A 228980-nucleotide genomic window follows, 5' to 3' on the forward strand; every position below is an offset into this window, starting at 1 on the left:
GATGACTCATGCGATGAGGAGGATGGGCTGATATGAAAGAAAAGCGCTGCAAACGCTGCAGGCAGATTAAGCCTGTAGATCCTCACTTTATTGGGTCCAGGGGCCGAGATGTCAAGTTTTGTGACGATTGCCGGGCAAAGCTCAGGAAACACCACGCACAGTATGAGCCCAAAGGCAGAAATATTCCTCACAGTCTTCAGCGCTGCCCCTGGGCAGCAGGTGAAGTTTCCCCCGTGCCCTACGGGGGGATCATGTAGCTGCCGGTGCCGTGCAGGTCCGGGCGAATTGCCGGTAGTTGGCCGGTGAGAAGTAGCCCGGACAGAGAATAACGGACAGACCTCCTTCTGAGGCTTCGGAACTCTGGCATGTTCCGGAGCCGACTGAAGACAGGTGATTTATGAAATACATCAAAAAAGAAAAGGCAAAGGCGCTGGGGTTTTGCAAGAGCAAGTGCACCCTGGGGATCAGGCCGGTGCGTCATCCGTTTTGTGCTGCACTGCACATATTCAGCGACAGCCCGCCTGAGGACTGCTGCCTGATCGAACCTGAGCAGCGGGAGCGCTGGATCAGAGAAATAAGGGAGGGAGAATGAGCAGTCTGAGGTATCAGAAAATGACATCCTGGCCGGAGTATAAGCGGCTGCACAAAAGGATCCTGGCCTCAAATATCGATCACGGCAAAAAGATGGATTTTTTGCGGGAGCTGCAGCAGTTCGGGCGTCGGGCTGTTCCAGGCGTGGCGCAGAGGCTTAAGCAGGCAAAAAAGGAGGCTAGCTGTGGACGCTGAAAGATTCCTGGCTGAGAACACCTTTTACTGCTCAGCGCTTAAGTGCCGGATGACTCCGGCAGCATGTGCAGAAACCAGGAGCAGGCCGGAAAGCCATGAGGGCGGTTTTGGCTATACCCCGCTCAAGCCTCATGCCTGCAAATCGTGTGATTGGGAAGAGATGCAGGGTGCTGAGAGTGAGTGGTCATGGGGGCCAGGCTTGACGAGGAATTGGACTGCTCCCCGCGCCCATGATGAACCGGCAACAAATCAGGAGGTAGAAGACGTGGAAAAGAGCATTGCAGAAAAATTGAAGGAGATCCGAGGGGAACGAACCAAGGCTGAAATGGCCAGCCTGACAGGGGTCCACTTTACTGTTTGGGGCAAATGGGAAAAGGGGGAGTCCAGGCCCAACTATACGAACATGATCAAAATTAAAGAAAAGCTGGGTGTTGACCTGGGCGTCCACGAACAAGAGTACACTGCCCAGGTGGCAAGGCCCAGGACTGAAGAGCTTAAGACTGCAGGCGGTTTTGCAGAGCTTAAACCGTCCGGCCCGACCCTGCACATTGATTTCAGCCAGATCCCGGATGGTCAGCGACTTTTTGATAAGATTGTCAACGAGGCAGATGAGCAGTTCAGAACTCCTGCCATGCACGCGGCGTATCTGTTGTCTATTCATGTTCAGGGTTCGTCTGAAAGGGAGGATGGCCATGCTTAGCAAGGAAGAGTGGGAAGAATTTGAGAAAAATCTGTCCTATCCATATGGCTGGGCTGAACTGTTTTGTGACGGGTACAAAGTGACCTTCAACGTTGAGAGAGAAGGAACTCTTAGATTCGCTATCGTGTGGTATATTGACAGAAAGTTTAAGGGTAAATGGCTATTGGAAGACTGCGAGATCCGGCGCAAATTCGCCCGGCCTTCTGTGCGTAATCGCTGGAAAAAGAATATGTGGAAAGGCCTGCCTAAAAGAATGCTTAAACGCATGAAGATAGATCCTGATGAAAAAGTAACCGTGCATCTCTGGCACTGGAACAGCGCCAAGTCTCTGCGTCGGCACTTGGTGAAGAATTGCGATAAAATAGAGTGGGTCAAACCATGAAAGCCACCTGCCCCATCTGCGGAAACTACGGCCCAGTGGAAAATTTCCTGGCCCAGGAGGACTATAAAAAAGCCCTGGCTGAGATGCTGAGCCTGCCCGGAGATCTGCCCAGGCAGGCGGTCAAATACCTGGCCATGTTTCGCAAGCCCGGATCTGACCGGGCCTTGACCGGACCCAGGGTGCTGAAAATCGTTTCTGAGCTGAAGCGGCTGGCCACAGACAGGAATATTCAGTGGAAATCAGGCCGGGTTTTGGAAAACAGCCCGGCTTACTGGTCCCAGGGTATTCAGACCGTCCTGGATATGGACTCATCAGGAAAGATCGACCGGCCCCTGGACGGACACAACTATCTGAGAGCTATTGCTTACGGCCTGGCTGAAAAGGGCTTTGAGCTGGCCCACCGGGAAAAAGAGAAGTCCAGAACGTACAGGCCGGATCCAGGCAGCAGGACCACACAGGATGACCAGCTTGAAGATGGGCCCAGGCGGATGGAGCCGGAAGAGATGAAGGCCAGGCTGCAGGAGTTAAGACAGAAACTGGGGGTAAGCAGTGAGAGGACATAGAGCAAACAGACGGGCGCTGCTGGCTAAAGTGCATATTGCAAAAAAAGACCTGGGATTGCCGGAGGATATTTACCGTGGAATCCTGTCTGATCTGTTTGGATCTAGCAGCGCCGGGAAGCTTAAGAACCACGAGCTGGTTCAGCTTTGCACACATTTTGAGAAAATTGGCTGGGAGCCGAGACCCCGGAAAAGCCAGGTTAAGCCTGCCCCGGAAAAAGCCCAGCTGATCAAAAAGGTATGGGCTTTGTGCTATTGTTTGGAGCGGCCAGTTCCGGCCTATGCCCATGCCCTGGCAAAGCGAATGTATAAAACTGACCGGGTGGAGTGGCTGTATCCGGACCAGCTGCAGGGCATAGTAGCCGCCCTGGAGAGGCAGAAATCAAGAGAGGGGATGAACGCATGAAGGTCAGCGACAAGGACCTATTAAGCACCAGGGTGCTGCTGCGCCCGGATGAGGTGGCCAGGATTTTGCGCCTGAGCAAAAAGTCCGTGTACAGGCTGGCCAGGACAGGGCAAATCAAGCCTACCAGCGACACCCCGGTACGCTATACTGCGCGAAGCGTAAGGGCATATATCAATTCCCAGACCGGAGACGAAATTTTATGATAGAAAAGGGAAGCCCCAGAGCCCCGCCTGCTCCAGGCAGAAGGTAGTGCTTAAAAGAAGTTTAAAGCCCGGCGCTCAAAATAGAGTGTCGGGCTTTTTTTTGTGCAAAAAAACTGTGTCAGAGGTGGACTGGGGAGGACTGAGAAGGACATCACCCGCTTTAACATCTGCATCCCTCGATGTATGCTGAGGCCATGAGTGTATCAAGATTTATCAATTTAAAGTTTGACCTCCTGCGCGCCTGGCCCTGGCTTTTTCTGGCCGGGGTCATGACTGTCTTTATCGGCATAACCAGCCCCCACCAGCTGGGGGTACTGCTCTGGATACTGACCAAAGTATCCCTGGCAGCGTTTCTAGGATACTGGATCTACCGCAGCCTGCATCCGTATGCACGGGTGCATGAGCTTACAGGCGAGGAACGGCGCAATGCCATGCTGGTCCGGGCCATATATGTGGGTGCGGCGATTATTGCGCTGGGCCTGGGCCTTTAATTGAGGGATTCAGGAATGAAGAAACTGGCTGTTGGTTTTTTGCTGGCGTTGCTGGCTTTAGCGCTGAGTGCTCAGGCCGCAGCATCTCAGATACCCCAGGAGGCCAACAAGTATAAGCGGGACCTGGTGCGGGCGGTGCAGCATGAGTTCGGGCTGGACGGACCGGTGGCCCTGCATGCCGCCCAGATCCACCAGGAAAGCACCTGGCGCGCGGGCGTGGATAGCCCGGTGGGCGCTCAGGGACTTGCTCAGTTCATGCCTGACACCTCTTCCTGGATCTCCGAGATATACCCTGACCTGGGTAAGGCTGCCCCTTACTCTCCCGGCTGGGCCATGCAGGCAATGGCTCGGTACAACTACTGGCACAACCAGCGCATTAAGGCCGCAGATGCTTGCCACCTGTGGGCCATGTCCATGTCCGCATACAACGGCGGGCTGGGCTGGGTGAACAGGGACAAGAGGCTGGCAGCAGAAGCCGGGAAAGATCCTGAAAAGTGGTGGTGCAACGTGGAGCACCACACATCCAGGGCGGACTGGGCGGAGCAGGAAAACCGGCATTACGTGCGCCGGATAATCCAAGACCTGGAGCCGCTATATATCAGGGCCGGATGGCCGGGGAGGCGCACATGCCCATAAGATTTTTAAAACTTGGACCGGCTCTGAAGTGGGTGACCGGAGGCACCGCCGTCCTGGCCATGCTGGCCGGAGGCGCGTGGGCTTATCACTCCTGGAAGACTGGACAGCTGGAATCCCAGGTCATTGAAATACGCGACAGCCGCGACAGGTGGAAGGACGCTGCCAGGTCGCACGAGTCCAGGGCGGAAAAGATGGAACAGCAATACAAACAGGCCCGGCAGTCTGTCCGGGATTTGGAGCAGGAACTGAGCGCCCAGGAAGCGCACTACGAAAGCCTGCGCGAGCAGATCCGCCAGGCCCCGGACGAGGAAGACGGCCCAGTGGCCCCGGTGCTGCGGGATACTTTGGAGGCGCTGCAATAATGCGTCATATGGCTTTGACATTAATAGCCCTGGCCCTGCTGGCTGGGTGTGCATCCAGGCCGCAGCCGGTGCCGGACATCCTTCCAGCTCCGGTGCTGTGCACCGTGCCCGATGGGCTGACAATGCAGCAGCTGCCCCCGCAGCCCCCAAGCGGGGGATACAGCCAGCGCGACGTGGCCGAGTATATCACCCGGCTGCACCAGTGGGGCCGGGAAGGATGGACCAGAGTCGGGGAGATCAGAAAATACAGTGATTCATGCCTTGATGAACTGGAGGACAGATAGTGGCGGATATAGTGGACAGGGCACAACAGTCACAAAACTTTTTTATGGACCAGGCCCAGGCTGAAATGCAGAGAAGGTTGAGCCAGGCCCGGGCTGCAGCAACAAACAACACCCCGGAGTGTATCGAGTGCGGGGACATGATTCCCAAGGCCAGGAGAGCAGCGGTCCCCGGATGTCTCAGATGCATCGAATGCCAGAGAGAGGTTGAGGATGGACTTACTTGAGACGCTGAGCAGGCTTTTACCGCCAATCATTTTGATTGTGCAGGGACTACTGGCGTGGGGAATGTGGAGTCTGTCAAAGAAGTTTGTGAGTAAAGAAGAGTGCCGGGAATGCCAGGAAGAGATGAGGGGTTCAGCAGGAAAAGCCATAGAAAAGCTTGCTGAGCTGGAAAAGTCGCATGCCGCAACTGATGCTTCCAAGGTTACCGCAGAAGACCTTTCAAAAATTTACGACAGAATAAACGACGTGGACCGCAAGGTTTCACAGCAGAGCGGCCAGATGTCTCAGGTGAGACGAAGCCTGGATATTATCAATCAACATTTGCTGGAGAAATAATGGGCTACCAGGAAACAATCACCAAAAACAGGCGGCTGGAAATTTTGCGGCTCCTGGCTGAAACGCCGGGGTACGAGGCCGGGCAGGGGATGATTTATCAGGCCCTTCCGGTGGCCGGATCATTCGACCAGGTGGCCGGGGACCTCGACTGGCTGGAGGAGCAGCAGCTGGTAAAGATCAGCAGTCCGGGCGGATACAGGATTGCCAGGATAACCCAGCGCGGCCTAGACGTGGCAACGGGGAAATCCAGGGTTACCGGCGTGGCCAGGCCGCTGCCGGAATAAAGATCCTTACGCAAAGACGCTAAGGCGCAAAGAGTACATGCCTAGAAAGAGCACAGTACAGCAGATCAGCCCTGAGGCCCGGGAAGAACTGGACAAGATGGTCCGGGATGGCCGGGCCACAATAGATCAGATCCGGGACAGGCTCCTGGAGCTGGAGGGCGAGGAGGCTCCGTCCAGATCGGCCATAGGACGCTATGTAAAATCCGCCCAGGAGCAGATGGAAAAGTACCGCCAGGCCCAGGAGATAGCCAGGACCTGGGTGGGTAAGCTGGAAGAAGAGCCGGACGGGGACGTGGGCAGGCTCTTGTCAGAAATGCTCAGGACCGTGGCCTTTTCCACGATGGGCCAGATGGGTGAAAACGAAAAAGAAGCCGACCCCAAAGATATTTCTTACCTGGCCCGAACGATTAAGGACCTGGCCAGCGCGGACAAGATCAGCGCGGACAGGGAGCTGCGCATCAGGCAGGAGACCGCCAGCAGGGCAGCGGACAAGGCGGTCAAGGTGGCCAAAAAAGGCGGCCTGTCATCTGAAGCTGTGCAGGAAATACGCAAAGAGATTTTGGGAGTGGCATGAGCGATAAGTTGAAGCAGGACATACCAAATACCTCGAAGCAGAATGTAGACGCAAACCTGCCTGCGGTTCTACTTCCCTACCAAAGAGAATGGATTGCTGAAAAAAGCATGGTAAAGGTCTGCGAGAAAAGCAGGCGAATTGGTATAACATGGGCCGAAGCCGCTGATAATGCGTTGATAGCTGCTGCATCAAAAGAGGCTGGGGGGCAAAATGTGTACTATATTGGCTACAACCAAGACATGGCGGTTGAGTATATAGAGTATTGCGCCATGTGGGCCAGGTCATTCAACTACGCTGCTTCAGAGATTGAGGAAGGGATATGGGAAGAGGATAGCGAAGACAAGCACATCAAGACTTATACAGTACGGTTTCCGGGAAGCAAGCATAGAATAGTGGCCCTGTCCTCCAGGCCGACAAATTTACGCGGGCGGCAGGGGGTTGCCGTCCTGGATGAGGCTGCCTATCACGACCAGCTTCCCCGATTAATAAAAGCAGCCCTAGCTTTTTTGATATGGGGCGGCAAGGTCCGAATTCTCAGCACCCACGACGGAGAGGAAAACCCTTTTAACGAGTTTGTGCATGACATTAGATCCGGGAAGAGAAAAGGAACGGTGCACAAAACTACTTTCATGGAGGCTGTTGAGCAGGGGTTGTATAGCCGCGTTTGCCTCCGCCTGGGAAGAGACTGGGACAAGAAGCAAGAAGAGGAGTGGGTGCAGGGTGTCTACGACTTTTACGGGGAGGACGCAGGCGAAGAGCTTGACGTTATTCCTTCCCGGGGCAGCGGGGCCTATCTGCCCATAACCATGATTGAAGCGGCAATGACGGATGAAATCCCGGTGCTGCGCTGGGAGCCCCCGGCCAGGGACTTTGTGGACTGGCCTGACGATACCCGGTTCCGGGATATGGCTGAATGGCTGGAAGTTAATGTGTTGCCGCACCTGTTGCGGCTGGACCGGGACAAGCCCGTCTGGTTCGGTGAGGACTTCGGCAGGGTGGCTGACCTCACGGATATATGGCCCATATTTGAAACCTTTGAAATGACATGGATGACCCCTTTTGTATTGGAGCTGCGGGACTGCCCGTTCGCGCAGCAGGAGCAGGCACTGTTTTACACCGTCGGCAAATTCCCCCGACTGGGCGGAGGCGCGTTGGACAAGGGCGGCAATGGTGCTTTTCTGGCTGAGAGGGCCAGACAGAAATTCGGAGGGCCGGACAGGATTCACGAGATAAGCTTAAGCACCACCTGGTACACAACGCACATGCCTCCTTTTAAGGCGGCTTTTGAAGACAAGACCTTCCCCATTCCCAGGGACCCTGAAATTCGAGACGACTACAGGGCCATAAAAAAAATCAAGGGTGTACCTATGGTCCCCAGGGATGAGCGCACCGCAGTTACAACGCTGTCGGGGAAAAAGGCCAAGCGTCACGGAGACGCAGCCATAGCTGGATGCCTGGCTTACTATGCAGCCAGGAACATAGAGTACGGGGGAGTAATCGAATACCAGTCCACAGGCAGGACCAGGGTGGGAGCGGAACCGCTGGAAAAAATGGAAAGAGTCGGCTTCGGAGCAGTAGGCGGAAACGTGGACACCGGAGGATTTTAGATGCCTGAAAGACCGGAGATGAATGAAGTTGCAACCACCCAGGATGGCCGGGATATAACCAGGGGTTACCTGTCTCCCCTGGAGCTGATGCAGCCCGAGGACAAGGTGCTGATGCGCCGGGGAGGCGGGGACCTGCAGGTTTACGAGGAGCTGAAGCGGGACGATCAGGTTTCAGCCAACTGGGGGAGCCGTCAGGACGCCCTGGTTCAGGCGGAATGGTATGTCGAGCCTGGGGGCGACACTGTACATGACAAGACGGCTGCCGATTTTCTGCGCGAGCAGCTGCAGCAGATAAACTTTGATGCCTTGACAAAACGCATGCACTACGGGGTTTTCTACGGATATGCCGTGGCTGAATGCCTCTATGTCAGAGACGGCAGGCACGTGGCCCTGGGGGATATCCGGGTGCGCAACAGGCGCAGGTTCGGCTTTGACGGAGCCGGACGGCTTCGGCTGAAAACACATTCCCAGCCAATGGGTGAGCTGATGCCGGAACGCAAGTTCTGGGTGTACAGCGCCGGAGCCGATCACGATGACGAACCCTACGGCCTGGGCCTGGGCCATTATCTTTACTGGCCGGTATTTTTCAAGCGCTCCGGTTTGCGGCTGTGGTTGATATTTCTGGACAAGTTCGGCCAGCCCACAGGCAAAGGCAAGTATCCGGCCAACGCCACGCCCCAGGAAAAGCAAAGGCTTTTGGATGCGTTATCGGCCATACATACCGAGTCCGGCGTAATTTTGCCCGAGGGCATGGATGTGGAGCTCATCGAAGCCGCCCGCAGCGGAACCGCTGATTATGCGTCCCTGTATGACCGTATGGACAAGGCTATCAGCAAGGTGGTCCTGGGACACTCCGGATCTGCGGATTCAACCCCCGGCCGCCTGGGCGGTGAGGACATGGCCAGCCATGTGCGCGACGACATTGTAAAGGCGGATGCGGATGTGATCTGCGAGTCATTTAACAGGGGTCCGGCCAGGTGGCTGGTGCAGTGGAACTACCCAAACGCGGCCACGCCCAAGGTCTGGAGAAAGCTGGAGCAGCCGGAAGACCTGGGCAAGGTGGCAGAACGAGACGAGCGAGTGGCCCGCCTGGGATTCAAGCCCAGCCTGCAATACATACGCGATACATATGGCGATGGATGGGAGGATGACCCGGCAAAACATCAAGTGCCGGCCGCTTCTTTTTCCGAGCGAGAGGACGAGGTCCCCAAAAGGCTGGCGGATCAGCTGGAGTCAGAAAGCGATACCGCTATGGACCGGATGATTGACGCGGCCAGATCGGCCATAGATGAGGCCAACACCCTTGAGGAAGCCAGGGGCAGAATCACAGAGATGTTTGACGAGGTGCCGGATGACCAGCTGGCCAGGATAATGCAGAAGGCCGTGGCCGCATCCATGCTGGCCGGGATGTTTGAGATTGCCGAAGAGTCGGGGGATACGGAGGGCTGATGCCTGTTGAATACGGGTCACTTTCATTCGATGAAGCCATCGAGTTTTTCAGGGGCAAGATCAATGTGCCTACCGAGCGATGGAACGACCTTTGGAAGCAGGCTCATGACGTGGCCTTTATGTCTGCCGGGGCGGCAAAGGCCGACCTCCTGGTTGATCTGAGATCTGCTGTGGATCAGGCCATATCCGAGGGGACGACGCTTACGGAGTTTCGCAAGAAATTTGACCAGGCAGTGCAGAAGCATGGCTGGAACTATAAGGGCAGCAGAGGCTGGAGATCCAGGATCATCTACGAAGCCAACCTGCGCACTGCATATCAGGCCGGACGTTATGCGCAGCTGTCCGACCCGGAGCTAAAAGAGTCCAGGCCTTACTGGCAATACCGTCACGGCGGATCAGCCGACCCCAGGCCTGAGCACTTGGAATGGGACGGCCTGGTTCTGCCTGCGGATGACTCCTGGTGGGACGAGCATTATCCTCCCAACGGATGGGGATGCTCCTGCCGTGTAGTGGCCCTTTCCGGGCATGACCTGGAGCGCATGGGAAAAACTGAGCCTGACAAGGCTCCGCCCAGGCAGGCTAAACAATGGACCGACCCCAAGACCGGCGAGGTGCACGATGTGCCCAAGGGGCTGGACCCGGGCTGGGATTACGCACCGGGAAAGAGTGTTGCCGAGCGCACCAGGGAGCATGCCGAGCGCAAAAGCAGAAAGCTTCCAGGCGCTCTGGCCTCAGCCCTGGCCAGGCACCTTAGAAAGACCAAAGAAAAAGAGCCTGATCCGTTTGATTGAGGGGTGAAATGGCCGGAATCAGATTGCATGTAAGGGTTGATGATGAGCAGGCGCAAGACGCCCTGCAGGCTGTAATGCAGCGCATGAGCGACCCCAGGCCGGCTTTCAGGGATGCGGGCGAATACATGCAGCGCGTCGTGGACGATCGCTTTCGGGGTGAGCACGACCCGGATGGGCAGCCCTGGCAGGATCTTGCACCTCTAACCTGGACCAAGAAAAGAAACGACAAAATTTTAACAGAGCGCGGCGGCCCGGGCCTTCGGGGGTCCATACACTACCGGACCTCAAGAACTGCCCTGGAGCAGGGCACGGACAAGATTTACGCAGCCATACACCAGCTGGGAGGGATAATCCGTACCAGGAATGCCCAGATCCAGATCCCGGCCAGGCAGTATCTGGGATTCTCTGATGGTAATGCTGCCGAGGTCTCCCGGATACTTTACAGGCATGCTTTTGAAAGAAGGCGCTGAGAGCCTCTGAGAGCGTTTTAAATCGTTTCCCCCTGCCCAGGGTCGGGCGGAGGCTTAGGCGGCCATGTATGGAAAAATTAAACACCTTTTAAACAGGTCTCTGGATCGAATGCGGCACATACTAAACCCCATGCACGTGGAATGTAGGATGGTCGGTTTGGGGATGGGACGCGGGTTGTCCCGGAAAATAAGCGGCATTTACCAGAAAATATATACAAAAATCCTGTAACAGGAGGCGGTTTATGGAGGCAATCGAAATATTCAGACCCGGGAGCCATACGGCAATGTCCGGAGAAGCCCTGCAGTTCGGTGAATCCGATCTGCGAAAATCAGCAGAGGCGTATGACCCGCAGTTGCACGAGGCTCCCATCGTTGTCGGGCACCCCAAAACAGATCAGCCGGCCTATGGGTGGGTCGGGGCGCTGGATTATGCCGAGGGAGCCCTGCAGGCAAAGCCCACCCAGGTGGACGAGCAGTTTGCCGAGGTGGTCAAGTCCGGGCGGTACAAAAAGGTATCCGCCAGCTTTTACCGGCCTGATTCTCCGAGCAATCCCAGTCCCGGCGTGTGGTATTTGCGCCACGTCGGTTTTCTGGGGGCTCAGCCCCCGGCGGTCAAGGGCCTGAAGCAGGTGGAGTTTTCCGGACATGACCAGGGCGTGGTGGAGATTGAGTTCGGAGAGGCCGAGCGCACCCTGTCCAGGGTGCTGAGGGGCCTGCGGGAATGGATCATTGAGATGGCCGGAGTACGGCGCGCCGACGATATCGTGCCGGAATACCGGATCAAGGATCTGGAGATGGAACCGGAAACAGATCCGGGATTCTCCGAAAACACTGAACAGGAGGATGAGCAGTTGAGCAAAGAGGAAAAAGAAAGAATCAAACAGGAGGCCCGCCGGGAAATGGAGGCGGAGTTTGCCGAAAGGGAGCAGAAGCTCAAGGAGGCCGAGGCTGCGCGAAAGCGGGCCGAGCACGAGGACGCGGTTGATCGCCTGGTAAGCCAGGGCAAGGTGCTTCCCAGGCATAAGGACGGCCTGCTGCAGTTCATGGAGGCAACCGAATCCGCAGGGGAAGCCGTGGTGGAGTTCGGGGAAAACAAGGAGCAGCTCCAGCCTGCACAGTGGCTGAAGCGGTTCCTGGAAGACCTGCCGCAGGCTGTGGACTACTCGGAGCGCTCCGGCGATGAAGGCGGGGAATCCCCGTCCGGTAGTTACGAGACGCCGGACGGCTACAGCGTGGACCCGGACAAGGCCCGCCTGCACGGTCAGGTCCTGGAATACCAGGAAAAACACAATTGCGATTACGTCACGGCTGTAAACGCCGTGGCCAGACAGGGAGGCAAGTAAATGAGACAGTCCATGCCTATATTGACATTGAGCCTGGTCGCTGACGGGGAGGTGAAAAAGCACCGTTTTGTAGACCATGACGGCGAGCAGGTGGATACAGCTGGAGCCAAGGCCCTGGGGGTCTCCAGGACGGATGCTGATGACGGGGGTGACCTGGCGGTTGATGTTCTGGGAACCACGGTTGTCGAGGCCGGAGGGAGCTTTGACAAGGGTGCTGCGCTCAAGTCCGACGCTGACGGCAAAGCAGTGGACTCTGTTTCCGATGAGGATTTTGTCCTGGCTGAAGCCCTGGAGGAGTCCGGAGGGGACGGAGAGTTCGTGGAAGTCTTGCTGGTCAGATACCAGAAACCTGAATTCACAGAATAAAAAAAGGAGCGTTGAGAAATGACCATGAATTTAAAGCAAGTCCGGGTGGTTGACCCGATACTGACCAACGTGGCCCAGGGCTACAGCCACCCCGAGAGATCCGGGCACCTGCTTTTTCCCAGGGTGCCTGTACGCCAGCGCGGGGGGCAGATCATCGAGTTCGGGCGGGAGTCGTTCAAGAAGTACAAGACCAGGCGCGCCCCCGGGGCCAGCACCAAGCGGCTGCAGTTCGGCTACGAAGGCAAGCCCTTTGCCCTGGTCCAGGACGCCCTGGAAGGCCTGGTGCCCTGGGAGCACATGCAGGACGCCAACGAGGTCCCCGGCATAGACCTGGGCGCTGAAGCGGTAAACGAGGTGATGAACATCCTCACCCTGGCCCTGGAGATCGAGCAGGCCGAGCTGGCCACGGACAGCGGCAAATACGAGTCCAGCTCAAAAGAGACCCTGAGCGGTGACGACCAGTGGAGCCATGACGATTCGGACCCCGGCGAGGCTGTGGACGACTACAAGGAAGACGTGCGCAAGAAAGTGGGCCTCAGACCCAATGTGCTGGGGATCAACGGCAAGACCTTTGCCCGCCTTTCCAGGCACCCCAAGATCAAAGAACAGTTCAAGTACACCAGTTCGGATTCGGTTACCGCAGACATGCTGGCCCAGTATTTCAAGCTCAGGCGCGTGGCTGTTTTCGAGTCCGTGTACATGGAAGAGGGCGACGATGACATGAAGGATGTCTGGCCCAACAAGGCTGTCCTGGCCTACGTCCCCGAGCAGATCACGTCCAGGCGGCAGCCGTCGTTCGGCTACACCTACGTGTTAAACGGCCACCCCCTGACTGAGGAGCCCTACAACGAGCGCAACCAGAAGTCCTGGATCTACCCGGTGACTTATGAGCGCGTTCCCGTGCTGTCCGGGATAGATTCCGGCTATCTCATCGAAGACGTCCTGGACGATTAAGGAGGCCCAGATGCAATACACAGTAAAGACACAGATCCGGCGCGGCAAGAAAAGGCATAAGCCCGGCAGTACCATTGATCTGACCCAGAAGCAGGCTGCCCGGCTTGTTGCCGCCGGGGCGGTTGCCCCGGTGCAGGAGCCTTCCGGGAAAGCTCAGGCGGAGGCCATGACCGTGAAGCAGCTTACCGAAAAGCTGGAGGAATTGCAGGTAGAGGTTCCCACAGACGCAAAAAAAGCGGACCTGGTGGAGCTGTACCTGTCCGCGCAACCCGCAGGCCAGGAGTAGCCCATGCCTTACTGCACGGTCCAGGACCTGATCAAGCGCTTCGGTGAAAGCGAGATGATAGAGCTCACCGACCGTGAGCACTCGGGCGAGGTGGACCATGATGTGGCCCAGAGAGCTTTGGACGATGCAGCGGCCGAGGTGGACGGATACCTGGGCAGTCGTTACAGCCTGCCCCTTTCCGAGCCCCCGGCCGTTTTGTCCAGGGTTACTGCCGACATAGCCAGGTTTCGACTGCATGACACCCTGGCCACCGAGGAGGTCCGGAAGCGATACGAGGACGCCAGGCAGTTCCTGGAGCACGTGGCCAGGGGGAAGATCAGCCTGGGGGTCACTCCTCCGCCGGAGACTTCCACCGGATCGCCCAGGGTGCGCAAGGGTGTTCGGGTGTTCGGATCTGAGGACATGGAGGGCTTTTGATGCTGGCCTATGCAGAGGACGCGATAACTGATCGTCTGAAAGAGGTGCTGGGAAAATCGGTGAAGACCGTGGAGACCCTTCCCGGGCCCTGGGATGAGCAGTCCCTTGCCCTGGCCCTGCGCCAGGTGCCGGGCGTGTATGTTTACTGGGACGGCGGACGGTCCAGCAACAGGGGCAAGCGGGCCAGGATCAGCGCAGTTTACAGGATATATGCGGTTACCGGGCATGCCAGCGGCGAGCGGGAGCGCAGGCGCGGAGCGGCCCATCAGGTCGGAGCTTATGAGATTTTGCAGCAGGTAGTCCCTGCCATGTCTGGGCTGAATGCAGGCACGGGCATACTGGAATTTCAGGGAATCGCGGTTCTGTCTCCGGCAAGTGCCCAGCGCAAAGGGATTACCGTATATGAGGCGGAGTTTTTGGCTGATCTGGCCTGGCCGCCCCTGAAAGACGTGTCCGAGCTGGAGGATTTCGCAGGCTACGACGGCACGCACCAGGTGGGAGAGGCCGAATACGAGTCCAGCATAACCTACGAGGAGGAAGAATAGGATGAGCAAGGTATATTTAAAGCCCCGCAAGGGCCTCAGGGTTCGCAGGCCGGACGGCCGGCTTTTACCTGAAGCCGGGGGGCATGTGCAGATGAGTTCCTACTGGCGGCGCAGGCTGCGCGACGGGGACGTGGAAAAGGCCGCGCCTCCCAAAGCTCAGCCCAAAATCGCGGTGCAGAAAGAGGAGGGTGACAAGTAATGATAGGAGCAGGAGTTTTTAACGACATACCGGCACAGCTGCGGATTCCGGGCGTGTATATCGAGTTCGACAACCGCCTGGCCGGTTCCGCCGTGTTTATGGGCAAGCTGCTTTTCCTGGGCCAGAAGCTCGACACAGGGAAAAAAGATGCCCATTCGCTGGACCGGGTGACCAATGCAGAACAGGCTGAGCGCTATTACGGCCGGGGCTCAATGCTGGCGGAGATGATCCGCCATGCCAAGGATGTGGACCCCTATCTGGAGACCTGGGCCATCCCCCTGAATGACGACGAGGCCGGGGTCAAGGCTTCCGGGGTGCTGGAAATCACCAACGAGCCGACCGAGACCAGGCCCCTGGCGCTGTACATTGCCGGATACAGGGTGCGCGTGCCGGTTGAGGCCACTGATACACCCGAGGATGTGGCCGAGGCCATTGTCGAGGCTATCGGGGACGAGGACCGCATGCCCGTTACCGCAGAGGTGGACGGCACGGATGCATACAAGGTCAATCTGGAATGCAGGTGGGCCGGGGAGACCGGAAACGACATCGACATCCGGATCTCCGCGCGGGGCGAGGAGCGACCCGAGGGCCTGAAAATTGGAATCAGCGAGATGTCCGGAGGCGCGGCCAACCCGGAAATCGACGATGCAATCGCGGCAATGGGTGATGAGTGGTGGAACTGGATAGCCCTGCCATATACCGACAGCCACAACCTGGAACAGATCACGGATGAGCTGGAGGACCGCTTCGGCCCGATGATCCAGAAGGGCGGCCGCGCTTTTGCCGCATACCGGGGAACGCACAGCGAAACCGGCACATTCGGCGGGGACAACAACAGCCCCCATTTGACGGTCATGGGCACGAACAAAAGCCCCAGCCCCACCTGGATCTGGACCGCTGTCAATGCAATAACCGCTGCTGACAGCCTGAGCAATGACCCGGCCAGGCCGCTGCAGAGGCTGTCCCTGCGCGGGATCATGCCCCCCAGGGAGGAGGACCGCTGGGAAGATTACGAGCGCAATCTGCTGCTGTATGACGGGATCGCCACGTTTACCGTTCAGGATGACGGCACGGTGCAGATCGAGCGCCAGATCACGACATACCAGCAGTCTCCGGCCGGGGTGCCTGATGACAGTTACCTGGATATCAACATTCCGGAGACCCTGGAGCGGATCAGGTATGAGCAGCGCAGCCTGTTTCTGCGCAAGTATCCCAGGCATAAGCTGGCGGATGACGCAAGCCGCGAGTTCTACTCCCCGTCCCAGCCCATCATGACCCCGAAGGTCGCGAAGGCTGAGCTGCTGCGCCTGTACAAAGAGACCTTCATGGGCACACGCGGCTGGGTGCAGGACTACGAGGGGTACGCCGATTCCCTGCAGGTAAACGTTGACCCGGACGACCCCACCAGGCTGAATACCATAGATTCGCCCAGGCTGATTGGGCAGTACCGGATACATGCACAGCAAGTGCAGTTCAGGAGGTAAGAAATGAGCAAATTGACGGGTAACGCCACCATCCGCATAGACGGAGAGGACATCCCCACCGAACGCGGGGCAACCCTGGACCCCGGCGGGTCCAACAGGGAAGTGCAGATGTCCGGCAACAGGGTGTTTTACCGGGAGGAAAAGCAGCCTCCCAGGCTACAGGCCACCGCGCTGGCCACGGAGGATCTGGACATCATCGCGCTGGGCAACATTACCGGCGCGACAGTGCTGTTCGAGGCCGACAACGGCCAGGACTACCTGCTGTCCAACGCGTTCACGACGGAGACCCCGGAGCTGAACAGCGGCGAGGGCCAGGTCAGGCTGAGCATGGCCGCTGAATCCATTGAGAAGATATAGGGGGTGAAAGGTGGAGCAGGAAAAAATAATCTATGAATCCGATTGCGTGATCTTCAAGCTGGATTTTCCATTCAGCTTTAAACCGTCCAAGATGGACCCTGAAAAAACTCTGGAGGAGCTGCGCCTGCCCAAGAGCGTCAAGGGTAAGCACATGAAAAAGATGGACCAGGCGCCCGGTGAAATGGGCAAGTCAATGGCCCTGCTGGCAGCCCTGGCTGGACTGCCTCCGACGGCTATAGACGAAATGGACTCCCGGGATGTCGCGGATGCCCTGGAGGTTATCAAGCCTTTTTTGCCCGCGTCCCTGCAGACTGGCAGCGAGCAGTCCGCAGTGTAGCCTATATGTTCAGTTTCAGCCCTGCTGACCTGATGGAGATGGATGTTGATGATATTATGTGGTGGCGTAACCAGGCCCATGAACTGGCCCAGGAGATGAAGCGATGAGGGCCATGCGGACGAGCGTGATTATGGAGCTGGTGGACCAGGTTACCAGGCCGGTACGCAGGATTCGCCAGGCAATGAGCGGCCTGGCCAGGCGCACGGGGCTGGACCGGGTGTCCAATGCGGCCCGGGGTGTGGGTGATGCCCTGGGCCATACAATGTCATCTCTGCGGGCCACAACCCGCAGGCTTGCAATGTTGGGAGGTGTGGCCGCCGGGGCCGCTTACAGTATGCACCGGCTGATATCCGGATTCACCCAGGGCGCGGACGAGGCTCTCAAGCTCTCACGGCGGGTCAGCATGACCCACCGCGAGGTGCAGCAATTGATGGGCGCGGCCGACCTGATGACCACGGGCGGCGGACAGATGATTGCAAGTAACCTGAGCCGCTTCAGCCGGAGAATGGCTGAAGCGGCGGCAGGAACAGGCGAGGCGGCCAAGGCCTACGAATGGGCCGGGATCAACATTCGCGATTCCGAGGGGGTCATGCGCTCCGGGATGGACGTGCTCATGGATATTATGGATGTCATGGAGGACATGGAGTCCGAGGATCTGCAGCAGAGGTTTGCAGCCGCCACTTTCGGGCGTTCCGGCGAAGAGATGGTTAACCTGCTCAACCAGGGCAGGGACGAGTTCGAGGAAGCTGTCCGGCAGTACATGGAAACCGGCCAGATATTGACCGAGGAGGAGGCCAGGGATGCTGAGCGGTACAACGACGCAATGAGTCTGCTGGCGGGCACGGTAAGGGGAATCAGGAATGCGGTGATCAGTGATCTGCTGCCGGCAATAAATGAGTGGATCGAGAACATGACCAAGCTGGCCAGGGCCAACCGGGAGGTTATCAGCGAGCGGATCATTCAGGGCCTTCGCAATTTCTGGGAATGGATACAAGACGTCCGCCAGGCAGTGTCCTGGCTGGCGGATCGGGTTGGAGGGTTTAGAAACCTCTTAATAGCAACCGCCGGAGTTTTGGCAGGACCCTTCCTGCTTTCCTTAACCTTGACTGGGGTGGCTATTGCCAAGCTAGCTTGGACGCTGGGTGCAGTTTTAATTAACGCTTTGGTCGCTACAGGCGCTGCGCTGGCTAAATTTACGGTGGCCCTTATGGCCACGCCTGTCGGCTGGTTTCTGGCTGCAGTTGCTGCCATAGCTGGGATTGCATACCTGATCTATCGCAACTGGGAAGGGATTTCAGACTTTTTTCGGGGCTTATGGCAAGGAGTCCTGGGCTGGACCGAGGATGGCATTGGAAGGGTAGTCAGGCTGATTGCAAGCTGGAACCCTGTCACATTGCTTGCAAGGGCTTTTAGCTCCGTATTGGACTGGTTCCGGGAAAACTCTCTTATCGACCTGGGCAGGGAATGGATTGACGGTTTGAGGGCCGGAATATCCGAGCGCATATCCGGATTGGCTGAGTGGATTGGACGTCAGGTTGACCGGCTCACAGGATGGATGCCGGACTTTGTGCGCGAACGTTTGGGCCTTGATGGCCTCCAAAGCATGTCATCGGAGAAGCATCTTGGCCCTCCGACATCGCAGAGGGACGGCAGAGAGCCTGTTTTTGGTCCGGCTGCGCGGGTCGGCGGAGAGCTGCGCATACATATTGACTCGGAGGGCAGGCCCAGAGTCAAGGATCTACGTAAGGACGGCGAAATGGACCTGGATGTTGATGTGGGCTTACAGGGACTTGCGTTTTAGCTAGGAGCTGTCTTTGTCCGCAAGGCGCTCCCTTGCTTTCATTTTCAACAAAGAATCGTATCCCACAGCAGTAAACAGTGCACCAACTACAACATAGGCAGCATTATGGATGTCCGGAAAAAGCGCATAGGTCCCTATTCCTGCTGCCACTCCGCCTGCAATAGCTATTAAGGCAAGCATTTGTGATATCTTCATGTCGCTGCTCACTTGTTAAAGGGTAAAAAAGGGATGTCCGGCTTTTACTAAACAATTAACGATAAAGTCAACAGTAAAATAATATGAGCTGGAAAGATCGCATAAACGAGGCCCTGCGGGGCTCATTCCGGGGAACCGGATTCTATGTGCAGCGCGCAGATACCGAGGGCGGACGCAGGACTGTGGTCCATGAATACCCCAGGCGCGACCGTCCTTATGCCGAGGACCTGGGGCGCAAGGCCCGGGCGTGGCGCATCGAGGCCTTTGTTATCGGGCCGGATTACGATCTGGACCGCGACGAGCTCATTGAGGCCCTTGAGCAGCCCGGACCCGGTGAGCTGGTACATCCATACCTGGGCACATTCCAGGCTGTGGTGACCAGCGCGCGCTGGAACGAGTCCACCAGGGACGGCGGCATGTGCCGCTTCCAGATTGATTTTGTCGAAGCAGGAGAGGCGGAGCTGCCACGGACAACCGTGGACACCAGGGGGCTGGCCCTGGAAGCGGCTGAAGAGGCGGAAGCGGTAATCCAGGCTGATTTCGAGGAGGAATGGTCTGTCGAGGGCCTGAGCCTGCCAAGCCTGGCTGCAACCGAACACGAAGTCCGCAGGCGGGTCAGGGAGCTGGACCAGGCAGTGGGCGATATTGCCGGGTATGTATCCGCAGAGATCCGCGCCCCGCTGAACATGGCCGGGGCAATAATCGGAGGCTACCACAGGCTGAAGGACACCATGCTGGAACCTCTGAGAGCGGCCAGGAATTACGCAGAGCTGGGGAGCAGATCGGACGAGCAGCAGCCGACCGCCAGGACCAGCGAATCCAGACAGAGAAACAAAAACCAGCAGGCCATGAATGACCTGATCGGCAGGGCCGCAGCCTGCGCCTGCGCCCAGATGGCCGCGGAAACCGACTGGGAAAGCCGGGACGAGGCACTGCAGGCTCAAAATATCACGCTGGACCTGATAGATCAGCAGATAAAGCGTCCGGAACCCGTTCCGGACAAAGTTTATCAGGCAATGGTTGACCTGAGGCTCAAGGTTTCCAGGGACCTGCGCAGCCGATCAACCGCCCTGCCCGGACTGGCGCGCAGGGAATTTCTGATTACCCTGCCCTGCGTGGTGATCGCGCATAAGCTTTACGGGGACGCCGGCCGGGAGCAGGAGATTGTAAAGCGCAACAAGATCAAGCACCCGGGAGCGGTGCCCGGAGGGATAGAGCTGGAGGTGCTGAGTGTTTAAAGACCAGGTTATACTGCAAATCGGAACACAAAGGCACCAGGGCTGGCAGGAAATTGAGATCCGCCGCAGCCTGGAGCAGATAGCTGACAGGTTCGAGCTGGCATTGACCGAGCGCTGGAGCGATGACGGCACTACCCAGGCCCGACCGATACGCCCGGGGGAAAAGTGCAAGGTCTACCTGGGTGATGACCTACTGCTTACCGGGCACCTGGATGACGTGCTGCCGGATTATGACGCGGAGCGCCACCGCATTGTCGCCAGCGGCAGGTCCCTGGCAGGAGACCTGGTTGACTGCTCCGGGCAGGAAAAGAGGTGGGAAAACCGCACCCTGGTGCAGATAGTCCGCGCTATTTGCGAGGAATACGGCCTGGATGTGATCGACGAGGCCGGGGCGGACAAAAAGATCAGTCATTTTTCCATCGAGGACGGGGAAAGCCCGGCTGAGGCAATCGGCAGGGCCGCAAAAAACAGGGGTGTGCGGGTGGTCTCAGACCCTCGGGGCAGCCTGATCATTACGGATGCGCAGCGGCGCAGCGTAGGCACTGCCCTGGAGCTAGGCGTCAATGTGCTGAGCGGCCGGGGTGAGTTTTCCGACCGGGACCGCTTTGCCGAATACATAGTTGAGGGGCAGAGTCCTGGTACAGACTGGTTTTTCGGCGAGGCAGTCGCCGCTCCCAGGGGCCGGGCTAAAGATCCCAGGATCAGGGGGAGCAGGCGGGTGCTGGTGGTTGCCGATACTGTAGTCGATCGGGCCGACTGTCGCCAGCGCGCGGAGCTGGAGTCACGTGTTCGCTGGGCGCGGGGGCGCGGCATAACGTACACCGTTGTCGGCTGGCGGCACGAGCATGGTGTATGGAGACCGGGGGATATGGTTCCGGTAAAAGACGCTTATATGGGCCTGGACAAGGAAATGCTCATATCCGATGTGCAGCTCCTGGATGATGAGCAGGGCCGCAGGGCCGAGCTGAGGGTCAACCCTCCGGAGGCATTTGAGCGGGTACCCGTTCCAGAGCCGGAGCCCGAAGAAACGGGGTGGTGGTAATGAGTACAATGCGCCGGATCATGCAGCGGACCACAGCCCCCATGTGGCGCAGGATTCGCCTGCTGGTGAGCCGTGCAGTGGTCAAGATTGTTGATGATTCAGTTAAGATGCAGGCAAGCCAGGTGACCATGCAGGGAGGCTCCCCTGCCTGGGCGGAGAGATTTCAGAATTACGGCTTTACATCGCACCCGTTGAGCGGGGCCGAGGGCATCGCCCTCAGCGTGGGCGGGGTCCGGGAGCATCTGGCACTGGTCGCAGTTGACGACCGCCGTCATAGAAAGACCGGGCTCCAGCCCGGAGAGGTGGCCATGTACACGGACGAGGGGGACGAGATAGTTTTTAAGCGTGGGCGGGTTATAAGCGTAAAGGCCGGGTCCGCTCTGCAGGTGGAGGCTCCGGGCGTGGATGTGGACTGCGAAACGGCAAAGGTGTCCGCGTCCGGGTCTGTGGAGGCGGACACACCCCTGTTCACCGTCACCGGAAAGCTGGTGGTTCAGGGGGGCATGGAGGTCAGCGGGGGCGACGGCGCCCAGGTTCAGGGCGGATTTCATGCCACCAAAGATATAGTGGCCGGAAATATATCCCTGCAGAACCACGTCCACGGCGGAGTGGAAACCGGAGGGGCAACCACGGAGGGGCCGCAGTAATGGATTTCGGACTGTTTGTGACAACCGACGGGCAAGTGGACATGCAGGTCCGTGACGGAGATATAGGGCCGGACAACACGCTGCAGACCGCTGTTATCCTGTCTTTGCTTACTGATCGCAGGGCTCACCCGGACGACGACCTGCCCGAAAGCGGCGGAGATCTAAGGGGATGGTGGGCGGATACATTTTTTGATCGGCCTGTCGGCTCAAGGTTGTGGCTGCTGAGTCGGGAAAAGGAGGCGGCAGAGGTTCGGCGCAGGGCTGAGCATTACGCACGTGAGGCCCTGGAATGGCTGGTTGAGGACGGCGCAGCCCGGAAGTTGGGTGTAGAGGCAGTGCATGTCCGGCGCGGTGTTTTGGGGCTCAAGATTCGCATACATAAGCCGGACGGGTCCAGCGAGGAAATGATGTTTGAATACGCCTGGGAGGCTATGGAGGCTTAAATGGGTTTTAAACGGCCAAGCTTGCAGGAACTGGTGCAGCGCGTTGACCAGGACATTCTGGGCAGGCTGCCCGAGACTAGGGCTGATCTGGACAAGAGGCTGGGCAGGGTGCTGGCGGCTGTTGAGGCTGGTGCCGTGCACGGACTCTATGGATATCTGGAGTGGATAGAGGGGCAGATGTTTCCCCAGACCTGTGATGATGACATGCTGCATATCCACAGCGCCGGAGTGCCCAGGCGCGAGGCGTCCAAAGCCTCGGGCAAGGTGGTATTTACAGGCGAGGACGGCGATATAGTTCCCGAGGACCTGGCCCTGGAAGCGGACGATGGCCAGGAATACATTACCGTGGAAACCGGGGAGATCCAGGACGGTGAGGCCATTGTCAGCGTGGAAGCGGTGGAGCCCGGCGCAGACGGCAACCAGGATGCAGGGGCGTCCCTTTCTCTGGTTTCCCCGGCTGCAGGGATAGATTCCGAGGCCGAGGTGGGCGAAGGCGGCCTGGACGGAGGTGCTGACCGCGAAAGCATTGACGGCTGGCGGGAGCGGATTCTGCGACGCAGGGAGCGCATACCCAGGGGCGGCGCGGCAGGCGACTGGGAAGACTGGGCTCTGGAGGTCATCGGCGTAACCAGGGCCTGGGAGGACCCCAAAGGCATGGGGCCTGGCACAGTCGTGGTGCGCATCGTGGCCGACGATGCCGAGGATGGGCCGCAACCGCCTGCACAGCTTCTGGAGGAGGTGCAAACGCATATTGATGAGGCCCGCAATGTGCTGGCGGATGTATATGTGGTGGCCCCTGATCTGATTGATTTTAAGCCGGAAATAGAGCTCTCCCCGGACACCCCGGAGCTGCGCAGTATGGTTGAGGAAAACGTGAAGGATTTTGTTCGCAGGGAAGGACGGCCCGGCGGCAAACTCAAGATCTCCCGGCTGCGGCATGCAATCAGCGCTGCCGGTGATGTAGAGGACTACGATATGCAGTGGCCTACTGAGGATGTGGAATACGGCACCGGAGAGCTGCCCGTTTTCGAGGGGGTTGTATGGCTGTAGGCAGGCCCGATTACAAGGCAATACTGACCGCCCTGCTGCCCCCGGGAACAGCTTTGGCCGGAAGGCGGGACAGCGTACTGCAAAGGCTCCTGGATGGCTTGTCCAGGGAACTGGAGCGAGTGGACAGCCGCTCCAGGACCATGCTGGGCGAGGCAGATCCGCGCCGGGCCAGAGAGCTTTTCGGAGAATGGGAGTCCAGTTTTGGGCTGCCCGACGACTGCGCCCCGGATGAGCAGACAATGACTGAGCGGCGCCAGGCTTTGCTTGGCCGGATCGTAAGCCGGGGGGGGATGCGCCCCCAGGACTACAAAGATCTGGCTGCAGGGCTGGGTTATGACGGGGTGGAGATTATTGAGCACCGCGAGGCTGTCATCGGATGGTACGACGGCCCCGGGCATGCAGGCGCGGAAATCGGCGACGCGCTGAACGGCGAGGAGTGGAACCATGCCTGGGATGCCCTGATCCCCGAGGGTGTTGTGCGGCAGTCGGTTATTTCCGAGGCCGAGATCGGGGACGCGCTGCGCTCATGGGGGGACGATCTCATAGAATGCGTTCTGCATAAGGCAGCCCCGTCATGGGGATATTTAAATGTTGCATATATCGAGGAGGATTAAATGGAAAAGATCGGCGCATACACTGACAGGGTAACGCCAGAGGATGGATGGCGCGAGGGAGATCCGGCCGCTAACGTCCGGGCAACACCTTTGCTGGCCGAGTATTTCAACATGCTGCAGCGTGAGCTTATTAATGTGCTCGCTGATGCAGATTTGGTCCCGGCAATTGGAGAGGAAGATCAGCTCGCGCAGGCTATTAATGTGATTGCTGCCCGCAGGGCTGTGGGCATGGTTGAGGGAATACCGGTAATTGCAGTTGAGGAGGAATAAATGAGAGGAATCCCTGAGGTTTTAAAAACAAAGGCTGACTATGAACGAGCGCGAGCCCTTTTTTTGTCGGGCGACCTGCCGGAGCGTGACAAGCAGCGGGCCAAAAGGCACTGGCAGTCCCTGCTATACAGGTGGGCATGGTCTTTTGACAAAGAGATTGAATCTGAAGAGCAGGCAGATTCGGGCGATCAGTATCGTGTCGTCAAGGAGCATGATGAAGGGACTGGAGAGCTGGTGCGAATGGTTCAGGAGGTGCGACTGGAAGATCCTCAGTCTCGGATTTTCAGGCTTGGATTCACTGTTCAGGAAGTTGAGGCTGCAATCTTGGAAATGGAGGGTGAATAATGTCAAAAGTGTACGCTATTCCAGCAACTGGTGCTGGTCATATAGAGCTGATGGGCCGGGTCAAAAAGGGAGCGGGCAGCACCCTGGATATCCCTGAGGGCCTGGTTAATATTGGCGGGAATGGCAAGGGCTTTATTTTGCAGGCTCAGAATGGATTTGATCCTTTGGCGCACGATGACGGCAGTGTTGTTTCGCTGGAAGTCGGGGACGACATCTATGTCTATGCTGTTTGGCCGGATGACGATGGGCCAATTTGCCAGCTAAAAACCTCCAGGAATACGACCTGGCCAGGTGGATATAACGCTGACAACAGCCGTCGCCTGGCTGGCTTTCATTATGGCCGATACAGGCTGCTGGAGCACAGGTATCAGGCAGGAGAGGCCGCCCAGGAGGGCATTATCCCCAACAGCGTCTGGGATCTCCTTCACCGGCCAAAATGTGAGCCGACCGGCATGGTGGAGATCATCGAGGGCTCGGTCTGGATGGACATCTACCTGAACAGCGTAGATGGTGCCTCTTGGCCCGAGACTAAGGGCGAATCTAAAATCAATGCTCAGCCGGTGAACTGCAACGATGTGGCCAGGTGGGATTTTTTCAGGCTGGCCAGGAATGCCGGGAAGCGGTTGCCGACGCTTGGCGAGATGTACATTGCAGCATACGGCGTTCCCCAGGGAGCCACTGGAGCCGGTGGCCGGGTGAATACGGGCGTCCATACAGATTATGGGTTTGATTGTGTGTCTTGCCTGGGCCTTGACCAGCCCAGTGGAAACTTGTGGCAATTCCTTGATGATGGCGCAGACGATCAGGGGAGCTACCAGGGAGCCAATCAGGGGCAAGACAGCGCGCACAATCATGGTCAAGCCAGAATGCGCCACTCGATTTTCGGCGGCTATTGGACGAACTCGTCCGAGGCCGGAGCCCGTTGCGCGACCAACTCTCTCCCGTGGAATCAGGGTGGCGGCTACGGCTTTCGTGGCGCCTGCGATTCCCTGTAAATCTGAAATCTGGAATCTGAAAATCTGATGCAGAATTTTACGCTTTATCAAAAGATTGACGACATGAGCAACTATCTGTTTCCGGTGGTGGAAAGGTTTCCAAAATCAGAAAAGTTTGCCCTTTGCACTCAGATAAAAAATTGTGTCCATACAATGATCATGAATGTGATCAGGATGCAGAAGATTCACCCCAAGAACATCAGGGAAAAGCTGAGGTGGGCAAGGGAAACTGACTGCCGCCTGGAGATGCTTCAGCACTTCATTCGGCACGCCCATTCTCGACGCTACCTGAGCAATAAGAGGCTCAGGTTAATTACGGAAAAACTGGTTGAATTGGGCCGCATAATCGGCGGCCTGATCCGGCGGTTTTCAGGGGCGCATTCATAAACATTACCGCCACTCGAATTTCGGCGGCAATTGGACGAACTCGTCCGAGGCCGGAGCCCGTTGCACGAACAACAATCAACCGTGGAATCAGAATGGCAACAACGGCTTTCGTGGCGCCTGCGAACCCTTTACAGGTTCGTTCGACAGGCCAGGGTCATGGCCCTGCCTGCTTGCGATCCTTCTTGGAATCGGGAATGCGTTCCTCTCCACGTTGGAGGAAGATAAACAGACCCTGGCGGCAAGTAGCCTTATGGCCAACGTGGCCGGGGTCATTATATAAAGGATTTTTCATGCCTAGATCTGTTGGGAGTATTTATGACGAAGTGGCCGACTGGGATAATCTCCTCCTGGCTTGGCGTAAGGCCAGAGCTGGGAAGAGATATACTGACGAGGTTCTGAGGTTCTCCAGGAGATGGGAAGAGGGCCTGTTGAACATTCACAACCATCTGGTCTGGCAAACCTGGGAGCCTCAGCCGCTCCGGACCTTTTGCGTGTACAGGCCGAAGCTGAGGCTGATCGAGGCGCCCGCCTTTTCTGACCGGATCGTGCATCATGCTTTGAATAATATCGTTGAGCCTGTTTTTGAGCGGCGATTTGTTTTTGACTCCTATGCCTGCAGGAAGGACAAGGGCACTCACAGGGCTGTATCCAGGATTCAAAGGTACCTCAGGGCCGCTCATAAGTTATGGGGACAGGCTTATGTGCTGCAGGCCGATATTAGTAAGTATTTTCCTTCAATATCTCATTCTACCCTGCTCACCCTCGTTGAAAGGGGCGTTCGAGACAGGAGGGCTTTGAAGCTCTGGGAGAAGATTATCGGGGCATGCCGCCGGGCTGTCGGCCTGCCTATAGGGGCTCTTACATCCCAGCTTTCAGCCAACATATATTTGGACAAAATGGATCATCATATTAAGGATGATCTTGGAATAAGATTCTATGCCCGCTACATGGATGACTGGGTTGTTATCGGCAAGGATAAATCAGACCTCAAAGGCCTGCTCAGATATCTTGAGGACTGGCTGTGGGACAACCTATCCCTGGGCCTGAACCACAAGAGCCGGGTTTATTCGGCTGTTCAAGGTGTTGACTTTGCGGGCTACAGGGCGTGGAGGACGCACGTCTTGCCACGCAAGAGGAACGTCCGGGCGGCAAGGCGCAGATTCAAAAAGATGGCTAATCTGTATTCCAGGGGAGCGGTAAGCCTTGAGTCTCTTCGCTCTTCGGTTGCCAGCTTTATCGGCTACGCTAAGCACTGCCAGACCAAGAGGACCACCGAGAGCATGCTGGACGACCTGAGAGGGGCTGGGGTTGATCTCAATATAGCAGTTTAAATAGGTCAAACTCGTGCCGCTTTACATTTTCTGGCTCAAATCAAAAAATAAACCGTTATTATACCCTGGCTTAACCAGCCAAGCCGACCTAAAAACGGGTCTTATTTTTCTCATTATGCCTGCAAGATTTTCTCAAGTTGTGTGCAAACTTATAGTGTGAAAAATGGTCAGGGGGTTGGATATGAGGTTGGATAATAAAAAAGGGTTATAGCCTTTATTAGCTATAACCCTTTGATTTCTTTTGGCGTCCCCACGGGGATTTGAACCCCGGTTACCGGCGTGAAAGGCCGATGTCCTGGACCTGGCTAGACGATGGGGACGCATATTTTTAACTGGCTGGGGGACTAGGATTCGAACCTAGGTTAACGGGGTCAGAGCCCGTCGTCCTGCCGCTAGACGATCCCCCAAATCAGGAAAGTGATTAGTTAGATGCTTGGTCTTGATTTGTCAAGATTTTTTTCAGGCTAAATCATAAAAATGAAAAAAGACTGGAAAATTCCAATGGCAAAGCCCAGGACTGCGCCCATGATTTCGATGTATCTGAATTCTTTTTTCATGATGGTAAAAAGTATTCGTTCCAGCTTTTCCATGGAAAATTGTTCCACCTTTTTTTGAACCACTTCTTTGAAGTCCAGGCTCTGTTCCAGCTGATCAGCAATTTTTTCCATTATTTCAGGCAGGTGCTTTTCCATTTCCCTGGACATCAGACTTTTCAGGGCACTCAGAACGCTGTTGTTCAGAAGCATGCCCAGGACAGGGTGCAGGGAGTGGGTTTTCCTGGATAGAAATTCCTGGAAGTACTCGTCCAGGATCTCTTTGAATCCGTTCCTGAATCCAGGGTTGTTGATGACCTGTTGAATGTCCTGGTGGGATATGAGTTCCTTTTCCACCAGCAGACCCAGGTTCAAGGCCAGTTCCTTCTGGCGTTTGGGGAAAACTCCCTGGAGCTTCCAGCCCAGGATGGATACAGGCCTTCTGGGGTGGAAAAGCATTTTAACGGCCAGGTAATTGGTCAGCCAGCCGATGAGGGCGCAGATGAGCGGCGCTATCAGGTATTTTGCGTATTCCATTCTTTCAGGGCCTGGGCTGTTCTGGCAGCTGTTTTAGGTCCAAAACCCGGTACCTTTTCAAGATCTGCCGGGCCTGCTTTCAGGATCAGATCCAGATCCCGGAAGTAATTCCACAATTCTTTTGCCTTATGGGGGCCGATACCCGGGATGCGTTCCAGGTCGCTTTTTCTGATGTTTCTGCTCCTGGTTTTGCGAAGGCTGCCAATGACAAAGCGGTGGGCTTCATCCCTGATTCTCTGCAGGAAAAGGAGTTCCGGGCTGCCCGGTTTAAGGGGCAGGGGGTTTTTCCTGCCGGGAATGTAGACCTGATCGTTTAACTGGCCCTTGCTTCTGGTGGGACCCTTGGCAATGGCAGCCAGGTTCCATGACCCGTCTGAGGCTGTTAAGGCCTTCTGAACCGCATTCAGCTGTCCAAGACCTCCGTCAATGAGCAGCAGGTCAGGCCCGGGCAGGCTGGAAGCCTGTCTGCGGACTGTAAATTCCCGTAAAGCCTGGTAGTCATCTCCCTGGGCTGAGCTGGACATGTTGTATATCCTGTAATCTGCTTTAAGGGGCATTCCATTTTCAAAAACCACCAGTCCGACTCTGGTATCCCGGCCAGACTGGTGAGATACATCAACACACTCTATCCGGCAGGGTTCAGCACCTAGTTTCAGGGCCTCTCCCAGCCTGGGCCGGGATGGGCCTGAGGCCTTGGCAGCAAATAACAGGCAGTTGTGCCTGGCCATTGTTAACAGGGAGTTCATGGTTTCTCCCCTGGCCCTGGTAATACTGACCCTGGCTCCTCGGTATTCAGACAGGACCTGGGCTATGGATGAGTCTTTGATTTTTACAGGCAGGACAATACGTTCAGGGATGAACTTGTCTGGTCCGTAAAACTGGCTGAGAATGCTGACCAGTGCGTTTTCCTTTTCAGTGTGATCCCCAGCCTCATGTCCGGGCCAAAAGAAGTTCTTGTTGTCCAGCACCTTTCCCTGGCGAACAAATATGACCCCGGTGCACAGACCCTGATCCGTCTCATCCAGTTCGAAAACATCCATGTCCTGTCCGGCCGGTATAACCATTGACTGGGCCTTGGTGGTCTGTTCAATGGCCCTCAGCTGATCACGCAGCAGGGCGGCCCTTTCAAAATCAAGGCTTTCTGCTGCACTGGACATCTCCTGGCTGAGGCTGTCCGTGAGCTCAGCTGACCTGCCGGACAGGAAGAGTTCCACCTGGCTGACCTGGAGGTGATAATCAGAAGGGTTGATTTCAAGGCAGCAAGGCCCCATGCACCGTTTAATAAAGTATTGAAGGCAGGGCCGGACCCTGTTCCTGAATTTCTTATGGCCGCACTTTCTGAGCTGAAAAAGCCTGTTGATCACCTTCAAGGTCTGTCTGGCTGCTAAGCCAGATGTAAAAGGACCAAAATAAAGGCTTTTATCCCTGGCTGCCTTTCTGGTCAATTCCAGGGCCGGATAGTCCTGGGTCTTGTCCAGCTTGAACAGGACATATTGTTTGTCATCCCGAAGGACGATATTGTACCGGGGACGGTGTTTTTTGATCAGGCTGGATTCCAGGAGCAGGGCGTCTTTTTCGGTCAGGGTTGAAATGGTATCGATACGCTGGACCCTGGTCAGCATCACCCTGGTTTTGGGAGACTGACTTTTGCTTTGTCCGAAGTAAGATCCGAGCCTTTTGCGGATGTTCCTGGCCTTGCCCACATAGATGATCCGGTTGCGGTCATCTTTCATCATGTAGACGCCCGGGGTCTGTGGAAAATCGGATTGAGTGAAGGTAATCAATATGGAAAATCAGCAGGTTATGTTGAATCCAGCATGATGATGCCAGTCAGGCAAAGTTGCTGGTGGAAAACTTATTTCTTTCCAGAAAACCGGCCCAATCAAAATGACACCCAGGCAGGGATCTCAGCTATCCAGCCTGGGTGTCAGAAAAGAACAGGGCAGTTAGAATCAGTCTCTTGAGTTGGCTCCGGGTCCCCTGAGATAATCAAAGAGTTCGGAATCTGTTCCCAGGACCAGGGTGGTGCCTTCAGGTAGAAACTGCTGGTATGCTTCCAGGCTCTTCATGAAGCGGTAAAATTCTTCATCTGCAGTATAGCCGTGGTAAATGACCGGCTCCATGGTAAGGGAAATATGCAGATCCCCGGAGCGGTGAACCTCGTCAGTCAAAAGACCCATGTCCAGCTGGCCGGTCAACTCACCTGACCTGGACTCATCCGGAGTTTCCAGCCTGGCTGACAAGTGGATATTTCCGGACAGAGGCAGATCCGAGATCAAGCGGCCTGAAAAGTCGGTCATGCCGATTTCTCTGCGATTGGCAATAACCAGGGCTCCAGGAATGGGAACTTGGTTTTCATCGGTCACGATTATGACATCCTGGGCAAAACCTTCGGCAAATATCCTGGTGGCTCTGGCTTCTCCTTCACCAAGGATCCTGTGCCTGTCAGCGTCAGCCTGAGCCCTGATGGCCAGGGCCCTTTCCTCGCCTTCGGCCCTGTGTCTGGCGGCAATTCTTTCCCGTTCAGCCCGCATTCTTTCAAAAACACTTTCTTCAACTTCGGACGGCACATCAACCTGTTTCATCCTGATATCAATGAGTCCGATGCCGAATTCCCTGACCCGTTCACCAGAACGGCTGGTAACCCGGTTCATGATGGTCTCCCGCTGACCGGAAATGACGTCCAGGATGAGTTCACTGCTGACCACGTCCCTTAATTCAGCTACAATGATGTTCTGCAGCCTGGAAAGGGCCCCGGACTCGTTGCGGACAGTAACGTAGAACTGCAGGGGGTCTTGAATAAACCATCTGGTGACATGGTCTATGAGTAACCTTTCCATGTCTACAGTCAGGAATTCGTCAGCTGCCACATCAGTGGTCTGGATTCTCTTGTCCAGGCGGACTATGTTTTGAATGAGGGGGATCTTGAAGTTCAGTCCAGGTTCATCCACTGTTCTTTTGTGTTCACCAAGCTGGAGTACCAGGGCGTACTCTCTTTCATCAACAATAAAGGTAGCCTGGGGAATTATTACGACAGCCGCGATTATCGCCAGAGCGATAATGGCCTGCTTATTCATTTAGTTGCCTCCTGAAAAAATATTGTCATATCCAGACAGAACTGGATTGACTATCTAGTAACTTTATATTCACCTAAGTTGAGAGACTGGCCGCCGGGAAGCAGAAGAAGACTGTCAGCAGCCCCTTTGTCTACAATGACCTTGTTTACACCCGGGAGGATGTCAGCCATTTTTTCCAGGTACATCCTTTGCCGGGTAACATCCTTGGCCAGCTGGTATTCATTAAGAATCTGGCTGAATCTGCGGATTTCACCCTGGGCGGTCAGGATCCTTTCTTCTCTTCCACCCCTGGCCCTGGGGACAATGTCTTCCCTGTACTGCTCTGACCTGTAAATGAGCCTTTCCTTATCTTCCATGGCCCGGACCACGTCGTGGAATGCATCGCGGACTTCCTGGGGAGCGTCCCCCCGTTCGGTCCGAACATCGGTTACGAACAGGCCTGACCCGTAATCGTCCAGAAGCTGCTGCAGAAGGGTCTGGGTCCGCTGGGCTACCATGGCCAGTCCTTCGGCAACAATGGCTGTTTCTATGTCCATGGTACCGACAATGCTTCTAAGGGCGCTTTCAGCAGCTGTCTTAAGGATGAGATTGTCCGGCTCACGGACGTTGAACAGGTACTCAGCAGGCTCTGTCACCCGGTAGTGGACGATTATTTCAAAGTGGGCAATGTTCTTGTCACCGGTGAGCATCAGGGCTTCATTTCTATTGATCCTCTTGTTCCCGTTGACCAGGTTGAACCCGATATAATGAGTCCTGATTCTCTGGACATCCACAACAGTGGCCCTTTCAATAGGTCTTGGCCAGTGCCATTGAAGCCCGGCTCCCAGTTCGGTCTGGTGGGTCATGGCCCCGAAACGCTGGACAACTCCCACTTGCCCGGGCTCAACAATATATAGCCCGGACAGCATCCAGATTATAAAAGCCAGGCCGATGAAGATGAACTTTCCACCTGGTATTTTGAATTTTTTCAGATAATTCAGTTTATCCTGAAGGTCTCCGAAATCCGGTCCCTGGCTGCCAGGTCCGCCTCCGGTCTGATGCCTCTGCCGCTTTTGCTGTAGTTTTTCCCAGTCCCAATTCATAATAGCTCAGGAAATAGTTCAGTATCATTACAAGGTCAAGAAAAACAAAAGTGTTTTACAAGCAGGGGGGATTTCAATATGGATCTAATTGCAGGATCACCGGATCAGCTGGCTGAGCAAAGGCTGACACACAGCCTGGGACTGAAACGGCTGGCGGGTGATCAGAAGTGTTGCAGGATAATTAAGATAAAGAATCGGGCTGACTTGGGAGTGAATTATGAAAAAGATCAACAAAGAAATTTTCAGGGCCTATGATATCAGGGGAATAGTGGACAGTGATTTTGATGCTGAGTGGGTGGAACTGCTTGGCAGGGCCTGTGGAACATATTTCAGGAAGATGGGCATTGATCAGGCAGTGGTGGGGCATGACTGCCGGCACAGTTCGCCCGCTTATCAGGAGAGCATTGTCAGGGGGCTGCAATCAACCGGCGTGGATGTGGTTTTTCTGAACATGGTGGCTACCCCGTTGTTTTATTTTGCAGTGAAAAAACTGGGCCGAAGGGCTGGGGTGATGGTCACGGCCAGCCACAACCCATCAGATTTCAACGGGTTCAAAATTTGGGCAGGAGACAGCACCATTCACAGCCAGGAGATCCAGAAGGTTTACGATATCATGGTCAAGGGCGAGTTTGCTCAAGGCAGTGGACTGGCCAGTGAAGTGGATATCGAACCGGAATATCTCGCTTATCTCAAAGATCAGGGACCGATCTCCAGTCCGGTCAAAGTGGTGGTGGATGGCGGCAACGGTGCAGCCGGACTGGTCTGTGTCCAGGCCCTTTTAAATGCCGGAGCCGAGGTGATCCCCATATATTGTGAGCCTGACGGCAACTTTCCCAATCATCACCCCGATCCTACAGTTATGAAGAATAATGCTGATCTTGTGGCTGCAGTTATCAGAGAAAAGGCTCAGCTGGGAATCGGACTGGATGGAGACGGGGACAGGATAGGAGTTGTGGATGAGCAGGGCCGGATGGTTTACGGGGATCAGCTTCTGGCCATCTACGCCAGGGAAGTGCTCAGGAAGAACCCCGGGGCATGCGTCATTGGCGAGGTCAAGTGCTCCCATCTTCTTTTTCAGGATATCCAGAAACACGGAGGCCGGCCCATCATGTGGCAGACCGGGCATTCCCTGATCAAGGCCAAGATGAAAGAGGAAAACGCCCTTCTGGCCGGGGAGATGAGCGGTCACATGTTTTTTTCCGACCGTTATTATGGTTTTGATGATGCTGTGTATTCAGCCCAGCGTCTTGTGGAAATTGTTGCCGGCAAAGGCTCTGAAAAAGTGAGCACCTATCTCGCAGACTGGCCCAAGACCTTTAATACCCCGGAAATCCGCATGGATTGTCCGGAAAAAATCAAGTTCAAGGTGGTCAAAAAGGCCCAGGACTATTTCAGGAATTTATACAAGATAGTTGATGTTGACGGGGTAAGGATCACCTTTGATGATGGATGGGCCCTGCTCAGGGCTTCCAATACTCAGCCGGTGCTGGTCCTGAGGTTTGAAGCCGAATCCCGGGAGAGGCTTGAAGAACTCCGCCTGCTGGTGGAGGAGCCCCTGAAGGAATGGATCAACGATCTGACCTGATCATGCGCAAACTTTTTTATATTTTTCTGCTGCACATTGTTGTGCTTGGCACGGTCTGGCTGTGGAAAAACAACCAGGATGCTGACCAGGGCCTGGACCAGGATGCTGAGGAACTGACCGGATATGTTTATCTGCGACCTCTGGAAGACTATTCCAGGGTAGGTGTGATGCTGTGCCTGGATCCTCAGGATCTGAACCTGGTATTGACCGGGCAGAAGGTTTCTTTTGCTCCTGGCGAGTCCTGGCCGGATCAGGCCGGGATTCAGGATGGACATGAATCCATGTATTGTTTTCAGGGCAGCGTGAACAGTACGGTCAAGATGATCAGTCCGGGACAGGGTCTGGATTTGGTTCCTGATTCAGACAAGGAGAATAGCCAATGATTTTTTCATCCACTGGTTTCAAGGGCAGGCAGAGCAGTACCATCCGGATCCTGCTCATGCTCGTTTTGTTCGTGGGTGTAGGTTATCTTTTCTGGAAAAATTATGAGCGATCCATGGAAACCATCCAGTCCAGGCATATTGTCAATGATGAAACCGAAACCCTGGACAGTGACCTGCAAAAGGAGATTGTTTCTTTTTCAGGCAATCTGCAGCGCAGATTCGGAATCGGGGTCCAGGTCAGGATATTCAGGGGTTTTATTGTCTCCCCTGGAGATGATTCCAGAATGATATTCATCGGCCTGAGCCCTGCCCATCAGGAAAGCACGATTCTGTTCCCGCCCATTCTGAAAAGGGCCTTGCCTCAAGAGGTGGTCCACCATCTGCAGGTCGAGCATTTTGAGGCCTATTGGGAGGATGGCGACTGGCAGCAGGGGCTTATAGAGGCTTTGAACACCATCGGACAGGAGATGATGAAAATTGAACGGGGTGAATAACGGTTCAAACTGTGAACTGAAGATATACACTGACGGGGCCTGTCTCAACAATCCCGGGCCAGGAGGGTACGGTGCTGTGCTTATCCACGGAGACCGGACCAGGGAAATATCCCGGGGGGTTCCAGAGACTACCAACAACCGCATGGAACTTTTGGCAGTGATTTCTGCCCTGGAAGCCCTTAAATATCCCTGCAGGGTCAGGCTTTACACCGACTCCCAGTATATTGCCAAGGCCATAAATCAGAACTGGCTGGCCAAATGGCAAAAGAACGGCTGGAAGACTTCAGCCCGGAAGGATGTCAAGAACAGGGATCTGTGGGAAAGGCTGGCCAAACTTTTGAAGATCCATTCGGTCCGGTTCGAGTGGGTCAAGGCTCATAATGGTGATTACTATAATGAGCGCTGCGATACCCTGGCCAGAGAAGCAGCCAGGGAGATAGCGGAAAAAAAGCAGCAGGCCGGTTAAGCTCAAGGGGCCAGGGGCCCCTTGAGCTGGGTCATCTATTTCAGGTCCAGGACCTGATTGATGAACTGGTAGTCCAAAGATGAGTTGACCAGCTGACTGCCATGCTGGATCTTGATTGCATCCCTTAATTTATGTCTGGAGAGCAGGGCGTCCATTTCCTTGGCCACGGCATAGGTGTCATCCCGGACCAGGATGATGGGAATGCCCAGGACCTCGGACCTGGTCAGAATTATGTCGTTGGGGTACAGGTTTCCGGTCAGGATCAGGCATTGAGCAGCACCCTCCAGGGCCACCAGCTGAACATCCGACCTGTCTCCACCAACGATTACTGCAGAGCGTTTGCTTTTCTTAAAGTGAAGCATGAAGTTTTCCACCTGCATGGTGCCGATGATGAAATTTTCCACTACTCTGTCTGCTTTGTCCGGAGCGGAGATCACTCTTCCCCCAAGGCGTGAGGCCAGGGCTGACACCTTTATGGCCCCCATCAGGGGGTCCCTGGGAATAACTCCGAGTATTTTGATTCCCTTGCCTTCCAGAAAGGGGGAGAGCATGCTGGTCAGCTCTTCATTAAAATAGGGAGGGATGTCGTTGAGGATGGCTCCGATCATGTTTTCTCCCAGGGCATCCTTGAGTACGGTCAGGTAATCGTAATTGAGTTCTTTATTGAAGCGGTCAATGACAATGCATTTCAGGCCGAGCTGCCTGACAATGTTGACTCCGTCCAGTCCGCAGTATTTTCCGGAATACATACTTCCGGAACCGGAAACAATCATGATGTCCTTGTCTCTGGACAGCTCCAGGTATTCTTTTTCGATCACCGGCAGCAGGTCGCTGCACTGACCTTTGAATGCCTTGACCTTGAAGTCCTGGTCAACCAGGACCGGAGTGACCTTGGCCGGGTCTTCTGTCAGCCCCAGCACTTCCTGAACAAAGAATGCGTCTTCATCACCCCTTTTTCCGTCAACCTCCCTGGGAAGCACTCCCACTGGCTTCATGTAGCCGACATTGTAGCCCATCTTCTGGAATTTTTTTCCTATTGACATGGCAATCATGTTTTTGCCTGAATAACCGCTGGTGGAGCCGATATAAAGACCGAGCATGGACTGTCCTCCTATTTTTACATTTTCAGTTAACTAAAAAATAGCAGGTTATTGAAATGGTTACTTGAGGATAATAGATGAGTGGGTCAAAAGAATCGGTAAGAGGAAGGGGTTGTCTTGCGGGCAGGAGACACCTTTGGTCTGAGTTGTGGGTCCGGGGATTGACCCTTGAACATTTATATGTAAATAACCATCCAATATATTGACGGATTTTATTGCTGAAACTGTATGGACCAAATAATGATCATGGATGACCTGCAAAATCAACTGGGCCACAGGTTCAAGGATGAATCTTTGCTGACTCTGGCCCTGACCCACAGCTCCTATGCCAACGAACATAACCTGATAAATAATGAAAGACTGGAATTTCTGGGTGATGCAGTGCTGGAACTCTGCATTTCCAGGATTCTCTTTTTCGGATTTCCTGATGTTTCCGAGGGGCACTTGACAAAACTCAGGGCTGGCCTGGTCAGTGAGGCATCCTTAGCCAGGGTGGCCAGGTCTCTTTCCCTGGGAACCTATGTTTATCTTGGCAAAGGGGAGGAGCATCAGGGGGGACGTTCAAGGGACTCGGTGCTCAGCGACACCCTGGAAGCTGTGCTTGGTGCTGTATATCTTGATGCAGGATACAGCGCAGCCCAGAAATGTATTAAAAAGATTTTTTCCGAGTATATACCTGAAAGCGTGGACATGGTCCCGTCCTGCAAGGACTACAAGAGCAGGCTGCAGGAGGCCACCCAAAGCCTTTTTAAGGCTCGGCCGGTGTATACCCTGCTGGAAAGCGCCGGGCCTGAGCATGAAAAAGTATATCTGGTCCGGGTGGAGTTGCCTAACGGGGTGAAAATTGATGCCAGGGCCAGCAGTGTGAAGAAAGCAGAGCAGAAGGCCGCTGGAATGGCCATTAAAAACCTGACCCAGGTAAATGATTGAGTTTTTGTCTATCTGACCAGTATTTTAAAGGGCCGAAACATTGTTTCGGCCCTTTTGTCTTTGGTCATAGTCAGGTTGTCTTAGCCCTGGATGAGCTGCATGGCCATCCTGGGCAGGGAATTGGCCTGGGCCAGCATGGCCACTGCACTCTGGGTCAGGATCTGGTTACGGACAAATTCGGTCATTTCATCGGCCACATCAACGTCGGATATGCGTGACTCTGCTGCCTGCAGGTTTTCCGCCTGGATGGACAGGTTGGTGATGGTGTTTTCCAGCCTGTTCTGCAGGGCACCCAGGCTTGCCCTCATCTTGTCCTTGGAAATGATGGCCTGATTAATGGCATCAAGGGCTCCCTGGGCTGCTCCCTGGGTGGAGATATTGTGCCCGGCCGCATCCGGGCTGGCATTGTTGCCGATACCCAGGGCTGAAGCTGTGGAGTTGCCGATGGCAATGTAGTAATAATCCTCTTTGGGGTCGTTGCCCACGCCAAAATGGATTTTAAGGGCTCCAGTGGGATAGAGTCCAGTTCCATCATGGTCATCACCCCATTGGGCCGGATTATTGAACTCTGAAGAAAGATTGCCGTTGAGCAGATGGATTCCGTTGAACTTGGTGGCATTGGCGATCCTGGTTATTTCCGAGGCCATGGCCTGGTATTCGGAGTCAATGATCAGCCTCTGATCTGAATTGTACGTGCCTGTTGAGGCCTGTTCAGCCAGTTCCTTGAGCCGGATGAGCTTTTCATCAATGACCTGCAGGGCCCCGTCAGCAGTCTGGACCAGGGAAATGGCGTCATTGGCGTTTCTTATGCCTTGACGCATGGATGCTATGTCGGCCCGCATGAGTTCCCTGATGGCCAGGCCGGCGGCATCGTCGGCTGCAGTACCGACCCTGAGACCGGATGACAGCCGTCTGGTTGATGTTCCAAGGCGTCCGTAAGCATCGGAGAGGTTTCTGGACGCATTCAACGCCATTAAATTATTGTTAACGACCAAAGACATAGGAATTACCTCCTTGATTTTTTAAAAAAAACTTAGCAATCAACATGCCATTGAAAAAAAATAAATAAATTTCATGTTGTTATGTTAATGATGATTGAACCTGGAGCTTGTCAATTCAAAATCAGGACAAATTTTCCCAGTCAGTGGGGTCAGGTTTGAGGACAGCTGGCAGGCTCGTCAGGTATTCCGGTCAATCAGTATATCCTTTTTTAAGCACTGGTTTCAGGGAGGCAGGTTTCCAGAAGTCCCTGTTTCAGGGACCAGGACAGGATAAGGCCTGCAACAGAAGGGTCCAGGTCCATGGCTGCACTGAGCCTTGCAGTGAGGATGGAGGACTTGACTGGACTTCTGGCCAGAAAAAGAAGCATTCTGACTCCATCTGGGGTTACCAGATGGGACAGGCCGGAATAGATCACCGGGAAATCTTTTTTCCGGTATACAGCCTGGCCCAGTCTGCTCAGACAGACCGCCTGATCCATCCATTTTCCTGAGGTGTATCCGGCAAAAATATCCCCATAGGGGGTATGGCAGGGATGGGGAATATCACCCAGCTGCCCGGATTCCGGTTTCAGGTTCAAGCTGTCCCACAGCTCCAGGTATCTTTGGATGATGCAGTTCCAATCGTATTTTTGAACATTGGCAAGGCTTTTCCGGGACATCTTTGATCTTAGTTGAGGGTCCCTGATCAGGGTGGTCAGCTTTTTTGCAAGGTCTCTGATATCCACAGCGCAACTCTGGGCCAGGAGCAGGTGTGATTCACTGTCAAAGATCAGGGGAGCCAGATCATCTATATACCCGGTCTGGACCGGACCCAGGGTGGGAATGAGAAAGCCGTTTTCTCCGTTTCTGATCAGTTCCCTGTAGCCGTTATAATCTGATGCCAGAACAGGGAGCCCGGCAGCCTGGGCCTCCAGCAGAGTCAGGCCAAAGGTTTCCTGAGGGTTGTCGGCAATGGAGACAAACACATCCGCAGTGTTGAGAAGCCTGTTCTTCAGCTGATCACCGGGGCTGGCAAAGACCATCATTTCAAGACCGAGATTGGCAGCCAGAGCACTCAGCTTGTTTATGGTGTCATCTTTCTGGTCAACCCCTCCGGCCAGGATCAGCTTCATGCTCTTCAGATCAAGACCATTGATTCCAGCCAGCTGAACCGCCTTTAAAAGAGGCAAAAGATCCATCTTGGAGTAGGGTGACAGTCTGCCCAGACAAAGGACCTGGACCTTGTCACTGGCAGGGGCTTTTTCAGAGGTCTTTTGGGTTATCCAATCCTGGAGATCTATGCCCAGGGGAATGTGCTCCAGGGCTGGCGGCTGAAAATTGTCAGGCAGGGAATAACTCCTGCGCAGGTAATCAAAGTAGTTGCCAAGGACGCTTTGCCCGCATCTGGAAGAACAGATTATCCGGTCCCGGCTGGACCATCCTGGCCAGATCTGCTTAAGGAGCTGATGGGAGTAGCTGCTGTAGCTCAGGCTGTGGGTGATGCTGGTAATGGGAAAGATGGTTTTGGCGTATTTGTTCCTGAGTCTGGACAGGTGGGCAGGGTGGTTGATGCAGTCGGACAGGTGGAAAGCATGATATTGGTGCTGGGTCAGATGGTTAAGGAGCTTTGTTCTTGGAAAAAGACGTATTTTGGCTGATTTGTCCTTAAATTCCTTTTGAAAAAAAGATCGACAGGAGTCGGCCTTTTTTTGGGATTCCAGAAAAAAATGATACTCATCAAAGGGGTCTGCCCGGACAAGGGCTCTGATAAAGCCGGTGTTGGCCACTTTCCTGCCTAAAAAAGGGCCGCCTTCAAAAAAAGGGTCCAGGGTTCCCCATATTTTTTTTACCATTTATGACCTCTAAAACCGGTATGCACTGATGATCTATCTGTCCGCCATCTGCAGTCATCTATAAAGAAAACACTTTTGATCTGAACAATTGTCTGCTGTTACAATATCTGTTCCATTTTAGTCCGGTGATGGGTGGCCTTATATTTGCTAGTAATCCGGTAAACAGCAAAAAAAGGAGCTGTCCATGCGTCAAAAAGATACTATTTTCTGGGTACTGGATTTTCCTGAGCATATAATCCATGAAATGGAGCAAAGTCTTCCCAGGGGCTGCAGATTGAAAAAAGCGGATACAGTCTCGGATATCAATCTTAATGAATCCGGCATCCTGAATACCTGTGTAATGTTTCTGACCCTTGGAACATTCAAGTCTCTTAAACCTGGTGAACGGGAAATTCTTCAGCAGCATCACGATCTGCAAAAGGTCTTTGTCCTGGACAGTGATGAGGGTATTCAGGGGCTGGACTTTGATCAGCTTGGATCTTTTCTGGATATGGTCCGGATGCCCCTGACCAGAGATTCTCTGGCTGGAATCAAAGCTAAAGCCGATGAAATTCAGGAGCTTTATACTGACCTCCATCTGATGGCCAGGGAGATCTCCCTGGAAAGGGAACTGCTGGCCAGAAAAAATGTCCAGCTTGAATTTCTGAACAGAATTTTGACCAGGTCTTCGGCATCTCTGAAGGTTGTGGAGATTCTCAAGGTTGTCCGGGAAGAGTTTGCCGGGCTCGTAGAGGCAAAAGGGCTGGCTGCTGTTTTCTGGAAAAAAACCGATGTCCGGGGCGTGGTTACAGCTGAAGTCTATCTGCCCAAAATGGAACCAGCCGGATTGATCAAAAGCAAATGGATCAAGTCTTTGCTGGATATGCCGGGAAGATTTGCTGATGTCAGAGTCAGGGATTATCAGGAAGTCGTCCTGAATTGTCCTGCAAACCGGATTGAGGATGAGCCGGTCCCGACCAGGCAGGTTGTTGTGCCACTGCAGGCTGGAAGCATTTTCATTGGAGCAGTGGTGATTGTTGCAGAAAAGACCCTCAGGCTGGGCAGGGATCAGCTTCAGATAATCAGCAGTGCTTCCAATCATCTGGCTCTGGCCCTGCGCAATGCTTTGAAATACAGAAATATCAAGAATGAAGCAGATTTTGACGGTCTAACCAGTGTCTATAATCGTCAACAATTTGACAAGAGGATCAGGATAGAGCTGAAAAGACATCAAAGGCATGCCAATCCATTAAGCCTGATCATGCTCGACCTTGACCACTTCAAGGGACTTAACGATACTTATGGTCATATTGCCGGGGATATGGTTCTGAAAAAGATCGGCAACCTTCTGGTGGAAACAGTGCGGGAATCTGATTTTCCGGCCAGATACGGAGGAGAAGAATTTGTTGCCCTCCTGCCTGAAACAACTGAAGATCAGGCCTGGCTGCTGGCTGAGAGGATAAGAAAGAAGATCAGCCGGACTGTTTTTTCCTATGACAATAACAAATTCAATGTTACGGCCAGCATGGGGGTAGCCTGCCTGACTCCAGGACCTCTCACTCCCGGGGAAACCCTGGTCAAACAGGCAGACAAGGCCCTTTACCTGGCCAAGAACAGCGGGAGAAACATGGTCTGCACCTCAGCTGACCTGTGTCTTGGTGAAGCAATTTCCAGCTGATGCTTCTGAGCTTGATTTCTGTTAATCCAAAGTTTACAAACAATCAAAAAAGAGCTTAAAAAAGCCGGGAGCAAGACCCGGCTTTTTTAATTTTAGCCCCAGAGTGAAGGTCATAATGAAAAAGACTGATATCATTATTATTGGACAGGGACCGGCAGGGTTGTCTGCAGCCATCTACACGGCCCGGGCCGGTTTGAAGACCATGGTCTTGGGATGTGATCCCAAAGTGGCTGGAGACTATGTCATTGACAATTATTTCGGGTTTCCTGAATCCGTTACCGGCAAGGAGCTTATTCAGCTTGGATGTCAACACGCCCAGAAATTCGGAGCTGAATTGAGATGTGAAAAAGTGCTCGGCATCCACCAGGATCAGGCCAAGGGCTTTGTGGTCAAAACCGACAGATCTGAAGTCCAGGCCCGGGCGATCATCCTGGCCACCGGCGTGAGCAGGGTCCGGCCGGGGATCGGGAATATTTCGGAGTTTGAGGGAAAAGGGGTTTCCTACTGTGTAAGTTGCGATGGTTTTTTTTATAAAAAGAAAAAAGTAATTGTCCTGGGAGAGGGAGTATTTGCAGCCAATCAGGCATTGGAGTTGAAAAATTACACTGCCAGGATTTCCATCTGCACCCAGGGCAAAAAGGATAATATTTCAAAAGAGTATCATGACCTGCTTGAGAAAAATCAGATTCCGGTGCTGACTGAAAAGATCACCACCCTCAAAGGCGGAGCCTTTCTGGAAAAGGCCATTTTCAGTGATGGGCGGGAAGAGGATGTGGACGGACTCTTTCTAGCCATGGGAGAGGCTTCGTCCCTGGATTTTGCCTATTCCCTGGGGGTCACCACCAGGGGCGTGTTTATTGAGGCTGATCATGATCAGCGAACCAATGTTCCGGGAGTCTTTGCTGCTGGCGACTGTGTGGGCAGATTCCTGCAGATAAGTGTGGCTGTGGGTGAAGGGGCCATAGCTGGTCATTCGGCTATAACCTATCTGAAAAAAACCAATAACTGACGGTCATGAGATAATCCTGCCATGTCTGAATTTGAACTTGAACTGACCCGGGAGGAAAAGGATTTCCTTAAGGAAACGGCCCTGCAGGGCATCAGGTCAGGTTTTGAGCCTGGACTGACCTTTCCTGACCCGCCTACGGAAAAGCTGAAGGAAAAGCTGGGAGCATTTGTCACCCTGAAAAAGAGAGGCATGCTCAGGGGGTGTATAGGAAATATTGTGGCAGACACTCCTTTATGGAAGACCATTGCCAGGATGGGTGTCCAGGCTGCTTTCAATGATCCCAGGTTCCCCCCCTTGAAGAAGAGTGAGCTGGAAGAAATCAGCCTGGAAATATCCATACTCAGTCCCCTGGTCCCTGTTGATGATCTGGAAAAGATTGAGCCTGGCAGGCATGGACTGCTGATCAGAAAAGGACCCTACAGTGGACTGCTGCTTCCCCAGGTGGCCAGGGAATACGGGTGGGACCGGGAAACCTTTTTAAGTCAGACCTGTGGCAAAGCAGGCCTGGACCGGAGTTGCTGGAAAGATCCTGACACGGAAATATTCTGGTTTGTGGCAGTTGTATTTTAACCATTTTTACTATGTGGAGTTGAAACGTGAATGGTGATGCTGAAAATACAGCCCGAAAACAGGGGCAGTTCCAGATATCCTGCTTTTATGTGGGCCAGGCCCTGTGTGGTATTGATATCAGTTATGTGCAGGAGATAAACAAGCAGGTCCATTTCACAGCTGTTCCTCATTCCCCGGAATATGTCGTGGGGATAATGAATTTAAGGGGCAAGATTGTCACCATAATAGACCTTGGAAAAAAGCTGGGCATTGATTCCTGCACGGACATTACCGATCAGACCAGGATCATCATTGTCAGTTCCCGGCGTGAATTCATTGGACTGCTGGTGGATAAAGTCACAGACGTGGTCCTTGCCGACTGGGAAGACGTGTCTCCCCCTCCTGCCAATATCAGGGGGGTTAACGGCAGGTTTTTTCAGGGAGTTTATAAGCCGGGCAACAGACTGGTAGCCATACTGGATGTGGAAGAGGTGCTGGGAGATGAATAATTTTTTCCAGTCCAGCCAGGACATTACTTCCAGCCCGGAATTCTGCAGGGATTGACTCAGGAGTGGCCTTGGACAGACGTTTCCGATCACCGCAGATCCTGATAGTGGATGATTCTCCACTGAACAGGAAGCTGCTGAAGGTCCTTTTGGGCGGTGCCGGATACAGTACCCTGGAGGCCGGAGATGGCAGGCAGGCTGTGCAGGAAGCACAAAAGCACAGGCCGGACCTGATTCTTCTGGATGTGGTCATGCCGGTCTTTGACGGATTCCAGACCTGCGCTGAACTGAAGGCTAATCCCCGGACCAGGGATATTCCGGTTATTTTTATTTCTTCCCTCAATGATACAGAGAATATTGTCAAGGGGCTGGAACTTGGTGGCGTGGATTATATTGGCAAGCCTTTTGCCAGGACTGAAGTGCTGGCCAGGATTCGGGTCCATCTGGAGCTGAAGTTTGCCAGGGAAAGGCTTGTAGAAGCCCAGGTCAGCCGGTTTGCTGATCTCAAGGAAGCCCAGGAGTCTTTTCTGGTTGATCCTGAGAAGATGTCCGAGGCAGGCTTCAGGTATATTTACCGCCCAGTTCTTGAGGCTGGGGGGGATTTTCTGGATGTCATCAGGATCGGCCAGGATACGTACGTTTATATAGTGGCTGACATCAGCGGGCATAACCTTGGCACAGCATATATGACCTCTGCCCTGAAGGTGCTTTTTGACCAGAACATCAATGCCTTTACCTCGGTTGATGAAGGGCTCAAGATGATCAATGCAGTGCTCAACAGGATATTTAAGCCAACCCAGCACCTTACCGCGTCATTTCTGGTTGTGAACAGACACCAGAACCTGGTGGACCTGTATAATGCCGGGCACCTTCCTGTAATTCATGTCCGGAAAAAAAACAGCCAGGCCGAAGTGCTGGAGGCAGAGGGGGATATTCTGGGACCCTTTGAACAGGTTGAATTTTTTCCCAAATCCCATGCTGTCGAGCCGGGTGACCGGTTTTATCTCTTTACTGACGGACTGGTGGAAACTTCGGGAACCAGTTCACGGCAAAGGGCTCAAGGCATCGGGGCCATCCTGGATCTGGCTGCCAGAAGTATGGATTTTTCATTAAATGAATCCGTGGAATTTATTTTTGACCGGATCTGTCCTGATAAATCCCTGCTGATAGACGATATCATTCTCCTTGGAACGGAAGTCTGATGGGTTTTGAATGCAGGTTGGAACAGACAGCGCTGGACTGCAGTTTTACTGCTGAAACCGTGCTGGTGGAAAAGGTGCTGGAGCAGATGGAAACTTTTTTGTCCCGGAAGTGTGATGCAAAGACCTATTTCAAGGTGGCCCTGGTTCTGCGTGAGTCACTCAACAATGCAGTGATCCATGGGGCAGGCCAGGACCAATCCCTGCGGGTAGGCTGCCGGGCTGCTCTGTCTGAAAACAGGGTGCTGTTTGAAATATCCAGTCCCGGTCAGGGCTTTGACTGGGAGGTCTGTATGGCTGAGAGTCCGGTGGGAAGTACCTCTCCCGGAGGCTGGGGCCTGTTTCTTATCAAGGAATATTCAGACGGTTTTGAGTACAGTGAATCCGGCCGGGTTCTAAAATTCTGGTTTGACCTGGACTGCCAAGAAAAATCCCCTCAGAAAGACAAACCTTAAATTCCGGATCAGCAACCAGCTGGAGAAGAAATGAAGCTAAAGGTTCTGGTGGTCGATGACACCATTGTTTATCGCAAGATACTGAGCGACGTGCTCAACGGCTTTCCCAATGTTGAAGTGGTGGGAACCGCTGGAAACGGCAAGATCGCCCTGAGCAGGATTGAGTCTTTAAGTCCGGACCTGGTCACCCTGGATGTTGAAATGCCCGTCATGGACGGAGTTGCCACCCTGGAGGAGATACACCGCAGGAAACTCGGGGTGGGAGTTATCATGGTCAGCACCCTGACGAAACGGGGCAGCGAGATCACCATGAAGGCCCTGGAACTTGGAGCTTTTGACTTTATTACCAAGCCGGACCGGGATGACCGGGAGGAAAACATCAGAATCCTGGAGACCGCCCTTGCGCCCAGGGTCAAGCACTTTTTAAAGCGTCTGGAAATCAAAAGGGCCTTTAAAAAAGGTCCAACCGGGCCGGTTGAGAAAAGACCGGCTGCCGGACTCCGGGACACTGGCCGGGCCAGCAGGCCAGGCCATGAAAAATCCGAGATTGTGGCCATAGGCATTTCCACGGGCGGTCCCAATGCCCTTGGGGCCATGCTTCCCATGCTGCCTGATCATCTCGGCGTCCCGGTGGTGGTTGTCCAGCATATGCCGGCCGTGTTTACCAGGTCTTTGTCCGAGAGTCTGGATGCCAAGTGTGTCCATAAGGTTAAGGAAGCTGAAGACGGAGAGATCTTGAGGCCCGATCATATTTACATCGCTCCCGGTGGCAGACAGACCAAGGTTGTTGCCGGAGCAGCCGGGAAAAAGATTTTTCGGGTGACTGACGACCCTCCGGAAAACAACTGCAAGCCTGCAGCTGATTATCTGTTTCGGTCCGTGGCCAGGGAGTACGGCAGCAGGGCCACAGGAGTGATCATGACTGGAATGGGGGGTGACGGCACCCTGGGTCTTAAAGTCATGAAGTCTTTTGGAGCAGTGGTCATTGGCCAGGATGAAGAGACCTGTGTGGTCTATGGCATGCCCAAGATAGCCTTTGAAGCCGGAGTAGTGGATGTTGTGGCCCCGTTGAACAGAATCGCCTCAGAAATTGCTGCCACCGTTAAAAGATGAAGATTTCTCCTGATGAGCTGAAGGTTATAGCTCAATACATTTATAACCTTTCCGGTATTTATCTTGATCAGAGCAAGGCCTATCTTTTGGAGAACAGGCTTAAACCTCTCCTGGTTCAGGAAAAGGCGGCCAGTTTTGGTGAGCTCTATTATAAAGCCAGGTCGGACAGCTCCAAGAAGCTGGAAAAGGCCTTTATTGATGCTGTTACCACCAAGGAGACCCTGTTCTTCCGGGACAGCGCTCCATTTGAGCTTCTCAAGCATAAAATCCTTCCAGATATAATTGATGCCCGGGCCAGGCAGGGAACAAGAATAAACCCCGTTAAAATCCGGATCTGGAGTGCAGCCTGTTCAACCGGACAGGAGGTTTACAGTATTGCCATTGCAGTAAAAGAGACTGTTCCTGATCCTGACAGGTATCAGGTTTCCATTCTGGGAACAGACATTTCTGATGAGGCTATTGCCAAGTCTAGTTACGGCAAATACAATAAATTTGAGATAGAGAGGGGGTTGAGTAAAGAAAAGCTTAGTAAGTACTTCAACCAAGCCCCTGATGGTGACTGGAGGATAAAAGATGAAATAAGGGCTCTGGCCAGTTTCAGAAAGATCAACCTGATGCAGCCTTTTTCCATACTGGGCAAATTCGATATAATATTCTGCAGGAATGTGGCCATATATTTCAAGCCGGATGATAAAAAAAGGCTTTTTGAAAGGCTGGCAGGTGTTCTTCAACCTGACGGGTGCTTGATAATCGGAGCCACAGAGTCATTGTCCGGGATCACCAGGTCGTTTGTTCCCAAAAGGTATCTGCGATCCATTTTTTATCAGACCGGATAAGTCTGACCAGGCACGAATTAGAAAGTAACGGCCGGATCAACAAAAAAATAGACCAGTCCAGACACGGTGAAACAGTACAGGGCAAAGTAAATCAGCCTGCTGTTCATCAAAAAATTGATCAGCCAGACTATTCCGATCCAGGAAAAGATGAAACTGGAGATAAAGGACAAAGTCAGGGGGATAATTCCGATTTCAGACCAGATATCCCGGCTTACCTCACCAAACATGAGTACTGAAGATCCCAGGATGATGGGAATGGCCAGAAGAAAGGAGTACCTTACTGCCGTGTCCCGGGAAAGGCCGAGCCACAGGGCTGTTATCAGGGTGGCCCCGGAGCGGGATATGCCCGGCAGGATCGCAACGCTCTGCCCGAGTCCCACCAGGAATGCGTCCTTGAAGGTCATTTCCTGGGGAGTTCTGTGACCATAGGTTTTCATCTGTTCTATAAAAATCAGAAAGGTTCCAGTCAGGGCCAGAGCTCCGGCAATTACTGCCGGAGTCTTCATGGCATCCCCAATCTGGTTCTTGAGCAGCAGGCCCAGAGTCCCGGTGATCAGAGTGGCCACGATGATGTACCAGCCGAAAAAGAACCTGACTCTGTTTTGCTGGCTCCTGTTCACCAGGTATCCGAAAAAACCAGAGACAACTTCCCAGAGGTCTTTGCGAAAATAGATGCAGACAGCCAGAACAGAGGCGAGATGCAAAAATATTTCATAGGCCAGCCCTGGAAAATGATAACCCAGCAATAATTCAGTGATAACAATGTGGGCCGTGCTGGATACAGGCAGAAATTCAGTTATGCCCTGGACGATTCCGAAGATTATGGCCTCAATTACGGACATTTAACATCCCCTTTCTTAAAATGGCCCTGTTTCTATGTGTTTTGGAGTAATAAGTCCAGAAGTAAAAAATGCCGATCCATGCCTGGTAAGGGCCGTTCACGAGCCTGACAGGCCTTGAGAGCTGAATGTTCTTGACAGGTGCCAGTCATTTTTTTTCAATGGAAAAATTCAAAGGTTAAAGACTTTATTATTCAGTAAATGTGAAGTCCCGCAGGGGTACTGGTTTTCGGCTTAACCTGGAACTGTCAAGGAAGGATGTCTTGTCCGGCTGGCTCATTATCACTCTGGTTCTTGTACTGAATTTTATGGCTGCAGGTCACGCTCTCATGTATAAGCGTGATCCAAGAACTGCCTGGGCCTGGATAGTCACCTGTCTGCTGATTCCGACCATAGGTCCAGTGCTTTATTTTTTGCTGGGTATCAACAGGATCAGGACCAGGGCCAAAAAACTCAAGGGAGAGCCCATGCTGGTCAGAAAAAGGATCAGACCTGAGTCAGACGGGCAAGGCAGCCTTTATTCTCCACCGGACATGGCAGAGATTCCAGGCTATCTCCAGATGGACCACTTGTCCAGGACCATCAGTAACCGGCCCCTGACATCCGGAAACAGCATAAGGGTCCTGTATAACGGCGACCAGGCCTACCCCCGGATGCTGGAAGACATTGATAAGGCCAAAAAGTGTGTCTACCTGTCCACGTTTATCTTTGACACCGGCAATACTGGTCGAAGGTTCATCAGTTCGCTGGCCAAGGCCCGAAAAAGGGGGGTTGATGTCAGGGTCCTGCTGGACGGAATAGGAGAGTTTTATTCCTGGCCCAGGGCCGGTGGTTATCTGAAACAGGAAAAGGTTCCCTTTGCCAGGTTCCTGCCACCCAGAATGGTGCCCCTGTCCCCTTTTATCAACCTTAGAAATCACAGGAAAATGCTGGTCATAGACGATGACACCGTGTTTACCGGGGGCATGAACATCGGGGACAGGCATCTGGTGGATGAAGACAAGTCTACAGGGACCCAGGATGTCCAGTTCAGACTTGCCGGTCCTGTTGCCCTTCAGATGAAGCAGGTCTTTCTGGAGGACTGGGCATTCTGCACTGGAGAACCTTATCCTGGACAGATGGACCAGGCAAAGGACCTTTCCTCTGGGGATGCCTTTTGCAGAACGATTACTGTCGGCCCGGATCAGGACCTGGACAAGCTGCGCATGCTTTTGACCGGGATGATTTCCAGGGCAGTTGAACGGGTATCAATAATGACCCCGTACTTTCTGCCTTCTCAGGAACTCATCGGTGCCATGCAGGTTGCAGCCCTGCGGGGAGTGGAGATAAACGTGGTTCTGCCGGCCAGAAACAATCTCCCTTATGTGCACTGGGCAACCAGGAACATGCTCTGGGAAATACTTCAATACGGGGTCAGGGTGTACTACCAGCCACCACCGTTTTCCCATTCCAAGCTTTTTCTGGTGGATGATGTTTACGCCCTTATCGGCTCTGCCAACATGGATCCTCGCAGTCTGAGGCTGAACTTTGAAATGGTGGTTGAGATATATTCCAGGGATCTTGTCCGGACATTGACAGAGCATTTCCAGGAAAAAATCAGCAGGTCAAAACGGGTCAGGCTTGTGGATGTTGACTCCAGATCTATTCCGGTCAGGTTGAGAGATTCATTGTGCTGGCTGTTCAGTCCCTATTTGTAAACCAAATAACATATCCTGAAGGTTGAGCATATGGAACCAGCAAAACAGCACCTGAACCCGGTCACCACCAGTGCAGGGGGCAGCGTCTTCCCGGTTCATCCCCTGCAGAGTCCGGAAATTCTTGCCAAAGCGGCTGTGCCTGAACATTCTGTGAATTTCATGCGTTCCATGTCCGGGGGGGAACCTTTTCTGTCCGGGGAGTATCTGTTTTTTTCTGAGCAGGACTGGCTGATGGGGATAGGCTACCCTCTGGGAGCAAGCTATGACATCAGCCAGTTCCGGGCAGCCCTTGAAAATGCCCTGGAAGCTACAGGGGCCAGGCAATGCTGGGTTATCTGTCCTGATCTGCCCCCTGAACTGACAGACAAAAAAAAAGAGCAGGATGAATTTTATGTCCTTGACCCCTGGCAGGAAATCAGCCCGACCCTGACAAGACTGAACAGGAAGGCGGCTCTGTCTCTGGAACTAGAGATGGGCAGTGATTTTACCGATGCCCACAGTTTGCTGTGGGATGAGTTCTTATCTCAAAACAACCTTCCCCCAAGGGTTATGAGGCTTTACACCCGTACTCCAGGACTGATGGGACGGACAAAAGGCCTGGTGTTTTTGAATGCCTGGGACAGGCAGGGCAACCTCGCAGCCTGCCTGGTTGTGGATACAGCCCCTGGAAAATTTTTAAGCTATATAATTGGTGCTCATTCCAAAAAACACTATACCCCGTATGCCTCGGATCTTCTGTTCAGCAGGCTGATCAACCTGGCCCGGTCCCAGGGCAAGGAATTCATTCATCTCGGGTTAGGGGTGAACCAGGGTATTAAGAGGTTCAAGGTCAAATGGGGAGGACGCCCATATTGCAGTTATCAGCTGGCCGAATGGAGAACCGGCTTTGTCCCTGCAGACCTTTCTGTTCTAACTCCCGAGATAATGGAGAACAAGGCCAGGTATCTCATGTCCCTTCCCAGGCAGAAGGAGTTCAGGATGCTCTGGGAGATTGAAAAGCAGGGCAAACATTCATGGATAGGAGGTACTGCCCACTTTTTCAGTTGTAGTTTCAGGCATCACTTTGAAAAGCTCTTTGATCAGGTCCATACGGTCATCTTTGAAGGTCCGCTGGATCAGGTCAGCATGCAAAGGGTGGCTGCTGTGGGCTGCAGCCCAGGTCCGGAATTTGAGCCTCTGGCCCGGAAGTTGAGCCGGGACGAGGTCCAGACCCTGAAAAGAGTGGTCAGGGGGCCGGAAGGTTTTTGGGCCAGGCTGTTAAATTCACCTGGTACTGACCTGCTGGATGTTGATTATTATCTGTCCTCCACCAGGCATTGGATGGCTTTTTTCAGTATATGGTCGGCTTTTCTCAGGCGTATAGGCTGGGATCAGTCAGTAGACAGGGAAGCCTGGGATCTGGCCAAGCAAATGGAGAAAAATGTGGTGGCCATGGAATCCATTGACGAGCAGATTGCAACCCTGGAAAGTATTCCCAGGCAAAGGATCCTCAGGTTTTTTAAAAACTGTGGTCAATGGAAGAAGCTGGCTGCCCAAAATGAAAAGGCATATCTGCGGGGGGATCTGGAGAATATGTTTGGAACCAGCACAGAGTTTCCTTCCAGAACTGAACTGGTGATTCACCGCAGGGATGAGCTTTTTCTTGAACGGATGAAACCATACCTGGAAGAAGGGGGATGTATGGTTTTTGTGGGTACGGCCCATATGCTGGGCCTGGGCCCTATGCTTGAGGAAGCTGGATTTGGGCTCAGCAAATGCTGTTGAGCCTGGGTTTACTCAACCAGTCTGACCTCTTTAAGGGCGTTGAGTATTTTTTCCCTGGAGACCGGCTTGGAGATGTATGCGTCAGCTTGTCCGCTGAAAAAGGCCTCAGTCACATTCTTTGTGTCAGACAGGGCTGTGGTCATGACTGCCTTGACTTCCTTGCCAATGGGGACTTTGTTTTTGTCCTCAAGTTCTCTGATGGCCTGGAGGGCACTTTGTCCGTCCATGACCGGCATCATGATATCCATGAAGATGAGGTCATAAGGCTCTTGGTCCTGCAGGGCGTTCTTGAACATCTCAACTCCCTGGAGACCGTTTTCAGCACTGTCGCATTCAAATTGTTCGGAAAGAATTTTTGCAAGGATTATTCTGCTGGCCATATCATCTTCAACAATCAAGGCTCTCATTGCAACTCCCATGACGATCCATTTTTTTACAATTCTTAATAAATTAACCTTTGCCAGTCAATTCTGGCAGTAGATTTGTTTTTTACGTTCTCAGTGTTACGCGAACCAAAGAGGTAGTGGGTTTTTACCCAGGACAGGAGCTGGTAGTTGGCTGGATTTAAAAAATATATTCTTAGCGACCTGGTAAAATTTCCAGAGTTTTCCTCCTTCCGGAAAAATGGTGTCCAGTCCCGGTCCAAATATGGGGCAGATCAGCCCAAGATCATGGTCCAGGACTGGTGTACTTCATCCATGGATATGGCCTGGGAACTGGTCAAAATGGAGATGATCAGTCCCGGGGACTCAGTGCTCTGCCTGAGGCAGACCAAAGGAAGAGGCAGGATGCGCCGGGAATGGGTTTCCCCGGCTGGAAACATTTACGGAGCGCTGATGCTTCCCAGACCCCAAGTCCCTGAGATGGACAGGATACTCTCCCTGATCGTGGGATATGCTCTAAGACAGGCCCTTTTGGGGCTGGGGGTTGCCTTGTCCATAAAATGGCCCAATGACCTCATTTTAGATGATAAAAAAGTAGGAGGCATCCTTTTAGAAGAAAAAAAACAGGACATTGTGGCTGGTATCGGGCTGAATTTGAGGAATTGTCCTGAAAATATTTCTTCTACGGGAGAATATCCTGTCATGCCGGGCCATCTGGGGATGGGACCGGATGGTCCAGATCCCCTGGAATTCTGGGCTCAGCTCATCCATCTGGCCCTGTTCTGGTATGAAGATATATTGTGCGATTTTTCTCTAATTGACTTTATTCGGGAAATTAACTCTAATCTTTGGCTGACTGGTGAAAAGGTCAGAATTTTTTCAGGCGACGATTATTTCGATGGAGTCCTTATGGGGGTGGGGGATATGGGTGAGGCTCTTGTGGATTGTTCGGGCAGAGTTGAAAGGGTTACAAGCGGAACCATCCGGAAGCATCCAGGATAATGAGCCTATTGCCTGCAGGCTGGGATGTATTGTCTAAATTTTTATTTCAGTTAGCTGTTAAAGGAGATGGATAGCCATATGGGTATGAAAACTTTTGAGCAGATTGTATCAGAATTGAAAGGTAAAAGAATTCTTGTGGCCAACCGGGGAATACCGGCCAGAAGAATTGTCCGGTCCATCAGGGAGGTATTTCATGCCATACCAGTGATGACTGCCACTGATGTGGACAAGACTGCTCCTTTTACTTCTGGTGCTCAGGAACTGCTGCTTCTTGGAAAGAACTCAAGGGCATACCTGGATATTGACAGGATCATCAAGAGAGCCAAGGCCCTGGATATCCTGGCAATTCATCCTGGCTGGGGTTTTGCTTCAGAAGATTTTTCTTTTCCCACCAAGTGCAATGACGCTGGAATGGTCTTTATCGGCCCTGATCCAGAAGCCATGGAAACCCTTGGCAACAAGGTGGCTGTCCGAAATCTGGCCAAGAAGATCGGAGTGCCGGTGGTTCCCGGATCAGAGGGAGCAGTGACGGTTGAAGAGGCTCTGGACCTGGCTTTTGAGATGGGATTTCCGGTCATGCTCAAAGCTGAAGGCGGTGGTGGCGGAAGGGGGATTTATGAGGTGTACAGGGAGGAGCAATTGGAACGGGCCTATGCCAAGGCTTCGGCCCTGGCCCTGGCTTCCTTCGGCAATCCCAGGCTTTATGTTGAAAAGCTTCTGACCTCCATCAGACATATTGAGATCCAGGTCATTGCCGACAAGCACGGCAATGTGTTCGCCTTTGATGAAAGAGACTGCACTTTGCAGCGCAATCACCAGAAACTGGTGGAGATAACCCCTTCTCCCTGGCCCAAAATGACTGAGGAGTTGCGGGAGCAGCTGAAAGAGTACGCAAGAAAACTGATCCGGGCTGTGAATTATCATTCCCTGGCCACTGTGGAGTTCTTGGTGGACGGGGATGGAAATCCCTATCTTATTGAAGTCAATACCAGGCTCCAGGTGGAGCACGGCATCACTGAGTGCAGGTACGGCATTGACCTGGTTGAGGAGCAGATTGCCGTGTCCTTCGGATCAAAGCTCCGGTTCAGTGAAGAGAATATGAAACCCACCAATCAGGCCATGCAGGTCAGGGTCAATTGTGAAGATCCGCAAAAGAAGTTCTCCCCCAACGCCGGGCTGGTAACCAGATATCAGTCTCCGGGCGGCCAGGGGGTCCGGGTGGATTCCTGCATCACAGCAGGGTATAATTTCCCGTCTCAATATGATTCAGCAGCCTCCCTGCTCATAGTCTACGGCAAGACCTGGGAAAAAATTCTGGGAACCATGGAAAGAGCCCTGCGGGAGTACATCATCGGCGGTATCAAGACCACCATACCTTTTCACCGGAAAATAATCACCCATCCCAAGTTCAGAACCGGTGAGTATGATACCAATTTTGTCACCAATACTCCTGAACTGATGGTCTACCGGGATCAGGAACCTGAAGCCCACAGACTGTCCTGTCTGGTGGCCGAGATCTCAGCCAAAGGGTATAATCCCTATGTCCAGCTGGGGGAATACAGGTCTGTTCATGACAAGCGCATGGGCCGGTTTAATCCGGTACTTCCCCATTTAGGTGATGACTATGTCAGCCCTTATCCAAGGGGGGACCGGGACGGGATCCTGGATTACATCCGGAATTCGGACCATGTTCATTTTTGCGACACCACCACCAGGGACATCACCCAGTCCAACAGCGGCAACAGGTTTCGCCTGGCTGAGGACCGAATAATCGGACCCTACCTGGACAACTGCGGTTTCTTTTCCCTGGAAAACGGGGGAGGAGCCCATTTTCACGTGGCCATGATGGCCAATATGACCTATCCCTTTACTGAGGCCAGAGAATGGAATCAGTTTGCACCAAAGACTCTCAAACAGATACTGATCAGGTCCACCAATGTTCTGGGCTACAAGCCTCAACCCAAAAATATCATGCGTCTGACCGGAGAAATGATCTGTGAAGACTATGACGTGATCAGGTGTTTTGATTTTCTTAACCATATTGAAAACATGATTCCATTTGCCGAAGTGGCCATGAGTTCAAGAAAGAATATATTTGAACCGGCTATTTCCCTTTCCTATGCCCAGGGATTTGATATCAGCCATTACATGGGGGTGGTCAGTGAAATCCTTGAAATGGTCAAAAAGGTAACCGGACTGCCAGAGTCTGTTGCCCAGAAGAAGTTTATAATCGGGCTCAAGGATATGGCCGGGGTCTGTCCGCCATTTTTCATCAGGGAGTTGGTTGGTGAGATAAGGAAAAAATATCCGGATCTGGTTGTCCACTATCATCGCCATTATACTGATGGTCTTTTTGTCCCGGCCGTGGCAGAAGCGGCCAGGGCTGGAGCTCATATTGTGGATACAGCCATTGGAGCTGCTGTCAGATGGTATGGCCAGGGAGAGGTCCTTTCCACAGCCGCCTATATTGAAGAACTGGGCATGAAGACCAACCTGAACAAGGAAATGATCCGCAAGTGCGGCTTTGTTCTTAAGCAGGTCATGCCCTACTATGACCGCTACACAGCCCCATATTTCCAGGGGATCGACTATGACGTGGTTGACCACGGCATGCCCGGAGGAGCCACTTCTTCTTCCCAGGAAGGGGCCATGAAGCAGGGATACATTCATCTTCTGCCCTACATGCTCAGGTTTCTGGCCGGCATCAGAAAGATAGTCCGCTATCATGACGTTACTCCAGGCTCTCAGATAACCTGGAACACGGCCTTTCTGGCCATCACCAATGTTCACAAGGAAAAGGGTGAAAATGGAGTGCGCCGACTGCTCAAGGTGCTGGACAAGGTGAACAGCGTACCTGAAAGTGAACTGGATCAGGAAACCAAACAGGCCAGGCTGGAGATCTACAGACACAGCAACGACGCCTTCAGAAATCTTTTGCTGGGTAAATTCGGGCGACTGCCTCTGGGCTTTCCACCGGACTGGGTCTATGAAAGTGCTTTTGGTGAAAAATATCAGGAGGCCATCCAGTCCAGGACCGAAGACTCACCTCTTTTGAGTCTCAAAGACGTTGACATTAATGCAGAAAGGGAAAATCTGATAGGGCATATCGACCGTGAACCCTCCAGGGAAGAGCTGGTCCTGTACCTTAATCATCCCGGGGATGCTCTGAACACCATCCAGTTTAAATGCCAGTTCGGGGATCCCAACCAGTTACCCCTGGATGTATGGTTTGAAGGTCTTAATTCTGGAGAGGAAATGGTTTTCCTGGACAGCAACGGAAAACCCAGAAACATGGTAATTCTGGATATCTCAGCCCCTGACGTCAACGGCATGAGTGTAGTCAGGTACTCCCTTGATTCGGAATTTCTGACCTTTCAGGTCAAGGTTAGGGAAGGGTACGGCTCAGCCAAGGACTCTCTGGAAATGGCTGACCCGGATAATATTTATCACGTGGGGGCGCCCCACAACTGCGATCTCTGGGTGATGCATGTCAAGCCTGGGGATAAGGTCAAAAAAGGTGAAGAGCTTTTTAATATTTCCATCATGAAACAGGAAAAGGCAGTGACTTCACCGGTGGAAGGTGTGGTCCGAAGGGTGCTCAAGTTTGCAGACTATCAAGAGGACAAGATCATGGTCCCGGTCAGGGAAGGGGAACTCCTGGTTGAACTTGGACCTGTGCCTAATACCTGCTCTGGGTGCGGAAACCATATTATTCTTGAGGACTGCAAGTTTTGTCCGGAGTGTGGCCGGAGGGTCGGCTGATCTATGGTTTTCCGGTTGCAAAAAAGTCCAAATTGAAGTTGACGACCCAATGGCCTAACAGCTACTAAAATGGCGTCTTTCTCAAAACAGCTTTGAAACTTTTCTTTTTGGTAAAGATTAAAGAATGATCCAAAGGAGAGCAAGGAATGGCAAAGTCCACCAAGCAACAGGATGAAAAAAAAGGTCCGGCAAAGGCCAGCAAGTCCGACGCCAGGAAGATGGAAAAAATTCAGAAGATAAAGTCGCAGCTGGTTCTAAACGCCAAGGATATAATGGATATAGGTGTTGAATCGGAATTGCTGGTGGGCGGTAAGAACTACAACACTGCCATAATGAATACCATTGAGAATATCAGGGCTCCCCAGTTCCGGGCCATTTCAGCCAATGCCTTTCACAGCCTGCTGGATGAAACCAAGGTCAACGCAGCAGTCCTCAGATCCGCAGTGGACAAGGAATATGATGCCATCGACTGGAATGACGAGGTCATTAATACTGATTCCGAATTCCTGCGCAAGTTTGTGCGCAAGCTGGCCATGAAGATAAAAAGGTCCCTCAAGACTGAAGGAACCCTGATCAAGCTGAGGACTTTTATTAATAATGTGGTTGAAGGCTTTGCTGTATCTCCTGAAGGAATTGATCAGCTCAGAAAAAGATCCGTCCTGGTGCAGGTGGCTATTTTGAGTGTGGACCTGCCTGCTGAAGTTGAAGATGCTGTCCGCCAGGCCTACAGATCCATCTGTAAGGAGGCCGGGCAGGAAAATGTTCCAGTGGCAGTCAGATCCTCTGCAGCCGGGGAGGATAGCCGGAAAAAGGCCTTTGCCGGACTCCAGGATACATATTTGAATATTGTGGGTGAGAATAATGTGGTTGAGGCTTACCACTGGGACTGTGCCTCGGCCTACAACCTGCGCAGCATGACCTACCGCAGAGAGGCCATCCTGGATGCAGTGGCCAAGGCCGAGAGGACCGGTGATGATTCCATTGCCTCCAAAGCCAAGGAAGAGTGGTCTATTGAGAACACCTCGCTTTCAGTATGCATAATGCGCATGATCAATCCGGTGATTTCCGGCACCGCCTTCAGTGCTGACACTTCTACTGGCTGTCGCGGGACAGACCGTATGGATCTGGTATCAATTGATGCCAGTTACGGGCTTGGCGAGGCCGTGGTCAGCGGCATGGTCACTCCTGACAAGTTTTTTGTGTTTCAGCGCGATGACGGAGAAGAGGTGGTCATCAGGAATATGGGGTTCAAGGACAAAAAAATAGTCTACGATGAAACCGGCGCCGGGACCAAGGAAGAGTCGGTCCCCCAGGATATGATCTTTCGCTGGTCCTTGTCCCTGGCCCAGGCTGAAATGGTGGCCAAGGGGGTGCGGGCCATCAGCAAGGCTTACAACGGAATGATCATGGACACTGAGTTCTGCATTGATAAGTGGGACCGGCTGTGGTTTGTCCAGGCCAGACCGGAGACCAGGTGGAACGAGGAGTTTGAGAAATACCCCCACACCATATACATGCGCCGGATGGAGGTGGATGAAAAATTACTGCCCAGGGCTGAAGTCATTCTTGAGGGCAATGGAGCATCCAGAGGAGCAGGACAGGGCACCATCAAATTTCTGCGTTCCGCCCTGGAGCTGAACAAAATTAATAAAGGAGATGTTCTGGCTGCTGACCGAACCGACCCGGACATGGTTCCGGGAATGCGCATTGCATCGGCCATACTGGCTGATGCTGGTGGTGATACCAGCCATGCGGCCATTACTTCAAGAGAGCTGGGCATTCCTGCGGTCATCGGCATCAAGCGGCTGGAAGCCCTGAGGGCCCTGGATGGCCAGGAAGTGACTGTTGATGGTTCCAGAGGTCAGGTCTACCGGGGGCTTATTCCGCTTGTTGAAGTGGGCGGAGAAATGGATCTGAGCAAGCTTCCCAAGACCAAGACCAAGGTTGGCCTTATCCTGGCCGATGTGGGCCAGGCCCTTTTTCTTTCAAGGCTGAGAAGTATTTCTGATTTTGAGGTTGGACTTCTCCGGGCCGAGTTTATGCTGGGAAATATCGGGGTTCATCCTCAGGCCCTTGAAGCCTACGATAAAAGCTATCTGCAAGAGGTGGTGGACAAGAAACTTGGAGAACTGGAAGGGGACCTGACCAAAGTTGTCCGGGATCAGCTGGCAGCCGGGGTGGTTTCCCTTGACTTTAATCTTCGCAAGTATGTGGGGATAGTCACAGGTCTGGAAGACAGGGTCAATGAACTGACCGAGCAGAAGGGAGCCAAAGGCACGGACGAGGTCCTGGCTCTGCACCGGCAGCTCAGGGAGCTTGACAACAAGCTGGACGAGCATATTGACCTGGCCACCAAAAGACTGGACATCCTCAAGACTTCGGTTGATCTGAGAGAGCATATATCAATTATTATGGGTTTTGCCGATGAGCTGCTCCTGCTTAACCATGACGATGCCGAGTCTCCCCAGGCCAGGCAGGAAATTGAAGACCGGATTGAGTCCATCCATAAAAGGATTGCTGACAATGATTATGTCCGGGAAATTTTCAATGGAATCGGGGAACTGAGAATAGAAGTCGCTCAAAAGGTCGGACTGAAGCGGAAAATGGATGATGTGCGCAACCTTCCAGACAACATTCATCAGACAATAATCTCCAAAGGATACAGAAACGGCAAGGAGCTTTATGTCCAGACCCTGTCTCAGGGTCTGGCCCTTTTTTCCATGGCTTTTTACGGCAAGGAGATCATTTACCGGACCACTGACTATAAATCCAACGAATACCGCAACCTTTTGGGAGGGATGCTGTTCGAGGACTATGAAGATAACCCAATGCTTGGTTACAGGGGTGTGTCCAGGGATATCCATGACTGGGAACTGGAGGCTTTCAAGCTGGCCAGAGGGGCCTTTGGCGGCAAGAATCTTCAGCTGATGCTTCCTTTTGTCCGGACCCTGGAAGAGGCCAGGAGCATGAAGCGTTATCTGGCCAATGTCCACAAGCTGAAATCCGGTGAGGACGGGCTCAAGATCATCCTTATGTCCGAGATCCCGAGCAATGCAATAATCGCCAAGGAATTCATCAGAGAATTTGACGGGTTTTCCATAGGCTCCAATGACATGACCCAGCTAGTCCTGGGAACTGACCGGGATAATTCCAGACTCAGACATATTTATGATGAGGAGGATCCGGCTGTGGTCTGGGCCATCTTATCCACTATTTTTACCGGTCAGAAATTCGGTAAAAAAGTCGGATTCTGCGGGCAGGGGGTATCCAACAGCCTGATCATCCGGGGCTTAGTATGCATCGCAGGTATCGTATCCGCCTCAGTGGTGCCAGATACCTATTCCCAGACCAAGTATGACTTTGCCGATACTGAAAGTGAAAACATCAAGATCAGAGACCTGGGAGCCTGGATCAAGAAACAGCACTTCAACAGGCTGCAGGATCTGCTCCAAAAGCATAATTACGAACATATCCTGAAAAAATATTCTTCTGAAAATGACCTGCTGGAGTGGTACGAGGGTGAGCTGGGCAGGCTGCATGATCAGCTTTACGCCAGCCTTGGCTCGTCCAAGGAAGACTTCTATCGGCAGGAAATGAACAGGTTCCGGGAAACCTTTCACAAGCCGGTTATTTATTCAAACTGGGACTGGCAGACCACAGTTGAGGATGCTCTCCATCATGCCGGCTTTGCTTCATTTGAAGAGCAGGAAAAGGCCTATGCAGAGCAATGCCGTAAAAAATGGTAGAAAATCTTTAAACACAGAGGCGGTCAAATTGACCGCCTCTTTTTCATTTGTATTAAATCATGTCTGATAACAACGTACATATTCTTTCCAGCCTTTCCAAACCAGACCTGATCAGGGATTTGAAGCCGGAAGAGCTTGAATGTCTGGCTTCCCAAGTCAGGGAGCTCATCATCAGGGTTGTTTCCAAAAACGGCGGTCATCTGGCTCCGTCCCTGGGTGTGGTTGATCTGACCGTGGCCCTGATGAATGTCTTTGATTTTGAAAAGGACCAGATCATCTGGGACGTGGGACATCAGGCCTATGCCTATAAAATACTTACCGGAAGAAAGGATCATTTTCATACCCTGCGTAAAATAGAAGGGATCAGCGGCTTTCCAAGAATGGATGAAAGCGAGTTTGATCATTTTGGTGTGGGACATTCCAGCACCTCTATTTCCGCTGGACTGGGCATGGCTGTGGCCAGGGACATTCTAAAGGATACCAGCAAGGTCCTGGCAGTGATCGGAGATGGATCCATGACCGCCGGCCTAGCTTATGAAGGGCTTAATCAGGCCGGAGACCTGGACAGGGATCTTATAGTCATTCTCAATGACAATGAGATGTCCATTTCCAAGAATGTGGGAGCTCTTTCCTCTTTTTTGAGCCGCAAACTCTCCTCCAGGTGGATGGTCAGATTTAAAAAAGAAGTTGAAGGATGGATGCGCCATATCCCCAGGATCGGTGAGGACATCCTCAATTATGCCCGGAAGAGCGAGGAGTCCCTTAAGGGCTTCTTTACTCCAGGGATTCTTTTTGAAGCCTTTAAATTCAACTATATTGGTCCGGTTGACGGGCATAACATAAGAACCATGACCAGGGTTTTCAACCAGCTTAAGACTCTGGAAGGACCTGTACTGGTCCATGTTTTGACCAAAAAAGGCAAGGGCTATCAACCGGCAGAAGAAAATCCTACCCATTTTCACGGTGTGGGTTGTTTTGAGCCGGAAACCGGGCTGGCCAGAAAGAGTAAGGGGAAGTGTCTGCCCACTTACACCGAGGTATTTGGAAATACCCTTTGCAGTCTGGCTGGAACAGATGAAAAAATCGTGGCCATCACTGCAGCCATGCCGGAAGGTACAGGTTTGAGACGGTTTGCGGAAAAGTATCCTGACCGGTTTTTTGATGTCGGGATCTGCGAACAGCATGCCGTGACTTTTGCGGCCGGCCTGGCCACCAGAGGCTTCAAACCGGTTGTTGCGGTTTATTCGACTTTTCTGCAGAGGTCCTATGACCAGGTGGTGCATGACGTCTGTCTTCAGAATCTGCCTGTGACCCTCTGCCTGGACAGAGGCGGGATTGTGGGGGAGGACGGAGCCACTCACCACGGAGTATTTGATTTTTCCTATCTTCGGCATATTCCCAATTTGATCTGCATGGCACCCAAAGATGAGGCAGAGCTGCAGAGAATGCTGTACACAGCTGTCCAGCACCCAGGTCCTGCAGTTATAAGGTATCCAAGAGGGGTGGGTGTGGGTTCATCCGTCAGGGATGAGATCCTGCCTGTGGAAGTGGGCCGAGCAGAACTTATCAAAGATGGCTCCCACGGTCTGATCATGGCGGTTGGAAGCAGGGTTTATCCGGCCCTGGAGGCTGCCCTGGAACTTGAAGATGAAAAGATGTCCCTGGCTGTGCTGAATGCCCGGTTTGTCAAGCCCCTGCCGGCAGAGATGATTTTTGACCTTAGAAAAAGGTTCAACAGGATCCTTTTGTTGGAGGAGAATGTCCTGGCTGGCGGCTTTTCTTCAGCTGTGCTGGAATTTCTTGCAGATCATGATCTGCTTGGCGGTCTGCATGTCAAACGGCTGGGGATTCCAGATGTATTTGTTGAGCATGGCACCCAAAAGGAGCTGCGCCAGATGCTGGGCCTTTGCAAAGGCGGGATTAAGAAGACCAGTCTGAAATTTTTCAAACCTTGATTTTTTCATAGCCAGCCTTCTAAAGCGGCCAGATAATACTTATCAGAAGAACAGCTGAGATTCCAAGAATGATGGACAGGGGAAGTCCTAACTTCCAGTAATCGCCGAATCTGTATCCACCAGGGCCCAAGACCAGGGTGTTGGACTGATGTCCGATTGGAGTCAGAAAAGGCAGAGAAGCTCCAACAGCCACGGTCATCAGAAAAGGGTCAAATGAGGCATTGATCAGAGTTGCAATATTGATGGCTATTGGGGCCATCAGTACTGCGGCTGCAGCATTGTTTATCAGATTGGACAGGGCCATGGTGGCGATCATGAGTAAGCCCATGGTGGCCAGGGGAGAAAGATTGCCTGAAACAGCCAGAATCTGATCAGCAATGAATTGTGCTCCACCAGTCATTTCCATGGCCGTACCCACAGGAATCATTGCCCCCAGAAGAACTATAATCGGCCAGTCCACGCTTTTATAGGCATCATTCAGGCTGATTGTCCCGCGTAACAGCATGAACAGGGCAGCTCCGACCAGGGCTATGTGAACAGGGAGGTACCCCAGGGTGGTCAAGGCCACTGCCAGGATGAAAATGGAGATGGCCAGGACGGTGTCTTTGCGTGGACTCAAACCGAGGGGTCTTTGTGCCAGGGGAAAACAGCCCATTTCCTTCAGGCTATCGGGCATGGAATCGGGTTGACCTTGCAGCAGAAGAATATCACCGGCCCGGAACCTGATGCTTTTAAGCCTTTGAGTCATGCGGGCTCCCTGTCTAGCCACAGCTAAGAGATTAATGCCGTACTTCCAGCGCAGGTTCAGGTTGAGCACAGTTTTACCAATGATGGGTGATTCGAGTTGGATAACGGCTTCCATCAGCTGCATATTGTCGGCCTTCAGGACTTGTCTGCAGGCATCCTTATCAAAAGAACTTTTATCCTTATCCTCTTCATTTCCCGATTCAGGACACAATTCCTTGCTTCCTACCAGATTCAGACCAGCTTCTTTGATCAGGACATCGAGGTCTTCGGAGTCAGCTTCGACAACCAAGATATCTCCGGGGTTAAGGATTTCAAAGCTGGAAGGAACAGACAGGCGTGTGCTTCCCCGGACAAGCCCGACAATCACAATATCGGTTTCAGTCAGGTATTCCAGGTCTCTGATGCTTTTTCCAATGACTTTTGAACCTTCAGGAACCACCACCTCTGTGAGGTAAGAATCGATTTTAAACAGATCCTGGACACCGGTCTGTCCTTTCCTGTCGGGCAGGAAAAAACGGGCCAGAAAGATAATGAATACCAAACCGATCAGGCTTAGGCTGACCCCCACTGGAGTGAAGTCAAACATTGCAAATGGAGAGGGATCAACTTGGGCCCGGTAAGTGGCGATTATGATGTTGGGTGGTGTCCCGATAAGAGTGGTTAATCCCCCCAAAAGGGAACAAAAGGCCAGGGGCATGAGCAGCAGGGAAGGGGATATGTTTTTTTTACGTCCCAGCTGAATGGCCACCGGCATGATCAGAGCTAAGGCTCCAACATTGTTCATAAAGGCTGAGAGCACGGCTACAACAATACATAATGCGCCGGTGAGCATAATCGGGTGATGGGCAATGGGAGACAGCTGTCTGGCGATGATATCCACGATTCCGGCGTTGCTCAGGGCCCTGCTGATTATCAGGACGGCAGCCACCGTGACCACTGCCGGATGGGAAAAGCCTTCAAAGGCCAGATCTGTGGGCAGGACTCCGCTGACAACTACAGCCAGCAGGGCCAATAGAGCGGTCAGATCATAGCGGATTTTTCCATGGACAAACAGGACAAGGGACAGAGCAAGAACCAAAAAAACTATCAGTTGATCAATACTCATGAATCATCCTGTTTGGGGATGAAGGGTTAATCAGTCGGGCTGGAAGAAGCTCACTAACGAATATGACATTCTGAGCAGGCAAACGGCCCTTGGCCTTCATCCAGGTGGCAGCCTTTGCACTGGAGATGATAGGCCCTGCGCAGGGGAAGAATATCGTCTTGGCCCTCAACAGTATGACAGTCTGAGCATCTCAGGTCTATCGAAGCCATACCTTCAAGCAGGTTTCCCTGGTTGTCGTAAAGGTGATGACACCTGGAGCAGTCATACATCAGCTCGTGCTGGTCATGGTCGAATAAAACAGGACCTCGCAGGGGATCGGTAAAGTTATCATCTTTGAACAGGGGGACGGGATTCTGGGAAAAAATAAATCCCGGGATCAGAAAAAGAAGGGCCAGGAGAATCAGGACAGCCGGGAATATTCTATTCAACACTTGTTTTATCAATACATTCATAAATAATGTCTCCCAGGAATTTAATCTGCATGTCCACCTTGTAGTGATGAAGGATATCTTCCAGACCACCATGACAATTGTGACAAGGGGCGATAACCACTGGCACACCAGTGGCCCGGAGCTGGTCAGCCTTGATTTTATTCCCCAGCACTCTGGTTTTCTTATGGGGAGGTCCGCAATTGATCACTCCTCCTCCGGCGCAGCAACAATAATTGTGCTCCCGGTTGGGATGCATTTCAACAAAGTCCCTGCAAAAGGCCCGGACAAGATCCCTGGCTTTTTCGTGCAGTCCCATACCCCGGACAATGTTGCATGGATCATGAAAAGTCACTGGTTGTTCGAACTTTTTACCTACCCTGATCTTACCCTCGTTGAGCAGGTCCCAATAGAACTGTACTGCGTGAATGATGGGCACTGGCGGTTCTTTCCAGCCCAGCCAGCGTGACCCGGTATCATAGACTGACCTGAAGGCGTGGCCGCATTCGCCCATGACTATTTTTTTGCATTTCAGGCGCAGGGCAGTTTCAAAATGGATCTTTTTCATCCTGCCCATCAGTTCATAGTCGCCCACATACATGGCCATGTCGCTGTTGTCCCAGCCGGGTGTGGCCGGCATGGTCCAGTCCACCTGGGCCACGTTCATGATTACAGCAGCCTGGTAAATGAGTTGAGACCTGAACTTGGGTTCAGGACCGATTACCGAATAGAATATCTCTGCTCCGTTTTTTTCAATGGGGATTCTGAGCATGGGCAGTTCATCCCTGGCCTCATCTTCCTGCCATTGCAGGCTGTCGATCCATTCGTCTTCCTTGATCCACATCTGATTCATGGTTGATGCGTGACTGTGAGCCGTATCCTGTATGTACTGAGGGGTAACTCCCAGAAGATGGCAGAGGCGTCTGACCAAGGTTATCATATAGGCAGTATCTATGCCAAAGGGGCAGTACATGGAACAGCGCCGGCACAGGTTGCATTCGGTATAGGCTATCTGGGCTGCATTGACTATGAAATCAGGAGTTATTCTTTTGCCGGGGTCAAGGAGTTCCCAGACAGTCTGCTTGACTTTGCCCACCGGGCTGAAGGACGGGTCATTGTCCATGGACAAGAAGTAGTGGCAGGCCTGAGAACAGAGCCCGCATCTGACGCAGGTGTTGTAGTAGGCCTTGAGTCTTGGACCGGCTTCTTTGCTGAAGACTTTATGAACAGCAGACCTGATTTTTTCAGCAGTTAAGTTTTTCGCTCCTGTGATCAGGCCGATGTCCTCGGTGGTTCTATAATTCATTTTTATTTCCGCTGATTTTTTTCTGCTTTATATGGTTATTACCAGTCTTTGGCATGACGCACTGCTCCGAATTCCGAGGCTGTGTAAGCCCGGGTGAAAGGGGCAAAGACCATATGGACCAGCCTGGTAAAGGGTATGGCCATGAGCAGCACTTCACCGCTAAAAATATGGAGTATAAGCATCAGCTGGGGATTGAACCATCCATGAAAGGCTGCGTAACCTGTTACAAAAGGGGCCAGGATCAGCAGGGGAAGCATATAGTCGGACCAACTGGAAACATATTTGACCTCTTTCAGGCTGAACCTGCGGATAATAAAAAAGATCAGGCCAAAGATTACCATCAGGGTCATAATGTCCGTTATCCTGTCCGGAAGTGCCCAGAATGAGATGCCGAAAAACTCCTCCCAGAGAACAATATGCCCAAGGGCGAACAGGGGAACCAAAATCACGCAGATATGAAAGGTAAAGGAAACAACAGTCATGACCGGATTAAGACGGGAGGATCTGGGGAAAAAGGGAATACTCCAGATCACCATGGATCTCAGGGCATGTTTTAGGCTGAAATAATTTACAACCACCGGATCTTTTTCAATGGTGGAAGTCACCAGAACGACTACCCTGGTCAATGATCCGACTATGAATACTGTCCAGGCGATCCAGGCCAGAGGACCGGAGACGAATTCGTAAAGTTGATGCATGGCTTTCCTTGCCTTTTAAAAATGGTCTGCAGCTCAGACCGTGTCCACAATTCGGATGAATCTGTGTCCTGTTATGCCCCGGATCAGGATTTTCCTGCTGTCAGGACTGAACACCGGGTCACAGACTTGATCGAACTCCATGGGGTAGGCCTTGTTGTTTATTATGATATGGTATTTTCCGTTTTTTTCCACTTTGGCGGCTGCGTGCTGCTCATCATCGCTGAATACGGGCTGCCAAGCCATATCAAAGGAATTGTCCCATATTTGGCCGTCCACTGCTATGTGCCATTGGTCCCTGTTTTTACCGGTTGCTGCGGCTTTTTCACCTACCGGTCCGAAGGTTAAGTCATAAACCAGGGTTTTAAATCTTATTTTCCAGGGTTTTCCATCTACAGCTACGGTCCACTTCCCGAATTCCGGGGCAACAATGGCTGCCCAGTGACGGCCATTGGGTGAGTGACACAGGTTCCACATCTGAAAAAAACCAGGCCTTAGAACAACTTCCCCATCCTGGACCACCACCCATTGCTTTCCCTCTCTGGCCGGGGCCAATAAAGATGAATTAACAGGATTAAAGGATGGCCTCCAGATGCTGGAAAAACTTTTGGGCCAGACCTGACCATCAACAATGATGGAATAGTCGTAAAGAGAAGTTCGACACTGGGCGGCTACGCTCTTTTTTTCAGGATGAAAGACTGGAGTCCAGATGTTTACCAGTTCAACAGGCCAGGCCTGACCATTGACTGCAACAGAATAGGAGCCTTTCTGAAAGCTGAAGACATCGGCCTGTTCCATTGCCCTGGTCTGGATCACCGCACAGCTGTCGGACCCGGATGGGCTGATGGTGAAATGGTTGGCATTGATAAAAAGGTTTGGCCAGACTTGGTCGTTGATGGCCATGCCATAGCGCATTTCACTTTGAATGGCTATGGCGACTGCGTTTCCGTTTCGGCTGAATTTTGTATCCCAGACATAGTCGAAACGCTGGTCCCAGGTTTTGCCGTCCACACAAACTGTCCAGAGATCGTCCTGCATGACCAAGGCTGTCAAACGTCCGTCCGGGCCATACTGCAGTCCCCAGACCTTTTCAAAGTTTTGGTCCCAGTTCTGCAGGTTTTCACAGACGCTGAACCTGTAGTCTCCGGTATTGATGATGGAAGCGATTTTTTCTCCGTCAGGGCTGACCTGGTTTTCCTCGCGCCAGACATAAAGCAGCGGACAGTTCAGCGAGTCCACCACCACCTTGGTCCCTGTTTCCCAGTCCCAATTGGTTTTATTGATCATTTTTGTCGCCAGCCAGTTGATGGGTTAAAGCTCCAAAAGAGTCGCAGCGTTTTTTCCATGGATGAGCCTGACAGGGGCTGAACCCGGATAAACATACTCCAGACTCTGAAGCTTGTTTTATCAAGTCAATATTTAACCATTTTTTTCAGGTTAATAATACATAGTGAATTAATGAACATATATGTGCCAAAAAGGCACCAGCCAAAGCCTGGCCTGGAAACAGGAAAAGCCGTCCCGGGATCATCTCTGGCATCTGGAACCCGGAGCGGCTTTTGATTAAAGGCAGGTATGAAGGGCCGCCAATACAGCCATTACTTGGTCGGACTGATACCCAGCCCCTTATACAGAGCGTCATAATCCAGGTTTTCATTGACCACCTGACAGCCCTGGTTGATCTTGACCGCCTCCCGAAGCTTGGTCCGATTGAGGATGTTCTCCATCTTCTGGGCTACGGTAAAGGTGTCCTCCCTGGCTACGATAATGGGAATTCCCAGGACCTCGGATCGGGTCAGGATGATGTCGTTGGGATAAATATTGCCAGTCAGGATCAGGCAGGGACAGTTTCCTTCCAAAGCCACCAGCTGGAGGTCAGACCGATCTCCACCAACAATGACAGCCACATTTTTGTTTTTGTGAAAGTGGGTCATGAAGTTTTCAATCTGCATGGTGCCGATGAGAAAGCTCTGGATGATCTGGTCAGCCTTGGCATGCATGGAGATGATCTTTCCGCCCAGCTGTGAGGCAAGATCGCCGATAGTTATGGCTTTGAGCACATCATCATGGGGGATGATTCCCAGGACTTTGACCTGTCTGTTTTCCAGCATGGGCACTATGAACTCTCTTGTCTCCTGCATGAAGTATTCAGGAACGTCATTGAGGATGACCCCCAGCAGCTTGTCACCTAAGACCTCCTGGGCCGCAATGAGATAATCATAGTTCAGCTCACGGAAATAGCGGTCAATAATCACTACTTTGGAATCCAGGAGGCGGGATATGTTGTACCCGTCCAGCTGGCAGTATTTCCCTGAATACAGAAAACTCCCTGAACCGCCCACCAGCATGATTTCCTTGTTTTGGCTGAGTTCATCATATGCTTTTTTGATGTCGTTTCTGTACAGCAGACATTCACCAGAATAGGCTTTCATCTTGAAGTCCTGGGACACGAGAACCGGGGTCAGCTTGGAAGGATCAGACTTTATGTCCAGGAATTCATTGGTGCTGTAGGCGTCCTCATCTACCATCATTCCATTGATTTCTTTGGGAATGGCTCCCACTGGCTTCATGAAGCCAAGCTTGAAGCCGTCATCCTGGAATTTCTTGCCCAGGGCCAGGGTGATGAGGTTTTTGCCGGAAAAGCCAGCCGTAGATCCGATATAGAGTCCGACCATTGAAAAATCCTCCTGTTATGTGTTCTGTTCAGGACTTTAATTACACAATTAGACAAAAAAAACAACAAAGTGAATTAAATCATCAGGGATCAGCCCAGGGTCATGCGAACATCCGCCACCATGGCCTGGTGGGAATTGACCAGAATGGGGTTGAACTCAGCTTCGTAGATTTCAGGGAAATCATGAGCCAGCTGGGACATGGTCAGGATGATCTCCTCAATGGCGTTGAAATCAATGGGCAAGTCACCCCGGAACCCCTTGAGCAGCATGTAGGATTTTATCTCCCGGATCATCTTCCTGGCCTCCTCCCTGGTGACCGGTCCTAGCCGGAAGGAGATGTCTTTTAAGACTTCCACATAAATGCCGCCAAGTCCAAACATGATCAAAGGGCCGAACTGATCGTCCCTTTTAAAGCCCACAATAACCTCTTTGCAGTTTTTCGGAGCCATTTCCTGGACCAGGCAGCCGGCAATATGAGCGTCAGGCCGCATTCTGGAAGTACGGCCGGTAATGTCCAGGAAGGTCTTTCTGACCTGGTCAGGGCCGCTTAGCCCTAGTTTTACTCCATCCACATCAGTCTTATGGGATATGTTGGGTGAAGCGATTTTCAGAACCACTGGGTAGCCAAAGCGCTGGGCAATCTCCACAGCGTCATGGCTGGAGCGGGCCAGGGCTGTCTTGGGTACAGGCAGATTATAGGCCTGGAGTATTTCCTGGGCCTGAAACTCCACAATTTCTCCCTGTCCGCTCTTTTTGACCCGGTCTATGATCAGAGCGGCTCTGCCCCTGTCTCGATTGACCGGCGAGGGCAGGGGACAGGGATTATTCTTCCACTGATAGTGCTTATACATCTGTTCAATGCAGCTGATGGCCGGTTCAGGAAAGGAATAGCATGGAACTTTGCCATCCATGAGGATTTTCCGGCCTCTGGAGATGATCTTTTTCCCCATAAAACAGGCGAAAATCGGTTTGTCTGTATTACGGGACACTTCCACTATGCCTTTGCAGATATCCTCTATTTCTGCGGCTGCAGTGGAGGTGGGAGTCAAAAGGACCAGGAGAGAGTTGACGTTTCCGTCTTTGATGACCGAATCAATGGTTTTCAGGTATCTCTGGGCGCCTGCATCTCCGATGATGTCAATGGGGTTGTAAAGGGAGGCGTATGAAGGAAGAAATTCCTGCATCTGGCCAATAGTGGCTGATGATATCCTGGCCATGCTCAGGGAGGACTTTTCACAGGCGTCTGCAGCCATGATGCCCGGTCCTCCTGAGTTGGTCACAATGGCCAGGCTGGGGCCCTTGGGCAGGGGCTGAGTGGAAAAGGCCTGGGCCAGGTTGAACAGGGTTTCAACGTCGTGGGCTCTGATGATCCCTGACTTTTGAAAGGCTGAAGTATAGGCCTGATCTGACCCGGCAATAGCCCCGGTGTGGGAAGAAGCAGCTTTGGCTCCGGCCGAGGTTGTTCCGGACTTGATAATGATGATGGGTTTTTCATTGCTGTGATTCATGGCTTCTTTAACAAACTTTTCGCCATTGCTTACATTTTCAATATAACCCAGGATTACATCGGTTTTGGAGTCCTGGCCAAGGTAGGATATCATATCTGCTTCATCCAGAACAGCCTTGTTGCCAAGGCTCACAAATTTGGAAAAGCCGATATTTTCCCCCAGGGCCCAGTCAAGGATAGCCACGCACAGGGCACCAGACTGAGAGAAAAAGGCTATGTTGCCTGGATCGGGCTTGCCTGCAGCAAATGAAGCATTGACCAGGCCGTGGGTGTTGATCATGCCCAGGCAGTTGGGTCCGAGCAGGGCCATGTCATGCTTGCGGGCCGTATTGATCAGTTCCTGTTCCAGATAATATCCTTTTCCTCCTACCTCCTTGAATCCGGCAGTAATGACAATGGCTGCAGCTGTTTTTTTCCCGCCCAAAAGGTCCAGGGAATCAACCACCAGTTTCCTGGGAATGGTTATTACAGCTAGATCCAGGTTGTCGGGCAGGTCTTCAATTTGATTGACCACCTTGAGGTCAAGAATTGATTCTGCCTTGGGGTTGACCGGATAGATATCTCCCTTGAACCCTGCTTCAATCATGTTCTCCAGGATGCTGTAACCGATTTTTCCCGGACTCGAAGAAGCGCCGATGACCGCCACGCTTTGAGGATTGAACAGGGCGTGGAGTTGTTTTTCGGTCATTATGAAAGCTCCTCTGATTGAGTTGTGGTGGTTATGAAGGATGAAGCCCAGTAGCCCTGATGTCGGATAAATAAGTACATATTAAATTCAATCCCGGATTGACAAGATAAAAATGAGTTCCACAGCTTTAAAGGGCTTTGGGCTCTCCAGACAGCATTGATCAGAAATACCAGGTAAAGGATAATAATCCAGCATGGCCCCATGCCTGGGTTTGAAGAATAAAAAAGGGGCGTAATTGATCACGCCCCTTTTTTCAATGAAAATAAGCCATCTTGGCCCGGGTCTGGACAGTATTACTCTTGTGAGCTTGACTCGAGGCTCTGCAGCTCAGCCATTCTGGCATCGGTCCTTTGCTGGATGAAGTTGATGTCATTGTCGCTGAGATGCCCGAACCTGCGCTGAGTTTTGAGGTACTCCCTGACCGGCTTGGGTTTGTTTATCTTTTTGGTGATGGTCAGTCTGCCGTTAATAATTTCGTACAGGGGAAAGACATTGGTCTGTACAGCCAGTTTTGATATTTCAATGCTCTTTTCAGGTTTGCTTCTCCAGCCTGTGGGACAGGCTGAATAGATATGGATATAGGCTGGACCTTCAATGGTCAGGGCCTTTTTGACCTTGTTCATGAGATCCAGATGAAAGCCTGGATTGGCAGTGGCCACATAGGGAATATTATGGGCTGCTGCAATGGCGGGCAGGTCTTTTTTCCAGGTCTGCTGACCAATGCTCTGGGAACCGGTGGGAGAAGTGGTGGTGGAAGCTCCGTAGGGGGTTGAGCTTGATCTCTGAATTCCGGTGTTCATATAAGCTTCATTGTCCAGACAGACATAAAGAAAGTTGTGCCCTCTTTCCAGAGCACCGGACAAGGACTGGAGTCCAATGTCAGCTGTGGCTCCGTCCCCGCCCACGGCAATGACATGGGGGGGATCATTTTTAAACCTTTCCTTTCTTTTCAGGGCCTTGATCCCGGCCTCAATTCCGGATGCAACTGCAGCAGTGTTTTCAAAAGCCACATGAATCCAGGGGACCTTCCAGGCGGTCTGGGGGAAGGGAGAGGTGACGATCTCCATGCAACCGGTGGCATTGGCTACAATGGTATTGGGACCGGCAATCTTCATGACCATGCCCAGGGCCAGGATTTCAGCACAGCCCTGGCAGGCCCGGTGCCCCTGAGATATATAGTTTTCTGTGGGAATATTTTTGGTGGTGATCTTTTCAAAATTTTCCAGTCCGGGATGATTAAGCATCTGATCGCACCCCCCATATGGTGTAATTTGGATCCAGTTCATTGTTTCTGGCCATTTCATACATTTTCTTGAAGTCCTTGACGGTTACGTCGCGCCCGCCTAACCCGGCGATGATATTGTGGATTTTGGGTTTTTGGGGCTGATCGTACAAAAGGGCCTTGATCTCCTGGGCCACAGGTCCACTGTGGGATCCGGGACTCAAAGCCCGGTCAATGACTATGATTTCTTCCACATCTTTAATGGCATCCAGGAATTCTTCTTTGGGAAAAGGCCGCCACAGTCTGATTCTGACCTGACCCAGGGATTGCCCTGATTCTTCCAGTTCCTTGACTGCGGTCATGGTGGTTTCACCCATGGATCCCATGGTGATGAATACGGTTTTGGGACTGGCAGCCCCGTTTCTTTCAATTAATCTGTACTTCTGGTTGAACCGTTGTCCCCAGTCAGCAAGGACCTCGGAAACTACTGCCTTGGAGTTGATCAGGGCCTGCTCGCATTGCTTGCGGGATTCGATGTATACTTCAGGCACGCCCACCGGACCCATGGTCACCGGCTTTTCAGGGTCCAGGGTCAGGGCCGGTTTAAAAGGGGGCAGAAATTTGTCCACCTCATTTTGATCAATAAAATTGATAGGCTCGATCATATGGGTCAGGATGAAGCCGTCCACATTGACACAGATGGGCAGAAGCACCCTGTGGTCCTCAGCAATCTTAAAGGCTGCAATGGTCAGTTCATAGGCTTCCTGCCCGTTTTCAGCAAAAATCTGAATCCACCCTATGTCCCGTTCAGACATAATGTCTCCGTGGTCGTTCCAGATGGAGATGGGAGCAGAAAGAGCCCGGTTGGCCACAGTCATGACAATGGGCAGCCTCAGGCCCGAGGCGATGAAAAGGATCTCGTGCATCAGGGCCAGGCCCTGGGCCGAGGTGGCTGTGTAGGTTCTGGCCCCGGCAGCACTGGAGCCCACAGCCGCACTCATGGCTGAATGCTCGGACTCCACTGGAACGTATTCAGCATCCAGTTCACCATTTGCCACATATACTGAAAGCTCTTCAACAATATGGGTCTGGGGGGTGATGGGATAGGCCGCCACTACATCCACATCAGCCTGCTTTACTGCTTCGGCAATAGCCAGGGAAACTTCCAACCCTTTGGCTTTATTCATATTATCTCCTCCGTGATTATCCTGTAACCCTGATGAGGTATACACCGGGAAAGATGATTGTTCCATACTGGGAAATTCATGGTCTGACCAGTTTCGAGCCTGACCAGGGATTCAACTCAACCTACAACTTTTCCGGGCTAGTCCATGGTCATAGTTATAGCCTGTTTGGGACACTCGTTGGCGCATATTCCACAGCCCTTGCAGTAGAACAGATCAGCCGGATAAAAACCTTCCTTGTCCTGGGCAATGCAGAACTCCGGACAGTACAAACTGCACAGACCGCACTTGATGCATTTTTCCTGGTCAGTAAGCGGATGCAGGGTTTTCCAGTCTCCGGTGCGCAGTTCTGCAGCATTGCCGGGAGTAGTTATGGCTGTGCCCAGCTCCAGCTTCTGCCAGGCGCATATTGCTTGATCAGACATATTTTTTCTCCTGAAAGGCTAAATTGGGTTGGTGACTTCAAAGGCCTTGGACAGGGCAGTGAAATTTTTGGGTCCAAGCTTGGGTCCAAAACGGTCCAGGATGACCTCTTCCATGTCAGCTGCCTCCAGGATGCCTGAGGCCTTGAGCAGAGCGCCGAGCATGGTGGTGTTGGTGATAGGGACCGAAAGGATTTCCACAGCCAGCTTTGTGGCGTTGACTGCAGCAACTTTTGGCCAGCCATGCTTTTCCTTGAGCTTTGCTCCGGATTCAGAGCTGTTGACCACCACTATCCCATCCTGCTTCAGACCCTCAGCCACATTGACCACATCCAGCAGGGTAGGGTCAAGGACCATGACCATGTTGGGTTCATATATCTTTTCCCGCTTGAGTATCCTCTGGTCGTCCACCCGGACAAAAGCCTGAACCGGGGCACCTCTTCTTTCAGGTCCGAAACTTGGAAAGGCCTGGGCGAATTTGCCTTTGGCAATGACAGCCCTGGCCAGAAGCTCGGCCGAAGTTACGGCTCCCTGGCCTCCTCTGCCGTGAAGTCTGATTTCCCACATACGCATCTCCTGGATTGTTATGGTTGATGAACCATGATCTGGCAACCAGAAACCTTGATTTGGCTGAACATTTATTTAAACAAACATGGACGGCTCAAAAAGGAACCTGTTTTTAGGTTAACGGTGTTTAAAACCAGATCATGAGCAGAATGATTCAAGTAAATACTTGTGAAAAAAAGAGCATGAATATGGCTATTTTTTTATGAAACTGCTTAAAAATTTACTTTCGGCTTCTGTAGTTCCAATCAGGATCAACTCCTCATCCTTGTTGATGATGGTGTCTGGTCCGGGGTTTATATTGATTGCTCCCTGGAACTCTATGGCAATGACACTGCATCCGGTTTTCTTGCGGATCTCACTTTCGGCCAGAGTCTTGCCCACCAGAGCTTCAGGTGCTTTTTCCTTGAAAATGTCCAGTCCTTCGGCAACCATCATCACGTTGTCTCCTCTGAGGTAATTAATGATGGTGTTGGCACCCATGGATGCATAGGACATTACAAGATCGGCCCCTGCATGGTGGAGTTTGGGAATATTTCTTTCTCTGGTGGCCCGGGTGATGATCTGAACTTCAGGCATCAGCTTGCGACAATAGATGGTCAGGTAGATGTTCAGGTCATCGTTATTGGTGGTGACGATAATGGAAGGAGTCTTGTCGATTCCGGCTTTTTTCAGGATATTGAGGTCAGCAGCATTGCCCTGAATGTAATTTTCCCTGTTTCCTGCCACTCTGGGACTTTTTTCAACTATCCTGTACTCAATTTCATTTTCTTGAAGTGCCTGGGCAGCTGCCTGTCCCACCCGTCCCCCGCCCAGGATCAGGACCGGGGCAAAAGACAGGTTGTAGATCCCGTAAATATCATCGTATTTTTCCAGCTGTTTTTCCGATCCAGCCAGAACCAGAACCGAATCAGAGGTGATGGTGGTCTCTGGAAGGGGGCTTTGGAATTTGCCCCGTTCCCAGATTCCCACTACATTGACTCCTGTGCTTTCTCTAAGTTTGCTCTGGAGCAGGGTTTTGCCTACCAGGGGCGTGCGCATGGCCGGAGCCTCGGCAATGAGCAGTTCATTGAATCTGCCAATGATATTGGCATGCATACTCACACCCAGAACCCTTCGGGCCAGAGACCGACCCAGCATCCTGGTGAACTGGTAGACCTGGCTGCTTCCGGCCAGCTCCAGAATATCAGCTGATTCACTGACTTCGGCACTGGAGATAACAGGCGGCTCTTTTGATAGTTCGCGCAAGGTAAAGACAGCATTGGTGTTTGTCTGGTCATCATTGTTGAAGAAAACCAGAGCTGCCTTGTCAGCCCTGGTTTTGCGGTAGGTTTCAATGTCATCCAGATCGCCCAGAATAATTTTATATCCCTGATCATAGAGTTCAAGGGCCTGGTGCTGATCAGGGACAATAATGGCATAAGGGTATTTGTACTGCTTGAGTTTTTCCACCAGGGCGGTGCTCAGGGGATCAGAGTTGGTCAAAAGGACATGACCGGTTGTATCCTGAGGCAGCTCCCTGGGGGTTCTGGCCTTATCCTGGGCTTCCAGCCAGGGTGCGTAAAAAAACTGGATAAAGGTGAAGGGAAGCATGACCAGGAGGAAGACCACCCCGGACATCATGACCAGGATGGAAAAGAGCCTTCCCAAGTCGCTGGTGAAGGTGATGTCCCCGAAGCCAAGGGTGCTCATGGTGGTCAGGGTCCAGTAGAACCCGGTGACCAGGGTGTATTTCTCTCCTTCGTATAGTTTGATGTACTGAAAGGCGAAACTGTATACGGTTATCATAAAGAGCAGGACCAGAAGAAACTTGATCAGGGCCCTGATGTTGCTTTTGGCAACCCTGCTCTGAAAGAAAAAGACCACTTGGGATGGAATGTATTTCATAATGATCTTCTCCTTTGCTTAGATCCCTGGGTGTGCTTGGGAAAAGGAGCTTTTATCATCCAGGGCTGTTGGCCTGGATTGAAAAAATGCTTGCTCAAAGGCATGGTGCCCATTTCTAAAGGATAACCAGATGCTTTGCAAGGCAGGTTGCATCAGAAGAGAAAATTATAAATAATGTCCCCATGATCAAGTCTGACCGGAATCAGGCCTTTGTCTTAATTCGCCATCTGCCACGAGCCCCGGGCCTGCAGAAAGCTTTGAAATATGATAAGTGATCAGTCAAATCAACATGGAGGTACATATGCTCTGGTTTCATCCTTTACTGCAGCTGTTGGCAACTATTGCGGCTTTTTATGTGCTTTTACTGGGCTGGGAAAGGTTCAAGGGCCTGCATCTTGGTAAAAAAACCAGGTTCAACTGGAAGGGTCATGTTTTCTGGGGCCGGCTGGTGATTATTGTCTGGCTGGCCGGTCTGGTCCTGGGCAAAGTGGCGGTAAACAACCACTTTGGTATGAGCGGAATCTTTCTTAACCACAACCAGGGAGCCATGATCATGACTCCGTTCATGCTTGTGGCTTATCTGACCGGGTCAATCATGGACCGGCGCAGAAAAAAAAGGATCTGGCTGCCAGCCATCCATGGAGCCAACAACATTGTTCTGATCTGCCTGGCCCTTTACCAAGCTTATACCGGATATCTCATCATCACCAATTTTCTTCTGGCCTGAGGAACCTAACCTGGTCTTGTTATTTGGATTCTAATTAATTATAGATGTTACTTAGCAGGCAGGCAGGGATGGAATATGAACAGCCCATGATCAAGGTTCTGGCAGGCCGGATGGAGGCAGAAAGGCTTTTTCTGGCCACGGCTGAGTCCTGTACCGGAGGGCTGATCAGCCACCTGCTGACCAATGAGCCAGGCAGCTCCAGGTGGTATGCAGGCGGAGTGGTGGCCTATTCCAATCACCTTAAAACATCCATCCTGGGTGTGGACCAGGAGCTGCTCAACGGTTTTGGTGCAGTCAGCAGCCAATGCGTGGAAGCCATGGTCAGGGGGGTGATTTCTCTGACCAGTGCTCAGGCCGGAATCGCTGTTTCCGGAATCGCCGGGCCAGGGGGAGGCACCCTGGAAAAGCCCGTGGGTACGGTTTACATGGCCTGGGGGCTTTTGGAACGCATCCGCTGGAAAAGATTTGTTTTTCAAGGACAACGGCTGCAAATTAAGGAACAGGCTTCAGCAGCTGCCATCCAGGGTTTGCTGGATTTCTGGGATTAATTATGTACAAAGATATAAAAGAAGGTCTTCTGGAGGTCATTCAGGCTGTTCTGCCCATCACTTTGGTGGTAGTTCTGCTGCAGGTCTTTTTGATATCCATGCCCTGGCTTCTATTCTCCAGGTTTTTAATCGGTGTGGTCATGGTCATGATCGGCCTGTTTCTTTTTCTGCAGGGGGTCAAGATCGGTCTTTTGCCCATGGGCGAGGCCATAGGTGCTGAGCTGCCCAAGAGGGGATCTCTGTTCTTCCTGTTGTTTTTCGCTTTTATCCTGGGTTTTACCGTAACCATGGCCGAGCCGGATGTCCGGGTCCTGGCCCATCAGGTGGACTTTGTGTCTGACGGGTTTGTGAACCGGAACATCCTGATTCTTTTTGTGGCTATCGGGGTGGCAGTATTTGTAACCCTGGCCATGCTCAGGATTGTCATGAACCTGCCCATTGCCTATGTCCTGGCCGGGGGATATGTGCTGATTCTTGTTCTGTCCTTTTTTACTCCTGCCGATTTCGTGCCCATCTCCTTTGACGCTGGTGGTGTGACCACAGGACCGGTCACTGTGCCGTTCATCCTGGCCCTTGGCCTGGGAGTTACAGCGGTTCTGGGCGGAAGGTCTTCTTTCAGCGATGGTTTTGGACTCATTGGCCTGGCTTCCATTGGTCCGGTTCTGGGAGTGATGATCCTGGGGATAATCTACTCATGAAAGAGCTGTTAGATTTTCTGAATTTCGGTCATGTCCTGGGAGAGGTCTTCATGGCCATGGGGCCTCTGGTGGCCTTTTTTCTGTTTTTTCAGCTGGTTTATCTTAAGCTGTCCAGGGAGTATGTGATCAACCTGTTCAAGGGTATTGTCCTGGCCATAGCCGGGCTGACCCTTTTTCTGCAGGGAGTTCAGGTGGGTTTTCTGCCAGTGGGCACCCAGATGGGCGAGATCATGAATTCCTTTGAAAACCTGTGGATCCTGATTCCCATAGGCTTCATCCTGGGAGTGGTGGCCACGGTTGCAGAGCCTGCAGTCCGTATTCTGTGCGAAAATGTGGAAAAAGCCTCATCCGGGTCCCTCAGGTTCAGCTTCATGCTCATAATTCTGTCCCTAGGGGTTGGAATATTTGTGGCCATCGGCATGGCCAAGATCATTTTCGGCATTTCCATCTATCATATTGTCATTCCCGGCTATCTGGCTGCACTGATCCTGATGAAGTTCTGTGAACAGTCGTTTATTTCCATAGCCTTTGATGCCGGAGGAGTAGCCACCGGTCCCATGACCGTGACCTTTGTCATGGCCATAGCCCTGGGCCTGGCTGAGGCCATGGAAGGCAGGAGTGCGGTCCAGGACGGATTCGGGCTCATAGCCCTGGTGGCCATGGCCCCGATCCTGTCGGTGATGCTGGTGGGGGCGATTATGAACGCCATTAAAAGGAGTTAGGAATGAAATCAGAGCTTCAGTTTGACCTGATCGTGACTATTGTCAACAAGGGCGGCTGCCAGCCTATACTTAAGGCTTCCAAAGAGGCCGGGGCTGAAGGTGGAACCATCATTCCCGGACGGGGTACAGGAATCAGGGAAACCAAAACCCTGCTGGGGATTCCTATAGAGCCTGAAAAAGACATCCTTTTGACTATAGTCCCCAAGGATATTACCGACAAGGTCATGTCGGCTATGATAGAGGCAGGGGAGCTGAACAAGCCCGGAGCAGGCATTACTTTTGTCCTTGACCTGAAAAAAGTGGCAGGAATCTGTCACCTATGCGAATAACCTGTTTGAAGTCCCCAGGGTTGAAGTTTTGGAGTAAAGCTCAGGCGCTCTCTTCCTGATCACCGACCGATCCGGACGGGGCTGTTTCCTGGTTTCTGGCGGTGGGTCATGATAAAAACGATCCAGCTTACTGAAGGGTGATTCGGTTCTGATTGGGTCCTGATTTTGACAGTCATGACCAGCCGGAGGATTATGTCTGTTCAATTTGTACTAGAAGGCCAGTCCATTGCGTTTTGCAATATTTTCAGACATTCACGGAAACATTGAGGCATTCAGCAGGGTTGTCCAGGATATTTCTTCCCGGAATATTGAGTCCTGTTTTTTTTTGGGGGATGCCATCAGTTATGGGCCGGACCCGGAGAAATGTGTTCAGCTGCTTAAAACTCTTCAAATTCCCTGCATTCTGGGCAACCATGAGCTGGCTCTGATCAGACCCGGGGCTGCCAATTATTTCAATGAGCCCACCTGGCTGCATTTTGAACAGGCCAGAAAGCTTTTGTCCTTGGATTCCAAAGAGTACATGGCCACCTGGCCCCTGTCCCGTTCCCACCAAAATATGCTCATGGTCCATGGCTGTCCCCCAGCCTCTGCCACCAGATATCTGCAGGAGTTAGGTATGGGAGATCTTGAAAGAATATTTTCATTCATGAATACGGATCTGGCTTTTGTTGGCCATACCCATGAGCTTGAAATGGTTGAACTGATTGGCCATGAAGTAAGACGGACCAGGATCGGCAGGGGGGAGCATGAGATTTCCGGTCAAAAAGCCATAATTAATGTGGGCAGCGTGGGTCAGCCCAGGGATGGGGATAATCGGGCCAAATACGTGATTTTTGATGACCGCATGAGAAGGATTGAAGTGAGGTTTGTTGAATATGATGTTGAAAAAACTGTCCAGGGCATTCGTGCCAGGGGGTTTCCTGAGTTTTACGCCTTACGCCTGAGGTGAACTGTCATGCGCTGCATTAAAGGGTACAGATTGCTCGGTCTCCTTGGCAGGGGTGGAATGGGCCGGGTGTATAAGGTCTCAGATCCGGAAGAAAACCTGTTTGCCCTTAAACTGCTTAAACCTGATGATACTCTGGTCCAGATGCTGGGTCCGGAAAAAATCCAGAAGAGGTTTGATGATGAGATAAGAATAATGTCCAGGCTGAAACATGATAACATAGCCAGGATCGTAGACAGCGGCCAGCATCGCAGACATTCCTTTATGCTTTTGGAGTACCTGTGCCTTAATCTTGGCCTGATCATGGGTACAGTCAGTGATTCACCACAACCGTCAAGAATTCTTTCTCCCCTCAGGGCCCTGGACATTGCCGCTCAAGTCCTGGATGCACTGGTTCACTTGCATGCACACCAAATCATCCACCGTGATGTCAAGCCTGAGAACATCATGCTCACCAGGGCCGGCCGGGTCAGGCTGATTGATTTCGGACTTTTCAGGATCAAAGGTCTGGCAGAGAGCAATCCTCCCGGACTGGCCATTGGTTCACCATACTATGCAGCTCCTGAGCAGATTGAAGATCCTGACCAGGCTGATGAACGGGCAGATCTTTACTCCCTGGGTGTTGTTCTGCATAGAATGATCTTCGGGGTTTTCCCAGGACAACCTACTAACCAGCCATCAGATAAGTCTGTTTTTGGACCGGGCTGGGATGAATTTCTGGAAAGGGCAGCCAACCCTGAGCCGGACCTTCGTTTTCAAAATGCCGGTTCCATGCTGGACCAGCTCAAGGTTCTGGCAAAAGCCTGGGAAAAAAGGCGGGACCAGATCTGCATCATGCACGATCCAAAAAGCAGCCAGTTGTCAGTCCAAACCCTGAATGTTCGATCCTGTCCGGTTCAGACCGGAAAGGATGATTTGCATCCCTTTCCCGGACTTGACTCACTGATGCAGGCCCGGAGTTTTGTACTCAATGATTTTCAAAAACAGCAGCATGGTTATTTTGATCTGAGTACCGGTCTGACCTGGGCCTTGGAGTTGTCGAGAAAACGGCTCAGTTTTGATGAGGCAAAAAAGTATCCGGATCAGATGAACCGTGATCCAGTGTCTGAACGGGAAAATATTTTATGGAGACTGCCCACTGTTGATGAGCTGCTGACTTTACTGCGGCCGCGAAAAAGTCTGGAAGATTATTGTTACCCGCTTGTCTGGAAGCTGCAGAACAGGGCTTGGCTGTGGAGCGCTGATGCCCAGACCAGATTCAAGTCATGGATTGTGGACATGGAGCAGGGAGCGGTCATGGCCGTGGACCGGATGTGCAAGTTTTCTGTCCTGGCGGTTGCCGGAGTGGAGCAGGTCAATAGGTCCTGATGAGTTGAGAATCTTGCCTCCTGTAGCCAGCTAAGGAAATCAGACTTTATTTCCCTGCCCCTGATCTGGAATTCAGTCGTGAAACCTGTCCGAATCAGGGTTGGTATTCGTGGTTGCCGATTATATTGACAAGGCCTTGATGATTTACGCCCGTTTAAGGGAGCCTCCCGCTGTCTTTGACCTGAAGATCTCCAGCAGCCAGGAAGGTATTCTTGAACAGTATTTTCAGGGCAGAGCAGGTTTGAGCAAACTGGCTTTTTCCAGACAGGTTTAAGCTACTTCCCCATCCACTCCAGCTTGTACAGGTCCTTTCTCCTGCTGTGCAGATTCTGAACGCTTCCCTGTCGTCTGAGTTCCTTTAAAAGATCCAGGTCCACGTCGGTGATCAGGGTGGTTTCAGTGTTGGGGGTGGTTTCAGCAGCAATGGCGTCGTGGGGAAAGGCAAAGTCCGAAGGGGTGAAGATGGATGCCTGGGAGTACTGAATGCCCATGGTTTCAACCTTGGGGATGTTGCCCACACTCCCTGAAATGACCACGTAGCACTCATTCTCTATGGCCCTGGCCTGGGCGCATCGCCTGACCCGGAGATAAGCATTCTTGGTGTCGGTCCAGAAGGGCACTAAGATGATGTTTACTCCTTTTTCTGCCAGAAATCTGGCCAGTTCGGGGTATTCAACATCATAGCAGATCAGAATGCCGATCTTGCCAATGTCGGTATTGAACACCTTGAGGCTGTCGCCTCCGGTCAGCCCCCAGGATCTTGATTCATCAGGGGTGATGTGCAGCTTGTACTGAGAGTCCCAGGTGCCGTCCCTGCGGCACAGAAAAGACACGTTGTACAGCTTGTTGTCCCGGTATTCAGGTACTGAACCGGATATGATGTTGATATTATAGGACAGGGCCATTTCCATAAGGTTATCTCTTAAATCAGCTGTATACTCTGCCAGCCTGCGCATGGCTTCCGGGGGGGAATATTTTTCAAATTTAGCAATGAGTGGAGCATTGAACAGTTCAGGGAAAAGGACCAGGTCGGCTTCATAGTCAGAGACCGTGTCCACAAAGAACTCCACCTGCTGCAGAAAATCGTCAAAAGAGTCAAACCGGCGCATTTGCCACTGGACAGTGCCCAGCCTGACTATTGTTTTGCGGCCGCCGATGAGCCTGGTCCTGGCTTCATAATAGATGTTGTTCCACTCCAGAAGGACAGCATTGCCCTCAGACTGATGATCCACAGGATAGTAGTTTTTGAGCAGTTTTTTGATGTGAAAGTCATTGGACAGCTGAAAGGACAGAACCGGATCATAGATTTCCTTGCGCTTGACCCGCTTGATATATTCCTGGGGTGAGATTTGATCAGAGTACTTCCGATAACCGGGTATGCGGCCTCCGACAATTATCCCTTTTAAATTGAGCTTTTCGCACAATTCCTTGCGCGCATCGTAGAGTCTGCGGCCCAGGCGCATACCCTGATAGTCCGGGTCCACAAAGACCTCGATGCCGTAGAGATAGTCCCCATCCGGATCATGGTTTTTCAGAGTACCGTCGCCCACCACCTGGATGTAGGTGTGCTTGTCCCCGTATTCAGCATAGTCGATGATCAGGGTCAGGGCCACGGCAACGGTTCGGCCCTTGTCCACAATACAGATCTGGCCCTCAGGGAAGCGTTTGATCATTTGCTCAATCTGGCTCCGGTCCCAGGGGGCATCCACGTTTTTATAGACTTTGCGCATAATGTCCCGGACAATTTCATAATCATCCATGCGCATATTTCTCAAGTACAGTTTGTGTTCGGATTGCTGATTCATGTTTGTTAAGGGCTGAAGGTTCGGATAAAAAAGGTGAAGTCCACCCGTTTTGTCCAGCTAATTTTTCTTGTTTCCACTTATAAGTCAACACCCGGATATGAGCTGAGGCTGGTTGGAGCTATCCGGCATGATTATATGATTTTTTTTACCAAACCTGTCAACATCTTTTCAGGTTTACCTTTTTTCAGCCATGAGGTACAATATATTAAGATATTATCTTAATATCAATAAGTTGGACTGCTTTCCAGGCCGCAGTCCAGGACGATCCTGGAAGTTTTCGGCTGAAAGCTGATATGCACTGTCTAAAAAAAGGAGCCGCAGTATTATGCCTTCAACTGAGTATTCCCTTGTAGTAGCCATTGTTAACCAAGGTGTGAGTGAGCATGTTGTTGATATTGCCGAAGAACTTGGGGCAAGCGGAGGAACCGTTTTTTTTGGCAGAGGTTCCAGCACCCGGACCAAAATCAGCATTCTGGGCGTACCTGTGGAACCCTTGAAAGAACTGATTTACATAGTAGCCAAGCGTAATCTGGCTCCCAAAATAATCAAAAAAATCAACCAGGACTGCAGACTGGACGAGCCCAGCGGCGGACTGGCCTTTTCCATGCCATTAGACGAGGTGGCTGGGCTGGGCGATTTTTCATGAGCAGACTCGTTGCTGGTTAGGCGAGTCTGCCATTACAGCAATAACAGTAATGCTGGATTGCTATCTAAAGCCCTCCTTTTTCGGGCAATAATTTTAAAGCAGGTATAATGGGATGATGGAACACGCAAAGGACAGCAGCCTGGCACTGGAATTTCTGGTCATTATGTTCCTGGTTGCGGTTAATGGTGTCCTGGCTATGTCTGAGATAGCCCTGGTTAAGTCCAGGAAGATCCGGCTTAAGGAATTGGCCAGAAAAGGACGAAGAGGAGCAGTTTATGCTATTCATCTTATCCGCCATCCCAACCGGTTTCTGTCCACCATCCAGATCGGAATAACTCTGATGGGCATACTGAGCGGCGTCTACGGAGGTGCTGTCATTGCCCATCACCTTGGCATCATGTTGGATGATGTGCCTTATCTGGCCCCGTACTCCACCACCATCAGTTATGGACTGGTGGTGATATTCATTACTTATCTGCTGCTGGTCCTGGGTGAGCTGATTCCTAAACGGCTGGCCATGCTCAGTCCGGAACGGATTTCCTCCCGGGTGGCCAGACCCATGCTTTTGCTGTCCAAACTGGCTGGGCCGGCTGTGGCTGTACTGAGTATTTCCACCGATGGGCTGCTCAGGCTGTTTGGCATCAGCAGGCACAAGGAAGAGCCTTTGTCTGAAAACGAGGTTAAACAGATGTTCCGGCATGCAGCCCGGTCTGGTGAATTTGAGCCGTCAGAAGTGAAAATGGTTGAAAAGGTGCTTAAGCTGGACGACCAGACCGTGGGCAGTCTCATGACCAGGCCTCAGGACATAGTCTGGTTCAGCCAGGATGAGCCCTGGGCAGACATTTTGGAAAAAGTGAAACAATCCGGCCATACCTGCTATCCGGTCAGGAATAATGAATCAGACGGGATTCTAGGCATAGTCCATACCAAGGATTTGATAGGTGTAGCTGATGGTTCCGGCACAGGGTTGGAGACAATCATCAAACCTGCCGGGTACGTCAAAAGAAGCATGAACGCCCTGGAAATGATGGAACAGTTCAAGCGTTCCAGGGCGCATATGATTATTGTTGTTGACAACCAGGACCAGGTGCTGGGCCTGGTGACCATCAATGACGTCCTGCAGGCCATCACTGGACAGCTGCCTTCGCCCAAATGGCCACACGAACCTTGGATCATTCATCGAGATGATGGCTCGCTTCTGCTGGACGGTCGTCTGGGCCTGGACGAGCTCAAAGAGCTCATCAAAGTTCAGGTTCTGTCCGGGGAGGAAGATGATGGTCTGGATACTCTGGCCGGGCTGGTGTTAACCAGGATGGGCAAAGTCCCTGTCAGCGGAGACCGATTTGAGCAGGATGGATTCTTGTTTGAGGTGGTGGACATGGATGGAATGCAGGTTGATAAGGTGCTGGTGAAAGAAAAGCCTGATAATGAAACCAGCCCCAATGGCAGGCAGGACGAAACATGAGCATTCTAAGTAAAAAAACCGGTACTTCTCCAGGCTCTCTGGTTTACATTGGCCAGGGGGGTGAGCACCCTGTGGAGATGGTCCATTTTAGTTATGATCTTGACAATCTTGATCTCAAGACCTTTTCCTTCCAGGATGTACCCAGGCCGGACCAGGACCGGAAAAATCTGATTCTGGTTTTTGGAGTGCACGAAATGGAGCCCATCCGGGCTGTTGGCCAAAGATTCCAGATTCACCCTTTGATTCTTGAAGACATCGTCAATACAAAACACCGGCCCAAGCTGGACCGGAGCGAGGAGCACATTTTTCTGACCATGAAGACCTGTCTGTGGGCTGATCAGGATCAGGGAGTCCGGCTGGACCAGGTCAGTTTTATCCTGACCGGGAGTACGCTGGTCTGTTTTTTAGAAAATCGGGATGTTTTTCCGGATGAATTCCAGAAGCGCCTGGCCGAAAAGCAGGGCAGGCTGAGATCCATGGACATTGATTATACCCTTTATGCCCTGATGGACCTGTTTGTGGACAACTTTTTTCTTGCCCTGGAAAAACTGGAGGATCAGTTGGACCTGCTGGAGGAGGAAATGGTCGAGCAACCCAGGGAAGAGCATCTGCAAAAAATATTTCAGATCAGACGGACAATCTCAGCCATCAGACAGACCGTATGGCCCATGAGGGAAATCCTGAGCTCCATCCTGAGCCGGAACGAAGACTTGTTCGGCCAGAAGACCAGGGTCTTTTTCCGGGATCTGTACGACCATTGTCAGCAGATCATGGACAGCCTGGAGCTGCAGCGGGAGCTGAACACCAGCCTGCACGAGGTCTATCTGTCTCTGATCAGCCACAGGATGAATACGGTCATGAAACTTTTGACCATCATTGCCACCATTTTCATTCCACTGACCTTCATCGCCGGGATCTATGGAATGAATTTCGAGTATATGCCTGAACTGTCCTGGCCGGCTGGATATTTTATCTGCCTGGGATTCATGGCTGCCATCGGCCTGGGATTAGTCGGTTTTTTCAAGCTCAGAAGATGGTTTTAGGATTTGTTCTGTCAGATCAGAGCCGTGGCTGGCAGTACGCTGTTCAGTATCTTGGGATTCAGAGAATTAACAGAATAAACTTATCGGACGGAGGTGGTCATGAGTGAAAAAAGGGATGCTTTTGTCCAGAAAGTCAAGGCCAAGATTGATGAGTGGAATGTTGAGATCGACCGCTTAACGGCCAGGACTGAGCAGGCTGAAGCTGAGGTTAGAGATGAGTTTAATGAGGAGTTGCAGGAACTCAGGAAGATGCGAGACGATGCTAAGCATAGAATTGAGAAACTGGAGCAGGCAGGCAAGGATGCATTGGAGGATATGAAGACCGGGGCAGAGATGGCTTTTGAAGCCATGAACCAGGCTTTGCAGTCAGCCAGACAGCGGTTTAAGTAACAGGGTTTTAGAGAAAAGGAGTTCAGGATGGGAATGGAAGTTGGCGGATTGATCGGTCTGATTGTCCTGATTATCTGTGTCTGGGCTATTGTTCAAATTTTTCAAAGTAGCGCCACTACCGGGGCAAAGGTATTCTGGATCGTGCTCATCCTGATTCTCCCGGCTATAGGGGTTATTCTGTGGTTTTTTGCCGGTCCGAGACCATCCCGGCGCTGACACAAGCCTTGCCGGGCTCTAAATTTTGTGATTTTAGTGATTGTTGCGGTTTAAGTGGAGTAATATCAACCAGATTGCCAGGATATGGTTATTAAGCTGCCAGATGGTTGTCAGACAAACGTATCTTCTGGTTAGAGTTGTTAGACTTTGTTTGGGTCGAAGATTGAATATGGGGAGAAAGTATCATGGGTAGTAAAAGGGATGCTTATGTTCAGAAGATCAAGGGCAAGATAGACGAGTGGAATGCGGAATTGGACAGGCTTTCAGCCAAAGCGGATCAGGCTGAAGGAGAAGCCAGGATCAAATATCAGCGGCAAATGGAAGAACTGCAGCAAAAACAAAACGACTTGAATGACAAGCTTGAAAAATTGAAAGGTGCTGGTGATTCGGCCTGGGAAGAACTTAAAGAAGGGATTGAAAGGTCCTGGGAAACCTGGAAGCATAGCTTTGCCAAGGCCAAGTCCGAGTTCAAAAAAGGTTATAAAGAGGGGCGTGATTGATTCTTTGCAGTTTTCTCGCAGCAGGATTCTAACCCAGGCTTTTAATCAGAACTTTTTTATTTCCTGAAACAGCTCGGCAGGATCGATAAAAGAGCCTGCAGACTTCCTGAAGACAGCCTGCAGAACTCTCTTAGTTGATTATGCTGCAACAGGATGCTTAATCTGATGAAGGTGGACATCCTGCTGAGGGAATGGAATGGAAATCCCTTCCTGGTCAAAACGCTCTTTTATGATTTTATTCAGATCAAACAGGGTAGTCCAGTAATCTGCTGACTTGACCCAGGGCCGGACTGCAAAGTTGATGCTGCTGTCGGCCAGAGCCAGCACTCCGATGGTGGGGGCCGGGTCCTTGAGGATTCGCTGGTCATCATTCAGTATGGATTCAAGCACTGATTTGACTTTGCCCAGATCATCACTGTAGCTGACCCCGATGACCAGGTCGATCCTTCTGGTATCCTTGGCCGAAAAGTTGGTTATGCTTCCGCTGGTAATCTGGCTGTTGGGGATGATGATCAGCTTGTTGTCCGGTGTCTTCATCTTGGTGGTGAAGATTTCAATTTCTTCCACAGTGCCTGTGGAACCTCCGGCATCAATAAAATCTCCCACATGAAAAGGACGAAAGATTATGATCATCACTCCGGCTGCAAAATTGGCCAGGGAGCCCTGCAGGGCCAGGCCGACAGCCAGACCGGCCGCACCCAGGATGGCAATGAACGATGTGGTCTGAACTCCCAGCTGGTTCAAGGCGGCAATGATGACTACGATTAAAAGCAGGACATAGGCGATGTTGGAGGCAAAAGAGACCAGCATTTCATCGACGTTAATCCTGTGCAGGGCTTTTCTCAAAGTGTTGCGCAGGATTTTGGCTGCAATCCGGCCCACAATGAAAATTGTCAGGGCTGCAACAGCTTTTAGGCCCCACATCTGAGCAAACTCAACTACCTGATCCATGGCAATGTCCATTTGAGCCTCCTTGGCTATTTTCCTGGTTAGTGAAAAAAAGTCCTGGAAAGAACCTGGTTCCCAGTTTATTAAAGCCTACTTTTTCCAGACTGTCAGGTCAAAGCCTATTTGAAAATAACTGACCAAGAGTCATGGCTTATGCTGACGGATCAGGGTAAGCTCGGTGTCAATTCAAAGCAACAGGAGCTGCCGCGGTGAGGATGTTCATTGGTCTTGCCCTGCCGGACGTTTATCAGGAAAAGCTTGGCAGAATAAAAAAAGAATGGGAATCCAAATTTCAGTCTAAACTGACCTGGACCAAACCCGGCAACTGGCATTTGACCTTGAAATTTCTGGGAGAAGTTGAAGATTCCATTGTGCCTGAGATATGCGCATATATCAGGAGACTGGAATTTGCCGAGTTCATTCTCAGGGGGTCTGGGTCAGGCTTTTTCGGATCCAAAGCTCAGTACAGGGTGGCCTGGCTGGGTCTGGATCTGGATGTCTCCAGTCTGGTTAGCCTGGCAGAAAAGATTGACAGGGACATGGAAAAGTATGGTTTTGAGCGGGCAAAAAGGCGGTACAAAGGCCATTTGACTCTGGCCAGGATCAAGGCGTTTTATACCAATGATCCCTGGAAAGAGTTGAGAGAGTCCATTGACGGGATGCACTGGCCGGTTTTTGAGATCCAAGAAGTGGTCCTCTGGCAGAGCGTTCTGGGTCCAGCAGGTCCGCAGTACAGGGCCATGGCCAGTTCCTCCGAAAGAGGCCGGGTTGCACAGGCCCGGAACTAGGTCAGGTAGTCTCCGCGGTTGAATTTTATAACCTCGGTGGTGGCCATGACTTCAAGTTCCTGGATCATGGACTTTACTTCAGGACTCTGGTTATCAAATGATGAAGAGTTCTTCATCTCCTTGATCTGACGGGAAATGCTCTCCAGATTGGCGTATACTTCTTTCAGGCTGGAACTGGGAGAGTCCATGCCTGCGGCATAATTTTCCCATTTGTTTAGTAGGCTGTCCATCTGGTTCATAAAAGAAGATTCCCGGTTTTGCGAGGTTATTAGTGAGCTGCCCAAAAGCTGACTGGTCTGGAGTATGTCCAGCCTTGCCGGGCCGGAAGCTGTCTTGTCCTGGGTTTGCCCTCTGGAAATCTCCTGCTCCAGCATCTTCCCAAATTCGCCGGAAGGACTGGTCTTCTTCTGAACATTCCCGTTTTCCCGGGCGATCTGGCTTATTTGATCCGGATTGATTTTCATGCTTTCTCCTTAATGGAAATTTTTTCCCGTGGAAATGAACTTATTTCTCTATCAGCAACTTTCCTGCCAAAATAAGCATTGATCAGGCTGACTGGTTCGGATAATTTTCAGGGATGCATCTGGACTGCCCTTAAACCGTTCTGGCAATCCACCGTATTTATAACCCTTCATCGGCAAATCAGGTAGTTAAGTTAATATGAAGATGGACATAAATCAAGCTGTCCGGGCAGTTCTGAACAAAGGTCTAATCATCTACCCCACTGAGACCCTGTTTGCCCTGGGCGGTCTGGGCAATTCATCCGGGGTAGTGGACAGGGTCAGAAAAATTAAGGGCCGTCCGGGATATAAGCCCCTGCCTCTGGTGGCCGGGAGCGTGGATCAGTGCCTGGATGCGGTTCAGCTGGATGGACAGAGTCTGGAAATAGGGCGTATGTTCTGGCCCGGTCCATTGTCCATCCTGGCCCGGGCCAGGGATGGTATCCCGACCGGGGTAAAGGATGAACAGGGCCTGGTTTCCATAAGGGTGACCCCTCATCCGGACGCTTCCAGGCTTTGCCTCATGTCCGGATTTCCCCTTATTGCCACCAGCGCCAATTTCAGTGGAAGTCCAGCCTGTTCAGATATCAATTTTCTGGACAAGGACCTGGCAGCCCTGGTTGACGGCGTGTTCTTCTCCAGCCATCGTCCGGCAGGGGGGCATCCTTCAACTCTGATCAGGGTGGTTGGCCCTGACAGGATCAAGGTAATCAGACCTGGAAAGATTTCTATTGCCGATCTGGAAAAAAAAGGTCTGAAAGTGGACAGTTCATAACCTGCATTGTTCTTTTCCAGTCTGGGAGCGTTCAGGTCCATTGATGATCTTTGCCCCAGTGTTTTCAGCTAGTTTTCGAAGCATCCCCTTGAACAGCAAGTTGTGGACCGGAGTCAGGAGTTTCCAGTAGACCAGTCCCCACAGACCTTTGGGATAGAACCTGGCTTTCTGGACCAGGATGCAGCCCCCTTTGGGTCCAGGATAAAGGTCAAGTTCAAGAATTGCCTGTCCCGGGACCTTCATCTCCGCAAGCAGCCTCAGCTGTTCAAATTTTTTTACCCTGATGACCCGCCAGAAATCAATGGTATCTCCATAGCGCAGTTCATTTCCTGTTCTGCGGCCCTGCCGGTAGCCGCTTCCACCCATGGCCCGGTCCAGAATGCCTCTTATCTTCCATAAAAAATTGGCATAATACCATCCTTTTCTTCCGCCTATCCCTTCAATGGAAGGCCAGATTTTTTCCAGAGGTTTGTCCAGAGTTACTTCAAAAGATATTTCATAAATATCTCCTCCTGCATACGCAGTGTCGGAACAGGCAGCCCATTCAGGGACATCGACTTCTCCGGCATCGGTCCAGCAGGTTTCCACCTGCTCCTGCTCAAGCCGGTCAAGGGCCTTTTTAATGGCCTGTCTGCAGTCAAGAAGCTCCTGGGGGATGATCTTTCTGATCCGGTTTTCTTTGCAGATAACCTCATTTTTTAGTCCCTCAGCCAGTGGCCTGGCTATGGAAGCAGGCACAGGGGTGACCAGGTGGATCCAGTATGAACTGAGCTTCGGGGTCAGAAAGGGGACAGGGAGGACGAGCCTGGCCGGCAGTCCTGCTTCCTGAGAATAGATCCTGAACAGCTGAGCATAGGTCAGGATGTCTGGTCCTCCGATTTCAAAGGTCTGGTCCTGTGTCTCTGGATTTTCCAGACATCCGGCCAGATATCCCAGGACATTGGAAATGGAGATGGGCTGACATCTGGTATGGACCCATTTTGGAGTAATCATGACCGGCAGCCGCTCCACCAGGTAGCGCATGACTTCAAAGGAGGCACTGCCTGAACCGAGAATCATGGCAGCCTTCAGAAAAGTGACCGGAACCCGGCCGGACATAAGTATCTCTCCCACTTCCAGTCTGGACTGCAGGTGGTGGCTCAGGTCTTTATCCAGTTCACCAAGTCCGCCCAGGTAAATTATCTGCTCCAGTCCGACTTTTTCTGCGGCCTGGATCATATTCCGGGCAGCGGTCCTGTCCAGCGAAGCAAAGTCTCCCTTTCCGGCTGGTCCCGCTCCCATGGAATGAACAAGATAGTAGACAGCAACGCATCCATGACAGGCCTTTTCCAGGCTGTCCATATCCAGGACATTAACCTGAACCGGTTCAAAGTCTGGATGGTTTGAATAGCTTCGGCATGAAAGCTTTTCCAGGCTCCTTGCACCGGCCCGGACTCTGTAGCCTTTTTCCAGAAGAAGGGGGGTCAGCCTGCCGCCAACATATCCGCTGGCTCCAAGGATCAGGATCTTTTTTTTACTGGTCATGTCCATGCTCATTATCCTAATTTGGGTTGAATATTTTGTGTCTGGTTTGTTAATGGCAAAATTGACTGAGATTAAATTGCCGGCAGCTGGTTAGGACGACAACTGAAAATCATAGAGACGTTAGACTTGGGATTAATTTTTAGAAAATTCAGGCCTGAACATTCAAAAATTTGAACCGGCCTTGACCCGGAAACAGCCTGTCTGAAAGGATGGTTCAATAAATTGTACCAAGTGGTTCCATTGAAAACTGTGGTAAGTCAGGCGGAAAAAGACCTGACAGGCTTTGAGTCGTTTGGCCTGGTATTTGCTAGTTAAAATTTAGTTTCTTCCTCCTTTTGCAAAAGCCGGCTGCCTGTTCATCCCTGAATATGCAGCCGGCTTTTTTTGTCCGCTGGCCAGTCTTTGAGTCATGGCCGGAAAAATTAGAGTCAGGATCAATGTTTGGAGCGGGTGCAGATCATGATCAAAACACGGATATCTGTTGCTTCACTAGTTGCAAGGAGGAGAATATTCCATTAAATCCCCAGATAAGACATCTGCTGCGGGTCTGTTGCCCGGATTTTCCGATGCTTCCCTTTACTATTGTCATGAAAATTAAGCAAGAGCAAGGCTTGAGGTCATGAGCTATTATAAACCCTGTCCTTCCTGTGGTGAGCAGATCCAGTTTTATAAGAATCCTGTCCCAACGGTGGATATTGTCATCTATTCTCCCCCGGCCAGGCTGGTGCTGATTGAACGCAAGAATTTTCCGCATGGCTGGGCCCTTCCTGGCGGATTTGTGGATTATGGGGAAAGCGCTGAACTGGCGGCCATCCGGGAAGCAAAGGAAGAGACCGGTCTGGATGTGGTCTTAACCGGAATTCTGGGTGTTTATTCAGATCCGTCCAGAGACCCCAGATCGCACACCATCAGCACGGTTTTTACTGCTTATGCCCTGAATCTTGACCAGCTGCAGGGCGGTGACGATGCTTCCAGGGCGGCTCTTTTCCATTGGGATCGTCTGCCTGAGACTGCTTTTGATCATGATCAAATCCTTCTGGACTTCAAGTTAAGCCAGACTAGATTCAGACCGGGCACTAGGTGATTCAACTATGTTTATATGTCTTGACCTTGGAGGCAGTAATATCCGGGGAACCTGGTTCAGTGGTTCTGGTCAGTCCGGAATAATCCGGAAAAAAGTCAGGCCTGCTGACCTGGACGGGACTAAGGCCACTTTGAGGGAGCTTATCAGAGAAATTTCGTCTGACTGTCCGGCTGCCCCTGGAAAGATTGGTGTTGCAAGTGCCGGTCCCATGGATATAGAAAAAGGAACATACCTGACCCCCACCAATATGCCCGAGCTGAAGGGTTTTAATTTAAAGCGGTTTGTTCGGGAGTGTTTCGGGCTGGAGTCAGTTCTGGAGAACGATGCCCAGGCTGCAGCCTTGGGAGAGGCTTACAAGGGCTGTCTTGCCGGAGCAGATGATGCCATGGTCTTCACCCTGGGCACTGGTTTAGGATCAGGGGTCATCATGGATTCCAAAATATGGAGAGGTCGGCATCCTGCCGGACCTGAGCTGGGACACCTCTATCTTGGACCCGGGCGAAAAATCAAATGTGGCTGCGGCCAGACCGGGTGCGCTGAAACATGGCTTAACGCCAGGGCGCTTTTTGATCTGGCGGTGAACAACTGTCCCGGTCTGGTTAAGCTCAAAGATATTGATGCCCTTCTGGTAGACAGGGATGTCCTGGCCCTGCAAACCATGGAAAAATATGGACTAAGGCTGGGGCTTTATCTGAGTCAGGTCATATCAGTCTTTGGAATCACCAGGGTGGGCCTTAGCGGTGGCTTGAGCAGGCTGGCTCCTTTTTATGTCAAGGCAGTCCATAAGACCCTCAGACATAGACTGGGTAAAAGAAAGTGGCTGATTCCAGACAAGATCGGTATTGCTCCTGACCCGGAAATGAGTGCTCTTTGGGGGATGTGTTTTCTTCTGCAGAACAGCAGCAAACAAGAGCCGTCCGGGTTCTGATCAGACCAATAATAATGACAGTTTGTCCAGCCTGTGGAATCATTTTTACCTGTAACCTTAAAATCTTCACTTTATCCGGTCTTTGCCTTGATTTTTGGTATCTGACAGGGTTATGATCAGCATAATCCATCAGGTGGTCACGATATTTTGGGAAACATATTGCCAGTAGAGGAAGTATGGACTTCAAGCCTGATATTTGTTTTGTAGCCTCGGAAATATACCCCTTTTCCAAAACCGGGGGGCTGGCGGATGTCATGGGGGTTCTGCCCCTGACCCTGCACAATATGGGATACAAAGTCTGTGTCATCACTCCTCTGTATGGCCGGATCGCAACCAGTGAGTTCAGTCCCCATCTGGTATATGAAGACCTAAATGTGGGCTATCCCTGGCCTGAAATCAAGACGGATATATTCCGGGCCGATTTCAAGGGGATGCCGGTCTATTTTATTGACCGTGGAGAATACTTTGACCGGCGTTATTATTACTGCACTTATCGGGGCGATTATTTTGACAATTGTGAAAGGTTTATTTTTTTCTGCCGGGCTGCTCTGGCCCTGATGAAGAAAATGGCTCATGCTCCAGGCATAATCCATTCCCACGACTGGCACGCTGCCCTGCTTAATTCCTATATTTACTATCAGAAAAGATATGACCCTTTCTGGGCGGACACCTCCACGGTCTTTACTATTCATAACCTGGCCTTTCAGGGCAGGTTTTCGGTGCGTCTGTTCTGGGACTGCGGACTGCCTTACGAGGCCTGGAATATGGACGGGGTGGAGTTCTATGACAGTTTCAACCTGTTAAAGGGGGGAATCGCCCACGCTGACCTGGTCACCACTGTGAGTCCTTCTTATGCCAGGGAAATTCTGACTCCGGAATTTGGTTGCGGACTGGAGGGCATCCTGCAGAAAAGAAGCTCCCAGGTCACGGGCATACTCAACGGGGCAGATTACACGGTCTGGAATCCTGCAAAGGACAAATATCTTGAGGCCAACTATTCCTTGTCCAGACCTGAAGGAAAAATAATCTGCAAAAAAGATCTGATTCAGAACCTTTGCCTGCCTGAACGGCTCATGGACCGGCCTGTGCTTGGATTCATCGGAAGGCTGCGCAGCCAGAAAGGTATTGACCTGCTTCTTGATATAGTGCCTGAGCTGGTCCGGAAGGATGTCGGGGTAGTCATCCTGGGTGAGGGTGAAGCTGAATATGAAGCCAGGCTGGTGGATCTGGTTGAGAAGTATCCGGATAATATTTCAGGTGTTGTCGGGTACACCGAGGAAATGGCTCACAAGATCCAGGCTGGAGCTGATATATTTCTGATGCCTTCCAGGTATGAACCCTGCGGACTGACCCAGATGTACAGCCTCCGGTATGGTACCCCGCCGGTGGCTACAGCAGTTGGAGGGCTTAAAGACACCATAATTCCCTATCCGAAAAAAGATGCCAATGGTTTTGTTTTTGCTAATCCTTTGCCTGAGGAATTTCTCAAGGCCATTGAGAAGGCATTGGCGGTTTTTGAGGACAAAAAGGCCTGGGAAGGGATCAGGAAGAGGGGAATGAAAGCTGATTTTTCCTGGAAGAGATCGGCTGAAGTTTATGCCCAAGCTTATGCCAGGCTCGGATTGCGGGGCATAAGCAATTGATGCCCCTGACTTGGGGCTGTTTATTTTAACAGGGCGCAGGTGAGGAGACAGCCATGAAAATGAAGGAAATAAGGCAACTGGCCAAAAACAGAGAAATCAAAATTCCTTTTGTGGTGACCAAAATTGAAGCGGTCCGCATGATTCAGAGGTCTGAGGGTAATTTTGACTGTTTTGCCAGGGCGTGTGAAGGGTTCTGCGACCAGTCCGGATGTATTTTTTATCAGGATTGTATGGAGTTATCCCCCAAAGAGTAGCTTGTGCCTTCACTGATATACACCCTTGGCGATCCGGCAGGTCTGGGTCCAGAACTTCTTTTTCTGTCCTCCGGCCTGGAACTTTTTTCCCGGAACAATTCCCTGCTGGTGATAGGTCCGGAAAGCATCCTTGAGCATCACGCACGTTTACTTGGGCGTTCCATTTTCTGGCAGCGTACGGAGGATCCAGGCAGTATCGCCAGTAGTCCTTGCGGGATTTATCTGTATGAGCCTTCCGGGCTTGCAGGGCTGAGGTATAATCCAGGCCAGGGCAGTTCAGATACGGGTTTTGCTGCCGGGATCAGCCTGAAAGAAGCCTGTGCAATACTGAACAAAGGACTGGCCCAGGCCTTGGTGACTGGTCCTTTGAACAAGGCTTTCCTTCAAGATGCTGGTTTTGATTTCAGCGGTCATACAGAATTTCTGGCTGACTATTTTGGCCTGCAGCCGGACAAGGTCTGCATGCATCTATGTGGAAAACGCCTCCGGGTCAGTCTGGTCACCACCCATCCTCCCTTAAGAAAAGTTCCTGAACTGATTACTAAAGATAGAATTGTTCATTGTCTCAAGCTGACCTGCGAGTTCACCATGAATCTTGGCCTGACTGGGCCAGTGGCAGTGTGTGGCCTCAACCCCCACGCCGGGGAGCAGGGCAGGATCGGCAATGAAGAATCAACTCTGATCAGTCCGGCCATAGATGAGGCCCTGAAACAGGGGCTGAATGTCAACGGCCCTTTTCCGGCAGATACGGTTTTTTCCAGGGCCATGAAAGGAGAATTTTCAGCAGTCCTGGCCATGTACCATGACCAGGGTCTTGGGCCATTAAAGGTTGTGGAATTCGGAAGCTCAGTCAATATAACCCTGGGATTGCCCATTGTCAGAACATCGGTGGACCATGGCACCGGCTATGACCTGGCCGGAACAGGGAGGGCCGATCCAGGAAGCCTGGACAGGGCCTTTGAACTGGCCTTAAGGCTTGCCTCAAATTCATAGTCTGTCATGATCTCCTGATCTGTCTTTCCTGCTACAGGTCAGCTTTGCTCCTGATCCGTTTCTTGATATTTAGCCTTCTTTTTAATAAGCCTGCCTCTTTGGAAAAAAACAAAACTGGAATACCTGTAACTGAAAAGGAGTAACAGATGTCTTCACAAACTCCGGCCTATGTTGACATATCCAAGCGTTTGCAGGGCCTGCGGGAAGCCATGGAACTGACCCATGAAGACATGGCTTCCAAGCTTGGTCTTGATGTGGAAAAGGTCAGGCTTTATGAGTCCGGAACAACTGAAATTCCGGTCAGCTACCTGTTTGAAATGGCCAAGCTGTGCCATGTGGACTTGACAGTCCTGGTGTCCGGATCCGAGGCCCATTTGCATAACCATGCCCTGGTCAGAAAAGGCAAGGGCATGAGTGTGGAACGCAGAAAAGACTATGACTACAAAAGCCTGGCCTATGGATTCACTGGCCGCAGGATGGAGCCTTTTCTGGTCAGGGTTCCAGCTAAGGATGAATCCCAGCTCACATATAATGAGCATCCAGGTCAGGAATTTATCCATGTTCTTAAAGGAAAACTTGAAATTCGCCTGGAGGACAAGATCCTGGTCCTTGAACCTGGTGACAGTCTTTATTTTACTTCCAGGACCCCCCATGCCCTGCGCGGTCTGGACGGTCAGGATGCCGAGTTCATTGATGTGATTATTTAGCAGGCCAGCTGGTATGAACTGAATTTCCTGGACCTGTTCTTCTTGTTTCATACATGCTCCCGGACGGTTTAACCGGATTTCAGACAATCCAGGGAGCAAGGTTTAACCCAAGATACTTTTGATTATGAGGACCCTGATGCTTACTAAGGAAAAATACAGAAGTTATGAAGAGTTTCAAAAACAGTTCAACGTAGATATACCGGAAAATTTCAATTTTGCCTTTGATATTATTGATGCATATGCCCGCAGATCTCCTGACGCCCCGGCCATGATCCATATTAATGACCAAGGCAAACGGACTGAATACACCCTGGGCTTTTTCTCAAAAGAATCATCACGGCTGGCCAATGGATTGAAGAAAAAAGGAGTGTCCAGGGGGGACCGGGTTATGATTATCCTGTACCGCAGGGTTGAATTCTGGGTAACCATGCTGGCCCTGCATAAAATCGGGGCTGTGGCTGTCCCGTCCCCGTCTTTGCTTACTCCCAAGGACATCATCTATCGGGTCAACTTTGCCGGAATCAAGGCTGTGGTCTGTGAGGACAGTGTTTCAGATAAGGTCAATGAAGCCCGGACTGAATGTCCTGAACTGACCGTGCTGGTGGAAGCGGGGGAAGCAGATCCCGGCAGCGGGTGGCACGGATACGCTGAGCTTACCAATGGTGAATCAACCGTGTTTCCCGAGGATGAAAAACCCGGAGGGAGCGACCCTCTGCTTATTTTCTTTTCATCAGGGACAACAGGGCCACCTAAAATGGTGGAACACACCCATGACTATCCCCTTGGCCACTGGACAACAGCTGCTTACTGGCATGATCTGGAACCCGGTGATATTCATCTGACTCTGGCTGATACAGGCTGGGGCAAGGCGGTCTGGGGAAAGTTTTATGGACAATGGATGGCCAGGGCTGTTGTTTTTGTCTATGATTTCCGGGGGAAATTCACGCCGGACGCACTGCTGGATATTCTTTCCAGACATAAGGTTGCCAGTTTCTGTGCACCCCCGACGGTTTACCGGTTTCTCATCCGGGAAGACCTGCGCCGGTACGATCTTTCAAGCCTGAAGCATTGTACAACAGCTGGTGAGCTTTTGAATGATAGTGTGTTTCATGCCTGGAAGGAGGCTACTGGACTTCCTATTTACGAGGGATACGGCCAGACAGAAACCACCCTGCAGGTAGCGACTTTCCCGTTTATGAATCCTAAGCCCGGTTCCATTGGCAAACCTGCCCCTGGCTGGGAGATCCACCTTCTGGATGAAAATGATCAGCCGGTAGCAACTGGGGATGAGGGTGAGATCTGCGTTCAAATTGATCCGTCCAGGCCCACAGGGCTTTTTACCGGATATTTAAGGGAACCTGAAAAGACAGCCGGAGTCATGAAGGGTGGGTTTTATCATACCGGGGATAAGGCCTGGATGGATGAGGACGGATACCTGTGGTTCCTGGGCCGGGTGGATGATCTGATCAAAAGTTCGGGTTACCGCATTGGACCATTTGAAGTGGAAAGTGCCCTGATTACCCATCCGGCAGTTGTTGAAGCAGCAGTTACCGGGGTGCCTGACGAGGTGCGGGGGCAGGTAGTCAAGGCCACTGTTGTTCTGGCCTCTGGATATGAAGCTGGTGAAGATTTGACCAGACAGCTTCAGGAGCATGTCAAAAAGGTCACTGCTCCGTATAAGTATCCCAGGATCATTGACTACGTGTCTGAGCTTCCCAAAACCATAAGCGGTAAAATTAAACGGGCTGAAATCAGGGAGAAGGATTCAGGGAAGTGATGGGGCTGGATTCTGGAGCTGTCCATTTGCCAAGAGTGGCAGTGGGAGCTGTTGTCAGACATGATAGTGGCTTTTTGTTGGTCAGGAGGGCCAATGCTCCTTCCAGGGGCAGGTGGGCAGTCCCAGGAGGAAAGGTTCATCCCGGGGAGACACTTAAGCAGGCTGTCCAGCGGGAGGTCCTGGAAGAGACAGGGATCATTGTCCGGGCCCTTGAACCGATCTACGCCTTTGACTTTATTGAGCGGGACCAGGATGACAGGATCCTGTTCCATTATGTCATAGTTGACCTGCTGGCTGAATATGTTTCCGGCCGGATCAAACCTGGGAGTGACGCCCTGGAGGCACTCTGGGTTCCAGAGCATGAACTGGATAAATATGGCCTGAATTCTGCTACTCTTGATCTTTTTAAAAGGTTTTCCGGGTAAATGCGCTTATCTGATCTGCTGCTGTCTGCATGTTCATTACCCAGGTTATGCCTGTTTTTTCTTGCCCTGGCAGTTTTAGGCTGCTCTGCTCGATCTCCGGACGATCTTTTTACGAGGTACGGCATTGGCAGCCCTGCAGTGCAGCACGTTAGGGTCTGCGTCTCCTATGCCTGCAGGCATCATGAAGTAGCTGGATTTGAACCTTGGGAATGGGAATTAGTGGTTCAAAAGATGCATCCAGAACAGAACGATTCCCCAGAACTTGAACGGGATCGAATTTCAAAGACAGTCGGGCTGATGGAAGAAATTATTGGCCCTAAAGTTGGCACGCAGTATAATAAAGCCAGAAACAGGCCTGGACCAAAGGGAACCAGACAACTGGACTGCATTGCCGAGACAGTCAACACAACCATCTACCTGACCCTTCTGGAAGATGAGCATCTCCTGCTTTACCACCAGGTGGCTGGTCCGGCCAAAAGAGGGCCCATGAACCTGACCTTCTGGCACTATTCAGCTGTGGTCAAAGAGACAATACCTGGTAGAAGATTTGCTGTTGATCCATGGTTTAATGATAATGGCCATCCAGCTACTGTTGTCCCCCTTGATGAGTGGCTGTCCGGGTATTCCCCTGACTAGCTGTGGTTTTTTTATTGAAAGAGCCTTTTCTGTTCTGAGATCTGTGACCTGCTCTTAAAGCATGGTTTTTTAGATATGTATAGTAGATTGAAGATCAGGAAAATGGTCTATTCCGGCAGGATAAGATATTAATTTGGAATCAGGAAAAAGATTATGGATATCAGAACAGGCAGATGATCAGTATTGAAATAATCAGAGTTCTCATTTTTTCCCCTCCTTGTAATGGCTGAGGACCCAGTTTTTTGTTCTTTGAGACCTGCTCAATGGTCTTGCCATCTATTTTGCAAAAATAAGGCCGGAATCCTGGCCTGCCATTTAAAAAACTGATTATATTTTTATCAATAAAGTTAGCAAGTTGTAAGTTGATCATTGTTCAGGGCTTTTAGGTGTCCATCCAGGCAGATAACGCTGATCCTGTCCTGTTACAAACTTGTAATTCAGGTTACTGTAGAGAGTTGGCTTCCAGGGAATATTGACTGGAGATGGTGGTTTTCCTGATAACCCCTTAAACAGGCTGGCGATTCCAGCAGTCCATGGATTTATATTTGTCTTTATCTGATACCCGGATCAGTTTTACCTGGTTCTTGCGAAGACAATTGTCCGGGGTTACACTGTCAACCATCCCAGCTCAGTTGTTATAGTGAGCAAAAAAGCAGAACATCAGATTGTCATGGACCATTGGGGCTTTCATAATAACAGGATTGAGCACAGATAAATGGATAATTAGACAGGTTAGAGATTAAAAGCGGACCAGAAGCAGTGGTGACTGGTAAAAGGAGTAATGTCATGGCCAAGTACCGCATCCATCCCCTGGTGGTTGGGTCCAAGCGATTTGACAAGTCAATGATGACTCATCAGTTCGGCTACGGAAAACCCTATATCATACCGATTTACTGCTGGTATCTGGAAGGGGGCGATGGACATATCCTCATTGATACCGGGGAAATGAGTCCTGTCCAATCAGTGGATCGGGAAAATGATCTGGGCGGCCCCATCCATACTTTTGAGCAGGCCCTGGCCAGTGTCGGAATTGAGCCCAAAGACGTTGATGCGGTTGTTCACACTCATCTCCATAATGATCATTGTGAAAACGATTATAAATGTCTGAACGCAGAAATATTTGTCCATCCCCTGGAGCTTGAACACATCCACGATCCTCATCCCCTGGATTATAGATATCTTGAGGATTGCATCCTGGATGTTGAGGAAAATGGACAGATCAGAACAGTTGAAAAGGATAGTCAGCTTTTTCCGGGTGTAAGAGTAATACATACCCCTGCCCATACACCAGGGGGCATGAGTGTACTGGTAGATACTTTGAGTGGTACAGCCCTGATTACTGGGTTTTGTGTTATCCAGGAAAACCTTGATCCTCCTAGAGAGGTCCGGGCCATGGAAATGGAGGTCATCCCACCCGGAACTCATGTTAACGTCTATGAAGCTTATGACATTGTGCTCAAGACTAGAAAAATGGCTGATATCATACTGCCTCTGCATGAACCGGCATTTGCCTCAGGTCAGGTCATCAGCTAGGCTTTTTTCAGCATTCTGTCCTACAAGCTGTATTGGACAATGATTCATGTTCAGGTAAAATGAATCAGGTTTGGATCCAGGCAGAGCCGGGGTTCCGTCCAATTCGAATGGATGTCTTAGATTTCAGATTTAGAGGTTAAGATTTGAAAGATAGAATCGTATTTTCAGGAGGATTGTGTACCAGGCGGACCTTTATAAAATCTGTTTCGGTTATTCTTGGCGGCATGGGATCAGCTTTAGTTTCTTTGGCTGGAGCTCAAACATCCCAAGGCAGGAAGGTTCGTCCCGAAATAGGACTGGCCCTTGGCTCAGGCGGGGCAACAGGTCTTGCCCATATACCCATGCTGGAGGTTTTTGATGAATTAGGTATTAAACCTGGGATCATTGCCGGCTCCAGCATTGGTTCCATTATTGGAGCCCTGTACGCATCCGGCCTGTCAGGGAAAGAGATAAGAAGGATTGTCAATGAATTTTCAGGTCTGAACATGGAAACTCTAAAAGTCCTGGTTCAAGGGGATTGGGGCCTGAAATTGACTGATCTGCTCAGGCTGGATCTTGATGCTGGAGGACTGGTGGACAGCCAGGGTTTTTTGAATTTTTTAAAAACAAAGATTCGGGTTTCTTCCTTTGAAGAACTGTCCATTCCGCTGAAAGTCGTTGCTGCCGACTACTGGAAGCGCAAACAAGTGGTTCTTGACAAAGGTGACTTGCTAAGTGCAGTCAAGGCCAGCATGGCCGTGCCAGGTCTTTTTGCACCAGTTGCCCTGAATGACAAACTGCTGGTGGACGGGGGAACAGTCAATCCCCTGCCATATGATATCCTGGAACAAGAGTGCGATATTGTCGTAGCTGTGGATGTTTCAGGAGATAGGACTGTTGAGCAGTCAGATCCCCCGGATCTTTCCGATTCCCTGTTCAATGCTTTTGAAATCATGCAGCAAAGCATTATTTTCGAGAAGATGAAGCACAGGCAGCCTGACATCTATATCAGGCCCCAAGTAAGGGATGTGAGACTGCTTCATTTTCACAGATTCGGCCAGATCTTTGAACAGGCTGTTCCAGCTGCTGATAAACTAAAAAAAGAGCTGAAAAGTTATCTGGAATAATCCCCTTATCTTGAGATCATCCTTTGTCATGATTGATCTGCAAAATAATGGGATCAGGAGGCCGGCCTTGCTGGAAAACAGGCTTATGGTGAACATGGATTACTTTGATTATCCGGAGGAAAACAATGCGCAAATCAGCAATCATGGTCTGGCTGGCCTGTGCCATTCTTTTTTTTGCTTGTCCCTCGTCAGCAGATAATCCAGGGGACATATTTCTGCCTCAGCCAAACCTGCAAGGGGGCAAACCATTGATGGAAGTCCTGAAAAAGCGTCAGAGCACCCGCTCCTTCAGTTCTAAGGCTTTGTCTGATCAAATGCTTTCTGATCTTTTGTGGGCTGCCTTTGGCATAAACAGACCGGAATCCGGGAAACGCACTGCCCCTTCAGCCAGAAACTGGCAGGAAGTGGATGTATACGCTGTCATGGAACAAAACGCCTACTTATACGAGCCCCAGACCAATATCCTCAGGTTAAAGGCAGAAGGTGATCTGCGTTCACTGACCGGGACCCAGGATTTTGTGGTTCAGGCTCCGCTGAACCTGGTCTTTGTGGCTGATACTGCCAGGATGACAGGCGTATCAGCCCATAACCTGGAAATGCTTGCAGGGGCTGATGTGGGGTTTATCAGTCAGAATGTGTATCTGTTCTGCGCTTCCAAGGAACTGGCAACAGTTGTCAGAGGTTCGGTGGATCGGGACAGACTGGGCCATGCCCTTGGTCTGCCTGAGACCAGCCTGATTGTTCTTGCCCAGAGTGTGGGCTACCCTGAAGCTGATGCTGAATAACGGGGAAGACAGGTGAGGGTAGTAATCTTTTTTCCTCCGGCAGCCGGGCTGACCGGAGGAATGCAGGTGCTGGTCCAGGTTGCAGAGCGGTTAAGAGAGTTGAGCCACTGTCCAGTCTTTTTTCTATGGGAAAAAGGTCCGGAAAAGTTTCTTAAAGACATGGGCTTTGAGGTGGTTGTCAGCAGGGATTTCAGATTTAATACCTATGACCTGTTTCTTGTGCCCGAAGGCTGGCCCAATGTCCTGGCCCTTTCCATGAAAGCCGGGATCAGAAATTTTGTCTATTGTCAGAACTGGGCGTACCTGTTCAGTGGGCTTCCCCAGGGTGTGTCATGGCATGACCTGCCAGTGGAATTCATTTCTGTCTCTGATCCGGTCAGGGTATTTATCCGAAAATCCCTGAACAGAAATACGCCGGTTATCCGGCCGGCCATTGATGACCAGATTTTTTATCCCCCAGAATCCAAACCCCGGGACCGGATTTACATAGCTTACATGCCCCGAAAGAACAAAGCCCTTTACAGACAGATCAGAAGGATATTCCAGGAGAGGAACAAAGACCTGGAAGTTAGCTGGGTCAGTATCGAGGGAGTGCCCCCTGACCAGGTGGCCGGTCATTTAAGAAAGAGCCATGTGTTCCTGGCAACCGGATTTCCCGAGGGTATTGGTCTTCCTCCTTTGGAGGCCATGGCCTGCGGTTGCTTTGTGACCGGATTTGCAGGTCTGGGAGGGTGGGACTATATGAGGCAGGCTGGTTCAGGTTATGTACCGGATATCCCTCTGCGACAGGTGGCATGGCAGGGCAATGGTTTTTACAGTGCTGACTACGATGTGCTGGATGCTGCTTTGAAGCTTGAGGCAGCAGTCAGGCTTTATAGAGACAGAGACCTTGGGCTGGAGGGCCTTCTGGAGCAGAGCAGACTGACTGTAAGGGCATATTCAAAAGAAAATCAGCAAAATGAACTTTCCCGGTGGATCAGGACTGTTAACTGACCAATGTTCATGATTTTCCAGGTCAAGACTGATCTTGGAGAACACGTTTCAATTCCTGCCTGAGATCTCCTAACCTGAAGGGTTTTTGCAGAAACCCGGCCAGTCCCTGACCTTCGAAACCCTGGGTGGCTTCCTGCTCATTATAGCCGCTGCAGAGGATCACTTTTATGTCAGGATTGATTTTTATTAGATGTTCAAAGGTCTCTACCCCGTCCATGTTGGGCATCATCAGATCAAGGATTACGCAGACAATTTCATGGGCACGCCCTTGAAACAGTTTGACAGCTTCTACTCCGTCCCTGGCGGTCAGGACTTTGAAGCCCATCTCATCCAGGGCTTCTTTTGCCAGGGTCAGAATCATTTCCTCATCATCCACCACAAGTATTGTACCGGTCATTTCTTTGTCCGGTACTTTTACGGCTGAATGGGTTGGACGGGTGGAGTCAGAGCCTTCCAGGCTGACTGATTTTGGAAAGAGAACCCTGATGGTGGTTCCTTTGCCAGGCGCACTTTGGACCATGATGGCCCCGTCATGGCCCTGGATGATTCCCAGAACAGCAGAAAGTCCCAGTCCGCGTCCGGTGAATTTGGTGGAAAAAAACGGATCAAACAATTTCTGCAGGGTTCTGGAATCCATTCCCTGGCCTGAGTCAGTAACCTCCAGCCATACATACCGGCCTGGCCTTGCTTTTTTCTCACACCGGCTTTTGCTTAAGTAATCAGAATCACAGTCCATTATTCCGCTGGATATGACCACCTCCCCTGGGCCGGACCCAAGGGCTTCCGAGGCATTGGTTATGAGGTTCATGACCACTTGCTGGATTTGACCCGGGTCAGCCTGGATTTTTGGAATATCCGGGTTCAGATCCAGCTTTAGATGAATATTCTTGGAAATGGTGGACATGAAAAGCTGAGCATTTTCCGAAGCAATCCGGTTCAGGTCAATGGATTTGATAACGAACTTGCCTTTGCCTGAATAGGCCAGCATCTGCCTGGTCAGATCAGCAGCTTTACTGGCAGCCTGCTGAGCCCGTTCCAGGCGGGTCCATTCTTTTGACCCGGGGGTGAGGTCGTCCATTACCATTTCCAGGCTGCCCATCATGGCTGCCAGCAGGTTGTTAAAGTCGTGGGCTATGCCACCAGCCAGCACTCCAAGGCTCTCAAGCTTCTGGGAGTGAAGCAGGCGTCTTTCCATTTTAAGCCGGTCTGCCTGGGCCTGCTTGACTTCAGTAATATCCCTGCCTGCTCCAACAATGGCCACAACATTGCCCTGATCATCCAGGACTGATTTGTCAGCCCAGGCCAGCCAGCGCCAGCCTTTTCTGGTCATTGCCCTTTGTTCAAGATAACAGGAATAGGGGGGTTTATACAGGCTTTCCATGGTCTTGGCAGTCTGCTCCTGATCCTCCTCATGGACCAGGGGCATGAAGTTCTGTCCAAGCAGCTCTTGCTCGGATTTTCCAAAAAGATCGCAATAGGACTTGCTTACAAACTGGAATCTGCCCTGCGCATCAATCTTGACCACCAGGTCGGTCTGGTTTTCCACCAGAAGCCTGTATTTTTCTTCATTTTTACGCAGGGCTTCTTCATATTGCTTCCTGGAGGTAATGTCCTTGAAGATGCATACAGTCTCACCGTCCATGGTCTTAAATTCACTTATTTCCAACCATGACCCTCCGGCCAGAGGTTCCTCAACAGGACTGCCAGGATTACGGTGATTCTGCAGTTTGCCTTCAATCCATTTTTGTTCATGATCAACTGCATTCAGAAATATTTTTTTCCGGGCACAGGCTGTTATAAATTCCTGATAGGAAGTTCCCTGAGAAGATTTATTTTCAAGGATATGAAAGAATTCCATAAAAGTGGAATTGTAAACTGTCAGCCGGTCCTTGTCGTCAAAAAGAACAAAAGCATCGTCAATTGATTCAATGGCCTGGAATAATCTGGCTTTGGCCAGCTCAGCCCTTTTTTCCAGGGTGTCCATCAGGCCTGACATTTTCTGGGCCATATTGTTAAAGGTCTGGGCCAGATGCCCCAGTTCATCGGAAGAAGTTACAGGAGCCCTGGCTGAGAGGTCCCCTGTACTCATCAGGTCAGCGGCTCTGGAAAGCCCGGCCACGTTTCTGGATATGCTTTTATAGATAATCAATGCTATGATGCCGGACAGTATCAGCGAGAAAATAAGGGTCATGCCCATGACCAGGTTGGCTGCAAGGGCGGTTCTGGTGATGAGGTTCAGGCCTTTACCCATTTCCTGATCAGCCTGGCTGACAAGTCTGGCTGAAATGGGTTCCAGGAATTCCATCTGAAGATCAAACTCGTTGAACTTGCTTATTATATCCCGGTCAATATCAAGCATACTTTCGGCCAGGGCTCTGTAGTCGTTGATAAGCCTGACCAGTTCTTGTCCATGGCCGGAATCAGCAAGATTATAGTTCAGGATGCCCTGTTCCAGCAAAGTCATTTTATTCAGGGCCGACTGCATATACGGTCTTTGTCTGGTTATCAGGTAATCCTTTTCAAAGGTCCTGGATTCAAGGGCCAGGATAAGCAGGTCCTGGTTCCCGACATTTTCAAGACCCAGAAACAGGGCATCAGAGACCTGGGTCAGTCTTTGCTGGACCCCGGTTTCCCGGCGTCCTATGAGGGAAACAAGTTCCACTGCCTCGTCTAAGGCCAGGGAGTAAAGCTCAGCTGAGGAAAGGTAAAAATCAATGTTAGCAATGTTTCTGCGAAACTCCTGACTGACCTGGGAATCGGCAATAAGCTGCTGAAGATCATGGCTTATGAAGACAACCCTGGACAGCTCCTCCCTGATTTGGGGCATGAAAAACTCATGAGCCCGGTCAAAGCCCATGGAAGGCCAGCGAAGGAAAAAATCTCTTTCCATCTGCCTGGTCCTCTGCAGCCCAGCCTCCATTTGTAAGGCCATATTCCTGATTTGGCTGCTGGTCAGGATGGTGTTTTCCATCCTGGTCTGAATGGTACGGATGGATGCAAAGCCGGTCAGGGCAACCAGGGCAATCAAAAGGAGCATGCAACCCATTGATATGGATAGTTTTTTGGCTACTTCAAGTTTTTCCCAGCCAGATTTTATGGATGGGATTATTCCTATTGCTCTTCTGAACAATTGAGGTCAGCTCCTGGTTCAAAAGTGGAGATTATGTTTTTGGACAGAGAAAGATAAGTGGCCTGTGGATTATCAAGACGGATCAGTTTGTACTTTGGAATTCCACAGTCACCGAACCTGTTGCAGGACAACCTGCCGGTTAGTCCATTAAAACCCTTTAAGGAGCAGATTTCTTCCCGCAGGGTGTGGCGACCAATGACCAGAGATCCTTCATCATTTATAAAGGCTGTATTTTCTAGAGCCTGAAAAAGCATCCTGGCTGCATCATAGTGGTGGCCGTAAAAGGTCCCAATGATGGTTTGCCCAAACATATCAGCATAATCATCGTACAGCTTTCTGGATTCGTGGCTTTCAGTCATGTACGGGGTGACGAAATACATTTCTCTGTTGATGTCCCTGATCTTCTTAATGAATGGTTCATTGACCAGTCCGTCTGCACCGACTAGAACCAGGTCTTTAAGGCCGCTCATGGTTGCGACCTGGTTTACTATGTAGTCGGCTTCAGGTGAGAAGATGGGAAAAAAGAGCATCCCTGCTCCAGACATTTCAATGCCATGAAGGAGCGGAGCCATATTCTGATCTCCCCGGGTCACCCCGCCGGAAAATACTGTTTCCCCACCTATTTTTCGGTATTCCAGCTCAAAGAGTTCAACCAGACTCCTGGTGTAAGGATCCCCGTCATTGACCGTGGCCGCTCTGGTGATGGCCAAGTCATTGATGGAAAAGTAAGCAACTGCATAGCCCATGAATTTGTCGTTGGGTGCAGTTCGGAAAAAACCTGAATGCCAGTGTTCTCCAGGTTGACCATCAAAACTGGTCAAAGATGGTGCTGTTGCTGATCCGGAAATCATTGACAATCCAGCCCTGGAAAAGATTTCTGCAGCCGGTATGCTGGATATGGAGCAGGTTCCTCCATGGACTGCCACGATTTGAGGGTTGCTGGCAATCTTTTGAGCGGTGATATATCCGCCTTCCCTTGTACATCTTTCATCTTCGGCAATTATGACGAGGGGATGGCCGTGAATGTCACCTCCCCACTGTGCTGCTGCCAAGCGGGCAATGTTTACGTTTTCCTGACCTAGAGGGCCAAGTTCACCGGTCAAGGCCTGCATGCTGACAATTTTTACGGGTTCACCCGGGGCCAGAATCACGCATCCCAAGGGGTCCTGACAGACAAAAGGTTCTTTGGAATCCCGGGTACAGCCGGATAATAAAAACAGGGAAACAAAGAGGAGCGTAAGAACGATTTTTAATCTGAACATATTCTGCTGCCTGATAATTACTTAAAAACATGTCTGGTGGCCATTGTGCACATTATGGTAAAATATTTTTCATTAATTCCCCATTGATGTCAATAATGAGACTAAAAAGTGACTCTACTGGTAAACGTGAAAACGCGGTCAGGAAAAGAGGTCGATCTATCTTTATCCGGAGAAGACCAGGTATCTGAGCAGGGAGACACAGATCAGTCCGGTGATCAGGGATGCAATAAGGTTGCGGGTTAATATGGCCACCAGGGCTGTCAGGGCGGCTGAGATGATTTCTGGCGGTCCTTTGTCCACCAGAGTGGGAACTATGATCGCTACCAGGATGGAAGCAGGGACATGGCTGAGAAAACACCTGACTCTGGGGGAAGGGTTGATTCGACTGACCACAAAGAGGCCACCAGCCCGGGTGAAGTAAGTGGTCATGGCCATGCCGATGATGGCTGCAATGGCGATCCAGCCGGAATAATCAGGCATCCCTGCATGCTCCTGTAAGGCCGCCGGCAAGGCCGCCAAAAATTATATACCATTTACCCGGCAATAGAACAAAGGCGATGCCTGCGACCAGACCGGCCACCAGCCAGACCGGTATCTGGGCCTTGCCTTTCCAGAAAAAGGTAAGCAGAGCGATGAAAACAGCTGTAAAGGCAAAATCCAGTCCAAGAATAGACGGATCAGCCAGGTATCTGTCAATCCAGTAGGCAGTAGCAGCTCCCAGCAGGGTGGCCAGGTTCCAGAATAGATAAATGCACAGACCAGATCCAAGAAAGAACCCGGCATCTCTACTTCCTGAGGCCATTTCTCTTACTGACAATGCCCAGGACTCATCAGTCATGAAAAAAAGGCTGAAGTATGTCTTGCCCGGGGACAGTCTGACCAGCCATTCCCTCATGGCTGCACCCATCAGGATATGTCTCAGATTGACCACAAAGGTGGTCATGACAATGGTCAGTATCGGCAGGTGGGGGCTCCACAACTCCAAAGCCATAAGCTGGGAAGCTCCGGCAAAGACCAGCAGGCTCATGAGCTGGGCTTGAACCAGGGTCATTCCGGCCTGGACGGCCAGCACTCCAAAGACCAGCCCGTAGGCGAATACTCCAAGCCCTAAGGGGATGCATTTATTAAATCCATTGCTGATTCCCTGTCTGGTGAATATGATCCGTGCGTCCTGACCTGTTTTCATTGATCTTAAGCTTTGAAAAAATTCTTGCTGGTTAATTAGAGAAAGACGTTTTTATGATTCCTGGCACAAAGTCAACAGCTGATTATTACCTGCTCCAGGTCCTTAGGAAAGGTGGACAGGAGAACGGGTTCGTCTGATATGCAGACCATGTCTTCCACCCTTACCCCTATCTGATCCAGATAAATGCCTGGCTCGAGGGCAAAAACCTGGTTTCTGTGAAATACAGCTTTGTTTTCTTCATCAGAGATAAAGGCAGTTGACAGACTTTCCCTGGCCTGACTCGGTTCATGGGTTCCAGGGGCAAAGTGTTCGGGGCCGGGCAGGCTCAGCAAGGGAGGCTCATGAACTTCCAGACCAATCCCATGTCCGGCAGTGTAGATCATGAATTTTTCATATCCCTTTTCCCTGAATATTTCTCTGATCGAGATTTCCGGACCATGAATATCTTGGCCTGGTTTCATGAGCTTAAGGGCGCTGTCAGAGGCCCTGCAGACCAGGTCATAGATCTCCAGAAACAGGGAAGATGGTTCAGGACCCAGGTAAAACATCCGGGTTATGTCAGACCAGTAGCCCCGTATCCTTGCCCCGTAATCAATAAGTACCGGTCCTTTATCCAGCTTCTCATCCATCCATCTGGAGAAAGCCAGAGCCGAGTTTTTTCCGGATCTGACCCTGCATTTGGTTTCGTCAGCTCCAAGGGACTTGGCTTTTGCATCAAATAATCCGGAAAGTTCCTTTTCAGTTATACCTGGCTGGATGTAGTTCTTGACTTCTTTCATGGATTGATCCGCAATATGGCAGGCCTTGGAGATGAAGTCGATTTCAAAGCTGTCCTTTCTGGATCTAAGGTCCATGATGGTCGGAGTAATATCGGTGTAATTGCGGATATTAAATTTTTCCAGAAGAAAGACGCTCAGGTAGCTCTGCTCGATGCCCAGGGGGGATTCAGCGATTTTTCTGATGAAACTTGAGAGCATGGTCCGGGGAGGGGGTTTGATAACCCCGGTATCGAGCATGCGCTGATAAGTGGTTTCAGCAATGTCCAGGCTGCCCTGGGTGACTTTTACCAGTGAGTCTTTCCGGGCTTCGGCATAAATCGATCCAGATGCCACCAGCTCCGGCTCACCGTGGGGCGAGACAACAAGAAATGAAGGTTCGTGGGGATAAACAGATGTCAGGTAGTAGATGTTTTCCGGATTGTGAATCAGAATTCCGGACAAGAGCATCTGGCTGGCTGTTTCCTGAAGTTTGTGAATTCGTTTCAGTCCGGTCATGATTTTTCTGTTGATCATGTTCTGGATCTCCTGAATATTTTTTTCCAGTCAAATGACGGTTTGCAGGTTTGAAAGTGATAAGGCAAGAAACGGACTGCCCCCCACTTGGCCTTGAAGCTTTCAATGCCGGGATTGATGCAAAGGCCGGTGTTCAGGTATTTCTTGTTCATGGATTTTAGCAGGTTAAGGGCATGATTCATGAGCAGGTCATTTATTCCAGGCACTCTATCCGAATCAAGGCTGGTAATATTGAAAAGATAGAAGCTGTAGTCGCCGTATCCGGGCTCAAACACATCAAATCCTGCCAGGGCATTGTTCTTTTTATGTCTGGCCTCAACCATCAGAGCCTGGCTTTGTTCAGCCAGGTAATCAGGAAGACGATGAAAAAAAACAGACTTTTCTTTAGCAAAGCCCTTTTTCCGGATAAATTCGGAAAGCAGTTCCAGGTGTTCTCTGGAAAAGCTTTCAGCTGTTTCCACCCGGACATCCTGGGCAGCCCGTTTGAGCATGTTGCGCAGCTTGGCATTATCCCTGATTTTTTTCAGTTCCAGGCAGGAGTAGAAGTCTTTCTCAAAAATAGTGGTTTTGTAGCCATCAATAGTCAGTTCCACCGGGGAGATGATTTTGAGGGTCCTTGGTTTTATCCTGGAAGCCAGTTCAGTGACATGGGCACCAAGATCTTTTCCTGAACCTTCCTCTTCCAGGGGGTAGGCAATAATGTTCAACTGTCCTGGCAGTGAATAATAGACAAGATCATTGTCAATAGCTGGATCAGCCTCAGAATAAGGGACCAGATATTCCGGAAGGTGTTCAGGAATATAGGCCTTTTTTTTCAGCTGCTGTAATCTTTGGTTGCTGGTCATGGTATATTATTGCAGGCAGAACTGGGCTAATCAGGACTTTGTGCGTCTGCGGATGTTGTATACGGCCCGTCCTTCGGCAATGATTCTGTCCTGGCAATCTTGGGCATATATAATGGTTTGAACGTTTCCCACCCGGTTGCCCAGCAGCCTGACCCTGGCTTCAGCAAAAAGAGATCCCTGGGGTGCAGGACGAAGATAGTCCACTCGCATGTCAATGGTGGCGATGGCATCCTCCACCTCGCAGCAGGTCCAGATGGCCACCCCTCCACAGGTGTCCACAAGGGTTGAAAGAACACCTCCGTGCAGGGCAGGTCTTCTGGGATCGCCAGTAAATTCCGGTTGGTACGGCAGATAGAGCCGGGCAAAACCTTTTTCAAGGTGTCTGATTCTGATCCCCAGATGCTTGTTAAAGGGCATCTGGTTTTCAACATAACTGATGAGCTGGGTATAGGAATCATTCATTGCTTGGCTTATGTTTCATGGGTTGGCAGGGTTGAGGGCCTTGTCTTCATCCTGACCCGGTTGGCCAGGTAAACACCGCTGCTGACCATGACGGCCCCGATGATCAGGGATGGATCAACAGATTCACCCAGAAAGACATAGCCGATGATTATGGCGAACAGGGGAACAAAATTGATGAACACTGCTGCTCTGGAAGGCCCGATGATCTTGACTGCCTGGTAGTACCAGGTGAATCCTAGAACTGTGCCGAAAAAACCAAGATAGGCCAGGCAGAGCCAGACAATCAAGGATAAGGAAGGCATAATGTCCAAAAGTCCTTCGCTCAAGGCCGGTCCCAGCAGGGCCAGGGTTCCAGCCAGACATGAATAAGTTACTGCAGAATGGGGTGAGAGCCTGGACATGGAATACTTGCCTAAAATCGAATAAATTGCCCAGCTGGCAACGCATCCAGCAATGGCCAGGTCGCCCATGGAAACGACCTGGTTCAGCAGATGAAAAGGATGTCCCCGGGTAATGGCCAGAATGGCCCCGCCCACGGAAAGAAGTATTCCAAATGCTTTAACAGGTCCCAGGGCTTCTCTGAAAAGCAGGGCCGCCAAAAGGGCGATGAAGATGGGGTTGGTGGCCACGATAACAGCAGCCCGGCCGGCCTCCACCGTCTGAAGGCCGGTGAAGAAAAAGACATTATAGGCAAATACACCGGTCATTCCAAGGAGCAGGACCTGGATCAGCTGACTTGAATTAATCTTGGGAAGACCACCTTCAAGTCTGCGGACCAGGTACACCAGACAGATGGTAGCGATGAAGAAACGGAGAAAAGACGCGGAAAAAGGCGGGATATCTCTGGCCACTATTCTGCCTGCGGTAAAGGTCCCGCCCCAGAACAAAGTGGCCAGAAGGAGTTTAATGTAGACGAGCAAGGTTGATATCCTTTAGCGGGACCGGCTGGACCCTTTTGCTGTATACATGCTCTGATCCGCTTTGATGATTAATTCCTCCAGGGATTCACCCTCAAGGTATTCCCCTATGCCCACTGATGCGGAGATAGTGATTTTTTGTCCCTTTTTACAAAGGTCTGACAAATCAATGGCCCTGATCTGATCCTGGATTCTTTTGATTGTAGCCTGGGCCGCATGGGGATCTGTGCCGGGTAGAAGAACAACGAACTCATCTCCCCCAAGCCGGACAAAGATGTCATATTCCCGGATTATGGACTGGATGCGTCTGGCTGTTTCGATGAGGACCAGGTCTCCGCAGTGATGGCCCAGAGAGTCGTTGACACTTTTGAATCCGTCCAGGTCTATGAAAAGCAGGGAAACCGGGAATTTTTCTCTCTGGGCAAATTCAAGGATGCGCGGAGCGTGTCTCATGAGGTATGTCCGGTTAAAGGAGCCGGTCAGGTGATCCAAGGTATTTTCCAGGACCAGTTTTTCGTGCTCCCTGAGACTGACAATAGTCCAGGCCAGAATATCGGCAAAATGGTCAACAAAGTCAGTAGCTATTTCGCCTGAGAACCTTTGTTCGTCCGAATCAAAGAACAGGAGCATTCCAATGGCTTTTTCCGGAACATATTTGTCCTGCAGGGGAAAAATAATTACAGACCCGGCAGAATGAGATTCAAGACAGTTTAAAATAACATCTTGAAAATATATTTGCTTGGCAGCCATATCCCGGGCCCTGCCCAGAACAGATTTTTTCCCGGATTTCAGGCCGAGGTTTGCTATGGAACTGTCTATCATGTCTTTGGAGATGGTCTGAATCGAGGATGGAACAAACCGGGCATATTCGTCACTTTGCAGAACCAGGCGAATCTCTTCCAGATCGAGCTTGAGCTTCAGGTTCTGCAAAAGATCAGGCAGGCCGGAGAGGCTGGTGGTGGCCTGAGCCAGACTGCAGCAGTCCCGGAATTTATTAAAGGCCTCCAGGCTGCGGTGATAGAGCCTGATATTCTGTTTAAGCTGTTCCCTCAGGTCGGTCGTTTCAGTTACTGATTCAACTTCTCTAGGCTGCACAAGGCTCTTTTTAGCTGGACCGGACTTTTGATTTTGTCTGGCCCTGTTGGTCAGTCTGCCGAAGATGTTTCCCATCAATTGGATAGTCCCTGGGAACTGGTTGAAGGCTGTTGCGGGTTTGCCTGGACCATTTGAAATTAATCGTAAAAATTATTAAATTATTGCATTTTCCCATGCTTGGCAACCTGGAAAATCAAATTGCTTTCTAAAGTTATACTTTAACTAGCCGATAATATTGACAAGCAACTCCAGCAGCGGAGGTTGGACATGCTTGTACAGAATTTTTTCCAAGTTACCCCCAAAAGCGGGGATGAAATCAAGTCCGAGCTGTGGCAAAGCAACCGGGAGATCAAGATTGATCCAGATGCTCAGGGGGGCAGGGATTCAAAGTCACATGGGCGTGATTTTAAGGGGAGAAAGGAGAAAAAGGCTTCTGACTCCCTGAACAGGGAGTCAGAAGCAGTTCATCAGTCTCAGACCGGTCCTTACGAGGTCTACAATCGTAAAGGCAGGGTGGTTCGGTTGAAGATTTCAGCCTGACTTTTTCATGCTCTCTGCTGTGCTTTGACCGGTCAAAATTGTTTTTTCAGCCATTCTTTTATTTCATCCGGCAATTCATGGCTTCCCTTGGCCTCGCAACAATGCCAGAATTCTCTGGGCAACTCCATCTCGTGCAGGGTTTCAGAGCCGTCCTTGGTCATTTTCTGCAGCCTGACCAGATACGGTTCTTTCCAGGAATCAACAGAAAAATAATAGGATTCTTCGTCGGAATTCTGATGGCGTCCTGTATACCCGGTGTTGCCCCATTCCAGATGCAGAGCCACTGCATCGGCCGGACCAATGTCCCAGTTTATGGGCAGGTCTTTGAATTTTGACAGTTCTCCCATGTTGCCTCCTTATTTACCAACAGACTAAGAGCTTCCAGGGTCAGACCTGGATGACAAGAGCTTATTTCAATCCCCACCACTGGATAGGTCAGGAAGCGGTTCAGAAAATATGGCCTTGTCCTGATTTGTTCCATACTTATTAATATATCAGTATATTTTTTTTCAGATGGATTCAATTCATTTTTTCAAATTTGCTGAAAACCCAGGTTTCATAAATTGCAAAAAAGCTGTTTCAGGGATATAGCGCTCAGGTCTTGAACGCAAACAGTTTTCATTCATCAACCAATAGCTAAAGAACAGGCGGTGATCAGGTTTTGTTTTTAGAGCCCCAAATCAGGAAAAGCATTGCCGGACTTGGAGAGGAAAATAACCACCTCTACGTGCACAAATCAGGACCGGCTACTGCGGTATACTTGGCCAGACACCTTCAGAAGCAGGGCAGAAATGTTGTTATTGTGGTCCCTACCGGACAGGACCTGGGAAGTTATGCCAGACTGGCCGAAATATTTGCCCGGGATGGTTTGAGGACGGACAGGTTTTGGGAGTCAACCTGGCATGTGTTTCCGGAAAGTGATTCCAGCAAGAGAGTCAAATGGGCAAAGATCTGGTCCGGACTGCTGGGGATGATCACCAACAGCGCATGTGTGTCTGTTATTCCTTCAAATTTTCTGCTCCACTATCTTCCACCAAAAAAACTGGTTGAGAACACTTTTTTGCTTCTGTTGCGCGGTGAAGAGGCTGAGCCAGAAAAAATCATGTCCAGGGCTGTAGACTGGGGTTATGAAAGGAGGTCAACTGTTGCTGAAACCGGTGAAGTTGCCCTGAGAGGGGATATCCTGGATATTTTCCCACCTGGATATGATCATCCCGTCCGGTTAGAGTTTTTTGGGGACAATCTGGAAAGCATAAGGACTTTTGAGGCTCTGACTCAGAGGTCCAGGCAAGAGCTGGATGAATGCCTGATTCTGCCTGTATCCGGCTGTATCCTTGAGGATGCGCTGATGGCTGAATATAATCAAAAGGTTGGCCATCTCAAGGCTACGGGCGAAATCAGTTCAGATACCCTTTTTGCCCTTTCAGAATTGCTTAAAGCAAAACCAGGGGATTTTCCCGTAAGTCTGTTTTATAAAAATCCCGGAACCTGGTCTGAATTCATTGCTGAGGACGCATGCTTCATCCTGGTGGACACCACTGAAATCCGGACCGGCCTTGAAGAGGAAGAATGGAAGCTGACTCGATGGGCCAAGGAGCAGGGTTATCCTGTTTCCCAGGCTCTTCAGCCCAGTGTCAGGGCCAGAACAGTTTGGCAGGGCAGGGAGCAGGTAATTTTTGAAAAGCTGGTCATGGGTCAGAGAAGCAAAGGCATTGATCTTGGAGAGAAAAGAATCAGGTCTTTTTCAGATCTTTTCTGGAAACCAGAAGAGACCAGACGCCCCTGGCATACATTTGTTGAGGCCTTAAAGCAGTGGAAACATACCCAAAACCAGGTGATCCTGTCCTTCAACACCCAGGCCTCCAGGAATAAATTCTTAAAGATTATTGCCCAGGAAAATATTGAAATCAGCAGGACCTATGACCCTGACCGCAAAGGGATTTATGCTGTTGTTGCTGAAATCGGCACGGGTTGGGAGCTGGAGTGGAATCACCTGCTGATTCTGGGCGAAGATGTGATCCAGCCGGGAAAGAGACATTCCATCAGGCCGGGAGCAGGAAAGTTTGCAGGTATTACCAGCGTTGACGAAATAATCCCTGATGATCTCGTGGTCCACAGGGATTACGGACTGGGCCGTTTCGGCGGGTTGAAACGGGTCAGTGCTGGAAAATCGGTCAATGATTACCTGCTTATTTATTATGCCAATGAAGATATCCTTTATATCCCGGCTGACCGGTTTTCCCTGGTTCAGAAATACAAGGGGCCGGAAGGGGTTTCTCCATCCCTGGACAAGCTTGGGGGAACCGGGTGGTCCAAGACCAAGGACCGGGTTCGTAAAGCCATTGAAAAAATTGCCAGGGACTTAGTCGATATGTATGCATACCGCAAGGTGACCAAAGGATATTCTTATGGCCCGGCTGGGGAACTGTTTCGTGAATTTGAGGCTACTTTCGGGTTTGATGAGACACCTGACCAGGAACAGGCCATCAGTGATGTCATGCAGGATATGGAACGGCCTCAGCCTATGGATCGTTTGATCTGTGGAGACGTTGGCTTTGGCAAGACCGAAGTTGCCATGCGGGCCGCTTTCAGAGCTGTGCAGGACGGCAAGCAGGTGGCCATTCTCTGTCCCACCACAATCCTGGCTGAGCAGCATTATCAGAATTTCAGGCAGCGCATGGAAGATCTGTCTGTAAACGTGCGCATGCTGAGCCGCTTTATCCCTAAGGCCAGGCAGAAGGTCATCATCGAGGCTGCCAAGAGGGGGGAGGTGGATATCATCATTGGTACCCACCGAATTCTGTCCAAAGATGTCCAGCTCCCCAGGCTATCCCTGCTCATTCTTGACGAAGAACAGAGATTCGGAGTCAAGCACAAGGAAAAACTTAAGAAATTTCGACAGAATATTGATGTTCTTACTTTGACTGCGACTCCTATTCCCCGGACTCTCCAACTCTCATTGTCCGGAATCAGGACCCTGAGTATTATTGAAACACCTCCGGTTGACCGCAAGCCGGTTGAAAGCTCCCTTATTGAGCGGGACAATGATTTTCTGAAAAAAGTCATCTACAGGGAGCTGGAGCGGGAAGGGCAGATATTCTGGGTCTTTAACCGCATTCAGGGACTGGATGAGGTTTTGAGATATGTTCAAGAGCTGGCTCCAGAAGCCAGGGTGGCCATGGCCCATGGTCGGATGGCTGAACGTGACCTGGAAGAAACCATGCATAAATTCTGGCATCATGAACTGGATGTTTTAGTCACCACAGCTATTATTGAATCCGGGCTGGATTTCCCCCGGGCCAATACTCTGATTGTTGATCAGGCTCATATGTTCGGCCTTGGCCAGCTGTATCAGCTCCGGGGCAGAGTGGGCAGATCAGAGCGCCAAGCCTATGCCTACTTCATGGTCCCCTCCTTTGAGGGCCTTTCAGAACAGGCCAGAAAGAGGATGCAGATCATCCTTGACATGGACTACCTTGGGGCAGGATTTCAGGTGGCAATGGAAGACCTGCGGCTGAGGGGAGCCGGCAATCTGCTGGGTGAGGTTCAGTCCGGACAGATCGGACGAGTCGGACTTGATCTGTTCCTGGATATGCTTCAGGAAGAGGTCAGTCGGCAGAAAGGTGAACCAGTGGACAGGGAGATTGAACTGGAGGTCACCATAGGATTCGAGGCCTTTATTCCGGAAACCTATATATCAGACTCATCAGAGAGGCTCAAGTATTACAGGGTGTTGTCAGCATGCAGGGACAGTCAGTGCATTGATCAGGCTGCCCAGGGATTGCGGGACAGGTTTGGGAAAATTCCGGATGAACTGCATAATTTTCTCAATGTGTTAAAAATAAAGCACCTTCTAAAGCCACTGGGGATCTCCAGAGCCGACTTTCAAGCAGGGAAATTTATCCTGGAGTGGTCTGATCAGATTCATAAAATAAGCCCGGAAAAACTGGTGGACTGGATTGAAAGAAATAAGACTGGGGCCAGGCTTATTCCTCCATCCAAATTGGAGTTGCGTTTGTCGGATAATATATCTATTGATGAATCTCTTAAGGAAACCAGTGAAGTTGCTGCTGATCTTGTCCGCTGCCTGACTGATGACCCTGAAACTGAGAAACATGCCCAGCTGCATGGTTAGAGAGTGATGACCAAGTTTATCGGTTTGTTTTTTCTTTTTATCTGGATGACCGTTCTTTCCGGATGTGGAGATTATGAATCCCAGCCCGGGGTTGTGGCCAGGGTGGATGGGTCACCCATCTACCTTGAAGAGATCGAGTCCAAGTACGATATGTTCTTTTTTGAGTGGTCTGACCACCTTCCACCCTCGGTGCAGAACTTGAAGAACACTTACGGGGAAGTCCTCCTTGACCTGATTCTGTTAAAGCTGATCAATAATGAACTGGAGTCGCGAAATCTTGAAGTGACCCCGGGCGAAGTTCAACGGATTGAGGATGATATCCGCAGTGATTACCCTGAGGGTGAATTTGAAAATATGCTCATTGAAGAGTATATTGATATCAACTTCTGGAGAACCCAGATCAGGCACAAGCTGTTGTGGGAAAAATTCGTGGCCAGGGTGCTCATGCCCCAGGCCGGAGTAGAACTGAGCGAAGTTCAGGATTATTATTATAATAATCTCAGTGAGTTTTACATTCCTGATCGGATGGTCTTCTTATATCTGGGCTCGGCTGAACAGGAAGTCCTGGAAAAGGCCCTTGAGCTGTTCAAAGCCAGTCAGGATGTCAAGGAGTTAAGGGATAAATTTGGCAATATTGTGGCAGCCCAGTATGAGATGAGGGTTGATCAGCTGCCCCAGAACCTGGCCGGAGATCTCAAGACCCTTGAACCGGGTCAGAACAGCCGGATCAAGACCGGATCCCAGGAAGGAATGTACACCCTGTACCTGATGGAGCTCAAGGAAGGGCAATTGCTCAAGCCTCATCAGGTCTACAGCATAATCGAGAAAAAACTCACGGACCAGAAACTGAGGGTGGTTTTTCAGGAGTGGCTTGGTCAGGCTCTTGATGAGTCGAGGGTGGAGATAAACAGCGTTCTTATGGAAGAGATAACCGGCAGGAATCAGTAATTCCGCCTAACCCGCACATTTTTTATGATAAAAAAGATAGTTTTTTGTTTGCTGATTTTTTTTCTGACTGTCCAGCATTCCGGAGCAACTCCTTTGGTCAACAGAATCGTGGCTGTGGTCAACGGACAGAGCATAACCCTTCTTGAACTGGAGGCCAGGCTGAAACTCTTGCTTGGCCTTTTTGAAGACATCAGGATTGAGGACTTGCCTGAATCACAGCTTAAGCAGACCAAGGCCCAGGTTCTTCAGCAGATGGTCAATGACATTCTGCTCAGGCAGGAAGCGGACAGGTTTGGAATAGAAGTAAGTGACAGAGAGATAGAGAATCATATCAGACAGGTTCGACAGGAAAACGATATGGACGAGGAGCAGTTTCTTGAACACCTCCGAAGCCAGGGGCTGACCAAAGAGGCCTATAAAAAGCAGACCAGGGACTCCATCCTCAGGCAACGGGTCCTGACCATGATGGTCCGCAGGAAGGTGGTGGTCACCAGAGAGGAAATCGAGGACTTTTATCATCGAAACACCTCCAGCTTTCTAGAGGAAAAAAGAGTCCATTTAAAGGTCATTCTTGTGGCTGATTTTGATAAGGCAGTCCAGGTCAGGGAATTGATAAAAGACGGAGAAATAAATTTTGATCAGGCTGCAGCTGATTTTTCTCAGGGTCCCAGCCCTGACAGGGGTGGGGATCTGGGCTTTGTCCACTGGGAAAGGCTTGCCCCGGAATGGCGTCAGGCCCTGGACGGACTTGAGGAGGGCGACATCAGCCAGCCTTTTGTGGTCCGAGGATCAGGGGCCTTGCTCAATGTGGTTGAGATCCAGGCAGGTGGAGCTGTTCCTCTGACCGAGGTTGAGGACGAGATCAGACGTGAAATATTTGATGCCAAACTGGATCAGAGGTTTGAAGAGTATATTCAAGGACTTCGAGAAAGAGCGGTTATAGATGTCCGGCTGTAAATTGCTGCCGGGAATCGTTACTGCCGGGAGATGATATGGAACTCTTGGATATTGGCAGTGAATTAAAGGCTGAAAGAGAACGACGGGGAATTACCCTGGAAAAGGTCAATGAAGATACTAAAATAGGGATTTATTTTCTGGACTGCCTGGAACAAGGCAAATTAGATCAGATGCCTCACCCGGTCTATGCCCGGGGGTTTGTCCAGAATTATGCCCGGTATCTTGGCCTTGACTGGAAAAGGATCGGGGATGATTTTTCCAGCCTTTACTTTGCAGAAGATCATTTCAGCACCATGAATGCCGAAGACCTGCCCACTTCTTTAAGGGTTGCCGGGAAAACTGAGGATTATTCAAAGTATATCAAGCTGCTGGTCATGGGGCTGGCCCTGGCTATTGTAGTGGGATTTGGATGGTTTGTTTATTCTTCCTTTTCTGAACGTTCAGCAGGTCCAGGCCCGGAACAGGTTTTTCAGGGAAGTGACCAAGATGTTGGAGTCTCTGACCTGGTGCTGGAGCCGGACCCAGAAGTTAACGATCCCCAGGCTTATTCTCCGTCTCAGGAGGATCAGTCTGCATCAGCACTGCCATCATCGCCTCCATCAGAACCGGATTTCCCAGGCCTCTCTGAAATTTCAGAGCTGCCCCAAGAGGTCCAGGATTTTAATCAGCAGGAGTCTTCTGCTTCCCATGATCCGGAACCTGTGGGACAGGCTGGATTGCCAGATCAGCCAGAAGTTCTGGAGATAAGAGCCAGGGAGGATTGCTGGCTTATGGCTGTGGCTGACGGTGCAGCCCGGGAAGTCTATCTCAGGGCTGGTGAGCGGATAAGGCTGGAGTTCATGGACCAGATCAGGGTCACTTTTGGCAATGCCGGAGGGGTGGATATCCTGCTGAATAACAGTGAGTATCCTTTTGAAGCCAGGTCTGGCGAAGTGAAGACTCTTGAAGTGACTGCGTCCAGCTCTGCCCGGTAAGTTAAATGGATTTTTCTGAAAAGGTACTGGTTGTCCGGACTGGCCGGTTCAGGGAGTACGATCTTTGGGTCCGCTTTCTGTCGCCATCCAAGGGGATGCTCACCGGGTTTGCCTTTGGAGGCTGCAAAAGCAGGCGGCGTTTCAGCGGGTGTCTGGATGTCCTTAATCTGGTCCTGTTCAAGGTGAGTTCAGGACCGAAAAACAAGTACCTGACCCTTGAAGAGGGCAGCCTTATCAGGGGGTTCCAGGGTCTTAAGAGTGATCCACCAAGACTGGGTATGGCAGTTAACTGCGTTCGCTTTGTGCAAAAAATCTGTCTGGAAGGTGATGAATCATCCCATATCTATCATCTACTGCTTGACTGCCTAGCTACCATTGAAGACAGCAAGGATATTCCTTCTTTTTTTCCTCTGCTGTTCAGGGCCAAAGCCGTTTTTATCCATGGATACCGGCCAAACCTTGACCTTTGCCGCAGATGCAACCTTCCCTTGAGCAGGATCAAGGATCCGGGTTTTCTGTTTGCTGAAGGCGGAGTTGTCTGCAAGACCTGCAGCAGGGCTCAGGACCGTATTCTTCAGGTCAGGCAGGACTCACTGCATTTTGTCAACATGCTCATGATGTCTGGTCCGCAACTCTGGACCGGCTGGACTCCATCCATGGAAGTTCTGCAGGATTGCTTTCACATGGTTGAGTCCTTTGTCCAGTATCACCTTGAAGAATTCTAGCTGGCTGATCTTGCAAAATCGATAAACGGAGCTGTAACAATGTTATTTCAGGATGTGATCTTAAGTCTGCAAAAATTCTGGACTGATCAAGGCTGTATTCTTCAGCAGCCTTACGACCTGGAGGTGGGGGCAGGCACCTTTAACCCGGCGACCTTTTTACGGGTGATTGGGCCCGAACCCTGGAGAACAGCCTATGTAGAGCCTTCCCGAAGGCCTACTGACGGCAGATATGGTGAAAACCCCAATCGGCTTCAGCATTATTACCAGTTTCAGGTCATATTAAAGCCCTCACCAGTGGATATTCAGGACATTTATCTGAAAAGTCTCCAGGTCCTGGGCATTGATCCGGCCAGGCATGATATCCGGTTTGTTGAAGACGACTGGGAATCTCCAACTCTGGGAGCCTGGGGGCTTGGCTGGGAAGTCTGGCTCAACGGCATGGAAATCACTCAGTTCACCTATTTTCAGCAAGTAGGTGGAATTGACCTTGACCCCATAAGTGTGGAAATCACCTATGGCCTGGAAAGGATATCAATGTACCTTCAAGAAAAGGAGTCAGTTTATGACCTGGCCTGGAACAATCAGGTGACTTATGGCCAGGTTCACCACCAGGGCGAGGTGGAGCATTCCAGATATAATTTTGAAAAGAGCAACCCGGAAATGCTCCTTTCTTTTTTTGACAGCTGCGAAAAGGAATGTCTGAGTCTTTGTTCAGAAGATCTGGCCTGGCCTGCATATGACTATTGCCTGAAATGTTCACATACTTTCAATCTGCTGGAGGCCAGAGGGGCCATCTCCATCACTGAACGCACCGGTTATATAGCCAGGGTCAGAAACCTGGCCTCCAGGGTGGCCAGGATTTACCACCAGCAGCGAGAGGAAATGGGGTTTCCCCTGCTGAAACAAGACTGATGCCAACAGGTTGAGTACCATAATCTTTTACAAGGATTTAGGATATGTCTGACTTTGTACTTGAAATCGGCTTTGAGGAGATGCCAGCCAGGTTTCTTCCAGTGCTGACCAGAAATTTGAAAGTATCATTCATGGCCCTTTTGGACAGGGAGATGATCAAATATCAAAAGGTGGAATCTTATTCGACTCCCAGGAGACTTTCTGTTCATGCCTACGCAGTGTCTGCGGTCCAGGAAAAAAAAGAAGAACTGGTTACTGGTCCTCCGGTTTCCATTGCCTTTGATGCACAAAACAGTCTGACCAAGGCAGGAATTGGTTTTGCAAGGTCTCAGCAGGTAGATGTGAGTGATCTGTTCAGGCATCCAACTGAAAAGGGTGAATACCTGGCTGTTAAAAAGATTATTGGAGGGAAAAAGACCCTCAAGGTGCTTCCGGATATCTGTGCCCAGGCAGTCAACGGACTGGTCTTTCCCAAAAAAATGCGCTGGGCCGACAGCTTTACCTTTGGCCGTCCCATCCGCTGGATTCTGGCCCTTTTTGATGATCAACCAGTGGATTTTTCTATATCGGATATCCAGTCAGGATCAGTTACCTTCGGGCACAGGGTTCTTGGCCCGGGTCCCTGGGAAGTAGGTCATGCTTCAGAGTATTTTGACATTTTATCCGGGCAGGGCAAGGTTGTTCTGGATCCTGAAAAAAGAAAAGAAATGATCAGCACTGACACGGCTGGGCTTGCTGCTGAAATTGGAGGAAATGTTGTTGAGAATCAGGGGCTGATCAAGGAGACTTCATATCTGGTTGAATTTCCCAAGGTGGTGCTGGGAGGTTATGATCGGAAATATCTTGAACTTCCCCGCGAAGTGCTTTTGACCAGCATGGAAACCCATCAGAAAAGTTTTGGTCTGGCCGACGAAGCTGGCAATCTGCTGCCTTATTTTTTGACGGTCATTAACAACGACCCTCTGGACCTTGATCTGGTCCGCAAGGGATGGGAGAGGGTGCTCAAGGCCCGGCTTGAAGATGCCATGTTTTTCTGGAATGCAGACCGGGCAATTACAGCTGAGGAACGCTTGAAAATGCTGGACAGAGTTGTTTTTCTGGCATCCCTGGGAACCATGGGTGATAAATCACGGCGCCTGGAGAAAATTTCCGGATTCATCTGCGATGATCTGGGAGAAAGCCGCAAGGCTGACATCCGTAAAGCTGCCCTGATCTGTAAATCCGACCTGGTATCCGAGATGGTGGGTGAGTTTCCTGATCTCCAGGGAATCATGGGGGGAATTTACTCTTCCCTGGAAGGGTATGGACAGGACATTTCCAAGGCAGTTTACGATCATTATCTCCCATTGGGACCGGATTCACCACTTCCTTCTGACATTGCCGGGGCAATAGTTTCCCTGGCTGACAAGGCTGATAACCTTACGGGCTGCTTCGGGCTGAATTTGATCCCAACTGGTGCGGCTGATCCTTACGCTCTGAGACGGCAGGCCCTGGGCATGATCAGGATCATCCTTGATCAGGGTCTTGACATTGATCTGCGAAAACTCTTTCATTTTTGCAGCAGGTCCTATTCAGGAGTGAAGTGGAAACTCGATCTCTATCAGGCCCAGGAAAGTCTCCTCCAGTTTATGTCGGCCAGACTCAAGTCCCTATGGCAGGGCAGGGGAGTTGACGGCAAAATTGTGGATGCAGTCATCCAGGCCGGATCTGAGAATATACTCGTGGCTGAGAAACGGCTTGATTCCCTGCTGAGGTTCAGCACGCATCCTGACTTTGAAGCTGCGGTTCTGACCTTTAAAAGAATTGACAATATTGTCCGTAAACAGGGCAGGGAGGACGGAGTCGAGCTCCAGGATGATTTCAATCCGGAACTGCTGCAGGATGCGCAGGAGGTTGCCCTTGGTCGGCATATTCAAGAGGTGGTCAAGGATTGGGATGAGCAATGGAACAGAAAAGAATTTGACCTTCTTTTTGCCCGGCTCCATGAACTGCGTCCGTTAATAGACGATTTTTTTGATGGGGTCATGGTCATGTGCGATGATCAGAATCTGAGGCAAAACAGGCTCAACATGCTCAATACTTTGTCCAAAAGGCTTGGCAGCCTGGCTGATTTTTCAGCCCTTCAGGTTTAGGCGGAAGGAGATCGAAAAAAAACTTGACATGCCGTGTTGCTTGGGCCTAAAAAACTAGGTTTTGGAAAACAACAGAGTTTATTAATTATATTCAGGAATCAAGAATCAGGAGGTTTTGACCTTGGCCAATCATAAATCCGCCTTAAAGAGACACAGGCAGAGCCTTAAGGCTAGAGCACGCAACAAAGCGGTAAAGACCAGCGTTAAGAACGCCACCAAGGCAGTTCGTTCAGCAATCGAACAAAAGGATGCGGAAAATGCTTCCAAGGCCCTGCAGGCAGCATCATCTCTTATTGACAAGGCAGCCCGGAAAAAAGTCCTTCACTGGAAGGCTGCTGCCAGAAAGATTTCCCGATTGAGCAGGGCAGTCAACCAGATCAACTAAATCTTCAAGAGTCTTTTCCGGATTTGAGTTTTTTTGACCGGACAATAGATGATCCTTTTCCAAAGCCCGGATACCTGGAGTAACATCCAGGAACCGGGCTTTTTTCATTCAAGCTGTTATTACTTCAGATCAGCCTGTTTTGTCTGCTGGCCAGCCTGTCCAGCTGATTGATCAGAAATTCAGCATCCCGGTTCTCCTGGGTTGCCACAGCATGATTTCAGCCGTTTAAGCTTGAGCAGGTTGTTTTTCAGATACATTCTTGCTTTTTTTGAAAAGGGCATAGGCTGACCTAGATTGGACAGGAAACTTTTCAAGTCCGGTCTTTTATCCTGGCACATGGGCACCTCCTTGAAGCAGTTTTGCTGTTAAATAAAGTCCAAAACCGGCATGCCAGGAATCATTTCAAGCCTGGTCAGATAGTTACCGTACACTGTCAATCCAGCCAGATGCTCCGGGTCAAGAGCGAATTCTATTTTTTCCCAATATGCTTCAATTTCTCTGGACTGAAAACCAGGTGCAGGGCAGGTGGCGGCAAGCTCGGACATTTTCCCGGGCAGGCTTTCCCTGGCCATATGCAGCAATCCGCAAAGGTCAATGATTTCCTTTTTCAGTTTTTTCCAGGCCCGGCTATGGACGATCCAAAGGGCGAATACAAAAGGAAGGCCTGTAAATTTTTGCCACTCACCAGCAAGGTCAATTATTCTGAGATCAGGGTCTTGATTCAGGTAGATATTCAGAGCCTGGTCGCCGATCTCCAGAAACGGCTCTATTGAACCCCGTCCTTGCCCTGGAGCAACTGGAATCCAGCGGGGTTGCGGAAGTTTCCAGTAAAAAGTCCATAATACCTTAAGGAGGGCAGTTGAAGCAGCTGAAGCTGTAGTAATGCGTACAGCTCCTCCGCCAGCCACATAACTTTCAAGGTGGTCAAAAGAAAAGGGCAGACAGAACAGAACACTCTGGACCTCGTTGCGGGCGCTTATGCCCAGTCCCGGAAGGAGACGGTATTGTTCTGACCGGATCAGATATTCAAAGGACGAGGAGGGGGAGATATGAATCAGACCTCGGGCCAGACCTGAGTTGAGAAAAGAAGGATGTCCGGAAATAAAGTCCACCCGGGATGAAATCGGATTATGATTCAGCATCTCAAAAAGGGGCCAGATGTTAAGGTAGCTGATTCGACCCACCAGGAGCTTTTCCCTGGTTGTGGAAAGATTCTGATTCCTCATCTTGCTGGGATTGCTAAAGGGTGATGATTTTGTCAGCCACGTTCATTGCACTGACAATATCCAGCATATTGGTTGTCAGTCCAGCCTTTCTACTTTGAGTCAATCCGAAAAACTCAAGACATGTTCCGCAGACCAGGATCTGGACATGGCTCTTTTCCAGCTTCAACAGGCTTTCCAGGGCCTGGCTCCCTTCAACAGCCAGCTTGACACCTGAGTTGACCATGACCACTTTCCACAGGCATTCTCCCATCTCTGGAAGAGTGGCCAGAAAATTAAGCATTAGCTTTGAACCAAGCTCATCATTTCCCTGGCCCAGCTTGTCCTGGGAGATTAACACCACAACTCTGGACGAGCCTGATTCTCCAATGCTTTCAGATGGTTTTGAGGCAGATTCAGTCTGTTGGGATCTGGCAGCGGAAATGATCCAGACAGAATCTTTTTTTTCAGGTTTTTCCAGGGAATATCCCTGATGGGAGAGAAACCTTGAGACATTCTCCAGGGCTGGATCGTTGTCCACGATTATCCTGATCTTTTCAGGCCGATCTTTTTCAATGACTTCCTTAGCCTTGAGTACGGGCTGGGGGCATGGCAGGTTTTGACAATCAAGGGTTTTTTCTGAATTCATATGGATCTCCTTTGATGAATATTGGTCCAGGGGCAGGATAACAAATCATCTTTTATAATAGCCAACCAATAGATTTCTGAAAACAAAGGGTCAAATAGGTTTTTTCAATACCAGGTTTTAAGGTGCCAACATGTAGTACAATGTCTTAATCCGGTCAGTGAGTCCGGATACAGCAGGAAGAAGTACCTGACAACGATTAATTTTCTTGCTCGCTGTCTTTTTACAATTTAACATAATTTTTATGAATGACTTCACAAAGTCGGCAGTGCATTCTGTCCTGACCCAGATAACCAGAATCTGGTCTTCAACCCTAAATTATTCCAGAGAGGGCTACGATCTCACTCTTGAGCTGCAAAGAAAGAACATCCCCATAATATTCGCAATTTACCACGGGGAAGTCTTTCCTTTGTGCTGTCTGCATCAGAATGAAGGAATCATGGTTGTAGTCAGCAGAAGCAGAGACGGTGAACTGATAGCCGGCATTCTGGAACGTCTGGGCTATAATCTGGCCAGGGGCTCAAGTTCAAGAGAGGGGCTCAGGGCACTGCTCAGGACCGCCAGGCAAATAAGGGAAAAAAAGTCAGACGTGGTATTTACAGTGGACGGACCAAGGGGACCAAGGCATAAGTCCAAGCCGGGAATAATCTACCTGGCCTCCAGAAGCAGGGCCTATGTTGTGCCGGCCAGGGTTGCCATGAGTACCAGGCATGTCTTCGAGAAATCCTGGGATAGATTTCATTTACCCTGGATCTGGTCGTCCTGCAGAGTTGTATACGGGCGTCCCTTTCAGGTCCCCATGCGGCTCAATCAGCAGGAAATCAACAAATGGTCCCTGGAACTAGATGAAAGACTTAAACTTCTGCTTTAGGTTTTTAAAGGGTCAGCCTGGTCTTGGAGCCAGGCCAGAAGAAATAGCAGAAGGTTTTTATTCCTGACAGGTGGACTTGTTCAACTGCCTGATTATTATTGAATTGTCTGCTTCCATTGACCGCGCTTCCAACTCATGGGAGTGTCCGAAACACTTCAGCTTGCCTTTGTCCAGACAAACCAGACCGGCTGAAAGGACCCGGGTGTAGGGGATCTGTTCTCGCATCTCCTGAAAGGACACCCTTTCCGGGAAGATGATGGGAGTGGGTTCACCGGAAAAATCTTCAAAGATAATGTATTTCATGGCTGATTCCCAAAAGTTGAATGTTGGATAGCAGTGAAAACCTGCCAGGATTTACTGTCAGGCAGGCCTAAAAAAGGTATGCCCCACCGCCTGTAGAAGCACCCATTCTGGATTCAATGGCATCGATTCTTTGTCTGGCTGCCTCCTTCTGGGCATTGCGGTCAGCATTTCTAAGCACGGTCTGAAAAAGATTTTTGGCCGGGTCAAGCATCCCTCTTTGTTCGTAAATTAGACCTGCCCGGTACATGGCTGTAACCGCCCAGATGTTTTCCCCGGGGAATCCCCAGGCAAGCCTTAAATAATAATCCAAAGCCTTTTCAAGGTCACCCCGGTACTGGGCTCCTTCTCCCAGCCAGAATAGTATTTCAGCCTGAATTGATTCAGAAATGTTGCTTCTGTCTCTCCATAAGTCCTGGAGCATTGCCTGGGCAGTGTCCCATTGGTTTTTTTCCTGGGCCAGCAAGGCAAGCTTCAGCCTGGTTTCAGGATTAAGTCTGGCAGGGTCGATCTTCAGGATTTCCTGATAGGTGCTGAGAGATTCCTCTTCCCGGCCCATGTCCATGAGGATTCCGGCCTTGGCTTCCAGGAGTTCCAGCTGCCTTGGACCCTGGGCGAACTCCTGGGATATATTCTGCAGATAGCGCCAGGCCAGGGTTTTATTTCCATCCTTGTAGGCATGTCTGGCCAGGTTCAAATAAGAACTCTGGCCGATTTCGGAATAAGGAAACAGAAAGGCAAGATTGATTGCTGATTCCCGGTCCTGTTTGGCAGTGAAGTTTTTTTGATAAAAAAGATAGTTAACAGCATAATCAAGGGGAAAAACTGTGTATAGTGAGCTTAAGTTTTTGATTTCTTCTTTCCAGAATCCAGCCATGTGCTCAGGGTCAGGGTTGAATCCGGCTGCGTTGAGAAGCTCCTTGAGCACCGGATAAGTCGAGGAGGGCAGACTGGAAAGGCTGCCAGGGTCTTTGCTCAGGATGGATACCGCCAAGATGATGGTGAAAGGCAGGCCTGATGGGTCAGTTCCGGATTTATACCAGGATTCAAGAGCCTGGACATGGTTTTTTTCCTGAAGTTCGAAGATGAACTCCAGGGCATGAAGACGGGAGCGGACGTCACCAGAAAGCAGGGCGGATGAAAGTTCCTGCCTGATGACTTCCAGGGACCTGCCAGGAGGAAAAGTCTTGACCTGCGTAAGAAAGGGTTCCCATGATCCTGCTTCAGGAGATTTTAATCTGAAATCTTCCAGAACGAAATTAATGAGTTGTTGGGCATATACTTGGGAAAAACCAGAACTCTTTATGGAAGAATCATTACTTTTCCAGGCAGCAAGATCAGATGATCTAAGAAAAGTGCCCAGTTCCCTGAAAAAGGATTTCTTGCTGGAATTGGATACCTGTTCCAGGGCCTGGTCTGCCATTGACCAGTGGCCTATGCTCCACAAGGACAGGGCTTTGGCGATCTGGATCTGATCAGATGAAGGACCGGTTTTTTCTGCAGGGGTTGCTGCCAGGGGGCTGGATATTTTTGACCAGAACCCCTGGTCAGGCCAGGCAGCAGATGCCAGGCGAAAGGATAGATCCATGATCAGGATCCGTCCCTCATGGACCATATCAGGTCGTAATGTCTGAAAATACCATCTTTTCCAGACATTGTTCCATAGTTTTTCAAGGTCCGGCTCCTGGCTCATGAGCTGAACTGTTTCCTGGAATCCCAGTAATCCTGCTGCCTCCACAACCGACAGAATCGATCTTTCAAATTCTCCAAGCTGCCTCAGGGCCCTGTGCCTGATCCAGTGGGACTTGCCCTGGACTTGAGGCGAGTCCATGGTTTCCAGCGAGTTTAGAACTGTAAGGGCTTCCTGAGCATTGCCCAGAGAAACCAGGGCATTGGCATAATCCAGTCGGGCCTGAGGGCTGGGGTCCTGCTCCCTGAGGTTCATGGCGTAGATATCCATGGCCCCGTAACGCTTGAGCCATTCATGGTAGGAGTCCCGATTGCCGGGATCAAGGGCCAAGGCCTGACTGGGAAAGAAAAGCAAGAGTGAAAAAAATAATATGATAAAGTGATAATTCATAAGATATTTAACCGTGAAAGTGCTTAGCCGATCGGATGAACGGCTGTTGATTAAAATGGCCCGGCTGCAAAGCACCAAGGCTGAACCAATTCTAAAATGTTTTTCCCATGAAGGTCAATAAACTGATTTCATCTCGGTGCTGGCAGATGATTGGTCTTGAAAAGATTTTTTCATGTTTGTTCAACTGCTTCCAGTTTTTTCCAGCCAGGTTCAGGGCAGGCTTAGATATCATTCTGAATTCATTGGCATTAACTTTCATTTCAACATTATTAAAGTTTACATAATTTACATTATGGGACAATAGTAAAAAGAAAGGATTGAGCATTTAAAATAAAAAAGCCGGCATCTTTATTTTAAAAAGATGCCGGCTTTTAGACTTAACTTAGGCCAGAAAAATGGCTGAAACTGATCAGGCCAAATCCACTTCCCTGGATGGTCAGAGACGTTCCGGGATCAAGCCTATCTCTATTTTACTGTTTTCCAGTCAGCCAGAAAGGCTTCCAGACCTGTGTCAGTCAGCGGATGTCTGGACAGCTTTTCAATTACCTTGAATGGTATTGTTGCGATGTCAGCGCCCATCATGGCTGATTCCAGGACATGACCAGGATGCCTTACACTGGCTACAATGATTTCCGTGTCCAGAGCATAGTTGTCGTAAATGTCAATGATTCCTGCCACCACATCCATCCCGTTCTGGCCAATGTCATCCAGCCTGCCCACAAACGGACTGACGTATGCAGCCCCTGCCTTGGCAGCAAGCAAGGCCTGGAGCGGGGAAAAAACCAGGGTGACATTAGTCTCTATCTGCATGTTGGCAAGAGTTTTGACAGCTTCCAGGCCTGGCATGGTCATGGGAATCTTGATTACAACATTTGGCCCGAATTTGACCAGTTCAACCGCCTCATTGACCATATCCTCTGCAGTCGTTCCAATTACTTCCAGGCTTACCGGTCCCTGGACAAGCTGGCAAATATCCGAGGCCACATCTCTCCAGTTTCGGCCTTCCCTGGCCATAAGGCTGGGATTGGTAGTGACACCGTCCACCATGCCGAAGTCCATGCCCTTTTTGATTTCATCAATGTTGGCAGTATCAATGAAAAATTTCATTCTTCAACCTCCTGGGTCGGGGTTAGTTGTTAATTCCATGATCTGAATTCAGATTGAGGCAGTTGAGGCTGTACCCTGTTCATGGCAGCTGGATTCAGATTTGATCAGCCTGAATATCTATCTGGTTCTGTTAACAAAACAGCCGGTCAGCTATACTTTTTGTGGCAGGGTTATTCTTTTTCCTTTTGATTCTGGTCCAGAACCTCATGGGCTCCGATCCTCTTCAGGTACTTGTCTCTGCAGTCATAGCTGCAAAAACAGAGGACATTTCCATCCTTTTTAACCCGGATGTCGCTGCCCTTGTCCACGTAAGTCCCACAGACTGGGTCTTTGACCATGACTCCATTGGCAGCCATTTTTTCCTTTTCTTTGGTTACTTTTTCCTTTTTCTTTTTCTGATCATTAATCAGAAGTTTATACAGGATAAATCCAACAACGATCAGGATGACAAATTTAAGCATGGCAATTCCTTAAAGTTTTAGTTTAACCTTTCAGGGTCTATTGATAGATGATATTATTGTCTATCCTGAATGGGATGCTCTCCAGGGCCTGCTGCAAAGACTGTCCATCAGGAAAGGTGAATTCCGGATAAATATCCATCAGGGGCACAAGGACAAAGGCTCTTTTTTTCATGGCAGGATGAGGAACAACCAGTTCAGGACTGCAAATGGTTCTTGAATTGTAAGACAGGATGTCCAGGTCTATAACCCTTGGACCTTTGGGGACATTTCTGCTCCGTCCCATCTTGAGTTCTATCTGCTGGAGTGCTTGTAAAAGACTCCATGGGTTCCATTCTGGACCGGTGACGAGCATGGCAACCTGATTCAGGAACCAGGGCTGGTCGGGTTTATCCTGGGGCTGGGTCAAATAAATCCGGGACAGTTTCAAGATGCTAAGCCCATTTAGACTGTCAAGGGCTGCAATTGCATTTTCCAGGTTCTTACTGCATAATCCTAGATTAGTGCCAAGGCTGATAATAACCCTTTTTTTGGACACGGAAAAACCCATGTAACTCCTCTTTCCAAGGGAGGGAGCAGCTGGGTACGCCCTCAGATATGGAATGCCGGTGTTTATTACAATATGTTATATTTTTATAACTATCCTAGCAAGCCTGAATCACCCTTCCAAGCCGTAAGGTCGGTGTAAGTTGTCCCTGGAACGTCCCCAACCCACAGCAGAGGTTGAAAGCTTTCTGGAGCACTCTCTGGTGGTCAAAGGCCTTTCTCAGGCCACCATCCGTTCCTATTCCCAGGATCTGGATTCTTTTTTCCTGTTCATCAAGGAAAAATCAATACCTGTCACCCGGGTTTCCGAACAGGACATCTTTATCTATCTTGTTTTTCTGCGGGGAAAGGGGCTGCAGAGTCGGAGTCTGGCCAGACACATGGCAACTCTGCGCGGGTTTTTCTTGTTCCTCCAAGATCAGGGAATTGTCCAGGACAACCCTGCTGGTCTGCTTGAAAATCCCAAACTGCCCAAGTTGCTGCCCAAGGTCTTGTCTGTTGAAGAGGTGGAAACAATTCTATCCCAGCCAGAAACAGGACAAAAGCTTGGAGCCAGGGACAAGGCCATGCTTGAGCTCCTGTATGCAGCCGGGTTGAGGGTTTCTGAGGTGGCTGACTTGAAGGTCCTCAGTTATGACCAGCAAAGCGGGCTGATCAGGGTCTGGGGAAAGGGAGCTAAGGAGAGGATAGTTCCCCTGCACTACTCCTGCATGAAGTGGCTTGATTTTTACCTGCAAAACTGGCGGAACACATTTTCGCCAAAAGAGGATAACATCTTCCTGAACCGTTCAGGCAGAAGGCTTTCCAGGCAGGGAGTCTGGAAGATGATCAAAAAGTACGCCCTACAGGCTGGAATCAAAAAACAGGTCTCCCCTCATACCTTAAGGCATTCCTTTGCCACCCATCTTCTGGAAGGCGGGGCTGACCTGAGAACCGTGCAGATCCTGCTGGGGCACTCGGATATTACTGCTACTGAAATCTATACTCATGTCCAGAAAGATCGACTCCAGGCCACCCACGATAGATATCACCCCAGAACCCGAACTCAAAGACCATGAAGAAATCACTGATCAAGGCTTCAACCGTAATTACCTGTCATGTCAATGCTGATTTTGATGCCCTGTCCTCAATGATCGCAGCCAGCAAGCTTTACCCCGATTCAGTGCTCATTTTTCCGGGAAGCCAGGAAAAAAATCTGAAGAATTTTTTTATCCAGAGCGCCACTTATCTTTATAATTTTAAATCATTTCGGGACATTGACCCTGAAAGCGTCACCAGGCTGATCATAGTTGACACCAGGCAGAAATCAAGGGTCACGCACATTGCTCCTTTACTGGAAAAGGATTTGACCATCCATATTTATGATCACCATCCTGATTCAGATGAAGATATTTCCGGAGAGGTTGAGGTGGTCAAGCCATGGGGCTCCACCACTTCCATCATCTCTGAAATTCTGGCCAGAAATGATATTGCCCTTACCGAGGACGAAGCCACAGTTCTGGGGTTAGGCATATATGAAGATACAGGCTGCTTTACATTCAAGTCCACCACCAGCCACGATTTTGAAGCTGCTTCCTGGCTTCTGGCCAGGGGTATGGATCTGAATATGGTGTCAGATCTCATCAACAGGGATTTGTCTGCTGAGCAGGTTTCCATCCTTAATTCTTTACTGGAATCAGCCACCACCCATAAGATCAACGGCATCGACATTGTTGTGGCCGAAGTATCTTTAGAACATTATGTTGGTGATTTTGCCCTGTTGGCCCACAAGCTTCTAGATATGGAAAACATCAGAGTTCTCTTTGCCATCGGCCGCATGCATGACCGGGTCCATATCGTTGCCAGGAGCAGGACCACGGACGTGGATGTGGGTCGAATATGTTCTTCCATGGGAGGCGGGGGCCATTCTTTTGCAGCATCGGCCACTGTCAAGCACAAGACCCTGATTCAGGTCAAGGATGAGCTTTTTGGTCTGTTGTATTCCCAAATCAATCCACAGATCCTGGTTGCTCACCTCATGTCTGCCCCGGCTGTCAGTATTGAAGAAAATGAGATCATATCTCAGGCAGCCGAAGTAATGACCAGATTTGGGTTAAAGGCTGTTCCAGTCATGGATGAAGGCAGAAAAAAGTGCGTGGGAATCATTGAGCACCAGGTTGCTGATAAGGCTGTGTCCCATGGGCTGGGCAAGATTCCTTTGAAGGAGTATATGCTTACCGACTTTTCTGTGCTGAGCACCAAAGATGATATTTACAGAGTCATGGAAATAATCATTGGTCAAAGACAACGGCTCATCCCTATTGTCAAGGATGATGCAGTGATTGGAGTAGTGACCAGGACTGACCTGATAAATAATATTATCAAAGAGCCGGCCAGGATACCTGAAGCTCTTCTTCCGGAAAGAAAAAGAGAGAGGAACGTCAAAAAAATACTCAAGGACAGGCTTCCTGAACATATATATGTTCTAATGGAGAAATGCGGAAATTTATCCCGGGAGATGGGATTTCAACTGTACATTGTTGGAGGTTTTGTCCGGGATATCCTTCTTGGTCGGGACAATCTGGATGTTGACCTGGTGGTGGAGGGAGATGGAATAGCCTTTGCCAGAAAGCTGGCTAAGGAGCTTGGCGGCCGGGTCAGGGCTCATCATAAGTTTCAGACCGCAGTAGTTATTCTGGATCAGGGACAGAAAATCGACGTGGCCACTGCCAGGCTCGAATATTATGAACATCCGGCTGCACTGCCTACGGTTGAACTGTCGTCAATAAAGATGGACCTGTACCGGAGAGATTTCAGCATCAATGCCCTGGCCGTGCATCTCAATCCTGACAGTTTTGGCAAACTGGTGGATTTTTTTGGAGGTCAGAGGGATATCAAGGACAAGGTTATCAGGGTCCTCCATTCTTTGAGTTTTGTTGAAGATCCCACCAGGATCATCAGGGCCATCAGGTTTGAGCAGAGGTTTGCCTTCAGGATAGGCAGCCAGACTGAAAAACTGATCAAGAATGCGGTGGAACTGAATATCTTTCACAAGTTATCCGGGAGCAGGATCTTTCACGAACTGAAAATGATCTTTGAAGAAAACAATCCTCTGGGGTGCATGACCCGGATGGATAATTTCGGACTGCTGCGCAACATCCATCCCCTGCTTAAATTGACTCCAGGCATTAACGGGCTTTTGCTGGAAACCGAAAAGGTAATCAACTGGTTCCAGTTGCTTTATACAGAAGAAAAAATAAAAAAATGGCTTTTATACCTGCTGGGTTTATTAAATAATATTAATGACGCCCAGGCCAAGATCATTTTTAACAGGTTCAGCTTTTCCAAAAAACAGGAACTCAATTTTTTCACCATCAGGGGACAGGTCCGGGAAGCAGTGTCCAGGCTTCATGACTGGCAAAGAAAAAATAAAAAAATGAGCGAGTTATATTTCATCCTAAGCCCCCTGCCCCTGGAAGCCCTTCTGTTTCTTATGGCCAGAAATCAAAAAGATGATCTGCGCAAGAAGATATCCTACTTCATAACCAGACTGCGGAATATTGAACCTTTATTGTCAGGTAAAGATTTGAAAAAAATGGGGATCACTCCTGGACCATTATATGGAAAAATACTTCAGGATTTGATTGCGGCAAGAATCGACGGGCTTTCGTGTGACCGTAAAGCCCAAATGGAGTGGGTCAGGGAAAAATATGGTCACAGCCGGGATTGACAGGCTGGGCTGAGGCCGCAGCTGCACGAGGTTGCTGTCATCCCTTTGGAGCGGACAGATCCAGAAGGGATGACAGCACAGGATTCGGCTAAATTACTCCGTGATCAAGCATGGCATCGGCAACCCGGACAAAACCGGCAATGTTGGCCCCAGCCACAAGGTTGTCCTTCATTCCGTATTCTTCTGCCGCCTCAATACACTGCTTGTGGATGGCGGTCATGATTTCTCTGAGTTTTTGATCCACCTCTTCCCTGGTCCACTTCAGACGCATGGAATTCTGGGACATTTCCAGACCTGAGACTGCTACTCCTCCGGCATTGGCTGCTTTGCCAGGTCCGAAAAGACAGCCGGATGAAAGGGCCAGCTGGACAGCTCCGGGTTCAGTGGGCATGTTAGCTCCCTCGGAAATCAGATTACATCCGTTGTTGAACATGACCTCAGCGTCAGCAGGACTGATTTCATTCTGAGTGGCTGAAGGAAAAGCACAGTCACACTTGATGGCCCAGGGCTTTTTCCCTTCATAGTATTCCACTCCTTTGAATTTTTCTGCGTATTCCTTGATTCTCCCATAGCGGATGCTTTTGAGTTCCTTAATGAATCTTAGTTTTTCCTGGTCAATTCCCTGGGGATCATAAATGGTGCCTCCTGAGTCGGAAAGGGATACTACTTTACCACCGAGTTCAAGGATCTTTTCCACCGTGAACTGGGCAACATTGCCGGATCCGCTTACCACGCAGGTCTTTCCTTCCATACTGTCGTTTTTGCTTTTAAGCATTTCCTGGGCAAAATATACAGAACCGTAGCCTGTGGCTTCCGGCCTGATGAGAGAACCTCCCCAATTCAGACTTTTCCCGGTCAGGACACCGGTGAATTCGTTTCTAAGCCTTTTGTACTGCCCGAACATATAACCGACTTCCCTGGCCCCCACGCCGATGTCTCCAGCTGGAACATCGGTGTCAGCTCCGATATGTCTCTGCAGTTCTGTCATAAACGACTGGCAGAAACGCATGATTTCTGAGTCGGATTTGAATTTTGGATCAAAGTCTGACCCGCCCTTACCACCACCCATGGGAAGCGTGGTCAGGGAATTCTTGAATATCTGTTCAAAACCCAAAAATTTGATTATGCCCTGGTTTACGCTGGGATGAAACCTGATACCACCCTTATAGGGCCCCAGAGTACTGTTGAACTGGACTCTGAATCCCCTGTTGACCTGGACATTTCCCTTGTCGTCCTGCCAGGGTACTCTGAAGGTGATCATCCTTTCAGGTTCAACTATTCTCCCCAGGATATTGGCCTCCTGATAGTCGGACCTGGCTTCAATTACCGGTTCAAGCGATTCAAGGACCTCTTTAACAGCCTGGTGGAACTCAATTTCACCGGGATTCCGTTTGACTACCTGTTCAAATACGCTTTGGATGTGCTCTTTTGCCGTCATTAACCTTCCTCTCTAAGTCTGTTTTTAGTGGACTGTTCCACAATGCTTTGCTAGATGGTTAGGGGTAGTAAAAAACTAATTAATCATGTATGTTGCACAAATATTTAATTTAGAGAAAAAACTTACAACAATCAACTTATTTTAACGATACGCAAGGCATATGCAAGATTACAATTTCAGCACAGGCCTGTCCGGTTTGGATGACATACTCAAAGGACTTAGAACCGGAGATAATGTTGTCTGGCAGACTGATTCAATTGAAGACTCCCTACCCTTTGTAATGCCCTTCAGCGATTACTGTCTTTTTCAGGGGATACCGCTGATATATATAAGATTTGCCAGGCATAAGCCTTTGTTGAGAGAAGACAAGGCAACAGCCATCTATCGGCTGAACCCTCAACAGGGTTTTGAAGATTTCATTTTCAGGATCCACTCGGTCATTCATAAGCATGGCAAGGGCTGCTGCTATGTCTTTGACTGTCTAAGCAACTTATCTTCGGACTGGTATTCGGATCGGATGCTTGGCAACTTTTTCATGCTGACCTGTCCCTATCTGGCCGGGATGGACACCATTGCCTACTTCACCCTGCTTCGCAACAGGCATTCATTCCACGCCACCAGTCCCATCCTTAATGTGACCCAGTTGTTTCTTGATGTCTTCAGACATGATGAGGGACTTTATCTCCACCCACTGAAGGTGGACAACAGGTATTCCCCGACCATGAACACTCTTCACCAATGGCAGGGAGAGAGATTCATTCCTGTGCGCAGCAGCGAAAAGATCAGCCGGGTCCTTGCTTCCAAACCCTGGTCCAGACTAGACTCTGCCCTTCAGACCCTTGGCTACTGGAGCATGACTTTTGCCCAGGCCGAACAGATTCTAAATGATTACGAACAGGGACTCGGACATGAAAGCGAGGTGACTGAGTGGCGGAGAAAGTTACTAAAAATGATTTTTTCCAGGGATCAACGTATACTTGAACTGGCTGACAAGTACATTTCCCTGAAAGATATCCTTTTTTTCCGTCGCAGAATGATCGGCACAGGGCTTATGGGGGGGAAAAGCAGCGGCTTTCTCCTGGCCAGGGCTATGCTCAAAAAAAATGATCCAGAAAAATGGAATGACAAGCTTGAACCTCACGACTCCTTTTACATTGGCTCTGATGTCTTTTACACCTTTCTTGTTCAAAACGGGGTATGGTGGATAAGACAGCAACAGCGTGACCCGGACTTGTTTCTCAAGGATCTGGAACGGGCAAGGACCCAGATTCTGGGGGGGTCTTTTCCCCACTATATTGTCAAGCAATTTGTTGATCTGCTGGATTATTTTGGTCAGTGGCCTTTTATTGTCAGATCCAGCTCCCTGATGGAGGACAATTTCGGCAATATTTTTGCCGGAAAATATGAAAGTGTTTTCTGCTCAAACCAGGGAACCAGGGGCCAGCGTTTAGCTGCCTTTATTGAAGCTGTCAGGCAGGTATATGCCTCTTCCATCAGTGAAAAAGCTCTTGTCTATCGCAAGCAAAGGGGACTGCTGGACAGAGATGAGCAGATGGCTCTGCTGGTCCAGCGGGTCAGTGGAGAGAATCATGGGAAATATTTTTTCCCCCAGGCAGCCGGGGTGGGTTTCTCATTTAATCCCTATGTCTGGGACGAAAAGGTTGATCCTGAATCTGGAATGCTCAGGCTGGTATTCGGTCTTGGGACCAGGGCAGTCAACCGTTCCGATGACGACTATACCAGGGTTATTGCTCTTAATGAACCATCCATGCAGCCTTTGGTCAGTCTTGACGGACACCGGCACACCCAGCAGAAGGTGGATGTCCTTGATCTGGAACAGAATGAGTTTTCTTCTGTTGCTTTTCAGGACCTGGCCAGAGCATGTCCTGACATCCCCTTAGATCTTTTTGCCCAAAAGGACCGGGAGTTACAGCAACGGGCCAGGAACATGAACCTTTCGGATTTTTTTCCATGGGTACTGAGTTTCAAAAAGCTTCTCATGCAGACTGATTTTGCCCAGGATATGCAGGACATGCTCAATACCCTTGAAAAAGCTTACGGTGCAACGGTGGATATAGAGTACACGGTCAACTCCTTTCCTGGCTATCGCGGAATGCATGATTACTTGATTAATCTTGTTCAGTGCAGACCGCTGGAGATCAAAGGAAGTAAAGGCCAGGAAAGAACAGCCCGAGAAATTCCTGAAGATCGGATCATTGTAAAAAGCACAGGACCGGTCATTGGGCAGAGCAGAACAGACAAGATTGACCGAATTATCTATGTCTGTCCGGAAAAGTATGGCTACCTGTCCCAGGAAAATCGTCATGCAGTGGCCCGTCTGGTTGGAAGGATCGCCCATGAACCATCCTGCAGGTCATGTTTCAATATCATGCTCATGGGTCCTGGACGCTGGGGAACAAGCATAGCCTCTCTGGGAGTGCCTGTCAGCTTTACTGAGATCAGCACTGTATCTGTGCTGTGTGAAATAGTGGCCATGCGCGGAGACTTTGTGCCTGATGTTTCCCTTGGAACTCATTTTTTCAGTGATCTGATTGAATTTGACATTTTGTATCTGGCCCTTTACCCGGATCGGCAGGGAAATATCATAAACCGGGGCTTTCTGGAAAAATCCATTAACAGACTTGAGACCATATTTCCGGAAGAGAAGAAATGGACGGAAACAGTTTTTGTCATTGACCAGGATGAACTTGGTCCTGGCAGGACCCTGCATCTTTATGCTGATGTAAAAAAACAGTCAGTGTTGTGTTTCTCGGAGCTTGAGTCTGGTTTATGAGAAGAAACATTTTGAATTTTATAATAAAAATCAGCTCATAATTGATTCATGGATATTCTTGGACAGTACTTTCTTGTATTTATATTGGCGGCAGTACCCTGGGTGGAACTGCTGGTAGTCATCCCGGCCGGACTGGCCATGGGCTTACAGCCTTTTTTAGTCGGATTCATTGCCTTTGTTGGCAATGCCATTCCTGTGTTCATAATTGTTTACGGATACAGCTCGTGGCAGCAGTGGAGGCTTTCTAAGAATAGGCAGAAAAGTGGGCCTGGCCCTTCCAAAAGAAAGCAGCGGGCTCTTGCTATCTGGAACCGTTACGGCCTGCCCGGGCTGGCTTTTTCAGGACCACTGCTGACTGGAATCCACCTGGCTGTAGTCATTGCACTGGCCTTCAAGCCTCCCAGAAAAGATCTGCTGCTGTGGATGAATTCAAGTCTGATTGTCTGGACCATTGGGATGACAATAGTATCGTTCTACGGCTTGGAAGGAATCAGATCCATTCTTGGTTAAGCCTTCCCGTATATCTCCCTGTACTTTTCAAGCAAGGCCTGGAAACTGTTTTCAAGAACAGCCTGTCTGGCTCTTTGAGCAAGCCCAACAAAAAAGCTGAGGTTGTGAATGGAGTTAAGCCGGTAAGCCAGCAGTTCTCTGGCCATGTAAAGGTGTCTCAGATAGGCTTTGGAAAAATTTGAGCAGGTATAACAACTGCAGCCCGGGTCAAGGGGGGTGTCGTCCTTTTTGAACTGAGCTCTTTTTATATTCACCTGCCCCAGTGAGGTATAAAGAGTGCCGTTGCGTGCGTTTCTGGTGGGCAGAACACAATCGAACATGTCTATTCCGGCGTTTATTCCTTCCAGGATATCCAGGGGTTTCCCAACGCCCATGAGATATCTGGGCTTATCCACTGGCAGCAGCGGGGCTGAATAGTACATGATATCCAGCATTTCATCCTTGGGTTCACCTACACTCAATCCGCCAAGGGCATATCCGTCAAATGAGATATCAGTTATCTGTCCGGCGCTTTGTCTTCGGAGTTCTTTGAAAAAACCACCCTGGACTATTCCGAACATGAGCTGGTTGCCGGCATTGTGTGGATAGAACTGTCTGCTCCTTCTGGCCCATTTCGTAGTTATTTTAAGGGATTTTTCTGTATAATCATAGTCGGCTCCGTAAGGAACGCACTCATCCAGGACCATCATTATGCTTGAACCTATTTTGTTCTGGATGGAGACAACTTTTTCCGGAGTAAAAAAATGTCTGGAGCCATCAATATGCGAAGCAAACTCCACTCCATCGTCATTTATTTTTCTCAGTTCAGACAGACTAAATACCTGAAAACCTCCGGAATCGGTAAGTATCGGCCTGTCCCAGTTCATGAACTGGTGCAGCCCGCCCATTTCATCCAGGAGCTGATCCCCGGGCCGGAGATAGAGGTGATAGGTATTTCCCAGAATAATTGACGCATTGATTCTTTTCAGGTCTTCCGGACAAAGACTTTTGACACTACCCTGGGTTCCTACGGGCATGAACACCGGGGTTCTGACGGTTCCGTGGGCAGTTGTCAGCTCCCCTGCCCTGGCCTGGCCGTCGGAGTGTTCAAGGTGGAATTGACCTGGATTAATTACTGGCATAATGAATCAGACTCCGGTTCTTGGGCAAATGTCTTCAAGTTCACATTCATGGCACAATGGTTTTCTGGCCTTACACACTTCCCGTCCGAAAAATACGAGCATATGATTTATGTTTCCCCATTCTTTCCGTGGAAAGAGCTTGATCAGGTCTTTTTCCACGGAATCCGGATTAGTCGCTTCTGTCAGGCCCAGCCTGAAAGATATCCTTTTGACATGAGTATCCACGGCAATGCCTTCGTTTTTGCCAAAAGCATTGAACAGGATTATGTTTGCAGTTTTTCTGGCAACCCCTGGCAGAACCAGAAGATCTTTCATGGTGTCCGGAACCCGGCCATTGAATCTGGATACGATAATCCTGGACGTTGCTAAAAGGTTCCTGGATTTGGTGCGGAAAAAACCAGCTGACCTGACAGCATCTTCCACCTCTTCCAGACTGGCTCTTGCCAGATCATGGGCTGCTGGCCATTTTTTGAAAAAAAGTGGAGTTATCCGGTTGACCTGCTTGTCCGTGCTTTGGGCGGACAGGACCGTTGCCACCAGCAGCTGCCATGGATTTTCCCAGTTCAGGGCGGTTTCAGGGCTGGAGTACCTGGACTTCAGTCTGTTCAGGATGATTGGAGCTGTCAAAGGTCTGTTCATCTGCTGGCTTTAACGTTTAAGAAATTTGGACGGATAAGCCTGGATTAATCTAATTGATCCGGTCCACAATATACTGAGCCAGAGATTCTAAAAAGTCCTTTTCAGGTCCCTTGTACCCTGTCAGTGACTCTTTGGCTTTATCCGCACATGACTGGGCCATGATCATGCTTTGCTCAAGTCCCAGAAATTTTGGATAAGTGGCTTTGTCCATTGATTCGTCACTGCCAACTGGCTTGCCCAGGGATTCCTGGTCACCTGTGATGTCCAGGATATCGTCTACTATCTGAAAAGCCAGCCCAACAGAAGTTCCAAAGGAAGAGGCATTATCAAGGTCGCCTTGTCCCGCACCTGCGGATCGAGCCAGAATAGCTCCGCAGGTGCATGAAGCCCTGATCAGGGCTCCGGTCTTCATGGCGTGCATCTTTTTTAAAGTTTTCAGGTCCATCGCGCTGGTGCCGGTAGCCATGATGTCCACAACCTGCCCTCCGACCATTCCGCCGGGCCCGGCAGCCAGAGCCATCTCACGACAGGCAAAAAGGACGTCATCCGGAGGAAGGCCTGCTCCGGACATGAGGTAAAAAGCATGGGTGAGCAGGCTGTCTCCTGCCAGGATGGACATGGCTTCCCCAAACACTTTGTGGTTGGTCGGCCTTCCTCTTCTCAGGTCGTCGTTATCCATGGCCGGAAGGTCGTCATGGACAAGTGAATAAGTATGGATGAGTTCAATTCCACAGGCAAAGTCAATGAACTGTTTCTGCTTAAGCCCAAGCATGCCACCCCAGTACAGGCAGAGGATCGGTCTAATCCTCTTTCCACCGGCCATCAGGCTGTACTCCATAGCCTTCAGCAGCTGGTCAGGCGCGGAAACTCCATTAAGACATTCGGACAGGTGTCTTTCCACTGAACCTGCCAGATCCTTCAGCTGGGATTTGAATTCAGAATGATCAGGATGCAACTTCATTTTCTCCGGATTGTTCAGAATAAACCGTTAACTTGTGCCTGGCCTTTTCCAGCTGTTCCCTGCAGGACCTGGTCAACTCCAGTCCTTCCTGAAAAAGGGTTACTCCTTTTTCCAAAGGTAAATCGCCCTGTTCCAGATCCTGGATTATTTTTTCCAGTTTTTTCATTTTTTTTTCAAAATCTGAATGTCTTCCAGCCATATGTCTGCCTCAAAGGATGTAAAAATTTTTATGATCAGCTTTTCCGTATTTTTTCAGGAATTGTCCACTAGAATTTTTTTAAGCAGGACTCCAAGCTCGTCAATGGTGTAGGGCTTGGCCAGGACGCCTGAAAAGCCGTACTCTTTGTAATTAGCCATAACCGGATCCTGAGAATAGCCGCTTGAAACAACAGCTTTAGCCTGGGGATCAATTGCTTTGAGTCTTTTAATGGTTTCCAGACCGCCCATGCCTCCGGGGATGGTCAGATCCATAATGATCAGGTCATAGGGATCGCCTTTTTGCCTTGCTTTTTGGTATTTTTCAAGCACTTCTTTACCATCCGATACCAGGTGCGGCTCATATCCCAGCAAATCCAGAACTTCTTTGACCACTTCAAGGATCTCCAGGTCATCATCCAGAACCAAGACCTTGCCCTTGCCGGATGCAAGGGTCTCTTCCGGGCTGTCACTCTTAGTAACCACGGTCTTGGAAGTTGCTGGCAGATAGATAGTAAATTCAGTTCCTTTTCCGGTTTCAGAATACACTTCAATATGGCCGTTGTGGTTTTTGATTATGGAATAGGTGGTAGCAAGACCGAGTCCGGTTCCAGACTGTTTTGTTGTAAAATAGGGATCAAATATTTTTTTCAGGTTATCCTGGGAGATGCCTTTGCCATTGTCCTTAATCCTGATCTTGACGTACTTTCCGGGCGTCAGGGGGGTGTGGTGGTCCGAGCCTGCGGTCATGTTTTCAGCCCGGATCAGGATCGTTCCGCCGATGGGCATTGCCTGAACCGCATTTATGACCAGATTTTCCAGGACCTGGGATATCTGCCCCGGATCAACATTGGCTGGCCACAGGTTCCGGGACAGCTTCAGGGTACTGACTACATTGGACCCCCTGAGGGTAAAGGCGATGGTATCTTCTATAAGCTCAACCAGGGAGGTGGTTTCCTTGATGGGTGCTCCTCCTCTGGAAAAGGTCAGCAGCTGCTGGGTAAGTCTTTTGGCTCGGATGCACGCTTTTTGGGCTGCCTCCATTTTAAGCATATTCTTGTCATCAGGAATCATGGAGGACTTGGCCATGATTATGTGATTCAAGATTGCTGTCAGTATATTGTTGAAATCATGAGCTATTCCTCCAGCGAGCAGGCCGATGGACTCCAGTTTTTCTTTGCGGAGGCGTTCCTCTTCCAGATGAAGGATGTGGGAAATGTCTTGAAACACCATAACCGTGCCCAGGATCTGACTCTGGCGGTCATAAATTGGTGAGACTTTCAAGGAAATCCTGTAGGCTTGGCCCTTTTTGCCGGTCAGAATTGCACCTCTGGATCTTTCATAAATTTTGCGGGTTACAATGACTTTTTGAAAAGGATCAATAGGGTTTCCCATCTGGTCGGAAATTGTAAAGACATCCTGGGCAGGCCTGCCTTTACATTCTTCAGGGTCCTGCTCCAGGATATCTCCGGCAACCCGGTTCATAAAGGCCAGACGACCAGTATTGTCTGTGGTGAGTACTGCATCGCCTATGCTTTTAAGGGTGACAGCGAAAAACTCTTTTTCCGCCTGGAGCTCGATTTCAGCAATTTTTCTCAGATTGACCTCATTGCTGAGCTTTTCATTGGTCTGAACCAGCTCCTGGGTCCTCTCCCGGATCTTTATTTCCAGACCAGCGTACAGGGCCTTTAATTCTTCTTCCATGGATTTTCTGGTGGTAATATCATGAAAGATAACGATGTAGCTTACTCCGCAGGTCATGGTTACAAGGGAAATGGAGGCTTCTATAAAAATATTCTGGTTGTCTGGGCCTGAAAAAGAAAACTCGGTCCTCTGGTGGTCCCTGGTGGATTTGGTATGGTAGAATTTGACCAGATCCCTGCCGATGTATCTGGAAGCCTTCTCCTCTATCAGATTGCTTTTATCTATAGAAAAGATGCGTTTAAAAGAAAGATTGTAGCGGATTATCCTTCCCTCTTCATCCAGGACCACCAGTCCGTCAGCCATGTTGTCCATGATGGACCCCAGGTAGGTAAGGGCCTGCTGAAGCTCATCAGTTGCGTCTTTAACCGATTGCTGCAGCTTATGCACATATCCTGACAGCTCTTGACGCATTCCCTCCATGGTAGCTGCCAGTTCTCCGACTTCATCCTTTGACTTGATCCGGATTTCAAAATCAAGATCTCTGTTGCGCAGCCTGTGAGCGTATCCGGTCAGCTGGACAAGGGGCTGGGATATCCTTTTAATAAACTGGTATACAGCCAGAATGCACAGGATGAAGATGCCCAGATTGAAGGCCTGGATTTTCAGAAGGGTTGAGGCGATTTTCTGATTTATCTGAGCCATCTTCATCCCAATGTGGATGAAACCCCCTTTTCCCATGAGCACAGCTCCATAGACGTCCAGGTAGGTTTCTCCGTCAATCATTATCCACTGATGGTCCAGGTGGTGCTCGAAGTAACCATGAACCTTATGGAACTCTATTTCAGGCGGAATCTGAGGCGAAAAAGTGTGGGCAATTATGTTATTTTCCTGATCATGGACCAGAACATAGCCCACACCTTCAACCAGCATGTATTGGTCAATAATCGACTGGATGGTGGCAGCGTTTTTTTCCAGAAAAACATCCGGTACTGACATGGAAATACTGGAAACAATGCTCTGAGCCTTGTTCAAATATTCTTCAATCATCTGCTGGCGCATGACCTTCATTGAAAAAAAAGAAGAAGCTCCAACAATAACGATGAAGATCCCGAGTACAGCGATCAGGGTTTTTCTGAACAGCTTGGAGGAAATCACTTAATAAGTCCGGACAGGTCGTTGACAGACGTGATTTGATTGTTTGCAAAAGATATGAAGTACACGTTTCCCGTATCAATCATTTCAGGATATCCATGGGCTGCCAGAATCTGGGGATAGGATTTTATCGGCTGATCCAGAACTTCACGGATTATCTTCCTTTCTATGTCCGGCCCCATTTGCTCAAGAATCTCACTCAAAAACCAGGCGTTAAGAAATCCTTCAAAGCCGACCGCACCTGGTTCTTTGAAGGTGTATGCAGTGGTATCAATACCTTCAGGCAGCCCAGGCTTAAAAGTATCCATGCAGGATGAAAATTTCTGGACAGGATCAAAATCCTCGAATCCGTAAAATGGAACCACCTGAGTATTGATCAAGTTGGAAGTATATTTTTCCGAGGATCCACTTTCCAGAGATGTCAGGAGTTCATGCATTCTTTTGGCGTTAACAAAGGACAGGTTAAGGATAGGCACTTCCAGGCCGGCGTTGCGGGCGTCACGAATAAAGGCTGCAGCCGGTTCATAGGCAGCCACACTGATTATTGCGTCAGGACTTGCTTTTTTAAGAATGGAAACCTGATCATTAAAGGATGTATTAAAGCTGGACCCACGTTCATAGGTGGCTTCTCCAGCAATCTCCAGTCCGTGTCGTTTCAGGGATGTGCTTATGCTTTGCCAGCCGCCTCGACCATAGGCATCTAGCTGGTGCAGAACAGCAACTTTTTTAAAACCTCTTTTCACTAGCTCATCTACCATTTTGCTGATTTCATCGCTGTATGAGGCCCTGAGGCTAAATATATATTCGTTATCCAGAACTGGCTGGGCACCAGTCAAGGGAGTGAAAAGCCAGATGGTCCGGTCATGGTAGTGCTTGAGCAAAGGGAGAATTCTGGTGGTGGTTGGGGTTCCCACGTAATTGAACAAGGCAAAGACATCACCATCTTCTATCAGCCTGATGGTGTTGTTTACTGCAGGTTCAGGATCATATCCATCATCATAGGCCTTGATGACAATTTTCCGACCATGAATTCCACCGTTTTGATTAACCATCCTGAAGTAGCAGTCGGCCCCTAGGTAGAATTCAGCACCCAGACCTTTGTTCGGCCCGGTGAAATCAGCCGACATCCCCAGAATGATATCCTTGGAAGCCGCTGAAGCGACTGCCAGGTGAATGACCCAGCCGGCAAGCAGGACAGCAATGGCAAGTTTTTTAATCAATTTTCCTTCCTGATAAGGCCTGGATATCACTATAGGAAAACATTATCAGCCTAGATTAAAACCAGTGGTCAGTCCAGCAAATTGTTGGGTTGAGTTGACTGGGCCACTGGTTTTGGGATAATCAGTTAAAGTGTTGGCTCAACTCTTGACTGGCACTGACTTGACAAATTACTCATAATCCTCAAGGGATATCTTCCCGCAGGCTTTGGGAGCCAAAGCATCAAGAGTCTTAATTATCCAGCCTGGCGGTCTTCACCTTAAACACTATGAATAGACTCAAAAAATTGCAAAATGAAAAAAGATCAGAAATTATCCATCTACGATAAGATTTTTAAATTCTTCATCAATGACTCCAAGGGTTGCGTTATGGCTGTAACAGATGATGCATTATTCCTCAAGGCAGTCAAAGGTGCCTACAAGTCTCAAGGCCTGGACTACAAAAGTTTTTTTGCCAAGCATGATCTGGAAAAAGCTGTGGCTGAAGCCAAAATGATACTGAACAGATACAAACAGATACTTTTCTTTGTTGAGGCTTCCATTGAAGGGTTGAGCAATGTCCTGATAGTCAAAAACATCAAGTCCCTCTTCGGTCATAAATGTAAACTCATAGTTATTACTGATGAGACTGAACGCAACAGGATTATTCAGATGTACGAAATGGGCGCAGATAATGTTATAGTCAAGCCGGTTTCGATCAATTCCCTTATCCAGAAAATTGCCCTGACCCTGAATCCCAACAATAATCTGGGCAAAATGGTTGATGAAGCCAAATCACTGATTCAGCTCGGTGAACTGGATCAGGCAGAAAAGGTTGCCGAACAGATTCTGAAGCAAAAACCGGACAGCTCCATCGCCTTTATTATCAAAGGAGACATCGCTCTTGCCAAGGATAAGTTCAAGGATGCGGAAGATCACTATATAAGAGCCGGGTCGCAGAGCAGGATGTACCTGGAGCCCCTGAAAAGGCTGGCTGAATTGTTTTCCCGCACCGGAGACCAGAACAAGAGACTCGAGTATCTCAAAAAACTGGATAAGCTTTCGCCTCTCAATTATGAGCGCAAGATCGATATCGGTCATACTTACCTGCTGCTCAATGTTGAGGATAAAGCCAGGGAAAATTTTGATGAAGCGGTAAGTCAGGTGCAGAAGCAGGCCAGGGATATGGTCAGCGCCACGTTGATGCGGATAGCCAAAACCATTGGACAGGAAAGGCCGGACCTTGGCACTGAATACATAGCCAAAGCCATTGAACACAAAGGCAGCAGTCTGACCAGGGAGGACCTGTGGATGTTCAACGAGATCGGCATCAGCCTGAGACAACAGGGTAAATGGGAGCAATCCATTGATTACTATAAAAGAGGATTGGAAATTTCACCTATGGACGGGGGGCTTTACTACAACATGGGGATGGCCTTTGCACAGGGGAAACAATATTATAAGGCCTTGGAGAACTTTCAAAAGGCAGTTGATTCCACTCCAGACATTCTGGACCAGTCAGTCAGCATTCCCTATAACATCGCCAAGGTCTGCGCAGCCCTGAACAAATATCAGGATGCTGGAAAGTATCTGAAAAAAGCTTTGAAGATCGACCCGGATTTTGAAAATGCCAAGAAGCTGCTGGCCAAGATCTATTCCTGATTTTTTATTCTTTTTCCGGGGAGCCAAGTCTGAGCTGAACCACGGACAGCCCCTGACGATCGGCCGTTTTTCTCATTGAGTCCATTTCCGTTCTTTTGTATGATCTGCCTTCAAAGGCAGTCTCCTTGATCCGGACATCCCCTTCCCTGATCGGAACTGTGGATTGACATCTAGGCAGGATGGACCTTGATGTCCGAAATATCCTGATTCCCAGGGTCAGGGTGGATCTGAAAAATTCACTCCTGATCTTTTCCAGATCATCAAGGCTGCACAGAACCTGCATCTGGCCACCTGGTCTGTTTTTTTTCATTATGCCGGGCAGAAAAATAACGTCCAGGGCTCCTGCCTCCATTATCCGGTCAAAAAAGCAGCCCAGTTCTTCTCCGGTCAGATGATCAATGTTAGATTCAAGAACCCAGATCTGGTCTTCCTGAAATTCACTTTCAGATCCATCTTCCCACAAAAATGTCCTCAGTCCGTTAAAGATGAAATCGTCTTTGCCGTATCCAAGGCCTGACTTCAGATACCTTCCCTTAAACCCGCTTTCAAAGTTTGAAACCAGCTGGTCCACCAGCAAAGCCCCTGTAGGGGTGATGATTTCCCTGGTGTGATCAGAGGGTGTGATCATCTTGTTCTGCATCAGGATGGCTGTTGCCGGGGCTGGAAGAGAAATTTCTCCGTGGGCAATTTTTATTTTTCCTGTGAACCAGGGCATGGGGCTGGCCGACACATCTTGAATATCCAGAAGGTCAAGGCCATAAAACACGCCCACTATATCAGCCAGAGTGTCAAGGGCCCCCAGCTCATGGAAGTGGACATCTTCTTTTTTTTGTCCATGAACCATGGCCTCGACCCGGGCCAGTCTTTCAAAGGCTGAAGCTGACCTGGCTGTTACCTGAGGGGGCAGCTTTAATTTTCTGATTATGGGCAGGATTTCATTCAAGGTCCTGGCAGGCTGGTTCCCAGTCCAGGTAACAGTGGTTAATTGTCCCAGGATTCCGTTTCTTTTTATTGGAGTGGTCGTGATCCTGATATCAAGTCCAATGGCCTGAAATGCCCTTTCCAGTCCGGAGAAATCAGCTCCAAGATCAGCCAGAGCCGAGATAAACATGTCTCCACTTATTCCCCAGGACAGGTCCAAAAACAGTTTTTTCATTTTTATTCCCACCATCAAGCGGTCGTAATCTTCGTTGAGTGGCACTTTACCCCTTGTAAAAGAAGCTGCCTGAAACCTGGATTGTTGAACTCGGGATTTTGACCGCTGACCAAAAAAGAAATGCAAGGCCCTTGTTAACTTCGTATTGGTTAGTTGCTGGATAAGCCAAAACCTTAAGCCGGGGCCATGCAAAAGATGTTCACTTCAAAAAAAAAGAATGTTCTCACCCTGGATACCGCCATGGTGACCAAGTTCCTGGAAAAAACCCTTCCCTTCAACGAACTTGACCGGGACACCCTGGAGCACCTGGCCAGGCACGCCACCATTGATTTTTTTCCCAAGGGAACCAGGATACTCACCCAGGATGTTACCGACGTCAAGCATGTCTATCTCATTCAGAAAGGCGGGGTCAAACTGTATCTTCAGGATGAATCCGGACAGACTACTTTAAAGGACTACCGGGGGGAAGGAACAGTTTTCGGAGCACTGGCCGTGATCCGCAATGCCAGGGCCAGCCTTACTGTTGAGGCCATTGAAGACACTTTTTGTTTCCTTTTCACCAAGCAGTCTTTTCTTGAACTGCTCAAAACCCATCCCGGGTTTTCCCAGTATTATCTTAAGGCCTTTTCTGAGAACTATATCAAAAGATCCTTTTCAGAACTGAGAAAAGAAAAGCTTACCCCCAAAACTGAAGGGGCTCTCTATCTTTTCACGGTCAAGATCAATGATATCATCCGCAAAAAACCCGAAATAGTCACTCCGGTGGAAACCATTCAAAATGCAGCCAGACGCATGTCCAACATGGGCATCGGATCACTGCTCATCAAAGACGAGTTCGGCAAAATCGCCGGGATCATCACTGACAAAGATCTAAGGTCAAAGGTGGTGGCTGCGGGCCTGCCCTATTCCACTTCGGTGGAAAAAGTCATGACCAGTCCAGTCCAGACCATTCCGGCCAACCGGGTCTGCTTTGACGCTCTGTTAAGCATGATGAGTAAACAGATCCACCACCTGGCAGTGGAAGATGAGGGCAGGATCATTGGAGTCATCACCAGTCACGATATTCTTGTGCTCCAGGGTGAGTCCCCGGTTTATCTGTTCAAGGAAATAATGAACCAGAACAGCATTGAAAGGCTGTATGAACTTTCCATGAAAGTACCCCTGGTGGTCAGGCCGCTCATTGAAGAAGGCGCCAAGGCCAACAACATAACCAGAATGATTACTGTGCTTAACGATCTTATCCTGGACCGCATTTTGACCCTGATGCAGGAAGAACTTGGACCGCCTCCAGTGCCTTTCTGCTGGCTGGTTACCGGCAGTGAAGGACGTAAGGAACAGACTTTCAGGACTGATCAGGACAACGCCCTTGTTTACCAGGATCCTAAAGATGACCAGGAAAAAGAGGCTGCTTTCAGATATTTCAAGATGTTTGGGCAGGAAGCCATCAACCATCTGGTCAAGTGCGGTTATCCTGTCTGCAAGGGCGGCAACATGGCCTCAAATCCCAAGTGGAATCAACCCCTTTCGGTTTGGAAGGGTTATTTTAAAAGATGGGTGAGTGTCCCTGAACCAGAAGAGGTCCTGAACTCTACAATATTTTTTGATTTCAGGCCGGCCTACGGCCATCTGGAGCTAGGATTCAAGCTCAGACAGTATTTGAACAGCCTTGTAGCTGGAAATGACAGGTTTTTACGGTACCTGGCTCAGGATTGCCTGAGGACCAAGCCTCCGCTGAGTTTTTTCAAGAATTTTATAGTTGACCGGGATGGAGAACACAAAAACCGCCTGGATCTCAAGGCCAGGGGACTGGTTCCTTTTTGGGATTTTGCCAGGATTATGGCCCTTCGAAACGGTATTGATGAAACCAATACCATGGGCAGGATGGAGCTTTTGAGACAGGGTGGCCATCTGCCGGAGGAACTTTTTTTAAAAGCCAGGGAATCATACGAATTTCAGATGCAATTGCGCTTTCTGAATCAGCTCAAACTCATGGAAGCCGGCGAAAACCCACATAACTATATCGACCCTGTAGAATTGAGTGATCTGGAAAAACAGACCCTTAAAGGAGCTTTTTCCGTCATAACCAACCTGCAGAGCTTTTTAAAAGAAACCTTCAAGCTGAACATGGCCTGACAATGACAGCAGCACTATCACCGGTCCACTACCTCTACTCCATGTGGTCTATGGGGTTACTCAGATCAAAGCCAAAACATCCGGTACTGGCTGGCAGCAGGGATTACTTCAACCGGTTCAACCAGGACCTTCCTTTGGAGGAGTATGAGTTCATAGTTCTTGACACTGAATTGACCGGTCTTGACCAGAAAAGAGACGAAATTGTGTCTATTGGAGCAGTTCGGATAAAGAACCTGCGTATCGACCTGGAGGACAATTTCTATTCCAATATCTGTCCTGACCAGGATATGCCAAAATTCAGCACTCTGATTCACAGAATCACTCCTGGGCAGGCCAGGAAGTCTCCGCCCATCGCAGATATTCTCCCTGATTTTCTGGATTATTGCGGTAATTCAATGATTATTGGTCACAACATTGGTCTGGACATGGCATTCATCAATAAGGCCCTTAAGCAGTGTCTCGGAGGCATACTTTACAACCCTTGTTTGGATACCATGCGCATGGCCAGGATTTATAGAGAGGAACAATGGATAAATTACTATGACCGTTACAATCTGAGCGTTTCATATAATCTGAAAGAATTGAGCAAGGAATATGGACTGCCCGTTTTTCCGGAGCACAATGCCATGAACGATGCCATTCAGGCGGCATACCTGTTTCTGTATCTGGTGCATAAGCTTCAGCACGGAAGCATCAGGACGCTGAAGGATCTGTATATGGCCGGTCGGAACTGGCGCTGGATGTTCTAGAAGTAAGGGCTCAACAATATAACTTCATGAGGAGGGTAATCATGAAAAAGTCCTTTCAGGAGTACTGGGCCAAAAATCTTAGGCTGATCACCATCTTGCTGATCATATGGGCAGTAGTGTCCTACGGTTTCGGAATCATTCTGGTCAAGCCCCTGAACGCCATCTGGATGGGTGGATTCCCTCTGGGATTCTGGTTCGCCCAGCAGGGCTCCATCTATGTGTTTGTGATTCTGATTTTTGTTTATTGTTTTTTGATGAACCGGCTGGACCGTCAATACGATGTTGATGAAAAATAGTTCATGTCAATATAACATATGATTTTCAGGGGGACTTTATGTCAATATTAGCTTGGACCTATATAATGGTCATTATAACTTTCGGGCTTTACCTTTTTATCGCCTGGAGATCCAGGGTTAAGGAAACAAAAGGGTTTTATATTGCTGGAGCAAGCGTTCCCCCCCTGGCTAACGGTATGGCCACTGCCGCAGACTGGATGAGTGCAGCCTCTTTCATATCCATGGCCGGGCTGATCTCTTTCATGGGGTACAGTGGTGCAGTCTACCTCATGGGCTGGACCGGAGGTTATGTGCTCCTGGCCCTTTTGCTTGCTCCTTATCTTCGCAAGTTTGGCAAATTCACAGTGCCAGATTTTGTCGGAGACAGATACTACTCCTCCACTGCCCGGGTCGTAGCCCTTATCTGTGCTATTTTTGTGTCCCTGACCTATGTAGCCGGTCAGATGCGAGGTGTGGGGATAGTTTTCAGCCGGTTTCTGGAAGTGGATGTAAATACCGGAGTCGTTATAGGTATGGCTATTGTCTTTTTCTATGCTTCACTGGGCGGAATGAAAGGCATCACTTATACCCAGGTGGCTCAGTATTGCGTATTGATTGTTGCCTTTATCATCTGTGCTGCTGCCATCTCCCTGAAAATTACTGGTAATCCTGTTCCTCAGCTGGGATTCGGTTCAACAATTATCGAGGGAGAGAGTGCCGGCAAATACATTCTCCAGGCCTTGGACGGTATTCACAAGGATCTCGGCTTTTCAGAATATACTTCAGCCTTTGGGCCCGGGGACATGAGCATGCTTTCGGTCATCTGCATCACCCTGGCATTGATGGTTGGAACTGCCGGACTGCCCCATGTTATCATCAGGTTTTATACAGTACCAAGCGTCAAGGCTGCCAGGCTGAGTGCCGGATACGCCCTTTTCTTTATTGCCCTTTTGTATACGACTGCCCCTACTCTGGCTGCATTTGCCAGGTACAGCATGATTGATTCCGTAAATAACACGTCTTACGCCGAAGCCCCCTCCTGGTTCAAGAATTGGGAACAGACCGGGCTTGTGGCCTGGTATGACAAGGATGGGGATGGAATAATCCGTTACAGAGACGGGGCTCCTTTCCAAGGCCCTCCCCAGTTTTCGGGTGAAGTTGGGGAATATGGACAGAGACTGGTGACCAACAGTCCAACGGATAATGAGAATGAACTTTACATTGACCGGGATATTATTGTTCTGGCGAGTCCGGAAATGGCGAACCTCTCCCCCTGGATCATCGGACTTATGGCTGCAGGAGGTCTGGCCGCAGCCCTTTCAACGGCATCAGGGCTGTTGATAGTAATTTCATCATCGGTATCTCATGATCTTTACTACCGGATCATAAATCGGCAAGCCAGTGAAAAACAGAGGATGCTGGTGGGAAGGGTGATGGTAGGTATCGGAGTACTTATGGCCGGATACCTTGGAATTAATCCACCCGGATTTGTTGCCCAGGTGGTGGCCTTTGCCTTTGGCCTGGCTGCTTCTTCCTTTTTTCCGGTAATCATTTTGGGCATATTCACCAAGTGGGTCAACAGGGAAGGAGCAATCGCCGGGATGATAAGCGGTATAGGATTTACAATGTTTTACATCCTTCAGACCAGGTTCATGGGTGTGGATCCCTGGTTTTTTGGCATAACTGCTGAAGGTATCGGAACCATTGGCATGCTTATTAACTTTGCTGTAACTATGTCTGTTTCTAAATTCACCAAAGCGCCTCCGCCGGAAATACAGGAACTGGTGGAAAGTGTCCGTACGCCGCGGGGTGCAGGGACAGCTATCGATCATTAGCCCATTTAAGCTTGTTTTAATTAGCGCAAAAGGCCGCAGCAACTGGAAAAGGCAGGTGCTGCGGCCTTTTGCAGCAATCTTCCGGTGTTGATTTGCAGGATTTTTTGGATTAACAGACAGATAAGTTTGTTAGTTAAAAACAGGTCCAAGACAATAGTTAAATCAAGGAGGAGTTGAATAATGCTGGTCAGAGACTGGATGAGCAGAGATGTAACTACCGTGACCAAGGACACCTCGATGCTTAAGGCCTCCAAAATATTTAAAGACAATGATTTTAGAAGATTGCCGGTTGTTGACGAGTCAGGACGTCTGGTGGGCATTGTCACCGACCGGGACATCAAGGATGCTTCTCCATCCAAAGCTACCACTCTGGATGTGCATGAATTATACTATCTGCTTTCAGAGATTAAGATTAAGGATATTATGACTTCCAGTCCCTTTACTGTTGGAATTGATGACAGTCTGGAGAAAGCAGCCATCAGGATGCTTGAAAAAAAAGTCGAAGGCCTTCCAGTGGTTGATGAAGGACGGGTCGTTGGCATCATCACTGAAACCGATATTTTCAAGGCTTTGGTCAATATTACCGGAGCTTTTCAGGGAGGTATCAAGGTCGGTCTTAAGCTTTCCAGCGAACCCGGAACCTTGAAGCCCATCCTTGACCTCTTGAGATCCCACCAGGCCAGGGTGATCAGCATACTGACCTCTCATGATCAGGCTGAAAAAGGTTTCAGGCATGTTTACATGAGAATCCAGGATATGGACAAGTCTGCTGAGAATACCTTGAAGAGCGAACTTTCCAGCGGACACGATCTTCTTTTCTGGCTTCGTGACAATCCCAAATAGCATCCTTCCTGTTCAAGGCTCTGGACAGCTTTGTTTGATGTCCAGAGCCTGTCGTGCAGTGCTTTTAATCAGCCGACCATGAAGACTCGAAGCCATTTTTTTTGACAACTGTCTAATGGTCCCTATATTTTTCATTTCCGAATCAATCTAACTTGATAAAAGGAGTTGCAACATGTCCAAAGACATTTTCCTTTACGCCCTGAGTACCTGCATCCACTGTAAGAATACTAAAAAATTTCTTGAAGAAAATAATATTGATTATGATTTTGTTTATGTTGATCAGTTGAGTGGTGAAGAAAAAGAGAGAATCGTGGAAGAAATCAAAAAGTATAATCCCAGAATTTCTTTTCCGACCCTGGTTGTTGATGGAAAAAAGGTCATTGTCGGCCTTAAGAAGGATGAAATCATGGAGGCCTGCCAATAATGACTCCCCAGAAGCTTTATGAAGCTCTGAAAAAAGTCCAGGAACCCCAAGGCTATTATTTTAACAAAGATCATTCCATGACTATGGAATTGATGGCCAGTCTTCTGGAAAATAAAAATCGTTACGGCTATATGGTCTGCCCATGTCGTCTGGCTTCAGGAGACCGTGCTCAGGACAGAGATATAATCTGTCCTTGTGCCTACCGTGAAGCTGATGTGAAGGAGTTTGGAAGCTGTTACTGCGGGCTTTATGTATCCAGAGCCTGGAATGAAGATGAGATACCTCATGAGTATGTTCCTGAGCGCAGGCCTTCAGACAAAATGCCAATTTAAAGGGCAGGGCCTTTATTTCAACCTCTCTGGAACAGGCTAGTTTTTTTGACAGTTTCTACTGGATTTTACCTTGATGAACCAGATATTACGAAATGAAATCTCTGCAGGACCTGAAAAAAGTTAAAATTACCCGAGTCAAAAAAAACAAGGATTCCAAGGTAGTTTCAGATAAAAAAGAAAAGCCCCCTCAAACTGAGGATGGGATTTTTTTTCAGGCCATGCAGGGGGTCAAGCCGCTGAACCGCAGGGGACGTGATGTTGCCTTGTCTCCTGTTGAACAAAATATTGCCCAGCCTGAGCAGGACAACAGTCTGGAAATTTTGAACATGCTTGTCAGCGGTGAGATTTCTTTTGATGTTGAGTATTCTGACGAGTATGTTCAAGGGGTTGCTCAGGGAATAAATTCCAAAACACTCCGTAAATTCAAGGCTGGTAAGCTCAGCATCGAGGCCCATCTGGACCTTCATGGCTTGAACGCACTCCAGGCCAGGCTCCAGCTTTTGAATTTTATGCGTGACCAATATATTAACAGCAGAAAGTGTCTGCTGTTGATAACTGGTCGAGGTAAAAACTCCCCCCTGGGTACACCAGTCCTTAAAAATGAGGTTCAAAGCTGGCTTACCCGGGAACCATTAAAGAGAATAGTTCTGGCTTTTTGTTCTGCCCAGCCCAGACACGGTGGGACAGGAGCCCTTTACGTACTCTTGCGTAATTTCAAAAAGTCAGGCGGAAAGATTTTCTGGGAAAGGTTTACTGTTGATCCGGAAGCTGATTAGTATAATTCAGGAGGAGCTGGAATGGGTTTTTTCAGTAAAATAAAAAAATTCTGGAAGACTGAAAAGCCGGATCAGGACCCGGCCAAACATTTAGATTCTGAAAAGGAACAAAGCCCTGATCTGGATCACCCGGACTGGCAAGGTGCGCTTAGACGTTCTCTTTCTCTGGCTGAACCCAAGCTCAGCATCTGGCTTGAATGTCTTTTGGACGGGGTGGATAAAAAGGGAGATCTTCTCTGGGACAGGCTGCTTTTTCTGTTTAAGGTCCTTGAGACTCCCGAACATGAAGCTGATAAATTTGTTGCTTCTTTTTCCGCCTGGCTTGATGACATGGGTTATGTCCACCTTGATGAGTTTAAATCTGAGCTTCAATACAGGCTGGCCCTGGCTCTGGATCTGGAAGATGAGGAGGATGAGCGGGACAGGCTTTTCCTGAAGCTCTCCCAAGGTCTGACCAAGACAAAGGAGCAGCTTTCCCATAGAGTGGACATGCTGCTTTCATCCACCACCAGCTTTGATGATGCATTCTGGGAAGAGCTGGAAGAAATACTTATTATGGCTGATGTGGGCTACCAGGCCACATCAGAACTGCTGGATAAACTAAGGCCCCAGGTCCGGGGCGTGGACCCTGAGGACAGAGACAGGTTCAAGGAACTTTTCATGCAGGAGTTGGCCGGGATTTTTCCTGTGCCGCCCAAGAGAATTCCTCCTGACCCTCCAGAGATAATCCTGGTTATAGGGGTCAATGGGGTAGGCAAAACCACTACCATTGCCAAACTGGCCTATCGATCTAAAATGAAAGGACGCAAAGTTATGATAGTGGCTGGTGATACCTTCAGGGCTGCCGCTATTGAACAGTTGTCCATCTGGTCTAAAAGGACCGGGGCTGGTTTTTTTGCCAAGGACCGTGGATCTGATCCAGCCTCTGTGGCCTATGAAGCAATGGATAAAGCCCGGGCCGAAGGATATGATCAGGTCCTGGTGGACACTGCTGGAAGATTGCATACCAAGGTTGATCTTATGCAGGAACTCAAAAAGATCAAAAACGTCATCGCCAAAAAGTGTCCAGGGGCTCCACACAAAACCATACTGGTCCTTGATGCCACTACAGGTCAGAATGCCCTGTCCCAGACCGAGCTGTTTGGCAGGGAAGTAAGGATCGATGAGATCATCATGACGAAACTTGACGGAACTGCTAAAGGCGGGGTAGTTGCCGCCATAGCCCTGCAGCACCAAATTCCCATAACTTATATCGGGTTGGGTGAGAAAATGGAGGATCTGCGTCCGTTTGACGGACAAAGCTTTGCCAAGGCCCTTTTGGGATAGACATGGGTTTGAAACTAAGATATTATTTTTTACTTGAACTATAACATAACCGGATACTAACTTGAAAGGCGAAAAAAATGGCCAAGAATAAAAAACAGAAAATACTTTCCACAGCAACAAAGCTGTTTGCCCTTCAGGGATTTGACAACACCACCACCCTGCAGATCGCCAAAGAATCCGGGGTGACCGAGCCTCTTTTGTACTATCATTTTAAGGGCAAGGAAGAGATTTTTACCGATATCATCAGAAGAATTTTTGATGAATATGCCAGGCTGATCAGCTCTCTCCCTCAAGAAACTGAGACCGAGTTCGACAAAATCAGCAACCTGATAAGACTTCATCTTCATATTGCTGAAAACAGGCCCCATGACGGCAGACTGATCCTGGCCAATTGTCCAGCCAAGCTCAAAAATGATCGTCATATCTGCCAGGAAGTTTTGTATAAGCAGCAGGAGCTGGTTACTAACTATCTCAGAGATTGCCTGAACCAGGGCAATTCCAGTGGAGAGTTTAATGCTCAACCTGTGGATGACTTGGTGATTGTAATTTTATGTCTTCTCAACGGAATTATCCGGAAAAAACTGTTGGGAAAAAAGGAGACTTCCTCATACGAGTATACTGCGATTGATTTTTGCAGAAAAGCCCTGACTGCTGCTGACTGATAAGCTGCTGGATTAATCTCTGTCTGCCTTCCTCCCTGCAACCATTCACCTTCCTGGGGTGTTTCCAGCGGTATGGATGCAAGTTCACTGATTCCCCTTTTTAAAGTGGTTCTCATCTTCGGGACCATGCTGGCCGGCATTAAATTTGGCCTGGGCATTGGTCTTTCCATTTTATCCGGAAGCCTGGCAACCGCCTTTTTTTTCAAGATTCATCCTCTGGATCTGACGGTCATCGCCTTTCAAGCTGTTTTTGATTTTCAGTTCATTATTTTGGCCATGATTGTCATTCTGATCATGCTTCTCAGTCGGATCATGGAGAACTCCGGACAAAGCCAAAAACTCATGAGTGAACTGGCCGGACTTTTGACCTGGCCAAAATTCAAGCTGGCCTTTTTCCCGGCCTTAATTGGTCTCTTGCCCATGCCTGGAGGTGCTGTTTTTTCTGCTCCAATGGTCAAGGCTGTTGCCCAGGACCAGAACCTGTCCAGTCAGGACAAGATTCTGATCAACTACTGGTTCAGGCATGTTTGGGAACTTGTCTGGCCTCTTTATCCCGGCATAATACTGGCTGCCTATCTGTCCGGAATTCCGCTGGTCAAGCTCCTGGGATATACATGGCCAGGCCTGGTAATTTGTCTTCTGGTCGGCTGGATATTCTATCTTGCTCCGCTGCGCTTGAACTCAGGGCAAGGACAGATGGACAAACCCGACTTCAACGCTGGTAAAGCCTTTTATCAGGGAATGCCACTGATCATGGCCATTGCAGGGTCACTAAGTCTGGAAGGAGTGGTCTGGTCTTTGACATCTTTTGATCCTGAAATCGGCCTGGTGGCCGGTCTGGTTCTCTCTATAGCCATATGCATGGCACAGAATAAAATGTCGCTTTTCCAATCCCTTGGCTACCTCAGGGAAAAACATCTCTGGCAGATGGTTTTTGTGATTCTGGTGATTTTTATTTTTAAAAATGTCCTGGATCATGGAGGGGTTGTAAAGGAAATATCTGGAAGTATTTCCGGACCCGGGGCTCTCCTGGCAGCTGCCGCCCTTTTGCCCATGCTGGTGGGAATGATTTCCGGCATCACCATAGCTTTTGTGGGATCAACTTTTCCCTTGTTTTTGGGTGTGGCAGAACAGCTGGGCATACAGAGCAATATACCCTATGTAATCCTTGGTCTTTTTTCAGGTCTGGCCGGAGTCATGGTTTCTCCTATTCACATCTGCTTTGTGCTGACCTGCGAATTCTTTCACACCAATATCACCAAAGTCTGGCCCAGACTTTTCCGCCCCTGTGCCCTACTTTTTGTTTCAGGGTTGGGGTATTTTTTTCTTTTAAAGGCCTGGACCTGAATCTAGAGCCCCAGCTTTTTCATTAATTCTTCCGGACTCTCATTGTTTTCAGCAGATCCATTGCCCATGGAATCCTCGGACATGGCTGGGTCCTGATAAATAAATTCGACTTTTTCCAGGGTTATTTCCAGATAAAAGAATTTATGGTCCTGAGTCTTCATCTCCACCCTTCTGAATTGAGGGCGATCAAGATCCGCCTCAAGGGACAACTTCATGGCTTGGTTCAAGGCAACCATTTTGGGCTGGGTCTGATTGACTCCAACACCTACGGCATTTTTCAAGAGCTGTCTGAATTTGCCTATGCACTGATTCATCAGTTCACCCATGGCGTCAGCGACTTCATTGGAGGTGTGGTGTCTGGCCAGATCTTCTTTAGGCATTCCCATGTTAAGGTTATATTTTGTGTAAATTTCCAGAGCAGCCTCAGCAGAAAAGTTCATGGCCACCAGACCAGAAAATCCTCCCTCAAAAAGGACAAAACAGCCGATATCCGGACGTAGGCAGGTTTTATTGGTTTTAATAAAGGTCGGAGAATAATAAATCTGGGAGCCGGTTGTAGTTTCCAGGGTTTCTTTGATTCCCTGGCAAAGTATGGTCAGAATTTCATCAGTACTTTTGGTTAGTTTCTTTTTGGCCATCCAGCACTCCTTTTTACCTGAAATTATTTTAACTCTTTCCTGACAAAATCATAATGAAATACGATTATACCATCAAGTCCAGCCGGCAATCAAATTTTGGGCTGTTCTCTGGACCTTCTGTTTTAATTACAAAAGCCCATTTTGCCAGCTGGCAAAATGGGCTTTTGATACAAGTCTGATAAGCTATGGCTTATTAATAGCTGGATTCCCTTCTGGGCTTGGCTACGTTGACTTTAAGGTTGCGGCCGTCAAGGTCGTAACCATTCAAAGATTCGACTGCCTTTTCAGCACCTGATTCCATTTCCACAAAACCGAAGCCGCGAGATCTTCCTGTTTCACGGTCCTCAATGATCTTGGCCGAGAGAACCTGACCATAGGTAGAAAAAAGATCGCTAAGCTGGGCCTCTGTTGTGTTCCATGAAATGTTGCCGACGTACAGATTGGTCATAAACTAAAAACTCCTAAAAAATTAAAAACAAAATCACCAGCAAGGGTTTATCCATTTTCCCCTTGTACAATCACTGGTGAAAGACAAAGAATCAACCATATCTATTATTTTTATAAAAGCAAGCTATTTTATCAATAATCAGCCAATTATTTTATTCTGGGCTTAACGTAGAGCTCTCCTCCAAAAGAATCGTTAACAACCAGTAATGGAAAATCCTTTACTTCCAGCTCCCGGATGGCTTCAGGGCCTAAGTCTTCATAGGCCAGGATTCTGGCACTGGTGATCCTCTGAGATAGCAATGCTCCGGCTCCACCGGTTGCCCCAAAGTAAACACCTTTGAATTCCTGCAAAGCATCCTTGACCGTATCACCCCTTTTGCCCTTGCCGATGCTGGCCTTGACCCCCATGGAATGGAGTCTTGGAGCGTATGTATCCATGCGGTAGCTGGTGGTTGGTCCGGCTGATCCAATAGGTCTGCCCGGAGGCGCTGGGGATGGGCCAACATAGTAGATCACAGCCCCTTCAAGTTCAAATGGGGGTTTCTGGCCTGCATCAATATCTGCCAGAAGCCTTTTATGGGCTGCATCCCTTGCTGTGTATATCTTGCCGGACAGCAATACCTTGTCGCCGGTCTTGAGACCGGCAATATCTTCATCCTTAAGGGGAGTTGAAAGTCTTATGGGTTCAGACATTATATTACCACCTCCTTATGCCTTGCACTATGGCATTGGATATTCACGGCCAGGGGCAGACTGGCAATATGGCATGGAGCCATCTCAATCTTGACCCCCAGACTGGTGGTGTTCCCACCCATGCCCATGGGGCCGATGCCAAGGTCATTAATGGCTGCAAAAAGTTCATCCTCCATGGCCGCAATTTCCGGATCGGAATGCTTTTGATCCAGGGGCCGGAAAAGAGCTTTTTTGGCCAGGATGGGAGCATGGTCAAAAGTCCCGCCAATACCCACACCAACTATGGTCGGGGGACAGGGATTGGGACCTGCTTCAGCCACCCTGTTGACCACGAACTTTTTGATTCCTTCCCAACCCTGGGCCGGAGTTAGCATGGTCGCCCTGGACATGTTCTCACTGCCGCCACCCTTGGCCATGAACTTTATCCTGATTTTATCTCCAGGAACCAGGTCAAGGTGGATGATGGCCGGGGTATTGTCTCCGGTATTTTTCCTGGTCAGGGGATGGCAGACAGATTTTCGCAGATAGCCTTTTTCATAACCCTGCCTGACACCATCATTTATGGCTTGATAAAGGTCACCCTCCACCCGGCAGTCTGTGCCCAGTTCCACAAAAAAAACTGCCAGACCAGTATCCTGACACAAAGGCAATCCGGTTTCACCGGCCAGCTTCACGTTTTCCAGAAGCTGATTCAGGATCTCCAGCCCGGCAGGACTGGTCTCTGTTTCCTGGGACTTTTTAAAGGCCTGTAATACATCGTCCGGAGCTTTGATATTAGCCTCCAAACAGATTTTGGCCACAACATCGGTTATTGCACCGGCATTAATGGTTCGCATGCGTTTTCCTGTTGTTAATTATTGCTGGTTAATAATTATGTGGGGCCATAAAATAACCGGGCAGGTTACAATTTTGCCCTGAACCTGCCCGGAACAATCCCCACCCTCAGACCTTTAGGAGACAGGATAGCCTGTGACAGGCTTCAATTTTTCCAGGGAATTATTTTTTTCAGGGCGTACATTCCCATCCTGCGCCGGACAAAGGCCAGCTGATCTTGCAAAGGCAAGTGTTTGGGACAGACATCTTCGCAACCCAGAAGCCCCATGCAGCCGAATATGCCCTGATCAGTACCCACCACTTCAAAGTAGTCCTTTTCCTGCCTCTTGTCCCTGGGGTCAATGATGAATCTGGCGATGCGGTTCAAAGCAACAGCTCCCAGGAAATCCTCACGCATCTGGGCAGTGGCGCAGGCCCCAACGCAGCATCCGCATTCAATGCACCGTTCCAGCTCATATATCTGCTCAGCCACACTGTTGTCCATGCGCTCTTCTTCAGCATTGGGATCAAATTCCCCATCCGTATGAATCCAGGACCTGACTTTTTCATTCATGGATCTAAACCAAGTTCCGGTGTCCACGGACAGATCCCCAACCAGCTTGAATCCAGGCAGGGGCATGAGGGTAATGTCAGCCGGGAGATCTTTGGCCTTGGTATGACAGGCCAGGCCGGGACGACCATTGATGACCATTGCGCAGGCTCCGCAGATACCGGCCCGGCAACAGAAATCAAACTGCAGTGAAGGGTCCTGTTCTTCCCTGATCTTGTTCAATGCTACAAACAGGTTCAGATTCTCAGTTTCTTCCAGTTTGAATTTCTTCATCTCTGGCTTGGATGAAGGGTCCATGGGATTATATCGAAATATATTGAAGATTAACTTTCTTGCCATGTTATGCCTCTTTTGTTTCAGCGCTGATTATCTTTCCTCCACCGTATCCCCGGTCTCCAGGAGGCAGTTCAACAACTTTGGTTGCTGGTTCATACTTGAGCTCGGGCAAATCTTCGCCCTCTTTCCAGTAGGCCAGGGTCCGGACCAGCCAGTCCCTGTCATTGCGTTCAGGAAAGTCTTCTCTGGCATGTGAACCACGGCTTTCTTTTCTTTCCAAAGCCCCGTAAGCAACGCACAGGGCAAGCCTGACCATTCCAGGCAGACGCAGAGCCAGAGCCATTTCCGGGTTGGCGCCTGTTCCATTGGATTTAAGCTTGAGGTTGCCTGCCCGTTTATGGATCTCTTTGAGTTTGTCCACAGCCAGGGCCAGATCCTTTTCGTTCCGGAAGATGCCGACATAATCCATTAATACATCCTGCATGGCATCCCTGACCTCAAAAACACCCTCTTTTCCGTCTCCTGAAACCAGGTCTGCCATTCTCTCCTGCTGTTTTCTCAGGGCTGAATTAACAACTTTAGTGTCAAAACCGGTCTCGTAACCTTTGAGGAATTCAACTATTTTCTCTCCGACAATCATGCCGGCCACCACGGTTTCAGCCAGGGAGTTTCCACCCAGGCGGTTAAAGCCATGCATGTCCCAGCAGGAAGCTTCTCCGGCCGAGAAAAGCCCTTTCAGCCCATAAGCAGCTCCATCCTTATTTGTCCGAACACCGCCCATACTGTAGTGCTGGGTGGGTCTGACCGGAATGAGTTCGGTTATGGGGTCAATACCCAGGAAGTTTTTGCATATTTCATAAACCTCCCTGAGCTTGGTGGTGATGTGCTGTTTGCCAAGATGACGGATATCCAGCCAGAGGTGTTCTCCATAAGAACTCTTGACCCCCAGGCCTTTTCTGATGTGTTCGGTCATGCGTCTGGAAACCACGTCTCTGGAGGCCAATTCTGCCTTTTCCGGTTCATATACATGCATGAACCGTTCAAGGTTGACATCCAGGAGGGTGCCTCCGTCTCCGCGACAGCCTTCTGTGACTAGAATGTCCGTAGGCACGATCCCGGTGGGGTGAAACTGGACTGCTTCCATGTTGCCCAGAGGAACCACACCAGTATCCAGAGCAATGATCAGTCCGCCCCCGTCATTGATGACTGCATTGGTCGAAGCCCGGTAAATCCGTCCGAAACCGCCGGTGGCGATGAGAGTTGCTTTGGCCAGATAGGCCCTGAGTTCACCTGTTTTAAGGCATCTGACAACAGCACCCAGGCATTTTTCCCCGTCATGGATCAGACTGATGGCTTCTGTGCGGTCATGTACCTTGACCCCACTCTGCACCGCAACATTGTCCAGGGTGTAAAGCATGGCATGGCCGGTTCCATCGGAACAGTAACAGGCCCGCCACTTGGCTGTGCCGCCGAAATCCCTGGCCGTGATCAAGCCCTCCCGGTCTTTTTTCTCTTCCTTTTCCAGTTTTTCTCCGCCCTTATAGTAACTGGATTTGCCAGGCACCACCCTGTTCCAGGGCACTCCCCAGTAAGCCATCTGGCGAATGGCCAGGGGAGCGTTATCAGCAAACATCCTGACTACTTCCTGGTCGCAACCCCAGTCAGAACCCTTGACAGTGTCCTGGAAATGGACATCAGGACAGTCTCCTTCGCCTTTGATGCAGTTTCCAAGGGAAGCCTGCATACCGCCCTGAGCAGCTGAAGAATGGGAACGCCTGGGAGGGACAAGACTTAAACAGATGGCCTCAAATCCGGCTTGAGCAGCTTCAATGGCCACCCTTTCTCCGGCCAGGCCCGATCCAATACATAGTAAATCAGTATAAATTATCTGCATGAATGCACTCCGGATTTATATTTTAACGAAAAGAAATCGAATAAGGGTGATCAGGCCAAGGAAAATAAAGAAGCCGGTAATATAGTATTCGAATTTTTTAACTTTTTTCCTGGCCTGGCTCTTGATGAATCCCCATTTGACCCCCAGCCTGTACCAGCCTACTCCCACATGCAGCTCAACCATGGGCAGAAGAATCAGGTAAAAGGTCAGCCAGAATCCGCTTTGAATCCTGGCGGCACTTTTGTCAGCAGTGATAGGCAGATCCGTCAGGACTACCCACATATGAATCGCCCCCATGATCAGGATGATCATGGCAGACACTACCTGGACCACCCACATCCAGGTATCCCTGTGAGCCAGCATCTTGCTTTGAAACCAGAGTTTCTTCTGCTGTTCCGATCTGAAGGGAATCTTTCTGGCCGCAAGAATAAAATGGGCGAAAAAGATCAATACGATCAAAGGTCCACCTACCTGAGCCAGGTAATAGTCTTCAAAGAAATTGGCCAGCGCATTAAAGGCTCCGGTTCCAAAGATAATACTGGCTACAAAAAGGGCATGCAGATACATGAACGATATCAGACAAAGCCCTGTAAACATCTGCAGCCAGTCCAGATAAGCGGCCTGCCTGGTAACGGCAGGCACATACACTGTACTGTCAATACGCATACTTCCTCCTGTTATATTTCTGAAAAAATAATTTTTGCTGGACAGCTTTATAGCTGTGATAACAACACACTTTACATTTCCAGTTCCAGTCCAATGGGACAATGGTCTGAACCCTTCACTCCCGGCTCAATCCAGGATCGGAGAACCTTGCTCTTCAATTCCTCGGACACAAAAAAATAATCAATCCGCCAGCCAGCGTTTCTGGATCTGGCTCCAAATCTGTAGGTCCACCAAGTATACTGGTCCGGCTCCTGGTTGAACATCCTGAAGGTATCCACATAACCGTGGCTGATAAACCTATCCAGCCACTGCCTTTCAATGGGCAAAAAGCCGGAGCGGTCCTGGTTGGCCTTGGGGTTTTTCAGGTCGATTTCCTTGTGGGCAGTATTAAAATCCCCGCAAACCACTATGGGCTTTGATTTCCTCAGCTCTTCAGCATAATTTAGAAATGAATCATAATAATCCAGTTTGAACTTGAGGCGTTCTTCATTCATCTGGCCGTTGGGAAAGTAAACATTGAGCAGATGAAAATCTTCATATTCCATGCAGATCAATCTGCCTTCACCCTGAAATCTATCTTCAGGCAAACCTGTGGAGATCTTAAGGGGTTTAACCCTGAAAAAAGAAGCTACCCCGGAATACCCCTGTTTAGCCCTGGAAGGATTCCAGGCCATGTCATAACCGGGTATGGATCTATCCCGCTCCTCAAGCTGGTCAAGTCTGGCCTTGGTCTCCTGCAGACAGACAACATCCGAGTCAGACTGCTGGAACCAATCCCAGAAGCCCTTGCCGACCACCGCGCGAAAGCCGTTGACATTCCAGGAATGAATTATCATTGGACCATTCTCAACTGGGCGTCCAGTTCAGAGCCACTAAAAGAAATCCGGACATATCCCCCGGATGACAAGGGACCAGGGTTGATGATCAGGGTTTTACCAATGCGATCCACAGACCGGGCTTCATGGATATGCCCGGTTACGCAGACTCCTGGCTGAACTTTTTCAATAAACTCTCTTACAGCCCTGCTGCCCACATTGCTGCCTGATTTCAGAAGATCAGCCTTGGTCCTGTACGGGGGGGTGTGGGTCAGAAAGATGAGATGTTTTGGCTCCATGGCCTGGTCTTCAACGCTGTCCAGCCACAATTTGAGTTGTTCTTCTTCCACTTCTGACGGCGTGGAAAAAGGGGTTGGAGTTGAGTATCCAAGGCCGGTGAGATGTACGCCGCCGACCATGGGGATGACCCTGGCATGAATGTTCATCCCTGTCTGGTCGAGATATTCTTCCACTTCCCGGGTATCCATATTCCCTATCTGGGCATAGACGTTGGGATTCAGTTTTTTAACTTCTTCCATCAGCCTGGAAACCTTTCCAAGGTTGCCCACATTGGTCAAATCTCCGGACATGAGTATACCCGAGGCCATGGAAATATCATCAATTTTATGGATATTCTTCAGCCGCTCATGCACATCGCCAAAGGCTATCCAAAAGAGTTCAAACATGTTGAAAAACCTGATCCTAAAATGGATTAGTGTGTTGCTTGCGATCTACTGCTTAATCTGAAGTCTGGCATTCTTACCTGGACAACCTTGATCATCTGACTTTGTAGACCCTTGGGCCGGTGTGAGTGTCCTCCAGACGAAAACCAAGCTCTGTGAGCTTCTGTCTCAGCTGGTCAGCCAGGACGTAATCCCTGTTGTTCCTGGCTGTTATTCTTTCCTGTATTAGCTGAGACAGCCCGGCTGGGAACTCATTTTCGGCCAGAGGCAGATTGTTCCAGTCCAAAATACCCAGAATATCATCAATATCTTTTAAAGCTTCCAGACAGGCATCAGCTTCAGCCTGGCTCAGCTGGAGAGCTTGGGATACCTTCCTGATTTCTTTGCAAAAGGATAGAAGATCAGGCCAGAATCTGTATATTGAGAGATCATCTTCCAGGTGTCTGTCCAGGCTTTGCCTCAGTTCAGTGCACTTTTTGATGATTGTTTCTCTTGATTCCCCGTCCTGGTCAAACCTGCCTGACTTCAATATGGCATAAAGATCCTGGACTTTGTGCCAGTTCTTCATCCACATGTTCAGACTGGGTTCCGAAAAAATCAGACTTTTATGGTATGATGCAGACAGCAGCCATAGCCTGAGGGCCAGATAACCGGTTCCCTGGGAAAACAGGTCATTGAGTCCCGGCAGTAAGGATGTACCTGGCTCGGGTCTGACAGCCTGGGCCAGCATCCAGCACTGGGGAATCAGGTTCATGGCACCCTGCCAGAGGCTTTTCAAATTATCCAGGTGGGGGAAGAAATGAGCTTCTCCACCAAGAACCAGGTCCAGGTGAGATTCCCGGGCTGAAGCAGCCATCTGGAGATACCATGAGGGACGGACATTGCCCCATCTGGTTTTAAGGACATTATCCTCTTTGAGATCTTTCAGGCTGGCCCGTTTAAGCAGAGTGAAATCCCTGGGGCTGTCTTTGACATAATCTTCCAGGTCCACGGTCTTGCCCGAAATAATGGACTCAGGATCAATGCCTGATAAATGTCCGTATTCAGCATCCCGGCCAACATCGAAATAAACCGAGCGCAGCTTTTCATAGGCCAGGCCTTTGGATAACAGTCTGGAGCAGATCTGTACTCCTTTTTCCAGGTTGGCCGAGGCTGGAACAAATCTAAATTCTTTACTCAAGTTGAGTTCAGCTGCCAGGTTCTCAAGAAGATCTATGGATCGACTGCTGAACTCCTTAAGACTCATTCCTTTTTTCCGGACAGCTTCCAGGGTCCGGTCATCAAAGTCAGCCACAGCGACCGCTGGCTTTGACTGATCACCTTTTTTTACCAGAAATCGATGGACCACATCCAGGAGTACTGCCCTTCTCCAAAAATCAGGATCATCCGGAAAGTCTGTTCTGGGCCCTATGGTAAATAAAACAGGCTTTTTGGCAGTACTCTGCATGGATACCTTGGTCCGGGAGCGTAAATCAAAGATCTTGATCCCGCCCTGATCAGGGGAACTGAACAGGGCAGTGCTCAAATATCTTTCTCCGCTGTCCGGGAAAATTGTGACAATCGTACCCTGGTCGATCATTTTGGCCAGCTCAAGTGACCCGGCCATGGCGGCTCCCGAACTCATGCCTACAAAAAGCCCTTCTTTTTCAGCCAGTTCCCGGCACATGGCAAAAGCATCCTGGTCCTTGACGTGAATAACCTGGTCCAGAAATTTCTTGTCATATATTCCAGGAGGGTATGACTCCTGCATATTTTTGAGACCCTGAATCTTATGGCCTGGATAGGGCTCAATGCCTATACACCGGATTTCTGGATCGATCTCTCTCATCTTCCTGGTAATGCCCATGATGGTCCCGGTGGTACCCAGACATGCCGCCACATGGGTGACCTCTCCTCTGGTCTGCTCCCATATTTCAGGTCCAGTTGTCCGGTAATGGGCTTCAATGCTGGCCGGGTTATTGAACTGGTCCATGAGCACATACCGGTCAGGTTCTTCCCTGGCCATGCGGTAGGCTTCTTCTATGGCTCCATCCGTGCTCAGATGCCCTGGAGTCAGAACTATCTCGGCCCCGTAAGCCCGCATGATTTTTTTCCTTTCTTCTGAAGCAGCCGAGGACATGAGCAGCTTGATGGGATAACCCTTTACCGCACAGACCATGGCCAGACCAATGCCGGTATTTCCGGACGTAGCCTCGATGACGGTCTTGCCGGGAACCAGGTCTCCGGTATTTTCCGCCCGCTCAATCATGGCCAGGGCTACCCTGTCCTTGACCGAACCCCCTGGATTCTTCATTTCCAGCTTGGCCAGAATCTTGACCTTGGGATTGGTGGAGATGTTCCTGATTTCCACCAGAGGAGTGCTGCCGATAAGAGAGAGGAGGTTGTTCATTATGGATGTCGCATGCTTTATGATGGATCCCGGGTCCTGCCGGATTCTGGCCCGGATATGTGTTGATCAAAAAAGACAAAAGTTTTAAATAAATCCGTAAGCATATCTTTTCAAGTAAAAAATTCTTTAATAATTTTTCAAGATGATGCCCAGTTTATGTCAGATCAAAAAAAAGCCTATTTATATGCCCTGCTCACCGTAGGCATCTGGTCAACTGTTGCCTCGGCCTTTAAGATCTCTCTTCGATACCTGGACCATGTGCAGCTGCTCTTTTATTCCGGTCTAACGTCAACTCTGGTGCTTGGCTGCCTGTGCATCTACTTTTTCGGTCCTTTTTTCTGGATGAGGATTTCAATCTCTAATATTAAATCCTCCCTGGTGCTGGGTTTTCTCAACCCTTTTTTATACTATCTTGTGCTGTTCAAGGCCTATGATCTGTTGCCGGCCCAGGAAGCCCAGCCTTTGAACTATACCTGGGGCATAACCCTGGCCCTTTTGTCCATCCCTTTGTTAAAGCAAAGAATTACCAAGGCTCAGATCCTGGCCATTCTGATCAGTTATTCCGGGACTCTGGTCATTTCCACCCGGGGAAACGTCCTGGGGCTTGAATTTTCCAATCCTCTGGGGGTCAGCCTGGCCCTGGGGAGCACCATCATCTGGTCCCTGTACTGGATATATAACACCAGGGACAGTCTTGATCCTTTATTAAAGCTTTTTCTGAACTTTTGCGCCGGACTGGTTTACATCAGCATTTTTTTACCCTTTGTAACCACATTCAGCTTCGGGGATATCCGGGGGTTATACGGAGCAATGTATGTGGGGGTATTTGAAATGGGTATTACTTTTGTGTTCTGGCTGATGGCTCTTCGTCTTTCCAGGACAACGGCCCAGGTAAGCAATCTGATCTATCTCTCGCCCTTTTTGTCTCTTGTGTTTATTTACTTTCTCGTGGGTGAACAGATACTTTCGTCCACTTTAATCGGGCTGGCCCTGATCATGTCAGGCCTTATCATCCAGAGCAGAACCCGGGGCTGGTCAGATTAAGAATCAGACAACCATCCTAAATTACCTGGATTTTTTACACCGATCCGGATATTTTTAAGTTGAAGGGCATGCAACCTGCCCTATTTTTTTAATCCAAACAGCCATGATCACAGAAAAATTATATAAGCACTATATGCAATGCCTTCTTGAAGGTGACCGAGCCCAGTGTTTCAAGATAGTTAAAGAACTCCTGGAAAAGGATGTCCCAATTCATGATCTTTACCTGGGCTTGTTTCAAAAATCATTGTATGAGGTTGGCGAGCTCTGGGAAAACAACCGGATATCAGTTGCTGTAGAACACATGGCCACTTCCATCACCGAGAGTCTGCTCACTCTGGCCTATCCAAGAATTTTTGCTGCTGAACACAACGGCAGAAAAGCTGTTATTTCCTGCATAGCCAACGAATTCCATCAGATCGGCGGAAAAATGGTGGCAGACTTTTTTGAACTCAACGGCTGGGATGGGTACTTTCTGGGTGCCAATACTCCTGCATCTGAAATGATGGATATTATCCATCATAAACAGCCGGATATGCTTGCACTTTCATTAAGTATCTATTTCAATATGAATTCTTTGTACCAGATTCTTGAACTGATAAAAAAGGCCCATCCAGGTCTGAAAGTCATAGTCGGGGGACAGGCCTTTCAATGGGGAGGAAGGGATATCAGCAGCAGGTTTCCAGGGGTTGAGTATGTTGCCTCGATTTACCATCTGGAAGCCCTTCTGGAAAGTTATGAGCCAGCTTAAAGCATCCATTTTTTCTGGCCATATCCTGAGTGAATACCTGCTTCAGGAATCAGCCGTCTTGATTCTTGTTTTGGACAGCCAGGGTTTAATAGTTGAAGCAAACAACTATGCCCTGAATATTGTTGGTCAAGATATCAAGGGCAAGGACTTCAATCAGGTTATTGTCGACTTTTCTGAAAATTTTAATTTTCAGAAAATCATGGCTGAAAACAATCAGACCCACCTGCTGAATATTTCCTCTTACACCGGCCTGCCTCAGACGTTTTACTTCAGATTTTTGAAACATGGTGACAAAATTATTGCTGTGGGCGAACTCAACCATCTGGAAATCGAGTCCCTGCGAAAAAGCCTGATCGACCTTAATAATGAGTTCAGTAATCTCAACCGTGAGCTGCAAAAGAAAAATGCTGAATTGTCCAAACTCAACCAATTAAAGAATCATCTTCTGGGTATGGCCGCCCATGACCTGCGAAATCCCATAGGGGCCATTGACAGCCTTAGTGAATTTTTACTGGAAGAAGCTGGTCCAGAGTTGACCCAGGAACATATCCAGTTTTTACAGGCCATTCAAAGTTCCAGCAGATTCATGCTCAATCTTCTGGACGATCTGCTGGACGTAGCCAAAATAGAGGCAGGCAGGCTTGACTTAAATATCCAGTCTGCTGACCTGGCTGCCCTTACAAGGTCCTGGATCGCCCTTAACCAGGTCATGGCCCAGAAGAAAAAAATCCGTATTGATCTTCATCAGGATGAAAGCCTGCCCTTGGTCCCTTTGGACTCAATGAAGATCGAGCAGGTCATGAACAATCTCTTGTCCAATGCGGTCAAATTTTCTCCGTCAGGCACAGTAGTTAAAGTAAGTGTGTTTTTAAATTCTGAACAGGTTACAGTGGCTGTTTCTGACCAGGGTCCGGGAATTCCTAAGGATGACCTTAAAAAAATTTTTCAACCTTTTACCAAGACCAGCGTAGCCTTGCCTGAAGGAGAAAAGAGCACAGGTCTTGGTCTGGCCATTGTTCAAAAAATAATCAAGGGGCACAAGGGAAAGATCTGGGTGGAAAGCGAGCCTGGAAAAGGCTCGACATTCTACATTTCTCTACCTTTGACAGACAAGAATAAAGATGGAGTCCATGAGAAATGAACAGACAAGAACTTATTGAAAGGGCTGCCCGGATCACCCCCCCTTCCATCAAGTCGGCTTCAGAGTATGGGGAAAAAAGCCAGATTATGGCAGCTGAGCTGAACATGATCATGTCTGCCAGGCCGGATCTGGATAGCCTCATCGGGAAAAACAACCGGGACATGATGGAGGACAATCATAGAAACCATGCCAGGTTTATTTCATCCTTGATTCTTGATTATCGTCCTGACGTGCTGGTTGATACAGTCATCTGGGTATTCAGAGCCTACAGGGCTCATGGGTTCAAACTGACTTACTGGCCAGCCCAGCTGGATATCTGGGTCAATGTCCTGAAAAAACACCTCTCCCAGGACGCTTATCAGGAAATTTATCCCATATATGACTTCATGATCGTCAACCAGGCCCTCTTTGCCCGCTTGAGCACCAATTAATACTTTGGATTGAACCAGCTTAAGGATAAGATCAGCTCAAGGCAGCAGGATGGATAGTTGTCATCTATAATACTCAGGAAGAACCTGTGGCTGAGCGGACCTGATGAATGTCGGTTATTCCGGATAGGACTTTTATTATCCCGTCCTGCTTGATGGAAAGCATCCCTTCTTTCAGGGCCTGAGCCCTGACCTCTTCTGTAGGCTTTTTATACTTGATCATCCGCTTGATGCCCTCAGTGCTTAGCATTAATTCGTGGATGCCGATCCTTCCCTTATACCCTCCGATGCATTTTCTGCAGCCCTTTGCCCTGTACAGAACCGAATCGTGAAGAAAAGCCTTTTCCAGCCGGCCCTGGAATCCCTGACCGTATTCCAGGGCCAGCTCTTCCATTTCATCGGCAGTTGGGAAATATTTTTCTTTACAGGATGGACACAGGGTTTTGATGAGCCTCTGGCCCAAGACTCCCAGCAGGGAATCAGCAAAATTAAATGGATCCAGATTCATGTCCAGGAGTCTGGTTACGGTTTCCGGAGCAGTGTTGGTATGCAGGGTGCTGAAAACCACATGACCGGTCAAGGAGGCTTCAACGCCTATGTGGGCTGTTTCTCTGTCCCTCATTTCCCCGATCATTATCACGTCGGGATCAGCCCTGAGAAAAGAGCGCAGAATCGAAGCGAAAGTCAGCCCGATCTTCGGGTTCACCTGGACTTGGCGCAATCCTTCCTGGCTGATCTCAACCGGATCTTCAGCAGTCCAGATCTTGCGCTCAGGGGTGTTGATATAGCTGACTGCTGAATGCAGGGTAGTGGTTTTTCCCGATCCAGTGGGTCCCACCACCAGAATCAGTCCGTAGGGACTGTGAATCAGACGCTCAAAGCTGACTTGATTATCTTTACTGAGACCCAGTTCCTCCAGTGACATGGGCTTACCAGAGGCCAGGACCCTCATGACCACATCCTCCTGCCCTTCCATGGTAGGAATGGTGGCCACCCTGAACTCCAGAACCCTGTTTGCCTCGGACAGACGGATCTTGACCTTGCCATCCTGGGGCAGTCTTCGTTCAGCAATATCCAGGTGGGCCATGATCTTGATTCTGGAAACCAGGGGTCTGGCCAGAGGCAGGCGGAGTTTTCTGAATTCATGGCAGGTACCGTCTATCCTGAGTCGAATCAGACAGTATCTGGAACGGACATTGGGTTCGATATGAATGTCTGAAGCGTTTCTTTTCCAGGCTTCAAGCAACAGGGCATTGACCAGTCTGACCACTTCACTGTCATGTTCGGAGAGTTCGTTATCTTCAATGAAATCGTCAACCGCCTGATCAGATCCGATATCCATACCCTCCACCAGAGAAGATATATCCTGCTCGGACTTATATTGCTGGTGAAAGTGATCAATGAACAGTTCAATATCTCTGGCAGTGGCCACCTGGGGTATAATCCGGCTGGTTCCGAATATAAACCGGATTTCATCCAGCCGTCCCAGGTCAAAGGGGTTGCTGACCAGCACGATTATATTGTTCCCTTCTTTTTTTAAAGGAACCCATTGGTATTTTTTCAAAAAATCAGGATCAAGCCTTTTCTGCTCATAAAGCTCGTATGGAGGTTCAAAGGACTGATCAAAAGCCACGAAGGTGGCATCATAATAGGTCTCAAGAGACTTGCCCAGTTCCGCTTTATCCACGGCAAATGAGTCAAGAAGGACGTCGTCCATGGATTTCTGGTGCTCTTTTGCAATTTCCATGGCCTTGTCTAGGCTGGCAGGGCTCAAACAGCCGGTTTTGACCAGATAAGCATACCTGTTATCAGGTTTGGCATGATCAGTGGTTTTTTTTTCCAGCATTAAACTGAAAACCTTTCAAAAAAGGCCCTGCTTTCACAGGGCCTGGAGATGGATGAACAATTATTTCTTGAGCCAGGGCATCATTTTTCTAAGTTTTGTTCCGACTTCTTCAATCTGATGCTGGTGGGCCTTGCGTCGCATGGCCTTGAAGCCAGGGGTTCCAGCCTGGTTTTCCAGGATCCATTCCCTGGCAAAAGTTCCGTCCTGGATCTCTTCAAGGACTTTTTTCATTTCCTTCTTGGCCTCAGGTGAAACAATCCGCTTGCCTCTGGAATAATCTCCATATTCCGCTGTATCACTGATTGAATGGTGCATTTTGCTGAATCCACCTTCATACAGCAGGTCAACTATCAGCTTGAGCTCGTGCATGCATTCAAAGTAGGCTACTTCAGGCTGATACCCTGCTTCCACCAGGGTTTCAAAGCCGCATCTGATAAGTTCGCTCACTCCTCCGCACAGGACAACCTGTTCGCCGAACAAATCGGTTTCCGTCTCTTCCTCAAAGGTAGTCTGGATTACACCTGACCTGGTTGAGCCGATCCCCTTGGCATAGGCCAGGGCATACTCCATGGCTTTCCCGGAATAATCCTGGTGAACAGCAGCAAGAGCCGGCACTGCGCCACCCTTGACGTATTCCCTGCGAACCAGGTGTCCGGGGCCTTTGGGCGCGACCATGACTACATCCACATCCCTGGGCGGCTGAATCTGATTAAAATGGATATTGAAACCATGGCTGAAAACCAGGACCTTGCCAGCAGTCAGGTTGGGCAGGACTTCTTTTGCAAAAACCACGGGCTGATACTGATCCTGAACCAGGATCTGAATCAGGTCAGCCTTCATGGCTGCATCAGCAGCTGAAACCGGCTCAAAGCCGTCTTCCCTGGCTTGCTTCCAGTTTTCTCCTCCAGGACGCTGCCCAACAACAACGTCCAGTCCGGAATCTCTCAGATTCTGGGCGTGGGCGTGTCCCTGACTGCCATAGCCGATTATGGCAATGGTCTTGTCTTTAAGTATGGATAAGTCAGCGTCGTTTTCATAATAAACTTTCATCAATAACTCCTTAACTTATTTGTATAACATTGAAAAATGCACTTGACCGGCAAGTCGGCAAAAAGATGAGGCAGCTTGGCCAGCCCAAAATTAATTATCAACAGAGCACTAGTCAGGATGCTGGGAGGTGAAACCAATATTGCTCTGGGTGCATCACTGGCCTTTCATCCAGATAAGCCCGGCTTATGAAGGTTTATTGTTTTTTTACTATTGCATGCTCCTGCGCAGGGCTACAGTTCCGGTTCTGGCAAATTCTTTGATCCCGAACCGCTGGAGCAGATTGACAATGGCCTTGATCTTACCCTGATCACCTGTGACTTCCAGAGTGATTTCGTCCACACTGACATCCACAACCTTGCACCTGAAGATATCGGCTACTCTGAGTATTTCCGCTCTTTTGGAGTCTTCTGCATTGACCTTGATCAAGACCATTTCCCTTTCTACGGACTTTAGATCGGTCAGATCCACGACTTTGATTACAGAAACAACTTTACGCAGTTGTTTAACAATCTGTTCGATTATCTGTTCGTCTCCAAAAGTGGTAATGGTCATCAGGGAGATACCCTTTTCAAGGGTGGGGCCAACATTGAGAGTGTCGATGTTGAAGCCTCTCCCGCTGAAAAGGCCGGCAACTCTGGACAGGACTCCGGGCTCATTTTCCACAAGAACTGATAGGACATGTCTCATAGTCAGCCTCCTAAACCAAAAGCATTTCAGTCAGTGAGGCCCCAGCCGGAACCATGGGATATACATTTTCCTCTGGTTCCACCCGGACGTCAACAATGCAGGGAAGGGGCGAAGCAAAGGCTTTAGTCAAAACAGGCTCCACATCCTCATTTTTCTCAATCAGGTATCCTTCAGCTCCAAATGCCTGGGCCAGCTTGACAAAGTCTGGGTTCAGATGGAGGCAGGTGGAGCAGTAATTCCTGTTGTAGAAGAGCTCTTGCCATTGTCTGACCATGCCTAGGTATCCATTGTTGAGGATGACTATCTTGACCGGGAGCTTGTAACTCATGGCAGTGGCCATTTCCTGGATATTCATCTGAATAGAACCGTCCCCTGCAATATCAATAACCAGTTTGTCAGGATGGGCCACCTGGGCGCCGATGGCAGCAGGAAAGCCGTATCCCATTGTGCCAAGTCCTCCGGAAGTCAAAAGCGTTCTTGGAGCATGATACCGATAGAACTGGGCCGCCCACATCTGGTTCTGACCCACTTCAGTGGAAATGATGGCTTCCCCTTTAGTGATTTGGTAGATTTTTTCCATAACGAACTGAGGCTTTACAACCCCTTCTTTAGATTCATACTTCAGGGGATGTTCGTCAGCCCATTTCTGGACTTTTTTTAACCAGCTGTCGTGTTTTTGCTGCCAGTCCAGGTCCTCAAGGCTGTCCAGTTCCTGTTCCATGGCTTCAAGAGCATTCAGGCAGTCGGATACTATGGGGATATGCACAGATACGTTCTTGCGGATGGATGTCGGGTCTATGTCAATATGAATGATCTTGGCTCTAGGTGCAAAAGTGTTCACTTTTCCGGTGACCCGGTCATCAAATCTGGCCCCGACAGAGATCAGAACATCGGAGTTGTTCACAGCCATGTTGGCAGGAAAAGTCCCATGCATTCCAAGCATTCCAAGCCACAAAGGATCATTGCCAGGAAATGCCCCCAGGCCCATCAGGGTGGCTGTGACAGGAATCGCATGCTTTCTGGCAAGTCTGGTCAGGACCTGGCCTGCATGGGAGGATATTACCCCGCCTCCGGCATAGATCAGCGGCTTTTCAGCCTTGGCAATGAGCCTTACAGCCTTTTTGACCTGTTTTCTGTTGGGCAGATAATTAGGGTTGTAACTTCTGATGCTGATGGTTTCCGGATATTCATAACCAGTCTTGGCCTGCATAATGTCTTTGGGCAGGTCCACCAGCACTGGGCCGGGTCTTCCTGTAGAAGCAATGTAAAAAGCTTCCTTGATAGTTCCGGCCAGCTTTTCAATATCCTTGACCAGGTAGTTATGCTTGGTACAAGGCCTGGTGATGCCCACAATATCAACTTCCTGAAAGGCATCATTGCCGATGAGCGGAGTCGGCACCTGCCCGGTGAAAATAACCATAGGTATGGAATCCATGTAGGCAGTGGCGATGCCGGTCACAGTATTTGTGGCTCCGGGACCAGAAGTGACCAGACAGACCCCTACCTTGCCGGTTGACCTGGCATATCCGTCCGCAGCGTGCACAGCCCCCTGCTCATGGCGCACAAGATAATGCTGGATCGGATAGTTTGGAATTTGGTCATAAATATCAATGACCGCTCCACCAGGAAAACCGAATATATGTTTCACACCTTCCCGCTTAAGGCTTTCAAGCAGGATCTGAGCCCCGGTGAGCTCCATTTTATTCCTCCGCTGTTTTATATTTATCGAGAATCGTATGCATTTTTGTTTTGCCGGCCAGTTTCTTTTTCTTCAGTTCCTTTACTTCCTGTTCTTCAACCGGGGTTAAAAAAGGTTTGGTTTCATACTTTTCCAAAATTTTTTCATATGAAATATGATCATCCCACAGTTGTTTGAGTTCCTCATCCTTTTCCCCATATTTGGCAATCAATTCCAGCTCGAATTGCTCCATTACGCCCTCCTTAAATGAACTTATTGTATTTTTTTAAAAAAAAGTTCCATTGTCTGTCTGTCCACATTCGAAACAACCACACTTTTACATCGGGATGACAACCCTTTTTCCACCACGACCTGATTCCTTCTCAGGCCAATGACCCCAGCCAGGAATGCACACAGATAATGATTGGCCTTGCCGTCCACTGGTGGCGCCTTTATCCTGATTTTCATCCTTTGATCATGAATGCCGGCGATTTCATCCTTCCTGGCCCTGGGCTGAACCAGGACATTGATTCTCCATGTATTGTTGCTGATTTTTTCAAAGTAATTCATTTCCAGTATCGACTGATCAACTCCAGATTGAAGGTCAGGCTTTCTGCAGAAATTTGAGCTTGGATTCAGCTTCCTCCAGGTGCAGATTGTCCTCATCTTGAGAATCCAGGAGCTTAAGATGAGACTCGATTATGGACCTGAGCTTGATTTCAAAATGAGCCCGCTGCTTTTTCAGCTCAGAGATGTCTTCGTGAATCTGGGCCAGCCGTTTATGGGCATGTCTTAAAATGTCTTCAGCCTTGGACTGAGATTCCTGGATGATCAGTTTGGCCTGCTTTTGAGCATTGGACTTGATATCATCTGTCATTTTCTGGGTGGTCACCAGAGTATTCTGGAGTATTTCCTCCCTTCCTCTGTACTCCTGAATCTTTTCTTCCAGGCCTTTGAGACTGCGTTCCAAGTCCATCTTCTGTTCCGCCAGGGTCCCCACATAGTCGGCCAGCTCCTGCAGAAACATTTCAACATCCTGTTTTTTATAGCCAAACAAAGAAGAAGAGAATTTTTTGTTAAGTATGTCAATTTTGGATATGTCCATAATTTTGCGTCCTCATGCCGGGGATTGATCCGCCTATCCAACCCCAGCAGCCATTTGATAAAGGGTTTGTATAATGAACATGCGGATAAACTGGATGCCGATCAGGACAACCACCGGAGAGAGATCAATGCCGCCGAGGTTGGTAAAGGGAATCCAGGTGCGGACACGGTAAAAAACTGGTTCAGTCAGATTTCGGAGTATCCGGACAATAGGGTTGTAGGGATCAGGATTGACCCAGGACAACAGAGCTGAAATGATTACTATCCAGAAGTAAAGGGAAAGCAGGGTATCAGCTACGCTGATTATGGCAGTTAAAAAGTTGCTGAAAACGAACATCCTTCCTCCATATGAACAGGACAACATCCTGCAGGGCTTATCTTTTACAAACAGTTTACTAAATTAATCCAGATTGCGCATCAAAAAATCGCGTAGAATCCAAAAATCAGGAACAAGCATTTTTGCCTGCAAACCGTCGTTTTTGTATCCCCAGAACTGAACATCAGCTCCCTGGGCTGTTTCTTGGTCAACGATGGAGTCACCGATGAACACCATCTCTCTTGCAGAAACAGACCAGATATCCATTATCTTAAAAAGACTTTCCGGATGAGGCTTGGGCCTGCTTACATCAGATGCGGTTACAACCGGCCAGAAGTACTTATCAAGCCCAAAGGTTGCCAGAAGCAGATCCATGGTTGTTGTTCTGTTGGTATTGATTGCGGTTTTGATCTTTCTCAGACTCAAAAGTTCAAGCAGCTCAACCAGACCTTCTTCCATGCGCATATGGGGCAGTAAACTCGAATAATCCAGTTTGTCCTTGATCTTTGAAAGCTCTGATTCATAGCCCAGGGGCAGAATATGGTTGAATGATTCCTGCACCGAATGCATATGAACAAAATCTTCCTGTTCCTTGGACATGGGGGAAAGATCAAAACAGCTTCGGACCTGATTGTAAAAATGGATGTTTACATCTTTGGAATCAAAAAGGACCCCGTCACAATCGAATACTATACCCTTAATCTCTTTCAGGCCGGGGTCTTTTAAAAAAGGATTGCACAGCTGCAAAATACCTCCCGTATTACTGGGTAATGGGAAAAATTACTTAATTGCCTGGGGAAAATAATCCAGTGCTGCCTCGCGCAATTTATACTTCTGGACTTTACCACTAGCTGTCATGGGATATTCGTTTACAAAGGCCACATACTTTGGAGTCTTATATCTGGCAATCTTGCCTCTGCAGAAATCCCGCACATCTTCGGGTGCATAGTCATATCCAGGTTTGAGTATGATGAATGCCCCGACTTCTTCACCATACTTCTGACTGGGCACACCTGCAACCTGGACATCCTGTACCCCTTCCATGGTATACAGGAATTCTTCTATCTCCCTGGGATAAATGTTCTCTCCCCCCCGGATAATCATATCTTTCAGACGCCCGGTTATGCTTAAATAACCATCCTCATCCATGACCCCTAAATCTCCTGAGTGAAGCCAGCCGTCCCTGTCAATGGTTTTAGCCGTTTCATCAGGCAGATTGTAGTATCCTTTCATGGTATTGTAGCCCCTGCAGCAGACTTCTCCCTGGACTCCAGTCGGCACCTCCTGACCAGTTTCCGGATCCACCAGGCGGATTTCAACCTCGGGCATAGGCCTGCCTACAGTTTCAACCCTTTTACTGATGTCATCATCTGTTCTGGTCTGGGTCATCACCGGAGAAGACTCTGTCAGGCCGTAGCAGATGGTTATATCCTTCATATTCATTTTATCCATGACCTGACGCATGACCTTGATGGGACAGGGAGATCCGGCCATAATGCCTGTCCTGAGAGATGAGTAATCGAACTTGGCGAACATGCGGTGTTCCAGGATGGCGATGAACATTGTAGGCACACCGTAAAGGGCAGTGCATTTCTCAGTCTCTACAGAGGTCATGACCAGGAGAGGATTAAAACCCTCAAGGATAACCAGAGTGGAACCGTGGCTCACTGCAGCCAGGACCCCCAGAACACATCCGAAGCAATGAAAGAGGGGAACTGGAAGACATATCCTGTCTTCATGGGTCAGTTTCTGGTTTTCTCCAATCCAGTAGCCATTGTTGGCGATATTGTAATGGGTCAGCATAACACCCTTGGGAAAACCTGTGGTTCCTGAAGTGTACTGCATATTGACCACATCGTGAGGGTTAAGACTCTTTTGCCTGGCCAGATATTCTGAATCAGTGATCATTCCCCCCAAGGCCATGATCTCCGGTACTGAATACATGCCCCGGTGTTTTTCCTGACCCAGAAAAAGGACCCTTTTCAAGTGAGGGAAGTCATTGCTTCTTAGATGTCCCCTAGGCTTGGTCTTCAGCTCCGGAACAAGTTCATACACAGTTTGAACGTAATCAGTATCTCTGAACCCATCAATTATTACCAGGTTCTCACATTCAGACTGTTTAAGCAGGTAAGCCAGCTCATGTCTTTTGTAATAAGTATTCACAGTCAGCAGAACCGCACCAATCTTGGCAGTTGCAAATTGCAAGGCTACCCAGTGGGGGACATTGGTTGCCCAGATAGCGACCTTTTCCCCCTTTTGGACACCAATGGACATGAGTCCCTTGGCCAGCTTGTCAACCACGTCAGAAAATTCGCGATAAGTAAGCTTGTAGTCCCGGTCAACATAAACCACTGCATCATTGTCGGGATATCTCTCAACTGCTTCATCCAGCAGATGTCCAAGGGTGATTTCTCTTAACGGCTTATCCCACATAAAGTAAACTCTCCAAAATAAGATTCAACTTGAATTTCCCTGGTTTCTCCGGCTGAATGTTCCTGTGCAGAAATCAGGGCCAGACCGGAGGCATCCTTGTTCAGTATTCTTAGGAAGCCAGTCCTTTCTGAACTGCTCCTGAGAAGAAAACCTGGTTAATCCGGAAAATACAGGACAGCATATATTTCTGCAGTCTGACCGCCTCTTGAAGAAACATGGTGAGGGACAATGGAGTTGTAGTAAATACTGTCTCCAGGCTTGAGTACATGAGTTTCCTGACCATAGGTTATCTCAATTTCACCGGACACAACCACTATGAACTCTTCACCTTCATGAGATGACAGCTTCTTGTCTTTGGCAGAATCTGGGAATATTTCAATGTAAAAAGGCTCCATATGACGATCACTTTTCCCCCTGCCCAGGGAAAAGAAACGCAGAGCTGCAGGTTTTTCCGTTCCTTTAAGAAGACCGGATTCCTCCTGCCTTTCTTCAAGCCGGACAACCAGTGGGTCCTGGCTGATGGTGTCGTCCAGGAATGTTCCCAATCTTGTCCCCATGGCTCTGGCTATCTTCAGAAGCGGGCCCAGAGAAGGATACATCCCCTCTTCCTCAATGGCCATGATGTATTCCTGATCCAATCCGCTCCTGGCAGCCAGCTCTTCCAGGGTTATTTCTTCCAGTTCTCTGAACTTTTTGATTTTATGGCCGATTCTTTCCTTGATCATCCTTCCTCCTCAAGGCAATTTGAAAATAAAAATAGATCAATAGGTCATTGGGTTAATTTTGGTCAACCCGCCCTCTGGTTTTCTCCAGATTTTACATGCAGAAAAAACAAGTCGTTTTTCAGCCTGGAAAGGTGGGTGGTTTTCTGACCTGATTTCAAGACACCGGAGAAAAGCTGGAGGCCTGCAGGGAAAGGGTTATAATAATCCCTGTGGTCAACCTCTCTCCAGCTCAGACCAGCCTCCTCCAGTTCAGAAGCGGTTTCTGGATCATGGACCAGTAGAAAGACACTCCGGGGTAAAAGCATGGCAAAGGCCCATAACAGTTTTTTCCAGTCTGCAGATGTGGAAAGCCCTGATACCGGGTCCCGGTCAATATATGCAAAGTCACCATCTTCGCGTTCTATTCCAAGATCCTGGTCGAATTTTTTCCAGGTTTCACCAAGGTCCCTGTCCAGGAGACGCAGGTCAGCAACCCTTTCTTCAAATACATATTCAAGGATCAGCATTTGCTGAGCCTGCAGCAATTCCTGACTGGGCTGGGTATGATTTTTGTCTTGATCATAGGTGGAGATCTGCCACCTCAAGGCCAGGGAGGTGTCGGAATAAAAATCATCATTGTTTTTCACTCCCAGGTAAGCCATGTCAGAGGGTTTTTTGAACTGTTCTCCGAACTGAATGCTTTGATTAAGAAAAAAATTGGCTTCTTTGGGAGAAAGGACCAGCCGTTCAGGACGAAAGGCATTGGGAGTATCTTCCACAAGCCCGGGATTGAGGAAAAGAGCCAGAGATCTTAACTGCTCAGAAACAAAGTCTTCATGCATGAAAGGAAAATGGATAATCAGACTGTCTTTATTCACTGCACTCCTCAGTTGTTCAAATCGTGGTATGCCTGTCAACCCCCCACCTTTCAGGAGGGCTCGGGTTTTTTATATGAAAATACCTGTTAACTCTCAATATCTTTTTTCGGCTTAAAAACGGAATAACTGGAACAGATTCCCAGACACCGGGGTAAAAACCCAAGGCAGGAATTGCCGAAAAGATACCGGCATCGATCATCCAGTTCAGCCTGGGGCATATAAGAGGTACAAAGAGAGTCCCAGGAAATTTCTTCACCAAATCTTGAAGCCCATATGGTGTGAACCTGTTCGCTGGTCAACCTGAATACGTCAGCCTGGTGCAGCAGATGATCAAACTTTTTTTCGAGTTCAGCCAGGACTGAACACTGGACCTTGGGATCAAATCCAGGATTAAGGGCCTCCTCGTAGACACAACTGCCTAATCTGAAAAAAACACAGTTGTAGGCCGGGAACTTTTTGACTTTGTGTTGGGCCATGAATTCTCTAGCAGGCAGGGCAACCACCTGCTGAAGCGGGCCGGTCTGAAGCCGAAACCAAAGAAATATCCTTTTCAAGGGTATACAAACCATATCCACCATCCAGCACATAAAGCTGCTTTGCTCCCATACCCTTCAGGATTCTGGCGCCCTGGTAAGCCCTGGCAGAACATTCCGAATAAAGCACCAGTGGAGTGAACCTTGGAATCTCCATGACTCTTTTTTTAAGTTGATCCAGGGGAATATTAGTCGAACCAGGCAGTCTTCCTTTGGAGAATTCTTCCTTGCTTCTTACATCCATAAGGAAAAACTCAGCTCCCTGATCAGCGGACTGCTTGAGTTCAAGGGGTGTTATGCCGAGGATACCCGGCTGAGCTTTGTTTTTCAGCATGCGTGAACACCGGATCAAGGGATTGATTCCCAGACCGGGCCAGGTAAATTCAGAATCGGAAATATCCGAAATCTCTGCCTGACTGTTCATGAGACAAGCTCCAATGTTCAGCCACTCATGAGCATACATCCCAACAGCTTCCATCTCAACAAGTCTTGAGTTTGATTTATCCATGCCCATTCTAATCAGGAAGCCATTGTCTCCTGACTCAAGACCATCGTGCAACAGTGCGGATTCAAACATATCCCCGGGCCCATCCGGCCATTGATTGTCGACCCGGATACGTCCGGCAAAAAAATCTCCCAAGTTCCAGAGAGTTGCCTTGACTCTGTTGGTGATTTCCCGACCTTTTCCAGTCAAGGATGCTTCCACAATTCGCATGGCCTGAGAAAGATTTTTTTCCGGAGAAAAATCTGATGCCAGCCATTCTTCGAAATCCTGAACCTGGACCCGGACAACCTGTTTTCCATGGTCCTGTTCATTAGGGCCCTGCCCGTGACTATCCATTTCTTCCAAACCGAACTGGTTCAGATTAGTCAACTGAAGCCCGGCTGAGTCGGAGATGAAAACCGGGCCATAAGAAAGAGCCTTTCCTTCCAGACACTGGTACCAGGTTTCGAATGGATCCTGATCCAGAATCGTAACTCCCTTTTGTTTGAGCTTCCGGTCAAGACAGTACCCCACCTGTTCACTAAAGGGGTTTTCAGACCTGACCCAAATAAATTTTTTACCGCTTCTGGCCAGCACCTGAAGCAGCCCCATGTCTGAACCTACGACCACAGGTTTTTTGATATGGCTCCAGTTATTGACCAGATACTCGACAGTACTACTTAAAGGCCAGACATGAGTGTCTTGTTTTTCAAAGCTAGAGGATATTTCGGGCTTAGAAAAGATAAATACCCGGTCAAAGGAATATGACATGGTTCCCATATCGGATAAAAAGGAAACCTCGCTTTCCTGGGCATTTACTTTGATTTTGCTGACCTGCTTGGGATAATGATTCATTCTTTTTTGATAGGCATCAAATTCAACCTTGATCTTGGCTCTGATCCTGGGCCATTGGTCCGGCTCAGCTGAAGAACGGATGAGCAGGCTTAATATCTCCAACGGGTACTTTTCACTACTGTACTGGGAAATCCAGAGCAGATCCGTACTGGGCAGTGTATTACTGATAAGTCGAACCGCCTTGCCGGCAATATAGCCACCACCGATCACCACAATTCTTTTCATGAGTTTTACCTAGATTTTTTGAAGGTTATCTTGAATCAACCGACTGTAAAATAAGCATAAAGTCAAGCTTTTGCCCGACCATGTCACAATATCAGCTGACTCCAAAAACACAACCTGAAATTTTCAAGGGGTTACAGATGGTTCTTGACCGGTATTTATGTGGGGTGTATATGCCATGAATCTGCAAACGAGGGAGGCAAGAATATGTTTGGCATTGGCATGACTGAGTTAATAATTATTTTAGTGATAATCCTGGTTATTTTCGGGGCAAACAAACTGCCTGAAATAGGATCGGGAATGGGAAAAGCCATTAAAAATTTCAAAAAAGCCACTACCGAACCTGAAGAAATTGATGTGACCCCTGATGAGAAAAAAGGGGACAAGGAAGAAAACACTCAGAAAAACCAAGATAAATAAATCAAAAACCGGGGAAGCCCGGTTTTTGATTTTCCTGCCCTGTTTCAGCCCGTCATTCAGTCTTTTTTTATTCGAATTCCCTTCCATAAATAATGATCATGATTCCTGGTTCATATCAGCATGTAAAAAACTGAATCCCAGCAGGACATACCTGACCCCTGAAAAAATCGTTAAAAAGCCAACCAGGAAAACCAGGATGGAAGTCAGCAGCAGGAGTCCGGAAACATCAAATGTATAGGCAGCCATTGCCACCAGCAGCAGGATGATTTGAAAAAGGGTGTTTAGCTTGCTGTCCAAGGTGGGGTTGATCTTGTTCTTCACGTTGATCCCAAAGATATGCAGAACAAACAGCCCGCCAATGACGATCAAATCTCTGCTGATGACCACCACGATGAGCCAGAATGGAATCCATCCCTGTACCCCTAAACAGACAAATGATGTTAAAAGCAGAAATTTGTCAGCCAGAGGATCGATCATGGCCCCCAGTCTTGACCTCTGTTTAAGAACCCGGGCCAGAAAACCATCCAGTCCATCTGTCAATCCGGCCAGTACAAAGAGGGTCAGGGCCAGGATGTAATCCTCGTTAAAAAAGGCCACCACAAAAGCCGGAGTGATAAAGATCCTGATGATGGTCAGCAGGTTGGGGATGGTCCAGTTGGAACCATAGTGAACAGACTTAGTCTCCGACAATTCCGATATCCTTGTTTATTCGATATTAAATGCAACTCCCCTGGCAGGAAGGTAATTTTGCAGCCTTTTTTCCAGGGATTCAGGGTTGAGGGTCAATACTTTCCAGGTGGCCTTCATGGAGGGTACATCCGTGAAAACAGATACTATCTTTCCGGACTCCACCTCCTGTTTCCAGGCAGCCAGTATACGGTCAAAGTTCATTACTGCATCAGTAGTAGGCCAGCCCGAAGTACTCAAAATAACTACCCGGACAAACCTGTCCCGGATGTCGGGATGCCCGAAAAAATACTTCCAGAGCTCAAACCACGCCTTTTCCAGACTTTCAGCTGAAACACTGGTTTCAACATGCTGATGTCCAATGGAGCCTGACCAGGCCCCCTGGCCGGACTTGCGCAGACTAAGGACTGTCCTGGCCGTGCTGTCGACCTGGACCCCGGTAATCAGTTGCAGGTGCTGCAATTTGATTAGGTCATCAGGAGAAGCTCCACTGGTATTCAGATCGTAGCTCCAGGGATGGAGGCTGGTATAATAGACTCCTGCGTCCTGAAGTATCCTTCTCAGGGAACTGGAGTCGATGTTCACCTCCATTTCAAGGATAAGACCGTGATCAGTTTCTCTGACCGACACTCCTCTGTATCCCTGAACCAATCCTTCAACCCTGCCGTCGATATAACTCATAACTGCATGAAGTCTTTCCTGAGAAATCCGACCAGGAAGGATCAGTCCCATTTCCTGAAGCACGGCCTTTCTGAAACCAGAATCCAGTGCTCTGTCCCTGTTTTCTCTTAAGGACTCTTCCTCACTCCTGGCTTCTTCAACAGTCACCGGCTGCCAGGAAAAGGCCGTGGCCGGAAAAAACATGAAACAGAACAGGATAACTAATATACTATTTTTCATAAAAGCCTGATAAATTCTCTATCCCGGATCAATCCAGGACGATTTTGACGATGCAATTCTGTTCAGTGCTGGAAATTACCCGCTTGAACCTTTCAGCTCCCTCTTTGGTCAGAACAATATCGGAATTATTCTTTCCAGATGCCCTGTCAGCCTTGACCCACATGCTCTGGCCCCTGGTCCTGATGGTCCTGAATTCCCGTCCTTCCCTGGGGGCTCGAATGTAGGTTACACTGCTCTGCCTGGCCCGGGGTTCAGGACCCAGGGCCGACGCCCGGAAAAGAATATTGCCCTTATCATCCACAATAGCCGGAACAAGGGCCGGGTGAATCCCAGCCTGGTCAGCTTCAACGTATATAACGCAATCTCCGGACATAAAAGAATCTGCAGACCTTGACCCACCTTGGTGCGGAGGAAGGAACAGATTCCCGGGCATCAGTATCCTGGATTGTTCATCCCATAAATCGATAAGAAGAAAGACCTCTACAAGGTATTTATCTCCTGCAGTGTGGATCCTGTCCAGAACCAGGGCGTGCTGAATCAGGGCAGAAAAATCATTTTTAAGGGCTGAATCCTCCCGGAAAAGCCTTTCCAGCTCTGTTTCAGAATCAAAACTGATCCTGCCCAGTGATTCAAGAAGATTTTTTCTGGCCTGGATCATTGCCTTGCGTTCAGCAATCATGGCTTTCTCACTCATCCTTTCTCCCTGTCCTGAGTAAGATCCAGATCCTGAAGCAATGACTCGGCCTTTTGTCCAGTTGATGGACCCTGTTTCCAGCTGCCTCACATAGTTTTCCTGGCCCGGCAGATCATTTTCAGCCTGAGTTATGGAATAGGAAAAAAGGAGTAAAGCCACAATAAAGATTGGATATAATTTTTTCATGCTTCTGATTCCCGACTGTCCAGAATGCTCCTGGTTAGCTGACCAGGCAAGTGCCGCAACACAGCCTGCTTTTCCAGTGACTAAGTTAATCAAGGCCAGCCTGATCCTGCAGCTCTAAAAAACAGTCATTCAGTATAAATAACAGCCCCTGAATAATCCAAAAACTTTCCAAAGGCAAAACCTGGTTTTGGTCTGCTTGGGCTTGTAAAAACTAAATTGTCAGTATCTGATCTGGTCTGTCTGACCAGGATCTGCAAGCAGCTAAGCCATCATCCTCAGCCAAGGATTTTTCCCTGAAAATAGTGACCCCTGAAATCCTGGGAGAGGTTCAGAACATGGGAGATCAACTAGAGCAAGCTTCTCCCCTGGTCCAGCCAGTGATCTTTTGAGGCAGCACACTTCAGAGTGAGGCCGGGACAACTGCTGTAGCAAATCTGATAATGAATTAATCTCTAATACTCTTCAAGTAACTCAAAAGACATTTTTCAGAAATTTTTCGACCTGCATACTGGCTTTGGAGAAATCTCCAGGAGCAGTCCAGATTATTCCAGGTTCTTTTCTGAACCAGGTAATCTGGCGTTTGGCATATGCCCGGGTGTTTTTCAGCCAGAGGGATTTAGCCTGCTGGAGGTCCATTTCCTTTTCAATGTATGAGATAATCTCTCTACATCCAATTCCGGAAAAACCAGGAAGGGAAAAATTCTGTCCGGAATACTCATATGCCCTTTGCACTTCGTCGATAGCCCCCCGGCCGATCATTTTCTCGATTCTCAAGGCCAGAAAAGGAGTAAGTTCTTCCAGGTCAGTTTTGATTCCAAGTAACAGGGCTTTATAGCGCGGTTTCTTGTTCTGCCTTTCATGCCACTTTGAAATGGGTTCTCCAGTAGTTCTGTACACCCCCAGGGCCCTGGAAATCTTCTGCCTGTCTCTGGCAGTTATGGTTGAGGAGTAAACAGGGTCGACCCTGGACAGTTCTTGGTACAAGGTCTCAATACCGTGGTTAGATAGCTCTTTTTGAATATCTTTTATGATCTGGTCCGGAATTTTCGGGATTTCAGCCAGGCCATAAATCAGGGACCTCAGATACAGTCCGGTTCCACCAACCAGAAAGGGAAGCTTTTTTCTTGAGGCGGTCTTATTAATGGCTGAACTGGCCATTTCAGTAAATTTGCCTGCGCTTATTCCCTTATTGATTTCAAGGAACCCGTAAAGATGGTGAGCACAGAGTTTTTTATCCTCCGGGCTGGGCTGGGCTGTAATTATCTCTAGGCCCTTGTACACCTGTCTGGAATCAAAATTAATGATTTCCAGAGAAAAATTCCGGCTCAGCTCAAGGGCCAGGTCGTTTTTGCCGCTTCCTGTGGCTCCCAGTACACAGACAATGGGAGTAAGTCCGGTTTTATCAAAATTCATAACAAGCTGAAAACAGGATCAGAGATGACCGTATTTTTGGTAAAGTTTTTTTTCAACTTCAGGTGGAACCAGGCCTTTGATGTCTCCCCCGAGCTTGGCTACATCTTTGATAATGGTCGAACTGATATAAAGCCACTTATAATCGGTCATTAAAAAAACCGTTTGGATGTTACGGTCCAGTCGACGATTCATCAGGGCCATCTGGAATTCATATTCAAAGTCGGCTACAGCCCGCATCCCCCTTAAAATAGCGCCGGCCCTCTGGGTACGCACGTAGTCCACCAGCAGACCTTCAAAAGGTTCGACCTTGACTCCGGGCCTGCCATTGAAAGCGCTGGAAGCCATTTCTACCCTTTCCTCCAGACTGAAAAGCGGATTTTTGGGTGAATGCAGGGCTACCGCCACAATTATCTCATCAAAAATATCCAGACCCCTGAGAACCAGGCTGACATGGCCATTGGTCAGAGGGTCAAAAGTGCCTGGATAAACTGCTGATTTTATGTTTTTTCCCATAACAATATCCTTGTCTGTCCGAAATTTCTGTCTCTTATCAATGCCAGTCCGGGAAAGTGATCCAGAGACTGTGCTGAATCATATTCAGTCTCAGCACTTATCAGGGTTCCAGAGACCAGAGCCGGGCCGAGCAGGAGGTTGTTGAGCACAGGTTCCATGAGCCCCTGGCCATACGGAGGATCAATAAAAATGAGGTCAAAATGCCCAAGGTCCTTTTTAGCCGAATAATTAAGGGCATCGGCTTTGATCAGCACAGCCCTGTTTTTTGAAATGTCCAGAGCAGCAATGTTTTCTCTGATAATGGAACAGGCTAAAGCACTCTTTTCAATAAAGTGAACTGAGCCGGCTCCCCGGCTCAGGGCTTCAAAACCCAGAGAACCGCTTCCGGCAAAAATATCCAGAACCCTGGCCTTGCTCCAGTCAATGCCCATGGACTCCAGCATGGAAAAAAGGGATTCCCTGACTTTGCCGGTAGCCGGACGATAGCCGGGACCTGAGCCTGTCTTGATAATTCTTCCTTTAAACTTACCAGAAATTATTCGCATGAGTCAGCAGATTATTTTTTCCGGGTATCTCCATCAAAGTCTACAGAGGCCAGAAGTCTGGAAAGAATAGTCCCGGCCTCCAAAGCATCGTCACGCAGTTCAACCTGCTCATTCCAGCCCATGTGGCTTATCCGGTCCTGGCTGTTGCGCAGTCCACTCACCTTGGTTTCAAGTTCTGAAAGCACATAATCCCAGTTTATCCTGGGTACTTCTTTTTCCGTGGGCATGGAGGCCTCGAAAATCCGATTGGGCTTTAAAATGCATTCTTCCAGGTAATCCGGAATATGCACTTCATGACCGAATCTTTTTTCAATGAGCCTGGCCAGGACTTTCTGATTTTCATATTCTCCGTGCATCAGAAAGACCTTCATACCATGGTTCTGAAAACATGAAAGCCATTCCAGAAGATGACTTTGACCAGCATGAGCTGAAAAGCCGTTAATGGTGAACACCCTGGCATTGACCGCCAGTTCTTCACCCAGGATCTTTATGGTCTTGGCACCGTCAACTATTTTTCTTCCAGGTGTGCCCTTGGCCTGAAACCCTACAAAAACAATACTGGCTCCTTTTTTCCAGATATTGTGCCGCAGATGATGTTTGACCCGGCCAGCATTGGCCATTCCGCTGGCAGAGATGATTATGGCCGGGCCATTGTAGGAATTAATGGCCATTGATTCCTTAGGGCTTTCAGTCAGCTTGAGCCCGGGTAAGCGCAGAGGATCTTCACCGGCCTTGAAAAGTTTCCTGGTTTTGACATCAAAGTATCTGTAATTTTTGCTGAAAACCTGAGTAGCCCTGATGGCCAGAGGGCTGTCCAGAAAAATGGGGACATCCTGGGGCAGTCGCCCTTCCTTGTGTAAGAGATAAAGAGAATAAAGGACTTCCTGGGTTCGTTCCAGGGCGAATGCCGGAATGATGACCTTCTGGCCGTGCTTATAGCTGTAGTCAATCGCTTCCAGGAGTTCATCCCGGCTCTGATCTTCATTTTTGTGGTCCCGGTTTCCATAAGTTGATTCAAGAAAAAGAAAATCAGCCACCTCGGAATAACTGGGATTTCTGACCAAAAGCTGGTTTGGCCGGCCCAAGTCTCCGGAGAAAACAAGTTTGACTTTTTTATCGTCCTTTTCATCCACCCTGATTTCAATAATTGATGAACCAAGGATATGACCGGCATCTTTGTACAAAACATTGATGCCGGGCTTGGGAGTGAATTCTTCATTATACTCCACCGGGGTCAGCATGGCCAGGGCCTTGTCCACATCAGCCTGGGTATAAAGGGGATCCAGTGTGGGCCTCCCATGCCTGGAGCGTTTCTTATTTTTCCATTCAGCTTCCATCTCTTGAATGTAAGCACTGTCCTTAAGCATGATTTCTAAGAGATCCATGGTTGGGGGAGTAACATAAACCCTGCCATTGAATCCGTCTCTAACCAGTTTAGGCAACAGGCCGCAGTGGTCTATATGGGCATGGGTAATCATGATGAATTCAAGCCCGCCTGGATTATACACATCAGTGTTCCAGTTCCTTTTTTCAATTTCACTGTTTCCCTGATGCAGCCCGCAGTCAACTGCGAACCGGGAGCCGTTAACCTCCATTGCATAGCATGAACCGGTGACTCCTCTGGCCGCGCCTAGAAATTTGACTTTCATAAACAGTTCCTTTTCTTGAACAGCAATGTGTTATTTGGGGTGTTCTCTGATTCCGTTTCTATCCAGGATGGCTTCTCCGCCTAGGATTTCATCCGGCAGATCCTGAATACTGTTAATCCAGTTCCAAAGGTGTTCAAAATAAATTTTACTCTCCCTGCCCTGTGCGCAGATTTTAAAACTTTTGAAAATCCCGCAAAGCCCGGTTTCCAGAATCTGACTGTTAGGCAATTTCAGGTCAAGACGGTTCATGGATGAATCAATCCTTTTTAATAGGCCTGTAAAGCATTCCAGGTTGCAATCAGCAGCTATTATACATATCCGCCCATGGTCCATGCCAGCTACCTGGTCGTAGTTGCGCAGGGTACGAAGCAGAAAGGCCATCAACTCTGTCCTGGCCTGCCTGTAGAAATCAGATCCATGGTTGATTTCAATCCAGTCACGCCGATACAGGTCCAGGATTGCCACTGACAGCCAGGATTTTTTCCGGCTCAGCCTGTTGACTTCCTCCTGCAATATTCTTTTAAGTCCGGAAATATTCAAGGCTCCGGTGGACGAATCCAGATAAATCAGTTTCCTGAGCCGCTGCATCTCTTCAACACTGTCCAGGGCCGCCGCCAGCCTCCAACGCAGTTCACAGGCCAGAAAGGGACGGATCAGAAAGTCTTTGGCCAGAGGAGTGCTTTCGCATATATCCACCCGCTGGTAATCTTCACCCACCAGAATAAGGTAGGAAAAAACCGTTTTGGCTGATTCCTGACGCTTTCTGACAATCCTGCAGAATTCCAGGCCGTCTATTCCGGTATAATCAGCAGAAACAAGGGCCACTGAAAACAGTTCGTCTTCCATGGCAGCCAGTCCGGCAAAATGGGAACTGACCACCACCGATTCCAGCCCCATGGAGTCAGTGACTCCGAGCAATTCTTCCAGACGGGATTCATCAGGCTCTACAATAAGTATTTTTTTCATATCCAGTCCGCCTGACCCGGTCATCCGGATCTATCCATGTTAATCAGTTTTCAGACCATCCTCAGGCTGGTCACCCCCCTGACCGGAAGCTCCACCACAAAAATGGTTCCCTGAGGCTTATTGCTCTTGACCCGGACATATCCACCATGATCAGCCACGATGGATTTGACAATGGCCAGACCCAATCCAGTACCTTCTTTTTTACTGGAATAATATGGTTCGAACATTCTGGCCCTTTCTTCAGAGCTGAGTCCTGGACCGTTATCTGCAACTTGAACAAAAACCCTTTTAAGCTGCTCATCAAAATCAAGGTTTACCTCAACAAGACCGTTGGTTTGCCCTGTCAGGGCTTCTGAGGCATTAAGGAAAAGATTAAGAAAGACTCTTTTCAGGGCATCCCGGTCAAAGCTGAATTCTGGCACTGGATTGATCTGCTTGAGATCCCAAGTGATTTTTCTGTGACTCTGGCTGAACATAGAGACCACTTCCTCCAGAAGTGTATCCAGCCGGTCAAGCTTGAGCCTGACTTCAGGGAGTTTGGCAAAGGCAGAAAATTCTCTGACCATCTCCTGCATATTCTCAACCTGCCTGACTATGAGCTGAGTGCTCTGGGTAAAGGAAGGGTCGGTTATCATGCTGCTGAATTTTTTTTCAAGGCGCTGGGCCGAAAGCTTGATGGGTGTCAGGGGATTTTTTATTTCATGGGCGATGCGTTTAGCCACCTCTCTCCAGGCAGCCAGGCGCTGCATTTTTTCCAGTTCGGTTATGTCTTCAAATACAGCCACAACACCGTAGTCGTCGCCTTTTTCAGCCTTCAAAATTACTGCATTGACCAGTATTTTGACCATCTTGCCCTGGACATCAATATCCAATTGCCTTTGCCATTGGGACTCAGGGAGGTCTGAAAGCTGGTTTAGAACCTCCTTGATCAGGGCTCCGTATTCCCCGCTAACCAGGTCCAGGGGATATCTTCCTATGACCTTGGTGCTGTCCAGTCCAAGGATAAACTCGGCAGCCTTGTTAACAGTAGTAATTTTCCCGTCCTGATCCACTGAAACCACTCCAGCTGTAATGTTATCCAGAACAGCCTGCATATATCTGCCTCTTGCTTCCAGCTCTTCGTTTTGGGCAGAAAACCTGAGATTGGCCTGGGTCAGGTTATTCTGGGTCTTTTCCAGATCCATGGCCATCTTGTTAAAAGACCGTACCAGCAGGCCAAGCTCGTCGTCTGAATGATCCTCCAGCCGGACTTCCAGATCCCCCCTGGCGATTCTCTGAGTGCCTTCGGCCAAGGCCATGACCGGCTGGGATATTTCCCTGGACAGCTTGAATCCATACCAGATTGAACCGAAAATAATGACCAGGGTTATGACTCCCAAAATGGTGTACAGAGCCACTTTTAAAGGATACTTGATGGTTTCAAGCTTTCGGTATTCATCAAGACCCTGGACGATTCCTTCCAGCCTGGCTAAAAGGCCAGGTTCAACAGTCTGCCCCACAACAAGAAATCCGGTCTTGGCGCTGTCAACAGGCATGACTCCCACGACCAGGTCCCCGGTATCGCTGGGCCACAACCCGGTCCAATAGATTGGACGCTCCAGAAGGTCGGACCAGGGAATGTTATCTTTAATCAGGGGCCAGTGACTGTCCCATTCATCATTTGCGAACCAGTTCTGCTCCCGCAGATTCGGAGTAATTACTCCCATAAGGGTCAGATCATACTCCCTGCTTTTTTTATCTTGCAGGAATGAATCCATTCCCCGTCCACCCCAGAGAAATTCCTGCTGTCTGATTTGATCCAGGGTCGATTCCGCCCTGACCTCAAGACCTTTTTTAACAGAGTTATAAAACAGCTGTCCGACCTCCAGGGCCTGGTTCATGGAACTGGCCACCTGTTCTTTGAACCAGTAGTCTACTGAGGTCTGGACGAATCTTACAGCAATAAAGAACATGAGCAGGGTCGGGATGATGGATAAAGAAACAAAGGCCAGGACAAGACGGGTCCTGAGTTTTGACCCCAGCACCTTTCTGCGCCGCTCAACTATTAGTTTTAATATGTTTCTGACTACCAGAAACAGGACAAGGAGAAGAAGGATAAAGTTGAGGTTGAAGAAAGCCAGAAAGAGATAGGAATCCAATCCAAAATAGCGCAATTCAACCCAGGTCAGCATGCCAATAAGCCCGACAGCTCCCAGGACCAGCAGAAAGTCGCGGCGTCTTTTTTTTGTTTCCCTGATCTGGACTTCGGAAAGGGTTGTAGTAGTGTGCAGATTCATGGTCAAAGTTGCTTCAGGATTGCTGAATTATAAAAATTTGATCCATTCATAACCAGATCAAAAGTCCTTAACCAGAACTGAACTGTTATCTGTAACTGAGCTTTCTGGCTGTAGTTGCATTCACTCCAGGGGCTGACGGCAGTTTCACCCACCTGACAGAGACTCTCTGGGCATTTTTAAGTTGAGAATAAATCAGTTCAGGTTAAAGGGAAAACTCCATGTCGTACCGGATGGAACTGGCCAGGTCCCAGGACCAGAAGAACAGTGTCCGTTTGATCCATTTAGGGACTCCCTTTGAAATAAGCCTGGCCTCAATCCTGACAACATGCTTCCGGCCGATATCCAGATCTTCAATAGGCAGAAGGATTGCATCCATTGCATGGAAAAGCTTTGTAAAGTCATCGTGATCAAAAGAGGGCAGGCTGCGCCTGTGAGCAGGAAAATTTATCACGTATTCGCCGGACAAAAGATCTTTTTCCAGACCAACTTCAATCTCTTTTGATAAAAGAGACTTGTCCCGGAGTAAGACCCGGCTTCTGAGTAAATCAACATTGCAGACAAGAGCAACCTTGGTTCCGTTGTCAAGAGCTGTCCTGACCCTTTCAAAATCGTCTACTTCTACGGAAAATCTGGCTACCAGCCTTCCTTCGTAGGTATCAATGAAAAAGTTAGACAGGTCCAGACGCTGGGCATGAGTAGTCCCAGGGACCAGTATTACCCACATCATCAGCCCCATGGACATGTAAATAAAAAAGCGGTTGATCATTGACTTCCAGGTGGATATTAAATCTGTCATATCCAATGGTTATTCAAACATGTCAGCCATGGCATAAAGCCTGCCGGGCTTTTTATCCGCCAGCCACTTGGCAGCCCTGACAGCTCCCTGGGCAAAGGTCTCTCTTGAATGTGCCCTGTGGGTCACCTCAATTCTTTCACCCGGACCGAAAAAATAGACGGTGTGGTCTCCCACCACGTCACCACCCCTTAAGGTCTGCACTCCGATTTCGCCTTTTCTGCGCTCACCGATCATCCCTTTCCGAGAGAAGACTCCAGCCTCATCCAGGTTAACGCCTTTGGCATCAGCCAGGACCTGAGCCAGCTTTAAAGCAGTACCCGAAGGCGAATCCTTTTTAAACTTGTGGTGGATCTCCATTAATTCCAGGTCGTATTCATCGCCCAAAAGATTCAGGAGTTCAGGCAATACTTTCAAAAGAACATTCACGCCTACGCTCATGTTCGGAGCCCAGAACAGCGGGGTCTGCCTGGCCTTGTCCTGAAGAGATTTCAGCTGGTCAACACTAAATCCTGTTGTCCCCATCACAGCTGAGGCACTACAATGGACACAGATGTCAGCCACTTCCAGACTGGCTTCAGGAGAAGTAAAATCTATGACCACGGCTCCCTTTTTTCCGGACAGGATATCTTTGAGACTGCTTGAAACAGGGCAGTCAAATCTATCCAGGCCTTGAAGCCGGTCTTTTTTTTCCACGACTCCGGCAAGCTCAAGGGATGGATCTTCAATCACCAGACCTGCAATGGTCCGGCCCATGCGGCCGTTGACACCGGTTACCACGATCGGCGTACTCATGAAAACTCCTTTTGAGAAATAATTATTCTGTTGTCAGAAGTGGTCAATCATCAAACAGATCACCACTTATCCAGAAGACTAAACTTTGGGAATTAGTGATCCGATGGTTTTACAATGTCAAGAAATTCATCCTCGGTAATGATGCGCAGGTTCAGCTCTTTTGCCTTGTCCAGCTTAGACCCAGGACTGTCTCCGGCAACCACCAGGTCCACATTCCTGGAAACAGAGCCAACAACCTTACCGCCCAGCTCTTCCACGAGTTCCTTGGCCCTGCTCCTGGAAAACCTGGACAAGGAACCGGTGAAGATGAACTTCTTGTTTTTCAGGGCCAGGTCTTTTGGCAAGGCCGGCTCATTGACAGGCCAGATCCCGAGTATTTTAAAATCACGGATCAGGTCAAGATTCTCAGGATTCCTGAAAAAATTAATTATGGAAGAAGCTATTTCTGGTCCGATGCCGTCAACTGTCAGTAACTGGCCCTGCTCGGCAGCAGCCAGTTCATCCAGATCCTTGAATCGGGAAGCGAGATCCTTGGAAGTCTGCTCACCAACATGTCTTATACCCAACCCATTTATAATCCGGGCCAGGGTTGTTTTCTTTGCTCCTGCAGCAATGGAATCAAGTAGATTTTGAGCTGATTTTTCCCCCATCCTCTCTAAAGAGAGCAGATCCGTTTTTTGCAATCGAAATATGTCGGTCAGCTTGCAGACTAATCCTTTGCGGACCAGTATGGACACCCATTTTTTACCCAGACCCTCTATGTCCAGGCCTTTGCGGCCTGCAAAATGAATCAGCCCCTGTTCCAGCCTGGCCGGGCACGACAAGTTCAGGCAGCGCCAGGCTGCTTCGTTTTCCAGTCTGATAACAGGGCTGTTACAGGAAGGACAGTTTACTGGAAAGATAAAATCTCTTTCCCTGCCTGTCCGTTCATCTGTTAACGGTTTGACCACACTTGGGATTACATCACCTGCCCTCTGGACCAGGACCATGTCCCCAATTTTGAGGTCTTTGGATCTGATTTCATCCTCATTATGCAGGGTTGCCCTGGATACTGTCACCCCGCCCACATTGACCGGTTCAAGCTGAGCCACAGGAGTAAGGACTCCGGTTCTTCCAACCTGGACGGAAATATTAATGAGTCTTGTCTTTTCCTGCATGGCTGGAAACTTAAGAGCAATGGCCCATCTCGGAGCCTTGGCCGTATACCCTAGCTGGCTTTGCAAGGACAGATCATTAACCTTAATAACCAGCCCGTCCATATCAAAAGGATTGTCCAGGCGTAACCGGGTCAATTCATCAAAGAAAACCCGGAGTTCATCTGTATTCCGACAGATCCTTCCCGTGGGAACCGTAGCTATGCCCATAATGTTCAGGGCCTCAATGATCCGGCTCTGCCGATTCCAGGTATCTTTGTTTTTAAAGCGGACCAGCCCGATTCCGTAAGCAAAGAAATAAAGAGGTCTGGAAGCAGTTACAGTCGGATCAAGCTGGCGAACAGAACCGGCTGCAGCATTTCTTGGATTGGCAAACGGCTTTTGCCCACTTTGTGTTTTGAACGTATTCAGCTCCTCAAATTTTGTCTTTGGTATCACCACCTCTCCCCGTACTTCCAGATAGTCAGGAAGGTCAGCTGTCTCAACCAGTCTTAAAGGGAGATTTTTAACTGTTCTGATATTTGCAGTGACATCCTCTCCTGTTGTCCCGTCTCCCCTGGTGCAGGCCGCTGAGTACCTGCCCTTTTCAAAAATGACCTCAACAGCCAGCCCATCCAGCTTGGGTTCCACCCAAAATTCTGGAACTGATCCGGAAATCTGCTTTTCAATTCTGGAGATAAAAGAAGCAACCTCGTCCAGGGAAAAACAATTATCCAGACTGTACATTGGGATGGAGTGGGTCCTGGGATAGAAGGCTGGTACAGGGGGACCGCCAATTTTTTTGGTGGGGGAATCAGGGTCGTCATGTTCAGGGAAGCTCTCCTCAAGCTGGATCAGCTCTTTGAAGAGACGGTCATACTCAGCATCGCTGATCTCAGGGTCGTCCAGAACGTAATACTGATGATTGTGGTATTCTATAGTCCGTCTGAGTTTTTCGATACGGTTTTTTACCGTTTCAGGCTCAGCCTTCATTTGAGTGTCCACAAAGGATGGATCTTTTTGCAAAACAGATCCAGACAGTTTTCTGATCGGCAATAATCCTTGGAGATTTCCGGTCCATGTTTTCCTTTGCCCATTATCATGACCTGGTCTGACCCTGACCCAGAACCACGAATTTGGCACTGGTCAGTTCTTTGATGCCCATAGGTCCATAAGCATGTATTTTGGAAGTGGATATTCCGATTTCCGCACCCAGACCGAACTGTCCGCCGTCATTAAACCTGGTGGATGCGTTGACAAAAACAGCAGATGCATCCACTTCTCTGACAAAGCGCATGGCCCTTGAATAGTCTGCTGTAAGGATGGCCTCAGAATGATTGGAACCGTACCTGGCAATATGATCCTGGGCCTTGTCCTGCCCTTCAACCACCCGTACAGCCAGAGTCAGGGACAGAAACTCGAATCCCCAGTCATCATCTGTTGCTGGCTGAGCATCTGGCCCCAATAACTCCAAAGACCGTTCACAGGCCTTGAAAAGAACTCCTTCCTGTCCCAACCTGTGGCTTAGCATGGGAAGAAATCGGTCTGCAATTTTCTGGTGTACAAGGAGACACTCAAGGGCGTTACACACCCCTGGCCTTTGAACTTTGGCGTTATGGACTATCTCCAGGGCAACATCAAGATCTGCATCTTCATGAACATAGATATGACAGACTCCTTTGTAGTGCTTCAGCACTGGCATGGAAGCCTGATTGACCACAGCCCGGATCAGACCCTCCCCTCCCCTGGGGATGACCACATCAATATATTCGTCAAGCTTGAGCATCAGGCTGACCGCTTCCCGGTCAACAGTGGGCAGAGTTGAGACCCCGGCTCTGGGAAGCCCTGACCCTTCCAGGGCCCGGGAAATCAGTTCAGCCAATATCTTGTTGGAATGAAAAGCTTCTGATCCCCCGCGCAGGATAACGGCATTTCCAGCCTTGAGACATAATATGGCTGAATCAATGGTCACATTGGGCCTTGATTCATAAATAATGGCCACCACACCAAGGGGAATCCGCATTCTGCCTACCATGATCCCGCTGGGCCTGTTGCGCATATCCTCTATAGCCCCAATTGGATCAGCCATGGCTGCCACTTCTTCACAGGCCGCGGCCATTGCCTCGATGGTCTCCGGGGTGATCCTGAGTCTTTCCGACCTGGCCTGGTCAAGTCCGTTTTCCCGGGCCTTGTCCAAATCCATGGCATTGGCACTTAAAATTTTCTCCTGTTCATTACGCAGCAGTCCGGCCAGGGTGTTCAGGGCCATATCTTTTTGTTTGGTCCGGGCTGATGCCAGGATTCGGGCAGCCTGCTTGGAAGTATGGGCCAGCTGCCTTATCTGTGCTTCAAGGTTCATATTGCTTTCCTCCGTGGTGAATAAATCAGAGCTTAGGGCTGGCAAAGCAGCTGGCTGCTTCCAGCTGCACAAAAACAGATCAGGGCATCAGTATTTTTGCACCAGGACCACACCCATAACCAGAAAAACCACTCCCAGTATTCGCCAGGCATTAATGGGTTGAACAGGATAACCTATCAGCCCAAAATGGTCCAGAATCAGGGAGGTGGCCATCTGGGCTGCAATTAACGAAGCCAGAAGCGTTACCGCTCCAAGCTTTGGGGCAAGAATTATGGTTGTGGTAACAAAAAAAGCACCCATTAAGCCACCGGTCCAGAGCCATAAAGGTAGCTTTGAAAGCATGGGCAGAGACGGCAGAGGCGTACGCATCAACAGGCAGATGCAGGCCAGAGCCAGGGTTCCAACACAAAATGAGACAAGGGCTGCCAGAAAGGGACTTTTGAGATGGCTCCCGAGAATGGCGTTCACCCCTGCCTGAACAGGCATCATGATTCCTGCGACCATGGCGAAAAGAATATAGAATAACTTCATGACCTTCTTCTGGTTCAAGGTTTGGAGATAATTATTCTGGAAAACTTGGCTAACTGCTGCTGGATAATTTTTCAGACTCAGAAAAAGTCATTTCCTGGATCATCGACTTTATGATCTGCCTGTGTTAAAAAATAAAAAAGGAGCTTTCTCTAAAGAAGAAAAATACCATGTCCTCTTACTTCAAGAAAAAGTGCAAATTATGTCTTTCTGATCCAGCAAATATTTAACCAGCTGACCCGAATCTATTTATTCTAGTAAAAACTTTTCAAAACGGCAAACAATGCGCGTCTCCCCAGAAAGAATCCAAAAAGTCAAGACCGGGCCATACACCAAAGGCCCGGTTGTGTACTGGATGAGCCGGGATCAACGGATCTTTCACAATTGGGCTCTGCTCCATGCCCAGGACCTGGCCCTGGATATGGACCGTGAGCTGCGGATATTATTCTGCCTTGCACCTGGTTTTCTAGGGGCTGGTTTCAGGCAGTATGATTTTATGCTCAAAGGACTGCAGGAGTGTTTTACCCAGGCCAGGGAATTGAATATTCCCTTTGACCTGATCTGTGGAGAACCAGAAATATCTGTTCCGAGCTATCTGGACAACCTGAAGCCCGCATTTCTGGTCATGGATTTTGATCCATTGAGGATTAAAAGGGACTGGCAGAAAAAAGTACTGGATAATTCTCGTGTTTCAGCCTGTCTGGTGGATGCTCACAATATTGTTCCAGTATGGACGGCATCGTCAAAACAGGAATATGCAGCCAGGACCATTCGACCCAGAATTCATAAAAAACTGGCTCAGTTTCTTGAGCCCGTTCCAGAAGTAGCTGTTCAGAAAAAAAATACCATAGATTTCCCCAATAAGCCTGATTTTTACCAACATATCCCAACCCATGCAGGCAAGCCAGTTGACTGGATCAAGCCTGGAACTGCTGCCGGATTAAAGCAGCTCGATTTGTTTCTGGCCAAGAGAATTTCCAGTTACAGTGGATACCGTAACGATCCCAACCGCGAGGTATTATCCGATCTGTCCCCTTACCTCCATTTTGGACAGATCTGCTCCCAGACAGTTGCCCTTGAAGTCCAAAAAAATATTGACATACACCCGGAAGACAAGGACGCCTTTCTGGAGGAGATTATCATCAGAAAAGAACTGGCAGATAATTTTTGCCATTTTAATCCTGATTATGACAACTTTCATGGATTGCCCCAATGGGGTCAAAAAACCCTGAACAAACACCGAATTGATCCAAGGCCCTACCTTTATTCCCTGGAGGACCTTGAAAGTTCCAGTACCCATGATGCATTGTGGAATGCGGCCCAGCAGGAGATGATTGTCCGGGGCAAGATGCATGGATATATGCGCATGTACTGGGCCAAAAAAATACTGGAATGGACCAGAACCCCGGAAGAGGCCATTTCCTGGGCAGTGTATCTCAATGACAAATATGAGCTGGATGGCCGTGATCCCAACGGCTATACCGGGATTTTGTGGTCCATGGGCGGCCTTCATGACCGTCCCTGGAAAGAAAGGCAAATTTTCGGTACTGTCAGGTATATGAGTTATGAAGGATGCAAAAGAAAATTCAATATAAATGAATACATTGAAAAGTGGAATAATCCCGGGAGGCGGTCATGAGCTATTTCATACTCGGCGGCACTGGATTCATCGGCAACTTTCTGGTTAAGCACCTTCTGGACCAGGGAGAAGAGGTAACAGCCCTGGTCAGGGATGATTCCAGGATCAAGACCAGGTCACCAGGCCTGAAGCTTATCAAGGGCGATCCTCTCAAACCCGGTCAGTGGCAGAAAGCAGTTCCTGATCACCAAACAATCATCAACCTGGTTGGTTCACCCATAATGGCCAGCTGGACTGATCAGGCCAAAGAAAAGATATTTGCTTCCAGAGTTGATTCCAGCCTGAATGTTGTCTCTGCTTTACAGGACGCTGAACACAAGACATTCATCTGTGCCAATGCTGTGGGATTTTACGGGCCGAGAGGAGATGAAATCATTAATGACCATGTGGGTCCTGGAAGCGGGTTTCTGTCCACAGTGGCTGTAAAATGGCAGGAGGCTGCCCTGGGTGCTGAAAATTTCGGTCACCGGGTTGTAATAACAAGATTTCCAGCTGTTCTTGGCCCTGGAGGCGGAGCCCTGGCCCAGATGATACCGGTGTTCAGGTTCGGTCTTGGCGGAAGACTTGGAACCGGCAGCCAGTGGTTCCCCTGGGTCCATATCCTGGATCTGGCCAGAGCCATGCAGTTTCTGAGTCAGTACAAGGAGATAAGGGGACCGGTTAATCTTTGTGCTCCCAAACCAGTCACCAATGCTCAGTTTACCAGGGCCCTGGGTAAAGCCTTGAACAGGCCTGCTTTTTTTATTGTTCCGGGATTCGGGCTTCGTCTTATCTATGGAGAAGTGGCTGATATGCTCTTATCGGGCCAGAGATGTGTCCCCAAGGTTCTTCATGATGCAGGTTTTAACTTCAGGTTTGAGGATATTGACTCAGCCCTGGCTGATATCATGGCTCGTCTAGCTCAGAAGTAGCCCATGCTCCTGAGCAGGTCCAGGCTCTCTTCCTTGTCTCCTGCCCTCCCGGACCGTTCCTGTCCTGTGGATCTGCAAGTACAGGGCATGCAGCCCAGTGAACTGTACCCATGGTTGTATAGGGTACAGTACGGAAGATTTTTTTGAACGATAAATGACCAGATATCCATTTCAGTCCAGTGCAAAATGGGGTTGATCTGGACATAGTCAGGAGATTGTTTCTGTTCAATCTGGTCCCTGGTGCTTCTGGAAGGATGTTCATCACTCCTGATGCCTGACAAAAGGGTATCGACCTTCAGCTCTGTTATGGCCTGTTTCAGGGGGGTAACCTTTAAATCCCGGCAGCAGTTTATCTTGTCCTTTGCCACTGGGTATTCGGAAATTTCCAGATCCGGTACAACAATGTTGAGTTCAATGTCCCACCTTAAAGCTATTTCATCCCTGAACCGGATGATTTCGGGAAATTTCAGGCCTGTGTCCAGGTTAATGGCTTTTGGCTTGTCATCTACCCCGTTTTCCTCTAAGAAGTGCGTCCAAAGGCTGAGGACCACAGTGGAATCCTTGCCTCCGGTCCAGGCAACATATATATTTTCCGGATCAGAAGAGGACAGAGCCCGCTCAAAAATTCCCTTGGTCAAATTTATTTTTTCCTGCAAATCCATGCTGCTTTTATTACCTTAACCTGGCTGATTATCTTTCACCACAAAACAGATCCCCAAGCAGGTTCATTTATAAATGAAAGGAACATTCGTCTTTATACTCATTTTGTGCCTTACTGCAACCTTTATTGCCTTTAAAAAAGATCCACAGCTCGCCCACGACGGCCTCATCCAGGGTCTCAAAATGCTTTGGAAAATTCTTCCCATCCTGGTTCTGGCCTTTATCCTGGCCGGGATGATGGAGAAAATCATTCCCAGGGATTTCCTGGCCCAGCTTCTGGGATGGGATTCCGGCCTCAAGGGTTTGATCCTGGGAACAATGGCCGGAGCAGTAATGCCTGGAGGACCATTTATTCTCTTCCCCATGATGGCGGTCCTGATGAATGCCGGTGCCGGGATCGGTCCCTTGGTCGCCTTTTTAAGCTCCTGGGCCCTGGTCGGGCTGCACAGAGTAGTGATCTATGAAGCCCCGATTATGGGCTGGAAATTCACATTGGTCAGACTGGGAGCAAGCCTTATTTTTCCAGTGATTATCGGGTATCTTTCAGATGTGATCTGGAGAATGTATTCAAAATTATGACAGCAGGATATAATTCGGTTCAGTCTCTGCAGGTTAAAGCTTGGGGGCTAATCAGCAGGAGGATTTATGGCAAAGTATGACCTGGAGATCTATATCCCGTACATGGGCTGTCCGTGCGGGCCGTCAGCTTCGGAGCAGAACGGTCCTGCTGAAGAATTTCAGCAGGACCTGTCCAGACTCAAGGCCAAGTTCAAAGGAGAATTATCCGTTATAATCTATGCCCTCAACCTGCACCTCAACCAGTTTAAAACCAGAACTGAGCTGGCTGAAATCCTTCAAACCCAAGGGAAAAAAGGTCTGCCTGCTATTTTTGTCAACAATTGTCTGGTGATGCAGGGTGAATATCCTGACCAGAAAAGGCTGGAACACATTCTGTATTCCCTGGATAAACAGTGATGAAAAATCCCGACGTGATCATTGTGGGTGCTGGGCCGGCTGGACTCATGGCTGCTGTTCAATCCGCTGGAAAAGGCCTCAGGACTATTGTTCTGGAGAAAAAACACCTTCCAGCCAGAAAGCTCGGTATCACGGGCAAAGGTCGTTGCAATCTGACCAATACAGCAGATCCCGATCTTTTTTTAAAAAAAATCAGATCAGGCGCAACATTCATTCGATTCAGCCTGGGCCGGTTCAGCAACCATGATCTGGTAGATTTTTTTAATGGGATCGGGGTGGAAACTGTGGAAGAACGGGGTGGAAGGATTTTCCCGGCTTCCCAGAAGGCCTCCACCATAGTCCGGGCCTTAATTAACCAAGCCAGAAAACAAGGAGCAGTTATTTGGACAAACTCCTCAGTCAAAGAGATACTTACAGTGGACGGACGGGTTTCTGGGGTGGTTGTTCTGCAGTCCGGGAATAAAGATGAATCCGGTCCGGTCAGGGAAGAAGTGTTGCTGACCCGGAACCTGATCCTGGCAACAGGCGGGGCGTCCTACCCGGCCACAGGTTCCACAGGAGATGGCTATGTACTGGCTAAGACTCTGGGACATGAAGTTGTGCCCGTCAGACCCGCTCTTGTCCCTTTGGAAACTGCAGATGACCTTGCTCCCAGGATGCAGGGTCTCAGCCTGCGTAACGTGTCTGCTGCAATCCTGGTTCAGAACAAGAAAAAGGATCAGGAATTCGGAGAAATGATTTTCACCCATTTCGGTGTTTCCGGCCCAATTGTCCTCAGCCTGAGCAAAACAGCTGTTCTGGCCCTGGATCAGGGTAAAGATGTCTCTCTGCTCCTGGACCTCAAACCCGCTGTTTCCCATGCCCAGCTCAAGTCAAGAATAGCCAGACTAATGCATGAGCAGGGAAAGAAAAAAATCGTCAACATCCTTAAAGAAATTTTGCCGGTTAAGATGATTTCGGTCTTTCTCCATACAGCAGAAATAGACCCGGATAAACCCGGCAATTTGATTACTGGCCCAGAGCAGCAGAAACTCCGTCTCTGGTGTAAGGAATTGAAGCTGGATATTTGCGGCTACCGGTCTTTTAATGAAGCCATTGTCACCTCCGGAGGAGTAAAGCTTGCTCAGGTCAATCCCAGGACCATGGCCTCAAGACTGGTTGATGGACTTTATTTTGCCGGCGAAGTTCTTGACGTTGACGCAGACACTGGAGGCTACAATCTTCAAGCAGCCTTTTCAACAGGATGGGTGGCTGGGAATTCAGTAGAATAGCCGGACAGTTCAGGTATTGATCCATCCGAGTTCCAGGAATAAATTACCGGCACGATATTTGAATAATACCGGACATGAATATCCAGTCCTTGTTTCAGGCCAAGACACATTCCGGTCATCGCACATCCAGACAGACCAATGGTCGGCTCGAATCAAACAATTATGCATCAGAGCCAGGCAAAATGAACAGAGTAATTTTTCTGCTTGTAATTCTATTCATCCTGGCCGGCAATTCAGGTTGCGCCTACATGGAATCCAGGTTTGAACAACGGGTTGAGCCTCATCTGGACCAGGTTATCTTCTACCAGCGGCCTGTTTTGGAAAAAGCTGCCAGCGGAGTCCATGTCCACCCGGTCAGCCAGGCCCCAGCCCAGATTAAAGCGGTTTTTTTCCCTTTTTACAACAGTCCCAGGACCGGTGGAACTCATGACACCGGCCGGAGAATCGGACATATTTTCTGGCGCACCTGGCTTGGACAGGAAGTTTTTTCCACCATGATCTACCAGGATGCCCAGGAATGGCCGGGCCGGGCCAGGGCTGGACAGACTGCCAGGAGTCTGGGGGCTGATCTCTATGTTATGGGTCAGGTAAACCACTATCTGCATGGTGGGACCCAGAGCACCACTTCAATTGCCATTCTGGTCAACATCTTTTCCGCCCGGGACGACAGCCTGATCTGGTCCATGGAACACGCCGGACGGATGGATAACCGGGGAGAAATGGATTTCATCCTGGCCAAGCGCAGGACCTGGATGCCTGAGTCACCAGAATACGTCATTGTCAACAGTCTGGCATACGAACTGGCTCAACCCGTAAAAATGTGGAGCCATGGTTTCATGTTTGATCAGAACATGCCAAAACTTTCGGACAGGTATTAGTCGGAAAAACTGCCGTCCCCTTCCAGTTCCATCCTGGCTGAAAGATAGGCCATAATATCCTTCAGGGATATGATCCCTAGAAGTTCCCCATTTCTGACCACCATCATCCGGCTGAGTCCTGTCCGGTTCATCTTGCCCAGCACTTTGACCACGTCTTCATCAGGACCAACTGTATTTTCCATAGAGCATTGTCTGGTTATTTCCCGAACCAGGATGCCAGGCCAGTTCTGTCGTTCGATCTCCCCCACCTGCCTGGTGGTAATGCACCCGGTCAGGGTTTTTCCATCCCGGACCGGAAACATCTTAAAGTGGTATCTGTAGACATAGTCTTCTACCAGCTCCTGTAGAGTGATCTCTCCAGGCACGTAAACCGGCTCTTTCATCAGGCTCTGCACTGTTTCCCCTGCCAATGCCCTTTTTACCATAAGCTGACGATATGAATTCTGGGCCACAAATCTGATGAACATTCCAATAACAAAATACCAGAGTCCGCCCACCAGATTCCCGGTCAGCATGTTCAAAAGACCCAGACCGATGAGGACCAGGCCGAAGATAGAACCCATGTTGGCTGCAGTCCTGGTTGCCCAGGGCAAATCTTTTTTCAAATGCCACAGGGCGGCCCGCAATATCCTGCCTCCGTCCATGGGAAAGGCTGGAATGAGGTTGAAGATGGCCAGAATCAGATTGATAAGGGCCAGGTACATGAAAACACTGATAATACCCGGGGCCATTTCCATGCTTCTGGCCAGATCAAAAACCAGGTAAAAGACCAGGGCCAGAAAAAAACTGGCCAGGGGACCGGCAATGGCAATCCAGAATTCGCTTCTTGGGGTCTTGGGATCATCTTCCATCTCAGCCACTCCACCGAATACGAAAAGAGTAATTCCCTTGATGGAAACGCCCATTTTTCTGGCAACATATGAGTGCCAGAACTCATGGAAAACTATGGAAAAAAACAGGCCCAAGGCTCCAAACACCGCCAGGATCCAGTAGTCCATGGTCCTCAGCCCTTCAATATAATGGGGGAAAAAACCTACAGCCAGGGACCAGGTCACCAGCACTGCTATGATTATCCAACTCACATCCACCTTGATTTGGAATCCCATCACCTTGACCAGATTAATACTTTTACCGAACATTGTTCACCTCAATGCAAGTCATTCTTGTTTCAACTCTAGACCATGTTTATCTGCTTACTCCTGCCTGGTCAAACGTGGCCATTTCATTGAATATGTTGGCAGCGCTTTTCAAGATGAAGTAAGCCAGAGCAGCTCCTGTACCTTCACCCAGGCGCATGTCCATGTTCAGAACAGGCCTGGCCTGGATTTTTTCCATGACCATGATGTGCCCCTTTTCAGCTGACAGGTGAGAAAAAAAACAATAATCCTCAACAAAAGGATTAAGTTTCCATGCCGAGACGTAGGCAGCACTAGAAATGAATCCGTCAATAATTACATTCATCCCTTTCCAGGCTCCGCCAAGAATTATTCCGGTCAGGCAGGCTATTTCCAGCCCGCCCAGGGCAGCCAAAATTTTGATGGGATCTTTGCTGTTGAGAATTTCTGCGTTGACCTCCAACCCTTTGGCAATAACCCGGGCCTTTTTTTTGATCCCATCGGACTCAAGGCCTGTTCCTGAACCGGCCAGATCATGAGGTTCAAAACCCAGAAAGGCACAATAAAGAGCTGTGGATGGAGTAGTGTTTCCTATTCCCATCTCACCGGTGCACAAAGTCTTGATTCCTTTTTCATAAGCCTGCTTAGCCAGGTCAATTCCCAGCTCAATTGCTTTTTGGCATTCCAGCTCACTCATGGCCGGGCCGGCAGAGAGATCCCCTGTTCCTGAGCGGATCCTGTTTTGAATCAACAAATCATGACCAGGAAAGGACGGCCCGGCAACACCAACATCCACCACTTTCAACTGCAGGCCGGAAGTCCTGGCCAGAACATTGACGGCAGCACCTCCATTCAGAAAATTGGTGACCATCTGCCTGGTAACTGCCCTGGGAAACAGACTGACTCCGGCCTGGGCCACCCCGTGGTCTCCGGCACAGGTAAAAATGATGCCAGGCTCGACTTCTGGCTTTTTTGCACAACTGATGGCGTATAGTCTGGCCGCCAGTTCTTCCAGCCGTCCCAGACTTCCCCTGGGTTTGGTCAGGTTGTCCAGATGCAGTTCAGCCTTTTTTAAAAGATCCTTGTTGATAGGAGAGATTTCTTTAAGTACATGTTTCAGCATTGTTACTCCCGATATTTTTGGAACTACCCAGTTTGGTTTGAGCAGCTTAGATTTTTTTATTATGAGATCAAAATAACAACCAGTTGAACTGGGGTAAGGAAATTGGTTTCCATATTCCAACCTCCTCAATCTTATAAAAATTATACTGAATCATGTAAACCTGAAACTAGATACCGGAAAGGAGCGCTTAGAATGAAAAGCCATCGTCAGGAATTATGGATGAATGTCCCGGCCAGGATGGACTTTGTCAACATAACCACTGAAGTCCAACTGGCTGTTGACCAGAGCGGCATTGTCGAAGGTCTGGTCCTGGTCAATACCTAACAAAACTACCTTCAACACCCTTTTCTTCAATCAATTCAATTATTTGTTCAAGCACAGCGCGTATTTCAAACTTGAAAGGTCTGTCTTTATCCCCGGTCTGGATGACATAAACCCCCAGCCGGTTTCCCTGCCGGTCCTTTCCTGCAAAGGCCCTTTCCAGGATTTTTCGTTTCTTTTCCCAAGGCCCGTCCATTAACTTCTGAACCGTCTTTGCACCGGGTCTTTTCAATGCGTCCACAATGACCCCCCTGGCAAGTTTTGACTTCTTGTTGATGTCTGCCGGACTGGGTTGATCTTTTAATTGTAGTTCTAAATATTCAAGCCGTTCATCAATGGCTTTCAGACTTTCCCTGATAGGTGTAATCCTGAGTTTAATTTCGTCCTTGGATAAAGTTCCGTCAGCCGCCATATCAACCAGATTATTCCGCTGTTTGATTATGTCCTGCTTTTGCTTCTTCAGGTCTTCCACTTCATCAAGCATGGCCTGGACTTTATTCAGGTCTGGGGTTGCCCGTCTGATGGCCTGTTCAATCCTTTCCTGATCCCCGAACATTTCAAAGATAGCTTCCAGGACAGCATTTTCGATCTTTGGAGCTGATACCCAGTTCTTTAACTCACATTCGTATTTTCTGTGTCTGGGGTGTCTGTAATATTGGTTGCCGTTCTTATTGGTCTGACCAACCAGGGTATAATTGCAAGCCTTACAAAAGATCATCCTGGACAGTAAATAACGGTGCTTAATCTCCCCGTGTGTGTAGGTCTTGTTTGCAGCTCCTTTTTCCTTTATAGCCTGGATGGTTTCATCATCCAATAGTCGTGGGATTTTCAGGGTCACAGTTTCATCAACATTCAACCGTTCATTTCTAAATCGACATTGCCATTCCGTCCCTGATCTATGATTCAGGATTTTCCATAGATTGGTAAAGTTCATCCCGGCAAGTTTACCGACTTCAGGTATTGGCATTCCCTCAAGATAACGCTTTGCTGCTGTCTGGATGATCTTAACCTTTTCAGGGTCCAGGCCCCAGCCCTTTTCAGGGTCAAAAGTCCGTCCGTATGGTAACTTGCCGCTTGTGGGGATATTCCTTTTGGCCCGGTTTATCCGGTTGATGATAGATTTCAGGCTTTGTTGCCGTGCCTGGAATTCGCCGATTTCAGCCGACATCCCCAGGATAAAACTATGCTCTGGGTTGAATAAATCATATTCCATAGTGCCGACAAAAAACTTTATGCCGTGTGATCTAAGGACGTTCAAGCCTTCTTTGCTCTTCTGGTTGTCCCTGGACCATCTGGAAGTGTCTGCAACAATGACTGCGTCAAACTTATCCTTGGCTGAATCCGATAACAGCTTTTCCAGTAGTTGCCGTTCATATTCCGGGGTGGCGTGCTCCTGGCCTGAATATTGCCAACAGATCTCCGGGATTTCCCCGCCCAAGGATTTTACATATTGGGTGATTTGTTCTTTCTGGGTCCGTAAGGATTCGCCTTTTTCCTTTTGGCCCTCGGTGCTGACCCTGATTAATGGAGCATATCGCATGGCCTGTCCCTCCCGGCTATTCGCCAATGATCTTGATCAGGACTCGCTTTTTCCTGCGTCCGTCAAATTCGCCGTAAAAAATCCTTTCCCAAGTTCCAAAGTCCAGCCGACCATCCGTAATTGCAACTGTTACCTCCCGGCCCATGATCTGTCTTTTCATATGAGCATCTGCATTATCCTCGCCTACATTATGCCTGTACCCTGATACTGGTTCATGTGGAGCCAGCCTTTCCAGCCATATCTTGTAGTCGTGATGCAGGCCGGATTCATCATCGTTGATAAAGACTGACGCTGTTATGTGCATTGCGTTAACGAGTACGAAGCCATTTTGAACGCCTGATTCGTCAATAGCTTTCTGTACTTCTCCGGTAATATTAACAAAGTCCATCCTGGCCGGAACATTCATCCAAAGTTCTTTCCTATAATGCTTCATAGCCTGTTCCTCCTTTTTCCTTTCAAAAAACTTGGGGGGTTACGGGCGGATTTTTCATCTATACTGCCTTTCACAATCATTTTGGATACATGGTCCCTGGAGAAGATTTTTTAGCCCTTTTAGCCAAGTATTCCGCAATTAATTCTTCCATCTTATGCCCAGCCTGTACGCCATCTTCCAAACAAGTTGCGCGGAACTTGCGCCAGAGTTCGGTGTTAATGTGGATACCTACTTGCTTGCGTGCTTTTTCCTCTGTCATTTCTTATCCTCCGTTAAAGCCAGCCTAGCGATTTTGTAAGGTCTGTTTCCTCTGTCGTTTCAATGTAATACCGCAGACTGTCTATTGACTTGTGCGGAGCATATTTGCGATCCCGCTAACAATCATCTAGGAACATTAGCCATAGTCCATATCTCTTTTTTGACTTCCTTCAATATAACCTTGAGCATAATTTCTTAGTTCCTCATAATAAATTGCCATCCACTTGGCTTTAGCTTCAGATTTTGGAAGAGGACCATGTTCATCTAAATGTATACTCAATCTAGAATTTGCTGCTTGTTCTGCACCGTCAAGAAAATGTTCAAATATAAAAGACGGAATATCTTTTTTCGGTTCAATGCCATGAGATCTGAATATCCTGACTAAGTAAGGTGTTCCTTTCATCCATTTTGTCCACCATCCATTCATAATCACCCTCCGTTATATCCAGTTTAGTTCCTTGGTTAATGATGTTTCCTCTGTCGTTTCAATGTAATACTTCAAACTATCAATTGATTTATGACCCGTATAAACTGCCGTCTGGACAAGGTTATTGTTAGTCAACTTGTGAATTTTGGTTGTAAAACTCTTCCTGAAACTATGCGCTGAAATCCGTTCATCCAGTCCGTACCGTTCCCTCATGCCCTTGATTGTCAAACAGGCGTGTTCCCTGGTTATTGGCCTGCAACTCCCGTCCTTGTTCTTTATCTGGCTCAGGAAAAGCGGGGTCTGGTCATTTACTGGACAGCCCTTTAACAGGTAATATCCCCTCAGCCGTTCCAATTCCTGCCTGAACTCATCCGGTATCTGCAAAGTCCTGTCATTGGACTTTTTGACTGATTTGATTTTGACATATCTGCCCCGGAAATCTCCAAAGGTCAATGCGACCGTCTCGCTTATCCTGGTTCCGAAATACAGCCCAACAATTATTAGCATCCGATTTCGCTGGTTCTCTTCCTGCAACATGGTCCTGATTTCTTCCTGGGTTATCAATCGTGCGCCTTGCATTGTCTGGCCTCCTTTGATAGCCAATTATTCGACCTCGACATAGGTCATTGTTGCATGGAGCAGGTTATCGTAGCTACCACTCGTTGCCTGCTCCATGTACTTCCCGATAAATTCCTTGTCATATCTGACCTGCCTTAGTGCTTTCTGAACTCTGCCCAAAATTGCAAAGGCATTGCCATCCTCGCCAATTATCTTGACCCGCACATCAGTGATTGGCCTTCCCACTGGGTTTGTCATCTTGGTTCCTCCTTTTCTTATTGGTTGCATGGATAAACCTCCTTGTCATATTATATGGATAACCCTGGTACACGACTTATTCATATTATATAGCTTAGAAAAAATCAAGTTTTTTGCAAGAAATCTAATCATAAAAGAAAGTTTTTGTGCTTAAAATCTAGATGTTTACCAGAATATTAAATTATCTGGAAATTTAATGGTTTGGTCAGGAAAGTTGTCCGATTTACTGCTATGAACAAGCCTAGGAAAGTTCAAAATATCTGACCGGGAGGAAAAGCAACCCCCGGTCAGACTGCGCTTCATCCGGCAATATCCAGATGAAAAGTACCAATCAATGCAACCTCATAATGATTGATACGGCCCCCTGAACCAACAACAAGGGGCGCCAAGGCACCAAAGGAGGTAAAATGCCTTGGCAATTATTGTGCATAAGCCTGCCGCAACCTTTCTTTGGGATCTGCTGCAAACTCACTGCGGGAGAGACCCGGCCCTGGTTCCTGCCCAGAGTCAAGGATTTGTTTTATCGCCTGGAACTCCCTGCCCAGGGTCATCTTGTCCTCTAGACTTCCCTCTATCAAATCCAATGCCTGCAACTGGGCCTGGACTGCTGCAAATTCAATTTCAGCGGCACTCCTGGCCTCTGCCTGATCTGTGAATTCTTTAGTCAGTTCCCGCAGTTCATTAAGCAATCCACCTTTATGTTTTGGGTCTGTAAATTCCTGGTTGCTTATGACCTTCTGAGCTTTCAAAATAAGATGCGGGTCTTTGAACAGACGACAAATCTCCACCAGCTTTTCAGGTGCAAAAATATCCAGGGAATCAAGAAGGGCAGCAACCTGTGGTTTAATCTCCCGCTGATATGATGCCTTGAATATGGACAAAGCCGGGTCTGAGGCCCTGGCCCTGACTGACTGAAAGTGTTTTTTCCCGGCCTGGACAATACATGCCAGTTCAATCGCCTTTCTTCCGTATTTCTCCCTGACTGCCTGTTTCCTCTGCTTTTGGACCTTGTCTGGCAATTCAGGATCAATCCTGTTAAACTCTTTTTTAATGTCTTCCATCAATACCCGATAAGCGTTAATCTGCCTGTGCATTTCATCTTTATTCATTTTTCGTATCTCCTTTTATGTTATAGGTTATCTACCACCAACCCAGCCAAAGTCTGACGATCTTGTTTTTTCATGTTCTGTCCTTTCCCGTGGTGTTGTGGGATGCTGCAAAGGTGCTTTCCTAACTGGCTTATAGTCCAGGGAGTCAGCCCCGCCCGGTGAATTCTTGACTGACTGTTCAGCCGTCCTTACCCTGTGCCGTGTAAAACTCGGAAATGGTAAATTCATCTCTTATTGCTCCTATTGGTTAGTCCCCTTCATAAAGTTCCTTCAATGTTCTAAAGGCTCTATCAACAAAATAATCTTGCGTTTCCCCATCCCGGATAAAAAGGGAAAGGCCTACTTTTTGGCTATTAAGGCCAGGGATAACAGCAATGATTATATGGTTGTCCAAATCCTGGACAAAGATAATATCTTGCAAACCCGGTCTTGTGATATCCTGCGCTTCGAGCTGGGCTATTCTTAAATCTGTCTTAATCATGTTTTTGCCTCATACGGGAAGATATATTTTGATTACTGGGAACTCTATTCGGCTCAAATATTTCTGCCTACAAAGCTCCATGCTCCGGGCCATATAATCACGGCTTGACTCCTCCGGTCCCTGCTCAATTACTTCATCAAGGACTGCAAAGGTCAGCTTTGCCTGTGCTGGCAAATCCTCCCAATCAAAATCAAAAAACGGTAATGCCCCGTTCTTGGCCATTAGGATTTGCTCAAGCATCTCGATCCGTTTTTCAAGCTGCATTGCTCTTCCTCTTGAACTGCCCCTGGAACTGTTTTTCCAACTGCCCCTGCAACTTGTTTTCCAATGCCTCTACCCTGGCCTCAAGTCCGCTATCCTTGATAACTCCTGCCAGGATATTCAGTGCATAGGATATAGTCCGCAACTTCTCAGCATTGCATTTGCCGTGATCATATTCGTTGACTATCCTTGCAAGGAATCTGCGAATATCGGTCAGATTCCTTAATTGTTTGGCTCTCATTTTGGGCCTTCCTGCTTTTGGTGTCGCTGATTTCGTTCTTATCATCATCCCCCCTGGGTATAGTTTTGAATTCTATTGTGGTCTTTGGGCTAACCATCATTACTTTTTCTTAAAAACTTATGCTTAAGGGATAGACTTTAATTAAAAAAGTAACATTTAAGGTTATACGGGTACATACAATATATAAAGTGTGAAATGGGTAAAATTTGATCCTTCCTGGATAGATTCCCCCTGGATCAATTTTCTCCACAAAAAATATTCGAAGAAAATAACACCGTCTGAACTAAAGTTCAGACCATAATATACTTATATATACTTATTTTTTCTTAATAATACTTATATATATTCCTAAATTTTATTAGGGCAACGCCGAATTTTTAATAAGAGCAACTCCGAATATTTAATAAGCCAACTCATAATTATTATTAGGGCAACTCCGAATTTTAATTTGCGGTTTTAGATAAACCTTGAAAACTGGCTCCATCCATTCTGCCAGTCTATAATGTTCAAGCTGGTCCAAAACGGGTTTGATATTGCTTCTGCCAATATCAGCAAATCTGCAAAGCTCCGATAATGAAAGTTCGCAGACATCCCATTTCCGATTCCTGAACTGCCCATCTATGTTGTAAAGGTCATTCAATGCCATTCCGTCCAGATCAACATTTTCCACCATGCTATAAATTTCTGGATCAAAATTTGCTTTTGACCGCATTGCCAGATAAAGGGCCTTTGCTCTTGGACTCAGTTTTGCCCAAATCCCGCTATCTATAATACAGGTATAGAATATGAAATAAGTGCCTTTGCAAGTCTGCATTTGTTCCCTGCGGATAAACCCGGCTTTGTAGATGTAAAAATGCCGTGCCCCCTCAGTAACTTTTTGCCTGCGAAGTAACGGAATTTCGATTTCGTCTTTCCCAACATGAACATATCCTTTTGCCACAAGGTTATTGATCCCCTTTGCTACAGTATCAATGCTTAAACCTGCCATCTTTGCAATATGCTCTTGTGGTAACTGTATCCATGCATCCCATTCAAAATTCGCCTTGGAACAGATGACCGGATATACAGCCAATGCGCTCTTGCTCATGTGCTGAAAAAACTTTTCTGGTAAGTTTGGAAGATAGACATGTTTTTCCATGTTGATCTTGTCCTTGCTTGGGAAATGAAATTCTTTTGTTTTGTTGTATTTTTCAGCAAAAAGTTTTTTTTGTTCCTGCTTTTTCTGCCGTATCTGCCTTCTTGCATTTCTGATAACTTGTAATTTCATTTGCTTTCCCTCGCCAGGCCTTCCTTTTTGTATTTGAGTTAAAGGCCGGGCGGGGCGGGAAAGCTTCGCCTTTCAGCTGGGGGATCAGCCCAGCCTATCCCGGCCAAATATTAATTTTGCTTAATGGATTTTGCAGGAATAAAGTATTAAAATACAGGCTTTTTTAATAGTATTCATGCCTTGTCCTTACGGTTTTCCTCTGGCAATTCCGGCTCTCCCCTTTCACGCCTGAGCCTGTTTTCCTCAGCTCGTAGCTCGTCAAACTCAGCCAGGATTTGTTCCAGGGTCTTATCCTGTTCTAAAAATTCAACATCCCCAAATTTTGTGGTAAACTTATCAATCCGTTTATTCCGTTTATCTTGGTCTGACATAAGCCTGTCCTTTTTCTTTAATATAATCCTGCCACCTCACTCAGACCTGTGGCCCGAATCCGGATAGCCGTTAGGGTCTAAAACTTTCTCAAAACGACTTTCATCTGGCTCATTAAATTTTCGTTTCAAATCACGCAATGCCAGACTCATTAAATCATCAATCTCCCCAGGGTCCTTGAAATTTCTCCACTCTGAATTATTCCTGTTAATTTTATTTCGGTCCTTAAACATGGCTCTATTCCCTGCTATGCCGTTCTCGGCAGCCCCTGGACGAAAACCGCCCATTATCCTACGGTTTTTGCAAAGTTCTGGACATGGATCGCTATTCAAAAAATCCCCCTGGCAGTCGTGGACAGCCCTTGGACCGCCTGCACATTCAACGCAAAACTTTCTAATTGATTCTTTTATTATCACTATCTTTTTTTGTCGTACCTGCGTCATACAGCTTATATATATAATATTTTAAGGAAAAAATCAAGGAGAAAAAATAATTTTTTAGCTTTTATTTCAATAGGTTATCATAAAATATTTTGAGCTTATTATGTTGTGGCATGTATATTGCTTAGCGCAATAATATTTGTTTTTTCTAAATGCTGATGCTAACCGGAAAAAAGGGCAGTATGGCAAAAAGAAAAACGAGTGCTGGGGAAAAATGGAACGTGGACAATATCAATTCCGTCAGGAAAATTAGATATGAATTAGCCAAACATAGCCTGATAAGTACCCAGAAAAGGAGGAACGGCTATGCCAAACACAAGACAACCACAAGGAACAGCATGGGATACAAAGTCAATAAAGCCTGTTAGTAATAGAGAATTACAAGAAAAAAGGGACACCCAAGCCGAAACCTTTTATCAGAAGAAAATATCTGAACTTGCAGCAAAGCGGAAAAGACAATCCGGGCCTTGGGGTAAAAGAGCAGAAGACGCCCTCCAGGAACGTCTTGACCTCTTAGCAACTGAAATCAAATACAGAATCAAACTTACTAAGCATCATATCTTTACAATCGGTGAATTGCTGTATGAAGCAAGGATAATGCTGTCAGGTAAGTACCAAGCCTGGGTAGAGGAAACCTTTGATTTCAGTTATCATACAGCCAATAACTTTATGAATGTTTATGAGCAGTTACTTGGTCATAAAGATATTGTTGAAAAAATCCCCGCCTCAATTCTCTACAAACTTGCAACAAAGTCCTTTCCAGAAGATTTACGCCAATTCCTCATAGCAAGCGGTCTGCTTGATAAAATGACAAACAAGCACTTTGATGAAGTTGTCAGCAAGTACAAGGACCAGGGATTTGAAGCTGTTAAAAAGGAATTCAACTGTCTGCATAGAAAAACACGCATTTATGAGCAAGTTAATTACAATCTAAATCAACTAAATGCCGCTATCAAAGCCTTAGAGAAGTCCAGGGCCAATATCGAACAATATGGACAGAGCCGAAACAATTATGGAGAAGACCCAGATGCAGACAAAATTAACTGGAAGATTTCTGATACCCTGGATGAAATTGCTAAACAATTGAAATTAGCTTGGTCTGAAAACACACAAGCATTAAGAAACCTTTTAGATGTGGACAGTAAAGAAATTAAGGAGAAATACGGTCCAACATTGGAATCCTTTAGAAACAAAATCATATTAAATGCAAAGAAACAAATTGCTGAACGCTCCGAATATGATGTTGAAGATGATGAATTTGAAAGGGAACAGGCTGGAATGTTTGAAAATGAAATGAAGATCATCGCAGAGGAAAGGAAAGCAGACCTGGAAGGATGGTAGCTTTTCAATTACTTGAAAATTTCTATTTCTTGAAAATATCTATATGAAAACAACCATTGACAGAAAAACATTCCTTGATGCCCTGGAACTTACAAAGCCAGGACTGGCCAACAAAGATGTTATTGAGCAATCCACGCATTTCGCTTTCATGGATGACCGGGTTGTAACTTACAATGACCGGATCAGCATTTCTCATCCATTGCCCTTGGGTATTGAGGGCTGTATTCCGGGTAAAATCTTACTTTCCGTTTTGAAGAAAGACAAATCTAAAGAACTTCAAGTTGAAGCCGTTGGCGATCAATTACTTATCCAGGCAAGTAGCACCTCTTACAATTTTAATTTAGAACCATTTAGAAATAAACACCTGTTCAAACAAATTAACAGACCCAGGACTTGGAAGAAAATCACCGATCCTGACAAATTCATGATTGCCCTGCGTTTCTGTTGCGAAACTTATTCAGAGGATGCATGTAATCCCCTTTTCTGCCACATTCATGTCAATAAAGACCTGGTTGAATCAACGAACAAAATAAAAATGACTTGGTGCAATGTGCCGGAAATTCCTATCAAGTCGTTTCTTATTCATGGTACTTCGGCGTTGGATTTACTTAAATACCGCCCCTCTTATATCGCAAGAGGTGGAGAATGGGTTTACTTTAAGTTAACGCAAGATACTAAATTTGCTTCCAGGATTTTTGATAAAAAGTACAAAGACTGTTCCCATATCCGTGAACAGGCATTGAACCTTGATAATGCTGTCAAGGTCGTTTTCCCTCCCGATATAAAGAAAATGATTGAACGGGCTTATGTTTTTGCAAAGAGAGATTATTTCCTTGAAGAAACTATTTATCTTGGTTTTCAGAATGATGGTATGACCATAAAAGCAAGCAATGAAACCGGGTATGGGGCTACACCAAAGAAAGAGGGTTGGTTTGAGGAATCCACAAAGGTAAGGGTTGATGGCGATATCCCTGAATTTATTATTCACCCAAGGTATCTTTTAGAAGCAATAAAGCATAACCTGGAATGCTACATACATAACGACATGATTTTATTTCAAGGTGAGGGGTGGAATAGATTGCTTTCTATAACTCCCACAAAAAACCCCTGACATTTCTGCCTGGGTCCTTAATAAATACCATTAAGAAATACCCTTTCTTAATATTTTCAGGTCAATAAAAGTAATCCACAAAAAAACCCCGCCCTGGCGATATGCCCGAGCGGGGTTGATTGAAAGTCCAGAAAATCAGGCAGCCAATACGCCTTCCAATACGAATAGATCATTATTATTAGTTTTATGTTGTGAATGCCATGCATATCACTGCCAGTGTATTTATCAACGACGATGAATCCGGGCTGCACCACGATTACAAGATATGGCTGGAAAAACTGGCCCCCCACGAACCGGTTTCTGGTTATCGTCACAACGTAGGCGAAGACAATGCTGATGCCCACATGAAAAGGCAGATCATGGGTCGGGAAGTGGTTGTGGCCATCACCAAAGGCCGCCTGGACCTTGGAACCTGGGAAAGGATATTTTATGGAGAATTCGATGGACGCAGAAAGAAAAGGGTTTTGATTAAAATTATCGGGGAATAATTTTCAATACCTGAAATCTCTATCCCTGGATATTTCACATCCAGGGCAAAAGCTTAAAAGTATTTTTCCTCTTTTGAGAAGAAAAGCCACAGCAGGGTCCAGGGGCCGTTTAAATGGCTCAGGATCTATTCTAAGGGTCCTTTTCCAGTGCATCCTTAGGCGGCTTCCTGCCTAGTAGCCTTGAGCATATAGAGACTGATCTCCCTAACTCAACCTACCCTATTTAAAAATCCATAGATTATCCCAATAAAAAACATAACTATCTATAGTTTTATTATATTGGACTATAGATTGGCTCTGGTTGTATTAGAAAAATATTTAGCAATATTTTTGATTACCATAGATAACTTGAACCATTCTAACTCAGGAGGCAACATGACCCTTAAAACCCGGCTTCAAATACCTTTATCTTTGATAGTTTTGTCATTTATACTTTTAATTTCAGGACCTGCCTGGGCTATATCCCTGGATGACTTTGATCAGTATCAGGGAACAATTGAAATCGCAGGAGGAACCGCTCATATTCCTGTAATGAACGAAGCTGCCCAGCGCATTATGACTCGCAATTCCGGTATAAGGATTTCAGTTGCAGGGGGCGGAACCGGCATTGGAGTCCAAAAGGCGGGTGAAGGTCTGGTTGATATTGGCAATACAGGACGTGCCCTTTCTCAAGAAGAAATTAACCGCTTCGGACTGAAATCCTTTCCATTTGCCATTGATGGCGTAGCACCTGTTATTCACCCTTCCAATCCTGTTTCCGGTCTTAGTGCCGAACAAATCAGGGCTGTTTTTTCCGGTGAGATAACCAACTGGAAGGAAGTGGGAGGAAGGGATGCCCGTATAAACTTATACGGCAGGGAGGAAGCTAGCGGAACTCATGATGTTTTTTGGAAAAGACTCCTGGACAGGGGTGATATAGCCCTGACTGCCAACATAGTTCAGTCCAATGGTGCCATGAAAGTAGCTGTTTCTAATGATGCCAACTCGATTGGCTATATGAGCATCGGACATATCGACGATTCCATCAAACCGTTGGAAGTTGACGGTGTACTGCCTTCCCAGGAAACTGCCATCGATGGCAGCTATTCTGTTGTCAGACTGCTTTACATGAACACCAAAGGGGACCCCTCTACTTTGGTCAAGGCTTTCATTGACTATATCTATTCAGATGATGGAGCTGAAATAATTCGCGCAGCTGGATATATTCCAACAAAATAAGAAGGATTAACCTTGCAGAGCCTGGAGTTAAGAGAAAGGCTGATCAAGGCCACTTTGTTTGCCGCTACTATGGTCTCCGTAGTAGCGGCATTGTCAATCTTTGCCCTGCTGCTGTACTTTTCCCTTCCCTTGTTTTCCATTGAAGGTTTAAGAACGGTTATTTCCTGGGAGTGGAGACCTTTTAGTGGTCATTTCGGCATAATGCCCATGATGGTAGGATCCCTTCTACTGTCCACTGGAGCCTTGCTTATCGCCTGCCCTGCTGGCATAGGCATTTGTGCCTTTATCTCAGTCCTTGCTCCGGGTAGATTTGCCAGGCCGGTTTCAGCAATAGTCCATTATATGACCAGCATTCCAACGGTCATTTATGGCTTTGTCTCCATTTTTCTACTAGTCCCGTTAATCAGGGACTGGCTGGATAAAGGAACCGGACTCTCCTTGTTGACCGCAACAATAACTCTGAGTCTGCTAATTCTGCCAACAATAGTGCTGGTTTACTCAGCGTATATAAGAGAAAAGGACAAAGAGCTAAAATTGACTGGTGCAGCCTTAGGTTTCTCAAAAAGCCAGTATTTTTTGTTTATCCTTTTTCCCCTGACTAAGAAAGGTCTAATTATAGCCAGTATACTCGGATTCGGTCGCGCAGTCGGGGATACCTTGATTTCTTTAATGCTCGCTGGAAACACTCCTTTGGTTCCCCAATCAATCTTTGACTCGATAAGAACTTTGACCTCCCATATAGCGCTTGTAATAGCTACCGACAGCCAAAGTACTTTCTATCACTCCGTATTTGCTGCAGGCCTGCTTCTTTTCATTTTAATGACTGCAATTAACATCATAATCCGAAAGATTGGTAATAGCAGTCAATAACCTTATGTCTTCAACCCATAATCAACAAAAAAACGACATTGCACTTATCATGTTTTCTTTGTGATGAAATGAAAAATATAATGCGCTTTTTTCTGGAAAAATTTTTTACCGCTTTTGCATGGCTGGCCACCTTTACCGCAATGTCAGCCATATTCATCCTTATTGGATTTCTTGCATTAAGAGGTTACTCTACTATAAATTTGGAACTTTTTTTTGGTCAGGCCAACTGGCTCAAGGCCATCACAGGGGCACAGCCGGTATTCGGTGGCCTATGGCCAGCCATGGCCGGAACTATCGCTCTGGTCCTCCTGTCCTGTTCAATAGCTATCCCTGTTGGGGTTGCAGCTGGTATCTACCTGTCGGAGTACGCTTCTCCCAAAATACAGTCTGCCGCTGGTTTTGCTGTTGACCTCATGGCTGGGATCCCATCAATTGTTATGGGTCTTTTCGGATTCAGCATTATAATTCTCCTGAAAAACACTTTTCTACCCCAAGCCAGAACCTGCCTGATGCTGGCAGCAGTATGCATAGCTCTTTTGGTCATGCCCTATCTTATCCGCACCACCCAGAACTCCTTGCAAAGTATCTCTGAAGAAAGAAGACTGCTTGGCATAAGCTTGGGCTTTTCAACCTGGCAAAACATCAGACATATTCTGTTACCGTCTTCCAGTAAGGGAATACTTAGCGGCATCATACTGTCCATTGGCAGGGCTGCGGAAGATACCGCAGTCATCCTTCTGACCGGGGTTGTTTCTCAGGCCTTTGTGCCCAGGAGTCTTTGGGATAAGTTTGAGGCTATTCCTTTTAGGATCTATTATCTGGCTGCTGAGCATAGGTCTTCAGCTGAACTGGAACAGGCTTATGGTGCGGCCCTGGTTCTGCTTATCATAACAGGACTCCTTTTTATCCTGGCCTTTCTTTTTCAAAAAAGTATAGAAAAAAAATGGATCATAAGATGACTCAGCTGACAAGCCCTCAAGTGAGAACTAGAGACCTGTCTGTATCTTTCAACGGCAACCGTGCTTTAAAAAAAATAAGTCTGGAGATTTTTCCAGGGCGCATAAATGTGGCAGTTGGACCGTCCGGTTCAGGCAAGACTACCTTTCTTCGCTCTCTGAACAGACTGAATGAATTCTATCCAGGATGCTCTACCAAAGGCGAGATCACTATCCAGCTAAGAGAAGGCCGGATTGAATGCAACAGTAATACCTTTCCACTTTCCCGACTTAGACAGAAAGTGGGCATGGTTTTTCAACATCCCAGTCTTCTTCCCTTTTCCATTGAAAAAAACCTTGCCTTACCCTTAAAGCTTACTCTTGGCCTGAACAAAATGGAGGTTAGTGAACGGATTGAGAGTTCACTGAAGGAAGTTGGGCTCTGGAAAGAAGTCAAGGATCGTCTGAATGCAGGAGCTCTTGAGCTTTCTGGAGGCCAGCAGCAAAGACTTTGTTTGGCCAGAGTAATCAGCTTGAAGCCTGAAGTAATTCTGCTTGATGAGCCTTCAGCTTCACTTGATTTCAGATCCACTGCAAAAATTGAGGAAATGATCCTGAATCTAAAGAATAAATACACTGTACTGGCTGTCACGCACAGTCTGAGCCAGATGCAGCGTCTGGCAGACACTG

241 protein-coding genes, 2 tRNA genes and 1 pseudogene (2 of these 244 running past the window's edge) are annotated in these 228980 nt (G+C 49.3%); 136 read left to right on the forward strand and 108 right to left on the reverse strand.

What is annotated here, in order from left to right; genetic code table 11:
- The 33 genes from P771_RS0105395 to P771_RS0105555 all read left to right on the forward strand — a co-directional run.
- Nucleotides 1–36, forward strand: partial view of a hypothetical protein gene (locus tag P771_RS0105395; protein ID WP_028574335.1) — the 3' end only. Its footprint begins 168 nt before the window's first position; the window shows 36 of its 204 coding nt (coding positions 169–204); its start codon lies beyond the left edge, outside the window; its stop codon occupies nt 34–36.
- Nucleotides 33–257 carry a hypothetical protein gene (locus P771_RS0105400; RefSeq protein WP_028574336.1) on the forward strand — a complete coding sequence of 75 codons (225 nt, stop codon included), beginning with the start codon at nt 33–35 and terminating at the stop codon, nt 255–257. The genes P771_RS0105395 and P771_RS0105400 overlap by 4 nt, the downstream gene beginning before the upstream one ends.
- Before the next feature lie 140 nt (nt 258–397).
- A complete protein-coding gene (locus tag P771_RS0105405) occupies nt 398–592 on the forward strand; it encodes a hypothetical protein (protein ID WP_028574337.1) in 195 nt (64 codons plus the stop codon).
- Entirely contained in the window at nt 589–786 is a 198-nt protein-coding gene (locus P771_RS0105410) for a hypothetical protein (protein WP_028574338.1), read from the forward strand. The genes P771_RS0105405 and P771_RS0105410 overlap by 4 nt, the downstream gene beginning before the upstream one ends.
- Entirely contained in the window at nt 776–1486 is a 711-nt protein-coding gene (locus tag P771_RS0105415; RefSeq protein WP_028574339.1) for a helix-turn-helix domain-containing protein, read from the forward strand. The genes P771_RS0105410 and P771_RS0105415 overlap by 11 nt, the downstream gene beginning before the upstream one ends.
- A complete protein-coding gene (locus P771_RS16585) occupies nt 1479–1868 on the forward strand; it encodes a hypothetical protein (protein ID WP_051617136.1) in 390 nt (129 codons plus the stop codon). Before P771_RS0105415 ends, P771_RS16585 begins: the two co-directional genes overlap by 8 nt.
- Nucleotides 1865–2431, forward strand: a complete 567-nt coding sequence (locus P771_RS0105425) for an HI_1489 N-terminal domain-containing protein (RefSeq protein ID WP_028574340.1) — start codon at nt 1865–1867, stop codon at nt 2429–2431. The genes P771_RS16585 and P771_RS0105425 overlap by 4 nt, the downstream gene beginning before the upstream one ends.
- A gap of 28 nt (nt 2432–2459) precedes the next feature.
- Nucleotides 2460–2834: a regulatory protein GemA gene (locus P771_RS0105430; RefSeq protein ID WP_161635946.1), complete on the forward strand. Its 375-nt coding sequence runs from the start codon at nt 2460–2462 to the stop codon at nt 2832–2834.
- Nucleotides 2831–3037 (forward strand): helix-turn-helix domain-containing protein, encoded by a 207-nt coding sequence (locus P771_RS0105435; protein WP_028574342.1) that lies wholly within the window; start codon nt 2831–2833, stop codon nt 3035–3037. The genes P771_RS0105430 and P771_RS0105435 overlap by 4 nt, the downstream gene beginning before the upstream one ends.
- A 194-nt stretch (nt 3038–3231) precedes the next feature.
- Nucleotides 3232–3528 carry a putative holin gene (locus P771_RS0105440; RefSeq protein ID WP_051617187.1) on the forward strand — a complete coding sequence of 99 codons (297 nt, stop codon included), beginning with the start codon at nt 3232–3234 and terminating at the stop codon, nt 3526–3528.
- Nucleotides 3529–3543: 15 nt separating this feature from the next.
- The gene (locus P771_RS16590; RefSeq protein WP_035244020.1) at nt 3544–4164 is read left to right on the forward strand and encodes a transglycosylase SLT domain-containing protein; all 621 of its coding nucleotides are present in this window, start codon (nt 3544–3546) and stop codon (nt 4162–4164) included.
- Complete coding sequence (locus tag P771_RS0105450; RefSeq protein WP_028574344.1) at nt 4155–4526, forward strand: hypothetical protein; 372 nt, start codon at nt 4155–4157, stop codon at nt 4524–4526. The genes P771_RS16590 and P771_RS0105450 overlap by 10 nt, the downstream gene beginning before the upstream one ends.
- Nucleotides 4526–4810 (forward strand): hypothetical protein, encoded by a 285-nt coding sequence (locus P771_RS0105455; RefSeq protein ID WP_028574345.1) that lies wholly within the window; start codon nt 4526–4528, stop codon nt 4808–4810. Before P771_RS0105450 ends, P771_RS0105455 begins: the two co-directional genes overlap by 1 nt.
- Nucleotides 4810–5034, forward strand: a complete 225-nt coding sequence (locus P771_RS0105460) for a TraR/DksA C4-type zinc finger protein (protein WP_028574346.1) — start codon at nt 4810–4812, stop codon at nt 5032–5034. Before P771_RS0105455 ends, P771_RS0105460 begins: the two co-directional genes overlap by 1 nt.
- On the forward strand, nt 5021–5368 hold the full coding sequence (locus P771_RS0105465) for a hypothetical protein (RefSeq protein WP_150112139.1): 348 nt from the start codon (nt 5021–5023) through the stop codon (nt 5366–5368). Before P771_RS0105460 ends, P771_RS0105465 begins: the two co-directional genes overlap by 14 nt.
- A complete protein-coding gene (locus tag P771_RS0105470; protein WP_028574348.1) occupies nt 5368–5652 on the forward strand; it encodes a VpaChn25_0724 family phage protein in 285 nt (94 codons plus the stop codon). The genes P771_RS0105465 and P771_RS0105470 overlap by 1 nt, the downstream gene beginning before the upstream one ends.
- Nucleotides 5653–5689: 37 nt before the next feature.
- A complete protein-coding gene (locus tag P771_RS16595) occupies nt 5690–6226 on the forward strand; it encodes a DUF3486 family protein (protein ID WP_051617137.1) in 537 nt (178 codons plus the stop codon).
- Nucleotides 6223–7833, forward strand: coding sequence for a hypothetical protein (locus P771_RS16600; protein ID WP_051617138.1), 1611 nt, complete (start codon nt 6223–6225; stop codon nt 7831–7833). Before P771_RS16595 ends, P771_RS16600 begins: the two co-directional genes overlap by 4 nt.
- The gene (locus tag P771_RS0105485) at nt 7834–9282 is read left to right on the forward strand and encodes a DUF935 domain-containing protein (RefSeq protein WP_028574349.1); all 1449 of its coding nucleotides are present in this window, start codon (nt 7834–7836) and stop codon (nt 9280–9282) included.
- The gene (locus tag P771_RS16605; RefSeq protein WP_035243978.1) at nt 9282–10073 is read left to right on the forward strand and encodes a phage head morphogenesis protein; all 792 of its coding nucleotides are present in this window, start codon (nt 9282–9284) and stop codon (nt 10071–10073) included. Before P771_RS0105485 ends, P771_RS16605 begins: the two co-directional genes overlap by 1 nt.
- An 8-nt stretch (nt 10074–10081) precedes the next feature.
- Nucleotides 10082–10543: a phage virion morphogenesis protein gene (locus P771_RS18220; RefSeq protein ID WP_150112140.1), complete on the forward strand. Its 462-nt coding sequence runs from the start codon at nt 10082–10084 to the stop codon at nt 10541–10543.
- Between the two features lie 242 nt (nt 10544–10785).
- Nucleotides 10786–11886: a peptidase gene (locus tag P771_RS0105500; protein WP_028574350.1), complete on the forward strand. Its 1101-nt coding sequence runs from the start codon at nt 10786–10788 to the stop codon at nt 11884–11886.
- Between the two features lie 12 nt (nt 11887–11898).
- A complete protein-coding gene (locus P771_RS16615) occupies nt 11899–12252 on the forward strand; it encodes a DUF2190 family protein (protein ID WP_161635947.1) in 354 nt (117 codons plus the stop codon).
- A gap of 24 nt (nt 12253–12276) precedes the next feature.
- Nucleotides 12277–13206, forward strand: coding sequence for a major capsid protein (locus P771_RS0105510; protein WP_208595943.1), 930 nt, complete (start codon nt 12277–12279; stop codon nt 13204–13206).
- Between the two features lie 10 nt (nt 13207–13216).
- On the forward strand, nt 13217–13492 hold the full coding sequence (locus tag P771_RS0105515) for a DUF7210 family protein (protein WP_028574352.1): 276 nt from the start codon (nt 13217–13219) through the stop codon (nt 13490–13492).
- A gap of 3 nt (nt 13493–13495) precedes the next feature.
- Nucleotides 13496–13909 carry a gp436 family protein gene (locus P771_RS0105520; RefSeq protein WP_028574353.1) on the forward strand — a complete coding sequence of 138 codons (414 nt, stop codon included), beginning with the start codon at nt 13496–13498 and terminating at the stop codon, nt 13907–13909.
- Nucleotides 13909–14454: a phage protein Gp37 gene (locus P771_RS0105525; protein WP_028574354.1), complete on the forward strand. Its 546-nt coding sequence runs from the start codon at nt 13909–13911 to the stop codon at nt 14452–14454. Before P771_RS0105520 ends, P771_RS0105525 begins: the two co-directional genes overlap by 1 nt.
- 1 nt (nt 14455) lies before the next feature.
- Nucleotides 14456–14653 carry a DUF2635 domain-containing protein gene (locus P771_RS16620; protein ID WP_035243980.1) on the forward strand — a complete coding sequence of 66 codons (198 nt, stop codon included), beginning with the start codon at nt 14456–14458 and terminating at the stop codon, nt 14651–14653.
- Complete coding sequence (locus P771_RS0105535) at nt 14653–16137, forward strand: phage tail sheath subtilisin-like domain-containing protein (RefSeq protein WP_028574355.1); 1485 nt, start codon at nt 14653–14655, stop codon at nt 16135–16137. Before P771_RS16620 ends, P771_RS0105535 begins: the two co-directional genes overlap by 1 nt.
- A gap of 3 nt (nt 16138–16140) precedes the next feature.
- Nucleotides 16141–16494 carry a phage tail tube protein gene (locus tag P771_RS0105540; RefSeq protein ID WP_028574356.1) on the forward strand — a complete coding sequence of 118 codons (354 nt, stop codon included), beginning with the start codon at nt 16141–16143 and terminating at the stop codon, nt 16492–16494.
- Nucleotides 16495–16504: 10 nt separating this feature from the next.
- On the forward strand, nt 16505–16831 hold the full coding sequence (locus P771_RS0105545; RefSeq protein ID WP_028574357.1) for a phage tail assembly protein: 327 nt from the start codon (nt 16505–16507) through the stop codon (nt 16829–16831).
- Between the two features lie 5 nt (nt 16832–16836).
- On the forward strand, nt 16837–16938 hold the full coding sequence (locus tag P771_RS18665) for a GpE family phage tail protein (protein WP_084301707.1): 102 nt from the start codon (nt 16837–16839) through the stop codon (nt 16936–16938).
- Nucleotides 16935–18632: a phage tail tape measure protein gene (locus tag P771_RS0105555; protein WP_028574358.1), complete on the forward strand. Its 1698-nt coding sequence runs from the start codon at nt 16935–16937 to the stop codon at nt 18630–18632. The genes P771_RS18665 and P771_RS0105555 overlap by 4 nt, the downstream gene beginning before the upstream one ends.
- Here P771_RS0105555 and P771_RS0105560 read toward each other — a convergent pair whose 3' ends face one another.
- Nucleotides 18633–18812 (reverse strand): hypothetical protein, encoded by a 180-nt coding sequence (locus P771_RS0105560; protein ID WP_028574359.1) that lies wholly within the window; start codon nt 18810–18812, stop codon nt 18633–18635.
- Between the two features lie 98 nt (nt 18813–18910).
- Here P771_RS0105560 and P771_RS18225 point away from each other — a divergent pair, with 98 nt between their 5' ends.
- The 11 genes from P771_RS18225 to P771_RS16630 all read left to right on the forward strand — a co-directional run bounded on the left by P771_RS18225 (nt 18911) and on the right by P771_RS16630 (nt 27189).
- Nucleotides 18911–20065 carry a DNA circularization protein gene (locus tag P771_RS18225; RefSeq protein ID WP_028574360.1) on the forward strand — a complete coding sequence of 385 codons (1155 nt, stop codon included), beginning with the start codon at nt 18911–18913 and terminating at the stop codon, nt 20063–20065.
- Entirely contained in the window at nt 20058–21107 is a 1050-nt protein-coding gene (locus P771_RS0105570) for a phage baseplate assembly protein (RefSeq protein WP_028574361.1), read from the forward strand. Before P771_RS18225 ends, P771_RS0105570 begins: the two co-directional genes overlap by 8 nt.
- The gene (locus P771_RS0105575; protein WP_208595944.1) at nt 21107–21754 is read left to right on the forward strand and encodes a phage baseplate assembly protein V; all 648 of its coding nucleotides are present in this window, start codon (nt 21107–21109) and stop codon (nt 21752–21754) included. The genes P771_RS0105570 and P771_RS0105575 overlap by 1 nt, the downstream gene beginning before the upstream one ends.
- On the forward strand, nt 21754–22197 hold the full coding sequence (locus tag P771_RS0105580) for a phage GP46 family protein (protein ID WP_051617141.1): 444 nt from the start codon (nt 21754–21756) through the stop codon (nt 22195–22197). The genes P771_RS0105575 and P771_RS0105580 overlap by 1 nt, the downstream gene beginning before the upstream one ends.
- Nucleotides 22198–23247: a baseplate J/gp47 family protein gene (locus tag P771_RS0105585; RefSeq protein WP_028574364.1), complete on the forward strand. Its 1050-nt coding sequence runs from the start codon at nt 22198–22200 to the stop codon at nt 23245–23247.
- Nucleotides 23238–23861 (forward strand): YmfQ family protein, encoded by a 624-nt coding sequence (locus P771_RS0105590; RefSeq protein WP_028574365.1) that lies wholly within the window; start codon nt 23238–23240, stop codon nt 23859–23861. Before P771_RS0105585 ends, P771_RS0105590 begins: the two co-directional genes overlap by 10 nt.
- Nucleotides 23862–24131: a hypothetical protein gene (locus P771_RS0105595; RefSeq protein WP_028574366.1), complete on the forward strand. Its 270-nt coding sequence runs from the start codon at nt 23862–23864 to the stop codon at nt 24129–24131. It abuts the gene before it with no gap.
- Nucleotides 24132–24476, forward strand: a complete 345-nt coding sequence (locus tag P771_RS0105600; RefSeq protein ID WP_028574367.1) for a hypothetical protein — start codon at nt 24132–24134, stop codon at nt 24474–24476.
- On the forward strand, nt 24476–25471 hold the full coding sequence (locus P771_RS0105605; RefSeq protein ID WP_028574368.1) for a phage major tropism determinant: 996 nt from the start codon (nt 24476–24478) through the stop codon (nt 25469–25471). Before P771_RS0105600 ends, P771_RS0105605 begins: the two co-directional genes overlap by 1 nt.
- Before the next feature lie 27 nt (nt 25472–25498).
- Nucleotides 25499–25858: a four helix bundle protein gene (locus P771_RS0105610; RefSeq protein WP_028574369.1), complete on the forward strand. Its 360-nt coding sequence runs from the start codon at nt 25499–25501 to the stop codon at nt 25856–25858.
- Between the two features lie 290 nt (nt 25859–26148).
- Nucleotides 26149–27189 (forward strand): reverse transcriptase/maturase family protein, encoded by a 1041-nt coding sequence (locus tag P771_RS16630; RefSeq protein ID WP_035243981.1) that lies wholly within the window; start codon nt 26149–26151, stop codon nt 27187–27189.
- A 242-nt stretch (nt 27190–27431) separates the two neighbouring features.
- Here the strand turns inward: P771_RS16630 and P771_RS0105620 are convergent.
- The 6 genes from P771_RS0105620 to hflK all read right to left on the reverse strand — a co-directional run bounded on the left by P771_RS0105620 (nt 27432) and on the right by hflK (nt 32418).
- Nucleotides 27432–27509 (reverse strand) — tRNA-Glu (locus P771_RS0105620).
- A 13-nt stretch (nt 27510–27522) separates the two neighbouring features.
- Nucleotides 27523–27596: transfer RNA gene (locus tag P771_RS0105625), tRNA-Gln, on the reverse strand.
- Nucleotides 27597–27653: 57 nt separating this feature from the next.
- Complete coding sequence (locus P771_RS0105630) at nt 27654–28259, reverse strand: DUF445 domain-containing protein (protein ID WP_028574370.1); 606 nt, start codon at nt 28257–28259, stop codon at nt 27654–27656.
- Complete coding sequence (gene uvrC, locus P771_RS0105635) at nt 28238–30043, reverse strand: excinuclease ABC subunit UvrC (RefSeq protein WP_035243982.1); 1806 nt, start codon at nt 30041–30043, stop codon at nt 28238–28240. Before uvrC ends, P771_RS0105630 begins: the two co-directional genes overlap by 22 nt.
- 168 nt (nt 30044–30211) lie before the next feature.
- Nucleotides 30212–31336 carry a protease modulator HflC gene (gene hflC / locus P771_RS18230; protein ID WP_051617143.1) on the reverse strand — a complete coding sequence of 375 codons (1125 nt, stop codon included), beginning with the start codon at nt 31334–31336 and terminating at the stop codon, nt 30212–30214.
- A gap of 50 nt (nt 31337–31386) precedes the next feature.
- Nucleotides 31387–32418 carry an FtsH protease activity modulator HflK gene (gene hflK, locus P771_RS16640; RefSeq protein ID WP_051617144.1) on the reverse strand — a complete coding sequence of 344 codons (1032 nt, stop codon included), beginning with the start codon at nt 32416–32418 and terminating at the stop codon, nt 31387–31389.
- 217 nt (nt 32419–32635) lie between these two features.
- Here hflK and P771_RS0105660 point away from each other — a divergent pair, with 217 nt between their 5' ends.
- From P771_RS0105660 to rnhA, 4 genes are read left to right on the forward strand one after another with little or no spacing between them, the layout of a single operon-like run.
- Nucleotides 32636–34003, forward strand: coding sequence for a phosphomannomutase/phosphoglucomutase (locus tag P771_RS0105660; protein WP_028574373.1), 1368 nt, complete (start codon nt 32636–32638; stop codon nt 34001–34003).
- Nucleotides 33982–34386: a hypothetical protein gene (locus P771_RS0105665; RefSeq protein ID WP_028574374.1), complete on the forward strand. Its 405-nt coding sequence runs from the start codon at nt 33982–33984 to the stop codon at nt 34384–34386. The genes P771_RS0105660 and P771_RS0105665 overlap by 22 nt, the downstream gene beginning before the upstream one ends.
- Nucleotides 34383–34880, forward strand: a complete 498-nt coding sequence (locus P771_RS0105670) for a hypothetical protein (protein WP_028574375.1) — start codon at nt 34383–34385, stop codon at nt 34878–34880. Before P771_RS0105665 ends, P771_RS0105670 begins: the two co-directional genes overlap by 4 nt.
- Nucleotides 34873–35346 (forward strand): ribonuclease HI, encoded by a 474-nt coding sequence (rnhA, locus tag P771_RS0105675; RefSeq protein WP_028574376.1) that lies wholly within the window; start codon nt 34873–34875, stop codon nt 35344–35346. The genes P771_RS0105670 and rnhA overlap by 8 nt, the downstream gene beginning before the upstream one ends.
- A gap of 35 nt (nt 35347–35381) precedes the next feature.
- Here rnhA and P771_RS0105680 read toward each other — a convergent pair whose 3' ends face one another.
- Nucleotides 35382–36446 (reverse strand): phosphotransacetylase family protein, encoded by a 1065-nt coding sequence (locus P771_RS0105680; RefSeq protein ID WP_028574377.1) that lies wholly within the window; start codon nt 36444–36446, stop codon nt 35382–35384.
- A gap of 228 nt (nt 36447–36674) precedes the next feature.
- Between P771_RS0105680 and rnc the strand changes: the two genes are divergently transcribed.
- A complete protein-coding gene (gene rnc, locus P771_RS0105685; RefSeq protein ID WP_244147294.1) occupies nt 36675–37376 on the forward strand; it encodes a ribonuclease III in 702 nt (233 codons plus the stop codon).
- A gap of 80 nt (nt 37377–37456) precedes the next feature.
- Here the strand turns inward: rnc and P771_RS0105690 are convergent, their stop codons facing one another.
- Entirely contained in the window at nt 37457–38377 is a 921-nt protein-coding gene (locus P771_RS0105690; protein WP_028574379.1) for a flagellin N-terminal helical domain-containing protein, read from the reverse strand.
- Between the two features lie 209 nt (nt 38378–38586).
- Nucleotides 38587–40209, reverse strand: a complete 1623-nt coding sequence (locus P771_RS0105695; protein WP_028574380.1) for a glycosyltransferase family 4 protein — start codon at nt 40207–40209, stop codon at nt 38587–38589.
- A 184-nt stretch (nt 40210–40393) separates the two neighbouring features.
- Here P771_RS0105695 and P771_RS16645 point away from each other — a divergent pair, with 184 nt between their 5' ends.
- From P771_RS16645 to P771_RS0105735, 8 genes are all read left to right on the forward strand, one after another.
- The gene (locus P771_RS16645; RefSeq protein WP_051617145.1) at nt 40394–41866 is read left to right on the forward strand and encodes a GGDEF domain-containing protein; all 1473 of its coding nucleotides are present in this window, start codon (nt 40394–40396) and stop codon (nt 41864–41866) included.
- Between the two features lie 115 nt (nt 41867–41981).
- Nucleotides 41982–42875: an NAD(P)/FAD-dependent oxidoreductase gene (locus tag P771_RS0105705; RefSeq protein ID WP_028574381.1), complete on the forward strand. Its 894-nt coding sequence runs from the start codon at nt 41982–41984 to the stop codon at nt 42873–42875.
- A 21-nt stretch (nt 42876–42896) separates the two neighbouring features.
- Entirely contained in the window at nt 42897–43445 is a 549-nt protein-coding gene (amrA, locus tag P771_RS0105710) for an AmmeMemoRadiSam system protein A (protein WP_028574382.1), read from the forward strand.
- A 26-nt stretch (nt 43446–43471) separates the two neighbouring features.
- Nucleotides 43472–43933 carry a chemotaxis protein CheW gene (locus tag P771_RS0105715; protein ID WP_028574383.1) on the forward strand — a complete coding sequence of 154 codons (462 nt, stop codon included), beginning with the start codon at nt 43472–43474 and terminating at the stop codon, nt 43931–43933.
- A gap of 68 nt (nt 43934–44001) precedes the next feature.
- On the forward strand, nt 44002–45132 hold the full coding sequence (locus P771_RS0105720; protein ID WP_244147295.1) for a response regulator: 1131 nt from the start codon (nt 44002–44004) through the stop codon (nt 45130–45132).
- Nucleotides 45132–45584: an ATP-binding protein gene (locus tag P771_RS0105725; protein ID WP_028574385.1), complete on the forward strand. Its 453-nt coding sequence runs from the start codon at nt 45132–45134 to the stop codon at nt 45582–45584. The genes P771_RS0105720 and P771_RS0105725 overlap by 1 nt, the downstream gene beginning before the upstream one ends.
- Before the next feature lie 30 nt (nt 45585–45614).
- Nucleotides 45615–46697 (forward strand): protein-glutamate methylesterase/protein-glutamine glutaminase, encoded by a 1083-nt coding sequence (locus P771_RS0105730; RefSeq protein WP_028574386.1) that lies wholly within the window; start codon nt 45615–45617, stop codon nt 46695–46697.
- Nucleotides 46694–47533 (forward strand): CheR family methyltransferase, encoded by an 840-nt coding sequence (locus tag P771_RS0105735; protein WP_028574387.1) that lies wholly within the window; start codon nt 46694–46696, stop codon nt 47531–47533. The genes P771_RS0105730 and P771_RS0105735 overlap by 4 nt, the downstream gene beginning before the upstream one ends.
- Before the next feature lie 17 nt (nt 47534–47550).
- On the opposite strand, the gene P771_RS0105740 is transcribed toward P771_RS0105735, so the two are convergent.
- On the reverse strand, nt 47551–48375 hold the full coding sequence (locus tag P771_RS0105740) for an undecaprenyl-diphosphate phosphatase (RefSeq protein ID WP_028574388.1): 825 nt from the start codon (nt 48373–48375) through the stop codon (nt 47551–47553).
- A 260-nt stretch (nt 48376–48635) separates the two neighbouring features.
- Here P771_RS0105740 and cls point away from each other — a divergent pair, with 260 nt between their 5' ends.
- Nucleotides 48636–50069 (forward strand): cardiolipin synthase, encoded by a 1434-nt coding sequence (gene cls / locus P771_RS0105745; protein WP_028574389.1) that lies wholly within the window; start codon nt 48636–48638, stop codon nt 50067–50069.
- Nucleotides 50070–50099: 30 nt separating this feature from the next.
- Nucleotides 50100–51833 (forward strand): TraB/GumN family protein, encoded by a 1734-nt coding sequence (locus P771_RS16650; protein ID WP_084301711.1) that lies wholly within the window; start codon nt 50100–50102, stop codon nt 51831–51833.
- A gap of 8 nt (nt 51834–51841) precedes the next feature.
- Here P771_RS16650 and P771_RS0105755 read toward each other — a convergent pair whose 3' ends face one another.
- On the reverse strand, nt 51842–52240 hold the full coding sequence (locus P771_RS0105755; RefSeq protein WP_028574390.1) for a response regulator: 399 nt from the start codon (nt 52238–52240) through the stop codon (nt 51842–51844).
- A gap of 147 nt (nt 52241–52387) precedes the next feature.
- Between P771_RS0105755 and P771_RS16655 the strand changes: the two genes are divergently transcribed.
- From P771_RS16655 to dxs, 4 genes are all read left to right on the forward strand, one after another.
- On the forward strand, nt 52388–53218 hold the full coding sequence (locus tag P771_RS16655; RefSeq protein ID WP_051617146.1) for a biotin--[acetyl-CoA-carboxylase] ligase: 831 nt from the start codon (nt 52388–52390) through the stop codon (nt 53216–53218).
- A 78-nt stretch (nt 53219–53296) separates the two neighbouring features.
- Entirely contained in the window at nt 53297–56980 is a 3684-nt protein-coding gene (locus P771_RS0105765; protein ID WP_028574391.1) for a pyruvate carboxylase, read from the forward strand.
- A 146-nt stretch (nt 56981–57126) separates the two neighbouring features.
- A complete protein-coding gene (locus tag P771_RS0105770) occupies nt 57127–60726 on the forward strand; it encodes a PEP/pyruvate-binding domain-containing protein (RefSeq protein ID WP_028574392.1) in 3600 nt (1199 codons plus the stop codon).
- Nucleotides 60727–60785: 59 nt separating this feature from the next.
- Nucleotides 60786–62681 carry a 1-deoxy-D-xylulose-5-phosphate synthase gene (gene dxs, locus P771_RS0105775; protein WP_028574393.1) on the forward strand — a complete coding sequence of 632 codons (1896 nt, stop codon included), beginning with the start codon at nt 60786–60788 and terminating at the stop codon, nt 62679–62681.
- Nucleotides 62682–62700: 19 nt separating this feature from the next.
- On the opposite strand, the gene P771_RS0105780 is transcribed toward dxs, so the two are convergent.
- The 12 genes from P771_RS0105780 to P771_RS0105850 all read right to left on the reverse strand — a co-directional run bounded on the left by P771_RS0105780 (nt 62701) and on the right by P771_RS0105850 (nt 77111).
- Nucleotides 62701–64533 carry an SLC13 family permease gene (locus P771_RS0105780; protein ID WP_028574394.1) on the reverse strand — a complete coding sequence of 611 codons (1833 nt, stop codon included), beginning with the start codon at nt 64531–64533 and terminating at the stop codon, nt 62701–62703.
- Nucleotides 64534–64586: 53 nt separating this feature from the next.
- A complete protein-coding gene (gene tmcA / locus P771_RS0105785; RefSeq protein WP_161635948.1) occupies nt 64587–64985 on the reverse strand; it encodes an acidic tetraheme cytochrome c3 TmcA in 399 nt (132 codons plus the stop codon).
- The gene (tmcB, locus tag P771_RS0105790) at nt 64954–66267 is read right to left on the reverse strand and encodes an electron transfer complex ferredoxin TmcB (RefSeq protein ID WP_028574396.1); all 1314 of its coding nucleotides are present in this window, start codon (nt 66265–66267) and stop codon (nt 64954–64956) included. The genes tmcA and tmcB overlap by 32 nt, the downstream gene beginning before the upstream one ends.
- A 38-nt stretch (nt 66268–66305) precedes the next feature.
- The gene (tmcC, locus tag P771_RS0105795; RefSeq protein ID WP_028574397.1) at nt 66306–66965 is read right to left on the reverse strand and encodes a TmcC family electron transfer complex membrane anchor subunit; all 660 of its coding nucleotides are present in this window, start codon (nt 66963–66965) and stop codon (nt 66306–66308) included.
- A gap of 33 nt (nt 66966–66998) precedes the next feature.
- The gene (gene tmcD / locus P771_RS0105800; RefSeq protein ID WP_028574398.1) at nt 66999–68249 is read right to left on the reverse strand and encodes an electron transfer complex subunit TmcD; all 1251 of its coding nucleotides are present in this window, start codon (nt 68247–68249) and stop codon (nt 66999–67001) included.
- A 311-nt stretch (nt 68250–68560) separates the two neighbouring features.
- On the reverse strand, nt 68561–69637 hold the full coding sequence (locus tag P771_RS0105810) for a phosphotransacetylase family protein (protein ID WP_028574399.1): 1077 nt from the start codon (nt 69635–69637) through the stop codon (nt 68561–68563).
- Nucleotides 69638–69726: 89 nt separating this feature from the next.
- On the reverse strand, nt 69727–71832 hold the full coding sequence (locus P771_RS0105815) for an acetate--CoA ligase family protein (RefSeq protein ID WP_028574400.1): 2106 nt from the start codon (nt 71830–71832) through the stop codon (nt 69727–69729).
- Between the two features lie 293 nt (nt 71833–72125).
- A complete protein-coding gene (gene porB / locus P771_RS0105825; protein ID WP_028574401.1) occupies nt 72126–73076 on the reverse strand; it encodes a pyruvate synthase subunit PorB in 951 nt (316 codons plus the stop codon).
- The gene (gene porA / locus P771_RS0105830) at nt 73069–74241 is read right to left on the reverse strand and encodes a pyruvate ferredoxin oxidoreductase (RefSeq protein WP_028574402.1); all 1173 of its coding nucleotides are present in this window, start codon (nt 74239–74241) and stop codon (nt 73069–73071) included. The genes porB and porA overlap by 8 nt, the downstream gene beginning before the upstream one ends.
- A gap of 137 nt (nt 74242–74378) precedes the next feature.
- The gene (locus P771_RS0105835) at nt 74379–74663 is read right to left on the reverse strand and encodes a 4Fe-4S binding protein (protein WP_028574403.1); all 285 of its coding nucleotides are present in this window, start codon (nt 74661–74663) and stop codon (nt 74379–74381) included.
- An 18-nt stretch (nt 74664–74681) separates the two neighbouring features.
- Nucleotides 74682–75227 (reverse strand): pyruvate ferredoxin oxidoreductase subunit gamma, encoded by a 546-nt coding sequence (locus tag P771_RS0105840; protein WP_028574404.1) that lies wholly within the window; start codon nt 75225–75227, stop codon nt 74682–74684.
- 192 nt (nt 75228–75419) lie between these two features.
- Nucleotides 75420–77111 carry a potassium channel family protein gene (locus P771_RS0105850; protein ID WP_028574405.1) on the reverse strand — a complete coding sequence of 564 codons (1692 nt, stop codon included), beginning with the start codon at nt 77109–77111 and terminating at the stop codon, nt 75420–75422.
- 301 nt (nt 77112–77412) lie between these two features.
- Between P771_RS0105850 and P771_RS0105855 the strand changes: the two genes are divergently transcribed.
- From P771_RS0105855 to P771_RS16660, 7 genes are all read left to right on the forward strand, one after another.
- Entirely contained in the window at nt 77413–77838 is a 426-nt protein-coding gene (locus tag P771_RS0105855) for a hypothetical protein (protein WP_028574406.1), read from the forward strand.
- A gap of 68 nt (nt 77839–77906) precedes the next feature.
- The gene (locus tag P771_RS0105860) at nt 77907–78386 is read left to right on the forward strand and encodes a CinA family protein (protein ID WP_028574407.1); all 480 of its coding nucleotides are present in this window, start codon (nt 77907–77909) and stop codon (nt 78384–78386) included.
- Nucleotides 78387–78388: 2 nt separating this feature from the next.
- On the forward strand, nt 78389–79084 hold the full coding sequence (locus tag P771_RS0105865; protein WP_028574408.1) for a DUF1538 domain-containing protein: 696 nt from the start codon (nt 78389–78391) through the stop codon (nt 79082–79084).
- Nucleotides 79081–79806 (forward strand): DUF1538 domain-containing protein, encoded by a 726-nt coding sequence (locus P771_RS0105870; RefSeq protein ID WP_028574409.1) that lies wholly within the window; start codon nt 79081–79083, stop codon nt 79804–79806. The genes P771_RS0105865 and P771_RS0105870 overlap by 4 nt, the downstream gene beginning before the upstream one ends.
- A 2-nt stretch (nt 79807–79808) precedes the next feature.
- Nucleotides 79809–80135 (forward strand): P-II family nitrogen regulator, encoded by a 327-nt coding sequence (locus P771_RS0105875; protein WP_028574410.1) that lies wholly within the window; start codon nt 79809–79811, stop codon nt 80133–80135.
- Nucleotides 80136–80361: 226 nt separating this feature from the next.
- Nucleotides 80362–81084: a metallophosphoesterase family protein gene (locus P771_RS0105880; RefSeq protein WP_028574411.1), complete on the forward strand. Its 723-nt coding sequence runs from the start codon at nt 80362–80364 to the stop codon at nt 81082–81084.
- Nucleotides 81085–81090: 6 nt separating this feature from the next.
- Nucleotides 81091–82449 carry a protein kinase domain-containing protein gene (locus tag P771_RS16660; protein ID WP_084301715.1) on the forward strand — a complete coding sequence of 453 codons (1359 nt, stop codon included), beginning with the start codon at nt 81091–81093 and terminating at the stop codon, nt 82447–82449.
- A 275-nt stretch (nt 82450–82724) separates the two neighbouring features.
- Here the strand turns inward: P771_RS16660 and P771_RS0105895 are convergent, their stop codons facing one another.
- On the reverse strand, nt 82725–84254 hold the full coding sequence (locus P771_RS0105895; protein WP_028574412.1) for a bifunctional GNAT family N-acetyltransferase/carbon-nitrogen hydrolase family protein: 1530 nt from the start codon (nt 84252–84254) through the stop codon (nt 82725–82727).
- A 325-nt stretch (nt 84255–84579) separates the two neighbouring features.
- On the opposite strand from P771_RS0105895, the gene P771_RS0105905 reads away from it, so the two are divergent.
- From P771_RS0105905 to P771_RS0105930, 6 genes are all read left to right on the forward strand, one after another.
- Nucleotides 84580–84900 carry a P-II family nitrogen regulator gene (locus tag P771_RS0105905; RefSeq protein ID WP_035243986.1) on the forward strand — a complete coding sequence of 107 codons (321 nt, stop codon included), beginning with the start codon at nt 84580–84582 and terminating at the stop codon, nt 84898–84900.
- A 112-nt stretch (nt 84901–85012) separates the two neighbouring features.
- Nucleotides 85013–86365: a hemolysin family protein gene (locus P771_RS0105910; RefSeq protein ID WP_051617149.1), complete on the forward strand. Its 1353-nt coding sequence runs from the start codon at nt 85013–85015 to the stop codon at nt 86363–86365.
- Entirely contained in the window at nt 86362–87408 is a 1047-nt protein-coding gene (gene corA, locus P771_RS0105915) for a magnesium/cobalt transporter CorA (RefSeq protein WP_028574416.1), read from the forward strand. The genes P771_RS0105910 and corA overlap by 4 nt, the downstream gene beginning before the upstream one ends.
- Before the next feature lie 99 nt (nt 87409–87507).
- On the forward strand, nt 87508–87798 hold the full coding sequence (locus tag P771_RS0105920; RefSeq protein WP_028574417.1) for a sll1863 family stress response protein: 291 nt from the start codon (nt 87508–87510) through the stop codon (nt 87796–87798).
- Between the two features lie 27 nt (nt 87799–87825).
- Complete coding sequence (locus P771_RS0105925; protein ID WP_028574418.1) at nt 87826–88014, forward strand: PLDc N-terminal domain-containing protein; 189 nt, start codon at nt 87826–87828, stop codon at nt 88012–88014.
- A 185-nt stretch (nt 88015–88199) separates the two neighbouring features.
- Entirely contained in the window at nt 88200–88514 is a 315-nt protein-coding gene (locus tag P771_RS0105930) for a sll1863 family stress response protein (RefSeq protein WP_028574419.1), read from the forward strand.
- 138 nt (nt 88515–88652) lie between these two features.
- Here the strand turns inward: P771_RS0105930 and P771_RS0105935 are convergent, their stop codons facing one another.
- The gene (locus tag P771_RS0105935; protein ID WP_028574420.1) at nt 88653–89477 is read right to left on the reverse strand and encodes a mechanosensitive ion channel family protein; all 825 of its coding nucleotides are present in this window, start codon (nt 89475–89477) and stop codon (nt 88653–88655) included.
- Between the two features lie 200 nt (nt 89478–89677).
- Here P771_RS0105935 and thpR point away from each other — a divergent pair, with 200 nt between their 5' ends.
- Nucleotides 89678–90250: an RNA 2',3'-cyclic phosphodiesterase gene (gene thpR, locus P771_RS0105940; RefSeq protein WP_051617150.1), complete on the forward strand. Its 573-nt coding sequence runs from the start codon at nt 89678–89680 to the stop codon at nt 90248–90250.
- Here the strand turns inward: thpR and P771_RS18235 are convergent.
- Nucleotides 90247–90714 carry a hypothetical protein gene (locus P771_RS18235; protein ID WP_051617151.1) on the reverse strand — a complete coding sequence of 156 codons (468 nt, stop codon included), beginning with the start codon at nt 90712–90714 and terminating at the stop codon, nt 90247–90249. The genes thpR and P771_RS18235 overlap by 4 nt on opposite strands.
- 196 nt (nt 90715–90910) lie before the next feature.
- On the opposite strand from P771_RS18235, the gene P771_RS0105950 reads away from it, so the two are divergent.
- A complete protein-coding gene (locus tag P771_RS0105950) occupies nt 90911–91525 on the forward strand; it encodes an L-threonylcarbamoyladenylate synthase (protein WP_028574422.1) in 615 nt (204 codons plus the stop codon).
- On the opposite strand, the gene P771_RS0105955 is transcribed toward P771_RS0105950, so the two are convergent.
- Nucleotides 91520–93049: an SDR family oxidoreductase gene (locus P771_RS0105955; protein ID WP_208595945.1), complete on the reverse strand. Its 1530-nt coding sequence runs from the start codon at nt 93047–93049 to the stop codon at nt 91520–91522. The two genes, P771_RS0105950 and P771_RS0105955, sit on opposite strands and share 6 nt — an antisense overlap.
- Nucleotides 93050–93668: 619 nt before the next feature.
- On the opposite strand from P771_RS0105955, the gene P771_RS0105975 reads away from it, so the two are divergent.
- From P771_RS0105975 to P771_RS0106050, 13 genes are all read left to right on the forward strand, one after another.
- Nucleotides 93669–94133 (forward strand): NUDIX domain-containing protein, encoded by a 465-nt coding sequence (locus P771_RS0105975; RefSeq protein ID WP_028574425.1) that lies wholly within the window; start codon nt 93669–93671, stop codon nt 94131–94133.
- A gap of 7 nt (nt 94134–94140) precedes the next feature.
- A complete protein-coding gene (locus P771_RS0105980) occupies nt 94141–95061 on the forward strand; it encodes an ROK family protein (RefSeq protein ID WP_028574426.1) in 921 nt (306 codons plus the stop codon).
- Nucleotides 95062–95237: 176 nt separating this feature from the next.
- A complete protein-coding gene (gene glgA, locus P771_RS0105985; RefSeq protein WP_028574427.1) occupies nt 95238–96704 on the forward strand; it encodes a glycogen synthase GlgA in 1467 nt (488 codons plus the stop codon).
- Nucleotides 96705–96757: 53 nt separating this feature from the next.
- The gene (locus P771_RS0105990) at nt 96758–96958 is read left to right on the forward strand and encodes a hypothetical protein (protein WP_028574428.1); all 201 of its coding nucleotides are present in this window, start codon (nt 96758–96760) and stop codon (nt 96956–96958) included.
- Between the two features lie 3 nt (nt 96959–96961).
- A complete protein-coding gene (pdxA, locus tag P771_RS0105995; protein ID WP_028574429.1) occupies nt 96962–97951 on the forward strand; it encodes a 4-hydroxythreonine-4-phosphate dehydrogenase PdxA in 990 nt (329 codons plus the stop codon).
- A gap of 146 nt (nt 97952–98097) precedes the next feature.
- Nucleotides 98098–98658: a helix-turn-helix domain-containing protein gene (locus P771_RS0106000; protein WP_028574430.1), complete on the forward strand. Its 561-nt coding sequence runs from the start codon at nt 98098–98100 to the stop codon at nt 98656–98658.
- 136 nt (nt 98659–98794) lie between these two features.
- A complete protein-coding gene (locus P771_RS0106005) occupies nt 98795–100435 on the forward strand; it encodes an AMP-binding protein (protein ID WP_150112141.1) in 1641 nt (546 codons plus the stop codon).
- A complete protein-coding gene (locus P771_RS0106010) occupies nt 100435–100860 on the forward strand; it encodes an NUDIX hydrolase (RefSeq protein ID WP_035243987.1) in 426 nt (141 codons plus the stop codon). The genes P771_RS0106005 and P771_RS0106010 overlap by 1 nt, the downstream gene beginning before the upstream one ends.
- A gap of 138 nt (nt 100861–100998) precedes the next feature.
- Nucleotides 100999–101496 (forward strand): hypothetical protein, encoded by a 498-nt coding sequence (locus P771_RS18240; RefSeq protein WP_150112142.1) that lies wholly within the window; start codon nt 100999–101001, stop codon nt 101494–101496.
- Nucleotides 101497–102282: 786 nt separating this feature from the next.
- Nucleotides 102283–103029, forward strand: a complete 747-nt coding sequence (locus P771_RS0106030) for an N-acyl homoserine lactonase family protein (RefSeq protein ID WP_028574434.1) — start codon at nt 102283–102285, stop codon at nt 103027–103029.
- 143 nt (nt 103030–103172) lie between these two features.
- The gene (locus tag P771_RS0106035; protein ID WP_150112143.1) at nt 103173–104135 is read left to right on the forward strand and encodes a patatin-like phospholipase family protein; all 963 of its coding nucleotides are present in this window, start codon (nt 103173–103175) and stop codon (nt 104133–104135) included.
- 125 nt (nt 104136–104260) lie between these two features.
- A complete protein-coding gene (locus P771_RS0106045) occupies nt 104261–104920 on the forward strand; it encodes a SagB/ThcOx family dehydrogenase (RefSeq protein WP_028574436.1) in 660 nt (219 codons plus the stop codon).
- Nucleotides 104921–104932: 12 nt separating this feature from the next.
- Nucleotides 104933–105913: a glycosyltransferase family protein gene (locus P771_RS0106050; protein ID WP_028574437.1), complete on the forward strand. Its 981-nt coding sequence runs from the start codon at nt 104933–104935 to the stop codon at nt 105911–105913.
- 22 nt (nt 105914–105935) lie between these two features.
- Here the strand turns inward: P771_RS0106050 and P771_RS18245 are convergent, their stop codons facing one another.
- From P771_RS18245 to P771_RS0106095, 9 genes are all read right to left on the reverse strand, one after another.
- Entirely contained in the window at nt 105936–109043 is a 3108-nt protein-coding gene (locus P771_RS18245) for a hybrid sensor histidine kinase/response regulator (RefSeq protein WP_051617153.1), read from the reverse strand.
- Nucleotides 109025–110305, reverse strand: a complete 1281-nt coding sequence (locus P771_RS16680) for a branched-chain amino acid ABC transporter substrate-binding protein (protein WP_051617154.1) — start codon at nt 110303–110305, stop codon at nt 109025–109027. The genes P771_RS18245 and P771_RS16680 overlap by 19 nt, the downstream gene beginning before the upstream one ends.
- 162 nt (nt 110306–110467) lie before the next feature.
- The gene (locus P771_RS0106065; protein WP_028574438.1) at nt 110468–110785 is read right to left on the reverse strand and encodes an AzlD family protein; all 318 of its coding nucleotides are present in this window, start codon (nt 110783–110785) and stop codon (nt 110468–110470) included.
- Entirely contained in the window at nt 110778–111491 is a 714-nt protein-coding gene (locus P771_RS0106070; protein WP_028574439.1) for an AzlC family ABC transporter permease, read from the reverse strand. The genes P771_RS0106065 and P771_RS0106070 overlap by 8 nt, the downstream gene beginning before the upstream one ends.
- 71 nt (nt 111492–111562) lie before the next feature.
- A complete protein-coding gene (locus tag P771_RS0106075) occupies nt 111563–112783 on the reverse strand; it encodes a M24 family metallopeptidase (protein ID WP_028574440.1) in 1221 nt (406 codons plus the stop codon).
- Nucleotides 112780–113628: a GNAT family N-acetyltransferase gene (locus tag P771_RS0106080; protein ID WP_028574441.1), complete on the reverse strand. Its 849-nt coding sequence runs from the start codon at nt 113626–113628 to the stop codon at nt 112780–112782. The genes P771_RS0106075 and P771_RS0106080 overlap by 4 nt, the downstream gene beginning before the upstream one ends.
- A gap of 30 nt (nt 113629–113658) precedes the next feature.
- Nucleotides 113659–114090 (reverse strand): PaaI family thioesterase, encoded by a 432-nt coding sequence (locus tag P771_RS0106085; RefSeq protein ID WP_028574442.1) that lies wholly within the window; start codon nt 114088–114090, stop codon nt 113659–113661.
- An 8-nt stretch (nt 114091–114098) separates the two neighbouring features.
- Nucleotides 114099–115010, reverse strand: coding sequence for a DMT family transporter (locus tag P771_RS0106090; RefSeq protein WP_028574443.1), 912 nt, complete (start codon nt 115008–115010; stop codon nt 114099–114101).
- A 12-nt stretch (nt 115011–115022) separates the two neighbouring features.
- Nucleotides 115023–116177 (reverse strand): sensor domain-containing diguanylate cyclase, encoded by a 1155-nt coding sequence (locus P771_RS0106095; RefSeq protein ID WP_028574444.1) that lies wholly within the window; start codon nt 116175–116177, stop codon nt 115023–115025.
- Nucleotides 116178–116369: 192 nt separating this feature from the next.
- Here P771_RS0106095 and P771_RS0106100 point away from each other — a divergent pair, with 192 nt between their 5' ends.
- The gene (locus P771_RS0106100; RefSeq protein ID WP_028574445.1) at nt 116370–116642 is read left to right on the forward strand and encodes a hypothetical protein; all 273 of its coding nucleotides are present in this window, start codon (nt 116370–116372) and stop codon (nt 116640–116642) included.
- A gap of 32 nt (nt 116643–116674) precedes the next feature.
- Here P771_RS0106100 and P771_RS16685 read toward each other — a convergent pair whose 3' ends face one another.
- A complete protein-coding gene (locus P771_RS16685) occupies nt 116675–116989 on the reverse strand; it encodes a DVU0772 family protein (protein WP_051617155.1) in 315 nt (104 codons plus the stop codon).
- A 314-nt stretch (nt 116990–117303) separates the two neighbouring features.
- On the opposite strand from P771_RS16685, the gene mfd reads away from it, so the two are divergent.
- The 8 genes from mfd to rpsT all read left to right on the forward strand — a co-directional run bounded on the left by mfd (nt 117304) and on the right by rpsT (nt 127810).
- Nucleotides 117304–120777 carry a transcription-repair coupling factor gene (mfd, locus tag P771_RS16690; protein WP_084301717.1) on the forward strand — a complete coding sequence of 1158 codons (3474 nt, stop codon included), beginning with the start codon at nt 117304–117306 and terminating at the stop codon, nt 120775–120777.
- 6 nt (nt 120778–120783) lie between these two features.
- Complete coding sequence (locus P771_RS0106115; RefSeq protein ID WP_028574446.1) at nt 120784–121725, forward strand: peptidyl-prolyl cis-trans isomerase; 942 nt, start codon at nt 120784–120786, stop codon at nt 121723–121725.
- A 24-nt stretch (nt 121726–121749) separates the two neighbouring features.
- Nucleotides 121750–122682, forward strand: a complete 933-nt coding sequence (locus P771_RS16695; protein ID WP_051617156.1) for a SurA N-terminal domain-containing protein — start codon at nt 121750–121752, stop codon at nt 122680–122682.
- A 35-nt stretch (nt 122683–122717) separates the two neighbouring features.
- On the forward strand, nt 122718–123656 hold the full coding sequence (locus tag P771_RS0106125) for a helix-turn-helix domain-containing protein (RefSeq protein ID WP_028574447.1): 939 nt from the start codon (nt 122718–122720) through the stop codon (nt 123654–123656).
- Nucleotides 123657–123661: 5 nt separating this feature from the next.
- Nucleotides 123662–124381: a DNA repair protein RecO gene (recO, locus tag P771_RS0106130; RefSeq protein ID WP_028574448.1), complete on the forward strand. Its 720-nt coding sequence runs from the start codon at nt 123662–123664 to the stop codon at nt 124379–124381.
- Nucleotides 124382–124420: 39 nt separating this feature from the next.
- Nucleotides 124421–125293, forward strand: coding sequence for a glycine--tRNA ligase subunit alpha (glyQ, locus tag P771_RS0106135; RefSeq protein WP_028574449.1), 873 nt, complete (start codon nt 124421–124423; stop codon nt 125291–125293).
- A gap of 44 nt (nt 125294–125337) precedes the next feature.
- On the forward strand, nt 125338–127425 hold the full coding sequence (gene glyS, locus P771_RS0106140; protein ID WP_028574450.1) for a glycine--tRNA ligase subunit beta: 2088 nt from the start codon (nt 125338–125340) through the stop codon (nt 127423–127425).
- A gap of 121 nt (nt 127426–127546) precedes the next feature.
- Entirely contained in the window at nt 127547–127810 is a 264-nt protein-coding gene (rpsT, locus tag P771_RS0106145; protein ID WP_028574451.1) for a 30S ribosomal protein S20, read from the forward strand.
- A 365-nt stretch (nt 127811–128175) separates the two neighbouring features.
- Here rpsT and P771_RS16700 read toward each other — a convergent pair whose 3' ends face one another.
- Together P771_RS16700 and yedF are read right to left on the reverse strand one after the other, a co-directional pair.
- Complete coding sequence (locus P771_RS16700) at nt 128176–129036, reverse strand: menaquinone biosynthesis protein (RefSeq protein ID WP_051617157.1); 861 nt, start codon at nt 129034–129036, stop codon at nt 128176–128178.
- 13 nt (nt 129037–129049) lie between these two features.
- The gene (gene yedF, locus P771_RS0106165) at nt 129050–129661 is read right to left on the reverse strand and encodes a sulfurtransferase-like selenium metabolism protein YedF (RefSeq protein ID WP_028574452.1); all 612 of its coding nucleotides are present in this window, start codon (nt 129659–129661) and stop codon (nt 129050–129052) included.
- A gap of 241 nt (nt 129662–129902) precedes the next feature.
- Here yedF and P771_RS16705 point away from each other — a divergent pair, with 241 nt between their 5' ends.
- Entirely contained in the window at nt 129903–130529 is a 627-nt protein-coding gene (locus tag P771_RS16705; RefSeq protein ID WP_051617193.1) for a lysophospholipid acyltransferase family protein, read from the forward strand.
- Between the two features lie 57 nt (nt 130530–130586).
- Here the strand turns inward: P771_RS16705 and P771_RS0106175 are convergent, their stop codons facing one another.
- The 5 genes from P771_RS0106175 to folK all read right to left on the reverse strand — a co-directional run bounded on the left by P771_RS0106175 (nt 130587) and on the right by folK (nt 135024).
- Nucleotides 130587–130832 carry a hypothetical protein gene (locus P771_RS0106175; RefSeq protein WP_028574453.1) on the reverse strand — a complete coding sequence of 82 codons (246 nt, stop codon included), beginning with the start codon at nt 130830–130832 and terminating at the stop codon, nt 130587–130589.
- Nucleotides 130833–130899: 67 nt separating this feature from the next.
- Nucleotides 130900–132909, reverse strand: a complete 2010-nt coding sequence (locus P771_RS0106180; RefSeq protein WP_028574454.1) for a tetratricopeptide repeat protein — start codon at nt 132907–132909, stop codon at nt 130900–130902.
- A 465-nt stretch (nt 132910–133374) separates the two neighbouring features.
- Nucleotides 133375–134016, reverse strand: a complete 642-nt coding sequence (gene fsa / locus P771_RS0106190; RefSeq protein ID WP_028574456.1) for a fructose-6-phosphate aldolase — start codon at nt 134014–134016, stop codon at nt 133375–133377.
- A 170-nt stretch (nt 134017–134186) separates the two neighbouring features.
- Nucleotides 134187–134477, reverse strand: a complete 291-nt coding sequence (locus tag P771_RS0106195) for a transcriptional regulator (RefSeq protein WP_028574457.1) — start codon at nt 134475–134477, stop codon at nt 134187–134189.
- Between the two features lie 37 nt (nt 134478–134514).
- Nucleotides 134515–135024: a 2-amino-4-hydroxy-6-hydroxymethyldihydropteridine diphosphokinase gene (folK, locus tag P771_RS0106200; RefSeq protein ID WP_028574458.1), complete on the reverse strand. Its 510-nt coding sequence runs from the start codon at nt 135022–135024 to the stop codon at nt 134515–134517.
- A gap of 139 nt (nt 135025–135163) precedes the next feature.
- On the opposite strand from folK, the gene xerD reads away from it, so the two are divergent.
- Together xerD and P771_RS0106210 are read left to right on the forward strand one after the other, a co-directional pair.
- Nucleotides 135164–136078: a site-specific tyrosine recombinase XerD gene (xerD, locus tag P771_RS0106205; protein WP_035243989.1), complete on the forward strand. Its 915-nt coding sequence runs from the start codon at nt 135164–135166 to the stop codon at nt 136076–136078.
- On the forward strand, nt 136075–138729 hold the full coding sequence (locus P771_RS0106210) for a CBS domain-containing protein (protein WP_028574460.1): 2655 nt from the start codon (nt 136075–136077) through the stop codon (nt 138727–138729). Before xerD ends, P771_RS0106210 begins: the two co-directional genes overlap by 4 nt.
- Before the next feature lie 88 nt (nt 138730–138817).
- On the opposite strand, the gene gdhA is transcribed toward P771_RS0106210, so the two are convergent.
- Complete coding sequence (gene gdhA / locus P771_RS0106215; RefSeq protein WP_051617158.1) at nt 138818–140167, reverse strand: NADP-specific glutamate dehydrogenase; 1350 nt, start codon at nt 140165–140167, stop codon at nt 138818–138820.
- Nucleotides 140168–140327: 160 nt separating this feature from the next.
- On the opposite strand from gdhA, the gene P771_RS0106220 reads away from it, so the two are divergent.
- Together P771_RS0106220 and P771_RS0106225 are read left to right on the forward strand one after the other, a co-directional pair.
- Entirely contained in the window at nt 140328–142961 is a 2634-nt protein-coding gene (locus P771_RS0106220; protein WP_028574462.1) for a PEP/pyruvate-binding domain-containing protein, read from the forward strand.
- Nucleotides 142962–143009: 48 nt separating this feature from the next.
- A complete protein-coding gene (locus P771_RS0106225; protein WP_028574463.1) occupies nt 143010–143471 on the forward strand; it encodes a small multi-drug export protein in 462 nt (153 codons plus the stop codon).
- On the opposite strand, the gene tgt is transcribed toward P771_RS0106225, so the two are convergent.
- The 6 genes from tgt to P771_RS16715 are packed head-to-tail and all read right to left on the reverse strand — an operon-like array spanning nt 143468 to nt 150403.
- Nucleotides 143468–144592, reverse strand: coding sequence for a tRNA guanosine(34) transglycosylase Tgt (gene tgt, locus P771_RS0106230; RefSeq protein WP_035243990.1), 1125 nt, complete (start codon nt 144590–144592; stop codon nt 143468–143470). The two genes, P771_RS0106225 and tgt, sit on opposite strands and share 4 nt — an antisense overlap.
- A gap of 6 nt (nt 144593–144598) precedes the next feature.
- Nucleotides 144599–145231 (reverse strand): endonuclease III, encoded by a 633-nt coding sequence (gene nth, locus P771_RS0106235; RefSeq protein ID WP_028574465.1) that lies wholly within the window; start codon nt 145229–145231, stop codon nt 144599–144601.
- 49 nt (nt 145232–145280) lie between these two features.
- Nucleotides 145281–146192 (reverse strand): polyprenyl synthetase family protein, encoded by a 912-nt coding sequence (locus P771_RS0106240; RefSeq protein ID WP_035243991.1) that lies wholly within the window; start codon nt 146190–146192, stop codon nt 145281–145283.
- Nucleotides 146176–146391, reverse strand: a complete 216-nt coding sequence (xseB, locus tag P771_RS0106245) for an exodeoxyribonuclease VII small subunit (protein ID WP_028574467.1) — start codon at nt 146389–146391, stop codon at nt 146176–146178. Before xseB ends, P771_RS0106240 begins: the two co-directional genes overlap by 17 nt.
- 53 nt (nt 146392–146444) lie before the next feature.
- Nucleotides 146445–149186 carry a hybrid sensor histidine kinase/response regulator gene (locus P771_RS18250; protein WP_051617159.1) on the reverse strand — a complete coding sequence of 914 codons (2742 nt, stop codon included), beginning with the start codon at nt 149184–149186 and terminating at the stop codon, nt 146445–146447.
- Complete coding sequence (locus P771_RS16715) at nt 149183–150403, reverse strand: ABC transporter substrate-binding protein (protein ID WP_051617160.1); 1221 nt, start codon at nt 150401–150403, stop codon at nt 149183–149185. The genes P771_RS18250 and P771_RS16715 overlap by 4 nt, the downstream gene beginning before the upstream one ends.
- A 291-nt stretch (nt 150404–150694) precedes the next feature.
- Here P771_RS16715 and P771_RS0106260 point away from each other — a divergent pair, with 291 nt between their 5' ends.
- Complete coding sequence (locus P771_RS0106260) at nt 150695–152041, forward strand: tetratricopeptide repeat protein (RefSeq protein WP_035243992.1); 1347 nt, start codon at nt 150695–150697, stop codon at nt 152039–152041.
- Nucleotides 152042–152045: 4 nt separating this feature from the next.
- Here P771_RS0106260 and larC read toward each other — a convergent pair whose 3' ends face one another.
- Entirely contained in the window at nt 152046–153197 is a 1152-nt protein-coding gene (larC, locus tag P771_RS0106265) for a nickel pincer cofactor biosynthesis protein LarC (RefSeq protein WP_028574469.1), read from the reverse strand.
- 186 nt (nt 153198–153383) lie between these two features.
- Between larC and P771_RS0106270 the strand changes: the two genes are divergently transcribed.
- The 11 genes from P771_RS0106270 (at nt 153384) to P771_RS0106320 (ending at nt 163899) form a co-directional block, all read left to right on the forward strand.
- Nucleotides 153384–155330, forward strand: coding sequence for a DUF294 nucleotidyltransferase-like domain-containing protein (locus tag P771_RS0106270; protein WP_244147296.1), 1947 nt, complete (start codon nt 153384–153386; stop codon nt 155328–155330).
- A 2-nt stretch (nt 155331–155332) separates the two neighbouring features.
- Entirely contained in the window at nt 155333–156079 is a 747-nt protein-coding gene (locus P771_RS0106275) for a 3'-5' exonuclease (RefSeq protein ID WP_244147297.1), read from the forward strand.
- Nucleotides 156080–156120: 41 nt separating this feature from the next.
- Nucleotides 156121–156375, forward strand: a complete 255-nt coding sequence (locus P771_RS0106280) for a DUF4212 domain-containing protein (RefSeq protein WP_028574472.1) — start codon at nt 156121–156123, stop codon at nt 156373–156375.
- Nucleotides 156376–156413: 38 nt separating this feature from the next.
- The gene (locus P771_RS0106285; RefSeq protein WP_028574473.1) at nt 156414–158189 is read left to right on the forward strand and encodes a sodium:solute symporter family protein; all 1776 of its coding nucleotides are present in this window, start codon (nt 156414–156416) and stop codon (nt 158187–158189) included.
- Between the two features lie 180 nt (nt 158190–158369).
- Nucleotides 158370–159032 carry a CBS and ACT domain-containing protein gene (locus P771_RS0106290; protein ID WP_028574474.1) on the forward strand — a complete coding sequence of 221 codons (663 nt, stop codon included), beginning with the start codon at nt 158370–158372 and terminating at the stop codon, nt 159030–159032.
- Between the two features lie 172 nt (nt 159033–159204).
- Nucleotides 159205–159456, forward strand: coding sequence for a glutaredoxin family protein (locus tag P771_RS0106295; protein ID WP_028574475.1), 252 nt, complete (start codon nt 159205–159207; stop codon nt 159454–159456).
- The gene (locus P771_RS0106300) at nt 159456–159788 is read left to right on the forward strand and encodes a ferredoxin-thioredoxin reductase catalytic domain-containing protein (protein WP_028574476.1); all 333 of its coding nucleotides are present in this window, start codon (nt 159456–159458) and stop codon (nt 159786–159788) included. The genes P771_RS0106295 and P771_RS0106300 overlap by 1 nt, the downstream gene beginning before the upstream one ends.
- 92 nt (nt 159789–159880) lie before the next feature.
- Entirely contained in the window at nt 159881–160564 is a 684-nt protein-coding gene (locus P771_RS0106305) for a Smr/MutS family protein (RefSeq protein WP_028574477.1), read from the forward strand.
- Between the two features lie 21 nt (nt 160565–160585).
- Entirely contained in the window at nt 160586–161890 is a 1305-nt protein-coding gene (gene ftsY / locus P771_RS0106310) for a signal recognition particle-docking protein FtsY (protein WP_028574478.1), read from the forward strand.
- A gap of 77 nt (nt 161891–161967) precedes the next feature.
- Nucleotides 161968–162552, forward strand: a complete 585-nt coding sequence (locus P771_RS0106315; protein ID WP_028574479.1) for a TetR/AcrR family transcriptional regulator — start codon at nt 161968–161970, stop codon at nt 162550–162552.
- Between the two features lie 72 nt (nt 162553–162624).
- Entirely contained in the window at nt 162625–163899 is a 1275-nt protein-coding gene (locus tag P771_RS0106320; RefSeq protein WP_028574480.1) for a DUF401 family protein, read from the forward strand.
- Nucleotides 163900–163901: 2 nt separating this feature from the next.
- Here P771_RS0106320 and P771_RS0106325 read toward each other — a convergent pair whose 3' ends face one another.
- The 10 genes from P771_RS0106325 to P771_RS0106370 form a co-directional block, all read right to left on the reverse strand.
- On the reverse strand, nt 163902–164537 hold the full coding sequence (locus tag P771_RS0106325; protein ID WP_028574481.1) for a DUF3334 family protein: 636 nt from the start codon (nt 164535–164537) through the stop codon (nt 163902–163904).
- 193 nt (nt 164538–164730) lie between these two features.
- A complete protein-coding gene (gene rbp / locus P771_RS0106330) occupies nt 164731–164985 on the reverse strand; it encodes an RNA-binding regulator (protein ID WP_028574482.1) in 255 nt (84 codons plus the stop codon).
- A gap of 146 nt (nt 164986–165131) precedes the next feature.
- Nucleotides 165132–165677, reverse strand: a complete 546-nt coding sequence (locus P771_RS0106335) for a Fe-S-containing hydro-lyase (protein WP_028574483.1) — start codon at nt 165675–165677, stop codon at nt 165132–165134.
- The gene (locus tag P771_RS0106340) at nt 165677–166513 is read right to left on the reverse strand and encodes a fumarate hydratase (RefSeq protein ID WP_028574484.1); all 837 of its coding nucleotides are present in this window, start codon (nt 166511–166513) and stop codon (nt 165677–165679) included. The genes P771_RS0106335 and P771_RS0106340 overlap by 1 nt, the downstream gene beginning before the upstream one ends.
- Before the next feature lie 143 nt (nt 166514–166656).
- Complete coding sequence (locus P771_RS0106345; protein WP_028574485.1) at nt 166657–167400, reverse strand: fumarate reductase iron-sulfur subunit; 744 nt, start codon at nt 167398–167400, stop codon at nt 166657–166659.
- Between the two features lies 1 nt (nt 167401).
- A complete protein-coding gene (locus tag P771_RS0106350) occupies nt 167402–169231 on the reverse strand; it encodes a fumarate reductase flavoprotein subunit (RefSeq protein WP_028574486.1) in 1830 nt (609 codons plus the stop codon).
- 15 nt (nt 169232–169246) lie between these two features.
- On the reverse strand, nt 169247–169897 hold the full coding sequence (locus P771_RS0106355) for a succinate dehydrogenase/fumarate reductase transmembrane subunit (RefSeq protein ID WP_028574487.1): 651 nt from the start codon (nt 169895–169897) through the stop codon (nt 169247–169249).
- A gap of 71 nt (nt 169898–169968) precedes the next feature.
- Entirely contained in the window at nt 169969–170733 is a 765-nt protein-coding gene (locus P771_RS0106360; protein ID WP_028574488.1) for an exodeoxyribonuclease III, read from the reverse strand.
- Nucleotides 170730–171398: a metallophosphoesterase gene (locus P771_RS0106365; protein ID WP_028574489.1), complete on the reverse strand. Its 669-nt coding sequence runs from the start codon at nt 171396–171398 to the stop codon at nt 170730–170732. Before P771_RS0106365 ends, P771_RS0106360 begins: the two co-directional genes overlap by 4 nt.
- A gap of 91 nt (nt 171399–171489) precedes the next feature.
- On the reverse strand, nt 171490–173784 hold the full coding sequence (locus P771_RS0106370) for a cysteine synthase (RefSeq protein ID WP_028574490.1): 2295 nt from the start codon (nt 173782–173784) through the stop codon (nt 171490–171492).
- Nucleotides 173785–173940: 156 nt separating this feature from the next.
- Here P771_RS0106370 and P771_RS0106380 point away from each other — a divergent pair, with 156 nt between their 5' ends.
- The 4 genes from P771_RS0106380 (at nt 173941) to P771_RS16725 (ending at nt 177148) form a co-directional block, all read left to right on the forward strand.
- Nucleotides 173941–174828: a DMT family transporter gene (locus P771_RS0106380; protein ID WP_028574491.1), complete on the forward strand. Its 888-nt coding sequence runs from the start codon at nt 173941–173943 to the stop codon at nt 174826–174828.
- 133 nt (nt 174829–174961) lie between these two features.
- Nucleotides 174962–175576 (forward strand): cobalamin B12-binding domain-containing protein, encoded by a 615-nt coding sequence (locus P771_RS0106385; protein WP_244147298.1) that lies wholly within the window; start codon nt 174962–174964, stop codon nt 175574–175576.
- The gene (locus P771_RS16720; protein WP_051617162.1) at nt 175563–176717 is read left to right on the forward strand and encodes a sensor histidine kinase; all 1155 of its coding nucleotides are present in this window, start codon (nt 175563–175565) and stop codon (nt 176715–176717) included. The genes P771_RS0106385 and P771_RS16720 overlap by 14 nt, the downstream gene beginning before the upstream one ends.
- Nucleotides 176714–177148, forward strand: a complete 435-nt coding sequence (locus P771_RS16725; RefSeq protein WP_035243993.1) for a hypothetical protein — start codon at nt 176714–176716, stop codon at nt 177146–177148. The genes P771_RS16720 and P771_RS16725 overlap by 4 nt, the downstream gene beginning before the upstream one ends.
- 73 nt (nt 177149–177221) lie before the next feature.
- Here P771_RS16725 and P771_RS16730 read toward each other — a convergent pair whose 3' ends face one another.
- The 14 genes from P771_RS16730 to P771_RS0106465 all read right to left on the reverse strand — a co-directional run bounded on the left by P771_RS16730 (nt 177222) and on the right by P771_RS0106465 (nt 189938).
- Nucleotides 177222–178991 carry a GspE/PulE family protein gene (locus P771_RS16730; RefSeq protein ID WP_035243994.1) on the reverse strand — a complete coding sequence of 590 codons (1770 nt, stop codon included), beginning with the start codon at nt 178989–178991 and terminating at the stop codon, nt 177222–177224.
- 60 nt (nt 178992–179051) lie between these two features.
- Nucleotides 179052–180041, reverse strand: a complete 990-nt coding sequence (gene ilvC, locus P771_RS0106405) for a ketol-acid reductoisomerase (protein WP_028574493.1) — start codon at nt 180039–180041, stop codon at nt 179052–179054.
- Nucleotides 180042–180248: 207 nt separating this feature from the next.
- A complete protein-coding gene (gene ilvN, locus P771_RS0106410; protein ID WP_028574494.1) occupies nt 180249–180728 on the reverse strand; it encodes an acetolactate synthase small subunit in 480 nt (159 codons plus the stop codon).
- A gap of 10 nt (nt 180729–180738) precedes the next feature.
- Nucleotides 180739–182427 carry a biosynthetic-type acetolactate synthase large subunit gene (gene ilvB, locus P771_RS0106415; RefSeq protein ID WP_028574495.1) on the reverse strand — a complete coding sequence of 563 codons (1689 nt, stop codon included), beginning with the start codon at nt 182425–182427 and terminating at the stop codon, nt 180739–180741.
- 1 nt (nt 182428) lies between these two features.
- Nucleotides 182429–182659: a hypothetical protein gene (locus P771_RS0106420; protein WP_028574496.1), complete on the reverse strand. Its 231-nt coding sequence runs from the start codon at nt 182657–182659 to the stop codon at nt 182429–182431.
- A gap of 20 nt (nt 182660–182679) precedes the next feature.
- Nucleotides 182680–182976, reverse strand: a complete 297-nt coding sequence (locus P771_RS0106425; RefSeq protein ID WP_028574497.1) for a DUF167 domain-containing protein — start codon at nt 182974–182976, stop codon at nt 182680–182682.
- Between the two features lie 34 nt (nt 182977–183010).
- Nucleotides 183011–183511, reverse strand: coding sequence for a DivIVA domain-containing protein (locus P771_RS0106430; RefSeq protein ID WP_028574498.1), 501 nt, complete (start codon nt 183509–183511; stop codon nt 183011–183013).
- Nucleotides 183512–183544: 33 nt separating this feature from the next.
- Nucleotides 183545–183847: a YggT family protein gene (locus P771_RS0106435; protein WP_028574499.1), complete on the reverse strand. Its 303-nt coding sequence runs from the start codon at nt 183845–183847 to the stop codon at nt 183545–183547.
- Between the two features lie 63 nt (nt 183848–183910).
- On the reverse strand, nt 183911–184573 hold the full coding sequence (locus tag P771_RS0106440; protein WP_035243995.1) for an HAD family hydrolase: 663 nt from the start codon (nt 184571–184573) through the stop codon (nt 183911–183913).
- Between the two features lie 33 nt (nt 184574–184606).
- Nucleotides 184607–186259, reverse strand: a complete 1653-nt coding sequence (locus P771_RS0106445; protein ID WP_028574501.1) for an AMP-binding protein — start codon at nt 186257–186259, stop codon at nt 184607–184609.
- A gap of 155 nt (nt 186260–186414) precedes the next feature.
- Complete coding sequence (locus P771_RS0106450) at nt 186415–186984, reverse strand: cupin domain-containing protein (protein WP_028574502.1); 570 nt, start codon at nt 186982–186984, stop codon at nt 186415–186417.
- A gap of 62 nt (nt 186985–187046) precedes the next feature.
- Nucleotides 187047–187841, reverse strand: a complete 795-nt coding sequence (locus tag P771_RS0106455) for a hypothetical protein (RefSeq protein WP_028574503.1) — start codon at nt 187839–187841, stop codon at nt 187047–187049.
- 86 nt (nt 187842–187927) lie between these two features.
- Nucleotides 187928–188317 carry a hypothetical protein gene (locus P771_RS18255; RefSeq protein WP_051617163.1) on the reverse strand — a complete coding sequence of 130 codons (390 nt, stop codon included), beginning with the start codon at nt 188315–188317 and terminating at the stop codon, nt 187928–187930.
- 7 nt (nt 188318–188324) lie between these two features.
- Nucleotides 188325–189938, reverse strand: a complete 1614-nt coding sequence (locus tag P771_RS0106465; RefSeq protein ID WP_028574504.1) for a rhodanese-like domain-containing protein — start codon at nt 189936–189938, stop codon at nt 188325–188327.
- Between the two features lie 204 nt (nt 189939–190142).
- On the opposite strand from P771_RS0106465, the gene P771_RS18670 reads away from it, so the two are divergent.
- Nucleotides 190143–190355 carry a twin-arginine translocase TatA/TatE family subunit gene (locus tag P771_RS18670; RefSeq protein WP_084301721.1) on the forward strand — a complete coding sequence of 71 codons (213 nt, stop codon included), beginning with the start codon at nt 190143–190145 and terminating at the stop codon, nt 190353–190355.
- A gap of 96 nt (nt 190356–190451) precedes the next feature.
- Here the strand turns inward: P771_RS18670 and P771_RS0106475 are convergent, their stop codons facing one another.
- The 14 genes from P771_RS0106475 to P771_RS0106555 form a co-directional block, all read right to left on the reverse strand.
- Nucleotides 190452–191045, reverse strand: coding sequence for a CDP-alcohol phosphatidyltransferase family protein (locus tag P771_RS0106475; protein WP_051617164.1), 594 nt, complete (start codon nt 191043–191045; stop codon nt 190452–190454).
- Between the two features lie 15 nt (nt 191046–191060).
- On the reverse strand, nt 191061–191942 hold the full coding sequence (locus P771_RS0106480) for a hypothetical protein (protein ID WP_028574507.1): 882 nt from the start codon (nt 191940–191942) through the stop codon (nt 191061–191063).
- 28 nt (nt 191943–191970) lie between these two features.
- Complete coding sequence (locus tag P771_RS0106485; protein WP_028574508.1) at nt 191971–192822, reverse strand: TP0624 family protein; 852 nt, start codon at nt 192820–192822, stop codon at nt 191971–191973.
- A gap of 471 nt (nt 192823–193293) precedes the next feature.
- Nucleotides 193294–194235 (reverse strand): tRNA (adenosine(37)-N6)-dimethylallyltransferase MiaA, encoded by a 942-nt coding sequence (gene miaA, locus P771_RS0106500; protein WP_028574509.1) that lies wholly within the window; start codon nt 194233–194235, stop codon nt 193294–193296.
- Between the two features lie 18 nt (nt 194236–194253).
- Nucleotides 194254–194748 (reverse strand): pantetheine-phosphate adenylyltransferase, encoded by a 495-nt coding sequence (gene coaD / locus P771_RS0106505; protein ID WP_028574510.1) that lies wholly within the window; start codon nt 194746–194748, stop codon nt 194254–194256.
- Entirely contained in the window at nt 194733–195293 is a 561-nt protein-coding gene (gene rsmD, locus P771_RS0106510; RefSeq protein WP_028574511.1) for a 16S rRNA (guanine(966)-N(2))-methyltransferase RsmD, read from the reverse strand. Before rsmD ends, coaD begins: the two co-directional genes overlap by 16 nt.
- Before the next feature lie 11 nt (nt 195294–195304).
- The gene (locus P771_RS0106515; protein ID WP_028574512.1) at nt 195305–196942 is read right to left on the reverse strand and encodes an MBL fold metallo-hydrolase RNA specificity domain-containing protein; all 1638 of its coding nucleotides are present in this window, start codon (nt 196940–196942) and stop codon (nt 195305–195307) included.
- Nucleotides 196943–196972: 30 nt separating this feature from the next.
- Complete coding sequence (locus P771_RS0106520; RefSeq protein WP_150112145.1) at nt 196973–197908, reverse strand: PleD family two-component system response regulator; 936 nt, start codon at nt 197906–197908, stop codon at nt 196973–196975.
- 50 nt (nt 197909–197958) lie between these two features.
- Nucleotides 197959–200184 (reverse strand): sensor histidine kinase, encoded by a 2226-nt coding sequence (locus P771_RS0106525; protein ID WP_028574514.1) that lies wholly within the window; start codon nt 200182–200184, stop codon nt 197959–197961.
- A 202-nt stretch (nt 200185–200386) separates the two neighbouring features.
- Entirely contained in the window at nt 200387–200950 is a 564-nt protein-coding gene (locus P771_RS0106530) for a DUF4390 domain-containing protein (RefSeq protein ID WP_028574515.1), read from the reverse strand.
- A 39-nt stretch (nt 200951–200989) separates the two neighbouring features.
- Nucleotides 200990–201772 carry a 4-hydroxy-tetrahydrodipicolinate reductase gene (dapB, locus tag P771_RS0106535; protein ID WP_028574516.1) on the reverse strand — a complete coding sequence of 261 codons (783 nt, stop codon included), beginning with the start codon at nt 201770–201772 and terminating at the stop codon, nt 200990–200992.
- 92 nt (nt 201773–201864) lie between these two features.
- A complete protein-coding gene (ligA, locus tag P771_RS16740) occupies nt 201865–203931 on the reverse strand; it encodes an NAD-dependent DNA ligase LigA (protein ID WP_244147299.1) in 2067 nt (688 codons plus the stop codon).
- 73 nt (nt 203932–204004) lie between these two features.
- Nucleotides 204005–205264: a glutamate-5-semialdehyde dehydrogenase gene (locus P771_RS0106550; RefSeq protein WP_028574517.1), complete on the reverse strand. Its 1260-nt coding sequence runs from the start codon at nt 205262–205264 to the stop codon at nt 204005–204007.
- Between the two features lie 87 nt (nt 205265–205351).
- Nucleotides 205352–205795: a DMT family transporter gene (locus P771_RS0106555; protein ID WP_028574518.1), complete on the reverse strand. Its 444-nt coding sequence runs from the start codon at nt 205793–205795 to the stop codon at nt 205352–205354.
- 280 nt (nt 205796–206075) lie between these two features.
- Here P771_RS0106555 and P771_RS0106560 point away from each other — a divergent pair, with 280 nt between their 5' ends.
- Both P771_RS0106560 and P771_RS0106565 read left to right on the forward strand, forming a co-directional pair.
- Nucleotides 206076–207431 carry a deoxyribodipyrimidine photo-lyase gene (locus P771_RS0106560; RefSeq protein WP_028574519.1) on the forward strand — a complete coding sequence of 452 codons (1356 nt, stop codon included), beginning with the start codon at nt 206076–206078 and terminating at the stop codon, nt 207429–207431.
- Nucleotides 207428–208342 (forward strand): TIGR01777 family oxidoreductase, encoded by a 915-nt coding sequence (locus tag P771_RS0106565; RefSeq protein ID WP_028574520.1) that lies wholly within the window; start codon nt 207428–207430, stop codon nt 208340–208342. The genes P771_RS0106560 and P771_RS0106565 overlap by 4 nt, the downstream gene beginning before the upstream one ends.
- Here the strand turns inward: P771_RS0106565 and P771_RS0106570 are convergent.
- On the reverse strand, nt 208333–209004 hold the full coding sequence (locus P771_RS0106570) for a phosphoadenosine phosphosulfate reductase family protein (RefSeq protein WP_028574521.1): 672 nt from the start codon (nt 209002–209004) through the stop codon (nt 208333–208335). The two genes, P771_RS0106565 and P771_RS0106570, sit on opposite strands and share 10 nt — an antisense overlap.
- Nucleotides 209005–209077: 73 nt before the next feature.
- On the opposite strand from P771_RS0106570, the gene P771_RS16745 reads away from it, so the two are divergent.
- The 4 genes from P771_RS16745 to P771_RS0106590 all read left to right on the forward strand — a co-directional run bounded on the left by P771_RS16745 (nt 209078) and on the right by P771_RS0106590 (nt 212126).
- Nucleotides 209078–209581 (forward strand): permease, encoded by a 504-nt coding sequence (locus P771_RS16745; protein WP_084301725.1) that lies wholly within the window; start codon nt 209078–209080, stop codon nt 209579–209581.
- 66 nt (nt 209582–209647) lie between these two features.
- Nucleotides 209648–209977, forward strand: a complete 330-nt coding sequence (locus tag P771_RS0106580) for an arsenic metallochaperone ArsD family protein (RefSeq protein ID WP_028574522.1) — start codon at nt 209648–209650, stop codon at nt 209975–209977.
- Entirely contained in the window at nt 209977–211248 is a 1272-nt protein-coding gene (locus P771_RS0106585) for a BaiN/RdsA family NAD(P)/FAD-dependent oxidoreductase (protein WP_035243997.1), read from the forward strand. Before P771_RS0106580 ends, P771_RS0106585 begins: the two co-directional genes overlap by 1 nt.
- A 182-nt stretch (nt 211249–211430) precedes the next feature.
- Complete coding sequence (locus P771_RS0106590) at nt 211431–212126, forward strand: hypothetical protein (protein WP_150112147.1); 696 nt, start codon at nt 211431–211433, stop codon at nt 212124–212126.
- Here the strand turns inward: P771_RS0106590 and P771_RS0106595 are convergent.
- Together P771_RS0106595 and cobT are read right to left on the reverse strand one after the other, a co-directional pair.
- The gene (locus P771_RS0106595) at nt 212123–213265 is read right to left on the reverse strand and encodes a site-2 protease family protein (RefSeq protein WP_028574525.1); all 1143 of its coding nucleotides are present in this window, start codon (nt 213263–213265) and stop codon (nt 212123–212125) included. The genes P771_RS0106590 and P771_RS0106595 overlap by 4 nt on opposite strands.
- Nucleotides 213266–213311: 46 nt before the next feature.
- On the reverse strand, nt 213312–214364 hold the full coding sequence (cobT, locus tag P771_RS0106600) for a nicotinate-nucleotide--dimethylbenzimidazole phosphoribosyltransferase (RefSeq protein ID WP_028574526.1): 1053 nt from the start codon (nt 214362–214364) through the stop codon (nt 213312–213314).
- 192 nt (nt 214365–214556) lie between these two features.
- Between cobT and P771_RS19160 the strand changes: the two genes are divergently transcribed.
- Nucleotides 214557–214688 carry a YjbQ family protein gene (locus tag P771_RS19160; protein ID WP_279614511.1) on the forward strand — a complete coding sequence of 44 codons (132 nt, stop codon included), beginning with the start codon at nt 214557–214559 and terminating at the stop codon, nt 214686–214688.
- On the opposite strand, the gene P771_RS0106610 is transcribed toward P771_RS19160, so the two are convergent.
- The 13 genes from P771_RS0106610 to P771_RS16755 all read right to left on the reverse strand — a co-directional run bounded on the left by P771_RS0106610 (nt 214678) and on the right by P771_RS16755 (nt 222303).
- Nucleotides 214678–216225, reverse strand: a complete 1548-nt coding sequence (locus P771_RS0106610) for a recombinase family protein (RefSeq protein WP_028574527.1) — start codon at nt 216223–216225, stop codon at nt 214678–214680. The two genes, P771_RS19160 and P771_RS0106610, sit on opposite strands and share 11 nt — an antisense overlap.
- A 16-nt stretch (nt 216226–216241) precedes the next feature.
- Nucleotides 216242–216658, reverse strand: coding sequence for a secondary thiamine-phosphate synthase enzyme YjbQ (locus tag P771_RS0106615; protein ID WP_028574528.1), 417 nt, complete (start codon nt 216656–216658; stop codon nt 216242–216244).
- 76 nt (nt 216659–216734) lie between these two features.
- The gene (locus P771_RS0106620; protein ID WP_028574529.1) at nt 216735–216917 is read right to left on the reverse strand and encodes a hypothetical protein; all 183 of its coding nucleotides are present in this window, start codon (nt 216915–216917) and stop codon (nt 216735–216737) included.
- A 135-nt stretch (nt 216918–217052) separates the two neighbouring features.
- On the reverse strand, nt 217053–217343 hold the full coding sequence (locus P771_RS16750; RefSeq protein WP_035243998.1) for a hypothetical protein: 291 nt from the start codon (nt 217341–217343) through the stop codon (nt 217053–217055).
- 12 nt (nt 217344–217355) lie between these two features.
- Nucleotides 217356–217922, reverse strand: a complete 567-nt coding sequence (locus P771_RS0106630) for a tyrosine-type recombinase/integrase (protein ID WP_084301727.1) — start codon at nt 217920–217922, stop codon at nt 217356–217358.
- A 24-nt stretch (nt 217923–217946) separates the two neighbouring features.
- Nucleotides 217947–218189: a hypothetical protein gene (locus P771_RS0106635; RefSeq protein ID WP_208595946.1), complete on the reverse strand. Its 243-nt coding sequence runs from the start codon at nt 218187–218189 to the stop codon at nt 217947–217949.
- Nucleotides 218190–218578: 389 nt separating this feature from the next.
- Entirely contained in the window at nt 218579–219268 is a 690-nt protein-coding gene (locus tag P771_RS0106640) for a hypothetical protein (RefSeq protein WP_028574532.1), read from the reverse strand.
- 247 nt (nt 219269–219515) lie between these two features.
- The gene (locus P771_RS0106645) at nt 219516–219749 is read right to left on the reverse strand and encodes a hypothetical protein (RefSeq protein WP_028574533.1); all 234 of its coding nucleotides are present in this window, start codon (nt 219747–219749) and stop codon (nt 219516–219518) included.
- Between the two features lie 9 nt (nt 219750–219758).
- Nucleotides 219759–220013: a hypothetical protein gene (locus tag P771_RS0106650; RefSeq protein ID WP_028574534.1), complete on the reverse strand. Its 255-nt coding sequence runs from the start codon at nt 220011–220013 to the stop codon at nt 219759–219761.
- Entirely contained in the window at nt 220003–220251 is a 249-nt protein-coding gene (locus P771_RS0106655; RefSeq protein ID WP_028574535.1) for a hypothetical protein, read from the reverse strand. The genes P771_RS0106650 and P771_RS0106655 overlap by 11 nt, the downstream gene beginning before the upstream one ends.
- 400 nt (nt 220252–220651) lie before the next feature.
- Nucleotides 220652–221518: a helix-turn-helix domain-containing protein gene (locus tag P771_RS0106660; protein WP_028574536.1), complete on the reverse strand. Its 867-nt coding sequence runs from the start codon at nt 221516–221518 to the stop codon at nt 220652–220654.
- A 173-nt stretch (nt 221519–221691) separates the two neighbouring features.
- Nucleotides 221692–221889, reverse strand: a complete 198-nt coding sequence (locus P771_RS0106665; RefSeq protein ID WP_028574537.1) for a hypothetical protein — start codon at nt 221887–221889, stop codon at nt 221692–221694.
- Between the two features lie 36 nt (nt 221890–221925).
- Nucleotides 221926–222303 (reverse strand): hypothetical protein, encoded by a 378-nt coding sequence (locus tag P771_RS16755; protein ID WP_150112148.1) that lies wholly within the window; start codon nt 222301–222303, stop codon nt 221926–221928.
- A 330-nt stretch (nt 222304–222633) separates the two neighbouring features.
- Between P771_RS16755 and P771_RS0106675 the strand changes: the two genes are divergently transcribed.
- The 3 genes and pseudogenes from P771_RS0106675 to P771_RS16760 all read left to right on the forward strand — a co-directional run.
- Nucleotides 222634–223668: a DUF3102 domain-containing protein gene (locus tag P771_RS0106675; RefSeq protein ID WP_028574539.1), complete on the forward strand. Its 1035-nt coding sequence runs from the start codon at nt 222634–222636 to the stop codon at nt 223666–223668.
- Between the two features lie 43 nt (nt 223669–223711).
- Entirely contained in the window at nt 223712–224779 is a 1068-nt protein-coding gene (locus P771_RS0106680; RefSeq protein ID WP_028574540.1) for a hypothetical protein, read from the forward strand.
- 188 nt (nt 224780–224967) lie between these two features.
- Nucleotides 224968–225267, forward strand: a pseudogene (locus tag P771_RS16760) (secondary thiamine-phosphate synthase enzyme YjbQ); the annotation flags it as partial.
- Nucleotides 225268–225270: 3 nt separating this feature from the next.
- On the opposite strand, the gene P771_RS18890 reads toward P771_RS16760, so the two are convergent.
- Nucleotides 225271–225420: a hypothetical protein gene (locus P771_RS18890; protein ID WP_153304076.1), complete on the reverse strand. Its 150-nt coding sequence runs from the start codon at nt 225418–225420 to the stop codon at nt 225271–225273.
- Nucleotides 225421–225642: 222 nt separating this feature from the next.
- On the opposite strand from P771_RS18890, the gene P771_RS0106695 reads away from it, so the two are divergent.
- The 4 genes from P771_RS0106695 to P771_RS0106710 form a co-directional block, all read left to right on the forward strand.
- The gene (locus P771_RS0106695; RefSeq protein WP_028574541.1) at nt 225643–226485 is read left to right on the forward strand and encodes a phosphate ABC transporter substrate-binding protein; all 843 of its coding nucleotides are present in this window, start codon (nt 225643–225645) and stop codon (nt 226483–226485) included.
- Between the two features lie 12 nt (nt 226486–226497).
- Nucleotides 226498–227355 carry a PstC family ABC transporter permease gene (locus tag P771_RS0106700; protein ID WP_150112149.1) on the forward strand — a complete coding sequence of 286 codons (858 nt, stop codon included), beginning with the start codon at nt 226498–226500 and terminating at the stop codon, nt 227353–227355.
- 80 nt (nt 227356–227435) lie between these two features.
- The gene (gene pstA, locus P771_RS0106705) at nt 227436–228314 is read left to right on the forward strand and encodes a phosphate ABC transporter permease PstA (RefSeq protein ID WP_028574543.1); all 879 of its coding nucleotides are present in this window, start codon (nt 227436–227438) and stop codon (nt 228312–228314) included.
- Nucleotides 228311–228980 carry the 5' portion of a phosphate ABC transporter ATP-binding protein gene (locus tag P771_RS0106710; RefSeq protein ID WP_035244002.1) on the forward strand. It continues 98 nt past the right edge of the window, so only the first 670 of its 768 coding nucleotides appear in the window; the start codon lies at nt 228311–228313; the stop codon falls past the right edge of the window. Before pstA ends, P771_RS0106710 begins: the two co-directional genes overlap by 4 nt.

This window comes from Desulfonatronovibrio hydrogenovorans DSM 9292, assembly GCF_000686525.1.
Lineage (GTDB): Bacteria > Desulfobacterota > Desulfovibrionia > Desulfovibrionales > Desulfonatronovibrionaceae > Desulfonatronovibrio > Desulfonatronovibrio hydrogenovorans.

Bases quoted from the DNA above. Each gene is read 5' to 3' on its own strand.
- P771_RS0105680 (WP_028574377.1), bottom strand. From the start codon at position 36,446: ATGCTCGGTCTTTATATCGGCTCCACCAGCGGTTATTCAGGCAAAAAC.
- P771_RS0106295 (WP_028574475.1), top strand. From the start codon at position 159,205: ATGTCCAAAGACATTTTCCTTTACGCCCTGAGTACCTGCATCCACTGT.
- P771_RS0105735 (WP_028574387.1), top strand. From the start codon at position 46,694: ATGAAGATTTCTCCTGATGAGCTGAAGGTTATAGCTCAATACATTTAT.
- miaA (WP_028574509.1), bottom strand. From the start codon at position 194,235: ATGAATTTTGATAAAACCGGACTTACTCCCATTGTCTGTGTACTGGGA.
- P771_RS0105595 (WP_028574366.1), top strand. From the start codon at position 23,862: ATGGAAAAGATCGGCGCATACACTGACAGGGTAACGCCAGAGGATGGA.
- P771_RS16705 (WP_051617193.1), top strand. From the start codon at position 129,903: ATGAATGACTTCACAAAGTCGGCAGTGCATTCTGTCCTGACCCAGATA.
- P771_RS0106465 (WP_028574504.1), bottom strand. From the start codon at position 189,938: ATGAAAAGAATTGTGGTGATCGGTGGTGGCTATATTGCCGGCAAGGCG.
- tmcC (WP_028574397.1), bottom strand. From the start codon at position 66,965: ATGCATCAACTTTACGAATTCGTCTCCGGTCCTCTGGCCTGGATCGCC.
- P771_RS0106645 (WP_028574533.1), bottom strand. From the start codon at position 219,749: ATGATTAAGACAGATTTAAGAATAGCCCAGCTCGAAGCGCAGGATATC.
- tmcB (WP_028574396.1), bottom strand. From the start codon at position 66,267: ATGAATTATAGAACCACCGAGGACATCGGCCTGATCACAGGAGCGAAA.
- P771_RS0106180 (WP_028574454.1), bottom strand. From the start codon at position 132,909: ATGAATTATCACTTTATCATATTATTTTTTTCACTCTTGCTTTTCTTT.
- P771_RS0105455 (WP_028574345.1), top strand. From the start codon at position 4,526: ATGCGTCATATGGCTTTGACATTAATAGCCCTGGCCCTGCTGGCTGGG.
- yedF (WP_028574452.1), bottom strand. From the start codon at position 129,661: ATGAATTCAGAAAAAACCCTTGATTGTCAAAACCTGCCATGCCCCCAG.
- amrA (WP_028574382.1), top strand. From the start codon at position 42,897: ATGTCTGAATTTGAACTTGAACTGACCCGGGAGGAAAAGGATTTCCTT.
- P771_RS0106590 (WP_150112147.1), top strand. From the start codon at position 211,431: ATGAACAGAGTAATTTTTCTGCTTGTAATTCTATTCATCCTGGCCGGC.
- tgt (WP_035243990.1), bottom strand. From the start codon at position 144,592: ATGCCAGTAATTAATCCAGGTCAATTCCACCTTGAACACTCCGACGGC.
- P771_RS0105485 (WP_028574349.1), top strand. From the start codon at position 7,834: ATGCCTGAAAGACCGGAGATGAATGAAGTTGCAACCACCCAGGATGGC.
- P771_RS0106530 (WP_028574515.1), bottom strand. From the start codon at position 200,950: ATGATCAACCGCTTTTTTATTTACATGTCCATGGGGCTGATGATGTGG.
- P771_RS16660 (WP_084301715.1), top strand. From the start codon at position 81,091: ATGCGCTGCATTAAAGGGTACAGATTGCTCGGTCTCCTTGGCAGGGGT.
- P771_RS0105905 (WP_035243986.1), top strand. From the start codon at position 84,580: ATGCCTTCAACTGAGTATTCCCTTGTAGTAGCCATTGTTAACCAAGGT.
- P771_RS0106550 (WP_028574517.1), bottom strand. From the start codon at position 205,264: ATGAACCTTGAAGCACAGATAAGGCAGCTGGCCCATACTTCCAAGCAG.
- P771_RS0106620 (WP_028574529.1), bottom strand. From the start codon at position 216,917: ATGACAGAGGAAAAAGCACGCAAGCAAGTAGGTATCCACATTAACACC.
- P771_RS0105510 (WP_208595943.1), top strand. From the start codon at position 12,277: ATGAATTTAAAGCAAGTCCGGGTGGTTGACCCGATACTGACCAACGTG.
- P771_RS0105810 (WP_028574399.1), bottom strand. From the start codon at position 69,637: ATGGTCGGACTCTATATCGGATCTACGGCTGGCTTTTCCGGCAAAAAC.
- P771_RS0105560 (WP_028574359.1), bottom strand. From the start codon at position 18,812: ATGCTTGCCTTAATAGCTATTGCAGGCGGAGTGGCAGCAGGAATAGGG.
- P771_RS0105925 (WP_028574418.1), top strand. From the start codon at position 87,826: ATGGGAATGGAAGTTGGCGGATTGATCGGTCTGATTGTCCTGATTATC.
- glgA (WP_028574427.1), top strand. From the start codon at position 95,238: ATGGACTTCAAGCCTGATATTTGTTTTGTAGCCTCGGAAATATACCCC.
- ilvN (WP_028574494.1), bottom strand. From the start codon at position 180,728: ATGAGACATGTCCTATCAGTTCTTGTGGAAAATGAGCCCGGAGTCCTG.
- P771_RS0106210 (WP_028574460.1), top strand. From the start codon at position 136,075: ATGAAGAAATCACTGATCAAGGCTTCAACCGTAATTACCTGTCATGTC.
- P771_RS0106305 (WP_028574477.1), top strand. From the start codon at position 159,881: ATGAAATCTCTGCAGGACCTGAAAAAAGTTAAAATTACCCGAGTCAAA.
- tmcD (WP_028574398.1), bottom strand. From the start codon at position 68,249: ATGATCAATAAAACCAATTGGGACTGGGAAACAGGGACCAAGGTGGTG.
- P771_RS0106515 (WP_028574512.1), bottom strand. From the start codon at position 196,942: ATGAAAGTCAAATTTCTAGGCGCGGCCAGAGGAGTCACCGGTTCATGC.
- P771_RS0105875 (WP_028574410.1), top strand. From the start codon at position 79,809: ATGAAATCAGAGCTTCAGTTTGACCTGATCGTGACTATTGTCAACAAG.
- P771_RS0106260 (WP_035243992.1), top strand. From the start codon at position 150,695: ATGAAAAAAGATCAGAAATTATCCATCTACGATAAGATTTTTAAATTC.
- P771_RS16645 (WP_051617145.1), top strand. From the start codon at position 40,394: ATGCGTCAAAAAGATACTATTTTCTGGGTACTGGATTTTCCTGAGCAT.
- P771_RS0105895 (WP_028574412.1), bottom strand. From the start codon at position 84,254: ATGAATCAGCAATCCGAACACAAACTGTACTTGAGAAATATGCGCATG.
- P771_RS0105580 (WP_051617141.1), top strand. From the start codon at position 21,754: ATGGATTTCGGACTGTTTGTGACAACCGACGGGCAAGTGGACATGCAG.
- P771_RS16650 (WP_084301711.1), top strand. From the start codon at position 50,100: ATGGAACCAGCAAAACAGCACCTGAACCCGGTCACCACCAGTGCAGGG.
- P771_RS0105670 (WP_028574375.1), top strand. From the start codon at position 34,383: ATGATTTTTTCATCCACTGGTTTCAAGGGCAGGCAGAGCAGTACCATC.
- cobT (WP_028574526.1), bottom strand. From the start codon at position 214,364: ATGCTGAAACATGTACTTAAAGAAATCTCTCCTATCAACAAGGATCTT.
- P771_RS0105515 (WP_028574352.1), top strand. From the start codon at position 13,217: ATGCAATACACAGTAAAGACACAGATCCGGCGCGGCAAGAAAAGGCAT.
- P771_RS0106225 (WP_028574463.1), top strand. From the start codon at position 143,010: ATGGATATTCTTGGACAGTACTTTCTTGTATTTATATTGGCGGCAGTA.
- P771_RS0106350 (WP_028574486.1), bottom strand. From the start codon at position 169,231: ATGCAGATAATTTATACTGATTTACTATGTATTGGATCGGGCCTGGCC.
- P771_RS0106665 (WP_028574537.1), bottom strand. From the start codon at position 221,889: ATGTCAGACCAAGATAAACGGAATAAACGGATTGATAAGTTTACCACA.
- P771_RS0106525 (WP_028574514.1), bottom strand. From the start codon at position 200,184: ATGAATCTGCACACTACTACAACCCTTTCCGAAGTCCAGATCAGGGAA.
- ilvC (WP_028574493.1), bottom strand. From the start codon at position 180,041: ATGAAAGTTTATTATGAAAACGACGCTGACTTATCCATACTTAAAGAC.
- P771_RS0105990 (WP_028574428.1), top strand. From the start codon at position 96,758: ATGAAAATGAAGGAAATAAGGCAACTGGCCAAAAACAGAGAAATCAAA.
- P771_RS16600 (WP_051617138.1), top strand. From the start codon at position 6,223: ATGAGCGATAAGTTGAAGCAGGACATACCAAATACCTCGAAGCAGAAT.
- P771_RS16700 (WP_051617157.1), bottom strand. From the start codon at position 129,036: ATGAGGAATCAGAATCTTTCCACAACCAGGGAAAAGCTCCTGGTGGGT.
- P771_RS0105930 (WP_028574419.1), top strand. From the start codon at position 88,200: ATGGGTAGTAAAAGGGATGCTTATGTTCAGAAGATCAAGGGCAAGATA.
- P771_RS0106275 (WP_244147297.1), top strand. From the start codon at position 155,333: ATGACAGCAGCACTATCACCGGTCCACTACCTCTACTCCATGTGGTCT.
- larC (WP_028574469.1), bottom strand. From the start codon at position 153,197: ATGAAAAAACTGTTTTTGGACCTGTCCTGGGGAATAAGTGGAGACATG.
- P771_RS0106000 (WP_028574430.1), top strand. From the start codon at position 98,098: ATGTCTTCACAAACTCCGGCCTATGTTGACATATCCAAGCGTTTGCAG.
- P771_RS0106425 (WP_028574497.1), bottom strand. From the start codon at position 182,976: ATGAATTACTTTGAAAAAATCAGCAACAATACATGGAGAATCAATGTC.
- P771_RS16590 (WP_035244020.1), top strand. From the start codon at position 3,544: ATGAAGAAACTGGCTGTTGGTTTTTTGCTGGCGTTGCTGGCTTTAGCG.
- recO (WP_028574448.1), top strand. From the start codon at position 123,662: ATGGATTTTTCTGAAAAGGTACTGGTTGTCCGGACTGGCCGGTTCAGG.
- P771_RS0105590 (WP_028574365.1), top strand. From the start codon at position 23,238: ATGGCTGTAGGCAGGCCCGATTACAAGGCAATACTGACCGCCCTGCTG.
- P771_RS0105610 (WP_028574369.1), top strand. From the start codon at position 25,499: ATGCAGAATTTTACGCTTTATCAAAAGATTGACGACATGAGCAACTAT.
- dapB (WP_028574516.1), bottom strand. From the start codon at position 201,772: ATGAGTACGCCGATCGTGGTAACCGGTGTCAACGGCCGCATGGGCCGG.
- hflK (WP_051617144.1), bottom strand. From the start codon at position 32,418: ATGAATTGGGACTGGGAAAAACTACAGCAAAAGCGGCAGAGGCATCAG.
- P771_RS0105835 (WP_028574403.1), bottom strand. From the start codon at position 74,663: ATGTCTGATCAAGCAATATGCGCCTGGCAGAAGCTGGAGCTGGGCACA.
- P771_RS0105815 (WP_028574400.1), bottom strand. From the start codon at position 71,832: ATGACCGAAAAACAACTCCACGCCCTGTTCAATCCTCAAAGCGTGGCG.
- tmcA (WP_161635948.1), bottom strand. From the start codon at position 64,985: ATGAATGTATTGATAAAACAAGTGTTGAATAGAATATTCCCGGCTGTC.
- P771_RS0106430 (WP_028574498.1), bottom strand. From the start codon at position 183,511: ATGGACATATCCAAAATTGACATACTTAACAAAAAATTCTCTTCTTCT.
- P771_RS0106485 (WP_028574508.1), bottom strand. From the start codon at position 192,822: ATGAAAAAATTATATCCAATCTTTATTGTGGCTTTACTCCTTTTTTCC.
- P771_RS0106125 (WP_028574447.1), top strand. From the start codon at position 122,718: ATGGAACTCTTGGATATTGGCAGTGAATTAAAGGCTGAAAGAGAACGA.
- P771_RS0106075 (WP_028574440.1), bottom strand. From the start codon at position 112,783: ATGATCAACAGAAAAATCATGACCGGACTGAAACGAATTCACAAACTT.
- P771_RS0106065 (WP_028574438.1), bottom strand. From the start codon at position 110,785: ATGCCTGATTATTCCGGCTGGATCGCCATTGCAGCCATCATCGGCATG.
- P771_RS0105410 (WP_028574338.1), top strand. From the start codon at position 589: ATGAGCAGTCTGAGGTATCAGAAAATGACATCCTGGCCGGAGTATAAG.
- P771_RS0105405 (WP_028574337.1), top strand. From the start codon at position 398: ATGAAATACATCAAAAAAGAAAAGGCAAAGGCGCTGGGGTTTTGCAAG.
- P771_RS0106675 (WP_028574539.1), top strand. From the start codon at position 222,634: ATGCCAAACACAAGACAACCACAAGGAACAGCATGGGATACAAAGTCA.
- P771_RS0106655 (WP_028574535.1), bottom strand. From the start codon at position 220,251: ATGAGAGCCAAACAATTAAGGAATCTGACCGATATTCGCAGATTCCTT.
- rbp (WP_028574482.1), bottom strand. From the start codon at position 164,985: ATGACCAATCTGTACGTCGGCAACATTTCATGGAACACAACAGAGGCC.
- folK (WP_028574458.1), bottom strand. From the start codon at position 135,024: ATGGGTTTTTCCGTGTCCAAAAAAAGGGTTATTATCAGCCTTGGCACT.
- P771_RS0105470 (WP_028574348.1), top strand. From the start codon at position 5,368: ATGGGCTACCAGGAAACAATCACCAAAAACAGGCGGCTGGAAATTTTG.
- P771_RS0105605 (WP_028574368.1), top strand. From the start codon at position 24,476: ATGTCAAAAGTGTACGCTATTCCAGCAACTGGTGCTGGTCATATAGAG.
- xseB (WP_028574467.1), bottom strand. From the start codon at position 146,391: ATGGCTGGAAGACATTCAGATTTTGAAAAAAAAATGAAAAAACTGGAA.
- P771_RS0106240 (WP_035243991.1), bottom strand. From the start codon at position 146,192: ATGAAGTTGCATCCTGATCATTCTGAATTCAAATCCCAGCTGAAGGAT.
- P771_RS19160 (WP_279614511.1), top strand. From the start codon at position 214,557: ATGAAAAGCCATCGTCAGGAATTATGGATGAATGTCCCGGCCAGGATG.
- P771_RS16695 (WP_051617156.1), top strand. From the start codon at position 121,750: ATGATAAAAAAGATAGTTTTTTGTTTGCTGATTTTTTTTCTGACTGTC.
- P771_RS16720 (WP_051617162.1), top strand. From the start codon at position 175,563: ATGAGCCAGCTTAAAGCATCCATTTTTTCTGGCCATATCCTGAGTGAA.
- P771_RS0106220 (WP_028574462.1), top strand. From the start codon at position 140,328: ATGCAAGATTACAATTTCAGCACAGGCCTGTCCGGTTTGGATGACATA.
- P771_RS0105555 (WP_028574358.1), top strand. From the start codon at position 16,935: ATGAGGGCCATGCGGACGAGCGTGATTATGGAGCTGGTGGACCAGGTT.
- P771_RS16725 (WP_035243993.1), top strand. From the start codon at position 176,714: ATGAACAGACAAGAACTTATTGAAAGGGCTGCCCGGATCACCCCCCCT.
- P771_RS0106445 (WP_028574501.1), bottom strand. From the start codon at position 186,259: ATGTGGGATAAGCCGTTAAGAGAAATCACCCTTGGACATCTGCTGGAT.
- P771_RS0106360 (WP_028574488.1), bottom strand. From the start codon at position 170,733: ATGATAATTCATTCCTGGAATGTCAACGGCTTTCGCGCGGTGGTCGGC.
- P771_RS0105850 (WP_028574405.1), bottom strand. From the start codon at position 77,111: ATGAAATACATTCCATCCCAAGTGGTCTTTTTCTTTCAGAGCAGGGTT.
- P771_RS18220 (WP_150112140.1), top strand. From the start codon at position 10,082: ATGGCCGGAATCAGATTGCATGTAAGGGTTGATGATGAGCAGGCGCAA.
- P771_RS0106680 (WP_028574540.1), top strand. From the start codon at position 223,712: ATGAAAACAACCATTGACAGAAAAACATTCCTTGATGCCCTGGAACTT.
- P771_RS0105770 (WP_028574392.1), top strand. From the start codon at position 57,127: ATGGCAAAGTCCACCAAGCAACAGGATGAAAAAAAAGGTCCGGCAAAG.
- P771_RS0105950 (WP_028574422.1), top strand. From the start codon at position 90,911: ATGAAGATGGACATAAATCAAGCTGTCCGGGCAGTTCTGAACAAAGGT.
- P771_RS18890 (WP_153304076.1), bottom strand. From the start codon at position 225,420: ATGCACTGGAAAAGGACCCTTAGAATAGATCCTGAGCCATTTAAACGG.
- P771_RS0106365 (WP_028574489.1), bottom strand. From the start codon at position 171,398: ATGTTTGAACTCTTTTGGATAGCCTTTGGCGATGTGCATGAGCGGCTG.
- P771_RS0106635 (WP_208595946.1), bottom strand. From the start codon at position 218,189: ATGCAACCAATAAGAAAAGGAGGAACCAAGATGACAAACCCAGTGGGA.
- hflC (WP_051617143.1), bottom strand. From the start codon at position 31,336: ATGAATAAGCAGGCCATTATCGCTCTGGCGATAATCGCGGCTGTCGTA.
- P771_RS16595 (WP_051617137.1), top strand. From the start codon at position 5,690: ATGCCTAGAAAGAGCACAGTACAGCAGATCAGCCCTGAGGCCCGGGAA.
- P771_RS0106095 (WP_028574444.1), bottom strand. From the start codon at position 116,177: ATGGGAAACATCTTCGGCAGACTGACCAACAGGGCCAGACAAAATCAA.
- P771_RS0105920 (WP_028574417.1), top strand. From the start codon at position 87,508: ATGAGTGAAAAAAGGGATGCTTTTGTCCAGAAAGTCAAGGCCAAGATT.
- P771_RS0106615 (WP_028574528.1), bottom strand. From the start codon at position 216,658: ATGAAGCATTATAGGAAAGAACTTTGGATGAATGTTCCGGCCAGGATG.
- P771_RS0106325 (WP_028574481.1), bottom strand. From the start codon at position 164,537: ATGGCCAAAAAGAAACTAACCAAAAGTACTGATGAAATTCTGACCATA.
- P771_RS0106570 (WP_028574521.1), bottom strand. From the start codon at position 209,004: ATGGATTTGCAGGAAAAAATAAATTTGACCAAGGGAATTTTTGAGCGG.
- P771_RS18235 (WP_051617151.1), bottom strand. From the start codon at position 90,714: ATGAAAATCAATCCGGATCAAATAAGCCAGATCGCCCGGGAAAACGGG.
- P771_RS16745 (WP_084301725.1), top strand. From the start codon at position 209,078: ATGAAAGGAACATTCGTCTTTATACTCATTTTGTGCCTTACTGCAACC.
- P771_RS0106070 (WP_028574439.1), bottom strand. From the start codon at position 111,491: ATGAAAACAGGTCAGGACGCACGGATCATATTCACCAGACAGGGAATC.
- P771_RS0106320 (WP_028574480.1), top strand. From the start codon at position 162,625: ATGGATGCAAGTTCACTGATTCCCCTTTTTAAAGTGGTTCTCATCTTC.
- P771_RS0105665 (WP_028574374.1), top strand. From the start codon at position 33,982: ATGGATCAACGATCTGACCTGATCATGCGCAAACTTTTTTATATTTTT.
- P771_RS0106610 (WP_028574527.1), bottom strand. From the start codon at position 216,225: ATGCGATATGCTCCATTAATCAGGGTCAGCACCGAGGGCCAAAAGGAA.
- P771_RS0105765 (WP_028574391.1), top strand. From the start codon at position 53,297: ATGGGTATGAAAACTTTTGAGCAGATTGTATCAGAATTGAAAGGTAAA.
- P771_RS0105935 (WP_028574420.1), bottom strand. From the start codon at position 89,477: ATGGACATTGCCATGGATCAGGTAGTTGAGTTTGCTCAGATGTGGGGC.
- P771_RS0105860 (WP_028574407.1), top strand. From the start codon at position 77,907: ATGGAATATGAACAGCCCATGATCAAGGTTCTGGCAGGCCGGATGGAG.
- P771_RS0106420 (WP_028574496.1), bottom strand. From the start codon at position 182,659: ATGGAGCAATTCGAGCTGGAATTGATTGCCAAATATGGGGAAAAGGAT.
- P771_RS0106300 (WP_028574476.1), top strand. From the start codon at position 159,456: ATGACTCCCCAGAAGCTTTATGAAGCTCTGAAAAAAGTCCAGGAACCC.
- P771_RS16605 (WP_035243978.1), top strand. From the start codon at position 9,282: ATGCCTGTTGAATACGGGTCACTTTCATTCGATGAAGCCATCGAGTTT.
- P771_RS0106435 (WP_028574499.1), bottom strand. From the start codon at position 183,847: ATGTTCGTTTTCAGCAACTTTTTAACTGCCATAATCAGCGTAGCTGAT.
- P771_RS0106450 (WP_028574502.1), bottom strand. From the start codon at position 186,984: ATGATCAAGGAAAGAATCGGCCATAAAATCAAAAAGTTCAGAGAACTG.
- P771_RS0106005 (WP_150112141.1), top strand. From the start codon at position 98,795: ATGCTTACTAAGGAAAAATACAGAAGTTATGAAGAGTTTCAAAAACAG.
- P771_RS18670 (WP_084301721.1), top strand. From the start codon at position 190,143: ATGTTTGGCATTGGCATGACTGAGTTAATAATTATTTTAGTGATAATC.
- P771_RS0106100 (WP_028574445.1), top strand. From the start codon at position 116,370: ATGCTTGTACAGAATTTTTTCCAAGTTACCCCCAAAAGCGGGGATGAA.
- P771_RS0106045 (WP_028574436.1), top strand. From the start codon at position 104,261: ATGCGCAAATCAGCAATCATGGTCTGGCTGGCCTGTGCCATTCTTTTT.
- P771_RS0105975 (WP_028574425.1), top strand. From the start codon at position 93,669: ATGAGCTATTATAAACCCTGTCCTTCCTGTGGTGAGCAGATCCAGTTT.
- ftsY (WP_028574478.1), top strand. From the start codon at position 160,586: ATGGGTTTTTTCAGTAAAATAAAAAAATTCTGGAAGACTGAAAAGCCG.
- P771_RS0106080 (WP_028574441.1), bottom strand. From the start codon at position 113,628: ATGACCAGCAACCAAAGATTACAGCAGCTGAAAAAAAAGGCCTATATT.
- P771_RS0106565 (WP_028574520.1), top strand. From the start codon at position 207,428: ATGAGCTATTTCATACTCGGCGGCACTGGATTCATCGGCAACTTTCTG.
- P771_RS0106340 (WP_028574484.1), bottom strand. From the start codon at position 166,513: ATGCGAACCATTAATGCCGGTGCAATAACCGATGTTGTGGCCAAAATC.
- P771_RS0106630 (WP_084301727.1), bottom strand. From the start codon at position 217,922: ATGCAAGGCGCACGATTGATAACCCAGGAAGAAATCAGGACCATGTTG.
- P771_RS0106380 (WP_028574491.1), top strand. From the start codon at position 173,941: ATGTCAGATCAAAAAAAAGCCTATTTATATGCCCTGCTCACCGTAGGC.
- fsa (WP_028574456.1), bottom strand. From the start codon at position 134,016: ATGAAATTTTTCATTGATACTGCCAACATTGATGAAATCAAAAAGGGC.
- gdhA (WP_051617158.1), bottom strand. From the start codon at position 140,167: ATGACGGCAAAAGAGCACATCCAAAGCGTATTTGAACAGGTAGTCAAA.
- P771_RS0105955 (WP_208595945.1), bottom strand. From the start codon at position 93,049: ATGACCAGTAAAAAAAAGATCCTGATCCTTGGAGCCAGCGGATATGTT.
- P771_RS0105535 (WP_028574355.1), top strand. From the start codon at position 14,653: ATGATAGGAGCAGGAGTTTTTAACGACATACCGGCACAGCTGCGGATT.
- P771_RS0105525 (WP_028574354.1), top strand. From the start codon at position 13,909: ATGCTGGCCTATGCAGAGGACGCGATAACTGATCGTCTGAAAGAGGTG.
- P771_RS0106595 (WP_028574525.1), bottom strand. From the start codon at position 213,265: ATGTTCGGTAAAAGTATTAATCTGGTCAAGGTGATGGGATTCCAAATC.
- P771_RS0105730 (WP_028574386.1), top strand. From the start codon at position 45,615: ATGAAGCTAAAGGTTCTGGTGGTCGATGACACCATTGTTTATCGCAAG.
- P771_RS0106520 (WP_150112145.1), bottom strand. From the start codon at position 197,908: ATGAAAAAAATACTTATTGTAGAGCCTGATGAATCCCGTCTGGAAGAA.
- P771_RS0105740 (WP_028574388.1), bottom strand. From the start codon at position 48,375: ATGTCCGTAATTGAGGCCATAATCTTCGGAATCGTCCAGGGCATAACT.
- P771_RS0106270 (WP_244147296.1), top strand. From the start codon at position 153,384: ATGCAAAAGATGTTCACTTCAAAAAAAAAGAATGTTCTCACCCTGGAT.
- P771_RS0105450 (WP_028574344.1), top strand. From the start codon at position 4,155: ATGCCCATAAGATTTTTAAAACTTGGACCGGCTCTGAAGTGGGTGACC.
- P771_RS0106555 (WP_028574518.1), bottom strand. From the start codon at position 205,795: ATGAAGTTATTCTATATTCTTTTCGCCATGGTCGCAGGAATCATGATG.
- P771_RS0106195 (WP_028574457.1), bottom strand. From the start codon at position 134,477: ATGCTTAAATTTGTCATCCTGATCGTTGTTGGATTTATCCTGTATAAA.
- rnc (WP_244147294.1), top strand. From the start codon at position 36,675: ATGGACCAAATAATGATCATGGATGACCTGCAAAATCAACTGGGCCAC.
- P771_RS0105865 (WP_028574408.1), top strand. From the start codon at position 78,389: ATGTACAAAGATATAAAAGAAGGTCTTCTGGAGGTCATTCAGGCTGTT.
- P771_RS16615 (WP_161635947.1), top strand. From the start codon at position 11,899: ATGCCTATATTGACATTGAGCCTGGTCGCTGACGGGGAGGTGAAAAAG.
- P771_RS0106290 (WP_028574474.1), top strand. From the start codon at position 158,370: ATGCTGGTCAGAGACTGGATGAGCAGAGATGTAACTACCGTGACCAAG.
- P771_RS0105465 (WP_150112139.1), top strand. From the start codon at position 5,021: ATGGACTTACTTGAGACGCTGAGCAGGCTTTTACCGCCAATCATTTTG.
- P771_RS0105600 (WP_028574367.1), top strand. From the start codon at position 24,132: ATGAGAGGAATCCCTGAGGTTTTAAAAACAAAGGCTGACTATGAACGA.
- P771_RS16630 (WP_035243981.1), top strand. From the start codon at position 26,149: ATGCCTAGATCTGTTGGGAGTATTTATGACGAAGTGGCCGACTGGGAT.
- P771_RS0106280 (WP_028574472.1), top strand. From the start codon at position 156,121: ATGAAAAAGTCCTTTCAGGAGTACTGGGCCAAAAATCTTAGGCTGATC.
- P771_RS0106560 (WP_028574519.1), top strand. From the start codon at position 206,076: ATGCGCGTCTCCCCAGAAAGAATCCAAAAAGTCAAGACCGGGCCATAC.
- P771_RS0105540 (WP_028574356.1), top strand. From the start codon at position 16,141: ATGAGCAAATTGACGGGTAACGCCACCATCCGCATAGACGGAGAGGAC.
- P771_RS0106085 (WP_028574442.1), bottom strand. From the start codon at position 114,090: ATGAATGATTCCTATACCCAGCTCATCAGTTATGTTGAAAACCAGATG.
- P771_RS18255 (WP_051617163.1), bottom strand. From the start codon at position 188,317: ATGGCCCAACACAAAGTCAAAAAGTTCCCGGCCTACAACTGTGTTTTT.
- P771_RS0105870 (WP_028574409.1), top strand. From the start codon at position 79,081: ATGAAAGAGCTGTTAGATTTTCTGAATTTCGGTCATGTCCTGGGAGAG.
- P771_RS0106285 (WP_028574473.1), top strand. From the start codon at position 156,414: ATGTCAATATTAGCTTGGACCTATATAATGGTCATTATAACTTTCGGG.
- porA (WP_028574402.1), bottom strand. From the start codon at position 74,241: ATGAATAAAGCCAAAGGGTTGGAAGTTTCCCTGGCTATTGCCGAAGCA.
- P771_RS0105705 (WP_028574381.1), top strand. From the start codon at position 41,982: ATGAAAAAGACTGATATCATTATTATTGGACAGGGACCGGCAGGGTTG.
- glyS (WP_028574450.1), top strand. From the start codon at position 125,338: ATGTCTGACTTTGTACTTGAAATCGGCTTTGAGGAGATGCCAGCCAGG.
- P771_RS0106010 (WP_035243987.1), top strand. From the start codon at position 100,435: ATGGGGCTGGATTCTGGAGCTGTCCATTTGCCAAGAGTGGCAGTGGGA.
- P771_RS0106335 (WP_028574483.1), bottom strand. From the start codon at position 165,677: ATGTCTGAACCCATAAGACTTTCAACTCCCCTTAAGGATGAAGATATT.
- P771_RS18665 (WP_084301707.1), top strand. From the start codon at position 16,837: ATGTTCAGTTTCAGCCCTGCTGACCTGATGGAGATGGATGTTGATGAT.
- P771_RS0106585 (WP_035243997.1), top strand. From the start codon at position 209,977: ATGAAAAATCCCGACGTGATCATTGTGGGTGCTGGGCCGGCTGGACTC.
- P771_RS0106030 (WP_028574434.1), top strand. From the start codon at position 102,283: ATGGCCAAGTACCGCATCCATCCCCTGGTGGTTGGGTCCAAGCGATTT.
- thpR (WP_051617150.1), top strand. From the start codon at position 89,678: ATGTTCATTGGTCTTGCCCTGCCGGACGTTTATCAGGAAAAGCTTGGC.
- P771_RS0105435 (WP_028574342.1), top strand. From the start codon at position 2,831: ATGAAGGTCAGCGACAAGGACCTATTAAGCACCAGGGTGCTGCTGCGC.
- corA (WP_028574416.1), top strand. From the start codon at position 86,362: ATGAGCATTCTAAGTAAAAAAACCGGTACTTCTCCAGGCTCTCTGGTT.
- P771_RS0106115 (WP_028574446.1), top strand. From the start codon at position 120,784: ATGACCAAGTTTATCGGTTTGTTTTTTCTTTTTATCTGGATGACCGTT.
- P771_RS0105425 (WP_028574340.1), top strand. From the start codon at position 1,865: ATGAAAGCCACCTGCCCCATCTGCGGAAACTACGGCCCAGTGGAAAAT.
- P771_RS0106580 (WP_028574522.1), top strand. From the start codon at position 209,648: ATGGCAAAGTATGACCTGGAGATCTATATCCCGTACATGGGCTGTCCG.
- P771_RS16620 (WP_035243980.1), top strand. From the start codon at position 14,456: ATGAGCAAGGTATATTTAAAGCCCCGCAAGGGCCTCAGGGTTCGCAGG.
- P771_RS0106315 (WP_028574479.1), top strand. From the start codon at position 161,968: ATGGCCAAGAATAAAAAACAGAAAATACTTTCCACAGCAACAAAGCTG.
- P771_RS0105855 (WP_028574406.1), top strand. From the start codon at position 77,413: ATGCTCTGGTTTCATCCTTTACTGCAGCTGTTGGCAACTATTGCGGCT.
- coaD (WP_028574510.1), bottom strand. From the start codon at position 194,748: ATGGGAAAAAACATAAAATCAGCAGTTTATCCAGGCACTTTTGACCCT.
- P771_RS0105520 (WP_028574353.1), top strand. From the start codon at position 13,496: ATGCCTTACTGCACGGTCCAGGACCTGATCAAGCGCTTCGGTGAAAGC.
- P771_RS0105780 (WP_028574394.1), bottom strand. From the start codon at position 64,533: ATGAGTATTGATCAACTGATAGTTTTTTTGGTTCTTGCTCTGTCCCTT.
- P771_RS16730 (WP_035243994.1), bottom strand. From the start codon at position 178,991: ATGCTGGAAAAAAAAACCACTGATCATGCCAAACCTGATAACAGGTAT.
- P771_RS0105400 (WP_028574336.1), top strand. From the start codon at position 33: ATGAAAGAAAAGCGCTGCAAACGCTGCAGGCAGATTAAGCCTGTAGAT.
- rsmD (WP_028574511.1), bottom strand. From the start codon at position 195,293: ATGCGAATAATTTCTGGTAAGTTTAAAGGAAGAATTATCAAGACAGGC.
- P771_RS18225 (WP_028574360.1), top strand. From the start codon at position 18,911: ATGAGCTGGAAAGATCGCATAAACGAGGCCCTGCGGGGCTCATTCCGG.
- P771_RS0105690 (WP_028574379.1), bottom strand. From the start codon at position 38,377: ATGTCTTTGGTCGTTAACAATAATTTAATGGCGTTGAATGCGTCCAGA.
- P771_RS0105840 (WP_028574404.1), bottom strand. From the start codon at position 75,227: ATGTGGGAAATCAGACTTCACGGCAGAGGAGGCCAGGGAGCCGTAACT.
- P771_RS0106370 (WP_028574490.1), bottom strand. From the start codon at position 173,784: ATGAACAACCTCCTCTCTCTTATCGGCAGCACTCCTCTGGTGGAAATC.
- P771_RS0105660 (WP_028574373.1), top strand. From the start codon at position 32,636: ATGAAAAAGATCAACAAAGAAATTTTCAGGGCCTATGATATCAGGGGA.
- P771_RS0105585 (WP_028574364.1), top strand. From the start codon at position 22,198: ATGGGTTTTAAACGGCCAAGCTTGCAGGAACTGGTGCAGCGCGTTGAC.
- P771_RS0105755 (WP_028574390.1), bottom strand. From the start codon at position 52,240: ATGAGAGCCTTGATTGTTGAAGATGATATGGCCAGCAGAATAATCCTT.
- P771_RS0105695 (WP_028574380.1), bottom strand. From the start codon at position 40,209: ATGGTAAAAAAAATATGGGGAACCCTGGACCCTTTTTTTGAAGGCGGC.
- P771_RS0106355 (WP_028574487.1), bottom strand. From the start codon at position 169,897: ATGCGTATTGACAGTACAGTGTATGTGCCTGCCGTTACCAGGCAGGCC.
- P771_RS16750 (WP_035243998.1), bottom strand. From the start codon at position 217,343: ATGAATGGATGGTGGACAAAATGGATGAAAGGAACACCTTACTTAGTC.
- P771_RS0106175 (WP_028574453.1), bottom strand. From the start codon at position 130,832: ATGAAATACATTATCTTTGAAGATTTTTCCGGTGAACCCACTCCCATC.
- P771_RS0106695 (WP_028574541.1), top strand. From the start codon at position 225,643: ATGACCCTTAAAACCCGGCTTCAAATACCTTTATCTTTGATAGTTTTG.
- P771_RS16585 (WP_051617136.1), top strand. From the start codon at position 1,479: ATGCTTAGCAAGGAAGAGTGGGAAGAATTTGAGAAAAATCTGTCCTAT.
- P771_RS0105630 (WP_028574370.1), bottom strand. From the start codon at position 28,259: ATGGAATACGCAAAATACCTGATAGCGCCGCTCATCTGCGCCCTCATC.
- P771_RS0106650 (WP_028574534.1), bottom strand. From the start codon at position 220,013: ATGCAGCTTGAAAAACGGATCGAGATGCTTGAGCAAATCCTAATGGCC.
- P771_RS0105980 (WP_028574426.1), top strand. From the start codon at position 94,141: ATGTTTATATGTCTTGACCTTGGAGGCAGTAATATCCGGGGAACCTGG.
- P771_RS0105500 (WP_028574350.1), top strand. From the start codon at position 10,786: ATGGAGGCAATCGAAATATTCAGACCCGGGAGCCATACGGCAATGTCC.
- P771_RS0106480 (WP_028574507.1), bottom strand. From the start codon at position 191,942: ATGAAAAATAGTATATTAGTTATCCTGTTCTGTTTCATGTTTTTTCCG.
- nth (WP_028574465.1), bottom strand. From the start codon at position 145,231: ATGAACAGACCTTTGACAGCTCCAATCATCCTGAACAGACTGAAGTCC.
- P771_RS16685 (WP_051617155.1), bottom strand. From the start codon at position 116,989: ATGGGAGAACTGTCAAAATTCAAAGACCTGCCCATAAACTGGGACATT.
- P771_RS0106345 (WP_028574485.1), bottom strand. From the start codon at position 167,400: ATGGCAAGAAAGTTAATCTTCAATATATTTCGATATAATCCCATGGAC.
- P771_RS0106660 (WP_028574536.1), bottom strand. From the start codon at position 221,518: ATGAAATTACAAGTTATCAGAAATGCAAGAAGGCAGATACGGCAGAAA.
- P771_RS0106385 (WP_244147298.1), top strand. From the start codon at position 174,962: ATGCAATGCCTTCTTGAAGGTGACCGAGCCCAGTGTTTCAAGATAGTT.
- dxs (WP_028574393.1), top strand. From the start codon at position 60,786: ATGTCTGATAACAACGTACATATTCTTTCCAGCCTTTCCAAACCAGAC.
- P771_RS0105440 (WP_051617187.1), top strand. From the start codon at position 3,232: ATGAGTGTATCAAGATTTATCAATTTAAAGTTTGACCTCCTGCGCGCC.
- P771_RS16680 (WP_051617154.1), bottom strand. From the start codon at position 110,305: ATGTTCAGATTAAAAATCGTTCTTACGCTCCTCTTTGTTTCCCTGTTT.
- glyQ (WP_028574449.1), top strand. From the start codon at position 124,421: ATGTTATTTCAGGATGTGATCTTAAGTCTGCAAAAATTCTGGACTGAT.
- P771_RS0105725 (WP_028574385.1), top strand. From the start codon at position 45,132: ATGGGTTTTGAATGCAGGTTGGAACAGACAGCGCTGGACTGCAGTTTT.
- P771_RS0106640 (WP_028574532.1), bottom strand. From the start codon at position 219,268: ATGAATAAAGATGAAATGCACAGGCAGATTAACGCTTATCGGGTATTG.
- P771_RS0105910 (WP_051617149.1), top strand. From the start codon at position 85,013: ATGATGGAACACGCAAAGGACAGCAGCCTGGCACTGGAATTTCTGGTC.
- P771_RS0105575 (WP_208595944.1), top strand. From the start codon at position 21,107: ATGAGTACAATGCGCCGGATCATGCAGCGGACCACAGCCCCCATGTGG.
- ilvB (WP_028574495.1), bottom strand. From the start codon at position 182,427: ATGGAGCTCACCGGGGCTCAGATCCTGCTTGAAAGCCTTAAGCGGGAA.
- pstA (WP_028574543.1), top strand. From the start codon at position 227,436: ATGCGCTTTTTTCTGGAAAAATTTTTTACCGCTTTTGCATGGCTGGCC.
- porB (WP_028574401.1), bottom strand. From the start codon at position 73,076: ATGCTTAATCATCCCGGACTGGAAAATTTTGAAAAGATCACCACCAAA.